The 203,378-nt window shown below is 61.3% G+C and carries 202 protein-coding genes, 2 pseudogenes and 2 riboswitches (1 of these 206 running past the window's edge); of the genes and pseudogenes, 100 read left to right on the forward strand and 104 right to left on the reverse strand.

Features of this window, described 5'->3' with window-relative positions:
* The 7 genes from lptA to P3C18_RS10875 form a co-directional block, all read left to right on the forward strand.
* Positions 1–337 carry the 3' portion of a lipopolysaccharide transport periplasmic protein LptA gene (gene lptA, locus P3C18_RS10845; protein ID WP_275961876.1) on the forward strand. 206 nt of this gene lie to the left of the window's left edge, so 337 of the gene's 543 nt are visible here — the last part of the coding sequence; its start codon lies off the left edge, out of view; the stop codon is at positions 335–337.
* 2 nt (positions 338–339) lie between these two features.
* Positions 340–1,065 carry an LPS export ABC transporter ATP-binding protein gene (gene lptB / locus P3C18_RS10850; RefSeq protein ID WP_090255506.1) on the forward strand — a complete coding sequence of 242 codons (726 nt, stop codon included), beginning with the start codon at positions 340–342 and terminating at the stop codon, positions 1,063–1,065.
* Between the two features lie 138 nt (positions 1,066–1,203).
* A complete protein-coding gene (locus tag P3C18_RS10855; protein WP_275961877.1) occupies positions 1,204–2,718 on the forward strand; it encodes an RNA polymerase factor sigma-54 in 1,515 nt (504 codons plus the stop codon).
* Between the two features lie 192 nt (positions 2,719–2,910).
* Positions 2,911–3,219 carry a ribosome-associated translation inhibitor RaiA gene (gene raiA, locus P3C18_RS10860; RefSeq protein WP_090255510.1) on the forward strand — a complete coding sequence of 103 codons (309 nt, stop codon included), beginning with the start codon at positions 2,911–2,913 and terminating at the stop codon, positions 3,217–3,219.
* Between the two features lie 15 nt (positions 3,220–3,234).
* Positions 3,235–3,708 (forward strand): PTS IIA-like nitrogen regulatory protein PtsN, encoded by a 474-nt coding sequence (ptsN, locus tag P3C18_RS10865; RefSeq protein ID WP_275961878.1) that lies wholly within the window; start codon positions 3,235–3,237, stop codon positions 3,706–3,708.
* 2 nt (positions 3,709–3,710) lie between these two features.
* The gene (rapZ, locus tag P3C18_RS10870) at positions 3,711–4,568 is read left to right on the forward strand and encodes an RNase adapter RapZ (protein ID WP_275961879.1); all 858 of its coding nucleotides are present in this window, start codon (positions 3,711–3,713) and stop codon (positions 4,566–4,568) included.
* 12 nt (positions 4,569–4,580) lie between these two features.
* Entirely contained in the window at positions 4,581–4,853 is a 273-nt protein-coding gene (locus tag P3C18_RS10875) for an HPr family phosphocarrier protein (protein WP_275961880.1), read from the forward strand.
* A 137-nt stretch (positions 4,854–4,990) separates the two neighbouring features.
* Here the strand turns inward: P3C18_RS10875 and pmbA are convergent, their stop codons facing one another.
* Positions 4,991–6,337: a metalloprotease PmbA gene (gene pmbA / locus P3C18_RS10880; protein WP_275961881.1), complete on the reverse strand. Its 1,347-nt coding sequence runs from the start codon at positions 6,335–6,337 to the stop codon at positions 4,991–4,993.
* A gap of 103 nt (positions 6,338–6,440) precedes the next feature.
* Between pmbA and yjgA the strand changes: the two genes are divergently transcribed.
* Positions 6,441–6,959 (forward strand): ribosome biogenesis factor YjgA, encoded by a 519-nt coding sequence (gene yjgA / locus P3C18_RS10885; RefSeq protein ID WP_275961882.1) that lies wholly within the window; start codon positions 6,441–6,443, stop codon positions 6,957–6,959.
* A 48-nt stretch (positions 6,960–7,007) separates the two neighbouring features.
* Here yjgA and tldD read toward each other — a convergent pair whose 3' ends face one another.
* The 8 genes from tldD to mreB form a co-directional block, all read right to left on the reverse strand.
* Complete coding sequence (tldD, locus tag P3C18_RS10890; protein ID WP_275961883.1) at positions 7,008–8,465, reverse strand: metalloprotease TldD; 1,458 nt, start codon at positions 8,463–8,465, stop codon at positions 7,008–7,010.
* Complete coding sequence (locus P3C18_RS10895; protein ID WP_275961884.1) at positions 8,462–9,331, reverse strand: carbon-nitrogen hydrolase family protein; 870 nt, start codon at positions 9,329–9,331, stop codon at positions 8,462–8,464. The genes tldD and P3C18_RS10895 overlap by 4 nt, the downstream gene beginning before the upstream one ends.
* Before the next feature lie 85 nt (positions 9,332–9,416).
* Positions 9,417–13,250 carry a YhdP family protein gene (locus P3C18_RS10900; protein ID WP_275961885.1) on the reverse strand — a complete coding sequence of 1,278 codons (3,834 nt, stop codon included), beginning with the start codon at positions 13,248–13,250 and terminating at the stop codon, positions 9,417–9,419.
* A 31-nt stretch (positions 13,251–13,281) separates the two neighbouring features.
* Positions 13,282–14,739 carry a ribonuclease G gene (rng, locus tag P3C18_RS10905; protein WP_275961886.1) on the reverse strand — a complete coding sequence of 486 codons (1,458 nt, stop codon included), beginning with the start codon at positions 14,737–14,739 and terminating at the stop codon, positions 13,282–13,284.
* 79 nt (positions 14,740–14,818) lie between these two features.
* Positions 14,819–15,421, reverse strand: coding sequence for a Maf family protein (locus P3C18_RS10910; RefSeq protein ID WP_275961887.1), 603 nt, complete (start codon positions 15,419–15,421; stop codon positions 14,819–14,821).
* A 45-nt stretch (positions 15,422–15,466) separates the two neighbouring features.
* Positions 15,467–15,952 (reverse strand): rod shape-determining protein MreD, encoded by a 486-nt coding sequence (gene mreD, locus P3C18_RS10915; protein WP_275961888.1) that lies wholly within the window; start codon positions 15,950–15,952, stop codon positions 15,467–15,469.
* Positions 15,952–16,902: a rod shape-determining protein MreC gene (gene mreC, locus P3C18_RS10920; RefSeq protein ID WP_275962048.1), complete on the reverse strand. Its 951-nt coding sequence runs from the start codon at positions 16,900–16,902 to the stop codon at positions 15,952–15,954. The genes mreD and mreC overlap by 1 nt, the downstream gene beginning before the upstream one ends.
* Before the next feature lie 88 nt (positions 16,903–16,990).
* Positions 16,991–18,028, reverse strand: a complete 1,038-nt coding sequence (mreB, locus tag P3C18_RS10925) for a rod shape-determining protein MreB (protein ID WP_090255536.1) — start codon at positions 18,026–18,028, stop codon at positions 16,991–16,993.
* A gap of 266 nt (positions 18,029–18,294) precedes the next feature.
* Between mreB and gatC the strand changes: the two genes are divergently transcribed.
* The 6 genes from gatC to pcaC all read left to right on the forward strand — a co-directional run bounded on the left by gatC (position 18,295) and on the right by pcaC (position 23,530).
* Positions 18,295–18,582 (forward strand): Asp-tRNA(Asn)/Glu-tRNA(Gln) amidotransferase subunit GatC, encoded by a 288-nt coding sequence (gene gatC, locus P3C18_RS10930; protein WP_275961889.1) that lies wholly within the window; start codon positions 18,295–18,297, stop codon positions 18,580–18,582.
* A gap of 16 nt (positions 18,583–18,598) precedes the next feature.
* Positions 18,599–20,050 (forward strand): Asp-tRNA(Asn)/Glu-tRNA(Gln) amidotransferase subunit GatA, encoded by a 1,452-nt coding sequence (gene gatA / locus P3C18_RS10935; RefSeq protein WP_275961890.1) that lies wholly within the window; start codon positions 18,599–18,601, stop codon positions 20,048–20,050.
* An 11-nt stretch (positions 20,051–20,061) separates the two neighbouring features.
* The gene (gene gatB, locus P3C18_RS10940) at positions 20,062–21,510 is read left to right on the forward strand and encodes an Asp-tRNA(Asn)/Glu-tRNA(Gln) amidotransferase subunit GatB (protein ID WP_275961891.1); all 1,449 of its coding nucleotides are present in this window, start codon (positions 20,062–20,064) and stop codon (positions 21,508–21,510) included.
* A gap of 70 nt (positions 21,511–21,580) precedes the next feature.
* Positions 21,581–21,952 (forward strand): septal ring lytic transglycosylase RlpA family protein, encoded by a 372-nt coding sequence (locus P3C18_RS10945; protein WP_275961892.1) that lies wholly within the window; start codon positions 21,581–21,583, stop codon positions 21,950–21,952.
* A 100-nt stretch (positions 21,953–22,052) separates the two neighbouring features.
* Complete coding sequence (locus tag P3C18_RS10950; protein WP_275961893.1) at positions 22,053–23,150, forward strand: calcium/sodium antiporter; 1,098 nt, start codon at positions 22,053–22,055, stop codon at positions 23,148–23,150.
* A 2-nt stretch (positions 23,151–23,152) separates the two neighbouring features.
* On the forward strand, positions 23,153–23,530 hold the full coding sequence (gene pcaC, locus P3C18_RS10955; protein WP_275961894.1) for a 4-carboxymuconolactone decarboxylase: 378 nt from the start codon (positions 23,153–23,155) through the stop codon (positions 23,528–23,530).
* A gap of 55 nt (positions 23,531–23,585) precedes the next feature.
* Here pcaC and P3C18_RS10960 read toward each other — a convergent pair whose 3' ends face one another.
* The 3 genes from P3C18_RS10960 to P3C18_RS10970 form a co-directional block, all read right to left on the reverse strand.
* On the reverse strand, positions 23,586–24,527 hold the full coding sequence (locus tag P3C18_RS10960) for an AEC family transporter (protein WP_275961895.1): 942 nt from the start codon (positions 24,525–24,527) through the stop codon (positions 23,586–23,588).
* A gap of 87 nt (positions 24,528–24,614) precedes the next feature.
* Positions 24,615–25,175, reverse strand: a complete 561-nt coding sequence (locus tag P3C18_RS10965; RefSeq protein ID WP_275961896.1) for a response regulator transcription factor — start codon at positions 25,173–25,175, stop codon at positions 24,615–24,617.
* A gap of 12 nt (positions 25,176–25,187) precedes the next feature.
* Positions 25,188–26,441: an ATP-binding protein gene (locus P3C18_RS10970; RefSeq protein ID WP_275961897.1), complete on the reverse strand. Its 1,254-nt coding sequence runs from the start codon at positions 26,439–26,441 to the stop codon at positions 25,188–25,190.
* A 210-nt stretch (positions 26,442–26,651) separates the two neighbouring features.
* Here P3C18_RS10970 and P3C18_RS10975 point away from each other — a divergent pair, with 210 nt between their 5' ends.
* Positions 26,652–27,362: an SIMPL domain-containing protein gene (locus tag P3C18_RS10975; protein ID WP_275961898.1), complete on the forward strand. Its 711-nt coding sequence runs from the start codon at positions 26,652–26,654 to the stop codon at positions 27,360–27,362.
* A gap of 221 nt (positions 27,363–27,583) precedes the next feature.
* Positions 27,584–29,182: an ABC transporter substrate-binding protein gene (locus P3C18_RS10980; protein WP_275961899.1), complete on the forward strand. Its 1,599-nt coding sequence runs from the start codon at positions 27,584–27,586 to the stop codon at positions 29,180–29,182.
* 59 nt (positions 29,183–29,241) lie between these two features.
* On the opposite strand, the gene P3C18_RS10985 is transcribed toward P3C18_RS10980, so the two are convergent.
* Positions 29,242–30,468, reverse strand: a complete 1,227-nt coding sequence (locus P3C18_RS10985) for a Xaa-Pro peptidase family protein (RefSeq protein ID WP_275961900.1) — start codon at positions 30,466–30,468, stop codon at positions 29,242–29,244.
* A gap of 168 nt (positions 30,469–30,636) precedes the next feature.
* On the opposite strand from P3C18_RS10985, the gene P3C18_RS10990 reads away from it, so the two are divergent.
* The 8 genes from P3C18_RS10990 to P3C18_RS11025 all read left to right on the forward strand — a co-directional run bounded on the left by P3C18_RS10990 (position 30,637) and on the right by P3C18_RS11025 (position 40,243).
* Positions 30,637–31,200, forward strand: a complete 564-nt coding sequence (locus tag P3C18_RS10990) for a cupin domain-containing protein (RefSeq protein ID WP_275961901.1) — start codon at positions 30,637–30,639, stop codon at positions 31,198–31,200.
* A 267-nt stretch (positions 31,201–31,467) separates the two neighbouring features.
* A complete protein-coding gene (locus P3C18_RS10995; RefSeq protein WP_275962049.1) occupies positions 31,468–33,039 on the forward strand; it encodes an ABC transporter substrate-binding protein in 1,572 nt (523 codons plus the stop codon).
* A gap of 216 nt (positions 33,040–33,255) precedes the next feature.
* The gene (locus P3C18_RS11000; RefSeq protein ID WP_275961902.1) at positions 33,256–34,626 is read left to right on the forward strand and encodes an OprD family outer membrane porin; all 1,371 of its coding nucleotides are present in this window, start codon (positions 33,256–33,258) and stop codon (positions 34,624–34,626) included.
* Positions 34,627–34,643: 17 nt separating this feature from the next.
* The gene (locus P3C18_RS11005) at positions 34,644–36,233 is read left to right on the forward strand and encodes an ABC transporter substrate-binding protein (protein ID WP_275961903.1); all 1,590 of its coding nucleotides are present in this window, start codon (positions 34,644–34,646) and stop codon (positions 36,231–36,233) included.
* Positions 36,234–36,363: 130 nt separating this feature from the next.
* On the forward strand, positions 36,364–37,374 hold the full coding sequence (locus P3C18_RS11010) for an ABC transporter permease subunit (RefSeq protein WP_275961904.1): 1,011 nt from the start codon (positions 36,364–36,366) through the stop codon (positions 37,372–37,374).
* 10 nt (positions 37,375–37,384) lie between these two features.
* Positions 37,385–38,287: an ABC transporter permease subunit gene (locus tag P3C18_RS11015; protein WP_275961905.1), complete on the forward strand. Its 903-nt coding sequence runs from the start codon at positions 37,385–37,387 to the stop codon at positions 38,285–38,287.
* A gap of 10 nt (positions 38,288–38,297) precedes the next feature.
* A complete protein-coding gene (locus tag P3C18_RS11020; protein WP_275961906.1) occupies positions 38,298–39,272 on the forward strand; it encodes an ABC transporter ATP-binding protein in 975 nt (324 codons plus the stop codon).
* Complete coding sequence (locus tag P3C18_RS11025) at positions 39,272–40,243, forward strand: peptide ABC transporter ATP-binding protein (protein ID WP_275961907.1); 972 nt, start codon at positions 39,272–39,274, stop codon at positions 40,241–40,243. Before P3C18_RS11020 ends, P3C18_RS11025 begins: the two co-directional genes overlap by 1 nt.
* A 30-nt stretch (positions 40,244–40,273) precedes the next feature.
* On the opposite strand, the gene P3C18_RS11030 is transcribed toward P3C18_RS11025, so the two are convergent.
* Positions 40,274–41,050, reverse strand: coding sequence for a YdcF family protein (locus P3C18_RS11030; RefSeq protein ID WP_275961908.1), 777 nt, complete (start codon positions 41,048–41,050; stop codon positions 40,274–40,276).
* Between the two features lie 288 nt (positions 41,051–41,338).
* A complete protein-coding gene (locus P3C18_RS11035; RefSeq protein WP_275961909.1) occupies positions 41,339–41,782 on the reverse strand; it encodes a hypothetical protein in 444 nt (147 codons plus the stop codon).
* A 257-nt stretch (positions 41,783–42,039) separates the two neighbouring features.
* Here P3C18_RS11035 and leuS point away from each other — a divergent pair, with 257 nt between their 5' ends.
* From leuS to lipA, 7 genes are all read left to right on the forward strand, one after another.
* On the forward strand, positions 42,040–44,652 hold the full coding sequence (gene leuS / locus P3C18_RS11040; RefSeq protein ID WP_275961910.1) for a leucine--tRNA ligase: 2,613 nt from the start codon (positions 42,040–42,042) through the stop codon (positions 44,650–44,652).
* 72 nt (positions 44,653–44,724) lie between these two features.
* The gene (gene lptE, locus P3C18_RS11045) at positions 44,725–45,336 is read left to right on the forward strand and encodes an LPS assembly lipoprotein LptE (protein WP_275961911.1); all 612 of its coding nucleotides are present in this window, start codon (positions 44,725–44,727) and stop codon (positions 45,334–45,336) included.
* A gap of 40 nt (positions 45,337–45,376) precedes the next feature.
* A complete protein-coding gene (gene holA / locus P3C18_RS11050) occupies positions 45,377–46,411 on the forward strand; it encodes a DNA polymerase III subunit delta (protein WP_275961912.1) in 1,035 nt (344 codons plus the stop codon).
* 226 nt (positions 46,412–46,637) lie between these two features.
* Entirely contained in the window at positions 46,638–46,796 is a 159-nt protein-coding gene (gene arfA, locus P3C18_RS11055) for an alternative ribosome rescue factor ArfA (RefSeq protein WP_275961914.1), read from the forward strand.
* Between the two features lie 82 nt (positions 46,797–46,878).
* Positions 46,879–48,162 (forward strand): lytic murein transglycosylase, encoded by a 1,284-nt coding sequence (locus P3C18_RS11060; RefSeq protein ID WP_275961915.1) that lies wholly within the window; start codon positions 46,879–46,881, stop codon positions 48,160–48,162.
* Between the two features lie 137 nt (positions 48,163–48,299).
* Entirely contained in the window at positions 48,300–49,616 is a 1,317-nt protein-coding gene (locus tag P3C18_RS11065) for a PAS domain-containing methyl-accepting chemotaxis protein (RefSeq protein ID WP_275961916.1), read from the forward strand.
* A 138-nt stretch (positions 49,617–49,754) separates the two neighbouring features.
* Positions 49,755–50,807: a lipoyl synthase gene (gene lipA, locus P3C18_RS11070; RefSeq protein ID WP_275961918.1), complete on the forward strand. Its 1,053-nt coding sequence runs from the start codon at positions 49,755–49,757 to the stop codon at positions 50,805–50,807.
* Positions 50,808–50,875: 68 nt separating this feature from the next.
* Here the strand turns inward: lipA and lipB are convergent, their stop codons facing one another.
* The 11 genes from lipB to P3C18_RS11125 form a co-directional block, all read right to left on the reverse strand.
* Positions 50,876–51,529 (reverse strand): lipoyl(octanoyl) transferase LipB, encoded by a 654-nt coding sequence (gene lipB / locus P3C18_RS11075; protein WP_275961919.1) that lies wholly within the window; start codon positions 51,527–51,529, stop codon positions 50,876–50,878.
* Complete coding sequence (locus P3C18_RS11080) at positions 51,529–51,798, reverse strand: DUF493 domain-containing protein (protein WP_275961920.1); 270 nt, start codon at positions 51,796–51,798, stop codon at positions 51,529–51,531. The genes lipB and P3C18_RS11080 overlap by 1 nt, the downstream gene beginning before the upstream one ends.
* Before the next feature lie 73 nt (positions 51,799–51,871).
* Positions 51,872–53,047, reverse strand: coding sequence for a D-alanyl-D-alanine carboxypeptidase family protein (locus P3C18_RS11085; protein WP_275961921.1), 1,176 nt, complete (start codon positions 53,045–53,047; stop codon positions 51,872–51,874).
* Positions 53,048–53,168: 121 nt separating this feature from the next.
* Positions 53,169–54,173: a septal ring lytic transglycosylase RlpA family protein gene (locus P3C18_RS11090; RefSeq protein WP_275961922.1), complete on the reverse strand. Its 1,005-nt coding sequence runs from the start codon at positions 54,171–54,173 to the stop codon at positions 53,169–53,171.
* Positions 54,173–55,183, reverse strand: a complete 1,011-nt coding sequence (gene mltB, locus P3C18_RS11095) for a lytic murein transglycosylase B (protein WP_275962050.1) — start codon at positions 55,181–55,183, stop codon at positions 54,173–54,175. Before mltB ends, P3C18_RS11090 begins: the two co-directional genes overlap by 1 nt.
* A 23-nt stretch (positions 55,184–55,206) precedes the next feature.
* On the reverse strand, positions 55,207–56,304 hold the full coding sequence (rodA, locus tag P3C18_RS11100) for a rod shape-determining protein RodA (RefSeq protein WP_275962051.1): 1,098 nt from the start codon (positions 56,302–56,304) through the stop codon (positions 55,207–55,209).
* A 38-nt stretch (positions 56,305–56,342) separates the two neighbouring features.
* A complete protein-coding gene (gene mrdA, locus P3C18_RS11105) occupies positions 56,343–58,232 on the reverse strand; it encodes a penicillin-binding protein 2 (RefSeq protein WP_275961923.1) in 1,890 nt (629 codons plus the stop codon).
* 24 nt (positions 58,233–58,256) lie between these two features.
* Positions 58,257–58,724: a 23S rRNA (pseudouridine(1915)-N(3))-methyltransferase RlmH gene (rlmH, locus tag P3C18_RS11110; RefSeq protein WP_160089194.1), complete on the reverse strand. Its 468-nt coding sequence runs from the start codon at positions 58,722–58,724 to the stop codon at positions 58,257–58,259.
* 12 nt (positions 58,725–58,736) lie between these two features.
* Positions 58,737–59,108, reverse strand: a complete 372-nt coding sequence (rsfS, locus tag P3C18_RS11115) for a ribosome silencing factor (RefSeq protein ID WP_275962052.1) — start codon at positions 59,106–59,108, stop codon at positions 58,737–58,739.
* Positions 59,109–59,145: 37 nt separating this feature from the next.
* On the reverse strand, positions 59,146–59,820 hold the full coding sequence (gene nadD / locus P3C18_RS11120) for a nicotinate-nucleotide adenylyltransferase (protein ID WP_275961924.1): 675 nt from the start codon (positions 59,818–59,820) through the stop codon (positions 59,146–59,148).
* A 13-nt stretch (positions 59,821–59,833) separates the two neighbouring features.
* Entirely contained in the window at positions 59,834–61,099 is a 1,266-nt protein-coding gene (locus P3C18_RS11125) for a glutamate-5-semialdehyde dehydrogenase (protein ID WP_275961925.1), read from the reverse strand.
* A 264-nt stretch (positions 61,100–61,363) separates the two neighbouring features.
* On the opposite strand from P3C18_RS11125, the gene P3C18_RS11130 reads away from it, so the two are divergent.
* Positions 61,364–62,593 (forward strand): alpha/beta hydrolase, encoded by a 1,230-nt coding sequence (locus P3C18_RS11130; RefSeq protein ID WP_275961926.1) that lies wholly within the window; start codon positions 61,364–61,366, stop codon positions 62,591–62,593.
* A gap of 138 nt (positions 62,594–62,731) precedes the next feature.
* Here P3C18_RS11130 and P3C18_RS11135 read toward each other — a convergent pair whose 3' ends face one another.
* Complete coding sequence (locus P3C18_RS11135; protein WP_275961927.1) at positions 62,732–63,586, reverse strand: class I SAM-dependent methyltransferase; 855 nt, start codon at positions 63,584–63,586, stop codon at positions 62,732–62,734.
* A 63-nt stretch (positions 63,587–63,649) separates the two neighbouring features.
* On the opposite strand from P3C18_RS11135, the gene P3C18_RS11140 reads away from it, so the two are divergent.
* Entirely contained in the window at positions 63,650–64,366 is a 717-nt protein-coding gene (locus P3C18_RS11140) for a DNA-3-methyladenine glycosylase (RefSeq protein WP_275961928.1), read from the forward strand.
* The gene (locus tag P3C18_RS11145; protein WP_275961929.1) at positions 64,363–65,679 is read left to right on the forward strand and encodes a bifunctional DedA family/phosphatase PAP2 family protein; all 1,317 of its coding nucleotides are present in this window, start codon (positions 64,363–64,365) and stop codon (positions 65,677–65,679) included. The genes P3C18_RS11140 and P3C18_RS11145 overlap by 4 nt, the downstream gene beginning before the upstream one ends.
* Here the strand turns inward: P3C18_RS11145 and P3C18_RS11150 are convergent.
* From P3C18_RS11150 to P3C18_RS11160, 3 genes are read right to left on the reverse strand one after another with little or no spacing between them, the layout of a single operon-like run.
* On the reverse strand, positions 65,673–66,260 hold the full coding sequence (locus tag P3C18_RS11150) for an LON peptidase substrate-binding domain-containing protein (protein WP_275961930.1): 588 nt from the start codon (positions 66,258–66,260) through the stop codon (positions 65,673–65,675). The two genes, P3C18_RS11145 and P3C18_RS11150, sit on opposite strands and share 7 nt — an antisense overlap.
* A 10-nt stretch (positions 66,261–66,270) precedes the next feature.
* Entirely contained in the window at positions 66,271–66,981 is a 711-nt protein-coding gene (locus P3C18_RS11155) for an LrgB family protein (RefSeq protein WP_275962053.1), read from the reverse strand.
* Between the two features lie 2 nt (positions 66,982–66,983).
* Positions 66,984–67,343 carry a CidA/LrgA family protein gene (locus P3C18_RS11160; protein WP_160016139.1) on the reverse strand — a complete coding sequence of 120 codons (360 nt, stop codon included), beginning with the start codon at positions 67,341–67,343 and terminating at the stop codon, positions 66,984–66,986.
* A gap of 217 nt (positions 67,344–67,560) precedes the next feature.
* Between P3C18_RS11160 and P3C18_RS11165 the strand changes: the two genes are divergently transcribed.
* From P3C18_RS11165 to P3C18_RS11190, 6 genes are all read left to right on the forward strand, one after another.
* Positions 67,561–68,016 (forward strand): MaoC family dehydratase, encoded by a 456-nt coding sequence (locus P3C18_RS11165; protein WP_275961931.1) that lies wholly within the window; start codon positions 67,561–67,563, stop codon positions 68,014–68,016.
* A 140-nt stretch (positions 68,017–68,156) separates the two neighbouring features.
* A complete protein-coding gene (locus tag P3C18_RS11170) occupies positions 68,157–69,884 on the forward strand; it encodes a C13 family peptidase (RefSeq protein WP_275961932.1) in 1,728 nt (575 codons plus the stop codon).
* A gap of 61 nt (positions 69,885–69,945) precedes the next feature.
* Positions 69,946–70,587, forward strand: coding sequence for an oxidoreductase (locus P3C18_RS11175; protein WP_275961933.1), 642 nt, complete (start codon positions 69,946–69,948; stop codon positions 70,585–70,587).
* Between the two features lie 182 nt (positions 70,588–70,769).
* Positions 70,770–71,120, forward strand: a complete 351-nt coding sequence (locus P3C18_RS11180; RefSeq protein ID WP_275961934.1) for a DUF5629 family protein — start codon at positions 70,770–70,772, stop codon at positions 71,118–71,120.
* 19 nt (positions 71,121–71,139) lie between these two features.
* A complete protein-coding gene (locus tag P3C18_RS11185) occupies positions 71,140–71,751 on the forward strand; it encodes a class I SAM-dependent methyltransferase (protein WP_275961935.1) in 612 nt (203 codons plus the stop codon).
* 114 nt (positions 71,752–71,865) lie between these two features.
* Positions 71,866–74,490 (forward strand): EAL domain-containing protein, encoded by a 2,625-nt coding sequence (locus tag P3C18_RS11190; RefSeq protein WP_275961937.1) that lies wholly within the window; start codon positions 71,866–71,868, stop codon positions 74,488–74,490.
* A 6-nt stretch (positions 74,491–74,496) separates the two neighbouring features.
* Here the strand turns inward: P3C18_RS11190 and P3C18_RS11195 are convergent, their stop codons facing one another.
* From P3C18_RS11195 to P3C18_RS11210, 4 genes are all read right to left on the reverse strand, one after another.
* Positions 74,497–74,796 (reverse strand): YceK/YidQ family lipoprotein, encoded by a 300-nt coding sequence (locus P3C18_RS11195; protein ID WP_275961938.1) that lies wholly within the window; start codon positions 74,794–74,796, stop codon positions 74,497–74,499.
* Positions 74,789–75,421, reverse strand: a complete 633-nt coding sequence (ubiX, locus tag P3C18_RS11200; RefSeq protein WP_275961939.1) for a flavin prenyltransferase UbiX — start codon at positions 75,419–75,421, stop codon at positions 74,789–74,791. Before ubiX ends, P3C18_RS11195 begins: the two co-directional genes overlap by 8 nt.
* On the reverse strand, positions 75,422–76,774 hold the full coding sequence (gene mpl / locus P3C18_RS11205; protein ID WP_275961940.1) for a UDP-N-acetylmuramate:L-alanyl-gamma-D-glutamyl-meso-diaminopimelate ligase: 1,353 nt from the start codon (positions 76,772–76,774) through the stop codon (positions 75,422–75,424).
* Between the two features lie 101 nt (positions 76,775–76,875).
* Complete coding sequence (locus P3C18_RS11210; protein WP_275961941.1) at positions 76,876–77,751, reverse strand: LysR substrate-binding domain-containing protein; 876 nt, start codon at positions 77,749–77,751, stop codon at positions 76,876–76,878.
* 129 nt (positions 77,752–77,880) lie between these two features.
* Between P3C18_RS11210 and P3C18_RS11215 the strand changes: the two genes are divergently transcribed.
* The 4 genes from P3C18_RS11215 (at position 77,881) to P3C18_RS11230 (ending at position 83,061) form a co-directional block, all read left to right on the forward strand.
* Complete coding sequence (locus P3C18_RS11215; RefSeq protein WP_275961942.1) at positions 77,881–79,050, forward strand: 2-aminoethylphosphonate--pyruvate transaminase; 1,170 nt, start codon at positions 77,881–77,883, stop codon at positions 79,048–79,050.
* 220 nt (positions 79,051–79,270) lie between these two features.
* On the forward strand, positions 79,271–80,620 hold the full coding sequence (locus tag P3C18_RS11220) for an MFS transporter (RefSeq protein ID WP_275961943.1): 1,350 nt from the start codon (positions 79,271–79,273) through the stop codon (positions 80,618–80,620).
* A gap of 32 nt (positions 80,621–80,652) precedes the next feature.
* The gene (phnX, locus tag P3C18_RS11225) at positions 80,653–81,480 is read left to right on the forward strand and encodes a phosphonoacetaldehyde hydrolase (protein WP_275961944.1); all 828 of its coding nucleotides are present in this window, start codon (positions 80,653–80,655) and stop codon (positions 81,478–81,480) included.
* A 60-nt stretch (positions 81,481–81,540) separates the two neighbouring features.
* Complete coding sequence (locus P3C18_RS11230) at positions 81,541–83,061, forward strand: aldehyde dehydrogenase family protein (protein ID WP_275961946.1); 1,521 nt, start codon at positions 81,541–81,543, stop codon at positions 83,059–83,061.
* Between the two features lie 77 nt (positions 83,062–83,138).
* Here P3C18_RS11230 and P3C18_RS11235 read toward each other — a convergent pair whose 3' ends face one another.
* Positions 83,139–85,037: a sigma-54-dependent Fis family transcriptional regulator gene (locus tag P3C18_RS11235; RefSeq protein ID WP_275961947.1), complete on the reverse strand. Its 1,899-nt coding sequence runs from the start codon at positions 85,035–85,037 to the stop codon at positions 83,139–83,141.
* A gap of 446 nt (positions 85,038–85,483) precedes the next feature.
* Between P3C18_RS11235 and P3C18_RS11240 the strand changes: the two genes are divergently transcribed.
* The 5 genes from P3C18_RS11240 to P3C18_RS11260 all read left to right on the forward strand — a co-directional run bounded on the left by P3C18_RS11240 (position 85,484) and on the right by P3C18_RS11260 (position 91,522).
* Positions 85,484–87,004, forward strand: coding sequence for an aldehyde dehydrogenase family protein (locus P3C18_RS11240; protein WP_090255644.1), 1,521 nt, complete (start codon positions 85,484–85,486; stop codon positions 87,002–87,004).
* A 181-nt stretch (positions 87,005–87,185) separates the two neighbouring features.
* Positions 87,186–88,634, forward strand: coding sequence for an ethanolamine permease (eat, locus tag P3C18_RS11245; RefSeq protein WP_090255645.1), 1,449 nt, complete (start codon positions 87,186–87,188; stop codon positions 88,632–88,634).
* A 61-nt stretch (positions 88,635–88,695) separates the two neighbouring features.
* Entirely contained in the window at positions 88,696–90,090 is a 1,395-nt protein-coding gene (locus P3C18_RS11250) for an ethanolamine ammonia-lyase subunit EutB (protein ID WP_275961948.1), read from the forward strand.
* A gap of 14 nt (positions 90,091–90,104) precedes the next feature.
* Positions 90,105–90,917, forward strand: coding sequence for an ethanolamine ammonia-lyase subunit EutC (gene eutC, locus P3C18_RS11255; protein ID WP_275961949.1), 813 nt, complete (start codon positions 90,105–90,107; stop codon positions 90,915–90,917).
* Positions 90,918–91,054: 137 nt separating this feature from the next.
* A complete protein-coding gene (locus tag P3C18_RS11260) occupies positions 91,055–91,522 on the forward strand; it encodes a GNAT family N-acetyltransferase (protein ID WP_275961951.1) in 468 nt (155 codons plus the stop codon).
* A 101-nt stretch (positions 91,523–91,623) separates the two neighbouring features.
* Here the strand turns inward: P3C18_RS11260 and P3C18_RS11265 are convergent, their stop codons facing one another.
* Positions 91,624–93,222: a protein kinase gene (locus P3C18_RS11265; protein WP_275961952.1), complete on the reverse strand. Its 1,599-nt coding sequence runs from the start codon at positions 93,220–93,222 to the stop codon at positions 91,624–91,626.
* Between the two features lie 111 nt (positions 93,223–93,333).
* Between P3C18_RS11265 and P3C18_RS11270 the strand changes: the two genes are divergently transcribed.
* The 4 genes from P3C18_RS11270 to P3C18_RS11285 all read left to right on the forward strand — a co-directional run bounded on the left by P3C18_RS11270 (position 93,334) and on the right by P3C18_RS11285 (position 97,199).
* On the forward strand, positions 93,334–94,179 hold the full coding sequence (locus P3C18_RS11270; protein WP_275961953.1) for a M90 family metallopeptidase: 846 nt from the start codon (positions 93,334–93,336) through the stop codon (positions 94,177–94,179).
* Positions 94,180–94,399: 220 nt separating this feature from the next.
* Positions 94,400–94,927 carry an inorganic diphosphatase gene (gene ppa, locus P3C18_RS11275; RefSeq protein WP_275961954.1) on the forward strand — a complete coding sequence of 176 codons (528 nt, stop codon included), beginning with the start codon at positions 94,400–94,402 and terminating at the stop codon, positions 94,925–94,927.
* A 216-nt stretch (positions 94,928–95,143) separates the two neighbouring features.
* Positions 95,144–96,358 carry an integrase arm-type DNA-binding domain-containing protein gene (locus P3C18_RS11280; protein WP_275961955.1) on the forward strand — a complete coding sequence of 405 codons (1,215 nt, stop codon included), beginning with the start codon at positions 95,144–95,146 and terminating at the stop codon, positions 96,356–96,358.
* A gap of 46 nt (positions 96,359–96,404) precedes the next feature.
* Positions 96,405–97,199 carry a hypothetical protein gene (locus tag P3C18_RS11285; RefSeq protein ID WP_275961956.1) on the forward strand — a complete coding sequence of 265 codons (795 nt, stop codon included), beginning with the start codon at positions 96,405–96,407 and terminating at the stop codon, positions 97,197–97,199.
* Between the two features lie 33 nt (positions 97,200–97,232).
* Here the strand turns inward: P3C18_RS11285 and P3C18_RS11290 are convergent, their stop codons facing one another.
* Both P3C18_RS11290 and P3C18_RS11295 read right to left on the reverse strand, forming a co-directional pair.
* A complete protein-coding gene (locus P3C18_RS11290; RefSeq protein WP_275961958.1) occupies positions 97,233–98,294 on the reverse strand; it encodes an inovirus-type Gp2 protein in 1,062 nt (353 codons plus the stop codon).
* A gap of 203 nt (positions 98,295–98,497) precedes the next feature.
* Positions 98,498–98,725, reverse strand: coding sequence for an AlpA family phage regulatory protein (locus P3C18_RS11295; RefSeq protein ID WP_275961959.1), 228 nt, complete (start codon positions 98,723–98,725; stop codon positions 98,498–98,500).
* Between the two features lie 417 nt (positions 98,726–99,142).
* On the opposite strand from P3C18_RS11295, the gene P3C18_RS11300 reads away from it, so the two are divergent.
* From P3C18_RS11300 to P3C18_RS11325, 6 genes are all read left to right on the forward strand, one after another.
* Positions 99,143–99,415, forward strand: a complete 273-nt coding sequence (locus tag P3C18_RS11300; protein ID WP_275961960.1) for a hypothetical protein — start codon at positions 99,143–99,145, stop codon at positions 99,413–99,415.
* A gap of 93 nt (positions 99,416–99,508) precedes the next feature.
* Positions 99,509–100,477 carry a DUF932 domain-containing protein gene (locus P3C18_RS11305; RefSeq protein ID WP_275961961.1) on the forward strand — a complete coding sequence of 323 codons (969 nt, stop codon included), beginning with the start codon at positions 99,509–99,511 and terminating at the stop codon, positions 100,475–100,477.
* A gap of 74 nt (positions 100,478–100,551) precedes the next feature.
* On the forward strand, positions 100,552–101,553 hold the full coding sequence (locus tag P3C18_RS11310) for a lambda-exonuclease family protein (RefSeq protein ID WP_275961962.1): 1,002 nt from the start codon (positions 100,552–100,554) through the stop codon (positions 101,551–101,553).
* Positions 101,554–101,642: 89 nt separating this feature from the next.
* Positions 101,643–102,539 carry a hydrolase or metal-binding protein gene (locus P3C18_RS11315; protein ID WP_275961963.1) on the forward strand — a complete coding sequence of 299 codons (897 nt, stop codon included), beginning with the start codon at positions 101,643–101,645 and terminating at the stop codon, positions 102,537–102,539.
* Between the two features lie 43 nt (positions 102,540–102,582).
* Positions 102,583–102,765 (forward strand): hypothetical protein, encoded by a 183-nt coding sequence (locus P3C18_RS11320; RefSeq protein WP_275962054.1) that lies wholly within the window; start codon positions 102,583–102,585, stop codon positions 102,763–102,765.
* Positions 102,766–102,855: 90 nt separating this feature from the next.
* Positions 102,856–103,179, forward strand: a complete 324-nt coding sequence (locus P3C18_RS11325) for a hypothetical protein (protein ID WP_275961964.1) — start codon at positions 102,856–102,858, stop codon at positions 103,177–103,179.
* Positions 103,180–103,187: 8 nt separating this feature from the next.
* On the opposite strand, the gene P3C18_RS11330 is transcribed toward P3C18_RS11325, so the two are convergent.
* Complete coding sequence (locus P3C18_RS11330; RefSeq protein ID WP_275961965.1) at positions 103,188–103,535, reverse strand: helix-turn-helix transcriptional regulator; 348 nt, start codon at positions 103,533–103,535, stop codon at positions 103,188–103,190.
* A gap of 138 nt (positions 103,536–103,673) precedes the next feature.
* Here P3C18_RS11330 and P3C18_RS11335 point away from each other — a divergent pair, with 138 nt between their 5' ends.
* Both P3C18_RS11335 and P3C18_RS11340 read left to right on the forward strand, forming a co-directional pair.
* Positions 103,674–104,027 carry a hypothetical protein gene (locus tag P3C18_RS11335; RefSeq protein ID WP_275961966.1) on the forward strand — a complete coding sequence of 118 codons (354 nt, stop codon included), beginning with the start codon at positions 103,674–103,676 and terminating at the stop codon, positions 104,025–104,027.
* 32 nt (positions 104,028–104,059) lie between these two features.
* On the forward strand, positions 104,060–104,863 hold the full coding sequence (locus P3C18_RS11340; RefSeq protein ID WP_275961967.1) for a hypothetical protein: 804 nt from the start codon (positions 104,060–104,062) through the stop codon (positions 104,861–104,863).
* Between the two features lie 241 nt (positions 104,864–105,104).
* Here P3C18_RS11340 and P3C18_RS11345 read toward each other — a convergent pair whose 3' ends face one another.
* Complete coding sequence (locus P3C18_RS11345) at positions 105,105–106,586, reverse strand: SulP family inorganic anion transporter (protein ID WP_275961968.1); 1,482 nt, start codon at positions 106,584–106,586, stop codon at positions 105,105–105,107.
* A 623-nt stretch (positions 106,587–107,209) separates the two neighbouring features.
* Here P3C18_RS11345 and P3C18_RS11350 point away from each other — a divergent pair.
* The 7 genes from P3C18_RS11350 to P3C18_RS11380 all read left to right on the forward strand — a co-directional run bounded on the left by P3C18_RS11350 (position 107,210) and on the right by P3C18_RS11380 (position 116,554).
* Positions 107,210–107,722 carry a hypothetical protein gene (locus P3C18_RS11350; protein WP_275961969.1) on the forward strand — a complete coding sequence of 171 codons (513 nt, stop codon included), beginning with the start codon at positions 107,210–107,212 and terminating at the stop codon, positions 107,720–107,722.
* A gap of 426 nt (positions 107,723–108,148) precedes the next feature.
* Positions 108,149–109,654 carry a DNA cytosine methyltransferase gene (locus P3C18_RS11355; protein ID WP_275961970.1) on the forward strand — a complete coding sequence of 502 codons (1,506 nt, stop codon included), beginning with the start codon at positions 108,149–108,151 and terminating at the stop codon, positions 109,652–109,654.
* The gene (locus tag P3C18_RS11360; protein WP_275961971.1) at positions 109,620–111,299 is read left to right on the forward strand and encodes a hypothetical protein; all 1,680 of its coding nucleotides are present in this window, start codon (positions 109,620–109,622) and stop codon (positions 111,297–111,299) included. The genes P3C18_RS11355 and P3C18_RS11360 overlap by 35 nt, the downstream gene beginning before the upstream one ends.
* 3 nt (positions 111,300–111,302) lie before the next feature.
* Complete coding sequence (locus tag P3C18_RS11365; RefSeq protein WP_275961972.1) at positions 111,303–112,967, forward strand: DUF2357 domain-containing protein; 1,665 nt, start codon at positions 111,303–111,305, stop codon at positions 112,965–112,967.
* Between the two features lie 313 nt (positions 112,968–113,280).
* Positions 113,281–114,627 (forward strand): hypothetical protein, encoded by a 1,347-nt coding sequence (locus P3C18_RS11370; RefSeq protein WP_275961973.1) that lies wholly within the window; start codon positions 113,281–113,283, stop codon positions 114,625–114,627.
* A complete protein-coding gene (locus P3C18_RS11375) occupies positions 114,628–115,020 on the forward strand; it encodes a hypothetical protein (protein WP_275961974.1) in 393 nt (130 codons plus the stop codon).
* A 763-nt stretch (positions 115,021–115,783) separates the two neighbouring features.
* Complete coding sequence (locus tag P3C18_RS11380; protein ID WP_275961975.1) at positions 115,784–116,554, forward strand: sulfite exporter TauE/SafE family protein; 771 nt, start codon at positions 115,784–115,786, stop codon at positions 116,552–116,554.
* 3 nt (positions 116,555–116,557) lie between these two features.
* Here P3C18_RS11380 and P3C18_RS11385 read toward each other — a convergent pair whose 3' ends face one another.
* The gene (locus P3C18_RS11385) at positions 116,558–117,550 is read right to left on the reverse strand and encodes an AraC family transcriptional regulator (protein WP_275961976.1); all 993 of its coding nucleotides are present in this window, start codon (positions 117,548–117,550) and stop codon (positions 116,558–116,560) included.
* A gap of 445 nt (positions 117,551–117,995) precedes the next feature.
* Between P3C18_RS11385 and P3C18_RS11390 the strand changes: the two genes are divergently transcribed.
* The 7 genes from P3C18_RS11390 to P3C18_RS11420 all read left to right on the forward strand — a co-directional run bounded on the left by P3C18_RS11390 (position 117,996) and on the right by P3C18_RS11420 (position 122,572).
* Entirely contained in the window at positions 117,996–118,850 is an 855-nt protein-coding gene (locus P3C18_RS11390; protein WP_275961977.1) for a MaoC/PaaZ C-terminal domain-containing protein, read from the forward strand.
* Between the two features lie 93 nt (positions 118,851–118,943).
* The gene (locus P3C18_RS11395; protein WP_275961978.1) at positions 118,944–119,708 is read left to right on the forward strand and encodes a hypothetical protein; all 765 of its coding nucleotides are present in this window, start codon (positions 118,944–118,946) and stop codon (positions 119,706–119,708) included.
* 76 nt (positions 119,709–119,784) lie between these two features.
* Positions 119,785–120,099 carry a nucleotide pyrophosphohydrolase gene (locus P3C18_RS11400; RefSeq protein ID WP_275961979.1) on the forward strand — a complete coding sequence of 105 codons (315 nt, stop codon included), beginning with the start codon at positions 119,785–119,787 and terminating at the stop codon, positions 120,097–120,099.
* The gene (locus P3C18_RS11405) at positions 120,096–120,845 is read left to right on the forward strand and encodes a methyltransferase (RefSeq protein WP_275961980.1); all 750 of its coding nucleotides are present in this window, start codon (positions 120,096–120,098) and stop codon (positions 120,843–120,845) included. The genes P3C18_RS11400 and P3C18_RS11405 overlap by 4 nt, the downstream gene beginning before the upstream one ends.
* A gap of 30 nt (positions 120,846–120,875) precedes the next feature.
* On the forward strand, positions 120,876–121,478 hold the full coding sequence (locus P3C18_RS11410; protein ID WP_275961981.1) for a DUF4136 domain-containing protein: 603 nt from the start codon (positions 120,876–120,878) through the stop codon (positions 121,476–121,478).
* A 25-nt stretch (positions 121,479–121,503) separates the two neighbouring features.
* Positions 121,504–122,067: a DUF4136 domain-containing protein gene (locus tag P3C18_RS11415; RefSeq protein WP_275961982.1), complete on the forward strand. Its 564-nt coding sequence runs from the start codon at positions 121,504–121,506 to the stop codon at positions 122,065–122,067.
* A 16-nt stretch (positions 122,068–122,083) separates the two neighbouring features.
* The gene (locus tag P3C18_RS11420) at positions 122,084–122,572 is read left to right on the forward strand and encodes a GNAT family N-acetyltransferase (RefSeq protein ID WP_275961983.1); all 489 of its coding nucleotides are present in this window, start codon (positions 122,084–122,086) and stop codon (positions 122,570–122,572) included.
* Between the two features lie 6 nt (positions 122,573–122,578).
* Here the strand turns inward: P3C18_RS11420 and P3C18_RS11425 are convergent, their stop codons facing one another.
* A complete protein-coding gene (locus P3C18_RS11425; protein WP_275961984.1) occupies positions 122,579–123,478 on the reverse strand; it encodes a LysR family transcriptional regulator in 900 nt (299 codons plus the stop codon).
* A gap of 99 nt (positions 123,479–123,577) precedes the next feature.
* On the opposite strand from P3C18_RS11425, the gene P3C18_RS11430 reads away from it, so the two are divergent.
* From P3C18_RS11430 to P3C18_RS11450, 5 genes are all read left to right on the forward strand, one after another.
* A complete protein-coding gene (locus P3C18_RS11430) occupies positions 123,578–124,450 on the forward strand; it encodes an MBL fold metallo-hydrolase (protein WP_275961985.1) in 873 nt (290 codons plus the stop codon).
* Complete coding sequence (locus P3C18_RS11435) at positions 124,441–125,139, forward strand: SDR family oxidoreductase (protein ID WP_275961986.1); 699 nt, start codon at positions 124,441–124,443, stop codon at positions 125,137–125,139. Before P3C18_RS11430 ends, P3C18_RS11435 begins: the two co-directional genes overlap by 10 nt.
* A gap of 62 nt (positions 125,140–125,201) precedes the next feature.
* Positions 125,202–125,651 (forward strand): DMT family transporter, encoded by a 450-nt coding sequence (locus P3C18_RS11440; RefSeq protein ID WP_275961987.1) that lies wholly within the window; start codon positions 125,202–125,204, stop codon positions 125,649–125,651.
* Positions 125,652–125,821: 170 nt separating this feature from the next.
* The gene (locus P3C18_RS11445; RefSeq protein WP_275961988.1) at positions 125,822–127,309 is read left to right on the forward strand and encodes a SulP family inorganic anion transporter; all 1,488 of its coding nucleotides are present in this window, start codon (positions 125,822–125,824) and stop codon (positions 127,307–127,309) included.
* A 14-nt stretch (positions 127,310–127,323) separates the two neighbouring features.
* The gene (locus P3C18_RS11450; RefSeq protein WP_275961989.1) at positions 127,324–128,175 is read left to right on the forward strand and encodes a universal stress protein; all 852 of its coding nucleotides are present in this window, start codon (positions 127,324–127,326) and stop codon (positions 128,173–128,175) included.
* A gap of 32 nt (positions 128,176–128,207) precedes the next feature.
* Here P3C18_RS11450 and P3C18_RS11455 read toward each other — a convergent pair whose 3' ends face one another.
* The 3 genes from P3C18_RS11455 to P3C18_RS11465 all read right to left on the reverse strand — a co-directional run bounded on the left by P3C18_RS11455 (position 128,208) and on the right by P3C18_RS11465 (position 133,039).
* Complete coding sequence (locus P3C18_RS11455) at positions 128,208–130,940, reverse strand: EAL domain-containing protein (protein ID WP_275961990.1); 2,733 nt, start codon at positions 130,938–130,940, stop codon at positions 128,208–128,210.
* 51 nt (positions 130,941–130,991) lie between these two features.
* The gene (locus P3C18_RS11460) at positions 130,992–131,936 is read right to left on the reverse strand and encodes a tripartite tricarboxylate transporter substrate binding protein (RefSeq protein WP_275961991.1); all 945 of its coding nucleotides are present in this window, start codon (positions 131,934–131,936) and stop codon (positions 130,992–130,994) included.
* Positions 131,937–132,100: 164 nt separating this feature from the next.
* On the reverse strand, positions 132,101–133,039 hold the full coding sequence (locus tag P3C18_RS11465) for a tripartite tricarboxylate transporter substrate binding protein (RefSeq protein ID WP_275961992.1): 939 nt from the start codon (positions 133,037–133,039) through the stop codon (positions 132,101–132,103).
* Positions 133,040–133,200: 161 nt separating this feature from the next.
* On the opposite strand from P3C18_RS11465, the gene P3C18_RS11470 reads away from it, so the two are divergent.
* Complete coding sequence (locus P3C18_RS11470; protein WP_275961993.1) at positions 133,201–134,322, forward strand: GGDEF domain-containing protein; 1,122 nt, start codon at positions 133,201–133,203, stop codon at positions 134,320–134,322.
* A 155-nt stretch (positions 134,323–134,477) separates the two neighbouring features.
* Here P3C18_RS11470 and P3C18_RS11475 read toward each other — a convergent pair whose 3' ends face one another.
* The 3 genes from P3C18_RS11475 to pbpC all read right to left on the reverse strand — a co-directional run bounded on the left by P3C18_RS11475 (position 134,478) and on the right by pbpC (position 140,033).
* On the reverse strand, positions 134,478–136,409 hold the full coding sequence (locus tag P3C18_RS11475; RefSeq protein WP_275961995.1) for a methyl-accepting chemotaxis protein: 1,932 nt from the start codon (positions 136,407–136,409) through the stop codon (positions 134,478–134,480).
* Between the two features lie 132 nt (positions 136,410–136,541).
* The gene (locus P3C18_RS11480) at positions 136,542–137,456 is read right to left on the reverse strand and encodes a substrate-binding domain-containing protein (protein ID WP_275961996.1); all 915 of its coding nucleotides are present in this window, start codon (positions 137,454–137,456) and stop codon (positions 136,542–136,544) included.
* 207 nt (positions 137,457–137,663) lie between these two features.
* Positions 137,664–140,033 (reverse strand): peptidoglycan glycosyltransferase PbpC, encoded by a 2,370-nt coding sequence (gene pbpC, locus P3C18_RS11485; RefSeq protein WP_275961997.1) that lies wholly within the window; start codon positions 140,031–140,033, stop codon positions 137,664–137,666.
* Positions 140,034–140,383: 350 nt separating this feature from the next.
* Between pbpC and P3C18_RS11490 the strand changes: the two genes are divergently transcribed.
* Together P3C18_RS11490 and P3C18_RS11495 are read left to right on the forward strand one after the other, a co-directional pair.
* Positions 140,384–141,871, forward strand: coding sequence for a M4 family metallopeptidase (locus tag P3C18_RS11490; RefSeq protein WP_275961998.1), 1,488 nt, complete (start codon positions 140,384–140,386; stop codon positions 141,869–141,871).
* A gap of 154 nt (positions 141,872–142,025) precedes the next feature.
* Positions 142,026–142,319, forward strand: a complete 294-nt coding sequence (locus P3C18_RS11495) for a hypothetical protein (RefSeq protein WP_275961999.1) — start codon at positions 142,026–142,028, stop codon at positions 142,317–142,319.
* A 51-nt stretch (positions 142,320–142,370) separates the two neighbouring features.
* Here the strand turns inward: P3C18_RS11495 and P3C18_RS11500 are convergent, their stop codons facing one another.
* Complete coding sequence (locus P3C18_RS11500) at positions 142,371–147,293, reverse strand: alpha-2-macroglobulin (RefSeq protein WP_275962000.1); 4,923 nt, start codon at positions 147,291–147,293, stop codon at positions 142,371–142,373.
* A 188-nt stretch (positions 147,294–147,481) separates the two neighbouring features.
* On the opposite strand from P3C18_RS11500, the gene P3C18_RS11505 reads away from it, so the two are divergent.
* From P3C18_RS11505 to P3C18_RS11540, 8 genes are all read left to right on the forward strand, one after another.
* On the forward strand, positions 147,482–148,852 hold the full coding sequence (locus tag P3C18_RS11505) for an MATE family efflux transporter (RefSeq protein WP_275962055.1): 1,371 nt from the start codon (positions 147,482–147,484) through the stop codon (positions 148,850–148,852).
* Positions 148,839–149,870 (forward strand): sensor domain-containing diguanylate cyclase, encoded by a 1,032-nt coding sequence (locus P3C18_RS11510; RefSeq protein WP_275962001.1) that lies wholly within the window; start codon positions 148,839–148,841, stop codon positions 149,868–149,870. Before P3C18_RS11505 ends, P3C18_RS11510 begins: the two co-directional genes overlap by 14 nt.
* Positions 149,871–150,092: 222 nt before the next feature.
* Positions 150,093–150,548: a DUF2214 family protein gene (locus P3C18_RS11515; protein ID WP_275962002.1), complete on the forward strand. Its 456-nt coding sequence runs from the start codon at positions 150,093–150,095 to the stop codon at positions 150,546–150,548.
* A 191-nt stretch (positions 150,549–150,739) separates the two neighbouring features.
* On the forward strand, positions 150,740–150,985 hold the full coding sequence (locus P3C18_RS11520; RefSeq protein ID WP_160016186.1) for an exodeoxyribonuclease VII small subunit: 246 nt from the start codon (positions 150,740–150,742) through the stop codon (positions 150,983–150,985).
* Entirely contained in the window at positions 150,982–151,869 is an 888-nt protein-coding gene (gene ispA / locus P3C18_RS11525) for a (2E,6E)-farnesyl diphosphate synthase (RefSeq protein WP_275962003.1), read from the forward strand. The genes P3C18_RS11520 and ispA overlap by 4 nt, the downstream gene beginning before the upstream one ends.
* Before the next feature lie 276 nt (positions 151,870–152,145).
* Positions 152,146–155,433: a carboxyl transferase domain-containing protein gene (locus P3C18_RS11530; protein ID WP_275962004.1), complete on the forward strand. Its 3,288-nt coding sequence runs from the start codon at positions 152,146–152,148 to the stop codon at positions 155,431–155,433.
* A gap of 157 nt (positions 155,434–155,590) precedes the next feature.
* Positions 155,591–157,486 carry a 1-deoxy-D-xylulose-5-phosphate synthase gene (gene dxs, locus P3C18_RS11535; RefSeq protein ID WP_275962005.1) on the forward strand — a complete coding sequence of 632 codons (1,896 nt, stop codon included), beginning with the start codon at positions 155,591–155,593 and terminating at the stop codon, positions 157,484–157,486.
* 66 nt (positions 157,487–157,552) lie between these two features.
* Positions 157,553–157,768: riboswitch (cobalamin riboswitch) on the forward strand.
* 99 nt (positions 157,769–157,867) lie between these two features.
* Positions 157,868–159,766 carry a TonB-dependent receptor gene (locus tag P3C18_RS11540; protein WP_275962006.1) on the forward strand — a complete coding sequence of 633 codons (1,899 nt, stop codon included), beginning with the start codon at positions 157,868–157,870 and terminating at the stop codon, positions 159,764–159,766.
* 35 nt (positions 159,767–159,801) lie between these two features.
* On the opposite strand, the gene P3C18_RS11545 is transcribed toward P3C18_RS11540, so the two are convergent.
* The 13 genes from P3C18_RS11545 to nrdR form a co-directional block, all read right to left on the reverse strand.
* Entirely contained in the window at positions 159,802–160,599 is a 798-nt protein-coding gene (locus P3C18_RS11545) for a cobalamin-binding protein (protein WP_275962056.1), read from the reverse strand.
* Positions 160,600–160,741: 142 nt separating this feature from the next.
* Positions 160,742–161,158 carry an MFS transporter gene (locus P3C18_RS11550; protein ID WP_275962007.1) on the reverse strand — a complete coding sequence of 139 codons (417 nt, stop codon included), beginning with the start codon at positions 161,156–161,158 and terminating at the stop codon, positions 160,742–160,744.
* The gene (gene ribA, locus P3C18_RS11555; protein ID WP_275962008.1) at positions 161,155–161,775 is read right to left on the reverse strand and encodes a GTP cyclohydrolase II; all 621 of its coding nucleotides are present in this window, start codon (positions 161,773–161,775) and stop codon (positions 161,155–161,157) included. The genes P3C18_RS11550 and ribA overlap by 4 nt, the downstream gene beginning before the upstream one ends.
* 120 nt (positions 161,776–161,895) lie before the next feature.
* Complete coding sequence (locus tag P3C18_RS11560; protein WP_275962009.1) at positions 161,896–162,543, reverse strand: TIGR02281 family clan AA aspartic protease; 648 nt, start codon at positions 162,541–162,543, stop codon at positions 161,896–161,898.
* A 17-nt stretch (positions 162,544–162,560) separates the two neighbouring features.
* Entirely contained in the window at positions 162,561–163,289 is a 729-nt protein-coding gene (locus tag P3C18_RS11565; protein WP_275962010.1) for a transporter substrate-binding domain-containing protein, read from the reverse strand.
* Between the two features lie 17 nt (positions 163,290–163,306).
* Positions 163,307–163,837: a phosphatidylglycerophosphatase A gene (locus P3C18_RS11570; RefSeq protein ID WP_275962011.1), complete on the reverse strand. Its 531-nt coding sequence runs from the start codon at positions 163,835–163,837 to the stop codon at positions 163,307–163,309.
* Positions 163,830–164,798, reverse strand: coding sequence for a thiamine-phosphate kinase (gene thiL, locus P3C18_RS11575; RefSeq protein WP_275962012.1), 969 nt, complete (start codon positions 164,796–164,798; stop codon positions 163,830–163,832). Before thiL ends, P3C18_RS11570 begins: the two co-directional genes overlap by 8 nt.
* A 7-nt stretch (positions 164,799–164,805) precedes the next feature.
* The gene (gene nusB, locus P3C18_RS11580; RefSeq protein ID WP_275962013.1) at positions 164,806–165,297 is read right to left on the reverse strand and encodes a transcription antitermination factor NusB; all 492 of its coding nucleotides are present in this window, start codon (positions 165,295–165,297) and stop codon (positions 164,806–164,808) included.
* Positions 165,294–165,770 (reverse strand): 6,7-dimethyl-8-ribityllumazine synthase, encoded by a 477-nt coding sequence (gene ribE, locus P3C18_RS11585; RefSeq protein ID WP_087515564.1) that lies wholly within the window; start codon positions 165,768–165,770, stop codon positions 165,294–165,296. Before ribE ends, nusB begins: the two co-directional genes overlap by 4 nt.
* A gap of 51 nt (positions 165,771–165,821) precedes the next feature.
* Positions 165,822–166,916: a bifunctional 3,4-dihydroxy-2-butanone-4-phosphate synthase/GTP cyclohydrolase II gene (gene ribBA, locus P3C18_RS11590; protein ID WP_275962014.1), complete on the reverse strand. Its 1,095-nt coding sequence runs from the start codon at positions 166,914–166,916 to the stop codon at positions 165,822–165,824.
* Positions 166,917–166,928: 12 nt separating this feature from the next.
* Positions 166,929–167,591: a riboflavin synthase gene (locus P3C18_RS11595; RefSeq protein ID WP_275962015.1), complete on the reverse strand. Its 663-nt coding sequence runs from the start codon at positions 167,589–167,591 to the stop codon at positions 166,929–166,931.
* Between the two features lie 167 nt (positions 167,592–167,758).
* Positions 167,759–167,917: riboswitch (FMN riboswitch) on the reverse strand.
* A gap of 82 nt (positions 167,918–167,999) precedes the next feature.
* Positions 168,000–169,115 (reverse strand): bifunctional diaminohydroxyphosphoribosylaminopyrimidine deaminase/5-amino-6-(5-phosphoribosylamino)uracil reductase RibD, encoded by a 1,116-nt coding sequence (gene ribD, locus P3C18_RS11600; RefSeq protein ID WP_275962016.1) that lies wholly within the window; start codon positions 169,113–169,115, stop codon positions 168,000–168,002.
* A gap of 2 nt (positions 169,116–169,117) precedes the next feature.
* Positions 169,118–169,582, reverse strand: coding sequence for a transcriptional regulator NrdR (gene nrdR / locus P3C18_RS11605; RefSeq protein WP_275962057.1), 465 nt, complete (start codon positions 169,580–169,582; stop codon positions 169,118–169,120).
* Positions 169,583–169,698: 116 nt separating this feature from the next.
* On the opposite strand from nrdR, the gene P3C18_RS11610 reads away from it, so the two are divergent.
* From P3C18_RS11610 to trxA, 3 genes are all read left to right on the forward strand, one after another.
* On the forward strand, positions 169,699–170,154 hold the full coding sequence (locus P3C18_RS11610; RefSeq protein WP_275962017.1) for a YbaY family lipoprotein: 456 nt from the start codon (positions 169,699–169,701) through the stop codon (positions 170,152–170,154).
* Positions 170,151–170,807, forward strand: a complete 657-nt coding sequence (locus P3C18_RS11615) for a 50S ribosomal protein L11 methyltransferase (RefSeq protein WP_275962018.1) — start codon at positions 170,151–170,153, stop codon at positions 170,805–170,807. Before P3C18_RS11610 ends, P3C18_RS11615 begins: the two co-directional genes overlap by 4 nt.
* 71 nt (positions 170,808–170,878) lie before the next feature.
* Positions 170,879–171,751, forward strand: a complete 873-nt coding sequence (trxA, locus tag P3C18_RS11620) for a thioredoxin (protein ID WP_275962019.1) — start codon at positions 170,879–170,881, stop codon at positions 171,749–171,751.
* A gap of 129 nt (positions 171,752–171,880) precedes the next feature.
* Here trxA and P3C18_RS11625 read toward each other — a convergent pair whose 3' ends face one another.
* A complete protein-coding gene (locus P3C18_RS11625) occupies positions 171,881–172,228 on the reverse strand; it encodes a hypothetical protein (protein ID WP_275962058.1) in 348 nt (115 codons plus the stop codon).
* Between the two features lie 126 nt (positions 172,229–172,354).
* On the opposite strand from P3C18_RS11625, the gene P3C18_RS11630 reads away from it, so the two are divergent.
* The 4 genes from P3C18_RS11630 to P3C18_RS11645 all read left to right on the forward strand — a co-directional run bounded on the left by P3C18_RS11630 (position 172,355) and on the right by P3C18_RS11645 (position 175,560).
* Complete coding sequence (locus P3C18_RS11630; RefSeq protein ID WP_275962020.1) at positions 172,355–172,930, forward strand: DUF2796 domain-containing protein; 576 nt, start codon at positions 172,355–172,357, stop codon at positions 172,928–172,930.
* 120 nt (positions 172,931–173,050) lie between these two features.
* Positions 173,051–173,761, forward strand: a complete 711-nt coding sequence (locus tag P3C18_RS11635; RefSeq protein ID WP_275962021.1) for an ABC transporter ATP-binding protein — start codon at positions 173,051–173,053, stop codon at positions 173,759–173,761.
* A gap of 2 nt (positions 173,762–173,763) precedes the next feature.
* Positions 173,764–175,029 (forward strand): ABC transporter permease, encoded by a 1,266-nt coding sequence (locus P3C18_RS11640; RefSeq protein WP_275962022.1) that lies wholly within the window; start codon positions 173,764–173,766, stop codon positions 175,027–175,029.
* A 9-nt stretch (positions 175,030–175,038) separates the two neighbouring features.
* A complete protein-coding gene (locus P3C18_RS11645) occupies positions 175,039–175,560 on the forward strand; it encodes a DUF3299 domain-containing protein (RefSeq protein WP_275962023.1) in 522 nt (173 codons plus the stop codon).
* A gap of 247 nt (positions 175,561–175,807) precedes the next feature.
* On the opposite strand, the gene P3C18_RS11650 is transcribed toward P3C18_RS11645, so the two are convergent.
* The 6 genes from P3C18_RS11650 to P3C18_RS11675 are packed head-to-tail and all read right to left on the reverse strand — an operon-like array spanning position 175,808 to position 180,665.
* Entirely contained in the window at positions 175,808–176,905 is a 1,098-nt protein-coding gene (locus tag P3C18_RS11650) for a tetratricopeptide repeat protein (RefSeq protein ID WP_275962024.1), read from the reverse strand.
* A gap of 1 nt (position 176,906) precedes the next feature.
* A complete protein-coding gene (locus tag P3C18_RS11655) occupies positions 176,907–177,590 on the reverse strand; it encodes an energy transducer TonB (protein ID WP_275962025.1) in 684 nt (227 codons plus the stop codon).
* Entirely contained in the window at positions 177,590–178,000 is a 411-nt protein-coding gene (locus tag P3C18_RS11660) for a biopolymer transporter ExbD (protein WP_275962026.1), read from the reverse strand. The genes P3C18_RS11655 and P3C18_RS11660 overlap by 1 nt, the downstream gene beginning before the upstream one ends.
* Positions 178,001–178,010: 10 nt before the next feature.
* On the reverse strand, positions 178,011–178,559 hold the full coding sequence (locus P3C18_RS11665; RefSeq protein ID WP_257777825.1) for a MotA/TolQ/ExbB proton channel family protein: 549 nt from the start codon (positions 178,557–178,559) through the stop codon (positions 178,011–178,013).
* Complete coding sequence (locus P3C18_RS11670; protein WP_275962027.1) at positions 178,552–179,898, reverse strand: MotA/TolQ/ExbB proton channel family protein; 1,347 nt, start codon at positions 179,896–179,898, stop codon at positions 178,552–178,554. The genes P3C18_RS11665 and P3C18_RS11670 overlap by 8 nt, the downstream gene beginning before the upstream one ends.
* The gene (locus P3C18_RS11675) at positions 179,895–180,665 is read right to left on the reverse strand and encodes a DUF3450 domain-containing protein (protein ID WP_275962028.1); all 771 of its coding nucleotides are present in this window, start codon (positions 180,663–180,665) and stop codon (positions 179,895–179,897) included. Before P3C18_RS11675 ends, P3C18_RS11670 begins: the two co-directional genes overlap by 4 nt.
* A gap of 266 nt (positions 180,666–180,931) precedes the next feature.
* Here P3C18_RS11675 and P3C18_RS11680 point away from each other — a divergent pair, with 266 nt between their 5' ends.
* Positions 180,932–181,618, forward strand: a complete 687-nt coding sequence (locus P3C18_RS11680; RefSeq protein WP_160016216.1) for an OmpW family outer membrane protein — start codon at positions 180,932–180,934, stop codon at positions 181,616–181,618.
* A gap of 58 nt (positions 181,619–181,676) precedes the next feature.
* Here the strand turns inward: P3C18_RS11680 and P3C18_RS11685 are convergent, their stop codons facing one another.
* Genes P3C18_RS11685 through P3C18_RS11700 form a run of 4 tightly spaced genes read right to left on the reverse strand, consistent with a single transcriptional unit; the run spans position 181,677 to position 185,412 of the window.
* The gene (locus P3C18_RS11685) at positions 181,677–182,612 is read right to left on the reverse strand and encodes an NAD-dependent epimerase/dehydratase family protein (protein ID WP_275962029.1); all 936 of its coding nucleotides are present in this window, start codon (positions 182,610–182,612) and stop codon (positions 181,677–181,679) included.
* Positions 182,605–183,489, reverse strand: a complete 885-nt coding sequence (locus P3C18_RS11690) for a sugar nucleotide-binding protein (RefSeq protein WP_275962030.1) — start codon at positions 183,487–183,489, stop codon at positions 182,605–182,607. Before P3C18_RS11690 ends, P3C18_RS11685 begins: the two co-directional genes overlap by 8 nt.
* Before the next feature lie 22 nt (positions 183,490–183,511).
* The gene (locus tag P3C18_RS11695) at positions 183,512–184,006 is read right to left on the reverse strand and encodes a single-stranded DNA-binding protein (protein WP_275962031.1); all 495 of its coding nucleotides are present in this window, start codon (positions 184,004–184,006) and stop codon (positions 183,512–183,514) included.
* A gap of 17 nt (positions 184,007–184,023) precedes the next feature.
* A complete protein-coding gene (locus P3C18_RS11700; RefSeq protein ID WP_275962033.1) occupies positions 184,024–185,412 on the reverse strand; it encodes an MFS transporter in 1,389 nt (462 codons plus the stop codon).
* A 275-nt stretch (positions 185,413–185,687) separates the two neighbouring features.
* Here P3C18_RS11700 and uvrA point away from each other — a divergent pair, with 275 nt between their 5' ends.
* A complete protein-coding gene (gene uvrA, locus P3C18_RS11705) occupies positions 185,688–188,522 on the forward strand; it encodes an excinuclease ABC subunit UvrA (protein ID WP_275962035.1) in 2,835 nt (944 codons plus the stop codon).
* Positions 188,523–188,580: 58 nt separating this feature from the next.
* Here uvrA and bfr read toward each other — a convergent pair whose 3' ends face one another.
* The 31 genes and pseudogenes from bfr to P3C18_RS11860 all read right to left on the reverse strand — a co-directional run.
* Positions 188,581–189,045 (reverse strand): bacterioferritin, encoded by a 465-nt coding sequence (gene bfr, locus P3C18_RS11710; RefSeq protein ID WP_275962036.1) that lies wholly within the window; start codon positions 189,043–189,045, stop codon positions 188,581–188,583.
* Positions 189,046–189,204: 159 nt separating this feature from the next.
* The gene (gene rplQ, locus P3C18_RS11715) at positions 189,205–189,591 is read right to left on the reverse strand and encodes a 50S ribosomal protein L17 (protein ID WP_069519894.1); all 387 of its coding nucleotides are present in this window, start codon (positions 189,589–189,591) and stop codon (positions 189,205–189,207) included.
* 42 nt (positions 189,592–189,633) lie between these two features.
* Positions 189,634–190,635 (reverse strand): DNA-directed RNA polymerase subunit alpha, encoded by a 1,002-nt coding sequence (gene rpoA / locus P3C18_RS11720; protein WP_090255780.1) that lies wholly within the window; start codon positions 190,633–190,635, stop codon positions 189,634–189,636.
* 22 nt (positions 190,636–190,657) lie between these two features.
* On the reverse strand, positions 190,658–191,278 hold the full coding sequence (gene rpsD, locus P3C18_RS11725) for a 30S ribosomal protein S4 (RefSeq protein WP_160016246.1): 621 nt from the start codon (positions 191,276–191,278) through the stop codon (positions 190,658–190,660).
* A 17-nt stretch (positions 191,279–191,295) separates the two neighbouring features.
* Positions 191,296–191,685: a 30S ribosomal protein S11 gene (rpsK, locus tag P3C18_RS11730; protein ID WP_013789773.1), complete on the reverse strand. Its 390-nt coding sequence runs from the start codon at positions 191,683–191,685 to the stop codon at positions 191,296–191,298.
* A gap of 30 nt (positions 191,686–191,715) precedes the next feature.
* A complete protein-coding gene (gene rpsM / locus P3C18_RS11735) occupies positions 191,716–192,072 on the reverse strand; it encodes a 30S ribosomal protein S13 (protein ID WP_090377333.1) in 357 nt (118 codons plus the stop codon).
* A 131-nt stretch (positions 192,073–192,203) separates the two neighbouring features.
* Positions 192,204–192,320, reverse strand: a complete 117-nt coding sequence (gene rpmJ, locus P3C18_RS11740) for a 50S ribosomal protein L36 (RefSeq protein WP_046788135.1) — start codon at positions 192,318–192,320, stop codon at positions 192,204–192,206.
* Positions 192,321–192,346: 26 nt separating this feature from the next.
* Positions 192,347–193,675 (reverse strand): preprotein translocase subunit SecY, encoded by a 1,329-nt coding sequence (gene secY / locus P3C18_RS11745; protein WP_275962038.1) that lies wholly within the window; start codon positions 193,673–193,675, stop codon positions 192,347–192,349.
* Positions 193,676–194,110 (reverse strand): 50S ribosomal protein L15, encoded by a 435-nt coding sequence (rplO, locus tag P3C18_RS11750; RefSeq protein WP_090243121.1) that lies wholly within the window; start codon positions 194,108–194,110, stop codon positions 193,676–193,678.
* Between the two features lie 3 nt (positions 194,111–194,113).
* Entirely contained in the window at positions 194,114–194,293 is a 180-nt protein-coding gene (rpmD, locus tag P3C18_RS11755; protein ID WP_079204534.1) for a 50S ribosomal protein L30, read from the reverse strand.
* A gap of 2 nt (positions 194,294–194,295) precedes the next feature.
* Positions 194,296–194,796 carry a 30S ribosomal protein S5 gene (gene rpsE / locus P3C18_RS11760; RefSeq protein WP_090255789.1) on the reverse strand — a complete coding sequence of 167 codons (501 nt, stop codon included), beginning with the start codon at positions 194,794–194,796 and terminating at the stop codon, positions 194,296–194,298.
* A gap of 3 nt (positions 194,797–194,799) precedes the next feature.
* Positions 194,800–195,150 (reverse strand): 50S ribosomal protein L18, encoded by a 351-nt coding sequence (gene rplR / locus P3C18_RS11765; RefSeq protein WP_003293038.1) that lies wholly within the window; start codon positions 195,148–195,150, stop codon positions 194,800–194,802.
* 10 nt (positions 195,151–195,160) lie between these two features.
* Positions 195,161–195,694, reverse strand: a complete 534-nt coding sequence (gene rplF, locus P3C18_RS11770; protein WP_160089362.1) for a 50S ribosomal protein L6 — start codon at positions 195,692–195,694, stop codon at positions 195,161–195,163.
* 12 nt (positions 195,695–195,706) lie between these two features.
* Positions 195,707–196,099 carry a 30S ribosomal protein S8 gene (rpsH, locus tag P3C18_RS11775; protein WP_069519903.1) on the reverse strand — a complete coding sequence of 131 codons (393 nt, stop codon included), beginning with the start codon at positions 196,097–196,099 and terminating at the stop codon, positions 195,707–195,709.
* A 183-nt stretch (positions 196,100–196,282) separates the two neighbouring features.
* On the reverse strand, positions 196,283–196,588 hold the full coding sequence (gene rpsN / locus P3C18_RS11780) for a 30S ribosomal protein S14 (RefSeq protein WP_275962039.1): 306 nt from the start codon (positions 196,586–196,588) through the stop codon (positions 196,283–196,285).
* 13 nt (positions 196,589–196,601) lie between these two features.
* Positions 196,602–197,141, reverse strand: coding sequence for a 50S ribosomal protein L5 (rplE, locus tag P3C18_RS11785; RefSeq protein ID WP_275962040.1), 540 nt, complete (start codon positions 197,139–197,141; stop codon positions 196,602–196,604).
* Positions 197,142–197,161: 20 nt separating this feature from the next.
* Positions 197,162–197,476, reverse strand: a complete 315-nt coding sequence (gene rplX / locus P3C18_RS11790; RefSeq protein WP_008374158.1) for a 50S ribosomal protein L24 — start codon at positions 197,474–197,476, stop codon at positions 197,162–197,164.
* A gap of 11 nt (positions 197,477–197,487) precedes the next feature.
* On the reverse strand, positions 197,488–197,856 hold the full coding sequence (gene rplN, locus P3C18_RS11795) for a 50S ribosomal protein L14 (protein ID WP_003281831.1): 369 nt from the start codon (positions 197,854–197,856) through the stop codon (positions 197,488–197,490).
* Positions 197,857–197,879: 23 nt separating this feature from the next.
* Positions 197,880–198,146, reverse strand: a complete 267-nt coding sequence (gene rpsQ / locus P3C18_RS11800; RefSeq protein WP_090255823.1) for a 30S ribosomal protein S17 — start codon at positions 198,144–198,146, stop codon at positions 197,880–197,882.
* A 2-nt stretch (positions 198,147–198,148) separates the two neighbouring features.
* Complete coding sequence (gene rpmC / locus P3C18_RS11805) at positions 198,149–198,340, reverse strand: 50S ribosomal protein L29 (RefSeq protein ID WP_002555481.1); 192 nt, start codon at positions 198,338–198,340, stop codon at positions 198,149–198,151.
* On the reverse strand, positions 198,340–198,753 hold the full coding sequence (gene rplP / locus P3C18_RS11810) for a 50S ribosomal protein L16 (RefSeq protein ID WP_090255798.1): 414 nt from the start codon (positions 198,751–198,753) through the stop codon (positions 198,340–198,342). The genes rpmC and rplP overlap by 1 nt, the downstream gene beginning before the upstream one ends.
* 12 nt (positions 198,754–198,765) lie before the next feature.
* Positions 198,766–199,452, reverse strand: coding sequence for a 30S ribosomal protein S3 (rpsC, locus tag P3C18_RS11815; RefSeq protein WP_069519907.1), 687 nt, complete (start codon positions 199,450–199,452; stop codon positions 198,766–198,768).
* A 13-nt stretch (positions 199,453–199,465) separates the two neighbouring features.
* Complete coding sequence (gene rplV, locus P3C18_RS11820; protein WP_003210077.1) at positions 199,466–199,798, reverse strand: 50S ribosomal protein L22; 333 nt, start codon at positions 199,796–199,798, stop codon at positions 199,466–199,468.
* A gap of 11 nt (positions 199,799–199,809) precedes the next feature.
* Positions 199,810–200,085, reverse strand: coding sequence for a 30S ribosomal protein S19 (gene rpsS, locus P3C18_RS11825; protein ID WP_010486981.1), 276 nt, complete (start codon positions 200,083–200,085; stop codon positions 199,810–199,812).
* Positions 200,086–200,101: 16 nt separating this feature from the next.
* Positions 200,102–200,926, reverse strand: coding sequence for a 50S ribosomal protein L2 (rplB, locus tag P3C18_RS11830; RefSeq protein ID WP_090255801.1), 825 nt, complete (start codon positions 200,924–200,926; stop codon positions 200,102–200,104).
* 14 nt (positions 200,927–200,940) lie between these two features.
* Complete coding sequence (rplW, locus tag P3C18_RS11835; protein ID WP_275962041.1) at positions 200,941–201,240, reverse strand: 50S ribosomal protein L23; 300 nt, start codon at positions 201,238–201,240, stop codon at positions 200,941–200,943.
* Positions 201,237–201,839, reverse strand: a complete 603-nt coding sequence (gene rplD, locus P3C18_RS11840; protein WP_090255805.1) for a 50S ribosomal protein L4 — start codon at positions 201,837–201,839, stop codon at positions 201,237–201,239. The genes rplW and rplD overlap by 4 nt, the downstream gene beginning before the upstream one ends.
* A gap of 12 nt (positions 201,840–201,851) precedes the next feature.
* Positions 201,852–202,487 (reverse strand): 50S ribosomal protein L3, encoded by a 636-nt coding sequence (gene rplC, locus P3C18_RS11845; RefSeq protein ID WP_090255807.1) that lies wholly within the window; start codon positions 202,485–202,487, stop codon positions 201,852–201,854.
* Between the two features lie 84 nt (positions 202,488–202,571).
* Entirely contained in the window at positions 202,572–202,883 is a 312-nt protein-coding gene (rpsJ, locus tag P3C18_RS11850) for a 30S ribosomal protein S10 (RefSeq protein ID WP_010486970.1), read from the reverse strand.
* Positions 202,884–203,024: 141 nt separating this feature from the next.
* A pseudogene (locus P3C18_RS11855) lies at positions 203,025–203,264 on the reverse strand (elongation factor Tu); the annotation flags it as partial.
* A gap of 2 nt (positions 203,265–203,266) precedes the next feature.
* Positions 203,267–203,329: pseudogene (locus P3C18_RS11860) on the reverse strand (DNA-binding protein HU); the annotation flags it as partial.
* Positions 203,330–203,378 lie beyond the last annotated feature (49 nt).

Below are 203,378 nucleotides of genomic sequence, written 5' to 3' on the forward strand. Positions count from 1 at the left end.
GACCATCACTCAGAATGCTCAGGGCGATGTCGAGGTATTTACCTCGGTTGGCAAGCCGGCCTACTACGAGCAAAAGCCGTCAGCCGACAAGCAGATCGTCAAGGCCTACGGTCTGACCATCCAGTACTTTATGGCCAACGAGCGCGTGGTATTGATCGATCAGGCCAAGGTGATTCAGGAAGGCAACACCTTCGAAGGCGAGAAAATCGTCTATGACACCCAGCGCCAGATCGTCAACGCCGGCCGCGCCACAGGCACCAATGTCACTGCGCCACGTCCGCGCATCGACATGGTGATCCAGCCGAAGAACAAACCAGCCGACCAGCAGGCGCAGTAATAATGGCCACATTGAAAGCCCAACACCTGGCCAAAAGCTACAAAGGCCGCCAGGTCGTGCGTGACGTCAGCCTAAGCATCGACAGCGGGCAGATCGTCGGTTTGCTCGGCCCCAACGGTGCCGGCAAGACCACCTGCTTCTATATGATTGTTGGCCTGGTACAGGCCGATCAGGGCCGCGTGATGATCGATGATCTCGACGTCAGCCATCAGCCCATGCATGGCCGTGCCCGCGCCGGCATCGGCTACCTGCCACAGGAAGCCTCGATCTTCCGCAAGCTCAGCGTGGCCGACAACATCATGGCCATCCTGGAAACCCGCAAAGACCTCGACGGCGCTGCACGCCGCAAAGAGCTTGAGGGCTTGTTGCAGGAGTTCCATATCAGCCATATCCGCGACAACCTCGGCATGAGCCTGTCCGGTGGTGAGCGCCGCCGCGTGGAAATTGCCCGCGCCCTGGCGACCAACCCCAAGTTCATCCTGCTCGACGAACCCTTTGCCGGTGTCGACCCGATCTCCGTGGGCGACATCAAGCAGATCATCCACCACCTCAAAGCCAAGGGCATTGGTGTATTAATCACCGACCACAACGTGCGCGAGACCCTGGATATCTGCGAAACCGCCTATATCGTCAGCGATGGTCAACTGATCGCCGAAGGTGACGCCGAGGCTATTCTGGCCAACCAGACAGTCAAAGAAGTTTACCTGGGGCATGAGTTCCGGCTGTAACCACAGCTTTTCTCAAGCTGACTGCAGCCAAGGCTAGGCAAAACCCTTAAAGTCAGGCATATAATTTGCTTCCTAGTGGCGCTTTTTAAAAACGCCCTGTAGTGGATTGCGCACAGACGCCGGTAAATAAGGTCTGCAATGAAACCATCGCTAGTCCTGAGAATGGGCCAGCAGCTGACGATGACACCGCAGCTGCAACAGGCCATCCGCCTGCTCCAACTGTCGACCCTGGATCTGCAACAAGAGATCCAGGAGGCCTTGGAGTCCAACCCGATGCTCGAACGCCAGGAAGATGGCGATGATTTCGACAATTCGGACCCTATGGCCGATGGCGCAGAAAGCGCCAGCCCCAGCGAACAGCCCGAAGCGCCCTATCAGGAAACCAACTACCAGGAAGCCACGCAGACCGTGGACAACCTGGAAGAAGGCGATTGGGGCGAGCGCATTCCCAACGAGCTGCCAGTCGATACCGCTTGGGAAGACATCTACCAGACCAGCGCCAGCAGCCTGCCCAGCAGCAGCAACGATGACGACGAGTGGGATTTCACCACCCGCACCTCCAGCGGCGAGAGCCTGCAAAGCCACCTACTGTGGCAACTCAACCTGGCCCCGATGTCGGACAAGGACCGCCTGATTGCGGTCACCCTGATCGACTGCATCAATCAGCAGGGCTATCTGGAAGAGACCCTGGAAGAGGTGGTCGAAGCCTTCGACCCGGAACTGGACATCGAGCTCGACGAAGTCGAAGCCGTGTTGCACCGCATCCAGCAGTTCGAGCCTACCGGTATCGCCGCGCGCAACCTGGGCGAGTGTCTGCTCCTGCAACTGCGTCAGCTGCCGGCGAAAACCCCGTGGCTGAGCGAGGCCCAGCGCCTGGCCAGCGACTACCTGGATCTGCTTGGTAGCCGCGACTATAGCCAGCTGATGCGCCGCATGAAGCTCAAGGAAGACGAGCTGCGCCAGGTTATCGACCTGATCCAGAGCCTCAACCCGCGCCCCGGCTCGCAGATTGAATCCAGCGAGCCGGAATACGTGGTGCCCGACGTGATCGTGCGCAAACACAACGAGCGCTGGCTGGTAGAGCTGAACCAGGAAGCCATGCCGCGCCTGCGGGTCAACGCGCAATACGCCGGTTTTGTGAAGCGCGCCGACTCCAGCGCCGACAACACCTTTATGCGCAACCAGCTGCAGGAAGCGCGCTGGTTTATCAAAAGCCTGCAAAGCCGCAACGAGACCCTGATGAAGGTCGCCACACAGATCGTCGAGCATCAACGCGGCTTCCTCGATTACGGCGACGAGGCGATGAAGCCGCTGGTACTGCACGACATTGCCGAAGCTGTAGGCATGCACGAGTCGACCATCTCGCGTGTGACCACGCAGAAATTCATGCATACGCCGCGCGGCATTTACGAGCTGAAATACTTCTTCTCCAGCCACGTCAGCACCTCCGAGGGCGGCGAATGCTCGTCCACCGCGATCCGCGCCATCATCAAAAAACTGGTCGCAGCGGAAAATGCGAAAAAGCCGTTGAGTGACAGCAAGATCGCTGGTTTACTGGAAGCACAGGGCATTCAAGTCGCTCGCCGCACGGTCGCCAAGTACCGTGAATCCCTCGGAATAGCGCCTTCCAGTGAGCGCAAACGATTGATCTAAGGCGGCACAAAGAAGGAAGACGACCACTCGATACCGAACACCCCCGGCCTCGCCTTTTCGCAAAAGCAGCCATACTGCCAACAAGCAATCAGCGACCGTGCCAGGCTCGTTCCGTAGAGTCTTCCACGCCACAGTGTTCCGGCGGCAGGCCTCTCGCCTGCCTCTTACACACGGCAACAAGGAGAAAGCGGTATGCAAGTCAACATCAGTGGACACCAGCTGGATGTGACCGACGCCCTACGCGACTACATCGCCGAAAAACTCGGCCGATTGGAGCGCCACTTCGACAAGATTACCAACGTGCAAGTCACCATGGAGGTCGAGAAGCTCAAACAGAAAATCGAAGCGACCCTGCACATTGCCGGCGGCGAAGTCGTCGCCAATGCCGAACATGAAGACATGTATGCAGCCATCGATTTACTGACTGATAAACTCGACCGACAACTCATCAAACACAAGGAAAAACAGCTCGAACGTCAACAGGGCGCTATGGCCCGCTGACATCGTCTATCTCCTATGATCCGACTTGAAACTATCCTGACCCCCGGCCGTTCTTTAGTGAACGTGCCGGGCGGCAGCAAAAAACGTGTCCTCGAACAGATTGCCAACCTGGTGGCGCGCGAGCTGCCTGACCTGGATGGCCAAGACATCTTCGAAAGCCTGATTGCCCGGGAAAAACTCGGCTCGACCGGTTTCGGTAATGGTATTGCCATTCCGCACTGTCGCCTGCCCGGTTGTACCGCGCCGATCAGCGCCTTGCTGCGCCTGAACTCTGCCGTAGACTTCGACGCCATCGACGGCGCGCCAGTGGACCTGTTGTTTGTCCTGCTGGTGCCCGAAGCTGCCACCGACGCTCACTTGGAACTGCTCCGGCAGATCGCCAGCATGCTCGACCGCAGCGACGTACGCGCCAGCCTGCGCCAGGCCGAGAGCAGCGAAGCCCTGTATCAGGTGGTCGTGGACGTACAAAGCCAACTCAACCGAGCCTGAGCATGCGCCTGATCATCGTTAGCGGTCGCTCCGGCTCCGGGAAGAGCACCGCCCTCGATGTACTTGAGGACAATGGCTTCTACTGCATCGACAACCTGCCTGCCGGCCTGCTACCTGAACTGGCCGAGCGCGCTCTGCTGCACACCGAACTGCTGCATCCTCAGGTCGCAGTGTCGATTGATGCGCGCAACCTGCCGAGCCATCTCAAGCGCTTCCCTGAGCTGCTTGAAGAAGTTCGCGCGCGGCATATCAAGTGCGATGTGATCTACCTGGATGCCGACGAAGAAACCCTGCTCAAGCGCTTCTCGGAAACCCGCCGACGCCATCCGCTGACCAACGAGAGCCGTTCGCTGGCCGAAGCCATTGCCGATGAAAGCCTGCTACTCGGGCCAATCATCGACCTCGCCGACCTGAAAATCGACACCACCCACCTCAATCTGTATCAGCTGCGCGACAGCCTCAAGCTGCGCCTGCTCAATCAGCCCGAGCCTGGCACTGCGTTTCTGCTGGAGTCCTTTGGCTTCAAGCGCGGCATGCCAGTAGATGCCGACCTGGTATTCGATGTTCGCTGCCTGCCCAACCCGTACTGGAAGCCGGACTTGCGCGACTTCTCCGGGCTCGACCAGCCGGTAGTCGACTACCTCTCGGCCCAGGCCGATGTTGAAGACATGTACCAGGACATCCTCGCCTACCTGACCAAATGGCTGCCGCGCTTTGCCGCCAGCAACCGCGCCTACGTCACGGTGGCGATTGGCTGTACCGGCGGCCACCACCGTTCGGTGTACCTGGCCAACCGCCTGGGTGAAACCCTCAAGCCCATCCTGAAAAACGTTCAGATTCGCCACCGCGACCTCAGTTAAGGAATTGCCGCGATGCCCGCCAGCGAAATCACCATTATCAACAAGCTTGGCCTGCACGCCCGCGCGGCGGCCAAGTTTGTCGGCGTCGCCGGGCGTTTTCCTTGCCAGGTCAAGGTCGGCCGCACACCGGAAAGCCTGGTCGATGGCAAAAGCATTATGGCGGTGATGATGCTCGCCGCCGGCAAAGGCACGCCAGTGCATCTGTACACCGAAGGCGAGCAGGACGCCGAAGCGCTGCAGGCCCTAAGCGAGCTGATCAACAACTACTTCGATGAAGGTGAGTAAAACCGCAGGCAATAAAAAATGTCCGGGAGACATTTTTAACGTCGCGTAGCGACGGCCCGTAGGGTTGCCGCCATGGATGGCAGGCAATAAAAAGGGGCTGAACGCTTACGCGACAGCCCTTTTTCATACAAGCGGAATCAGCTACCGGCCACCGTCATACGCTCGATCAGCACCGAACCGGTGCGGATATTGCTACGCAGCTCCAGATCATTACCCACCGCAACAATTTGCTTGAACATGTCGCGCATATTGCCGGCGATGGTCACTTCCTGCACCGGGAACTGGATTTCGCCATTCTCCACCCAGTAACCACCGGCGCCCCGTGAATAGTCGCCGGTGACCATATTCAGCCCTTGCCCCATCAGCTCGGTCACCAACAGGCCGCGGCCCATACGCTTGAGCAGCGCCTTCTGGTCTTCATCGCCATGGCTGACAAACAGGTTATGCACGCCGCCGGAGTTGGCGGTGCTGGGCATGCCCAGCTTGCGTCCGGAGTAGGTGCCAAGCACATAGGACAGCAACTCGCCGCGCTCGACGAAGGACTTGGCATAGGTCGCCAGACCGTCACCATCGAAAGCCGCACTGCCCAGCGCACGGGGAATATGCGGACGCTCATCGATTTTCAGCCACTCGGGGAACAGCTGTTGGCCCAAAGAACCTTCGAGAAAGGATGACTTGCGGTACAGGTTGCCGCCGGAGATCGCGGCCAGAAAGCTGCCAAACAAACCAGTGGCCAACTCGGCAGCAAACAGCACCGGCACTTCGCAGGTCGGCACCGGGCGCGCACCCAAACGGCTTACCGCACGCTCGGCAGCGCGGCGGCCAATGCCGCCAGCCTCAGCCAACAACTCGCCCTGGCGATTAACGTCGTACCAGTAGTCGCGCTGCATCTGCCCGCCGTCTTCGGCGATCATCACGCAACTCAGGCTGTGCCGCGTGCTGGCATAGCCGCTGACAAAGCCATGGCTGTTGCCATAAACCCGGCAGCCCTGGTGGGTATTCAGCGTCGTGCCGTCGGCGTTCTTGATCCGCTGGTCTGCGGCAAAGGCCGCGGCCTCGCAGCTCAAGGCCTGCTCGATGGCCTGCTCCGGAGTAATCGACCAGGCGTGGTAGAGATCCAGCTGCGGCAGCTCGCGGGCCATCAGCGCGGCATCGGCCAAGCCAGCGCATTCGTCTTCAGAGGCATGCTTAGCAATCGCCAGGGCCGCCGCGACGGTTTCGCGAATCGCCGCTTCGCCGCTGGCCGAGGTGCTGGCCGAGCCTTTGCGCTGACCGACATACAGGGTGATACCGAAACCCTGGTCGCGATTAAATTCGACCGTTTCCACTTCACCTTGTCGCACTGTGGTGGACAAGCCCTGCTCCACCGATACGGCCACCTCGCAGGCACTCGCACCCTGTTTTCTGGCCTCGGCAATAATCTGCTCCACCTGCGCCTGCAAATGCGGCACAGCCTGGGGGCCGACGATGTCTACTGCACTCATAAGAACTCCTGAACGATAAGCGGCAAACGCGGCCACACAGGCCAGACGCTTACAGCTGGAAACTTGCTGCTATCATGTCGGCGTTTTCCACTGGACCGCCACCATGTCTGAATACCTTGACGACTTCTCCGGCGAGAAGAGCAAAACCCAGGTCAAGCGCGAGTTTCATGCGCTACAAGATCTGGGGCAACGCCTGACTACCCTGAAACTCGATCTGCTGAACAAGCTGCCGCTGACCGACGAGCTGCGCCGCGCGCTGGCCGAAGCGCCCAAGCACACTGCCAATGCCGCGAAGAAGCGCCATGTGCAGTTTATCGGCCGCTTGATGCGCGATCAGGACATCCCCGCCATCCTGACCCTGCTCGACCAGCTGGATGCCTCCACCCGCCAGTACAACGAACGCTTTCATAATCTGGAGCGCTGGCGTGACCGTTTGCTCAACGGCGACGACGACACCCTGGAAAAATTTGTCGGCGAATACCCCGACGCCGACCGCCAGCACCTGCGTCAGCTGATCCGTCAGGGCCAGCACGAACTGGCGCAGAACAAAGCGCCTGCCGCGTCACGCAAAATCTTCAAATACATCCGCGAACTGGACGAAAGCCAGCGCGGCTTGCGCTAGACCAGCACATCGATTGGGCTGCGCAATGCTCAACCCAATCGACGCTTTTTAGCTACCCGTACCGCCCACCGTAATCGCATCGATCTTCAGCGTCGGCTGGCCCACGCCAACCGGCACCGACTGACCGTCCTTGCCGCAGGTACCGACGCCGCTGTCCAACGCCAGGTCGTTACCGACCATCGAAACCTTGCTCATGGCTTCCGGGCCATTGCCGATCAGAGTCGCGCCTTTGACCGGGGCGGTGATCTTGCCGTCCTCGATCAGGTAAGCCTCGCTGGTGGAAAACACGAACTTGCCGCTGGTGATATCCACCTGACCGCCGCCGAGGTTGGCGCAGTAGATGCCCTTCTTCACCGAACGGATGATTTCTTCCGGATCGCTCTCGCCGGCCAGCATGTAGGTGTTGGTCATGCGCGGCATCGGCAGGTGCGCGTAGGACTCACGGCGACCATTGCCGGTGCAGGCCACGCCCATCAGGCGAGCGTTGAGCTTGTCCTGCATATAACCCTTGAGCACACCGTTCTCGATCAGCGTGGTGCACTGGGTCTGCGTGCCTTCATCGTCCATGCTCAGGGAGCCGCGGCGCTCGGCCAGGGTGCCGTCATCGACGATGGTGCACAGGCTGGAGGCCACCTGCTCGCCCATACGGCCGCTGTAGGCCGAACTGCCCTTGCGATTGAAGTCGCCTTCCAGGCCATGGCCGACTGCTTCATGCAGCAGCACGCCCGACCAGCCTGCGCCCATCACCACGGCCATAGTGCCTGCCGGTGCCGGAATCGCCTCGAGGTTGACCAGGGCCTGGCGCAGGGCCTCACGGGCATAGCCCATGGCGCGTTCTTCGTTATTGCTGGTCTGCTCAAGGAAGTAGCGGTAATCGGTACGTCCGCCGCCGCCATGGCTGCCGCGTTCGCGGCGACCGTTCTGCTCGACGATCACGCTGACATTGAAGCGCACCAGCGGGCGAATATCCGCGCCCAGGCTGCCGTCGTTAGCGGCTACCAGAATGCGATCCCACACCCCGGCCAGGCTGACCGAAACCTGCTTGATGCGCGGATCAAGGGCGCGGGTGGCGACATCGATGCGCTTGAGCAGCTCGACCTTTTCCGCCCGGCCCAGCACATCCAGCGGGTTGTCCTGGGCATACAGCGGCTTGACCAGCGGGCTGCTGAACGCTTGCACGCGGCCGTTCTGCCCGGCGCGGGCAATCGAGCGGGCCGCGCGTGCCGCTTGGCTCAAGGCGTCAGCGGTAATCGCATTGCTGTAGGCAAAACCGGTTTTCTCGCCGGACTGGGCGCGCACGCCGACGCCCTGATCGAGATTGAAACTGCCTTCCTTGACGATGCCATCCTCCAGCGCCCAGGTTTCCGAAACCTGGCTCTGGAAGTACAGATCGGCCGCATCGATTCCCGGCCCGGCCAGGTCGGCCAAAACTCCAGGCAGATGCTCAATGGTCAAACCGCCCGGCCCCAGCAGATGTTCACTGACGGACACCAACATATTGTTCATTGCTCAATCTCGTTTATGACTGTTGCACCTGGCAGCCGTGGTTCGGCTGCCGCAAAAAATCGTTTATGCCGCGCCACCGGCATGCGCTGACGGATCGCCGCCTGCTCAGCCGCATCACGCTCGGCCAGCAGTACGCCCGGCCCCTGCGGCAGTTCGGCGAGCACGCGACCCCAAGGGTCGACCAGCGCCGAATGGCCAAAGGTCTCGCGCCCGCCTGGATGGCTGCCGCCCTGACCGGCCGCCAGTACATAGCACTGGGTCTCGATGGCCCGCGCACGGGTGAGTATTTGCCAATGCGCCGCGCCGGTAACCGCAGTAAAGGCCGCCGGCACACTGATCAACTCGGCGCCCGTCGCACGTAACGCGCTATACAGTTCGGGGAAGCGCAGGTCATAACACACCGTCAGGCCCAGACGCCCAACCGGAGTATCGGCCACCACCACCTGGCTGCCGAAGGCGTAATCGTCAGACTCGCGGTAACGGCCGTGGCTGTCACTGACATCCACATCGAACAGGTGCAGCTTGTCATAACGCGCCACCCGCTGGCCTTGATTATCGATCAGCAGAGAGCAGGCATGAGCCTTGGCTTCGGGCTGGCCATCCGGCGGCAAGGGCAACGTGCCGGCGACGATCCACAGGCCCAGGTCGCGGGCAGTCTGTTGTAACCAGGGCAGAATCGGCCCCTCGCCCAACGCTTCGGCACGCCCCAGTGCGGCCTGGTCACGCCGGCCCATGGCCGCGAAGTTTTCCGGCAGCACCGCCAGCCGCGCACCTTGCGCAGCAGCCTGTTCGAGCAACTGCCGAGCCTGCGCCAGATTGGCCAGGACATCAGCCTGGCTGACCATTTGAATGACTGCGAAAGTCATGACTGCCTTATCTCACTATCGGTATCAGGCTTCAGCTTACAAGCCATACCGGCAGACTGCACGGCTGCATATCCACCGTGCGGGTTTACTGCGGTTTCTCGAAGGGTTTGTCGAAACTGATATCCGGGTTCTGCCAGGAGCCCTTGACGTCGTACTGCACGCTGGCAAAGCGCGCCACGCGGTCACCCAGCAGCTTATCGGCGATAAACAGCGCCCCACCAATAGCCGGCGCACCGACTATCAACGCGGCCAAAGGCAGGTTGTTGGTCACCGGCAGGGTCACCAACAACTTGGCATCGATGCGGTCATTGGCCATATCCAGGGTGCCATTGAGCTCAAGATTGCTCGATGGGCCTTCGAGGGTGATCGGCTCGCGGGTCACGAACACACCGTTATCGGCCACCAGCAGGCCCTTGACCCGGTCATAGCTCAGGCCTTTGCCAAGCAGATCGGAGAAGTCCAGGCGCAGACGCCGACCAATCGAGTTGAAATTCAGCAAGCCGAATACCCGCAGCGCCGAAGCCGGACCTTCCACCTCGGAGAACTGTCCCTTGCGCAGCGAGGCATCCAGCGTGCCGCTAAAACGCTTCATGCCGAACCAGGCCGGCGAACCGGGCCAGTCGCCATCCACATCCATATGAAAGTCGCGGCTGCTGGCGGTGGGAGCAAAGCCCCAGGCGATCAGTACATCGGCCAGATCAGCGCCATCCATGCGGCCTTTGTAGCTCGTGCGCACGCCGCTTGCGGCGTTTAGCCAGCTGGCCCGGCCGCCAATCTTCAAGCCCTTGAGGTTGAGATCCAGTTCGTCGAAATGTACCCCGGTACTGACCGGGCGCGCCTTGAGCGACCAGCTGCCCAGCGGCTCGATGCCTTGATAAACCTGGGCAATTCGCACGTCCAGCGCCGGGAAGCTGCGCGGATCGACACTGGCCAGCGGGTCTGGCGCATCGACCACAGGCTCGCCAGCGGTCTTCTTCTCTGCCGCTGGGAAGCGCAGGTAATCGAGCGTCAGGGCAATCGGCAACTCACGGGCATCCGGCAAACCGACCTGGCCTTTCAGCTGCGGGCTGTCGAGGCTGACTGCCCAGGTGGCGGCATCGCGTTTAACCGCCACTTCCAGAGTATCCAGGTTGATGCCAAAACCGCTGAAACGACCAATGCGTAGCTGAGCATCCTTGAACAGCCGCTGCGCATCACCGATTGGCACGCTGGCATAGGGCTGCAACACCTGCTGCCAGGCCGACCAATCCAACTCTGCCACGCGCCCGCGCACACGCAGGCCCTGGCTGGTGGGTAGGCTGGCCGGGCCATCGGCCAGGCGAATCTCGCCACGGCCCTGGCTGAACTGGCCTGGGCTGGCAGCAAAGGTCAGGCTCAGCAACTCGGCATAATCCAGCCAGTAGCGCGGCTCACGCCCGCCCAGGCTCATACGCCACTGCGTCGCGCGCTCCTCGGCAGCGCTTTTGCCGAACGGCGCCGGCAGCGCCACCGTCGCGCCTTTAAGGCTGGAACTGACGCGCAGCTGACTGTCGGCGCCGTCCAGAGTCAGATTGAGGCGATACGGCAGGTTGCCACTGATGGGTAGCGGCTGGGTAACACCCAGCCAGGTACTCAGTTCCTTGACAGCAATTTGCCCGCTGGCCTCGATGCGGCTGCGTGCCTGACCGCGCGCGCCCTCGGCCAGAGCCTTGGCGCGCACCGCATGACCCAGCACCTGGGCACGAATATCCGGGGCGCTGAGGCCGCTGGCAGTGTTGTAACGAAAGGCGCCTTGCAGCTGGCTGAACTGCAGCGGCGGATTGGGCAGGCTGAGTTGCGCGCCTTGAGTGGCGAAATCCACCACCACTGCCGGAGCCAGACCCTTGCGCAACGGCAAATCTAGCTTGAGCTTGCCAGTCAGCGCCCCTGCGCCAGTCCAGCCGGCAAAGGTTTCTGCGGTGCCGATGGGCGTCTGCTGCAGGATATGCAGGGCGTCATCAACATTGCTGCTCAGCTCACTGGTCAGCAACAGGCGCGGCGGCTGACCGGGCAATGCGGTCGCGATCAGCGCCTGGGCATTGTTCACCCGGCTATCGAGGATGCGCCCTTCCGCCAGTTCGACGCGCACGCCGCTGTCCTCAATCAAAACCCGCCCCCGCCCTTCACGCAGTGCCGGCCAGCCGGGCTGAAAGGCCAGTTCGGCATCATGCACAGCGAAGAACAGGCTGATACTGCGCGCGGCATTCTCCGCGTCCTTGTTCAGCGAGCCCTGGTACTGGAAATAGCCTTCATCGACCGCACCACCACGGATGGCACTTTTCAGCCAGGCATCCAGATCGGCGCTCATGCCCGGCGCGCGGCTCGGCAGGTATTTCTCGGTAAAGCGCGCATCGCCGTTACGCAGGCCGACGCGCAGGTCCATATAGTCTTCCTGCGCCGGGTCGAAACGCAGGCGAATCAGAAAATCACCGGCGACCGGGCCTTCCTCACCCAGCACCTGCAGATAGGGGCTACGCAGGGTGAACGCCTGCTCATCAAGCTGCCAGGTCAGCAGGGCATTGGCTTTCTGGTAGAGCCAGGGCTTGGGGAACAGGGTGTCGAGGTGCAGGGAAAAGTTTTCACTATCGACGCGCAGCTCACCCTGGCCGAGATCACCGCTGATGCTGCCGCTGACGTTTTCCGCAGCCGGCGAGCCGAGGTACGCGGCAAAGCCGATGCGCTGCAAATTGGCCGAGAACTGCAGGCGCTTGCTATCGGTCAGCTGCGGCCGGTAGTCGAGCTGGATATTGCGCAGCGCGCCATGCGGCTTGAGTTGCGCAAGCAACGCCAGGCCTTTTTCCGGCAACGGCGCAAGCCCAGCCACCAGCGGCTGCAGCGGTGCAAGGTCGAGGCGGTCGGCACTCAGCAGCCATTGCTCCTGCACCTCTGCGCTTTCCGCCTGCTGGGTCAGCGCTACACGCACTTCACCCCAGCGCTGCTCATCACGACTGAAGGCCAGGTCATCCAACACCAGTTTGAAACCCAGCTCGGTACGGGTGAAATAGGCATTCAGCGCCAGATTGTTCAGCGCCACCGATTCGCGCTCGGCATAGCCAGCCTTGAGCTGCGGCACATGCAGGCGACTGACCGCCCGCTGCACGCCGCCCTTGGCCCAGCTCAGCCAGACTTCACCGCCCAGCTGCAATTGCTCAAGCCGCCACTGCGCCAACAGGCTCGCCGGCACCCAGGCCGCCCAATCACTCTGCGGCAGGCTCAGGTACAGCTCGGCGGAGGCGTCTTGCCAGCGTTTGGCGCTTATCCGCGTGCGCAACTGCAGGGCCAGCGGCTGGCCATCGGGCAACAACAGACGGCCGTCCAGACGCTGGCTTACGCTGCCGTTGCGCAGGGTGAGATTGACATAGGTCAGGGTTCGCGGCGGCTGCTCGAAGGCTTGCACGGTGATCTGGCTGTTGAACAGCGACAGGCGCTTGACCACCTGCGATTGCGTCAGCACCTGAGCCAGGTCCAGCGGCGCCGGGTCGCTGCGTTGCGGCAAGCCCTTGAGCGACCAGCCGCCGTCTTCAGCCTGCTGCACCACCAGCTGTAGGCCGTCGAGCTCAAGCCGGGCAATGCGCAGCTGACGCGCCAACAGGCTGGCCAGCACATCCGGCACCACGCGCACCTGATCCAGCTGCAAGGCGCCAGCCCCCTCGCCGACCGTCACATCGTGAGCGGTCAAAACCGGCGAGAAACCTTGCCAGAGGCCTTCCAGCGCACCGATCTGCACCGGCATGGCCAGCGCTTCACGGGCCTTGTCCTCGGCGTCCAGGCGGTATTCGGCGACCAGCGGCACCAGCTCGCGGCCGAGGCTGACGTACAGCGCCGCCAATACCAGCGCCAGGGCGCACAGCCCCAACGCCGTCCGCAACAGCAGGGCTGTCCAGCGCGCCAATGCCTGCATTCAGTTCACGCCCAGGCGGTAAACGCGCATATCAGAGCAGCACCACATCGTACTGCTCCTGGGAATACATGGTCTCGACCTGGAACTTGATGGTGCGGCCGATAAAGGCTTCGAGATCGGCGACGTTGCCCGACTCTTCATCAAGCAGGCGGTCGACGACTTTCTGATTAGCCAGCACGCGATAACCTTCCGGTTGATAGGCCCGCGCCTCACGCAGAATTTCGCGGAAGATTTCGTAGCAGGTGGTTTCCGCCGTCTTCAGTTTGCCGCGCCCCTGACAGCAGCTGCACGGCTCACACAGCACCTGCTCAAGGCTTTCGCGGGTGCGCTTGCGGGTCATCTGCACCAGGCCCAGCTCGGTGATGCCGATGATATTGGTCTTGGCGTGGTCGCGCTCCAGCTGCTTCTCCAAGGTACGCAGCACCTGGCGCTGGTGCTCCTCATCTTCCATGTCGATAAAGTCGATGATGATGATTCCGCCGATATTGCGCAGGCGCAGCTGGCGGGCAATCGCCGTAGCGGCTTCCAGGTTGGTCTTGAAGATGGTCTCTTCCAGCGTGCGGTGGCCGACAAAGGCGCCGGTGTTCACATCGATGGTGCTCATCGCCTCGGCCGGGTCGATGATCAGGTAACCGCCGGACTTGAGCGGCACCTTGCGCTCCAGCGCTTTCTGGATTTCATCCTCGACGCCATACAGATCGAAGATCGGCCGCTCACCAGGGTAATGCTCCAGGCGGTCGGCGATTTCCGGCATCAGCTCATCGACGAACTGGGTGATCTTGCCGAAGGTCTCGCGCGAGTCAACGCGGATTTTCTCGATCTTCGGGTTGACCAGGTCGCGCAGGGTGCGCAGCGCCAGGGACAGATCCTCGTAGATCACCAGCGGCGTCGGGCCGACCTTCATCTGCGTGGCGATCTGCTCCCACAGGCGGCGCAGGTAACGGATGTCAGCGAGGATTTCATCGGCACCGGCACCGTCAGCCGCCGTGCGCAGGATAAAACCGCCGGTTTCCTCGATGCCTTCGGCGGCCACGCAATCGGCCACCACCTGCTTCAAACGCTCACGCTCGGCTTCGTCTTCGATCTTCAGCGAGATGCCGACGTGAGCGGTGCGCGGCATATACACCAGGTAGCGCGAAGGAATCGACAACTGAGTGGTCAGCCGCGCGCCCTTGCTGCCAATCGGGTCCTTGGTGACCTGCACCACCAGACTCTGGCCTTCGTGCACCAGGGCGCTGATGCTTTCCACAGCTGGGCCTTCACGGCTGGAGATTTCCGCCGCATGAATAAACGCCGCACGTTCCAGGCCAATATCGATAAAGGCCGCCTGCATGCCCGGCAGCACGCGCACCACTTTGCCCTTGTAGATATTGCCGACGATGCCACGCTTTTGCGTGCGCTCGACGTGCACTTCTTGCAGTACGCCGTTTTCCACCACCGCCACGCGCGATTCCATCGGCGTGATGTTGATCAGGATCTCTTCACTCATGCGCTCATCTCTTCTGAGATAAAGCTGAAAGCCCAGGGACTGCGCCGATAATGGCGGTCACTCACCCGCGACCCGCAACCTATTGACTGTGATCTGGCAGCGACTGCCAGCACGGAATAGCAAATTCTGCGAGCAACGCGGCAGTTTCACACAGCGGCAAACCCACCACCGCCGAATAACTGCCTTGCAACTGGCTGACAAATACTGCCGCCAGGCCCTGAATACCGTAACACCCGGCCTTGTCCTGCGGCTCGCCGCTGGCCCAGTAAGCCTCGATTTCCGCCTGATTCAATGCACGGAAGGTGACCTGGCTTGTGACCACCCGCGACTCCAGCCGTTCGCGGCTGGCCAGCGCCACCGCCGTCAGCACCTGATGGGTGCGCCCGGACAGAGCATTCAGGGTCGCCAGCGCATCGTCACGGTCGGCAGGCTTACCAAGAATTCGCCCATCAAGCACCACGGCGGTATCGGCGCCGAGCACCACGGCATCCGCAGTATCGGCCAATGCCGCCAGCCCAGCCTGCGCCTTACCACGAGCCAGACGCTCTACATAGGCGATTGGCGACTCACCTGGCAATGCATTTTCATCGATGGGGGCGATTTGCGTGAGGAAGGGCACAGCAATTTGCGTCAGCAGTTCGCGGCGACGCGGCGATCCGGAGGCGAGATAAAGGGTGGCCATGCTGACTTCTCCCTGTCGGATAAACGCAAGGCCCAGCGGCCTTGCTTAATTGACGCCCAAACGCTGATGCAACCCGCGCAGCAGGGTGCAGACCCAGGGCCAGAGCAAGGCGCTGACCAGCGCCGGCAAGACAAAGGTCAGAGTCGGCGGGCGACTGCCGGTCAGGGCGTTCAGCCACAGCTGCACCAGCTGCGCCAAGCCGAACACCACCAGCAGCACGGTGCTCTGCTGCCACATGGGGAACATGCGCAAGCGCTGATGCAGGGTCAGCACCAGGAAAGTGATCAGGGTCAGGATCAGCGCATTCTGGCCGAGCAAACTGCCATTCAGCACATCGGCCAACAAACCGATGGCCCAGGCCGTGGTCATGCCCACGCGATGCGGCAAGGCCAGCACCCAGTAAGTCAGAAACAGCGCCAGCCACAGCGGCCGACCCAGCTCCATAAATTTGGGCATGCTCGATACGCTAAGCAACAGCGCCAGAGCGAACGTAAGCCAGACCACCCAGATATTGCTTGATCGTGCGGCCATTATTGCGCTGCCTCCGGCGGATTGGCGGGCGCTGCTGGTGCGTCGGCTGCGGGTTGCGCCTGCTGCAGAATTTCACGATCCAGGGCTTCCTGCGCCTGTGCCGACTCGGTGGCGCGCTGCTCAGGGGTACGCGGGTCGGTAAATACCAGCAGCATATAGCGGCTGCGGTTCAGCGTAGCCGTGGGCACCGCACGGACAATCGCAAAGGGCTGACCGGAGTCGTGGATCACTTCGGAAACCATGGCCACCGGATAACCGGCCGGGAAGCGCTGGCCAAGGCCAGAGCTGACCAGCAGATCGCCTTCCTTGATATCCGCTGTATCGGCGACATGGCGCAGCTCCAGACGCTCCGGGTTGCCGGTGCCGCTGGCGATGGCGCGCAGGCCGTTGCGATTGACCTGCACCGGGATGCTGTGGGTGGTGTCCGTCAGCAACAGTACCCGCGAGGTGTAGGGCATGACCTCGACCACCTGGCCCATCAGGCCACGGGCATCCAGCACCGGCTGACCGAGGAACACGCCATCCTTCTCACCCTTGTCGATCAGGATGCGGTGGGTAAAGGGGTTCGGATCGATACCGATCAGCTCGGTGGCCAGTACGTCGTCATCAACCAGCGCGGCCGAGTTGAGCAGCTCGCGCAGGCGCACGTTCTGCTCGGTGAGCGCGGCAAGCTTCTGCAGGCGGCGCTGCATCATCAGCTGTTCAGCCTTGAGCTTTTCGTTTTCAGCGGTCAGCTCATTGCGCGTGCTCAGTTCCTGGGTCGCGCTCTCCCATAAGCGTACCGGCAGACGACCGACCCAGTAGACCGGTTCGACGATCAGGCCCAGCTGCGCGCGCAGCGGCTGCAGCAGGGTGAAGCGTGCGTCGACCACCATCAGCGCAGCCGACAGCACGGTGAACACCAGCAGGCGCACACCCAGCGAAGGACCTTTGGCAAATAGCGGTTTGATCGGCAGCTCCTCACAGCGTCAGGCAGCAAAACAAAAGCTGCAAGCGGGTAGAACCCGGCTTGCAGCTCAAGACTTGGAGCGGTCGCGCTTATTCCGAGGACAGCAAGTCCATGGTGTGGCGATCCATCATTTCCAGAGCCTTGCCGCCACCGCGCGCAACGCAGGTCAGCGGGTCTTCAGCGACGATAACCGGCAGGCCGGTTTCCTGCGACAGCAGTTTGTCCAGATCACGCAGCAGGGCGCCACCACCGGTGAGCACCAGGCCACGCTCGGCAATGTCGGAAGCCAGTTCTGGCGGCGATTGCTCCAGCGCGCTCTTCACCGCCTGGACGATGGTCGCCAGGGATTCCTGCAGCGCTTCGAGCACTTCGTTGGAGTTCAGGGTGAAGCTACGCGGTACGCCTTCGGCCAGATTGCGGCCACGTACGTCGACTTCACGCAGTTCGCCACCGGCGTATGCGGTGCCGATTTCCTGCTTGATTCGCTCAGCGGTGGATTCACCGATCAGCGAGCCGTAGTTGCGGCGCACGTAGGTGATGATCGCTTCGTCGAAACGGTCGCCGCCAACGCGCACGGATTCGGCGTAAACCACACCGTTCAACGAGATCAGGGCGATTTCAGTGGTACCACCACCGATGTCGACCACCATCGAACCGCGGGCTTCTTCAACCGGTAGGCCCGCGCCGATGGCAGCAGCCATTGGCTCCTCGATCAGGAACACTTCACGAGCACCGGCACCGAGAGCCGATTCACGGATGGCGCGGCGCTCCACCTGGGTGGATTTGCACGGCACGCAGATCAGCACACGTGGCGAAGGCTGCAGAAAGCTGTTTTCGTGCACTTTGTTGATGAAGTACTGCAGCATCTTTTCACAGACGCTGAAGTCGGCGATCACACCGTCTTTCATCGGGCGGATGGCGGCAATGTTGCCGGGGGTACGGCCGAGCATGCGTTTGGCTTCGGTTCCGACCGCCACCACGCTCTTCTGGTTGCCGTGGGTACGGATGGCGACCACGGACGGCTCGTTCAGCACAATGCCGCGTTCGCGAACATAAATCAGGGTATTGGCAGTGCCCAGGTCAATCGACAGATCGCTGGAAAACATGCCACGCAGTTTTTTGAACATGGGATAGGGACCCTAGGCAACGCGTGGGTAAAGGCGAAGCGCGGTAAAGGCGCTGCTAAAAAGTGCGGCAAACTCTAACAACGGCAGGGATTTTGAGCAAGGCACCAATATGTTAGATTGCCGGTTTTTCCGGGCTTTAAGGCCCATCATCGCGGCCTTTGACCGCCACCTGTCACTATCTGTTCCCTGCGCACCCGTGCATGGCGACTCGTTCACATTTCCAAAGGCGGCCAGCGACTGCGCTGCTTTATATAGGGAGAAACCTGATGGCGCTTGAACGCTCCGACGTGGAGAAAATCGCTCATCTGGCCCGACTGGGCCTGAATGAAGCCGATATCCCGGCTACCACCGAGACCCTTAATAACATTCTCGGCCTGATTGATCAGATGCAGGCGGTCAATACTGACGGCATCGAGCCGCTGGCTCACCCGCTGGAAGCCACTCAGCGCCTGCGCGCCGACCAGGTCACCGAACGCAACCAGCGCGAGGCCTATCAAGCCATCGCCCCGGCCGTGGAAAACGGCCTGTACCTGGTTCCGAAAGTCATCGAGTAAGGGAAAAAGCCTAGCCATGCATCAATTTACCCTGGCCGAGATCGCCCGCGGACTCGCCGACAAGCAGTTTTCCGCTGAAGAACTGACCCGCAACCTGTTGGCGCGCATCGCCCAACTCAACCCGCAGCTCAACAGCTTTATCACCGTCACCGAAGACCTGGCCCTGAGCCAGGCCAAAGCAGCCGACGCGCGCCGCGCGGCGGGTGAGAACGGCGCCCTGCTCGGCGCACCGATTGGCCACAAGGACCTGTTCTGTACTCAGGACGTGTTGACCAGCTGCGGCTCGAAGATCCTTACCGGTTTCAAAGCCCCGTATAACGCCACCGTGGTCGACAAGCTCGCCAGCGCAGGTGCCGTGACCCTGGGCAAGCTGAACATGGACGAATTCGCCATGGGCTCTGCCAACGAATCCAGCCACTACGGCGCGGTGAAAAACCCCTGGGACCTGACCCGCGTACCGGGCGGCTCTTCCGGCGGCTCGGCTGCCGCTGTCGCCGCACGCCTGCTGCCTGCCGCTACCGGCACCGACACCGGCGGCTCAATCCGCCAGCCGGCGGCGCTGACCAACCTCACCGGGATCAAGCCGACCTACGGCCGTGTGTCGCGCTGGGGCATGATTGCCTATGCCTCCAGCCTCGACCAGGGCGGTCCACTGGCCCGCACGGCTGAAGACTGCGCATTGATGCTGCAAGCCATGGCCGGATTCGACAGCAAGGACAGTACCTGCGTCGATCAGCCGGTGGACGATTACCTGGCAGCGCTTAGCCAGCCGCTGAATGGTCTGCGTATCGGCCTGCCGAAGGAATACTTCGGCGCCGGTCTCGATGCACGCATCGGCGAGAAGGTGATGGCCGCGGTCGAAGAGCTGAAAAAGCTCGGCGCAACCGTCAAGGAAATCAGCTTGCCAAATATGCAGCATGCGATTCCCGCCTACTACGTAATCGCCCCAGCCGAAGCCAGCTCCAACCTGTCGCGCTTCGACGGCGTGCGCTTCGGCTACCGCTGCGAGAACCCGGCAAACCTGGAAGACCTGTACAAGCGTTCGCGCGGCGAAGGCTTCGGCGCGGAAGTGAAGCGCCGGATTATGGTCGGCACCTACGCGCTGTCCGCCGGTTACTACGACGCTTACTACCTCAAGGCGCAGAAGATCCGCCGGCTGATCAAGAATGATTTTGTCGCCGCGTTCAACGATGTCGACGTGATTCTCGGCCCAACCACGCCGAACCTGGCCTGGAAGCTTGGTGAGAAGAACAACGATCCGGTCGCCGCCTACCTGGAAGACATCTACACCATCACCGCCAACCTGGCCGGCATCCCCGGCCTGTCGATGCCTGCCGGCTTCGTCGATGGCCTGCCGGTCGGTGTGCAACTGCTCGCCCCTTACTTCCAGGAAGGCCGCTTGCTCAACGTCGCCCATCAGTACCAACAGGTTACTGACTGGCACACCCAAGCTCCGGCTGGATTCTGAGGACGACTGATATGCAATGGGAAACCGTAATCGGGCTGGAAATTCACGCCCAGCTCAGCACCCAATCGAAGATTTTCTCCGCCAGCGCCATCGCCTTCGGCGCCGAGCCCAACACCCAGGCCAGCCTGGTTGACCTCGGCATGCCTGGCACCCTGCCGGTGCTGAATGCCGAAGCGGTGCGCATGGCCTGTAAATTCGGCCTGGCGATTGACGCCGAGATCGCGCCAAACAACGTCTTCGCGCGCAAGAACTACTTCTACCCGGACCTGCCCAAGGGCTACCAGACCAGCCAGATGGACCACCCCATCGTTGGCAAGGGCTTCCTCGATATCACCCTGGAAGACGGCACGCAGAAGCGCATCGGGATCACCCGCGCGCACCTGGAAGAGGACGCCGGCAAGAGCCTGCACGAAGACTTCCATGGCATGAGCGGCATCGACCTCAACCGTGCCGGCACCCCGCTGCTGGAAATCGTTTCCGAACCGGACATCCGTTCGGCCAAGGAAGCCGTGGCCTACGTCAAGGCTATCCACGCCTTGGTGCGTTATCTGGGCATCTGCGACGGCAATATGGCCGAAGGCTCGCTGCGCTGCGACTGCAACGTCTCGGTACGCCCGGTCGGCCAGGCCGAGTTCGGCACCCGCGCCGAGATCAAGAACGTCAACTCGTTCCGCTTTATCGAAAAAGCCATCAACCACGAAGTACAGCGGCAGATCGAGCTGATCGAAGACGGCGGCAAAGTGGTGCAGGAAACCCGCCTGTACGACCCGAACAAGGACCAGACGCGCTCCATGCGCAGCAAGGAAGAAGCCAACGACTACCGTTACTTTCCCTGCCCGGACCTGCTGCCGGTAGTCATCGAGCAAAGCTTCCTCGATGAAATCCGCGCCAGCCTGCCAGAGTTACCAGTCGAGAAGCGCGCGCGTTTCGAGCGTGAGTTCGGCCTGTCCACTTATGATGCCGATGTGCTCGCCGCCAGCCGCGAGATGGCCAACTACTTCGAGGCGGTCAATGCCGTGTGCGGCGACGCCAAACTGGCCGCCAACTGGGTGATGGGCGAGCTGTCCAGCCTGCTCAACAAGGACAACCTGGAGATCGAGCAGTCGCCGGTTTCCGCCGAGCAGCTGGGCGGGATGATCCTGCGCATCAAGGACAACACCATCAGCGGCAAGATCGCCAAGATGGTCTTCGAAGCCCTGGCCGCTGGTGAAGGCGCCAGTGCCGATGAAGTGATCGAGAACAAGGGCCTTAAGCAGGTCACCGACTCCGGTGCCATCGAAGCGATGCTCGACGAAGTGCTGGCAGCCAACGCCGAGCAGGTTGAACAGTACCGCGCCGCTGATGAAGCCAAGCGCGGCAAGATGTTCGGCTTCTTCGTCGGCCAGGCCATGAAGGCCTCGAAAGGCAAGGCCAACCCAGGCCAGGTGAACGAACTGCTGAAGAAAAAGCTCGAAGCTTGAACCTTGCCGTCACACACAACGCCGGGTCAGCCCGGCGTTGTTTTGTCCGCCGCCCGACCATGGAGCCGCCATGCGCCTTCTGTTAATCGCCCTAACCAGTCTCTTGCTCAGCGCCTGCGCCAGCCAGGGCCAGGTCGACCCGCAGGGTTACCGCGCCGAGGGCCAGGCGTCCTATTACGGCGCGCGCCACCACGGCAATAAAACCGCCAGCGGCGAACGCTTCGACCAGAACGCCCTGACCGCAGCACACCGCAGCCTGCCGTTTGGTAGCCGGGTACAGGTGACCAACCTGCGTAACGACAAAACCGTGGTGGTGCGCATTAATGACCGCGGCCCTTACGCCAAGAAGCGCATTATCGACCTCTCGCAAAAAGCCGCCGAACAGCTGGATATGCTGCGCGACGGCGTAGTGCCGGTGCGCGTAGAGCAACTGGCCGACTGAACACAGTTGTTTACAAAGAAGCGCTAGACAGCCCTGATCAGCCTCTGGCGCAACGCAAGCCGATGATTAAACTAGCGCCACTTTTCTGGAGCCCCTTGCAATGACCCTGATGACCTTTGTTTACCTGATCGCCGGCCTGGTGCTGCTGGTGGCTGGCGCTGAAGTACTGGTACGCGGCGCAGCCAAACTGGCAGCGCAATTCGGCATTCCGCCACTGATCATCGGCCTGACCGTGGTCGCCTTCGGCACCAGCGCGCCGGAAACCGCAGTCAGCGTGCAGGCGGCCTTCAACAACAGCGGCGACCTGGCGATTGGCAACGTGATCGGCAGCAATATCGCCAACGTGCTGCTGATTCTCGGCCTGACCGCTGTGGTTGCACCGCTGATCGTCTCGCGCCAGCTGATCCGCCTGGATGTGCCGATCATGATCGGCGCCAGCCTGGTGGTCTATGCCCTGGCCTGGGACGGCAGCCTCAGCCGCCTCGACGGCGCCCTGCTGTTTGCCGGCGTGCTCGCCTACACCGGCTTCCTGATCATCAGCTCGCGCCGCGACAAGAGCAGCAATGAGGATGACGAGTTTGCCAAGGAATTCGGCCTCAATGAGCCGGCCAAACCCTATGCCTGGGTAATCAATCTGGGCCTGATCATTGCCGGCCTGGTGCTGCTGGTCAGCGGCTCCAACTTTCTGGTCGAGAGTGCCGTCACCATGGCCCGCGCACTGGGCATCTCGGAACTGGTGATCGGCCTGACCGTAGTCGCCATCGGCACCTCGCTGCCGGAGCTGGCCACCTCGATCATGGCCGCCATCAAGGGCGAACGCGATATCGCCGTGGGCAATATCGTCGGCAGTAACATCTTCAACCTGCTCTGCGTACTGGGCCTGGCCTCGATGGTCTCGCCGCAAGCCATCAGCGTGGCCGCCAACGCCCTGGCCTTTGACTTCCCGGTGATGATTGCCGTGGCCGTGGCCTGTTTGCCGATCTTCTTCGCTGGTTATCGCATCAACCGCTGGGAAGGCTTGTTGTTTCTCGCATACTACGTGGCCTACACGGTCTACCTGGTGCTGTCGTCGACCGGCCGCCCGTTCGCCGAAGTATTCGGTGACGCCATGCTCGGCTACGCCCTACCGCTGACCGCCGTGACCCTGGTGATCATCGCCGGCCGTGCCTGGCACAAGCAGCGTGGCGAGGAGGTTTAGCCATGAATGACAGCCACGAGCAGGGTCTGAAAGTCCGCCGCGAAGTGATGGGCGATGCCTTCGTCGACCGCGCCCTGGGTAACGCCACTGACTTTACCCAGCCGCTGCAGGACTTCGTTAACGAACACGCCTGGGGCGGCGTGTGGACCCGCGAAGGGCTGGATCGCAAGACCCGCAGCCTGATCACCCTGTCGGCGCTTACTGCGCTGAAATGCCCGCAGGAGCTCAAGGGCCACGTGCGCGGCGCACTGAACAATGGCTGCAGCGTAGAGGAAATCCGCGAAACCCTGCTGCACTGCGCGGTGTATGCCGGCGTGCCGGCGGCCATCGACGCCTTTCGCGCAGCGCAGGAAGTGATCGACGACGTCCAGCAGGCCTGAGCGCAACACAATAGAAAGCCGGGCATTGCCCGGCTTTTTTATGCGTGCGGGTTGGCTAAATCCAGCCGCCCCACTGCAACAGCAGCAGCCCTAGGTTGGTGGTGATCACCGCCACCAGGGTGGTGATCACGATGATCGCCGCTGCCAGCTCATGATTGGCGCCCACCGCGCGGGCCATGACGAAGCTGGCCGCCGCCGTGGGGCTGGCGAAATACAGGAAAAGGATCGCCAGGTCCGCCTCACGAAAGCCGTACAGCCAGGCGCCGTAGGTGGCCAGCAACGGCAGCCAGACCATTTTCATCAGGCTCGCACTAAGCGCCGTACCGCTGCTCTGGCGTAGCGAGGCCAGGCTGAGTGTGCCACCAATGCAGATCAGCGCGAGCGGCAGGGTCATCTGTGCGAAATATTCAGCGGAGGTCATCAGCCAGGCCGGCAACGGAATCCGCCAGTAGGCAAAGGGAATCGCCAGCAGCACGCCGATGATCAGCGGATTGACCAGGATGCTCTTGCCGATGGCCAGCGGCCCGGTCTTGGCGCCAGGGCTGTAGATCGCCAGGACAATGGCCGAGAGCACGTTGTAGCAAAGGATCACCACGCCGCCGAGCACCGCGCCCAAAGACAGGCCGTAATCGCCGTACAGACTGGTGGCCAGCGCCAGGCCGATGATGCCGTTGTTACCGCGAAACGCGCCCTGGGTGTAAATACCGCGATCCTCGCGGGGGATGCGCCAGATCGCCCAACCCCAGGCCAGCGCGAAGCAGACCAGGGTGGCAAGCACAAAGAACAGTAGCAGCGCTGGCTGCAACGCCGCGCTCAGATCAGCTTTGACGATGCCGAGAAACAGCAGGGTCGGCATGGTGCCGCGAAACACCAGGCTCGAGGCCGTGTTGATAAAAGCGGTGTCGATCCAGTGCAGGCGCTTGAGCACCACGCCGAGAAACAGCATGGCGAATACCGGCGCAGTGATGGCGAGGGTTTGCTGGACGACGGCAAGCATGGAAGCACCAGAGGGGTTGTCTGACAACCTATGTTAGCTGGCTAACCATTGCCTTGCTACCGTCGCCTGCAGAAGCACGCAGCCTCTTCAGCGGCGTACCGGACGCTTCTGCAACTTGCGCTGCAAGGTGCGCCGATGCATACCCAGGGCACGGGCGGTGGCGGAGATATTGCCTTCATGCTCGCTTAGCACGCGCTGGATGTGCTCCCACTGCAGGCGGTCCACCGACATCGGATTTTCCGGCACCAGGGTATCCAGATCGGCATGCTGGGTTAGCAGCGCCGCCAGCACATCATCGGCATCGGCCGGCTTGCACAGGTAGTTGCAGGCGCCACGCTTGATTGCCTCTACCGCCGTGGCGATGCTCGAATAACCGGTGAGGATCACCACGCGCATTTCGCCGTCCAGCTCCAGCAGCTTGGGCAACAGCACCAGACCGGAATCGCCCTCCATCTTCAGGTCGACCACGGCGTAATCCGGCACATCCTGCTCAGCCAGGGCCAAGCCCTCTTCGGCCGAACCGGCGGTAGAAACCCGCAGGCCACGACGGCTCATGGCGCGGGCCATGACGCGGGTAAAGGTCGGATCATCATCAACCAGCAGCAGGTGTGGTTGTTCTTCGCCTTCGAACAGCACTTCATCGCTCATTCGGGTATTTCCTTAAGCTCGGCCATAGGCGCGCGGCAACTTCAGCTCGGTGAGCGTGCCGCCTTCTTCGTGGTTATACAGTTTAACCGTGCCGCCGGCACGGGTGACGCTGGCCTGGCTGAGGAACAACCCCAGACCGAACCCCTTGCCCTTGGTGGTAAAAAACGGCCGCCCCAGCTGCTCGGCAATCGCCAGCGGCACACCCGCGCCAAAGTCGCGAATGCTCAGGCGCAGCCACTGGTGGTCCCAGTCCAGGCGGATATCCAGCTTGTCCGGGCAGGCATCGGCTGCGTTGTTCAGCAGGTTAAGCAGCGCCTGAGTCAGATCGGCCGGCGGCATCATGCGCGGCGGCGCGCCACGGCCCAGGCATTGGTAGCGATAACTGGCCTCGGGGCGCATCAAGTGCCAGCGATTGAGGGTGGTTTCCAGCCACTCCACCGAAGACAGCTCGATCACCGCCTGACGACGATCCGCTTCGGCGGCGCGCACCAGATGCTGCAGAGTTTCCTTACACAGCTTGACCTGCTCCTGCAGCACCGCCAGATCCTCTTGCAGGGTCGGCTCCTGATGCTCGCGGCGCAGCTCCTTGATCAGCACGCTCATGGTCGCCAGCGGTGTACCCAACTCATGCGCCGCACCAGCTGCCTGGGTCGCCACGGCGAGCAGCTGCTGATCACGCAAACCCTCTTCGCGACGCTCGGCGCGCAGCTCTTCCTGATGGCGCAGCTCTTCGGCCATCTTCGCCACAAAGAAGGTGATCAAGCCGGCGGCCAAAGCAAAGCTCAGCCACATGCCGTAAATCAGCAGGCTTTCCCGTGGCCCCTGCGGCAATTCCAGCGGGTGCGACCAGACCAGCAGAAAGGTGTAACCGCCCAGTGCCAAACCGGACAGAGTGATGGTGTAGAGCCAGGGCAAGGTCGCCGCCGCGATGGTCAGCGGCACCAGGTAATAAGAGACGAAGGGGTTGGTCGAGCCGCCCGAGTAATACAGCAGCAGGCTGTGGATGATCAGGTCGCAGCCCAGCTGTACCGCGTACTCCTGCTCGGTCACCGGCCAAGGCCCGCGCAGGCGCAGCGCAGTGAGCAGGCACAACACCAGGGAAATACCGAGGGTTACACTCAGTTCCAGCCAGGGCAGCGGCAGCGCGCCAGACTTGTACGCCAGCCCCACAGAACCCGCCTGTGCGGCCAGCACCAGAATGCGGATCAGGGTCAGGCGCCAGAGGTTTTGCCGGCTCGCCGACAGTAGCTGCACAGGTGCGAGCATAGAATCTCCAAGATGCTCATTTAGCGAGCCGCAGGAGTATAACCAAGCCTCTGTACGGCCAACTGCGGCAACGCGCCGCAGCCGGTGTCGCACTCATCAATGATCCGAGAAAAATTCTGGAACCTGATTTAACCCGTTCAGTCTGATCGCTACGTCTACCCTCTGGAAAGCCGCGCATAACCCATGCGCCCATCACATAAAGGAATCATCATGCTGCCATTGTCCCGCCTCGCCACCGCCCTGCTGCTGAGCGCCACCACCCTGTTGAGCGCCACGGCCATGGCCGAAGAAGCCCGCTACAACCAGGTCGCGCTGCGCGCCGAGGTCAATCAGGAAATAGCCCACGACCTGATGCACGTCACCCTCTACAGCGAAGCCCAGGACAGCGACCCGGCCGCCCTTGCCGCGCAGATCAGCAAAACCCTCAACGCCGGCATCGCCCAGGCCCGTCAGGTCAAAGGTGTTAGCGTCGCCTCCGGCAGCCGTAACAGCTACCCGGTGTATGACGACAAGGGCCAGAAGATCGCCGCCTGGCGCGAGCGCGCCGAGCTGCGTCTGGAAAGCGCCGATTTCAGCGCGCTGTCCAAGCTCACCGGGGAAATGCTGCAAACCCTGAAAATGGGCGGAATGAACTTCAGCATTGCATCAGATACCCGCAAAACCCACGAAGACGCCCTGCTCAAGGATGCTGTCGCCGCCTTCAAGGCCCGCGCACAACTGGCCACCGAAGCCCTCGGCGGCAGCGGTTACAAGCTGGTCAGCCTGAGCCTGAACAGCGGTGGTTTCCAGCCGCCGATCATGCGCATGGAAGCGATGAAAGGCGCGGCGATGATGGATGCAGCAGCCACCCCGGATATTGAAGCCGGCACCAGCCAGGTGAGCATTAATGCCGATGGCGTGATCGAAGTGCAGATGCCGTAAAAACTGCTACAAACAGAAGCAGCGCCGTTATCCGACGATAGCGGCGCTTTGCCATGTTTTCTCGTCCTTTTATAGAAATGCGACACCACGTACAGCTGCATCGTCATTCCTGTTCTCTCTGCGACATGCCACTTGCCTACGGCATACGCCCTGCATAGCTTCATCCAAGGTCTCCACAAGAGGCCCCTCAGGATCACAACCACAATAACCATGAGGTCACTATGCGTAAGAACGCCGTCATCCAGGCTTTAATCGCCGCTGGGCTGATCGCCAGCACACCACTTGCCAGCGCCGCCGGCAACCTGGTGTTCTGCTCCGAAGGCAGCCCCGCCGGGTTCGACCCTGGCCTGTACACCACCGGCACCGACTTCGATGCCGCTGCGGAAACCGTGTTCAACCGCCTGAGCCAATTCGAGCGTGGCGGCACCGCCGTAATCCCGGGCCTCGCCGAGAAGTGGGACATCAGCGAAGACGGCCTGAGCTACACCTTTCACCTGCGCCCCAAGGTGAAATTTCACACCACCGAATACTTCAAGCCGAGCCGCGATTTCAACGCTGATGACGTGCTATTCACCTTCCAGCGCATGCTCGACAAGGACCACCCGTTCCGCAAAGCCTACCCGTCGGAGTTCCCCTACTTCACCGACATGGGCATGGACGCGAACATCGCCAAGATCGAAAAACTCGACGACATGACCGTCAAGTTCAGCCTCAACGAAGTCGACGCCGCCTTTATCCAGAACCTGGCGATGAGCTTTGCCTCGATCCAGTCCGCTGAATACGCCGATAGCCTGCTCAAGGCTGGCAAGGCCGCCGACATCAACCAGAAGCCCATCGGCACCGGCCCGTTCGTCTTCAGCCGCTACCAGAAGGACGCCTCGATCCGCTTCAAGGGCAACAAGGAATACTGGCAGCCGGATGAGGTGAAGATCGACAACCTGATCTTCGCCATCAACACCGACGCTTCGGTGCGCATGCAGAAGCTCAAGGCCGGCGAATGCCAGGTCACCCTGTTCCCACGCCCGGCGGATCTCGATGCACTGAAAAAAGACCCGAACCTGGACATGCCTGAGCAGGCCGGGTTCAACGTCGGCTATATCGCCTACAACGTCACCCACCCGCCGTTCGACAAGCTCGAAGTGCGCCAGGCGCTGGACATGGCGGTAAACAAGCAAGGCATCATCGACGCGGTGTACCAGACTGCCGGCCAGCTGGCGGTCAACGGCATGCCGCCGACCCAGTGGTCCTATGACGAGAGCATCAAGGACCCTGCCTATGATCCGGAAAAGGCCAAAGAACTGCTCAAGGCCGCCGGCATCAAGGAAGGCACCGAGATCACCCTGTGGGCCATGCCGGTGCAACGCCCCTACAACCCCAACGCCAAGCTGATGGCCGAGATGCTGCAAAGCGACTGGGCCAAGGTCGGCATCAAGGCCAAGATCGTCAGCTACGAATGGGGTGAATACCTCAAGCGTGCCAAGGCCGGCGAACACGACGCCATGCTGATCGGCTGGAGCGGCGACAACGGAGACCCGGACAACTGGCTGGGCACCCTGTACGGCTGCGACGCGGTGGACGGCAACAACTTCTCCAAGTGGTGCCATGCCGACTACGACAAACTGGTGAAAGCCGCCAAGCGCGTGACCGATACCGCAGAACGCACCGAGCTGTACAAACAGGCTCAGGTGATCCTCAAGCGCGAAGTGCCGATCACCCCGATCGCCCACTCCACGGTCTACCAACCAATGAGCAAGAAGGTCGAAGACTTCCGCATCAGCCCGTTCGCGCTGAACTCCTTCTACGGCGTCGGCGTCAAGTAACCACCCCAGAAATAAAAAACGGCGGCCAATGGCCGCCGTTTTATTTACTGCAACAGCCCTTATCCCAGCCCGAATGGATCATCCAGCGAATGGCTCGGCGCGGTGAACCAGCGCGGCCCATCGGCGCTCATGTAGAAGTGATCCTCCAGGCGTACGCCGAACTCACCCGGCACGCAGATCATCGGCTCATTGCTGAAGCACATGCCTTCGGCCAGCGGTGTCAGATCGCCACGCACCAGATAGGGCCCTTCATGGATATCCAGACCTATACCGTGCCCGGTGCGATGCGGCAGACCCGGCAATTTGTAATCCGGGCCCAGGCCCGCCGCTTCCAGGGTACGCCGCGCCGCAGCATCCACCGCCTGGCAGGGCTGACCGAGCTGCGCGGCCTCGAACGCGGCCAACTGCGCGGCCTTCTCGATATTCCAGAAGTCGCGCTGACGCTGGCTGGGCTCGCCGAAGACATAGCTGCGGGTGATGTCCGACAGGTAGCCGTGCACCTGGCAGCCGGTGTCGATCAGCACCATGTCGCCCTGCTTGAGGATCTGCGCGTGTTTGACACCATGGGGAAATGCACTGGCTGGGCCAAACAGCACGATGCAGAACGTCGAGCCCGCCGCCCCGACAGCGCGATGCGCCTGCTGGATAAACTCGGCGACCGCCGTGGTGCTGATGCCTTCGTGCAGCACACTGGCGACGGCCTTGTGCACCTCAAGGGTCATGTCCTTGGCGCGCTGCATCAGGGCCAGCTCGGCCGCTGATTTGCGCTGCCGGCAGTAGCCGCTGACCACTGCCGCATCGACAAACTCGTAACCCCTGGCCAAGCGGCGAATACCATCGACCATAAAGAACGCCAGCGTCGGACAGAGGCCGATTTTCACGGGCTGCTCTTGATCCGCCGCGATACCCATCCGCTGCAGCGTATCGAGCAGCAACTGATAGGGGCTTTCATGCTCCTGCCAGGTATTGATAGCGCCAGCGAGCACCTGGAAATCGCGAATGGTGCCGACTTCGAACGCCGGGGCGAGATATTCCAGCGGCCCCTCGGCCGGGAGAATCGCGCCCACCATGCGCTCACTGGGATGCCAGCGCACGCCGGTGAAATACTGCAGATTGCTGCCGGCGTTGATAAACATCGCGGCAATACCTTCGGCCTGCATCCGCGCCTGGGCGCGACTCACCCGCGCCTGGTATTCACCAAGCGCGATTGGTTGCACGCCATCCATCATGTTGTGCAGCCCGGCAAGCGCCTGTTGCGGCGTACAACCTCCGACACCGAGAGTCATCTCGCGCTCCTTTGTATGATCTGTAAGTTGGCTCGGTGAAATTTAAGTCCGACTTAAATAGAGCGCAACGGTTATTTTAGCGCTACTTAAATTCACAGGTATTGTCCGACGACTTTTAAGCGCGGCGCCGAACGGTATACTGGCGCTCTTTCAGCACGAGCCAGGGTTATGACCGCAGATCGCATCGGAGAACGTTTGCGCCGCTACCGGCGGGCCGCGAAGAAGACCCTGAATGAAGTCGCAAGCGAATCGGGGCTCACCGCCAGCTTCCTCTCCCAGGCCGAGCGCAACCTGACCGGCATCTCGATTTCCTCATTGGCCAGCATCGCCAAGTCGCTCGACATCCCGCTCAACGTTCTGTTCGATCAACCGCCGCAACCTGAACCCGACTCGCACCAGGGCGAACGGGTGCGCTACACCATTGAAGGCCAGCCCCTGGCCTATGAGCGGCTTTCCAGCAGCTTCCCGGGCAACCAGCTGAACGCAGTAAAAATGAGCATGCCAGTCGGCTACCAATCCGAGCTGATCGCCCATGAAGGTGCCGAGTTCGCCTACGTGTTATCCGGCAAGATTCTCTACACCATCGACGGCCGCCAGTACCCATTAAGCGCGGGCGACTCAGTGCACTTCAATGCCGGCAAGGCCCATCGCCTGGCCAATGTCGGCCACGACGTAGCGGAAATGCTGGCCATCACCACCCTCAGCCTGTTCGACGACCACAGCACGCCCTGACCCCGATAGCGGGTGCGCGCTAGCACAGTGTGATGACAACAAATGTTAGTAGTGCTTAATTTTTGTTGACCTCAATTTCAGCATGACTTAATTTCGAGTGCGACAGGTTGCTGAGCGTTTTCGCTCCACCGCAGCTCTGGGCCGGCCTATTCACCCGATAGGGCGGAACGCAGCGGTGCTGATCACAGCCCACGAGGCTGACCCTCAATGACGCCCAAAAAAAGAATAAATGAGGTATTCATGCGCACTCACACGTCCATCCAGGCCATGCTCGTTGCCGGACTGTTTCTCGGCTCGACTTACGCATCCGCCAGCAACCTGGTGTACTGCTCCGAAGGCAGCCCCGGCGGCTTCGACCCAGGCCAGTACACCACCGGCACCGATTTTGATGCAGCCTCGGAAACCCTGTTCAACCGCCTCGCCCAGTTCGAACGCGGCAGCACCCTGGCCGTACCGGCCCTGGCGACTGAATGGCAGGCCAGTGAAGACGGCCTCAGCTATATCTTCAAACTGCGTCCCGGGGTGAAATTCCACAGCACCGACTACTTCACCCCCAGCCGCACGTTCAACGCTGACGACGTGGTTTTCACCTTCCAGCGCATGCTCGACAAGGATCATCCATTCCGTAAGGCCTATCCGACCGAGTTCCCCTACTTCACCGACATGGGGCTGGACAAGAACATCGCCAAGGTGGAGAAGGTCGACGACCTCAGCGTGCGCTTCACCCTCAATAACGTGGACGCGGCCTTTATCCAGAACCTGGCGATGAACTTCGCCGCCATCCACTCCGCCGAATACGCAGAGCAGTTGCTCAAGGCTGGCAAGGCCGCCGACATCAATCAGAAGCCGATCGGCACCGGCCCCTTTGTGTTCAACCGCTACCAGAAAGATGCGCAGATCCGCTTCAAGGGCAACAAGGACTACTGGCTGCCGGAAGACGTAAAGATCGACAACCTGATCTTCGCCATCAACACCGACGCCTCGGTGCGGGCGCAAAAGCTCAAGGCTGGCGAATGCCAGGTCACCCTCAACCCGCGCCCAGCTGACCTTGCCGCGCTGCAAAAAGACCCGAATCTGCAGGTGCCCAGCCAGCCTGGCTTCAACCTTGGTTACATCGCCTACAACGTGACCCGCGCGCCATTCGACAAGCTCGAAGTGCGTCAGGCGCTGGACATGGCCATCGACAAACCGGCGATCATCAGCGCGGTCTACCAGGGCGCCGGGCAACTGGCGGTCAACGCCATGCCGCCAACCCAGTGGTCCTATGACGAAAGCATCAGCGCCATCCCACAAGACATCGAGAAAGCCAAGGCCCTGCTCAAGCAGGCTGGCGTTGCCGAAGGCACCAAGATCACCCTGTGGGCCATGCCCGTACAGCGCCCGTATAACCCTAACGCCAAACTGATGGCCGAAATGCTCCAGGCCGACTGGGCCAAGGTCGGCATCAAGGCAGAGATCGTCAGCTACGAGTGGGGCGAGTACATCAAGCGCGCCCATGCCGGCGAGCACGACGCCATGCTGATCGGCTGGACCGGCGACAACGGTGACCCGGACAACTGGCTGGGCACCCTATACGGCTGCGACTCGGTCAACGGCAACAACTTCTCCAAATGGTGCGATGCCGGCTACGACAAGATCGTCAAGCAGGCCAAGGCCGTTACCGATCGCGACGCCCGCAGCGAGCTGTATCAGCAGGCGCAGCAGATCATCCAGCAACAGCTGCCGATCTCCCCGATCGCGCACTCAACGGTCTACCAGCCTATGCGCAACAGCGTAGAAGGCTTCGAGATCAGCCCCTTCGGGCGCAACAGCTTCTACGGCGTCAGCAACATACGCTGAGAACGTGCACCAACGGCGGGCCAGTGCGCCCGCCGAACACCTAATAAAAACGACTGTATTCCTCGTCCGGCCACCACCGGCTGAGTGTTTCGTAGCTGCCAAAACGTTCGCAAGAATGCGCTTTCCGAGCGTTGCCGGGGCTGTTTCGCCCCTGCGACAGGTAGTCCGTATGAGCACTCCTTGCCTAATAAAAAAGCCGTTACAGGAGCCCAACAGATGACATTCGCCCTTCGCACCAGCATTCCTTTAAGCCTCGCCCTACTTGCCCTCAGCGGTTACAGCCAGGCTACCGAGATCAGCAACCAGGCCGACAACGCCAGCGGCTTTTTCGCAGGCCAGAGCCTAACCCTCAGCACCCGCAACTTTGCCGCCCGCGAGCGCTTCAAGGGGCACTTCGGCCTGAACATCCCCAAGGATGGCGGCCCGCAGTTCACCCAGTCGCGCGACACCTGGGTGCAGGGCACACAGCTCAAGTACAGCTCCGGTTACACCCAGGGCACGGTCGGTTTCGGCATCGATGTGGCGGCGTTCAATGCCATCAACCTGGAACGCGGCAAGGGTCGTATTGCCGGCGGCGGCAACCGCACCCTGGCCGACAGCAACGGTCATGGCCAGGAGCACTGGTCCAAACTCGGCATCGCCAACCTGCGCGCGCGTATTTCCCGCAGCGAACTCAAAGCCGGACGCTTTATGGTCGAGACGCCGGTGTTCAACTCCATCGGCAACCGCGCCCTGCCCTCCAGCTTCAATGGCGTCGGACTGGTCAGCGAAGAGCTGGACAACCTTAGCCTGCAGGCGGGGAGCTTTCGCCGCACCAGCCCGCGCACCGGCGCAGGCGATGAAGCCCTGACCACCGAATACGGCACTCGCCAAGCCGAAGGCGAGCGCTACAACTACCTGGGCGGCAACTACAAGGCGCTGGATAACCTGGAAGTTGCGCTGTATGGCGGGCGTTTTGAAGACATCTGGGACCAGTACTACATGGGCATTACCCACGACCTCGGTGACCGCGAGCGACTGTCCCTGCGCACGGCCTTCAACGGCTACCACACCCGTGACAGTGGCGCGCGTGAAGCCGGTTATATCGACAACAACACCTGGAGCCTGGCCTTCACCCTTGGGCATCAGGCTCACGACCTGACCCTGGCCTGGCAACAGGTCGATGGCGATGAATACTTTGATTACGTGCACGAAACGTCCGCTATCTACCTGGCCAACTCGCTGCTTTCCGACTACAACGGCCCGAACGAGAAATCCGCGCAGATCCGCTATGAAACGGATTGGAGCTATTTCGGCATACCCGGGCTGAGCACCATGGCCTGGTACGCCAAAGGTTGGGATATCGACGGCACCCACTACGACGGCGGACGCAATGGCGCCCACGCCAACTACGCCGACGTGCTCAGCCAGGACGGTGAAAAACACCGCGAGTACGGGCTGATGGCGAGCTACAAGGTGCAGAGCGGAACCATCAAGGACAGCACGTTCAAGGTCACCTATATGTCGCACAAGGCCAGCCAGAACCAGGCCGATGGCAGCGTCAACGAGCTGCGCATCGTCAGCACCCTGCCCTTTGACCTGCTATAAGCACCGGGAGAATCAGCATGCACCTGAGCCTACGCCACCTCCCTCTGCTACTCGCTTTCGGCTGCACAGCCATCCAGGCCAAACCACTGGTGGTGTGCACTGAAGCAGCGCCAGAAGGCTTCGATATCGTGCAATACACCACGGCGGTAACCGCAGATGCGGCGTCTGAAGCACTGTTTGATCGCCTGGTGCGTTTCAAACCCGGCACCACCGAAATCGAACCGGCCCTGGCCGAGCGCTGGGAAATCAGCCCCGATGGGCTGAGCTACACCTTCTATCTGCGCAAAGGGGTGAAATTCCACAGCACGCCCTGGTTTACCCCCAGCCGCGAAATGAATGCCGATGACGTGCTCTGGAGCATCCAGCGCCAGCATGACCCCAAACACCCCTGGCATGCCCAGTCTGGTCGCGGCTTTCCGTACTTCGAAGCCATGGAGTTCGGCAAGCTGATAGCCCGTATCGAAAAGCTCGACGAGCACCGCGTGCGCTTCGTGCTCAACCAGCCGCAGGCACCCTTCCTCGCCGATATGGCCATGGGCTTTACCTCGATCTATTCCGCCGAGTATGCCGAGCAGCTGCGCAAAGCCGGCAAGCAGGAGCTGCTCAACAGCCAACCGGTCGGCACCGGGCCGTTCGTGCTGCAGCGCTACGCCAAGGATGCTCAGGTGCGCTACACCAGCCACCCGGACTACTGGGATGGCGAACCTGCGTCGGAAAAACTGCTGTTTGCCATCACCACCGATCCCAATGTGCGTATCCAGAAACTGCGCTCTGGAGCCTGCAACATTGCCCTGTATCCACGCCCCTTCGATATTCCGGCGCTCAAGGCCGATGACCATCTGAAGGTGCTGGAACTTGACTCGCTGCTGACCGCCTACGTAGCTCTCAACGTGCGCCATAAACCGCTGGACGATGTGCGCGTGCGTCAGGCGATCAACCTGGCGTTCGACAAGCAGGCCTACCTTGGCGCGCAATTCGGCGCAGACGGCGCCAGCCCCGCCATCGCGCCCTACCCGTCGACACTGCTCGGCTACGACAGTCAGTTGCAAGGCTGGCCCCATGATCCTCAGCGCGCCCGTCAGCTGCTCGCAGAGGCTGGCCACGCAAACGGCATCAGCCTGTCGATCTGGACCCGCCCAGGCGGCGGCCCCACCAACCCCAACCCGTCACTCGGCGCACAGATGCTGCAAGCCGACCTGGCAGCGGTCGGCATCAAAACCGAAATCCGCGTAATGGAGTGGGGCGAGCTGATCAAACGGGCGAAAAATGGCGAGCATGACCTGGTGTTTATGGGTTGGGCCGGCGACAACGGCGACCCGGATAACTTCCTCAGCCCCAACCTGTCCTGCGCCGCTGCGCAGAGCGGCGAAAACCAGGCCGGCTGGTGTGATGCGGCATTCGACAGGCTGATTACCCAGGCCAGGGAGACCACCGACCCGCAGCAGCGCGCAGCGCTCTACCGTCAGGCGCTGGCGATTTTCCATGAGCAGGCGCCGTGGATTCCCCAGGCCCACCCCAAGCAATTCAGCGCGGTCAGCCGTGATGTCGAGGGTTTTACCCTCAGCCCCATGGGCTCGAATAATTACGCCAAGGTAAAGCGGCACTGATTCTGCAAGCTGCACTCAAAACAGGGCCACTGCCGCGCACCAGCCGCGCGCCAGTGGCAGATCGACACAATATGCCAGCGGCCCACGTAGCCGTTGGCGCGAATGAACTGATGCGGAGTAACAAAACCCCATGTTTGCTTTTATCGCACGCCGCCTGGGATTGCTGATTCCCACCTTCTTCGGCGTTACCTTGCTGACCTTTGCGCTGATCCGCATGATCCCCGGCGACCCGGTGGAAGTGATGATGGGCGAACGCCGCGTCGACCCGGAAATGCACGCCCAGGCCATGGAGCGCCTGGGTTTGAACAAGCCGCTGTATGCACAGTATTTCGACTACATAGGCAAGCTGGCCCAGGGCGACCTGGGTGAGTCATTGCGCACCCGCACCAGCGTCTGGGATGAGTTCACCACACTGTTTCCCGCCACCCTGGAATTGTCACTCGCCGCCCTGCTGTTCGCCGGCACCCTGGGGCTGATCGCCGGAGTGATTGCTGCACTGAAACGGGGCTCGCTGTTCGACCATGGGGTAATGGGCATCTCGCTGGCCGGTTATTCCATGCCGATTTTCTGGTGGGGCCTGCTGCTGATCATGTTCTTCTCGGTATGGCTGGGCTGGACGCCAGTGTCCGGGCGTATCGACCTGCTCTACGACATCCCGCCGGTCACCGGTTTTATGCTGATCGACACCCTGCTTTCCGGTGAGGAAGGCGCCTTTGTCGACGCCCTGCGCCATCTGATCCTGCCGGCCATCGTGCTGGGCACCATTCCACTCGCGGTGATAGCCCGCATGACCCGCTCGGCGATGCTTGAAGTGCTGCGCGAGGATTATGTGCGCACCGCCCGCGCCAAGGGCCTTTCACCGGCCCGCGTGGTGTTTGTGCATGGCCTGCGCAATGCGCTGATTCCGGTGCTCACGGTGTTCGGCCTGCAGGTCGGCGCGCTGCTGGCCGGTGCGGTACTGACCGAAACCATCTTCTCCTGGCCGGGCATCGGCAAATGGCTGATCGAGTCGATTGGCGCGCGTGACTACCCGGTGGTGCAGAACGGCATTTTGCTGATCGCCTGCCTGGTGATCCTGGTCAACTTCGTGGTGGACATCCTGTATGGACTGGCCAACCCACGCATTCGCCATCAGCGCTAAGGAGAGCCCAATGACCACGCAAGCCACACTCGATCAATCGTTGTTCTACCCCTCGCCGCTCAAGGAATTCTGGCACGCCTTTGCCCACAACAAGGGCGCAGTCGCCGGGCTGGCGTTTATGATCCTGCTGGTGATCTGCGCGCTGTTTGCGCCGTGGATCGCGCCACATGACCCCAGCGAGCAATACCGCGAGTTTCTGCTCACCCCACCGGCCTGGCTGGAAGGTGGCCAGCTGCAATTTCTATTGGGCACCGATGAAGTCGGCCGCGACCTGCTGTCGCGGTTGATTCATGGCGCGCGACTGTCGCTGCTGATCGGCCTGGCATCGGTGCTGATGTCGCTGATCCCCGGCATCCTTCTGGGGCTGGTCGCCGGCTTTTTTCCGCGCCTGCTCGGCCCGTCGATCATGCGTCTGATGGACATCATGCTGGCCCTGCCCTCACTGCTGCTGGCGGTGGCCATCGTCGCCATCCTCGGCCCAGGGCTGATCAACACCATCTTCGCCATCGCCATCGTCTCGCTGCCATCCTATGTGCGCCTGACCCGCGCAGCCGTAATGGGCGAGCTGAACCGCGACTACGTCACCGCCGCACGCCTGGCCGGCGCCAGCCTGCCGCGACTGATGTTTATCACCGTGCTACCCAACTGCATGGCACCGCTGATCGTGCAGGCCACCCTGAGCTTCTCCTCAGCGATTCTCGATGCCGCTGCCCTGGGTTTTCTCGGCCTCGGCGTACAACCGCCGACGCCTGAGTGGGGCACCATGCTGGCCTCGGCGCGCGACTATATCGAGCGCGCCTGGTGGGTGGTCAGCCTGCCGGGCCTGACCATTCTGCTCAGCGTGCTGGCAATCAATCTGATGGGCGACGGGCTGCGCGATGCACTCGACCCGAAACTCAAGAATGCGCAGTGAGGAACCCCGCATGAGCCTGTTGGATATCAAAAACCTCAGCGTGCGCTTCGGCGACGCCACGGCCATCCCGGTGGTCGACGGCCTCGACCTGTGCGTGGAGAAGGGCGAAGTGCTGGCGATTGTCGGCGAATCCGGTTCCGGCAAATCGGTGACCATGATGGCGCTGATGGGCCTGATCGACGCCCCCGGCATCGTCACAGCCGACAGCCTGCAGTTCGACGGCACCGATATGCTGCGGCTCAAGGGCCGTCAGCGACGGCATATCGTCGGCAAGGACCTGTCGATGGTCTTCCAGGACCCGATGACCGCGCTCAACCCCAGCTTTACCGTGGGTTTCCAGATCGAAGAAGTACTGCGCCAGCACCTCGGCCTCAAGGGCCAGGCCGCCCGCCAACGCGCGCTGCAGCTGCTCGACCGGGTGGAAATCCCTGCCGCCGCCAGCCGCCTGAATGCCTACCCGCACCAACTGTCCGGCGGCATGAGCCAACGGGTGGCGATTGCCATGGCGATTGCAGCCGAGCCCAAACTGCTGATCGCTGACGAACCGACCACGGCGCTGGATGTAACCATTCAGGCGCAGATCATGGACCTGCTGGTAGGCCTGCAACGCGAACAGAACATGGGCCTGGTGCTGATCACCCATGACCTGGCCGTGGTCGCCGAAACCGCACAACGGGTCTGCGTGATGTATGCCGGGCAAGCGGTGGAGATCGGCAACGTGCCGCAGCTATTCACCGCCCCCAGCCACCCCTACACCGAGGCGCTGCTCAAGGCGATTCCCGAACACAGCCAGGGCCAGCGCCGCCTGACCACTCTGCCCGGCATCGTCCCGGGCCGCTATGACCGGCCTGCGGGCTGCCTGCTGTCGCCCCGCTGCCCCTACGCCCAGGCCCATTGCCGTGAACAACGGCCGACCCTGGACGCCCATGAACGTGGCGCGGCGCGCTGCTTCTACCCGCTCAACCTGACTGCGGAGGTGGCCTGATGAGCGCCGTCCTGACTGCTCGCGACCTCACCCGTCACTACGAAATCTCCCGCGGCCTGTTTCAGCCCAACGCTCAGGTGCAAGCGCTGAATGGCGTGTCCTTCGACCTGGCCGCCGGCAAAACTCTGGCAGTGGTCGGCGAGTCCGGCTGCGGCAAATCCACCCTAGCCCGCGCCCTGACGCTGATCGAGGAGCCCAGCTCCGGCTCGTTGCAGATCGCCGGGCAGGAAGTAGCCGGAGCCAACAAGGCCCAGCGCAAGCAGCTGCGCCGTGATGTGCAGATGGTCTTTCAGAATCCCTACGCCTCGCTCAACCCACGGCAGAAGGTCGGCGACCAGCTCGGCGAACCGCTGCTGATCAATACCGGCCTGTCGCGTCTGGAGCGCCGCGAGCGGGTGCAGGCGATGATGCAGCAGGTCGGTCTGCGCCCCGAGCATTACCAGCGCTACCCGCATATGTTCTCCGGCGGCCAGCGCCAGCGCATTGCCCTCGCCCGGGCGATGATGCTGCAACCCAAAGTGCTGGTGGCAGACGAGCCGACTTCGGCGCTGGACGTGTCGATCCAGGCCCAGGTGCTCAACCTGTTTATGGACCTGCAGGAGCAGTTCAACACCGGCTACGTGTTTATCTCGCACAACCTTTCGGTAGTGCGCCACGTGGCCGACGATGTGCTGGTGATGTACCTCGGCCGCCCGGTGGAAATGGGACCCAGCGAGCTTATCTACAACCGCCCGCTGCACCCCTATACCCAGGCGCTGCTGTCGGCGACGCCGACCATCCATCCTGACCCGAGCAAACCGAAGATCAAGATCAGCGGCGAGCTGCCCAACCCGCTGTCGCCACCCAGCGGTTGCGCCTTCCACCAACGCTGCCCGCATGCCAGCGAACGCTGCCAGGTTGAACAGCCAGCACTGCGCCTGCTCGATGCACGGCAAGTGGCTTGCCACCATGCCGAGCAGATCAATAGCTAAATGATGTGAGCCCCGGCCTGCTGGGGCTCGTTATGGCGCAGCTGTATCTGGGTAGAACAGCCGATAGCCCAACAGGCCAACGGCCTCGTTAAGCAGCAGGCCGTTCTGCCAGACCGCCTTGCCTTCCGGCAACCAGCCGCCTGCAGGCCGGCCATTAGGCGTACCGAGAAAGCCCATCGGCGCGCTGATCACCTGCAAACCTGCCTGTTCGAAACTCCAGCGCGATCTGGGCATATGCCAGGCCTGGGTCACCAGCACCACGCGAGTAATCCCCACCTGTTTGAGCAGCTCAGCGCTGCGGGTCGCATTCTCCCAGGTCGTGCGGCTTAAGCCTTCCTGCCAACGCACCGACACGTCGTAATCACGCGCCAGCACGTCGGCCATCAACGCTGCTTCGCTGGGCGGTACGCCATAGTGCAACCCACCACTGGTCAGCAGCGGCAACTCCGAGGCCTTGGCCAGTCGCGCCGCAAAACGCACCCGCTCCAACGCCAGCAGGCTGGGCTGATCAGCGCCCCAGCCGGGATCAGCCAGTTCACGCCCGCCACCTAGCACGACAATCACATCGGCCTGCCGAGCCAGATCAGTCCAGTGCCGCTCATGTAATGCCGGCTCGGTTTCCAGTACCCGCGCCGAATACTCGACCACCACCGGCAGACTAAACAGCCACAAACCGCCCAGGCACGCCACAAAACACCCCAGCGCCAGCCGTGGAAAACGCCGACGCAGCCACCAGGCGGCCAGCAGCAAAAGCAGGAACAGGCCTGGCGGAAGGAAGAACTGTTTGAGGATGTAGCGAATCGGCATTGAGCACCTCCGTGGGTGCGCGCAAGCCTAGAGTCTGTTGTCGTTTCAGCACAAGCCGCGCTGCTGCGCAAAATTTCACCAGGCTAGGCGTGGGACGCAGGCAATGGTCGTTCCCTTGCCAAGTCCCACAACACCGCATGGTGAGATTTTTCGCGCAACCCGAAGGGCCGGGCCTGTTTTAGCGCGCGGCGTTTCGCGATTGCTACCTGAATAACCAGATTTCGCGCCCCACGCCATGCCTCACGCCAAAACAGGCCCGGCGCGGTTGTGAGGAAATGGCAATAGACCCTATCGATGATTGCTCGCCCGAAACAACTGCGAGCCACAGGCCTTGCAGGCCTGCACGCCATTGCCGGACTGCCAGCCGGCCAGAGTGCCGCACAGCGCGCAGCACAACTGTAGACGGCGTTTAAGCAGCGGCTTGATCTTGCCGGGCAGCGCGGCGGTGGGTTTGTGGCCGGTGCGGCCGACCTTGCGTGAGCTTGGTAGCTGCTCGATCTGCGCCATTTCCTGCGCCGCCGCATGCCAGCCGCGCAGCCAATCCAGGTCGCGATCCAGGTAGGCGCGGATCAGCTCCATTTCCGCCGCCGTCAGGCCGCGCAGTTCCAGTTCCAGGGGCGGTTGTGCGGACAGCGTACTCACGCTATCCGCCTCATCCAAGGCCATGGCAAGGCGTTGCAGCAGCCGCTCATAAAGCCCGCCCCCCGCTGCACCACGCCGAAACTCCGCCATCCTTCACCTCGCCCCGGAGCAGGCTGCTGCTCCATATAGCAAGCTTAGCGTTCGCGCTTTAACCGGCGATGCCTCGCGACAAACGGCGCGACCTGCTAGGGCGACCTGCTAGGGCGGCCGGCGAGGTGCGGCTGGCTAAGTGCGGCCGGGCAGGCCGCCGTAGCTGGAGCGCGGCGCAATCAGGGTTTCCCTGAATAAGCGGGGCTCATGTATGCTACGGCGTTTCCCGCAAGCCCTTATTCCCAGCGCCGGTAGCCATGCAAGAACAGTACTCGCCCCGTGAAATCGAAGCCGCCGCGCAGTCCCATTGGGACGCGCAGAAATCCTTTGTAGTGAGCGAACAGCCGGGCAAGGAGACCTTCTACTGCCTGTCGATGTTCCCCTACCCGAGCGGCAAGCTGCACATGGGCCATGTGCGCAACTACACCATCGGTGACGTGATCGCCCGCTACCAGCGCATGCAAGGCAAGAACGTGCTGCAGCCAATGGGCTGGGACGCTTTCGGCATGCCGGCGGAAAACGCTGCGATGAAGAACAAGGTCGCACCTGCGAAGTGGACCTACGAAAACATCGAATATATGAAGACCCAGCTCAAGTCGCTGGGCCTGGCAGTGGACTGGACCCGCGAAGTCACCACCTGCAAACCCGATTACTACCGTTGGGAACAGTGGCTGTTCACCCGCCTGTTCGAAAAAGGCGTGATCTACCGCAAGAACGGCAGCGTCAACTGGGACCCGGTGGACCAGACCGTATTGGCCAACGAGCAGGTGATCGACGGCCGCGGCTGGCGCTCGGGCGCGGTGATCGAAAAGCGCGAAATCCCCATGTACTACTTCAAGATCACCGCCTACGCGGAAGAGCTGCTGAGTAGCCTGGACGAATTGGATGGCTGGCCGGAACAGGTCAAGACCATGCAGCGCAACTGGATCGGCAAGAGCTTCGGTGCCGATGTGGTGTTCGACTACGACCAAGCCAGCGTCGGTATCGATGGCCAACTCAAGGTCTACACCACCCGCCCCGACACCCTGATGGGCGCGACCTACGTCGCCGTGGCCGCCGAGCACCCGCTGGCGCAACGCGCCGCTGCGAGCAATCCGGCTATCGCGGCGTTTATCGCCGAATGCAAAGCCGGCTCCGTGGCCGAGGCCGATATGGCCACCATGGAGAAGAAGGGTGTTGCCACCGGGCAATTCGTTATTCATCCGCTCTCCGGCGACAAGCTGCCGGTATTCGTCGCCAACTATGTGCTGTGGGGCTACGGCGAAGGCGCCGTGATGGCCGTGCCTGCGCACGATGAGCGCGATTTCGAGTTCGCCAACAAGTACGACCTGCCGATCAAGCAGGTCTACGCCGGCGAAGGCAAAGAATACGACGCCACTCAATGGCAGGACTGGTACGGCGACAAAGCCGGCCTGAGCACCATTAACTCCGGCAAGTACGACAACCTGGACTTCAACGCCGCCTTCGACGCCATCGTCGCCGATCTGGAAGCCAACGCCCACGGCGCGCGCAAAACCCAGTTCCGCCTGCGCGACTGGGGCATCAGCCGCCAGCGTTACTGGGGCTGCCCGATCCCGATTATCCATTGCGATACCTGCGGCGACGTACCGGTACCGGAAGACCAACTGCCGGTGGTACTGCCTGAAGACGTAGTGCCGGATGGCGCCGGCAGCCCGCTGGCGCGCATGCCCGAGTTTTACCAGTGCACGTGTCCGAAATGCGGCGCACCGGCCAAGCGCGAAACCGACACCATGGACACCTTTGTCGAGTCGTCCTGGTATTACGCCCGCTACGCCTCGCCGCATTACACCGGCGGCATGGTCGACCCTGAGGCTGCCAATCACTGGCTGCCGGTGGATCAGTACATCGGCGGTATCGAACACGCCATCCTGCACCTGCTGTACGCGCGCTTCTTCCACAAGCTGATGCGTGACGAAGGCCTGGTGTCGTCCAATGAGCCGTTCAAGAACCTGCTGACCCAGGGCATGGTGGTGGCAGATACCTACTACCGCACCCTGGATAACGGCGGCAAGGACTGGTTCAACCCAGCAGATGTCGAGCTGGAGCGTGACGCCAAAGCCAAGGTCATCAGCGCCAAACTGAAAAGCGACGGCCTGCCGGTGGAAATCGGCGGCACCGAGAAGATGTCCAAGTCGAAGAACAACGGCGTCGACCCACAGTCGATGATCGATCAGTTCGGCGCCGATACCTGCCGCCTATTCATGATGTTCGCCTCGCCGCCTGACATGAGCTGCGAATGGTCCGATTCCGGCGTTGAAGGCGCCAACCGCTTCCTGCGCCGCGTCTGGCGCCTGGCGCAAAACCACGTCAATCAGGGCATCGCCGGCGCACTCGACTTGGCCAGCCTGGATGACGAGCAGAAGGCCGTGCGCCGCGCGATTCATCTGGCGATCAAGCAGTCGAGCTTCGATATTGGCCAGCACCACAAATTCAACACCGCCATCGCCCAGGTGATGACGCTGATGAACGTGCTGGAAAAAGCCGCACAAACCACAGCGCAAGACCGCGCCCTGCTGCAGGAAGGTCTGGAAGCGGTGGCGCTGCTGCTGGCGCCAATCACGCCGCATATCAGCCATCAACTGTGGCAGGAACTGGGCCATGACGAAGCCATCATCGACGCATCCTGGCCGCAGGTGGATGAATCTGCCCTGGTGCAAGACAGCCTGACCCTGGTGATCCAGGTCAACGGCAAGCTGCGCGGGCAGATTGAAGTGCCGGCCAGCGCCAGCCGCGAAGAGGTTGAAGCCAGCGCCCGCAGCAACGAGAACGTGCTGCGCTTTACCGAAGGCCTGAGCATTCGCAAGGTCATCGTGGTGCCAGGCAAACTGGTCAACATTGTTGCCAACTGACTAGTCGCCAACTGATTAAGCTCGGCGCGACCGCACAACGGCGCGCCGCAAGACACGCCAAGGGGATAAAAGATGATCAAACGGAATCTGTTGGTAATTGGCCTGGCTACCCTGCTCAGCGCTTGCGGCTTCCAGCTGCGCGGCACCGGTGATGTGCAGTTCGCCCTCAAGGAACTGGATGTCAGCGCGCGCAACGCCTATGGCGAAACGGTTAAAGATGTACGCAAGGCATTGGAACATCACGAGGTACGGGTTTATCCCGGCGCACCTTATAGCCTGATATTGACGAATGAACGCGAAGAGCTTCGCAGCGCAAGCTTTACAAGGTCAGCGCGAACAGCAGAGCACGAACTAACGATTACACTCAATTACGAAATACGCGGCAGTAAAAATCTACTGCTAATGAGTAACAAATTGGAAACTCAAGGCTACTACAACCAAGACGGTAACAACCTGATTGGCGGCGATCAGGAAACCATACAAATTCGCAGGGAAATGCGCCGCGAACTGATCCAGCAACTGGTGCAGCGCCTGCAGCAGATCAGCCCAGCGCAACTGGACCAACTGCAGCAAGCCGCAGAGGCCAAGGCCCAGGCCGAAGCCGATGCCCTGGAAGCCGCTCGCCAGCAACAGGCGGCGCAACCGCAGCAGTCGCCGATCCAGCTGCCGATTCCCGCCCAGTAAGCTCGCCGGGCCGCGCCAGYGGCCCCGCTCTGCGCCCCCCATGAAACTTAACTCCACACAACTCGGCAAACACCTGCAGGGCAACCTGAGCCCGGTGTATGTGGTCAGTGGCGACGAGCCGCTGCTCTGCCAGGAAGCCACCGACGCCATTCGCGCCGCAACCCGCCAGCAGGGTTTCAGCGAGCGCCAGGTGTTCAACGCCGACAACAACTTCGACTGGGGCAACCTGCTGCAAGCCGGTGCCAGCCTGTCGCTGTTTGCCGACAAACGCCTGCTGGAGCTGCGCCTGCCCAACGGCAAGCCCGGCGACAAGGGTGCCGCGGCGTTGCTCGAATACCTCGCCCGCCCCGCCGAAGACACCGTGCTGCTGATCAGCCTGCCAAAACTCGACGGCAGCGCGCAGAAAACCAAATGGGGCAAGGCGCTGATCGACGGCGCACAGACTCAGTTTGTGCAGATCTGGCCGGTCGATGCCAACCAGCTGCCGCAGTGGATTCGTCAGCGCCTGGCGCAATCGGGCCTCAGCGCCAGCGCCGAAGCGGTGGACATGATCGCCGTGCGCGTCGAAGGCAACTTGCTCGCCGCCGCCCAGGAAATCGAAAAGCTCAAGCTGCTCGCCGAAGGCACGCAGATCGACGTCGACACCGTGCATGCCTCGGTCGCCGATAGCGCGCGCTTCGATGTATTCGGCCTGATCGATTCCGCCCTCAATGGCGAAGCCGCCCACGCCCTGCGCATGCTCGAAGGCCTGCGCGGTGAAGGCGTCGAGCCGCCGGTGATTCTCTGGGCTCTGGCCCGGGAAATCCGTCTACTGGCCAGCATCGCCCAGCAGTACAGCCAGGGCACGCCGCTGGAAAAAGCCTTCAGCTCCGCCCGCCCACCAGTCTGGGACAAGCGCCGCCCGCTGGTCAGCAAAGCCCTGCAACGCTTATCCGCCGCCCGCTGGGCCGCGCTGCTGCAGGATGCCCAGCAGATCGACGCACAGATCAAAGGCCAGGCGGCCGGCGATCCCTGGAGCGGCCTGAGCTTGTTGACCCTGAACATCTGCGGTCAACGCCTGGGCCTATCCCGCTAGCAGGCAGTTGAAAAACTACCTGCGTTGCCATCGCGGCGTTAAAAACAGGCTCGGAATGCTCATGTACAACTCGTACACTCCGCTTCCTCGCCTGTTTTTGCCTTGCGCTAGCTGCCTCGCCAACGTTTCTCAACGGCCTGCAACCACCCAGTCTCTGGACTTTTAGCTGCATGCGGATCATGCTTCGCCCGCCTGCGACGTGCAGGTCATTTCCCGAGGAACCGTCATGGCGAAGAAAGCCAAACGCGGCCCCAACAAGGCCAAATCCCTGATAGCCCAACCGCTGTTTCGCTCACGCCAGGAAACACCCGGCAAAGGCAAAGGCAGCTACCGCCGCGAAGCCTCCCAGCAAAACTGGGAGGCTTCATACGTTCTGGCCGCCTGAAAAGCCCGCCACAGCCCGCTAGCACCCGCACATCAGCTCAATCATGCTAAGGTTACGGCCTGCAAAATGTGCCGAGATCACCATGCCTTACCTGCTTCTTCGGGGCCTGTCCCATAGCGCCATCGCCTGCCTCCTGCTGCTTCTGACTGCCTGCGCCGAAGCGCCGGCCCAGCCGCTTGCAGCCGCGCCAGTCACGACCAGCGCAGTACCCGCCAGCCCAGCCGCTAGTGTGGCCAGCAGCCCAACCCCGTTACTCAGCTTCGATGAATGGCGCATGCTGCTGCGCAGCGATGCCATCGCCGCCGGGATCGACGCAGCACTGTTCGACCGCACATTCGCCGGCATCACCCTGGACCCCAGAGTCGTTACCTCCGACAACAGCCAGCCGGAGTTCACCCGTCCGGTGTGGGACTACATCGATGGCGCCGTGTCCGTCTCGCGTATCGCTCAAGGACGCCTGCTCAAAGCGCAGCATCGACCAACCCTGAAGGCCATCCGCCGCGCCTACGCCGTCGACCATGAAGTGCTGATCGCGATCTGGGGCATGGAAAGCAATTACGGCAGCAATATCGGCAGCCATAACGTCATCCGTTCCCTCGCCACCCTGGCCTACGACGGCCGCCGCCAGGTGTTCTGGCGCAGCCAGTTGCTGGCCGCACTGCAGATCCTGCAAGCCGGCGACGGCCCAGCGCAGGGACTGATCGGTTCATGGGCGGGCGCTATGGGGCAAACCCAGTTTATGCCGACCACCTTCAATCAACATGCCGTGGATTTTGATGGCGATGGCAAGCGTGATCTGTGGAACTCCACCCCTGACGCCCTCGCCTCTGCCGCCCATTACCTGCAAGCCTCGGGCTGGGAAAACGGCCAACCCTGGGGCTTTGAAGTGAATCTGCCGCAGGGCTTCGATTACGCCCTGGCCGACCCGGAAGTACGCCGCAGCCTGGCGCAGTGGCGCATCCTCGGGATCAACCCGGTCAGAGCCATTGATACCAACGAGCAAAGCCAGGCCACGCTGTTTCTGCCTGCGGGCCATCGCGGCCCGGCGTTCCTGCTGCTGAACAACTTCCGCAGCATCCTCAAGTACAACAACTCCACCGCCTACGCCCTGGCCATCGGCCTGCTCAGCGATGCCCTGGATGGCAACCCCGGCGTGCAGGCCGCCTGGCCACGTGGCGACCGCCAACTGGGCCGCAGCGAACGCATCGAGCTGCAGGAACTGCTAGCCAGCAAAGGCTACGAGCCAGGCCCGGCGGACGGCATCATCGGTGCCAACACGCGCAAGGCCGTGCGCGCCTTTCAGCAATCTCAGGGGCAGCCTGCCGATGGTTACCCCAGCCATGAGCTGCTGCAGCAACTCAGGTAAGCACCCGCGCAGCGCCTGACGCTGCGCCCTGCTGCTCAACTACACTTGAGCAACGGTATTTGCTGCCGATAACCCGCTAAGGACGAGCTCAACTCACTCAGGGATCAGCCAACCTTTGTTTTACAAGGTGCCTTGCGATGTTCAACAACAAATTGAAAGAGGAGCTGGCCGAACTGCGTGAAGAGCTGGCCAGCCTGCGGCAGATCCGCGACTCGATTTACAGTGAAATGCTGGTAATCGAGATCGACCCGAGTGGCAAGATCCGCAACGCCAACGACGATTTTCTTCGCGAGATGCACTACGAGCGCAGCACCCTGCTGGGTCGCACGCTGGAATCACTGATCCCCACCTCGTTCCATAACGAACCCAACTACCGGAACCTGCAGCAGGCCCTGCGCCAGCGTGAACACCTCAACGGTGCTTTTCGCCTGCTGCGCGGCAACGGCCAGGAAGCCTGGCTCCGCGCCGTCTGGCAGCCCGTGCTGAATGGCCGTGGCGAGCTGCTCTATTTCGCCTGTTTCGCCACCGACCTGACCCGCACCATCGCCACCTCCCGCGAGCACGAAGGCCTGATCGATGCACTGCTGCGCTCCACTGCGGTGATCGAATTCAACCTGGCCGGCGAAGTTCTCACCGCCAACCAGCGTTTTCTTGATGGCATGGGTTATCGCCTGGAACAGATCAAGGGCAAGCATCACCGCCAGTTCTGCGAAGCCGAGGAATACAACTCGCAGACTTACCAGGCCTTCTGGGCCAGGCTTAACCGCGGCGAGTATATCGCCGGGCGCTTCAAGCGCATCGACAGTGCAGGCCGCACGGTCTGGCTGGAAGCCTCCTACAACCCCATCGTCGACAACCACAACAAGCTCTATAAAGTGGTCAAGTTCGCCACGGTGATCACCGACCAGGTCAACCAGGAAGCGGCCGTGGCCAATGCCGCCAACATGGCCTACAGCATCTCGCAGCAAACGGACGCCAGCGCCAACAAAGGCGCCAGCGTGGTCAGCCAGACCGTCGCAGTCATGCAGCGCATCGCGCAGCAAATGCAGGACGCCAGCGAGGGCATCGAGGCCCTGGACAAGCAGTCGCAACTGATCAGCACCATTATGCAGACCATTCGCGGCATTGCCGAACAGACCAACCTGCTGGCCTTGAACGCGGCCATCGAAGCCGCGCGGGCCGGCGATCAGGGCCGCGGCTTCGCCGTGGTGGCCGACGAAGTGCGGCAACTGGCCGGACGCACCAGTCAAGCCACCGAGGAAATCGTCGACGTGGTGCAAAGAAACCAGAGCCTGGCCCAGCAGGCAGTGAGCAGCATGGCCAGCAGCCGTCAGCAGGCCGAACAAGGCCTGGACCTGGCCAACGAGGCGGGCACGGTCATTGTGGAAATTCAGGAAGGCGCCAAGCAGGTGGTACAGGCCGTAGAGCAGTTCGCCAGCCAGTTGCAGCAGTAGCCCCTGCGCACTTGCCTGCGGGCCGCCTGCCTGAACCGCACGGTGCCCGCCGGACTGAACGGTCAGCTTCTGTGATAAGCTGCGCGGCGGCCACAAGCCGCCTCGTCCACGGAGCCTCTAGCGGAGCCCAGATTGCCGATGTCCGATACCTCCCCGCCTAAAACCGTCGCCAGTGGCGAAAAATTCCGTACTACCCAAGGCATCACCGCGATCAAGGACGGCCAGAAGCGCCGCGCCTCCAGTGAGCCTCAGGTGTTCGAGCCCAAACCCAAGTGGCTACGAGTCAAGGCGCCTGGCGGCAGCCGCTTCGAAGCGGTCAAGCGCAATGTCAGCGAACACCGCCTGAGCACCGTGTGCCAGGAGTCCCACTGCCCGAACATGGGCGAATGCTGGTCCAACGGTACTGCGACCATCATGCTGATGGGCTCAGTGTGCACCCGCGCCTGCCGCTTCTGCGCAGTGGACACCGGCAACCCCAACGGTTGGCTGGACCTGGAAGAGCCACAGAACACTGCCAAATCAGTCGAGCTGATGGCGCTGCGCTATATCGTGCTGACCTCGGTGGATCGCGACGACCTGGATGACGGCGGTGCCAGCCACTACGCCGCCTGCGTACGGGCGATCAAAGACAACACGCCGCACGTGGTGGTGGAAGCCCTGACCCCGGACTTCGACGGCGACCTGCAGGCCATTGAGCGCGTGGTGGATTCGGGCCTTGAGGTGTTCGCGCAGAACGTCGAGACGGTCAAGCGCCTGACCCACGAAGTGCGCGACCCGCGCGCCGGTTACGAGAAGACCTTGCGCGCGTTGGAACATGCCAAACGCCATCGTCCGTCCGTGCTGACCAAGACCAGCCTGATGCTCGGCCTGGGCGAAACTGACGAAGAGATCATCCAGACCATGGATGACCTGCGCGCCATCAACGTCGACATCCTCACCCTCGGCCAGTACCTGCAACCGACGCGCAACCACCTGACGGTCAAGCGCTGGGTCAGCCCGGAAGAGTTCAATCGTTTCCGCGAAATCGGCCTGCAGAAGGGCTTTATGGAAGTCGCCGCCGGCCCGCTGGTACGTTCCAGCTACCGTGCCGACAAGGTATTCGAGAAGAACAACCTGGGCCTGGCCGCTCCAGTACCCGTACCAGGCCAGCAGCTCGACAGCAGCCTGATCCCAGCCCTCAATCTGAACTGATCGAGCTGGATAACGCCTGCCCCTGGGTAATGCCTGGGGCAGGCGTTTTGCTTTCTGCCAGCCACACCTTAGCGATCTATAACGCCAGCCAGGGTCTGCTGCAGTGGGTAGTCAAGGTGCTTGACCAGTTGCTCACGCAGCCGCGCGCCGACCTCAACCATGCTCACCGGCCCCGCCACCTGATCGGCCAACTGGGTCATGGCCATGCCGGCATAACCGCAGGGGTTGATGCGCTGGAACGGCTGCAGGTCCATATCTACATTCAACGCCAGACCATGGAAGCTGCGACCGTTGCGGATGCGCAGGCCGAGGGAGGCGATCTTCGCACCATCCACATACACACCTGGAGCGTCCGGCTTGGCATTGGCACAGACGCCGTAGCTCGCAAGCAGATCAATCAGACTGCGCTCAATGCGGCTGACCAGCTCACGCACGCCGATACCACTACGGCGCACATCCAGCAGCAGGTAAGCCACCAGTTGGCCAGGGCCGTGGTAGGTGACCTGACCACCACGGTCGACCTGCACCACCGGAATATCCCCCGGAAACAGCACATGCTCGGCCTTACCGGCCTGGCCCTGGGTAAATACGGGGGCGTGTTCGAGCAACCAGATTTCGTCCGGCGTATCCGCGCCGCGCGTATCGGTGAAGCGCTGCATCGCATGCCAGGTAGGCTGATAATCGACCTGGCCCAGCTCACGAAAGCCGAGCGGCAGGCTCATCAGAGCACCATATGGACGATACCGGTCGCGCGCAGGGCGCTGTTGATATCGCGCAGCTGGTCTTCACCGGTGGCCTCGATGTGCAGCTGCACAGTGGTGTATTTGCCATTACTGCTCTGGCGTTCGGCCAGGGTAGTGAGATCGACCTTGGCATGCTTGCTAAGGATTTCGATCACCATGTCCTTGTAATGGGCGCCACTGTCGCCCACCACCTTGATCGGGTAGTTGGCGCAAGGGAATTCGATTTTGTGTGATTTGACGTCGGTCATGGCAGTAACGGCCTCGTAAGCCGTGGCAACAACAACGCCCCTGCGGGTCGGCAGGGGCGTGCTGGTCACGCTATCAGTTGAACAATCCGAAGAAGAACAGGCTGATGCTATCCCACAGGCGGCGGAAGAAACTACCTTCCTCAACGGCCTCAAGGGCGATCAGATCGGCGCTGTGCACCACTTCCTCACCCAGCTTCACTTCAACCTTGCCGATCACATCACCCTGGGCAATCGGGGCAGTGAGTTGCGGATTGAGGATCATCCCGGCCTGCAGTTTTTCCAGCTGGCCCTTCGGCAGGGTCAGGCTCAGGTCAGTGGCCAAGCCAGCCTTGACCTGACGCACGGTGCCTTTCCACACCTGGGCCTGAGCCAACTCCTGGCCCTGCTTGTAGAAGGTACGGGTTTCGAAGAAGCGGAAGCCATAGGTCAGCAGCTTCTGGGTTTCTGCGGCGCGGGCCGATTCGCTGACCGTGCCGAATACCGAGGTAATCATCCGCGCGCCATCACGTACGGCCGAGGCCACCAGGCAATAGCCCGCTTCCTGAGTGTGGCCGGTTTTCAGACCATCGACGGTCTTGTCGCGCCACAGCAGCAGGTTGCGATTGCCCTGCTTGATGTTGTTCCAGAGGAACTCCTTCTGCGCGTAGATCGCATAGTGCTCCTGATCTTCATTGATGATGGCGCGGGCCAGAATCGCCATATCGTGGGCGCTGGAGTAATGCTCCGGATGCGGCAGACCGGTGGCATTCATAAAGTGGCTGTTGCTCATGCCCAGGCGCGCAGCGGTCTCGTTCATCATGTCGGCGAAGGCGTCTTCGCTGCCGGCGATGTACTCGGCCAGGGCGATACTGGCGTCGTTACCGGACTGGATGATCACGCCGTGCAGCAGGTCATCCACGGTGGCCTGGCTGTTCAGCGGCAGGAACATGGTCGAGCCACCGGAAGCCGCACCACCGGTACGCCAGGCGTGCTCGCTGATTGGCACCAGGTCCTGCTCGCCAATCTTGCCCTTGCGAATCTCCAGGGTGGCGATATAAGCCGTCATCAGTTTGGTCAGGCTGGCTGGCGGCAGACGCTGGTCACCGTTGTTTTCCACCAACACCTTGCCGCTGGCGGCATCCAGCAGCACATAGGATTTGGCAGCCAACTGCGGCGCAGCAGGAATCACTTGCTGATTGGCCCAGGCAGCCGGTGCACTGAGCAGGAAAAGTGATAGGAAAATGCGTTGCGCAAAGCTGGTGATATTCATCCGTCTCTCTAGATTGCTGATGGTCGAACAGGCCCAGTGGGCATAAGTTGCTAATCCCCCGGCCAAGCGTGGCTGGCCGGAGTTGTTTGTTTAGTCCCGCAGAAGCAGCAGAAGTGCCCTGTCAGTCGGCCTTGACCAGGGTTGGCTCACCGAGATTGGCCAAGCGCACGCTATCCTGCAGCCGCTCAGCCTCGCTCTGGCTGCTCACCGGCCCCAGACGCACGCGGTGCAATATCTGCTGGTTGCGCACCACTGAGCTGACGAACACCGGGGCAGCCACCGTCTCGCTCAGCTTGGCCTTGAGGAGTTCCGCAGCGTCCGGATTGGCGAAGGCGGCCACTTGGAGATACAGGCCAGAGGCTCCGACTGAAGCGTTTTTTTTTGCGTCAATCTGCACGGGGAGCACCGCGGCGGCATGCTGCTGCGGGGGCGGAGAATACTGCTCAACCGGCTGCGCGATAGCCTGCGCAACCGGCTTGGCCTGAGCGACTTGCTGCGGCGCAGCCAATACCATCGGCACTGGACGGCCCTGCTGAGCCCACCACTCGTGCGGATCGATACCTTCGACCTTGACCCGCGCGGTGCCGCTTTCGGCATAGCCGAGCTTCTTCGCTGCAGCGAAGGACAGGTCGATAATCCGGTCGGAATAGAACGGCCCGCGGTCGTTGACCCGCAGAATCGCGGTCTTGCCGTTTTCCAGGTTGGTTACGCGCACGTAGCTCGGCAGCGGCAGGGTTTTGTGTGCAGCGGTCATGCCGTACAGGTCGTAAGTTTCACCGTTGGCAGTGGCCTGGCCGTGGAACTTGGTGCCATACCAGGACGCCGGACCAACCGCCTGATAGCGACGGGCATCGGGAATCGGGTAGTACTGCTTGCCAAACACCGTGTAAGGGCTGGCCTTGACCGGGCCGTAATGCGGCATTGGCACGGCATCGGGAATCCGCGAAACGTCGACATCCCACCAGGGAGCGCCATCCTTGTGCGGACGGTTGAAATCACCCGGGCCGGAAATCGCCCCACCCTGCTGCACCGGTGCAACCGGCTGCGGCGCGCGGGTGGACGAGCAGCTGGCCAGCAGCAGCGCCAGGCTGCCATATGCAGCCAATTTAAAAGGCAAACGCGACATCAATTCTTACCCCGTGCATCAACCAGCAACTCGGCCAGCTGATTGACCGCCATGGCATACATCACACTGCGATTGTAGCGGGTGATCACAAAGAAGTTCGGCAGGCCCAGCCAGTGCTCGGCGCCGTCGGCACCTTCCAGACGGAAGGCAGTTACCGGCAAATCGTCTGCCAGCGGGTCGGCGCTGGTCCAGCCCAGCGCACGCAGCTCAGCAACATTCTTCACCGGGTCCAGGCCCACCGTCAGGCCTTGTTCGGCCTGTGCGCCCTTGACGGTAGCGGCGCTGACCACCGGCTGGCCAGGCTGCCAGTGGTGGCGCTTGAAGTAACTGGCAACGCTGCCGATGGCATCGACCGGGTTGTTCCAGATATTGATATGGCCGTCACCGTCAAAGTCCACGGCGTAGGCGCGGAAGCTGCTCGGCATAAACTGCGGCAAGCCCATGGCGCCGGCGTAGGAGCCAGTCATGCTCAGCGGCTCGACCTGCTCTTCGCGGGTCAGCAGGAGGAACTCGCGCAGCTCCTTGCGAAAGAATGGCGCGCGCGGCGGATAGTCGAAGGCCAGGGTCGACAGCGCATCCATCACCCGCCAGCTACCGGTATTGCCACCGTAGAAGGTTTCCACGCCGATGATCGCCACGATCACCTGGGCCGGTACGCCGTACTCAGCCTCGGCACGGGCCAGGGTGGCCTCGTGCTGCTTCCAGAACTCGACGCCCTTGCTGATGCGCTTGTCGGTAATAAAGATCGGCCGGTAATCCTTCCACGGCTTGGCCTTTTCGGCCGGACGCGAGATCGCATCAAGGATCGCCTGCTTGCGCTCAACCTGGGCGAACAGCTCAACCAGCTGCTCACCGGCAAAGCCATAGTCGCGGGTCATTTCACCGACAAACTCAGCCACCTGCGGCGACTGCTGATAGTCCCCGGCGAGCACGGGCTGCGCCACTGCACACACCCCAGCCAGCGCCAACCAAGGTGCAGTACGTACCATCCAACCACGCGCGTTTTGCATTGAATTCATAATCCCAATCAAACCTATGCCATCCACTTACGATGAGTGTGGATCGACATCAAAATTCCAAATCCTGCCAGCAGGGTAATCAGCGAAGTGCCGCCATAGCTGATAAACGGCAGCGGTACCCCCACCACCGGCAGCAGGCCGCTGACCATGCCGATATTGACGAAGACATATACGAAGAAGGTCATGGTCAGCGCGCCGGCGAGAAGCTTACCGAACAGCGTCTGCGCTTGCACGGTAATCACCAGGCCGCGCGCGATCAACAGCATGTACACCAGCAGTAACAAACACACGCCAACCAGGCCAAATTCTTCGGCCAGCACCGCAATAATGAAGTCGGTGTGGCTCTCCGGCAGAAAATCCAAGTGCGACTGAGTGCCTTGCAGCCAGCCTTTGCCAAGCACCCCACCCGAACCAATCGCCGCTTTTGACTGGATGATGTTCCAGCCACTGCCCAGCGGGTCACTTTCCGGGTTGAGGAAGGTCAGCACGCGCTGTTTCTGATATTCACGCATAACAAACAGCCACATGCCGATGGCAATCGGCACCACCGCCGCCACCGCACCAATCACCCAACGCCACTGCAACCCGGCGATAAACAGCACAAAGCCGCCGGAGGCAATGATCAGCAGTGAGGTACCGAGGTCCGGCTGCAGCAGAATCAGCACAAAGGGCACGATGATCATCGCCAGGCTGATACAAATATGTTTGAGGCGCGGCGGCAGGCTGCGGCTGGACAGGTACCAGGCGATGGTCGCCGGCATGATGATCTTCATAAACTCCGAAGGCTGGAAGCGAATCACCCCGGGGATATTGATCCAGCGCGTGGCACCCATGGCGTTATGGCCCATGACATCCACCACCACCAGCAAGGCGACCCCGCCGACATAGGCCAACGGCACCCAGCGCGCCATAAAGCGCGGCTCGAACTGGGCGATGATAAACATGCCAACCAGACCAATACCGAAGGAGGTGGCCTGTTTCATCAGCAGATCGACATTCTTGCCACTGGCCGAATAGAGGATAAACAAACTGCCGGTGGCCAGAATCAGCAACAGCAACAGCAGAATGCCGTCGATATGCAGGCGCTGCAGCAGGGTCGCGCGGCGGCGCAGCAGGTCTTCGGAGGACAGGTTGCGGTCAAAATTACTGTTCATGGCGCTGCGACCTCAGCCGCCACAGGCGGAGCATATTCGGCTTTCAACTGACCGCTTTCATCCAGCAGCCAGGCATCGATCACCTGCTTGACCACTGGCGCGGCCACTCCGGAACCGGACTCGCCGTTCTCCACCATCACCGATACGGCAATCTGTGGGTTATCCGCCGGCGCGAAGGCAACGAACAGGGCGTGGTCACGATGGCGCTCGGCGACCTTGCTGCGGTCGTATTTCTCACCCTGCTTGATCGCCACCACCTGAGCGGTGCCGCTCTTGCCGGCAATCCGGTAGACCGAAGCGTCGCCTACCTTGCGCGCGGTGCCACGCGGGCCATGCATCACCTGCTCCATACCATGGCGGCCGTTATCCCAGAACTTCGGATCACGCAGCACGATATCCGGTACAGGATTGGGGTCGACTGGCGTACGGCCCTGAATGGTCTTGGCCAGGTGCGGCCGAATCCACTTGCCGCGCGTGGCCATCAGCGCCGTGGCCTGGGCCAGCTGCAGCGGCGTGGTCTGCATATAGCCCTGACCGATGCCGAGAATCAGCGTCTCGCCCGGATACCAGGCCTGACGGTAACGCGCGCGCTTCCAGTCCCGCGACGGCATCAACCCGGCGGTTTCCTCGAACATGTCCAGCGACACGCGCTGACCCAAGCCGAAGCGGGTCATGTAGTCATGCATGCGGTCGATGCCCATCTTGTGCGCCAGCGAGTAGAAGTAGGTGTCGTTGGAGCGGGCGATGGCCAGATCCATATCCACCCAGCCGTCACCGGTGCGGTTCCAGTTGCGGTATTTGTGGCTGTGATTGGGCAGCTGATAAAAGCCGGGGTCGAACACCCGGGTCTGCGGCGTCACCACGCCAGCATCCAGCCCCGCCACTGCAACCATCGGCTTGATCGTCGAACCAGGCGGATAGAGACCGCGCAGGATGCGGTTGTACAGCGGACGGTCGATGGAGTCGCGCAAATCGGCATAGGCCTTGAAGCCGATACCGGTGACAAAGGGGTTGGGGTCGAAGCTCGGCTGGCTGACCATCGCCAGCACTTCACCGGTCTGTGGCTGAATCGCCACAATCGCGCCACGGCGGCCAGCCAGAGCCTTTTCCGCAGCCTCCTGCAAGCGGATATCGAGGCTCAGCACAATGTCCTTGCCGGGCGTCGGATCGGTGCGTTTGAGCACCCGCAGCACGCGACCACGGGCGTTGGTTTCGACTTCCTCGTAACCCACTTCACCGTGCAGCTCGTCTTCATAGAAACGCTCGATACCGGTTTTGCCGATATGGTGCGTGCCGCTGTAGGCCACCGGGTCGAGCTCTTTCAGCTCTTTCTCGTTGATCCGCCCGACATAACCCACTGAATGGGCAAAATGCTCGCCCAACGGGTAGTGCCGCACCAGCTGCGCCGCGACTTCCACCCCCGGCAAACGGAACTGATTGATCGCCACACGGGCAATCTGCTCTTCGCTCAACTCGAATAGCACCGGCACCGGCTCGAACGGCCGTCGCCCCTGGCGCACGCGGCGCTCGAACAGCGCACGCTCATCCGGGCCCAACTCCAGCACCTCAACAATTACGTCGAGCACTTGCGGCCAGTCACCGGCGCGCTCGCGGGTCAGGGTCAGGCTGAAGCTGGGCCGGTTATCGGCGATGATCACCCCATTACGGTCGTAGATCAGCCCACGGTTCGGCGGGATCGGCTGCACGTGGATGCGGTTGTTTTCCGCCAGGGTGGTGTGGTGTTCGAACTGCACCACCTGCAGGTAATACATGCGCGCCACGAGCACCGAAGTCAGCAACAACACCACCACAGCACCGACCACCGCGCGTTTGCGGATCAGGCGGCCGTCTTTCTCGTGGTCTTTAAGGCGGATAGGTTGCGGCATCGGTGGCTGCTGATTACTGGCTGATTATTTGTGGTAAGGGTGGCCGGACAACACGGTCCAGGCACGATACATCTGTTCGCCGATCAGAATCCGCACCAGCGGGTGCGGCAGAGTCAGCGGCGACAACGACCAGCGCTGCTCACTGCGCGCCTGCACCTCGGGCGCCAGCCCTTCCGGGCCGCCGACCATCAGGTTGACGGTGCGTGCATCCAGGCGCCACTTGTCCAGCTCGACCGCCAACTGCTCGGTGCTCCAGGGTCGCCCTTCGACTTCCAGGGTCACGATGCGTTCCCCAGGCTGAACCTTGGCCAGCATGGCCTCGCCTTCCTGGCGGATCATCCGCGCCACATCGGCATTCTTGCCGCGGGTGGTCAGTGGAATTTCCACCAGTTCCAGGGACAGCTCGCTGGGCATGCGCTTGGCGTATTCCTGCCAGCCCTCTTCCACCCAACGCGGCATCCGCGAGCCGACGGCGATCAGTTTAATCCGCACCGCTGCGCGTCCTTATTCTTGTTCTGGGCCCGGCTCGGCGCTGAACTGCGCACGGCTCTGCTCGGCACCCTGCCACAGACGCTCAAGGTCATAGAACTGGCGGGCAGTCGGCAGCATCACGTGAACCACGATGTCGCCGAGGTCGAGCAGTGCCCACTCGCCGGTGTCCATGCCTTCAGTGCCGATCGGGCGCACGCCCTGCTCCTTGACCTTCTCCAGCACGTTGTCGACCAGCGACTTGACGTGACGGCTGGAGGTACCGCTGGCGATTACCATAAAGTCGGTGATGCTGGTCTTACCGCGCACATCGATGGTGGTGATGTCCTGCGCCTTGATCTCTTCCAGGGCTGCGATGGCCAGTTTGACCAACTCTTCGCTCTGCATTTTTGCCTTAGTCATAAGTAACTCATTTGCCTCGTGTTCAATTCGCGCCACGGTACAGTCCGTGGGCATGGATATAGGCCAGTACCGCGTCAGGCACCAGAAAACGTGCCGACTTTCCGCTCGCCAGTAGCGAACGGACCTGGGTAGCCGACACCGCCAAGGGTGTCTGCCAGATAAAAGCAATCTGCCCACTCGGCCCACTCAGGGCCGAAGGGTCACTCACACTGCGCGCCGCCAACAGATTACGCAGCGCCTCGGGCGCTTCACTGTCGGCATCCGGGCGCTGCAACACCAGAATATGGCAGTGCTGCAGCAACTCCTCCCAACGCTGCCAACTGGGTAAACCGCAGAAGGCATCCCAGCCCAGCAACAAAAACAGCTGATCGTCCGCCGCCAATTCACTGCGCAACGACTCCAGGGTGTCGATGCTGTAGGACGGCTTGTCGCGTTGCAGCTCGCGATCATCCACCCGCAGCACCCCCGCATCGGCTACCGCCAACCGGACCATGGCCAGGCGATCCTCGGCACTGACCTCTGGCGCGCTGCGGTGTGGCGGCCGCGCGCTGGGGATCAGACGCAGCTCATCGAGCTGCAGCGCATCGGCCACTTCCACGGCGCTGCGCAGATGGCCGATATGCACCGGATTAAAGGTGCCGCCTAGCAGACCGATGCGTCGAGCGTCGGTACGTTGGGCGCCGCTGCGCTTGGCCATCAGGTACGCCCCATCAGGTACGAATGTGCCCGTCGCCAAACACCACGTACTTCTCGCTGGTCAGCCCATCCAGACCAACCGGGCCACGGGCGTGAAGCTTATCGGTGGAAATACCGATCTCCGCGCCCAGGCCGTATTCAAAACCATCGGCAAAACGGGTCGACGCATTGACCATCACCGAGGCGGAATCCACTTCGGTGAGGAAGCGCCGCGCATCACTGAAGTTCTCGGTGATGATCGCGTCGGTGTGCTGCGAGCCGTAATGGTTGATGTGCTCGATGGCCGCATCCAGCGAATCGACGATGCGAATCGCCAGAATCGGCGCGTTGTACTCGGCAAACCAGTCGTCTTCGCTGGCTTCCAGCACGTCGCTGCCGAGCAGCGCACGGGTCGCGGCGTCGCCACGCAGCTCAACACCCTTGTCGCGGTAGATCGCAGCCAGCGGTGGCAGCACCTTGTCGGCCACGGCGGCGTGTACCAGCAGGGTTTCCATGGCGTTGCACGGCGAGTAGCGCTGCGTCTTGGCGTTGTCGGCGACGCGAATTGCCTTGTCCAGATCGGCGGCAACGTCGATATACACATGGCAGACGCCGTCCAGATGTTTGATCACCGGCACCTTGGCGTCACGGCTGATGCGCTCGATCAGGCCCTTGCCGCCACGCGGCACGATCACGTCGACAAATTCCGGCATGGTGATCAGCGCACCAACGGCGGCGCGGTCGGTGGTTTCCACCACTTGCACGGCGCTAGCAGGCAAACCGGCCTCAGAAAGCCCGAGCTGAATGCAACGAGCAATCGCCTGATTGGAATGAATGGCCTCGGAGCCGCCACGCAGGATTGTGGCGTTGCCGGACTTCAGGCACAGGCTGGCGGCGTCGATGGTTACGTTCGGCCGCGACTCATAGATGATGCCGATCACACCGAGCGGCACGCGCATCTTGCCGACCTGAATGCCCGACGGCAGGTAACGCATATCGCGGATCTCGCCGATGGGATCGGGCAAGGTGGCGACCTGGCGCAGGCCTTCGATCATCGAGTCGATCACCGCCGGCGTCAGCGCCAGACGGTCAACCATGGCCGGCTCCAGACCAGCCGCGCGCGCGGCGGCCAGGTCCAGCTCGTTGGCGGCAGTCAAATCGCTGCGGGCCGCATCCAGCGCGGCCGCGGCGGCCTGCAGGACACGGTTCTTCTGCGCAGTACTGGCGCGCGCCAGCACACGCGAAGCGCTGCGGGCGGCCTGTCCCAGGCGGGTCATATAGTCGAGCACGGACTCAGTCATGGTCTTGGCAGGTCTGGCGGTTGAAAAAAGTCGCTGAGTATAACGGTCGCGCCGCTCCACGCCCAGCGCTGCGCGGCGGACGGTAAACACACCGTTCGCCACAACCGCCGGTAACGCCGCTAGACCCCGACCAGCAGGCCATCCCGAGAAACAGTGACACCACAGGCCATCAGCCGCCCGAAGGTTAGGTAAACAAAAACCGTCCGAATGTTTACCTTGCCATTAAAAGCAAGACAGGCGGCCGACCGCCGGGGTGGGATCAGCATGTATTACCGTACCGACTACTGCGCCGCACAACTCAGCGAAGCCCCACAGGTGCTGCATCTCGGCGACCTGCGCCTGCACTACCAGGCCTACGCCTGCCGCAGCCATGACCCGCGCCCACCCGTATTGCTGCTGGGCGGCGCATTTCAAAGCTTTCGCTCGTTTGCCGCCGAGGTCAGCGAGCTGCTCGGCGAGCATCCGGTGATCCTGCTCGACCTGCCCAGCCAGGGCGGCAACCTGCAACTGGTGCCCGACCTGAGCCTGGAGCAGCTGGCCGACCTGATCGCCGCCTTCGCCGAAGAACTCGACCTGCCGCCACTGATGCCCATCGGCCTGTCCTATGGTTCAGCCCTGGCGGCGCTGTTCGCCGCCCGTCACCCCGAGCGCTGCGCCCGTGTGCTGCTGGCCGGGATCACCGCCTTCGGCCGCCCCGGTGCGCGCCTGCTGCTGCAGGAAGGCCTGGCGCTGCTGGCCGAAGGCCGTTGTGAAGCGTTCGCCCACGGCGCGCTGACCAGCCTGCTCAACCCTTTGCGCCTGGAGCAGACCGGCGTAGCCCCGGTATTTCGCAAGGCATTGCTGCGGCAGATCCAGCGTCTGTCAGCCGCCGATATCGAGCGTTACCGACAGAACAGCCAGAGACTGCTGGATTTTCAGGGCTTTCACCTGCACCCCAGCTGCCCAACGCTGGTATTGGCCGGCGAATATGACCACTTCACCCAACCCTGGGAGCACGCACACTTTGCCGCCGCCTGCGACCAGGCCAGTTGCGCGCTGATCCACAACGCCGACCACTTGGCGCAATTCGAACAACGCGACGCCTGCGCCAACCTGTACAACCCGTTTCTGCGCGGCGAAGCGTTGCCAAGCCGCAGCCCAGGCAGCAGCCTGCTGGCCCAGGAGCAATTGCGGCAATTGGAAAAACGCCACGAGCCACGCCTACCTCCCAACCAGCGCCAGGCACGCCTGCAGCATGCCGAAGCCGGCGAGTGGACGGTGGAAATCAGCGAGCTGGGTTTCTTCGGTGGTCTGTTGAGGGGCGACCTGCCGGATATGCAAGGCGTGCGCGGCTGGCAACTGCTGTGCAAGGATCTGCCCGCTCAGCCCCTGCTACCGCTACGGCAAGATCACAATGGCCTGGCCTTTGTCTTCCCGCACAGCGATCAGCAGGCCAGTCAGGCACTGGCAACGCAGTTCCAACTGCAGCCGCTACCAGCAGCAGCCTGCGCCTAGAGCCTGTCTCGGATCTGCTGCGCGTCGGCGATACTGCGTTAAAAACAGGCTCGGAATGCTCATTTACAACAGTAAACTCCGCTTCCTCGCCTGTTTTTGCCTTGTCTCGCTCTAGCTCGCGAGATCCGAAACAGACTCTTAGACTCGCGCCTCGATTACCCGAACCAGCCCGGCATTACGCGACGGAGCCAGGCCAAGCGACTGGGCCGTGCGACTCGGGTCGAACACCGCAACCTGGCTAAAGCCACATTTCTCAAAGCCCTGCACAATCGCCTGATCATTGCGGTAGTGCAGCGGATAGCTACCACGGGTCAGCCGTCCGATCAGGCCGACACCCCAACGCAGTTGGCGGTAACGCGGATGTTCGCGCAGATCGGGGTACAGCTCAGTCAGGTAGGTGGCCTGAGGAAACTCACGCAGCTGCTCGGCCAAGCGCGTCCAGAACGACTCGATCAGCGCCAGCTCGAAGTAATTCACCAGCCCCTCGGTAATCACCACCACCGGTTTGCTGTGATCCAGCTCAGCGAACAGCGCCGCCAGGCTTTTGCTGCCCTCCTCGGCGAGGATATCCACCGCGCGCACCTGATGCTGACTGCCCAGCCAGCCTTCGGCATTCAGCAGCAGGCGCTTGCGCGCCGCCATCACCGGCAGGTCCGCCTCGATATAGCGCAACTGCGGATAACGCGCGGTAAAGCGCCGGCCGCGTGGCGACAGGCCGCAGGCAATCTCCACCACCTGACACACCCCGCCCTGCTCAATCGCCGCAGTCAGCTGGGCATCAATCTGTAAATGCCGCTGCAACAGAAACTGCTCGATATCCAGGCCGAACCCGACCCGCGCGCCCCAGGTGATCGGGCTGAGCAAACCATGCACAAAACGCCCAAACCCGGTGACAAAGGCCGCATCCGCCAGTTGATGGCGATACCAGATATAGCCGGTGTAATGGGCGCTGGGGCTGATATGAGCGCTGCTGACGCGGGCACGTTCAGGCATGGTTAAGACTCTTATTGTTATGATCGCCCCAGCCTATGCCCAGCCAAGCCACAACGACAGCGCATGCCCAACGAACCCACCCTTAGTTTGCCCTGGCCCGAGGGCCGCGCATTGCCGGCCAGCTTCTTCGACCGCGACTCGCGCCTGCTGGCCCGCGAGCTGCTCGGCAAGGTGATCCGCCATAAACAGGGCGCGCTCTGGCTGAGCGCGCGAATTATCGAAACCGAGGCCTACTACCTGAGCGAGAAAGGCAGCCACGCCTCCCTCGGTTACACCCACAAACGCCGGGCGCTGTTTATGGATGGCGGGCACATCTATATGTATTACGCCCGGGGCGGCGACTCGCTGAACTTCAGCGCCCAAGGCCCCGGCAATGCGGTGCTGATCAAATCCGCCCACCCCTGGCAAGACACGCACAGCGGCGCAGACGCCCTGGCGCAGATGCAGGCGAATAATCCCGACGCCCAGGGCAGGCCACGCAGCCGCGAAACCCTCTGTGCCGGGCAAACCCTGCTGTGTAAAGCACTCGGTTTGAAAGTGCCGGAGTGGGACGCGCAGGCCTTCGATGAACAGCGCCTGTTTGTCGAAGACCTCGGCGAACGCCCAGAGCAGATCGTGCAGTGCGCGCGCCTGGGCATCCCCCATGGCCGCGACGAGCAACTGCCTTACCGTTTTGTCGACGCGGCCTTTGCCCGCCACTGCACCCGCAACCCGTTACGGCGCGGCCAGCTGGCCGGCCAGGACTATCACCTGCTAACCCCCATGGATGATCACCAATGAGCCAATGGTTCGACACCCTGACCCTCTGGCTAAGCGCCAACCCTGAATGGCTGGGCCTGGCGATTTTCTTGCTGGCTTGCGGCGAGTGCCTGGCGATTGTTGGCCTTCTCGTACCCGGCACCGTGCTGCTGTTCGCCGTCGCAGCGTTAGCCGGTAACGGCGCGCTGGGCCTGGGCGAAACCCTGCTGCTAGCGTTTTGCGGCGGGTTGCTGGGCGATTGCCTGTCCTATGCACTGGGTCGCTACTTTCATCAGGACATCGGCCGCCTGCCGGTGCTGCGTAGTCACCCGCAATGGCTGAACAGCGCCCATGGTTACTTCGTGCGTTACGGCGTCGCCAGCCTGCTGGTCGGGCGTTTTATCGGCCCACTGCGGCCCATGCTGCCGATGGTCGCCGGCATGTTCGACATGCCCTTCGTGCGCTTTTTTCTCGTCAGCCTACTGGCCGGTATCGGTTGGTCCATCGCCTATATGCTGCCCGGCTGGGCTACTGGCGCCGCCATGCGCCTGCCGCTGCCGGACGGTTTCTGGCCACAAGCCGGAATGATTGCTGCTGGAGTGGCACTGGTGGTTGGCATCAGCGTGCAAGGCAGCCTGCGTGAGCAACGGCACACCAGCCTGCTGACGGCGGCGGCAAGCCTGATCCTGCTGATTGGCCTAATGCTTAGCTGGCCGCACCTGAGCCAGCTCGATCAGGGCCTGCTGACCTTGGTGCAGGAGCATCGCAGCCCGGCGCTGGACACCCTGATGGTGCTGACTACCCGCCTCGGCGATCTGCACACGCAACTGGCCGCCGCCGTGCTGCTGTGCCTGATTCTGCTGGCGACCCGACAATGGCGCACGCTCTGCCTGGCGCTTGGCACCCTGCTCGGCACCGCCCTGGCCAACACTGCACTCAAGGCGTTTTTCGCCCGCAGCCGCCCCGATGTGCTGCTGGAACCGCTGGGCAGCTTCAGCTTTCCCAGTGGGCACAGCTCGGCGGCTTTCGCTTTCTGTCTGCTGCTTGGGGTACTGGCCGGGCGCGGGCAACCGCCCCGTATGCGCCTGACCTGGTTGCTGCTGGCCAGCCTGCCGGCCGCCGCAATTGCCGGCTCACGAATTTATCTGGGGGTGCATTGGCCCAGCGACATTATCGCCGGCGCCGTGCTGGCTGCCTGTTTCTGCGCGCTGAGCCTGGCCCTGGTGCAATGGCGCACGCCGCTGCCGGCTTTGTCGGGGAAAGTCTGGTGGCTGTTGCTGCCGGCGGTTCTCGCCCTGCTCGGCAGCATCACCACCTGGCAGTATTCCGCCGGGGTGCTGCTGTACCGCTACTGACGCTCGCCCTGCAGCAGCTCCAGCAGTTGTTGCAGCAGCTCCAGACGCAGCTGCACTTCAGGCGTTTCGAGCAATTGCAGTTTCTGTTCGGCGTCCAGCGGCAACAGGTAGGCCAGCTGATTGGCCAATGCTTCCTGGCCTGCCGGCGCGCTCGGCATACCCAGCGATGCCACCAACGGGTGAGCGCTTAGCGCACCGAGCAGAGCCGCCAGATCGGCATGCTCAGCCTCCAGCGGCCGCTCGGTTTGCTCGTCCAGCCACTCGACCTCGGCCAGGGTCAGTTGATCCGGCAGCACCTGAGCGCGCTGCACGCGAAAACGCCGACCGCCCTCCACACGAATGCCCAGCAGGCCATTGGGTAACTGCTGAAAATCGCGAATCAGCGCCTCGCAGCCTATCGCCGAGAACTGCCCCGCAGCCTCACCCACCTCAGCGCCATCGATGATGCAGACCACGCCAAAGCCTTGGCCCTGCTTCATGCAGCGACTGATCATGTCCAGGTAGCGCGCCTCGAATATCTTAAGATCGAGCATGCAACCGGGAAACAGCACGGTATTCAGTGGAAATAGCGGTAGGGTCACAGGCGCCTCCTTATAGCCACAACAGAATAGCCAGCGGCAGCAGCACGGCGGTGAACACGCCCATCAGGCTCATCGCCAGGGCAGAAAACGCGCCGCATTCCTCGCCTTCCTGCAGCGCCCGCGCGGTGCCGACCGCGTGCGCGGTCAGGCCCAGGGCCATACCCAACGCGGCAGGATGATGCACACCAAAACGTTTGAGCAGCGCCGGGCCGACGATGGCGCCAATAATCCCGGTGATCATCACAAACACCGCCGCCAGGGCGGCAATCCCGCCAATCTGATTGGCCACCAGCATGGCAATCGGCGAGGTCACCGATTTCGGCGCCATGCTCATCAGCATGATCTGCTCGGCACCGAAGGCCCAGGCCAGGGTAATCCCCAACACAGTCGCGACCACGCCGGCCACCAGCAACGTGATCAGAGTGGGCCAGAACAGCTGGCGAATTCGCCGCAGATTGAGAAACAGCGGCACAGCCAGCGCCACCGTGGTCGGCCCGAGGAACAGCGTCAGCGCGGCGGCGCTGTCCTTGTACTCGGCAAAGGTCAGGCCGCAGGCCAGAAGAATGCCGATCACCGCGAGCATCGACACCAGCACCGGCTGCAGAAACACCCAGCGGGTTTTCTCATAGGCGGCAATCGCCAGCTGGTAGGCGCCGAGGGTGATGCCCACGCCAAACAGCGGGTGATGGATTAGCGCCTGCCAGGCGGCGTGCCATTCCAGAGTCATGCGTCCTCCCGACGTTGTTGACGGTCGATCAGCTTCTGCATCAGCCAGCCGGCGAAGACGATGGAGATCAGCAGCGACAGCAACAGCGCACCGGCAATTGCCCAGAAGTCGGCAAAGATATCCTCGGCATAGGCCATCACCCCCACCGCTGGCGGCACCAGCAGCAACGGCAGGTATTTCAGCAGGCTGGTGGAGGCCAAATGCAACGGCTCGCCCACCTCGCCGCGCAGCAGCAGAAAGCCGAACAACAGCAGCATGCCGATGATCGGGCCCGGCAGTATCGGGATCAGCAGGACGTTCAGCGCAGTGCCGAGCAACTGGCACAGCACCAGCCAGGAAAGGCCGCGTAGCAGCATGATGGGTAATCTCCGAATCGTATGATCCCAGACGCAGTGCCGCGCATTATAAGCAGAAGCGCCCGGCAAGGGCCGGTTTACAGCGGTTGCGTGGCAACGGCGTAACGTTAACGACGCGTACACGAGGCACTTGACCCTGTGGCAAACCCATGATGATCTTAGGGCAGAAGGATTTACGCCCCAAAAAAAACAACACTTGCGTCTTCAAGGAGAAACCATGACATCAGTACCCGCCGCCGAATTGCCCAGCTATATCGGTAAAGAACTCGGCCGTTCCGAATGGCTGACCATCGACCAGGAACGCATCAACCAGTTCGCCGAATGCACGGGCGACCATCAGTTCATCCACGTTGATCCAGAAAAAGCCAAGCTCACCCCGTTTGGCAGCACCATCGCCCACGGTTTCCTCTCGCTGTCACTGGTGCCCAAGTTGATGGAAGGCATCATGATCATGCCTAAAGGGCTGAAGATGGCCGTCAACTATGGCCTGGATAGCGTGCGCTTTATCCAGCCGGTGAAGGTCAACTCCAAAGTCCGCCTGGTGGTCAGCCTGACCGACGCCCACGAGAAGAATCCTGGCCAATGGCTGCTCAAGGCCAAAGTCGTGCTGGAGATTGAAGGCTCGGAAAAACCCGCCTACATCGCCGAGCCGCTGACCCTCTGCTTCGTCTGATCGCAGCCGCCGGACCAAGGCGCACAGGCATTTGCCGGTGCGCCTTTTCTATTTTTATATGCCTACCGGTGCGCTCAATCACGGCACCTCGAGCGCTTTAAGGCATACTCGGCAACGACCTTACAGCCTGGATTTTCTGCATGCACCCTCTCTCCCTCCTGGCCCCCCTGAGCCTCGCTCTGCTACTGACTGCCTGTGGCGATGGCGAACCCTTGTTGCCAGCGGATGCCGTGCTGCCTGACGGTGGGCGCTACCGTGGCGAGGTGATCGACGGCCTGCTGCAAGGCCCCGGCCGCCTGGATTACAGCGACGGCAGCTACTACCAGGGGCAATTCAAGGACGGCCAGTTCAACGGCCCCGGCGAATGGCGCAGCAAGCACGGCGAGTTCTACAGCGGCGCGTTTCAGAACGGCGATTTCCACGGCCAGGGCAGCCTCACCTACAGCGATGGCAGCCGCTACGAAGGCGGCTTTGCCAACGGCATGCCCAGCGGCGAAGGCCACCTGAAAGCCAGCCAGCTGGAATACCGCGGCGAATTCAGCAAGGGCCAGTACAGCGGCCTGGGCAAGCTGCAGTGGAGCAACGGTGCCAGCTTCCAGGGCCAGTTTAAAAAAGGCGAACCCGACGGCCAGGGCGTGCTCACCGACACCGAAGGCAATGAGTACACCGGCACCTTCGACAACAGCCAACTCAATGGCCAGGGCAGTTTCAAGAACCTCGGCGGCGACCTTTACAGCGGCCAGTTCCGCGACAATCAGTTCCACGGCAAGGGCCGCTATCAGAGCGCCGATGGCGAAGTCTGGAGCGGGCGCTTCGTCCATGGCAGCCTGACCGGCAAAGGCGAATTCAAAGGCAGCGACGGCAGCCACTACGCCGGCCAGTTCAGCGACTGGAGCTACCACGGCGAGGGCCGCCTGAGCCTAGCCGACGGCAGCGTCTATCAAGGCAACTTTGCCTACGGTAAATACCAGGGCACCGGCAGCCTAACTCTGGTCGACGGCAGCCAGCAAAGCGGCACTTGGCAAAACGGCCGACTGATCCGTGACGCCCAGGGCAAGGCCATACCCGACGCCCTGGCCACCGGCCTGCTGGAGCAAGGCCGCCTGCTCGATGCCGCCATCGCCAAATTGCCTGTCTCGACGCCAGCCATCGAGCTGTACGCCCTGACCCTGGCCGGCGACGGCAAGCAAAGCGTGTTTATGCGCGAGGCCGATTATGTCGGCAACCTGCTGCAGGAGCGCTTCGCCGCCCACGGCCTGATCACCCTGGTCAACCACCGCGACCACCTGACGGATCGCCCGCTCGCCACCAGCGCCAGCCTCGGTCGCAGCATCCAAGCCCTGGCCGAACGCAGCGGCGAGGAAGACCTGATCTTTATCTACCTGACCAGCCACGGCTCCGCCAAACATGAACTGAACCTCGACCAGCCGCGCATGCAGCTCGACGACCTCCCCGCCAGCGAACTGGCAGCCCTGCTCGAGCCGTTGAAGAACCGGCACAAGGTGCTGGTGATCTCAGCCTGCTACTCCGGCGGCTTTATCCCCAAGCTGCAGGATGACAAGACCCTGGTGATTACCGCTGCTCGCGCCGACCGGGTGTCCTTCGGCTGTTCGGAGGAGAACGACTTCACCTACTTCGGCCGTGCCCTGTTTGCCGAGGCCCTACAACAGACCGACGACCTGCAGCGCGCCTTCAAGCTGGCCCAGGCCAGCGTTGCCGAACGCGAAAAGGCCGATGGTTTCGAACCCTCAGAACCGCAAATCTGGCCCGCCAAAGCGGTGCTCGCACAGTGGCGCAAGCTGCGCGAGCAGCAAGCCGAGCGCGCCCTGAACAATGCACTTGAAGCGCAATCTGCGGTCAACCCATAACAGCCATGCGCGTACCCGACAGCCTGATAAGCTGATTGATATCAGCGGAGAACTTCACACTATGTATTTGACGCCCCAGCACATCCTTCTCGCAGGCGCCACCGGACTGACCGGCGAGCACCTGCTGGACCGTCTGCTGAACGAGCCCACGGTCGCTCGCGTGCTGGCCCCCAGCCGCCGCCCGCTGGCAGCGCATGCGCACCTGGAAAATCCGCAAGGCGAACTGCTGGCCCTGCTGCCGCAACTGAGCGGCAAGGTCGATACCGCCTTCTGCTGCCTGGGCAGCACGATCAAACAAGCCGGCTCGCCAGAGGCCTTCCGCGCGGTCGACCATGACCTGGTGATCGCCTTCGCCGAACGCGCCCGCGCCCTCGGCGCACGCCACCTGCTGGTGATCAGCGCCCTCGGCGCGGACGCCAACTCGACAGTGTTCTACAACAAGGTCAAAGGCGAAATGGAACAGGCCCTGCGCGCGCAGGATTGGCCGCAGCTGACCATCGCCCGCCCTTCCCTGCTGCTGGGTGCACGTCAGGAATTTCGCCTCGGCGAGCGTCTGGCCGCGCCCTTTATGCGCTGGCTGCCGGGTAAATACCGTGGCATCGAAGCCACCGTACTGGCCCGCGCACTGTGGCGCCTAGCGCTGGAAGAAGATGCCGGCACTCGGGTGATCGAATCGGACCAACTGCGCCGTCTCGGTCGCTAAGAACCTGTTCAAAGTCTGCTGCGCGTCGGCCCTGCTGCGTTAAAAACAGGCTCGGAATGCTCATTTACAACCAGTAAACTCCGCTTCCTCGCCGCTTTGACCAGCCGAAGGCTGTTACTGGCGTAGCGCCTTGCATGGCTCTAGCTCGCGAGACTTTGAACCGGCTCTAACGGAAGCCCCCTATGAACAGCACCCCGCACGACCTGATCAGCGCCCTGAGCGGCGCCGACATGCTGGAAATCGACGAGCTGCATGCCTGGCAGTTCAGCCTCAATGCCGAACAACTGGCCCAGCACCAGGCCGGCAACCCGCCCGCTGGCGACGCACCGCTGCTCAGCATCGAATGCATGGATGGCCGCGCCCTGCGCAAATGGCACTTCAGCCTGGCCCAGGTAATAGCCGCACGTTTTGACGGTGAAGCCGATGCCTGGAACATCAACGGCACTGCCGGCCCTCATTTGATCAAGTGCTTCGCCGCTGTCAGCGGCGACAACAGCGACCTGCCGGACGACGCCAGCAACGACGCAGAATAAACACAACGGGGACAACACCGTGGGCCTGTATGACCGCTATCTGCTGCCGCACCTGATCGACTTCGCCTGCGGCATGGGCGCGGTGATGAAAGTCCGCTCGCAACTGGTGCCCCAGGCCCATGGCAGGGTGCTAGAAATCGGCATTGGCAGCGGCCTTAACCTAGCCTTCTACGATGCCGAAAAAGTCCGCGTGATTATCGGCGTCGACCCCAGCGCCGATATGCAGAAGCTGGCCAAGCAACGCGCCGCCGCGATCAGTATTCCGGTGGAGATGATTGCCCTCGAACTGGGGCAGATCCAGGCCGAGGACGCCAGCTTCGACTGCATCGTCTGCACCTTTACCCTGTGCACCATCCCCGATGCCGTGGCCGCACTGAAAGAAATGCGCCGCGTGCTCAAGCCCGGCGGCCGCCTGCTGTTCTGCGAACACGGCCTGGCACCGGAGCTACCCGTGCTGCGCTGGCAGAACCGCCTGACGCCGCTGTGGAAACCACTGGCTGGCGGCTGCCACCTCAACCGCGATATCCGGGCGCTGATCAGCGCAGGCGGTTTTCAGATTGGCGAGCTGAGCAATCGCTACCTCAAGGGCCCAAAGCCCATGACCTATATCTACCAAGGCTGGGCGAGCTAAGGCGCAGCCCATAACCTGCTGCGCGCCAGCCATGGCGCGGTAGAAATAGCCAATTGCCATCAGCCGCCTGCACCTACGCCATATTCTGGCTATCGTTAGGCCATGGATTCTCTTATGGAAGTTGGCCCACGCATGAAGCGCCTGTCATTTCGCCCCCTCAGCACCCTGCTGCTATTGACCATGAGCCTCACAGCCGGGTCGTTCAGCAGCGCGCAATCACGCGAGGTCAGCGTGGGGGTTTACGCCAACGAACCGAAAATCCTCCTCGGCCAGGACGGCAAACTCTCCGGCATCCTCGGCGAACTGCTAAATGAAATCGCCAGTCAGGAAGACTGGCAACTGCGCCCCAGGCCGTGCGAATGGCAACAGTGCCTGGAGCTGGCGCAGAGCGGTGAAATCGACCTGCTGCCCGATGTGGCCTACAACGACAGTCGCGCTCAGGTGCTCGACTTCCACAAGATGCCCTCGCTGTTCAGCTGGTCGCAGGTTTACAGCAACGAGGACCTGCAGCTCAAATCGATACTCGACCTCAAAGGCCTGCGCATTGCCGTTTTGCAAGGCTCGGTGCAGGAGGAATACCTGCGCGGGCTGCTCGAAAGCTTTGGCCTGAGAGCCCAGCTGATCGGCGTACCCAGCCTGCCGCAGGGCTTTGAACTGGTGGCGGGTGGGCAGGCCGATGCAGTGGTGGCCAACCAGCGTTTTGGCGACTTCCATGCACCGAGCTATCAGCTGCAAAGCTCCTCGATCATGTTTCAACCGGCGCAGCTGTTCTACGCCACACGCAAGGGGCAGAACGCCGACTTGCTAAGCGCCATCGACAAACACCTGTCGAACTGGCAGGACTCACCTTCCTCGGTCTACTACCAGAGCCTGCAACGCTGGGGCGGTGAACGGCCACGCCTGCTGATCCCCACCAGCGTCTGGTGGGGCCTGAGCACCCTTGCCCTATTGCTGATCGCCGCACTCGGCGGCGCAGTGCTGCTGCGCCGCCAGGTACGCGAGAAAACCCATCACCTGCTGGCCAGCGAAGAACGCCTGAACACCATCCTCGACAGCGTCGAAGCCTATATCTACATCAAGGATGCGCAGCTGCGTTACCAGTACGCCAACCGCAAGGTCTGCGAACTGTTCGGCCAGAACCTCGAGCAGGTGATCGGCAAGACCGATGAACAGTTCTTCGATATCGACACCGCCACCAACCTGCACGATAACGACCGCCGCGTGCTCAAACTCGGCGAACGGGTGCAAACCGAGGAAATCAACCGCAGCCTGGATGGCAGCACCCAGCACGCCTTCCTCTCGGTCAAGCTGCCGCTGCGCGACGGCCACGGCAAGATCTACGCACTGTGCGGCATCTCCACCGACATCACCGAACACAAGAAGAACCTGGAAAAAATCAACCAGCTAGCCTTCTACGATCCGCTCACCGGCCTGCCCAACCGCCGCCTGCTGCTCGACCGCCTGCAACAGGCATTGGCCAAGCATGCGCGCGGCCTGCAACAGGGCGCACTGCTGTTTATCGACCTGGATAACTTCAAGGACCTCAACGACACCCTCGGCCATGACATGGGCGATCAGTTGCTACAGCAGGTCGCTCAGCGCCTGAGCAGCCATGTGCGCGCCCAGGACACCCTGGCCCGCCTCGGCGGCGATGAGTTTGTGCTGATGCTTGAAGGCCTCAGCCTGAAACCCGCGCAGGCCGGCCAGCAGGTCGAGAGCGTTGGCAAGAAGATCGTCAAGGCTCTGGCCGCGCCCTATGCCCTGCAAGGCCGCAGCCATATCAGCACGGCCAGCATCGGCATCGCGCTATTTCCCAACGAGCAAAGCACGGTCGATGAAGTGCTCAAGCGCGCCGACATGGCCATGTATCAAGCCAAGGCCGCCGGCCGCAACGCGATGCGCTTTTTCGACCCGAAGATGCAGGCCGAAGTCAGCGCCCGCGCCAGCCTGGAAAGCGACCTGCGCCAGAGCCTCGGCCAGCGCGACTTTATCCTGCACTACCAACCCCAGGTGGATGCTCAAGGACAGTTGGTCGGCGCCGAAGCCCTGGTGCGCTGGCAACACCCGACGCGCGGGCTGGTGCCGCCGGGCGAATTTATTCCGCTGGCAGAAAGCACCGGGCTGATTCTGCCGCTGGGCCGTTTGATCCTGCACAGCGCCTGCCAGCAACTGGTGGCCTGGGCCACGCACCCACAACTGGCGCAGCTGACCCTGGCGGTGAATGTCAGCGCAAGGCAGTTCCACCATCCCGACTTTGTCGAAGACGTCTTCGCCACTCTCGCGGAAAGCGGCGCCAACCCGCAACGCCTGGAACTGGAGCTGACCGAAAGCCAGCTGGTGGAGGACGTGGAAGTGCTTATCGGCAAAATGAGCCAGCTGAAAGCCCGCGGCGTACACCTGGCGCTGGACGACTTCGGCGCGGGCTACTCCTCGCTCAACTACCTCAAACGCCTGCCGCTGGATCAGCTGAAGATCGACCAATCCTTCGTCCGCGATTTACTCGAACAACCCAGCGACGCTGCCATCGTGCGCACCATCCTCGCACTGGGCGCCAACCTCAACCTGGCAGTCACCGCAGAAGGGGTGGAAACCCAGGAACAGTACGACGCTTTGCAGCGCATGGGCTGCCGGCGTTTTCAGGGTTTTCTGTTTGCCAAGCCGGGGCCGGCGCAGAACCTTGAGCATTGGCCATTGGCAAAGACCTGGCAGGGTAAAGAGACCAGTATTCCGGACGCCTGACTCCCGTCACAAACCGCCGCTGATGCCCAGGTTGAGGCCGATGGCAGTAGCCAGGGACAGCGGCAGCAACAGGGTATCCAGCAACGCGCTGACCGGCAGGTCGGCGGCAGGATAAGCCGGGGCCTCGGCGCCGAAGCGGTCATTGGCGCAGCAACCGCCCTGCAGCGCATAGAGGTTCAATCGGGTGCCGGCATACACCACCGGCGCGCCTGGCTTGGCCGCATCCAAGGTGCGCACGGTGGCGCAGCTGCTGAGTGTCAGGCCCAACACCAGGCAGACGACCGCGCGAGCCAGAGGCTTATTCATCCGGGGTGATCTGATGGTGCTCGCCCCAGCGCGGCAGCATGTCCTGGGGGATATTCAGGCAGTTGAGGATGCGCGCCACAACGAAGTCGATCAGATCATCGATGGTCTGCGGCTGGTGATAGAAGCCCGGAGCGGCCGGAAGAATGGTCGCTCCCATATTCGAGAGCTTGAGCATGTTTTCCAGATGAATGCTGGAAAACGGCGCCTCGCGCGGCACCAGAATCAGCTGACGACGCTCCTTCAAGGCGACATCAGCGGCGCGCTCGATCAGGTTATTGCACGCCCCTGTGGCAATCGCCGACAGCGTGCCGGTGCTGCACGGCACCACCACCATCGCCGAGGGTGCGCCAGAGCCGGAGGCCACCGGCGCCATCCAGTCTTCCTTGCCGTACACGCGAATCTGCCCCGGCGCGGCGCCGGTGTACTCACTCAAGAACGCCTGCATCGCCTGGGGTTTGGCCGGCAGGCTGACATCGGTTTCGGTGGCCATCACCAGCTGCGCGGCCTTGGAAATCAGAAAGTGCACCTCGCGCTCTTCCTGCACCAGGCAATCGAGCAGGCGCAGGCCGTACTGAGCGCCGGAAGCGCCCGTCATAGCCAAAGTAATACGTTCAGGACCGGACATTTACCCCTCCAAGGCCGCTGCCAACTTGCCATGCAAACCGCCAAAGCCGCCGTTGCTCATCACCACCACCTGAGTACCCGGCGCGGCTTCGGCCTTGACCCCGGCGATGATCGCTTCCAAGGAATCGCAGACCTGAGTCGGCACGGTCGAGGTAGCCACGGTGCCGGCCAGGTCCCAGCCGAGATTCGGCGGTGCGTACCAGTACACCGAGTCAGCCTGTACTACGGACTCAGGCAGACCATCACGGTGCGCGCCGAGCTTCATCGAGTTGGAGCGTGGTTCGACGATGGCGATCAATTTGGCGTCGCCTATGCGCTTGCGCAGGCCATCCAGGGTGGTGGCAATCGCCGTCGGGTGGTGGGCGAAGTCGTCGAAGATGGTCACGCCATTCACTTCAGCGACCTTTTCCATGCGCCGCTTGGCATTGATAAAGCCGCACAGCGCGGCGATACCCAGCTCCGGCACCACGCCGACATGCCGCGCCGCCGCCAGCACCGCCAGGGCGTTAGCGACGTTGTGCTGGCCAGTCAGTTGCCAATCCACGGTGCCGGCAAGCTTGCCGTCGAAACTCACCTCGAAGCGCGAGCCATCGGCGCTAAGGAGTCGCGCCTGCCATTGGCCGCCCTCGCCGGTGGTCTGTACCGGCGTCCAGCAGCCCATCTCGATTACCCGCTTAAGCGCAGGCTCAGTGGTCGGGTGAATGATCAGGCCGTCGCCCGGGATGGTGCGCACCAGATGGTGGAATTGCCGCTCGATGGCCGCCAGATCCGGGAAGATATCCGCGTGATCGAACTCCAGGTTGTTCAGGATCGCAGTGCGCGGGCGGTAGTGCACGAACTTGCTGCGCTTGTCGAAGAAGGCGCTGTCGTATTCGTCGGCCTCGACCACAAAGAACGGCGTACCGCCCAAGCGCGCGGAGATACCGAAGTTCTGCGGCACGCCGCCAATCAGAAAACCCGGGCTCATGCCGGCATGCTCCAGCACCCAGGCCAACATGCTCGAACTGCTGGTTTTACCGTGGGTGCCAGCCACCGCCATCACCCACCGGCCTTGCAACACATGGTCGGCCAGCCACTGCGGCCCGCTTACATAGGGCAGGCCCTTGTTCAGCACATACTCCACCGCCGGGTTGCCACGCGACAGAGCATTGCCAACCACCACCAGATCTGGCGCGGGGTCGAGCTGGGCAGCGTCATAGCCTTGGGTCAGTTCGATGCCTTGAGCCTCCAGCTGGGTGCTCATGGGCGGGTAAACGTTGGCGTCGGAGCCGGTCACGCGGTGGCCGAGTTCCTTGGCCAGCACGGCCAGCGAGCCCATAAAAGTGCCGCAGATGCCGAGAATATGGATATGCATGATTTACCTTGCAGGCGTCGTCAGAGCCGGTGAATAAGGCGGGATAAAAACTGGCCGCAGATTAGCACAGCGCCCTATAGGCGGGCGCGGTGGCACGCTGATCAGCCGCCGCTGTTCGACCGCACTACCTCGAGAAAAGTCGCGATAATCCGCCGCGAGCCCTGGTCACGCCGGCACACCAGGGTTTCGGTCATGCGCTGCTGACAATCGAGAATCGGCAACGCCCGCATGGCGCGACTGGAACCAAATTCCGCCGCCGAAACGATACCCACGCCCAGACCGGCCGCGACCATCTCGAACACCGCTTCACGCCCTTCAACCTCAAGCGCCGAGCGCACGCGCAACCCTTCGCGGCGCAGCTCATCCTCAATCATCTGCCGGGTCATCGAGCCGCGCTCACGCAGCACCAGCGGTGTGTCATCGAGATCCGCCAGGACAATCGATTCGCGCCCCGCCCAGGGGTGTTCGAGCCCAACGAAGGCCACCAGTGGCGCACTGCTCAGTACATGGCTGAGCAGGTTTTCATCCGTCACCGGGCGGCCAAGCACAGCGAAATCCGCCTGATAGGCAAACAGCCTGGCCAGTGCCTCATCGGTGTTGCCGGTCACCAGATTGAAGCGAATGCCGGGATAACGCGCATTGAACGCGGCAATAAACGGCAGCACATGCACCGGCGAATCGACCGCCAGGGTCAGACTGCCGCTCTGCAGGGCACGCGAACTGGAGAGCAGTTCCTGGGCCTCAGCGACCACCGCATACAACCGCTGGGTAATACCGAGCAGCTGCTCCCCCAGTTCGGTGAGCTGCACCGAGCGCTTGGTGCGATGAAACAGCAGCACCCCGAATAGCTCCTCGAGTTTGCGCACTTGGTCGGAAACCGCCGGCTGGCTAAGGCACAGACGCTCGGCGGCGCGAGTGAAACTGCCCTGCTGCGCCACCGCGTGAAAGGCCCGCAATTGAGCGTTGGAAACCGCCATCAGACACCTCAATAAATAAGTTCAGCTTATTTTAAAAATACTATAAATCGATTTTATTTATTTACTGCAAGTTGTTTTTATCGACTCCAGAGCGGCGCATCGCTGCCACCGCACACACTGGAGACGATCATGAGCAAAGCCGAATTCATCAACGCCCGCCCAGCCCTTACCGCCCCCGCACTGGGTGAGCCCTATCTGCTGACCCCTGGCCCGCTGACCACGTCGCTGGCCACCAAGCAGGCCATGCTGCGCGACTGGGGTTCGTGGGACACCGACTTCAACCGGGTCACCGCGGATATTCGCCAAGGCCTGCTGCAAATGGCCGGCGTGCATGACGACAGCTACGCCTGCGTGCCCCTGCAAGGCAGCGGCACCTTCGCCGTCGAGGCGGCACTGGCCACCGCCATCGCCCGCGACGGTAAAGCCCTGGTGCTGATGAACGGTGCCTACGGCAAGCGCGCCACGCAGATTCTCGACTACCTCGGCCGCGACTACATCGCCCTGGACAAAGGTGACTACCTGCCACCGCAACCGGAAGAAGTTGCCGAGCTACTGAAAAACCACCCCGACGTCACCGACGTGTTCCTGGTTCACTGCGAAACCAGCTCAGGCATTCTCAACCCGCTGCGCGAGATCGCCGACGTGGTCAAAGCCCACGGCAAGAATCTGATCGTCGATGCCATGAGCTCCTTCGGCGCAGTGCCGCTGACTGTGGACAAGATCCCCTTCGACGTCATGGTTTCCTCAGCCAACAAGTGCATTGAAGGCATTCCCGGCTTCGGCTTTGTGATCATTCGCCGTGCACTGCTGGAACAGTCCAAGGGCCGCGCCCATTCACTGAGCCTGGACCTGCTAGAGCAGTGGCAATACATGGAGCGCACCGGGCAATGGCGCTTCACCCCGCCCACCCACAGCGTGGTGGCCTTCCGCAAGGCGCTCGAGCAGCACGCCGAGGAAGGGGGCGTAGCCGGACGCCAGGCGCGCTACACGAAAAATCGCGACACCCTGGTCGCCGGCATGCGCGCCATGGGCTTTCAGACCCTACTGGAAGACCGCTGGCTGTCGCCGATCATCACCACCTTCTTCAGCCCAACCCACCCGAACTTTGAGTTCAAGCGTTTCTACAACGAGCTCAAGGCCCGCCAGTTCGTCATCTACCCCGGCAAGTTGACCATTGCCGAAAGTTTCCGCATCGGCTGCATCGGCCAGATCGACGAACGCATCGTCGGCCAGTTGTTGCGTGCCATCGCCGACGCACTGGCGGTGATGGGCGTCGACGACTGCCGCCCAGCGAACTGAACCACAGCGCCCGGGCCAGTACGGCCCTGGGTGCAGACCTGTAGTACGAGACCGGCTGTTGCCCGCCCTATCAGGCAGGGCAACCCGGCAGGACGCCATGTCCCGGGCCTCGTTTGATCTGATCCAGACCGTCCGCCAAGACGGCGCCAGAAGTGCTTTTACAACAACAAAAGCAGCCGTTCCTTGAACTGCCAGCACATTCAACTCAGAGGTCAGCACCGTGAATCAGACATATGGCTTTTCCCTGTTAAACCTCAGCAGCAACCCCATACAGCGGTGGCGCCTGCAGATATTCGCCATCACCTGGCTGGCCTACGCCGCCTTCTATTTCACCCGCAAGGCCTTTTCGGTGGCCAAGCTGGGCATCGCCGATGACCCCGACTTCCAACTGGAAAAGGCCACCATGGCCAACCTCGACGCGCTCTACCTCGGCGCCTATGCCGTCGGCCAGTTCACCTGGGGCATCCTCGCCGACCGCTTTGGCCCGCGCGTGGTGGTACTGGGCGGCTTGCTGATTTCCGCAGTGGTGTCGCTGATCATGGGCAGCTTCGCCACCCTGCCGATCTTCGCCACCTGCATGGTGATCCAGGGCCTGGCGCAATCCACTGGCTGGTCAGGATTGTGCAAGAACCTCGGCAGTTTCTTCGCCACTGGCGAACGCGGCCGGGTACTCGGTTTGTGGAGCAGTTGCTACGCCTTCGGCGGCTTGGTGGCCTCGCCCTTCGCTGGCTGGTGGGCCTATCAGGTCTATGGCGATTGGCGCGCGGCATTTTTCTCCAGCGCCATCGTGGTCGGCGCAGTGGCCGTGCTGTTCTTTTTGCTGCAACGCAACACGCCACAGGATGTGGGGCTGCCAGCGGTCGAAAGCACCGATACACCGCAACTCGATGGCAACGGACAGCACGCCAGCTTCGCTAGCTGCCTAAAAACCATCCTGAGAAATCGCACGGTACTGGTACTCGGCCTGGCTTACTTCCTGCTCAAGCCGGCGCGTTACGCGATCCTGTTCTGGGGCCCGGTAATGGTCTACGAGCGCATGCCGGAGATCGGCAAGGTCGCCTCGGCCATCGTCCCTACCTCCTTTGAAGTCGCCGGCCTGATTGGCCCAGTACTGCTCGGCCTGATGTCGGACAAGCTGTTCGGCGCACGGCGCTTCCCGGCCTGCGTGGTCAGCCTATTGGTCCTGGCGGTCTGCCTGGCGCTGTTTGTCCCGGCGATGCAGAGCGGCAGCGTACTGGCCGTGGTCGGCCTGCTGTTCATGATGGGCCTGAGCCTCTACGGCCCGGACTCGATGATCAGCGGTTCCGCCGCCATCGACTACGGCCAGGGTACCGCCGGTACCGCCGCCGGCTTCGTCAACGGTTGCGGCTCAATCGGCGCGATCCTCGGCGGCCTGCTGCCCGGCTACTTCGATACCGAAAGCGTGTTTCTGCTGTTCACCGGCACGGCCCTGATCGCCACCGTGATGATGCTGCCGTACTGGAACAGCCGCCCGAACCAGCTCGCGCAACACCCCAGCAACCCACTGAACCCCAACAGCACCGCCAGCAACGCAAGCTTGCGGGCCTGACCTTTCCGCTTAATCCATCCAGGAGTCACGACATGAACTATCAACAACCTCAGCAGCTGCAAGCAATCATCCTCGACTGGGCCGGCACCGTGGTCGACTTCGGCTCCTTCGCGCCGACGCAGATCTTCGTCGAAGCCTTCGCCGAGTTCGCCGTCCCCGTAACCCTGGCCGAGGCCCGCGGGCCAATGGGCATGGGCAAGTGGGACCATATTCGCACCCTGTGCAACGTGCCAGAAATTGCCGAGCGCTACCGCGCTGCCTTCGGCCGCCTGCCCAGTGATGACGACGTAACGGCCATCTATGAGCGCTTTATGCCATTGCAAATCGCCAAGATCGCTGAGCATTCGGCACTGATCCCCGGCGCGCTCGACACCATCACCGGCCTGCGCAACCAGGGCCTGAAGATCGGCTCCTGCTCCGGCTACCCGGCAGTGGTGATGGAAAAAGTGGTGCAACTGGCCGAGCGCAACGGCTACGTCGCCGACCATGTGGTCGCCACCGACGAAGTACCCAACGGCCGCCCGCATCCGGCTCAGGCCCTGGCCAACGTGATTGCCCTCGGCATCAGCGACGTGGCGGCCTGCGTCAAAGTCGACGACACCACCCCAGGCATTCTGGAAGGGCGTAGCGCCGGTATGTGGACGGTGGCGCTGACCTGTTCGGGCAACGCCCTGGGCCTGACCTACGCGCAATTCAAGGATCTGCCGGCCGAGCAACTGGCCAAAGAGCGCGTGCGCATCGCCCAACTGTTCGAGGGCTCACGCCCGCACTACCTGATCGACACCATCAACGAGCTGCCCGCGGTGATCGACGACATCAATGCCCGCATGAAACGCGGGGAAACACCACAAGGCGTCTGACAACCTCAGCCGGCAAGCGCCCGCGCGTGTCGGCTATCCCTAATTAAAGAGGTCAGCATCATGATTTACGCGAAACCAGGCACCCCAGGCGCCATCGTTACCCTCAAGCCGCGCTACGGCAATTTCATCGGTGGCGAATTTGTCGCGCCGCTGGGCGGCCGCTATTTCACCAACACCAGCCCGGTCGATACTTCGGTAATCGGCGAGTTCCCACGCTCAGATGCCAGCGATATCGAACGCGCGCTGGACGCCGCCCATGCCGCCGCCGATGCCTGGGGCAGAACCAGCGTGCAGAGCCGCGCTCTGGTACTGCTGGAAATCGCTGACCGCATCGAGGCCAACCTCGAACTGCTGGCCGTGGCGGAAACCTGGGACAACGGTAAAGCCGTGCGTGAAACCCTGAATGCCGATGTACCGCTGGCCGCCGATCACTTCCGCTACTACGCCGGCTGCATCCGCGCCCAGGAAGGCTCCGCTGCAGAAATCGACGAACACACTGCCGCCTATCACTTCCACGAACCCCTAGGCGTGGTTGGGCAGATCATCCCGTGGAACTTCCCGTTGCTGATGGCCGCCTGGAAACTCGCCCCAGCTCTGGCTGCAGGCAACTGCATCGTGCTCAAGCCGGCCGAACAGACGCCGCTATCGATCAGCCTACTGATGGAGCTAATCGGCGATTTGCTGCCGCCAGGCGTACTCAACGTGGTGCAAGGCTTCGGCAAGGAAGCGGGCGAAGCCCTGGCCACCAGCAAACGCATCGCCAAAATCGCCTTTACCGGTTCCACCCCGGTGGGCTCGCACATCCTCAAGTGCGCCGCCGAGAACATCATCCCAAGCACCGTGGAGCTGGGCGGCAAATCGCCGAACATCTTCTTCGAAGACATCATGAGTGCCGAGCCAGCCTTTATCGAAAAGGCCGCCGAGGGCCTGGTACTGGCCTTCTTCAACCAGGGCGAGGTGTGCACCTGCCCATCGCGGGCGCTGGTGCAGGAGTCGATCTTCGAGCCGTTCATGGTCGAGGTGATGAAGAAGATCAAGGCGATCAAGCGCGGCGACCCGCTGGATACCGAGACCATGGTCGGCGCCCAGGCCTCCGAGCAGCAGTACGACAAGATTTTGAGCTACCTGGAAATCGCCCAGCAGGAAGGTGCCGAGCTGCTTACCGGCGGCGCGGCAGAGAATCTGACTGGCAACCTGGCCGACGGCTATTACATCCAGCCGACCCTGCTCAAGGGCCACAACAAGATGCGCGTATTCCAGGAAGAAATCTTCGGCCCGGTAGTTGGCGTAACCACCTTCAAGGACGAGGCCGAAGCCCTGGCGATTGCCAACGACACCGAGTTCGGCCTCGGCGCCGGCCTGTGGACCCGCGACATCAACCGCGCCTACCGCATGGGCCGTGGCATCAAGGCAGGTCGGGTGTGGACCAACTGCTACCACCTGTACCCGGCGCATGCGGCGTTCGGCGGTTACAAGAAGTCAGGCGTAGGCCGCGAGACCCACAAGATGATGCTCGACCACTACCAGCAGACGAAAAACCTGCTGATCAGTTACGACATCAACCCACTGGGCTTTTTCTAGACGTGTTCGCCAGCTCGGCATTTACCCGTGCAGTCCTGCGAGCGGCTTGCAGGACTGCACGGGCCTGGAAAAAAGCTCTAGCCGGGCCTGACAACCCCGTGCTTGCGCAGCTTGCGATACAGGGTATTGCGGCTGATGCCGAGCTGTTCGGCACTGCGGCTCATCTGCCAGTGCTGCGCCTCCAGGACCGCGAGCAGCGCCTGGCGTTCGGCGTCGCCCAGTTGGTCGGGCTTGGCCGCCGGCAGCAGGGCCTGCGCAGGACGGGCATGGCGAATCTCGGCGGGCAGTTCGGCGTGGCTGATCACGCCGTTTTCGCACAGCGCGCAGAGGGTGCGCAGCACATTGCGCAACTGGCGCACATTGCCCGGCCAGGGGTAGGCGAGCAGCGACTCGCGGGCTGCATCATCAAGCCGCGCAGATTGCCCGCGCGCCTCTTCGGCCAGGAGAAAATCCAGCAACGCCAGTTTGTCGCTACGCGCACGCAGCGGCGGCAGCTCGATCACCAAGCCATTCAAGCGATAGAACAGGTCCTGGCGAAACTCGCCGCTGGCCACCCGCTCGTTCAGGTCGCGGTGACTGGCGCTGATCACCCGCACATCGATGGCCTGCGCTTCACCGCCAATCGGCTCAACGCGGCGCTCCTCCAGCACCCGCAGCAAGCGGGTCTGCAGCGCCAGCGGCATATCGCCGATTTCATCAAGAAACAGCGTGCCGCCATCGGCCTGCTGCAGCTTGCCGCGCATGCCTTCTTTACGTGCGCCGGTAAAGCTGCCGCCGCGATAACCGAACAACTCGCTCTCGATCAGGCTCTCGGGAATCGCCGCGCAGTTCAGCGCAACAAAGGGCTTGCCACCACGCGAGCTGACCTGATGCAGGGCCTTGGCGAAGGCCTCCTTGCCGGTGCCGGTTTCGCCGCCAATCAGCAGCGGCACATCGCGCTCATACACCCGCAGCGCACGGCGAAAATCACTCTGCAAGCCAGGGTCGGCCAGGCACAAGCCCGGCGTTGCCAGCGTCGTGGCCGCCAACGCCTGAGCACTGCGCCGCGGCTGGCCGCGCAGCATGGCGAACAGCAGCTGGCCGCGCTGGGTATACAGCGGCCAACTGGCACTGGGCTGGGCCGAGGCGCGGCCGAGCAGGTCATCCAGGCGGCAGTCGAATACTTCCACTAAGGTGCGCCCGAGCAGTTGCCGGCGCGACAGGCCGAGCAGGTTGATCGCGCTCTGATTCACCGCACTCACGCGTCCATCGCCATCGAAGGCCAGCAGGCCTTCGCTGAACTGGCCGATATATTCGGCCTGAGCGTGGAAGCGCAGCAGCCATTCGCCTTCATAGCTGCGCAAAAAGTGGCAGCCCTCGATGGCCTTGGCTGAGAGGTTGACCAGCGCCATGGTGTGGAACTGGCTCTGCCGGGATACGTCATGCCGCGCCGAGGACACATCCAGCACCGCAAGCAGCTCGCCATGCGGATCGAATACCGGGCTGGCCGAGCAGGTCAGCCCGGTGTGCCGGCTACGGAAGTGTTCATTCTGGTGGATGGTCAGCGGCTGGCGCTCGACCAAACAAGTGCCGATGCCGTTGGTGCCTTCGCAGGCTTCGCTCCAATCGGCACCCAGCCACAAGCCGGCCTGCTCGAAAGTGCGTTTTTCCGCCTGTTCGGTGACGCAGTTGAGGATCACCCCACGGGCATCAGTCAGCAACACGGCATGGCCAGAACCGGCCAGTTGGCGGTGCAGGCTGTTCATCTCGTTGCAGGAAATCTCCAGCACCTGTTGCAGCTGCTCGCGCCGTTCCAGCATGTGCGCGTGCTCAATCACTGCCGGCGGCATGCTCTGCGCCGGGTCGAGGTGATGCTGCTGCAGGCAGCGCAGCCAGGAGCGCGCCACCGAGGAATCGGCAGCCGGGCCGGCGAGCTGGCCGCGCCCTTGGGCCACGGTCAGCACCTGCTGGGCGTGGCGGCTTGCTGGGTTATGCATTGTTATTGTTCTCCGCAGTAGCAGGCCGCTGAGAAACTACCTGCGTTGGCAATACTTCGTTAAAAACAGGCTCGGAATGCTCATTTACACCAGTAAACTCCGCTTCCTCGCCTGTTTTTGCCTTGTCTTGCCGGCCTCGCCTACGTTTTCAACGGCCTGCTAGGAGTTGCACGTGATGGCCGAGCATCTACCAGCTTTCCGGCCATTGCAAGACGCGCTGACCGGCGAGTCACCGCGTTGTATCGCCCCTGGTACAGAGTGTCACGCAGGCTGTATCAGGGCTGATACAACTCGCGCAGCGCAACCTCCCAGCGAATGTCACGCAACCGCTCTAGAAAGGGCATCGCGCGCGCCTGGCCCAGCCCTTGCTCTGTCTCTGCACAAGCGCCACAGCGCGCCTCTCGCTGCATCACCAGAACAAGCATAAGAACCAGGAGATATTCAGCATGCGTTACGCCCATCCAGGTACCGAAGGTGCCCTCGTTTCCTTCAAATCCCGTTACGGCAACTACATCGGCGGCGAGTTTGTCGCGCCGGTCAAAGGCCAGTACTTCACCAACACCTCGCCGGTGAACGGCCTGCCGATTGCCGAGTTCCCGCGCTCCACGGCCGAGGATATCGACAAGGCCCTGGACGCTGCCCATGCTGCCGCCGATGCCTGGGGCCGTACTTCGGTGCAGGAGCGCTCGCTGACCCTGTTGAAGATCGCCGACCGCATCGAGGCCAACCTGGAAGTGTTGGCCATCACCGAAACCTGGGACAACGGCAAGGCCGTGCGCGAAACCCTGAATGCCGATATTCCGCTGGCCGCCGACCACTTCCGCTACTTCGCCGGCTGCCTGCGCGCCCAGGAAGGCTCGGCCGCCGAGATCGACGGCAACACCGTGGCCTATCACATCCATGAACCGCTGGGCGTGGTCGGGCAGATCATCCCGTGGAACTTCCCGCTGCTGATGGCCGCCTGGAAACTCGCCCCGGCCCTGGCAGCCGGCAACTGCGTGGTATTGAAACCGGCCGAACAAACGCCGCTGGGCATCAGCGTGCTGATGGAGCTGATCGGCGACCTGCTGCCGCCGGGCGTGCTCAACGTGGTGCAGGGTTACGGTAAAGAAGCGGGCGAAGCGCTGGCCACCAGCAAACGCATCGCCAAGATCGCCTTCACCGGCTCCACCCCGGTGGGCGCGCACATCATGAAATGCGCAGCCGAAAACATCATCCCCAGCACCGTGGAGCTGGGCGGCAAATCGCCGAATATCTTCTTCGAAGACATCATGCAGGCCGAGCCAAGCTTTATCGAAAAAGCCGCCGAAGGACTGGTGCTGGCCTTCTTCAACCAGGGTGAAGTGTGCACCTGCCCGTCACGGGCACTGGTGCAGGAGTCGATCTACCCGGCATTCATGAAAGAGGTAATGAAGAAGGTCGAGCAGATCAAGCGCGGCGACCCACTGGACACCGACACCATGGTCGGCGCCCAGGCTTCCGAGCAGCAGTTCGACAAGATCCTCAGTTACCTGGAAATCGCCAAACAGGAAGGCGCCGAGCTGCTTACCGGCGGTGCGGTGGAAAAACTCAGCGGCACCCTGGACGGCGGCTATTACATCCAGCCGACCCTGCTCAAGGGCCACAACAAAATGCGCGTGTTCCAGGAGGAAATCTTCGGCCCGGTGGTCAGCGTCACCACCTTCAAGGACGAAGCCGAAGCCCTGGCGATTGCCAACGACACCGAGTTCGGCCTCGGTGCCGGCCTGTGGACCCGCGACATCAACCGCGCCTACCGCATGGGCAGGGCGATCAAGGCCGGGCGCGTGTGGACCAACTGCTACCACCTTTACCCGGCGCATGCCGCCTTCGGTGGCTACAAGAAGTCCGGTGTCGGCCGTGAAACCCACAAGATGATGCTCGACCACTACCAGCAGACCAAGAACCTGCTGGTCAGTTACGACATCAACCCACTCGGCTTTTTCTAAGCCCCTGCGCAACCGCAGCCGATGCTCGGAAACGACATCGGCCTGCCAGTCCGCGCCCAGGTCTAGACCAGAGGCGTAGTTGGCACAGCGGTTGCTGATCCACTGGGTAACACTTTTCCCTCAAATACCTACAAGCCTGACCGGGCGTGCGCTGCGGCCAGCTTGTTGATAAGGAATTCCCATGGCAGCAGAACAAATCAGTGCGGTAGGTCTACCGCAAGGCACCGATTTAGAGCAGGTCGATGCCGATTACTTCCAAAGCAGACAATTGAAGAAGGGCGCAGCAGGCTGGGTATTGCTGGTCGGCCTGGGCGTTGCCTACGTGATTTCTGGCGATTACGCCGGCTGGAACTTCGGTCTAGCCCAGGGCGGCTGGGGCGGCATGTTTCTCGCCACCCTGCTGATGGCGCTGATGTACCTGTGCATGTGCTTCTCCCTGGCTGAACTGTCCTCGATGATCCCCACCGCCGGTGGCGGTTATGGCTTTGCCCGCAGCGCCTTCGGCCCCTTGGGCGGTTTTCTCACCGGTACAGCGATCCTTATCGAGTACGCCATTGCTCCAGCGGCGATTGCAGTGTTTATCGGTGCTTACTGCGAGTCGCTGTTCGGCATTGGCGGCTGGGCGATCTACCTGGCCTTCTATGTGCTGTTTATCGGCATCCATATCTTCGGCGTCGGTGAAGCGCTGAAGCTGATGTTTATCATCACCGCCGTGGCGGCGATTGCCCTGGGCGTGTTTATCGTCGCGATGGTGCCGCACTTCTCGGTGGCCAACCTGCTCGATATTCCGGTGACTGAAGCCACCGGCGCCAGCAGCTTCCTGCCGTTTGGCTATGTCGGCGTGTGGGCGGCGATCCCCTATGCGATCTGGTTCTTCCTCGCGGTCGAAGGCGTACCGCTGGCCGCTGAAGAAACCCGCAATCCGCAGCGCGATATGCCGCGCGGGCTGATCGGCGCCATGCTGGTACTGCTGGCCTTTGCCCTGCTGATTTTGGTGGTCGGCCCAGGCGGCGCCGGGGCCAACGCGCTTATGGCTTCGGGCAACCCACTGGTGGAAGCACTGACGATTGCCTACGGCGAATCCACCTGGATGAGCAGCTTCGTCAACCTGATCGGCCTGGCCGGTTTGATTGCCAGCTTCTTCTCGATCATCTACGCCTACTCCCGGCAGATCTTCGCCCTGTCGCGCGCCGGCTACCTGCCGCGTTCGCTGTCGCTGACCAACAAGAACAAAGCCCCGGTACTGGCGTTGATCGTGCCTGGCCTGATCGGTTTTGCCCTATCGCTGACGGGCCAGGGTGACCTGCTGATTCTGGTGGCAGTGTTCGGCGCCACCATCTCCTACGTGCTGATGATGGCCGCACACATCACCCTGCGCGTGCGTCGCCCGGAAATGCATCGCCCGTACCGCACCCCAGGCGGCATCGTCACCTCGGGCATCGCCCTGGTACTGGCCTGCGTGGCCGTGGTTGCCGGCTTCCTGGTCGACCCACGGGTGGTGATTGGTGCCGCGATTATCTACGCCGTGCTGATCGCCTACTTCGCCCTGTACAGTCGCCATCACCTGGTGGCCGGTACGCCGGAAGAAGAATTCGTCGCCATCGGTAAAGCCGAGGCCGCGCTCAAGTAATACCCGTCACGTTGGCGCAGCATGATCGTGCTGCGCCAACGTGGCGTTTGGGAGACACGCGATGTCCAGTTTTCAGCATACGGTAGGCGGTGAAACCTACCGTTTCGACAGCCTCGCCGAGGTGATGGCCAAGGCCAGCCCGGCGCGCTCCGGCGACTTTCTCGCCGGTGTGGCGGCGAGCAATGCCGGCGAACGGGTCGCGGCGCAGATGGCCCTGGCCGATATTCCGCTCAAGCATTTCCTCACTGAGGCGCTGATTCCCTACGAAGCCGATGAAGTCACCCGACTGATCATCGACAGCCATGACCTGGCGGCCTTCGCCCCGGTCAGCCACCTGACGGTCGGCGGCTTTCGCGACTGGCTGCTCGGCGACAGCGCCGACGAAGCCAGCCTGCGCGCCCTCGCCCCCGGCCTGACGCCAGAAATGGCCGCAGCCGTATCGAAGATCATGCGCGTGCAGGATCTGGTACTGGTGGCGCAGAAAATCCGTGTGGTCAGCCGTTTTCGCAACACCGTCGGCCTGCGCGGGCGCATGTCCACCCGCCTGCAGCCCAATCACCCGACCGATGAACCGGCCGGCATCGCCGCGAGCATTCTCGACGGCCTGCTGTACGGCAACGGCGACGCCATGATCGGCATCAACCCGGCCACCGACAGCATCAGCTCCATCTGCGACATGCTGAAGATGCTCGACGGCATCATTCAGCGTTATGAAATCCCCACCCAGGCCTGCGTGCTGACCCACGTCACCACCTCGATCGAGGCGATCAACCGTGGTGTGCCGCTGGACCTGGTGTTCCAGTCGATTGCCGGCACCGAGGCGGCCAACGCCAGCTTTGGCGTCAGCCTGAAAATTCTCCAGGAAGGCTACGACGCCGGCCTGAGCCTCAAGCGCGGCACCCTCGGCGACAACCTGATGTATTTCGAAACCGGCCAGGGCAGCGCACTGTCCGCTGGCGCCCACCATGGCCTCGACCAACAGACCTGCGAGACCCGCGCTTATGCAGTGGCCCGGCATTTCAAGCCGTTTCTGGTGAATACTGTGGTCGGTTTTATCGGCCCGGAGTACCTGTACAACGGCAAGCAGATCATCCGCGCCGGCCTGGAAGACCACTTCTGCGGCAAGCTGCTGGGCCTGCCGATGGGTTGCGACATTTGCTACACCAACCACGCCGAAGCCGATCAGGACGATATGGACGTGCTGCTGACCCTGCTCGGCGTGGCCGGGATCAACTTCATCATGGGCATCCCCGGCTCCGACGACGTGATGCTCAATTACCAGACCACCTCCTTTCACGACGCGCTGTATGCCCGGCAGAGCCTGGGGCTGAAACCGGCCCCCGAGTTCGAAGCCTGGCTGCAGCGCATGGGCATCTTCACCCAGGCCGACGGCCGCCCGCGCATGGGCAATAGCCTGCCGCCGGCGTTCCGTCAGGCCCTGGCGCAGCTTGGCTAACTAAGGAGCCGCTTATGTACGATGACAGCCCACTCAGCGGCGCCAGCGAAAATCCCTGGCAGCAACTGCGCAACCTCACCCCAGCGCGTATCGCCCTCGGTCGTGCCGGTACCAGCATGCCGACCCGCGCGCAGCTGGACTTCCAGTTCGCCCACGCCCAGGCCCGCGATGCCGTGCACCTGCCGTTTGACCACGCCGCGCTGGCCGCAGGCCTGGCTCACCAGCATCGGCAGAGCCTGCTGCTGCACAGCGCCGCCAAGGACCGCGACACCTACCTGCAACGCCCGGATCTGGGCCGGCGCTTAAGTCACGAATCCGCCGAGTTGCTGGGTCAGCACCGCGAAAACAATCCGGATGGCTACGACCTGGCCATTGTCATCGCCGACGGCCTGTCCGCCCTGGCCGTGCACCGTAATGCCCTGCCCATGGTGGCGCATATCGAGGAGCAGGCCGCTGCCGAAGGCTGGAGCGTGGCGCCCGTGGCTCTGGTGACCCAAGGCCGCGTGGCGGTGGCCGATGAAGTGGCCGAACTGCTCGGCGCACGCATGGTGGTGATCCTGATCGGCGAACGGCCGGGCCTGAGTTCGCCGGACAGCCTGGGGCTGTACTTCACCTACGCGCCCAAAGTCGGCCTGACTGACGCCTACCGCAACTGCATCTCCAACGTGCGCCAGGAAGGCCTGAGCTACGCCATGGCCAGCCACCGCCTGCTGTACCTGATGCGCGAGGCCTGCCGCCGTCAACTGTCGGGGGTCAACCTCAAGGATGAGGCCGAAGTGCCGCTGCTGGCGGGCGGGGTGCCGCGCGAGAACTTTCTGCTTGGATGATGGGGAATTTCCGCAAACTACAACCAAACGCTTGTTTGGATTGCACTTTCCAAAAGCTTTAGGCAGCATCGGGGTCGTTCGCAGGCAGCGCTGCCGTGTTGCCGAAGCCATCCACATGACTGAAGTAGAGGCTCACCATGCGCATCGTCCAAGCGACCCTGGAGCATCTGGATCAACTCACGCCACTGTTCGTGAATTACCGCGAACACTTCGGCCAGCTGCCCTACCCCGACTCCTCGCGCACCTTTCTGGAAAAGCGCATCAGCCGCAAGGAATCGGTGATCTACCTGGCCATGGCCGATGATGAAGAGAAGATTCTCGGCTTCTGCCAGCTCTATTCGAGCTTCTCCTCGCTGTCGCTCAAGCGCGTATGGATTCTCAACGACATCTACGTCTGCCAGGACGCCCGCCGCCAACTGGTGGCCGACCGCCTGATCCAGACTGCCAAGCAGATGGCCAAGGAAACCAACGCCGTGCGCCTGCGTGTGGCGTCCAGCATCAACAACGAGGTCGCGCACAAGCTCTACGAATCCATCGGTTTCAAGGAAGACACCGAGTTCAAGAGCTTTGTCCTGCCGATCACCGAAGACTTCACCGCGCCGTAGGTCTTTAGATAAGTAGTTTGGCGCTGAGCGCAGCGAAGCCCAACAGAGATTGGTATATCTCGTTGGGCTTCGTCGCACTGCAGCCAACAGAACACCGCTTCTCAGCCTTCCAGGCTCAGCCACAGCCCCACGCCCAGTTGCAGTAGCAACAGAGCAAGCGCCGCCAGGTGCCAGCTTTGCCGATGGTGGCGCGTGCGCAGCGCAGGCGCCGGCTGATGCAGCAAGGGTTGCTGCAAAGCATGCTGGAACTCCGACAACGCCTCAAAGCGCGCCTCAGGCCTGGGCGCCAAGGCCCGCGCCAGCACACCATCCCAGCCTACCGGCACCTGCACGCTGAACTGTGCCAACGGCACATAACGGCTATTGCCGCCCGCATCCACCTGCGCCGCCTCGGGCCAGCGCCCACAGAACAACCAGTAAGCCAGCGCAGCCAGGGCAAACTGGTCGGCGCGGCCATCCACCGTCTTCCCAGCGCGCGCCTCGGGGGCCAGCGGCACCGCCTGCGCGGGCAATGCCTGCTGCGCCACCCCAGGCAAGAGCGCAGCATGTTCGGGCAGCAACAGCAGCCACCCACCGTCATCCAGCAGAATATTGCGCGGGTCCAGCCACAGCCCCTGCATGCCGCGTCGCTGCAAACCGCGCACGGCGGCGATCAGCTGTTCGAGCACGGCCAGCACCGTCAAACCATCGACCGGGCCATGGGCCGCCACCCAGTCGATCAGGCTGCGCATGCCCTTGCCTGCAGGCTCGAACAGCCAGAAGGCATGCTCGCGCGGCTGATGTGCAGACATCACCTGCGCCAGGCTGGCCACCGGGCTGCGTCGTAACGCCCACTCACGCTGCCAGAAGGCTTCATCCGCATCCTGTTCGGCCAGCCACAGCATGGCCTCGCGTCCCCGCCGATCAGTGGCGCGAAACACCCGCCCCGGCGGGCCGTAGGGACAGGCCGAGAGCAGTTCCCAACCATCCAGCTGCAGGCCCGGTTGCGCATTGCTCACCGCCCGCCAGGGCGCGCGCGGGGCCAGCACCGGCGTGCTGTCGGCTTCCCCCGGCAGCAATAACACTGCAGCACCAGGGGCCTGCAGCAWTGGCGCCAGCAGCTCCGCCAAGGGATCGTCCTGTAGCGCCTCGCCTGCGCCACAAAAGCCGCGCAGGTCCACCACATCCAGCAGCGGCTGCGGCGCCAGCAGCAATAGCTCGCCCGGGCTCAGGGTCAGGCGATGCTGCACCAGCGCCAGTTCGGCCTGCGCGCCCAGCTGCAAGCCATCACGGCCGACCAGACTGGTTGCCGTGTCGCCCTGATAACGCCGCAAACCAATGGCGCCGGCCTGGAGAAACTGCGCCTCGCCGTTCTGCAGCAGCAACAAGCCGGCATTCAGTTGCGCGACGTTGCGCCCAGCCTGACGCTGGCGAAACAGCTGCTGATTGAACGCCGCCAGCACCTGCCGCGCCGCCTGGGCTTCACTCCAGCCGCCGGGCGTGCAACAGCAATCGGCCAACAAACCATCCAGATATGCCTCCAGGGTACGCACTACATCAGTGCACTCGCGCGCCCAGAGCAGCGCTACCAGCAGCACCGGCGGCCGCCCCTCGCGCCCTGGCAGCCAGGTCGCGCGCGCCCGTGCGGCCTGGCTGGGCAGGTCGACACCATGGCCACAAAGCATTTTGACGGTGGGATGATGCAGACGCTCGATCGACATTGGCAGCCCTCCCAGGTCGCAGATACGCATGCCGTTGCAGCCTTTGTGCCGACTTGCCCAGCACAGGCCCCAGGCTTATGGTGGGCGCTTTCCACCGTCCGAGCAGAGTCCATGTTGTCGCTCCGCGCCTGGCGTCGCCAGCGCATCCTTGCCCGTCATCCCATCAGCCCAATGCAGTGGCAGGCCGTGCTGCAGCAACTGCAGATCCTCGACGGCCTGAATGACGCCGAGCAGCAGCGCCTGCGCGAACGCGCCGTGCTGTTTCTCCATCACAAACACCTCAGTGCCCTGCCCGGCGTCGAACTGGACGGTCACGCACGCCTGCTGCTGGCAGTGCAGGCCGAGTTGCCGCTGCTGCACCTGGCCGACCTCAACTGGTATCAGGGTTTTCACGAAATCGTCCTCTACCCGGATGACTTCGTCAGCCCGCAACGCCACCGCGATGCCAGCGGCGTGGTCCACGAATGGGACGCCGAGCACAGTGGCGAGGCCTGGCAGCAAGGCCCGGTAATTCTCGCCTGGCCCGGCGTGCAGGCCAGCGGCCAATGGCATGGCTACAACCTGGTGATCCACGAGTTGGCGCACAAGCTGGACATGCTAAACGGCGACGCCAACGGCCTGCCGCCGCTGCATAGCACTATGGCCGTGCAGGAGTGGGCCAAGGCCATGCAGAGCGCCTTCGATCAGCTTAACGCCGAGCTGGATGCCGACCCCGAGGCCGAAACCGCCATCGATCCTTACGCGGCGGAAAACCCGGCGGAGTTCTTTGCCGTTACCAGCGAATACTTTTTCAGCGCTCCGGACCTGCTCGCCGAGGCTTTCCCGGCGGTGTACGCGCAGCTGGCGCTGTTCTATCGGCAGGACCCGCTGGCCCGCTTGCAACGGCTGCAGGCGAGCAACCCCGACTACCAGATCAGAACGGAGAACTGCGAATTCGCGACCAATAGAGAACAGTAGGATGGGTGGGGCCGCCTAGGTGATAACCCATCAGCCAATTGATGGGTTATCACCCATCCTACGCTGCTGTTATACCGGCAAGCCCCGCAACTTCGACTACCAGGTCAGAGCCGATAACTGCGGGTTCGCGACCAATGGCTAGGCATCCTGGCGTAGCAACGTGGGGGGAATATGCCTATAATCGCGCCACTTTTTTGGCCCACCCCTCGGGAGTCGCCCCATGAGCTACAGCAAGATCCCAGCTGGTAAAGACCTGCCAAACGACATCTACGTCGCCATCGAGATCCCGGCCAACCACGCGCCGATCAAATACGAAATCGACCACGACAGCGATTGCCTGATGGTCGACCGTTTCATGGCCACCCCGATGTTCTACCCGGCCAACTACGGCTTTATCCCGCACACCCTGGCGGACGACGGTGATCCCCTCGACGTGCTGGTCGTGACCCCGTACCCAGTGGCGCCAGGCTCGGTTGTCCGTGCCCGCCCAGTTGGCGTACTGCTGATGAGCGACGAAGCCGGCGGCGATGCCAAGCTAGTTGCCGTACCGCACGACAAATTGAGCGTGCTGTACCAAGACGTTAAGGAATACACCGACCTGCCCCCGCTGCTGATCGAGCAGATCAAGCACTTCTTCGAGAACTACAAAGATCTCGAGAAGGGCAAGTGGGTCAAGGTTGAAGGTTGGGCTGGCGCCGATGAGGCCCGCAACCTGATTAACAAGGCGGTCGCTGCTTACCAAAAATAAGTAGTGCCCACCCCCTAAAAGCCGGCCACAAGCCGGTTTTTTTTATGCCTAAAAAAAGCCTATCCAACTCAAAAGTCTTGCTGATAGCCTAGACAAATAAAGGGCTACAGCCATCACCCCATTCAACCGGGCTCAAAGTGATACAAAGCCCTCCAATGAAAAAATGGGGGGACAAGTGGGGGGATAACAGAGAATGGAAACGCTTCAGGGGACGCGATGGGCAAGCTGAATCCAAAACAGGTAGAGAACCTAACTGAACCCGGCACCTACGAAGATGGCGACGGACTTCGATTGGTCGTCAAACCCACCGGGCGTAAGTCTTGGTTACTACGATTCCAGCTCGCTGGCCGTCGCCGGGAAATGGGGTTGGGGTCGTACCCAGAGATCAGCCTTAAGAACGCACGCCTTGAAGCGAGTGCGAAGCGTCGTATATTGGCTGATGGCGTCGACCCACTAGCTGCACGTGATCAAGAGCGACTAGCCCAACGTGAAGCTCAGCGAGCTCAAGAAGCGCAACAACTAAAGTTTAAGACGCTAGCTACTGACTACTGGGTCGCGCATGGCGGCACTTGGTCTGATCAATGGCGTAGAGGCTGGATACGCAAGCTGGAGCTCTATGCATTCCCGCATATTGGCAGCCTTTCTGCCGAGCAGATTGAGACTGGACATGTCCTCAAACTTCTTCAGCCTATATGGGCCACTAAAACTCGTACAGCCGACGAGGTACGCGGGCAAATTGAGCAGATTCTTGATGCCGCCAAAGCACGAGGCCTGCGTAAAGGAGAAAACCCCGCTCGGTGGCGTGGTCATCTGGACAATCTGCTCAGCAGAGCGGAAAAGAAAAAAGCAAGAAAACGCGAGCACTTCCCAGCACTGCCCTGGCAAGACGTTCCGAAGCTCATGCATCAACTGAAAGCGAACATGACAGCACCATCTCTTGCGGCACAACTGCTGATCATGACGGCAGCACGCGCGCACATGGTGAGGTTCGCACGCTGGACTGAGTTCGACCTTAATGCGCGCACGTGGTCACTTCCAGACGAACGCATGAAAACACGCGTCGCCTTCAAAATCCCGCTTGCTGACGAAGTAGTAGAGTGCCTTGAAGCAATTCCACGATTCGCAGACAGCCCATTTTTATTCCCTGGAAAAGGGAAAAGCGGTGTAATGCATGTAAATGCAGTCCGCACCCTGTTACACGAGATGGGCTATAAATCTATTACGCGACATGGCTTTCGTTCATCTTTCCGCGACTGGGCAGGCGAATGCACGATTTACCCACGCGAAGTCTGTGAAATGGCATTGGCCCACGATGAGCGGGATCAAACGGAAGGGGCTTACTCTCGAACTGACTTTCTAGCCAAGCGTAGAGAGCTAATGGGTGACTGGTCTAGATATCTAGCTTCTACACAGCAAGAAGTCGACAATTAATATAACCGCACAACTCCTCTAAACTCACCCAGCAAGTAGGAATTAAATGAGCATAAATCATGAAGAGATCCCCGCCGACCTCTCTGAGCACATTAACTCCTGGACGAAAAATTCCTTTGAAAGCACAGTAGAGCTCATTGAGAGCTGGCTAGACTACGCTCTTAAAAAAATGTATGGAAAACAAAAAGGTCCAGAATTAAAAGAGAAAATAAAAGAGCGAATTCGTAACGGCAAAATAACAATTGATAAAATCAATAATTACTGGGAAGTACTTGAAAATGGAGACAGAGACGCAAGATATCTTTACCCGTACTTCCTCACACTTTATTTTGTCGCCAAATCAAAAGCAGAAGATTTCCACAGAAAAGGATTAATTACTGAGGCATTTTCAACGACCTCCCTTATGTCATTCTGCGTAGGCTCACTTACAGAAAATGTAGAGACAAACACTGTCGGGGTTCCCGACTATACGGATGATCCACGAAGAGCAAAAATTGCCAACGATGCAGTAAACGCAAAACACATCGGAACTAAAGCCGTTCAGAAAATGGTAGTTGACTTGCTCTCTGAAAAAAGACCTAGTGGTGGCTGGGCATCAAATAAAGCTGCAGCAGCAAAAATCGAAAAAGCCCTGATAAGTCAACTTTACATAGCCAGCCAAACTACAAGCGCAGATGAAGAAACCTATAAACCGAGGCCAGATCTAGGCTTCAAACTTACCTTAAAGGCCACAGCATTACACGATAGAATCCTAAAATGGATGGGAACCGGAAAAGAGGGAGTTCCTGAAATCAACAATGCTATAAACACCACACGACAGAATAGAGCAAAATCTGACTAAACCAAGCTAAACTCTAACTCGTAGCATCCAAGATTATAAATCCGCCTTAACTCTCGGCCTACCCACCCCCTTATTGGGCTTGGGCAACGCAGACTTCCCGAACGTGCGCTCCCTATCAAGCAGATTAGGCCTAATCAGCAAATCTTTCTTCACGAGGTAATTTGCAGCCCACTTTACGTTGGCTATTTTTACTGCGTCATTCCAAGCAGCCATGCCAGTACCATTTCGCTTATATCTATATTTTTTACGATTGCAATTGAAATAGACCCCATCTCCAGCGGTTATCTTCCCCACCCAAATCTCTCCCAATTCCTTACACAGGTTAATATCCTCTTGATGTTTTGCACCATCCAAAAAAACCATCACATGATAGTGATACTGCTTAGTCGGGCCAAACTCCAACTTCCAAATGTAGCCGCATAGAGAATCTTTCAACCGCCCCCGACTTATCGACCGCAAGAATAAACTAAAGTCTTTCTTCACCCGATCCAGACCAATCACCCACCCTTGCTTCTGCAGGTAAGGCAATGAGTAACCAATATCCAGACGCAAAACTAGAAGCCTGGAATACCGCTCAAAAAGCGAATCTATGAATTCATTTGCCCCCTTAGCGTTTTTATTTACCGCACGCTCACAGTTCCTTACATCCCTTTTAAAATCCGCTACCGACGCCTCTTGCAAAATGGCGTTAATCGCACGCTTAACAATATCCACCTGCTCCTCAGGAGTATGTTTATCATTATAGAAATCAATACTTTCCTCGCACTCACTCAACTGCCTTCTGACTCGATAAAAAACGTGCAGGTACGGGCTTAACCTCCCACCCTTATAAATTTCAATTAGGCTTTCAGGTTCAACCCTTAAGGCCAATAAAAGATCCTTACCAATATTGGTCAAGCGCTCACCCTTACCTCCTGCACCATAGGTAAAAAATGGCTCCTTACAGACAACCGCTGTCAGTATTCTTACTACGCCAACCATATCCCGAACAAAACTAGCCTCAGGCAATACAACCTCAAGCCCTTCCTCTTCATCGCTGGCCAAATAGTACTGATCTACATATACCGACTCACTAAATTCATCATCTAACAACACACATTCACCCCTTAAACTACATCATTGCACTGGCTATACAAACCTCACTTTGAAGCTATCAATCACAGATCAAGAACTAACAATAGATATATATAACAAAAGCCGGCCACCCATTGAGATCAGCATAATCGTTAAAAAATCTACAAACAGCGCAAGCAGGCGTCTCAAAAACGCAACTAGCCGTATGTAAAGTTATGGTATTTTTACACAGACCTTGACCGCTGTATCTGCTGCTCAATCCAGAGTTCTACCTCCTCTTCTAACCACGCAACACTATTCTTCCCAATTTTAATTTTCTTGGGGAACGTGTCGTCATATCGCGGTGACGCTGGATTAAGACGGTCTTCGATAGCTCCTTTTTTTAACCCTACTCTCTCAACAAGTGTTGGAAACCGTATTAGTCTTTTCGGCTTATTTTCCCTTTCGTGCATGTCTAGCCTCCTGAGGCGATCACTTGGCCCCAGTTTACGTACAACGACGCAGATCCCCAGGCGGCTGCATAGCAGCCGCTGAACATTGACTTTATTAAAATCAAGTGATCGCTTTCATTGCCAGATGGCTGCCAACACACTCAGGCTCGTCCTCCACGGACACACCAGCAGGCTCAAAGCCAACAAATACGGGCCTTAAAAACTAACTTGCACGGCGTTGGAACTAACTTTCCTAGCGCTGGAACTAACTTTCAAGCCTTAACACCACTCCGCCCAGTTCGGGTTTCCTACGAAAGTCGATTCCAAATAAATTCAGCCATATATAACCGTAATGACATCACCACCAAGAAGGTCCGCCCCATGTCATTGCACTGCCCTCGCTGTCATTCACCAAAAGTCGCCTCCTTCCATCACGCCATGAAAATCGGTGCGGCCATCGGCACCGTCGGTGGTGCTGCGCGTGGCGTTAGCGCTGCACTGGCTGGCGGCCAAGCAGGTGCGCTGATTGGCGCTATCGCCGGCCCTGTTGGTATCACGCTCGGTGCGGTATCAGGTGCCATCCTCGGCGGCCTGGCCGGCGGGGTTGGTGGCTGTGCGCTCGGCGCGCAGCTGGGCGATACGCTCGACCGCCACGTATTGGCCCACAACCTCTGCCTGCTCTGCGGTCATCGCTTCAACCTGCCGGCCTGATTTCGGCACCACCTCCCCTTCATTTCAATCGTCCGGACGGTGCTGCGCAGGGCGCGGCGCTTTATGCCGGCATGCACCCAAAGGAATCTCATCATGGCTCATCTCGTCGAAACTATGGCCTACGCTGGCGCTGCCCCGTGGCACGGCCTGGGCAATCAGCTCACGCAAAAACAACCCATCGAAGTCTGGCAACGCGAAGCCGGCATGAACTGGCAGATCCAGGAGTCGCCTGTACATTTCAAATCAGATGCCGTCGGCCACCTAGGCGCTATCCACTCGTTCCCTGAGCAGAAAGTGTTGTTCCGCTCGGATACCAAAGCACCACTATCCGTGGTCTCCAATCGCTATCACACCGTGCAACCGCGCGAGGTGCTGGAGTTCTACCGGGATCTCACCGAGGTCTCTGGCTACGAGCTGGAAACCGCTGGCGTGCTTAAAGGCGGACGCAAGTTCTGGGCGCTAGCACGTACCGGTCAAGGCGCTGCAATAAAGGGTAATGACCAGGTAAACGGCTATCTGCTGCTGGCCACATCCTGCGACGGCACCCTGGCCACAACAGCAACTCCAACCACGGTACGGGTGGTGTGCAACAACACCTTGACCATCGCCCTTGACGGCACCAGCCGCGCCATCAAGGTGCCGCACAACACGCGCTTCGATCCGAACGCGGTAAAGAAACAGCTCGGCATCGCCATCTCGCAATGGGACGACTTTATGTACCGCATGCGTGCGCTGGCCGAGCGCAAGGTGCAGTGGCATGAGGCGCTGGGCTTCTTTATGAACGTGCTGTGCGAGACCAATCCGACGGGCGCACTGCCGGAGGTGCTGCCCAACGAGCGTGCCCTGCGCAAGGTTCAGGAGCTATATGAAGGCCGTGGCCGGGGCAGTCAGCTGGACTCGGCACGTGGCACCGCCTGGGGCCTGCTCAACTCCGTGACCGAGTTTGTCGATCATGAGCGCCGTGCACGCAGCAATGAGTACCGCATGGACTCGGCCTGGTTCGGCCAGGGCGCGCAGATCAAGCAACGTGCCCTGGACACCGCTCTGCAACTGGTCGCCTGACCGCTCACTTACCCCATAACGCCCGATCAACCTAGTTGCTGATCGGGCGTTCCTATTTCCGCAAGGTGAATCCAATGACAGCTACTCCGTTGAGCAGCACCAGCAAGGCGCGCCCGGCGCTGCGCTTAATCAGTACCAAGGAACTACCGCGTGAAGATTGGTTGGCGGTGCGTAAGCAGGGTATTGGCAGCTCGGATGCTGGTGCCGCAGTGGGCCTTAATCCCTATAAATCGCAGCTAGAACTATGGATGGAGAAAACCGGTCGCGACACCACGCTACCCAAGGCCGACCCGCACGACGAAGAAAGCCCGATGTACTGGGGCAATGTCCTCGAGCCGGTCGTGGCTTGGCACTACAGCAAACGCACGAAGAACAGGGTGCGGCGCATCAACGCTGTGCTGCAACACCCTGACCCTGAGCTGCCCTGGATGCTGGCCAACATCGACCGCGAGGTGATCGGTGCTGACGATGTGCAGATTCTCGAATGCAAGACAGCCGGCATAAACGGCGCACGCCTCTGGAAAGAAGGTGTGCCCGAGTATGTGGAGCTGCAGGTGATGCACCAGCTCGCCGTCACCGGTAAGCAGGCTGCAGATGTGGCGGTGTTGCTGGGTGGCCAGACGCTGGAGATCCACCGCATCGAACGTGACGAGCAGATGATTGCTCGCCTGATCGAGCTGGAGCGTAAGTTCTGGCACTACGTCGAGACCGACACGCCACCGCCTGCTGATGGCTCAGCCTCGGCTGAAATGGCGCTCCGCTGCCTCTATCCGGAAGACAACGGCAAGACCGTCGATTTCAGTGGCCGTGCCGGTTTGGCAGCGGCCTACCTTGAGTTGAAGGCGGTGCGCCAATCCATCAGCGAGAAGGAAGCGCGCGAGGCCCAGCTCAAGCAGATGCTGCAGCAGGCCATGGGTGATGCCACCCGCGCAGAGTTCAGCCACGGCTTTATCAGTTGGAAGAAATCTAAGGACAGCAACGAGCTCGATGTAACCCAGCTGCTCAAAGACAAGCCCTACCTTCAGGTTCGCTACAACAAGATCAAAGAAGGCAGCCGGCGCTTCCTGCTCGGCTGATCCCAGTCTGCTCAACCATTCCCTCCCTTGGCCAGTCCATGCAGTTAACGCTGCGTGGCTGGCCTTTTTTCGTTTGCAGGAGAACCACTATGCTCAAAGGTCTGGTTATCACCCCGCCGGTACTCGGGCGAATTTCCATCGGCAAGGTCGTCGAGAAGAACGGCAAACGCCTGCCGGAAAAGGATGATCAATTCACCATCACCTCACAGGTGCAAGGTAAGGACGGCTGGCTGCTGCACCCGCTCAATGACGAGCTGCGCAAAAGCCAGGAAGACAAACTGCGAAGCATCCCAGTGCGTCTGCTGTTCAACGAACCGGAGCTGAACTTTCGTGCTGACTACACGCTGTTTGATCGGCAGTCCGGACGACCGCTGTGCGTGGGTAATGGCGAGACCTGCAAACGTCTAACCCAGGACGGTATGCAGTCTTTACCCTGTCCGTCGCCAGATGCTTGCCCGCTGGCCAAAGGCGGTGCTTGCAAGCCCTATGGCCGACTGAACGTGCTGATCGGCGATGACGATCCGCTCGGCAGCTTTGTGTTCCGCACCACCGGCTTCAACAGCATCCGCACCTTGGCTGCACGCCTGCATTACTTCCAGGCTATTTCCGGCAATCGGCTGGCCTGCCTGCCGTTGGAACTGCGTCTGCGTGGTAAATCGACACGCCAGAGCCATGGCACCCCGATCTTCTACGTCGATCTCACGGTGCGTACCGGCATGGAAGTGGCCGAGGCGTTGCTGACTGCCAACGAACTAGACGCACAACGGCAAACGGCTGGCTTTGATCAGGTTGCGCTGGATGAGGCGGCACGACGTGGTTTTGGCAACGGTGCGTTCGAGGACAGCGAAGAAGACAGCGGCGCAGTGATTGAAGAGTTCTTTTCCAGTACGGATAAAGCGTCCACCAGCCCCCAAAGCGAAACGCCGCACCCAAGCCCTAGCTCACTGGCCGGCAAGCTGGAAGTGCTAGCGACTCAAACCCACTGACCTAACGCCTGCCTGGGATCGGGTGGGCACTTGGAGATCCGTGATGACGCTATTTCGATTTCTACTCAGTTTATTTGCGTTTATCGGCGCACTGGCGGCAGCCGGCGCGCTGGTCATCAGCGTTGTGCTGATGCTGCGTTTTCCACCGTTGCTTATCGCTGTGTTGCTGGCCTGTTGGCTTCTACATCGACTGCTGAAAATGCTGCACACCACCAGCCACGAATGAACCGTAAACAACACTGCAGCACCGCAGTAATGACCCACAACCAGCGGCCAAGTAACCACTAGCCGCCCTCAACTAAACAGGAGGTTAACGATGATCACGCCGTGTTTGATCTGCGACTCCAAGGCCATTCTGACCCGTGGGGCCGCCATGGGTACTGCCCTGCTGGCCGGGCTGGTCAATGCAGCTATTCAGGGAGCCCAACGCGGACATACCGAAGCGCATGACGGTACTGGCCACAACTTGCTGTTGGACGGACTGGCTGAAATTGCCCCTGCCTATCCCCAGGCTATGGCTGCAGCTGAAGATGTGGCCAAGTATCACTTCGCCGGTTTCGACTGCCTTTGCCTACGCTGTGGCGCGCGATACAACGATGGGGCACTAGACGCTACGGAAGCTCCTAGAAAGCAGCAGTGAACCATTACTTAATCGCGGCCTAATCGCTCAACAAGGCGCTCCACCACACCTATAACCAGCGCGCGGTCTTCCACACCAAGAGTGGAAAGCAAGTCATGGAGCCTGCGTGCCTGATCTTCCGGACGCGAACTGCCCTCCGTAAGCAGCTCAGCCGCCTCGCAACCAAATATCGACGCCAGCTCAACCAGCCGCTCGACGTTCGGCATGACAACCCCGCGCTCAATGCGCGACACCGCCTCACCACCAATCCCAAGTGCCTCGGCGACTTGCTCCTGACTCAGCTTGCTACGTATGCGCTGGCGGGCGATGGCCTTACCGACAAGCTCCGCCAGTTCCTGCGAATCGTTCTTTGACATTCCACCCTCCAGGACAACCTGAATGGTCGAGTACCACCCTGTTGACATGAAGGACTTCGCAAGCTGATATTCACCTCAAAAGGTTGTTTAACCACTCAAAACACCAACGAGCACGACTCACGCAGGGAGCTGGAAACCATGAACGTAGTAACCGGATTAAACGAAGCAGTGATCGAGGGATTTCTGAAGAAAAGAGTGTCCTTTGAGGTTGTTGGCCTCAGGGGAAATTTCATGGAGGGCATCAAGCTGGTCGAAACCAAAGTCGAAGCGCTGGGTATGAAATGCCGGGTAAAAAGCGATACGAAAAGTGCCCTTGCCCAGGGCGGAACCATCGGCGCACTCGCCAGCTTGGCATCACTACCGGTTTCGCTAACTGTTCTTTCGATTACAGCAGCCGCCAGCGCCGGCCATAGCCTTCTGACCCGTAACCCAGACTACGAAGTCCTCAAGGACTACGTGAATAAGAAGCTCAAGGTCGTTTACAAGAAATAGCCTCGTGCCCCATATCCGAGAGTGAAAAAGCAATGACAAAACTTATCACCGCAACGCTGATGCTCCTGCTCATGGGTGGGACCATGGCCCAAGCACAACAAACAGATTTCACCCTGCATTACAGAACACCAGGAACGATGTGGCCCGACGAAATGTCGCCTAACGGCCTCCCAGTAGCTTTTCCCTGCAGCGTTGACGCTGCCATGTACAAGATGAAGAAAACGGTGACATGCACATGGATAAAGTTCGCACGGCAGCTCACCTGGCACGACGCCGAAAGAAATAAGAACATGTGGATGTCGAATCGCGTTGCCGGCATTTGTCGGCGTGGCGTATGCCAGAGCGACGGGACTCGCGTCGGCAATATCCCATTTGACACTGACTTCAACTTATCGACTTGGTATTACATCGGCCAGAGCACTGACGGTAAGGTAGTGGCGTACCTGCAAGGCCATGGTCCGACCTATAACCAGCCTGCTGTCAGCTATGTAGACGCCGGCAAGACACTGGTGGAGTTCTACGAGATATCTGGGGCTCAGTCAAAAGACATCATCACAACGATGGATTGGCGCTACGAAGGCGGCTGGAAGCAATTTCTGGCAGATCAGGGTGGCGAGAGTGAACCGACTGGCACCTTTACGGATGAAGTCAAAGAGGCTTGGTGCAACCCGCGCATGGACGACGATTGCTCCGTCAACGGCAAGCCTGTAGCGAAGGCTGACTTGGGTAAGTATCTGCCAACTGTCGACCCTGACGAGTTCGAAGCCAGTGGCGGAATCTGCGAGTATCCGATCTGTTACGACAAGAACCACAAGCCTGTAGGTATCCGTCGCTAAGACCGTATGGCATACGGAGAATGAGCAAAGAGGGAGGCAATACCCTCCCTCTTTGCTGGCATCGATTTTATTTTTGGTCGTAGGTGGTTTGTATCTAGATCAACCCAAATTTGTGGAAAGAATTGAGTGCCTTCTTTCGGCCAGAAACGGTCACTCATCTCAGGCTGCTTTCGCCCCAAAGCGGAGGTCAGTATTGGGGGACACCTAAACCTTGTTACAGATCAATGCTCCCCCTTTAGTCTCAATGCTGTAACAGGTCAGTCTGCGCCTCAGGCTTGTCATGCACACCGAAGCGGTCAACCAGTGTGGCGCTGGCCTTGTTAAGTCCAACCAGATCTACCTGCACGCCGTTGCCACGGAACTTGATAACGACCTTGTCCAGCACCCCGACGGCGGTGATGTCCCAAAAGTGGGCGCGCGAGAGGTCAATCACGACATTTTCGACGGTTTCTTTCACATCGAAGGCATCAGCGAAGCGGTCAGAAGAGGCAAAGAAAACCTGGCCTATTACATCGTAGCGACGGGTTTCATCTTGCCGCTCTGTCTCGATAACCAGCAGCCGACCAATCTTGTTCGCGAAGAACATGGCAGCCAGCAGCACGCCAGCGAAAACGCCATAGGCAAGGTTGTGCGTCCATACCACGACCACTACCGTCACGATCATCACCAGGTTGGTCGACATAGGGTGATCCTTGAGATTGCGGATCGATCCCCAGCTAAACGTGCCTATCGAAACCATGATCATCACCGCAACCAGCGCGGCCATTGGGATCTGCCCAACCCACTCACTGAGAAACACCACCATCAGCAACAGAACGCTGCCCGCGACCAATGCCGATAGGCGACCACGGCCACCAGATTTAACGTTGATCACCGATTGACCGATCATTGCGCAACCGGCCATGCCGCCGAGCAGACCCGAGGCGATGTTGGCAATGCCCTGCCCCTTGCACTCACGGTTCTTGTCGCTCGGCGTGTCGGTCATCTCATCGACGATGGTGGCGGTCATCAGCGACTCCAGCAGACCGACCACGGCCAATGCGGCGGAATAAGGCAGGATGATCAGCAGTGTGTCGATATTCAGCGGTACTTCCGGCCAGAGGAAAACCGGCAGAGTGTCCGGCAGTTCGCCCATATCACTGACGGTACGAATATCCAGCCCCAGAACCATGGCCACGCTAGTCAGCAGCAGGATGCAGACCAGGGGTGAGGGCAGTACCTTGCCCAACACGGGTACGTAGGGGAACAGATAGATGATGCCAAGGCCTGCTGCGGTCATGGCATAGACATGCCAGGTGACGTTGGTCAGTTCAGGTAGCTGAGCCATGAAAATCAGGATGGCCAGGGCATTGACGAAACCTGTGACCACCGAGCGCGAAACGAAGCGCATCAGTGAGCCAAGCTGGAGGTAACCCGCACCGATCTGAAATACGCCGCACAGCAGCGTTGCCGCGAGCAGGTATTGCAGACCGTGCTCTTTCACCAGAGTGACCATCAACAGTGCCATTGCGCCGGTGGCAGCGGAAATCATCCCTGGGCGACCACCGACGAAGGCTATTACCACGGCAATACAGAACGAAGCATAGAGGCCGACTTTCGGGTCAACCCCAGCGATGATCGAAAAGGCGATGGCTTCGGGGATTAAGGCCAGGGCGACAACCAGTCCGGCAAGTACATCACCACGGATATTGAACAACCAGGTTTGTTTAAGTGCTTGAAGCATAAGAAATCCCAAAGCAATAGGTCACACAGCACAACGCAGCAAGATGTGGCGTGGCGAGACCGGTTCAAATTGTCAGAGTTGAGAAGCTGTGAGCGGCGTTAGAAGCGGATCAACAGCAGAAGGAAACCGCCAGCAAAACAAGCAGTTTCAGATGACGCGAGGGGGGCGAAGCGCTATGGCGGCGTAGGCAGCCAGTTGGTTTTTTGCAGAGTAGCCATGGTTTTTCGATTGCGTCAGGTCACTATTCGAGCGGGCTACGATACAGCACCCCCGTTTATTTTTCGAGCCTTGGCATTCCCGTAGCGGTGATCAGAGTTCATTGGCTTAGGGCGGTTTTCGCCTGATTGCAAGCAGTCAGACGGCTGCTTCTGGCCGATTCTGTTGAAAAAGTCGGGGGTTGAGGGTGCTGCTTATCGTCAGCTAAAAAGTCGCTCGCTTTCGGTGTTGCTACGTAAAAACCAAGGCAGCTCCGTCTTCTGAGTGAACCAGATTTCAACGTCGCTATGGATCTTTCAGGGGTAGGAATCGCGACGGGACTTTTTCACAAGAATCGGCCAGAAGCAGCCGGTGGTCATCTACCATGCAGCCGTTGCCGCAAGCCCTTAGCCAGGAGCCCTCAAACCATGCTGCCCCCCGCAGAATCCCGCGATACGGAAAGTGATGAAACCGATCCCGTGATTGGCATCCTTCGACAAGCAAAGCAGCTCGCCTGCCAATACTACGAACTGACGGGGAAGCCGCTGGGTGTGACAGGCGAAATTGCGGAGTTTGAAGCGGCGCGACTCCTGGGCCTGACTCTTCACGTCGCTCGAACTGCTGGTTACGACGCGACTGAAATCCGCAATGGCCAGCCATACAAGATCCAGATCAAGGGGAGGTGCATCACGAACACCAATGCCCGGCATGCCGGACGGATGGGGTCTATCAACCTCAATCAAGAATTCGACAGCGTAATGCTGGTGCTACTCGATCACGAATTCAACGCTTTCGCTATCTACGAGGCCACCCGAGGCCTCTGCGAAGAGCTGATACACGCTGAGGGGTCGGTAGCCCGGAATGTGAGAGGCTCGTTGGCGATCAGCCAGTTTAAGTCGCGTGGAACGCTACGTTGGGTTCGAGAGGAACCGCGTAAATGATTAAGGAATTTGTCGCCAAGGATACCTGTGACCCTGCTTCCAGGCATTCCCCTGCCTCGATTCTCTTAAATGACAAAACATATAGTCGCGCAACTTGGTCTCCCTGCTAGCGTGGCTGCTCATGCCAAAGGCAATGACCGCTGGCCTAGAAGCTGGTGCAAAGGTATGCCCTATGGTGCAAAATGGCACCACTATCATCATCGGTTTCCAGCTTATGGCTCGCCTCCCCATCACTCCTGACCGTAAGACCGTCAGGACCTCAGTCATGCTGCCTGAGGACGTCCACTTCCAGGTACAAGCTCTGGCCGACGCGAATCAAGTTTCGTCTGCCTGGGTCATCCGCATGGCGGTGCAGCGCTTCCTGGACGAGCACCAGGGACAGCTGGAGTTGCCCCTTCGCATGTCTGCGCGTCAAGGATCTGATTCATGAGTAAAGATGTCATTATTCGTAAGCTGGAGCGTCTCCGAGCATCATCAAAGCCCCGCGTATTGGATCTGTTCTCCGGTTGTGGTGGTCTCTCACTAGGCTTTGAATCTGCAGGTTTCGAAATGCGGGGTTCCGTTGAGTTCGATCCTGCTGCAGCCAGATCACATGGTCTGAATTTTCATGGCGGCGCAGAAGTACACAGCCAGCCGATTGACATAACAAAGACCACACCGGCTGATCTTTGCCGCCAGCTTGACCTGGGTAATGTTGCAGACGCTTTCGATATCGTTGTGGGCGGACCTCCCTGCCAAGCATTTGCCCGAGTGGGCAGATCCAAACTCCGCGAGATTGAGGAGCATCCTGAAGCGTTCATTCATGACCCACGCGCTCAGCTCTATAAGAAATACCTGGAATACGTGGATGCGTTCCAGCCGCTGGCCGTGCTGATGGAGAATGTCCCCGACATCCTGAACCACGGCGGCCAGAACATAGCCGAAGAGACCTGCGAAGTCCTGGAAGCCAAAGGCTATGTCTGCGGCTACACACTACTCAACGCTGCGTTTTATGGCGTTCCACAGATGCGGGAGCGGATGTTCCTGATTGCATACCGGCACGAATTGGGAGCGAAAGTTTCGTTCCCCTCTCCCAGCCACTGGCTGATACTGCCCCCTGGATATGAGGGTTCGCGCTCCGTAGCACTCAAGTCTTTACGAAATTTAGCCGATGAGGCTCACTCCTACATCGAACCACCAGCTGCAACCCCGGACCTCCCACCCGCAGTAACAGCTAAGGACGCACTAGACGACCTCCCAGCCATCAACGCTCGGGAGCTTCTTGCTGCCGGAAAGATCACCCGTGGCGCGCGCCGCTTCGACAGCGCAGTGAGCTACAGCCGCAGGAAGCCTTCTACCTATGCAGAACTGATGCGCTCGTGGCCAGGCCATGAAGCTTCCAAGGACGGGCTTACGGATCATGTTATCCGCTACCTACCACGGGACTACGAGCTGTTTGCTCGCATGAACCCAGGTGACCAGTATCCTGAGGCATATACGCATGCCATTGAAATGTTCCAGGAACGCCTAGCCATTGCGCGTGCCCGCGGTGAAAAGCTCGCTGAGGGATCGATAGGCTACAAGGCACTCGAAGCCTCCATAGTGCCGCCATATGACGTAAGCAAATTCCCAAATAAGTGGCGCAAGATGTGGCGCGACCAACCTGCACGCACGCTATTGGCCCATCTAGGCAAGGATGGCTACAGCCACATCCATTACGACAGCAAACAGGCCCGGACCATTTCGGTTCGCGAGGCGGCACGCCTGCAATCCTTCCCGGACGGCTTCAGCTTCAGCGGCACAATGAACCCTGCCTTCAAGCAGATCGGTAACGCGGTGCCGCCTCTGATGGCCAAAGCACTAGCCACCCACATGAAGCAGACTATCAAGCAGGCAATCATGCAAAAGGATAAGTTAGATGAGCCTCGTCGAGCGGCAACGACAGTTTCTTGAAGCTGCTCAGCAGCACTTCGGCACATCAAAGGCTGTCCGCCCGCGAGAGCTGTTTGGAGTTTCTAACAGTGCCAAGATTATTGAAGGTGGTATTCAGCTTGGCGTAGTCAACTTGGATACGGTCAAAGAAGACATCGAGGCATTGATTTTTGGCTGCGTCCTCCGGTTCCCGCCAGAGGATGAGGTTTATTTTGCCGTTCTGGTTCGCAAGGACAAATCTAAATTCCTTGAACGGCTAGCGGAGATGAAACGCCTCGGGCTCGCTTCAAAGAGTCAGGCCGAAGAAGCTGACTTCACGCTGGAAACCTCTGGAGATAACGATGAGTCTTCCGAGGCACCAGGCAGCCCTATCAAGTACAGTGCCCGGAACAACGTGGCAACGATCTACTTAGCCAGTGATGGCCGCTTGTGGCTACGCAACGCTAAATTCTGGGATAGCCTGAATCTCGATTTAACACCTTTTGGGCCGTCCACAGAACCCGATGAGATTGTTGTAGCCCTGTACCCGCCGACAGCATCAGCAAGGCGTAGCTTGCTTGCCCGCGAGTTCATCGGCTGGCTAGGCAGCCTAGTCGGCAGGGAGAAAATTCACGAACTCCCCGTCTGGACGGATACTGCGACGCTCAGCCCCGATATGCGTCGTATGCCGCCAAGCATTTCGATTGAAGAAATAGAGGCCGCCGTCAAAGGTCTAGGGGGGCACTATCCGAATGGAGAAATCCGGCGGTTTCATGCAGCGCTGAACTTCCTGGAGCACAAGCACTTCGTGATCCTCTCTGGCCTATCAGGCACAGGAAAGACACAACTGGCGTTGAAATATGCACGTGCGGTTCACGGACTGACTTCGAACACAGCCACCAATCCGCTGCTTTTTGAGTGCCCGGTTCGCCCAGAGTGGACTGACCCCACGGGACTAACGGGCTACTACGATGTGCTTACGAACCGATATGTCGTGCCAACTTTCCTAGAAGCCGTGATGGTTGCGACAGCACACCGGGACTCTCCGGTATTTGTAATCCTCGACGAGATGAACCTTGCGCGAGTTGAGTACTATCTGTCTGACATATTGTCCGCTATCGAAACCAGGGGAGCCCTGCAATTGCACTCCAACGGGGTACCACTGGAGGGCACCACCGGGGCAAGTGTACGGGCCGAGATCCCTCTACCCACGAACCTGTTCATCATCGGCACAATTAACGTCGACGAGACGACTAACCCAGTCAGCGATAAAGTTCTCGACCGGGCATCAGTGATCGACATGTCTACGGTTGACGTATCAGGCTTCATGGCCTCACTGACCGACCGATACCCAGAACTGCAGAATGCAAAGGAGGCGGCAGAACCAAAACTGACCGAAATCCACAAACTCTTGGAGCATTACGGCCTAGGGTTCGGTTACCGGGTTATTGAAGAGTTTGTGCGATACCACGCCTTCGACGCCGAGCACCTGCAAAATCCGACCGGCAGTGTGACGGACCAACTGCTGGTACAAAAAGTATTGGTTAAGCTGCGTGGCGCAGAGCGCCAGCGCCCCCTACTCAACGCCCTGGAAAAGGCTTGCGAAGGTCTCCCGCACGCTCAGAAATATGTTCACAAACTACTGAGCGATCTGGATGAATTCGGCTCCTTCCAGGCGATGCGCTGAGAAATGACAGCACTATACGTCCAGGGCGAAGGCGGTGGGCCTGCGTGGCAGGTCTGGCCTTCGCAGGATGTAATCCCTAGCGGCTCAGTCAAGGAAGCCTCTTCCTACCTATTTGAACTGCGCGATAGCGACGATGCACTTGCCGCAGATCTTCTGATCGACGATGTCCCTATCGAGGCTTTACGTTCGCGCCAGCCACGCGTTGCACGCTGGCGCTGGACTCCAGGTTTCCATGCCGGCTCTGTAGAAGTAGCACTGCGCCTGCCGGGCGCAGAAGTGCGCCGATTTGAAATCACTACTGATCCAGATCTTCGCAAGCTCACCCGTAACGACTTTGACACTATGGTGCGCGAAGTCCTAGAAGACACCTTCGCTCTTTTCTCGCTCAGCGCCTTCCGTAAGAGTATTGCCCGCCAAACTGTAAGCAAGCCACCACCACTGGCTCGGCTGGAGTTCTTGCGCTCGAGAGCCGAGGAGATTACGCAGACAATCGCAGCGATCAACCGCTCACCCAGGCATTTTCTACGTGCCGAGCAGGTTACGGTGCCCTCTCACCGCGCTAGACGTGCTACAGGCCCGGAAATTATTAAGTCGTTCCGATCCGGACTTATACGAACCGAAGCCACCCAACCATCTCGGTTACCTAAAGCGCTCGGCGGACGCTTGCCCGCACAAATCACAATACGCCAACGCCGTAACAGTGTAGACATTCAGGAACATCGACAGATCAAGGCATGTCTTAGGTCGTGGGCGGCTTGGCTATCTGGCGTCGCTGATGTACTTGCAAAGATAGGCCGTACCGAAGATCCGGAGATACTTACTACAGCTGGCAGTTGGGCTGTCCGTACCCGTCATATTGCGCGCCGACTCAACGATGCTGCGGGCTCAGGCTTTATGGCCGAAGTCACCGATAGTCCAGCGATGTTGCAGATGTCTTCTCTGTTTCGTAATGACCCCGTTTACCACCGCTTCTATCGACTATGGCAGGATATGAATCTGGGCCTCGCAGCTCTGTTCGGCGATTTCCTGCAGATGCCATTGGCCAGAACGTATGAGCTTTACGAGCTGTGGTGTTTTCTACGCCTACTTCGTGCAGCCGTTCAAGAGTACGGTTCAACCGGCCTCGACATGAGCAATCTGTTCGTAACCGATGCGACCGGTGGCGTGACGATTTCCGCAGGTGCCGTAACCGTTTCGGTAGGCCCCGATAAGGTCTTGTGCTTCCAACGTCAATACCGTGAGTATTGGATAGAACCAAGTGGCGAAGGCAGTTTCAGCCGAGTCATGGTTCCCGATGTAGTTCTGGCAGGTACAGGTTTCGGCAGCCCTGGGAGGCAGGTCATCATCTTGGATGCGAAATACCGCATCAATGACGGCCTGAATGACGCACTGACTTCGATCCACACATATCGCGACGCCCTGGTACAAGAGGCCGAAAGCGGCGAGATTGAAGGGATTGTTACAGCCGCCTACCTGCTAACACCGTACGCACCCGCCCTCAGTCCAGACTTCAAAACCGCCCCTGTACCGGGACGACTTTTCCATCCTCAGTACCGGGATAAGTTTCGCTTTGGTGCTATTACCCTACGCCCTGGGATGAGCAGCGACGATCTGCGAGGTAGCTTGAAAGCGATTGTCGCAGATGCTGTCAGAGCCACTGATGGCTGATGTACCTCCCTTAGAACAGCGTCAGTTCAATACGCATTTACGATTGGGCACTCCAGGCGAATCTGCACTGAGAAAGTGCCTGCATGCCCTTTCGGAGGGGGTGCATGACCCCATGCTTACAGAGCTCAAAGCTATGTTTGTCTTCCGTTGTTTTGGGGTTCTATTTGTCTATCCAAACCCAGGCCTATAAAAACTTACAAATCCGCCAAAACCTCATTCCGCAAGGCCTGCAGCAGGATTGCGCAAAAAATTGCGCAGCAAAACACGGTTATCATCTTGGCCAATCAGGGATCTTATTCAAGGATGGTACGCCATGCGTTTGGTTCGTCGGGAACATCGAAGCAATATCAGCTTAAGAAACATTGAGGCTCCGTTCTTCGCGGTGCCCAAAATCAGATCCGAACTGGCATATCAGCGTCATGGGATAGCTGGGATCGATGAGTTGGCACGGGGCAACGGCAACAGCGTAGAACTGATGCTTGCGGCGGTAGAACGCGGTGATTGGTTACTTGTCATGGATGACCCATTTAGCCCGTTGAGTGACGAGAGTGTCGGGAAGTATTCCCACATCACTGGTCGTGGCTGGAAAGCCAGCATCCCGATAGCGCAGGTACAGCAGCCGGCAAACCCGATTCAAACAGTGGGACCCGTGGCCAAGGCGCAACCCCAGGAGCCCGGTTTCTATGTAGTGCCTCAGAGCACAACTGCAGACAAGCTTGAAGCTCAACTTTTCACCTCGCCAAGTCCCGCTGTCCTCGACAAGTTCAAGACCCTCAACCCCAACTTGGGCCAGGTCAAGGCTGGCCAGATGATCATACTCAGCGACCCCAACAACATGCAGTGCACTCTCGAAGAAGCTCTGCTGATGGAGGCGGCGGCCAAGGTCAATGCGGCCTTGGAGCCCCTGACGCCTGAAGAAGCCAACTTCATGGCCCGCCACCATGACGAGATCGAATCCTTCCTTACGCACGGTGCGACATCCGTAGGCGTAGGCCATGCGGTTTTTGGCCAGCACCTGAAGGGTGTTAGCACCTCACTGAGCAGCATTGAGGCGTTGCACCAGCGAACGTTCCAGCAGCACGGGCATTTGCGATCACCTGAGTTCTTTGCCGAGCGCAAGCGGCTGTTTAGCCAGCTCGATATTCAGCTGAACTCGCTCACCAAGCGGGGCATCGGCTTCCCTGATCATCCCAATCTCAAAACCGCCCTGGGCATTTCCAGTCGCAGTTTGGTCCACCGCTGGACCAAAGCAGGAGCTCCCGACCAAATACCTGGGTATGCCACCCACATTGACGGTGTTGCCAGCGCGGCTAAATACGTCAAGCTCGGCGGCTGGATCGGGACGGCAGTTGGCGGCGGTGCGTCGTATATGAAAGTTCAGGATGTCTGCGCCGCAGGGAACACCGAGGCTTGCGCCAAAGTGAAGTATACGGAAACGGGAAGTTTTGCTGGTGGGGTCGCTGGTGGTGCTGCGGCTGGTGTTTTGTTATCTGGTACTGCAGCAGGCGCTATCTGCGCGGCACTCGGGGTTCCAACAGGAGGTTTGGGGACACTGGCATGCGGCCTTGTTGTCGTTGGAGCCGGCTCCCTGGCGGCTGGCAGCGTAGGCGGTACTATTGGTGAGAAAGCCGGTGACGCGATTTATAAGGCTGGCCGATAAATGAGTTGGTCAGCGTTAGACACTGCTTTTCTGGCCGTCGCGCTGATTGACCTAGCCGGCCTGCTCGCATTCCTGGCCATGGGCCTTTACTTGGCCTACGCGAAGCTGGACCTTATGCTGGAACACCTGATCAACTGCCCGGCAGTTTTGGCCAGGGCCCATTTAAAAAATGGAGGCCCCGCTGGCCGATTGTTTGTACTGGGTGGGATTATTGGCGTGGTGACACGGCCCGCAATCTATCTGCGCGATGGAGGAGCCATCCAAGAAGACCTAGACAACTTCCCTGCTGATCTTAAGCGCTTACTGGTCGTATATCAGACGGTAGGTTGGGTGCTACTCGGGGCGATGTTTGTGATTTTTGTGGCTGGCAAACTGACAGGCTGGCTGGACTGAACAAGCATCGCAGCAAAGCTAGGTAGTTACGGACTCCTGCAGTATTTGGCCCGCCCCGCTCATGCGCACTTCCGGCGCAATTGCTCACTAGCCCATGCCCCCAACAAACCTCCCCTACGCTTTAATTCTGCTGATAAGTCCATCAATCGAGCCTGCCAATAGCTATCAAGGCGGCTCATGCAAGGCCTACGACGTCAGCGCCACAGCGTTTGGCGGAACTATGCTGAGTAATCGCCGGTTTGATTAGAAACGAAGCACCTGCGCCCGTGGAGAGCCACGGAGCGATAACGCTGCACTTAACCATCAGATACTAGAGTGACTTGGGTGGGTCACAACCATTTCCGCGATGGACGACAATCGCTTGAAGCGAGTGTCAGAACCACTGAAATGTATAGCCCCTCCAAAGCTATGATTCCACCGTCGAGCAACTGGACAAAGCGTAAAGCAGGATGGCTATCGCTACGTACAAACCACTACGCAAAGCTTGAGTGGGGGTACATGTGGGGGGACAAAAATATTATAAAAAATAATATTCAATAAAATCAATACATTAGATTTCTAAAAAAGCCGACCACAAGCCGGCTTTTTTATGTCTGCCACCCATGGCAGCCACCCTTCGGGCCGTCGCTACGCGACGTTACAAACTGCTCCAGACAGTTTTTTATGCCTGCAATTTGATCCGTCTATGCGCCAACGACCTTGGTCGGCTTGGCCCCATCGCACGCGCTAGTTAAGCTGCTGATCTTTTGCCCGAGCCTTTGCCATGCCTGTGTCCGAGATTCTCTTGCTGGTCCTTGCCGGTTTTGCTGCCGGTGGGATGAATGCCCTGGCCGGTGGCGGCACGTTTTTCTCCTTTCCGGCGTTGCTCGCTGCGGGTCTGCCCCCAGTGACGGCCAATGCCACCAATGCCGTGGCACTGTGGCCGGCCAGCCTGGCGGGGGCCTGGGCGGCGCGGGATGCATTGCGGCCGTTGGGACGTTATCTGCTGCCGCTGCTGGCCGCCGGGCTGGCCGGCGGTTTGCTGGGCGGGCTGTTGCTGCTGGTTGGCGGCGATGCAGTGTTTGCCAAGCTGATTCCCTGGCTGCTGCTGACCGCCACCGCGCTATTTGCCGCCAGCCCCTGGCTTAGTCGCTGGTTGGCTGCCCGCCGCGCGGAGGCCACACAACCGCCGCACGGTCCACTGTCACTGGCCGCGCATGTCGGTGTATCGATCTATGGTGGCTACTTCGGTGCTGGCATGGGCATCCTGCAATTGGCGGCATTCTCCATCGAAGGTCACCCGCTGGCTCGCGCCAATGCCCTGAAAAACCTGATTTCGGCGGTGATCTACAGCGTCGCCACCGCGACTTTTATCATCGCCGGGCGGGTCAGCTGGTATGAGCTGGTGATTCTGCTGGTGGGCGCCACCGTAGGCGGCTATGTCGGCGGGGCGCTGGGCCAGCGTTTGCCGGCCAAGTTCCTGCGCCTGCTGGTGATCAGCGTGGGCAGCGGCATGACGCTGTATTACTTCTGGGCGACCTATTTCGCCCAGTAACACTCAATTTTTGCCGCGTTTGCGAAACTCCACTGGGGTTTCGCCGACCCAGCGCTTAAAGGCGCGGTAGAAGGTGCTCGGTTCGGAGAAGCCGGTGCGTTCAACGATCACCTCAATGCGCTCGTCGGTGTTGAGCAGCAGGTCCTTGGCCAGGCGACAGCGGTAGTCAGTCACCAGATCATTGAAGCGTACGCCGGCCATGGCCAGGCGCTCACGCAGTCGCCGCGCAGGCATATTCAGCCGCGCCGCCACCTGCTCTAGGGTGGCGCCACTGTCCACCAGCAACTCGCCGATCAACTCACGCACCTTGCGCACCAGGTCCAGCCGCTCGACCTCGGCCAGCTGCCGGCGCGCCAGCGACTCGTGCATGCGCAGCAGTTCTGGCGCGGCATGCCGTGAGGTCTTGTCCAGCACCGAGGCATTGAAGATCAGCGCGTAGCGCTCGCCACCCAGTTGCGCCGGGCAGCCGTAAACCTGCTGATAACGCTCGGCCGGCGCGCCGTCGGCATGCATAAATTGCACTTCATAGGGGGTGAAATCGCCTTCGGTCAGCGCATCGAACAGGCGGATTACCGCGCCGGCGAGCATTTCCGGGAAGTGCCGTGGCGTGCCGGGAATCAGCCCGAGCACCAGCACCGCGCGCTCGCCCTCCACATCCAGCTTGGCATTCAGGGTGTCGGAGAGCAGCCGCACATAGCGCAGGGCATGGCGCAGGCCTTCACCGAAGGTTTCACTGGAAAGAAACAGGTATTCCAGCAGCAGGCCGTGGAAGGCCGGCAGGTGTTGAGCCAGGTAGAGGCCGACATGCTCTTCGCCGCACTCATCGATGGCGGCTTTCCAGAACAAGGCCTGGGCGGCATGGGGGAAACGCCCGGCAGGCAAGCCACCAGGCGGCAGGCCAACGCGCGCCAGCWCTCGATCGGGGTCGGTACCGCTGGCACGCAAGGCGTCGATCACCGGGCGCATCAGCGCCACGTCGTCAGTCAGGTCACGCATGTTGAGGAATTCTTATTGTTTGCGAGGCGCGGCCATCTTAGGCAGCTTTAGGCCATGCGCTCAAGGCGTGAATCATGCTGATAAACGATTGACTGGCCTGCCGCACTGCCAGGCGATGCGGCCAATGCACGGCAGCGCTGGCCGACTAAGCTGCTGCCACCGTTCCAAGGGTCTGTTGCCGTTTCGCTCGTGGCCGCGCCGGAGCCTGTTTTAGCGCGAGGCAAGGCACGAGGAGCGCGGTTTGGTCATTCCAAATAAGCGACGAGAAACGCAGCATCGCGCTAAAACAGGCCCGGCCCTTCGGGTTGCGCGCAAAATCTCGCCATGCGGTGTTGGAGGACTTGGCAAGGGAACAACCATTACCTGCGTCCTCCGCCTGGCCTGGCGAGATTTTGCGCAGCAACGCGGCTCACGACGAAACAACAACAGACCCTAGGAGTTACCCATGGCCATCGACTGGCTCGAACTGCCCGCCCCACCTGCCCTACCTGCCCTGTTTCTGCGCGCCGCCCTGCGCCGCCGCGTGACCGGCCGCAGCCTGCCCGAGCTGGGCGTGCGCTGCCAGGTTACGGTCGATCCCAACCACCTGGCGCGCTATCGGCAGATCTGCGGCTTTGCCGATGATCACCTGCTGCCCGCGCCCTACCCGCACATCCTGGCGTTTGCCCTGCAGATGCAGTTACTCACCGACAAGCGCTTCCCCTTCCCGCTGCTCGGCCTGGTGCATCTGGAAAACCATATTCGCGTGCTGCGCCCACTCGGTGGCCTGGGGCCGTTTACCGTCAGCGTGCAGGTGCAGGACCTGCAACCCCACGACAAAGGCGCAACCTTCAGCCTGATTACCCAGCTGCACGACCAGCTCGGCCTGCTCTGGGAAGGCGACAGTCGCATCCTCTGTCGTGCTCTGCGTCTGGACGGCGCGCCGGCCGAACGCGAAGCCGAAACCGCGCTTGCGCAAACCACCCTGGCGCACTGGCGCGCGCCCGCCGATATCGGCCGGCGTTATGCGCGTATCGCTGGCGACTACAACCCGATCCACCTGTTTGCCGCCACCGCCAAGCTGTTCGGCTTTCCCCGTGCCATTGCCCATGGTCTGTGGAACAAGGGCCGTGCCCTGGCCGAACTGGGCCCGCGCCTGCCTGCCGCCGGTTATGCCGTGAGCGTGCGCTTTCAGAAACCGGTGCTGCTGCCGGCCGAGGTGCGCTTACTGGCCAGCGAGCCGGGCAGCAGCGGCCAGTTCAGCTTGCTCGGCCAGGATGACCTGGGCCATATGAGCGGCAGTTGGCGACCGCTGGACTAGGCGTTTTTTCGGGGGCGGATTATCGTGATGCCTCCCGCGCCCATGCGGTCACGGTCGACCCTAGACAACTCCAGTGGAATAGAGAGCCTCAGCATGAAAAACACCGCCGTACTTGCCACGTCCTTCGCCCTCGCTTGCACTGCACTGCAGGCCCACGCCCTGGACGCGTCCGGGCAGCGCTACGTCAATCAGCTGGTGCAGGGCGGCCCGGTGTCGATCCGCGAAGCCGCGCAGAGCATCTATCACAGCGGTTACCGGGATCAGGAAACCCTCGACGTGGCCGCCGAAGTGCTGCTGCAGAAGTACCGCAGCGCCACCGACAACACCACCTCCGACGCCCTGGCCTGGGTCTGCAAGGCCTTGGCCAGCTCGGGCAACGGCCGCTACAAGCCAGTGCTGGCCGAAGTGGTGGCCAACTCCAATAACCGCAAGCTCGACCGTCACTGCGAAAAGGCCGGCAACAGCCTCAGCGCCGGCGGCGCGCCCTACACTGCGGGCAGCGTCAATCTGGACGCCTACCGCGCCGGCAAAGGCCAACCTGCGGCCAGCAGCACCCAGGCCCTCGCGCCAGCCGCCGCACCGGCTGCCGTTGCCCAGGGCAGCGGCGCGTTCAGTGATGTGCGCACCGGCATGAGCATGGATGAAGTCAATGCGCTGCTCGGCGCACCGACCGCCACCTTCTCGCACCAGACCGGCAAGGCCTGGATTCCATTCAACTTCAAAGGCAAGGACGTCGCCCGCGTGGTGTCGCTGTACAAGGGCAAGGGGCGCATCACGTTTTCCCAGGAAAGCGTCTATGCCAACGTCTGGCGCGTGCTGGAAGTGACTAACAACCCCAACGAAAGCGGCTACCCATAACCTGCGGTATCGGTTTGCCGGCTTGAAGACCGGCCGGCAAACCCCGAAGCTATGCTCCTCTTTGCTGGAGCGCCTGATGAACCTCGCCGAACTGACCACCCGCATGCACGCCATTCGTGATCGCAACGACTGGCGGCCCTTCCACAGCCCGAAGAACCTGGCCATGGCCGCCAGCGTGGAAATGGCCGAGCTGGTGGAAATCTTCCAGTGGCTGACTGAAGCACAATCCCGCGAGCTGCCTGCTGAACAACTGACCCACGCCGGCCAGGAAATCGGCGATATCGTGCTGTATCTGGTGCTGCTGTGTGGCGAGCTGGGCCTGGATATGGAACAGGTGGTGCGCGCCAAGCTGGCCGACAACGAACGACGCTTTCTCGGAGAGGCGCCATGACTGATCGCCATTTCGACGAACTGGCCACCCGCTTTGCCGAGAAGATCTACGGCGGCGCCAAGGGCGCGATTCGCCTGGCCGTGCTCCAGGCCGACCTGGCCGAAGTCCTGCCTGAGCGTCCGCTGCGGGTGCTGGATATTGGCGCGGGCCTTGGCCATATGTCGCTGTGGCTGGCCGAGCGCGGCCACCAGGTAACGCTGACGGAACCCGCCGAACCGATGCTCGCCGGCGCCCGCGAACGCTTTGCTGCCGCCGGACAACAAGCCACCTTTATCCAGGCGCCCTGGCAGGACCTGCTCGGCCAGCTCGAGCCCCCCTATGACCTGGTGATCTGCCACGCTGTGCTGGAATGGCTGGCCGAACCGCACAGCATCCTGCCGGTGCTGCACCAGCTGTGCACGCCCGGCGGCTGGTTGTCGCTTGCGTTCTACAACAAGGATGCGCTGATCTACCGCAACCTGCTCAAGGGCCACTTCCGCAAGCTGCGCAAGGCCGAGTTCGCCGGTGAGAAACAGAGCCTGACCCCACAGATGCCGCTTGATCCGCGTGAGCTGGCGGCGCAACTTGAGGCTAATTGGCAGGTCGAAAGCCAGAGTGGCGTACGGGTGTTTCACGACTATATGCCGCAGCCCTTTCAAGCCAAGGCCGAGCTGCTCGATCTGCTGGAAATGGAACTGGCCTACCGCCGCCACCCCAGCTTTGCCGGGCTGGGCCGTTATCTGCACTGGATCTGCCGGCCGCGCTGACAGGCCATGGCACTGGAGGCATGCAACGCGATGAAACGACTTAGCGTCTTACTGCTCCTGTCCAGCCTCGCGGCCTGTCAGAGCCAGAACCCTTATGTCGCCGACAGCAAACCGCTGCCGCCGGCACCTGCGCACTCGCCGCAACAGCTGGACCGCAGCGCCTACCCGGCAGCGCCGCGCGACTATGGCCGCTACCGCACCTGGAGCTGGCAGCAGCTACCGGCTGGCAGCGCCTGGGCCAGTTCCGAGCAGGTGCAGGAAGCCCTGAGCAATGCCCTCGACCAACGCGGCCTGCGCCCGCATCGCACCGGCGCAACCAGCGCAACCAGCGACCTCAAGGTCAGCGCCGAGCTGCGTCTGGAGCAACGCCTGCGCCAGGTCACTGAACACTACGGCAGCCATTACGGTCATAGTCGCTATGGCAATGACTACGGCATGTGGGGCAGCGCGCCGCTGGTGCGCAGCTATAGCGAAGAAGTCATGGTAGTGCGCATCGAACTGTTCGACGGCCAGGATGGCCAGCCGATCTGGAGCGCCAGCGCCGAAACCCTCAGCAGCGGCAGCCAGAGTGAACGCGCCGCCGCGCTGCGCAACGCGGTACAACAGGCTCTGGCGGCGTATCCGCCGGGCTGATCGCTGCATTACAAGGAGAGCACCCATGCGTGCATCGCTGCTGTTACTGCCCCTGCTGTTGATCCTCAGTGCCTGCCAGACAGCGCAGCTGGAACGCGACTTCGACCCCAACCGCGATTTTGCCGCCTACCGCAGCTGGAGCTGGCAGGAGCCAGCCGTGCAATACAAACCCGATGACCCGCGCATCAACAGCGACCTCACCGGCCAGCGCATTCGCAGCGCGGTCAGCGAACAGCTCGACCAGCGCGGCTTGCGCCAGGCAGCGGCGAACACGCCGGGCGATCTCAAAGTGCAGGTGTGGATGATCGTCGACAACCGCCAGCAGCAGGTCAGCACCCACTTTGGCGGAGCCTGGGGCGACCCGTGGCGCGGCGGTTTCTGGGGCGGCCCGAGCTATGTTGAAACCCGCACCCTGGACTATCAGGTCGGCACCCTGCAGATCGACCTGCTCGACGGCAAGGACGGCAAACTGGTCTGGCGCGGCAGTGCCGAACAGGTGCTGCGCAGCCGCCAACCCAGCCCCAGCGAGCGCGAGGCAGCGATACGCAGTACGGTCGCTGAAGTGCTAAACCAGTACCCACCACGCTAACCAACAAGGATGTTGCATGAGCCCAACCCCACCTCTCAGCCATCGCCCCGCTGCGGCGGCTGATCTGGCCGAGATTGTCGGCTTCCCACAAAACGCCGATGAGCTGTTCTTCTGCTACCCCAAGGCCGACTGGCCGCTGAGCATCGGTCAGCTGGCCGCCGCCATGGCCGAACGCCGCGACAGCACGGTGGTGCTGCTCGGTGGCCGGGTGGCCGGCTTTGCCAACTTCTACCAATGGCATTACGACGACCACTGCGCCCTCGGTAACCTGATGGTCGCCCCCTGGGCCCGCGGCCACGGCGTGGCGCATTATCTGGTGGCGGTGATGGAGCAGCTGGCGCGCGAGCATTACCACGCCAAACGCATGCAGGTGTCGTGCTTCAACGCCAACAGCGCCGGCCTGCTGCTCTACCCAAAGCTCGGCTATACCCTAAGCGATGTGGTCGAACGCCGTGATCCCAACGGCCAGCGCGTGGCGTTGATTCAGTTCAGCAAAACCCTGTAGGCCGGTTTACAGGTCCCAGTCCGGTCGATCTGCCAGCCGCTCAATCAGAAAATCCAGCAACGCGCGTAGCGCTGGCGGCATCTGCCGGCGCGTGCCATAGAGGGCGTGGATGCCCAGCTCCTGCGGCTGATAGTCGGGCAGCAACTGCACCAGCGCCCCGGAACGCAGATGCGCGCTGACGGAGTAACGCGGCTGCAGGCTGATGCCGATATCGGCCAGCACGGCCTCCAGCAGCACCATGGATTCATTCGCACTGAGGTTGCCGCTGACCGCCACGGCATGCGGCTCACCGGCGCGGCTGAACTCCCAGATGCTGCGGCCAAAATAGGCGTAACTCAGGCAATTGTGCTGCGCCAGCTCCTCGGGCCGCAGGGGCGTGCCGTGCCTGGCCAAATACGCCGGCGTGGCGCACACCACCGAGCTACACACCGCCAACTGGCGGGCGATCAGGTTGGGGTCGAGCTGATTGGTGATGCGCAGGGCCAGGTCGATCCGCGCCTCCACTAGATTGACCGCCTGGCTGCCCACCAACAGGTCGACGCTGACCTGCGGATACCTGCGGATAAAATCATCCAGCGCACGCACCAGCCAGGCCTGGGCCAGTGACTGACTGCAGGCAATACGCAAGGTGCCGCGCGGCGCGGCCTCATCGGTGCGGCTAACGCTCTGCATGGCCTCGGCCATGACCAGCATCTCGCGGCATTGGCCGAGCAACTGCTCACCGGCACCGGTCAAGCTCAGCTTGCGCGTGGTGCGGTGCAACAGGCGCGCGCCGACCCAGGCCTCCAGCTCGCCGAGGTAGCGCGACACCATCGCCCGCGACATCTCCAGCGCTTCGGCTGCAGCAGTCTGGCTGCCGCGCTCCACCACTTCGACAAATACCCGCGTAGCCGTCAGCCGATCCATGATTAGCCCATTTTTCGCAACAAATATGCGCAGATTAAGGGGCTTTTTGATCGATTTAAAGCAACTAAGATCACCTCACTTACTCAACAGGAGATCAGCATGTCGATCCTCAACCACTTGCGCAGCCTGCTCACCAGCGCCAGCCTGCTTACCCTTGCCACCACCGCGATTGCCCAGCCACTCACCCTGGATGTCTACAACCCAGGCGACAAGGCGATCTTCCCGGTGACCTCGACGCTGATCAGCGGCGAGCGCGATGCCATTCTGGTCGATGCGCAGTTCTCCACCCGCGAAGCCCAGGAGCTGGTCGAGCGCATTCAAGCCAGCGGCAAAAACCTCACCACCATCTTTATCAGCCACGGCGACCCGGATTTCTACTTCGGCCTGGACACCCTGACCCGCGCCTTCCCCAAGGCCAAGATCCTGGCCACGCCGCAGACCATCGCCTATATCGAGAAAACCCGCGAACCGAAGCTGGCCTACTGGGGCCCGATCCTCAAAGACACCGCGCCAGCCCGCACCCTGGTGCCGCAAACCCTGCAAGGCGACCAGCTGACGCTGGAAGGCCAGACCCTGCAACTGATCGGCCATGACCCCAAACACACCAGTTTGTGGATTCCGAGCATCCAGGCCGTGGTCGGCGGCGTGCTGACCTACGCCAACATCCACCCCTGGATTGCCGATGCACAAACGCCGCAAGCGCGTCAGAGCTGGTTGAAATCCCTGGATGAACTGCAAGCGCTGCAGCCAAAGACCCTGGTACCAGGGCACTTTATGGGCCAGCCCAAGCTGAACCTGGATGACCTGCGCTTTACCCGCAACTACCTCAATGACCTGGAAGCGGCGCTGCCCAAGGCCAAGAACAGCCAGGCGCTGATCGAGACCATGAAAGCCAAGTACCCGGCCCTGCTCGACGCCAGCAGCCTGGAACTGAGCGCCAAGGTGCTCAAGGGTGAAATGCAGTGGCCCTAAGCCGCCGCATCCTGATCACCGGCGCCTCACGCGGCATTGGCCTGGGCTTGACCCAGGCCTTTGTGCAGGCGGGCTGGCAGGTATACGCCGTGATCCGCAACCTGACTGGTAGCCACGAGCTGCAGGCGCTGGCCACGCAACATGGTCAGTGCCTACAGCTGATTGAGTGCGATTTGCTGCAGCGCGAGGCTGGCCAGTTGATTGACCGCGCCCTGGGCGACCAACCGCTGACCTGTGCGCTGTTCAATGCCGGCGTCTATGGCCCAGCGCATCAGGACCCGCGCCAGGCCAACAGCGCTGAGATCGGCCAGCTGTTTCTCGCCAATGCCGTCGCACCGATCAGCCTGGGGCAACAGCTGGCTGGGCGAATCGAGGCCGGTGGCGTGATGGCCTTTATCAGCTCGCAGATGGCCAGCCTGCAGCTCAACCGCGCCCTCGACATGCCGCTGTACGGTGCCAGCAAGGCCGCGCTGAACAGCCTGCTGCTGAGCTGGAGCAGCCAGTATGCCGAACTGCCCTGGAGCCTGCTGGCTCTGCATCCAGGCTGGGTACGCACGGCCATGGGCGGCGCAGATGCCCCCTTGAGCGTGGCGGACAGCGCAGCGGGGCTGTGTCAGGTGATCACCGCTGAGCAGGGCCGCCGACGCTGCGCATTTCTCGATTACCAGGGCCAGACCTTGCCCTGGTGAGGCTGACGGCGCGCTGTGCATTTGCGGCATAATCGCCCGCCCTGCCCGCCATGGAGATGCACATGCCTGCCCCGATCTGGTGGTTACTCGCCCTGCCCTTTGTCGCCGGCGCCTGCCTGCCGCTGCAAGCAGGAATCAACGGTCAATTGGCCAAACAGGTGTCCAGCGTGCTGGCCGCCGCGCTGGTGTCCTTCGCTGTCGGCACCCTGGCGCTGCTGATTCTGGTATTGGCCCAACGCGAGTTTCCCAGCCTTGGCGCACTCAAAGGCCTGACCTGGTGGCACTGGAGTGGCGGCCTGCTGGGCGTGATGTTTATCGCCACCGCCGCCTTTGCCGGGCCCAAGGTCGGCGCAGTGCTGTTTATGGCACTGGTGATCGCCGGACAACTGAGCATGGCCCTGACCCTGGACCACTTCGGCTGGGCCGGCTTTCGCGAAGCACCTATTACTGCGGGCAAAGTCGGCGGCCTGCTGCTGATCGTCGCCGGTATCTGGTTGATCCGCCGCGGCTAGCCACCCAGCGCCACGCGCCGTGGGCGCGGACCTGCTGTGCTAAAATGCGCGGCGTTTTTACCCTGCGCCTTGCCTGCCCTGCCTATAGCCAACCGTCATGTGCCCGACTCATCGTCCGGCGCGGCTGTGCCTATTCGCTTGCCGCTGCGCCCCAGCCTTTGGAATTGACCATGCTGCAAAGCCTGAAAAACACCTGGTTGTTTAATATCCGCGGCGATGTGCTCGCCGGTCTGGTGGTGGCGCTGGCACTGATCCCGGAAGCCATCGCCTTCTCGATCATCGCTGGCGTCGACCCTAAAGTCGGCTTGTATGCCTCCTTCTGTATCGCCGTGGTGATCGCCTTTGTCGGCGGCCGTCCAGGCATGATCAGCGCCGCCACCGGGGCCATGGCCCTGTTGATGGTGACCCTGGTGAAAAACCACGGCCTGGAGTACCTGCTGGCAGCGACCCTGCTGACCGGCGTGCTGCAGATCGGTGCCGGTTACCTCAAGCTCGGTTCGCTGATGCGCTTTGTTTCGCGCTCGGTGGTCACTGGCTTCGTCAACGCCCTGGCGATTCTGATCTTTATGGCCCAGCTGCCGGAACTGACTAACGTCACCTGGCACGTCTACGCCATGTGCGCTGCGGGCCTGGGCATCATCTACCTGTTCCCCTATGTGCCGAAGATTGGCCAACTGATCCCCTCGCCACTGGTGTGCATCCTGTCGATGACCGCCGTGGCCATGTATTTCGGCCTGGATATCCGCACCGTCGGCGATATGGGCGAGCTGCCGGATACCCTGCCGATCTTCCTCTGGCCGGACGTACCGCTGACCCTGGAAACCCTGGCGATAATCTTCCCCTACGCCGCAGCCCTGGCCGTGGTGGGCCTACTGGAATCGATGATGACCGCGACCATTATCGATGACCTGACCGACACCAGCAGCGATAAAAACCGCGAATGCAAAGGCCAGGGCGTGGCCAATATCGCCTCCGGCCTGCTGGGCGGCATGGCCGGCTGCGCGATGATTGGCCAGTCGGTGATCAACGTGAAATCCGGCGGCCGTGGCCGTTTGTCGTGCCTGGTAGCCGGCGTGGTGCTGCTGCTGATGGTGGTGTTCCTCAGCGACTGGGTCAGCCAGATCCCCATGGCCGCGCTGGTGGCAGTGATGATCATGGTGTCGATCGGCACCTTCAGCTGGGATTCGCTGCGCAACCTGAAGAAATTCCCGATCTCGACCAATATCGTCATGCTCGCCACCGTGGCCGTCACCGTCTATACCCACAACCTGGCGTACGGCGTGTTTGTCGGCGTGCTGCTGGCGGCGATGTTCTTCGCCAACAAGATCGGCCACTTCCTATATATCAACTCGGAAGCCGACAGCGAGGGCAACCAGCGCACCTACAAGGTGATCGGCCAGGTGTTCTTCAGCTCCGCCGACAAGTTCGTCGCTGCCTTTGATTTCAAGGAAGCCGTGAGCAAGGTCACCATCGATCTGTCCCGCGCGCACTTCTGGGACATCACCGCCGTCGCGGCCCTGGATAAAGTAGTGATCAAACTGCGCCGTGAAGGCACCGAAGTCGAAGTGCTGGGCCTGAATGAAGCCAGCGCCACCATCGTCGACCGCTTCGGTGTGCATGACAAAGAGAACGCCACCGATCTGCTGTCCGGCCACTGATACGGAGAACAACAATGACCCACGTAATGGCATGCATTGATGGTTCGCAATCCACCCGCGCGGTGTGCGACTACGCCGCCTGGGCCAGCCAGCGCCTGAGCGCGCCGTTGACCCTGCTGCACGTACTGGATGAGGTGCAGTACCCAATCAGCCCTGATCTGTCCGGCAATATCGGCCTGGGCAGCCGCGAGCACTTGCTTGAAGAGCTGGCCAACCTCGATCAGCAGCGCCACAAGCTGGCCATGGAACAGGGCCGATTGATGCTCGAAGCGGCCCGCGAGCGGGTGCAGGCCGATGGCGTGGAGCCGGCGCAGATGCGCCAGCGCCATGGCGATCTGGTCGACTGCCTGCATGAGCTGGAAGCCGATATCCGCCTGCTGGTGATCGGCCGTCAGGGCAAGACCAGCGACAGCCTTAGCCAACTGGTCGGCAGCCACCTGGAAAACGTGATCCGCACCCTGCACCGGCCGATCCTGGTCAGCTGCGGCGAGTTCAAGGCGCCACAAAGCTACATGCTCGCCTATGACGGCAGCGCCACCGCGCGCAAGAGCCTGGAGATGATCGCGGCCAGCCCGCTGCTCAAAGGCCTGCCGTGCCACCTGGTGATGATCGGTGCGGAGTCCAGTGATGCCTGGGAGCAGCTCAGGGCTGCCGAGCGGGTGGTGCAGGGTTCGGCCAGCGCAGTACACCTGGCGATTCGCGCCGGTGAGGTGGAACCCACCCTGCACGCCTACCAGCTCGAACAGGGCATCGGCCTGCTGGCCATGGGTGCCTATGGCCACTCGCGGATTCGCCAGTTTCTGGTCGGCAGCACCACCAGCAGCCTGCTGCGCACCAGCAACAGCGCGCTGCTGATTCTGCGCTAAGGGTTACGCCATGGCGGCCGCACCACGGCCGCCTAGCTGGCTTTGACCGGCTGCCCTGCAAACAACTGCTCCAGCGGCACCGGCCGGCCAAAGTAATAACCCTGAAAACGCGTGCAGCCAAAGCTGCTCAGGCGCTCGGACTGCTCCAGGGTTTCCACGCCTTCGGCAATCACATCCAGTTTCAGCGCATGGGCCAGCGAGACGATGGTACGGGCAATATCGGCATCCAGCGGGTCGCTCAACAGGTCGCAGACAAACGAACGGTCGATCTTCAGCTGATCCAGCGGCAGGGTCTTGAGGTAGGACAGCGACGAATAGCCAGTGCCGAAGTCGTCCAGGGAAAAGCGCACGCCGTGGGCCTTGAGCCGGGCCATCTTGGCGATCACCGCCGCACGGCCATCGAGCAGCATGCTCTCGGTAATCTCCAGTTTCAGCCGGCTCGGGTCGCAGCCGCTGCGCTGCACGATATGCAGCACCTGCTCAACAAAGTCCGCCTGCTGCAGCTGCTTGGTGCTGACATTCACCGACAGACTGAGGTGCCGGGTTTGCGCCCGCCGCCCCCACTGCGCCAGGGTGGCGCAGGCCGTTTCCAGCACCCACTCACCCAACGGCAGAATCAGACCGCTGCCCTCGGCCACCGGAATAATCTCGCCTGGCGCCAATAGGCCACGCTCCGGGTGCTGCCAACGCAGCAGCACTTCCGCGCCCTGCAAGCCCTCACGCTGATCGATCTGCGCCTGGTAATAGAGCACAAACTCGCTTTTCAGCAGGCCCTGGCGCAGATCGCTCTCCAGGCTGGCGCGTTGCACCACCCGTTGCTGCATCTGCGGCTCGAAGAAACAGCAGGTGTTACGCCCCTGCGCCTTGGCCTGGTACATGGCCAGGTCAGCCTGTTTCAGCAGGTCATCCAAGGGTTCGCCGGTGCCGTTGAACATGGCGATGCCGATGCTCAGGGTGCTGAAGTGCTCGATCTCACCCATGCGAAACGGCTGCCGCAAGGCCAGCAGGATCTTGCTGGCAATCGCCTCGGCCTGCTGCGCCGCATTGACCGGCTCCAGCCCGAGGTTCTCCAGCAGGATGACAAACTCATCACCGCCGATACGCGCCACGCTATCGCTTTGCCGCACGCAGCTGGTCAGGCGCTCGGCGACCTGCTGCAACAACAGATCGCCGATATCGTGGCCACGGGCATCGTTGAGTGTCTTGAAGTCGTCCAGGTCGATAAACAGCACCGCCCCACGCTGCTCGCTGTTCTGACTGGCGAGCAAGGCGCACTCCAGGCGCTCGCGCTGCAAACGGCGGTTGGGTAGATGGGTCAGCGGGTCGTAATAGGCCAACTGTTCGATGCGCTGCTCGGCAGCCTTGCGCTGGGTGGTATCGGTGAGGGTGATCACGTAGTTGATCAACCGCTCATCGGCCCCGCCGCGCACTGCCGCAATGCTCACCCACTGCGGATATTCCTGGCCATTCTTGCGCCGCCCGGGCATTTCCCCCTGCCAGGCGCCCTCATGCGCCAATGCCGCGAGCATGGCATCGCGAGCGATATCGAAACTGCCTTGCGCCAGCATGTAATCCAGAGTACTGCCGACCACTTCGCTCTCGCTGTAGCCGGTCATGCGGGTAAACGCCGGATTAGCGCGCAGCACCACATGCTGCGCATCGGTAACCACCATGCCTTCGGCCGCCTCGAACACCGTGGCAGCGACGTGCAGGTCTTCGACCATGTGCTGCATCGCCACACCCACGCGGTTGTACTCATAGATCCCGGTCGGCTGAAAGCGCAGCCCCCGGCCGCCGGCCTGGGTGGCTTCGATAAAGCCGAGCAGCTGGTTGATCGCCCGGTCATGGCTGATGCGCAGCAGCCAGGCCGCCACCAGCAACAACAGCAGAAAACCGCCACTGAGGATTAGAAACGATTGCAGGTAGCTGTCGTAGATCGAGGCGAAGCGGTTATCGGAAACCCCCAGCACCAGCCAGAACGGTTCTTCAACACCCGCCAGGCTGATCGGGAAGCGCTGCAGATAAAGCCCCTGGTCATCGCGCACCAGGTTATCCAGGACTTCAGCGCCGGTGAGCCCAAGCTCGCTGTCGCCCTGCCAGACCAGGGGCTGCTCGGCGTGCCCGAGCACCAGCAGATCGAGCTTGGTACTGGCACTCAGCTCGCTGATAAACGCCCGATTCTGGCCCAGGGCCAGGCCGACAAACAGATAGCCGCGCAGCTGCACGGTGGCCGGGTCAAAAATCGGCGTGGCCTTGATCAAGGCGCTCTGCGCACCCGCCTGCACCAGCGTCCAGCCGTGGGCGTAATGAATCGGCGAGCGCAGTGACGCCACCAGCGGTTTGATGTCATGCAGCGGCAGGCCGGCATCCATCACCAGCTTGCCCGTCGGATCAAGCAGGAAAAACACTTCCAGACGCGCATCGATATTGGCGTCCTGAAACATAAAGGCCACGTCTGCGGCGATTTTCTCAACCGGCATAACCTGCTCGGACAAGGCGCTGACGGTGCGCCGCGCCGAGGCGCTATGCAGATACACCTCAAGCAGCTGCAGACGGTTATTGATCAGGCTGACGGTGGTGCGCTGGTATTGCGCCAGGCTATTGCGGATTTCACTTTGCAGGTTGGCCTCGGCCGTGCGCAGTGCATAAACCATCACCACACTGATCGCCACCATGCCGAGCATGCCAAACAGCAAGGCAATCCGCGTCGAGAACTTCAGCTCCCAACGTGCCGCTTTCGGCATGTGATTCTTGCGACTACTCATCTGCATCCGCGCCTCAGGGTCACAACACAGTCAGCTAATCCCTGTCGGTGCCTACTGCAATCCGATGTCATCTATCAGTGTTCGGTACTCGTGCATCTGCCTAAGCAGCATAGGCTTGATCTCATCACCGCGCATAAACACCACCGGCTGACGGATACGCTGCTCGGTCACCTCGATAAAACGCGGGTCTTTGGCCGCGACCGCCAGGGCGTCGGCCAGTATCTCGACCTGCTCAGTCGGGGTATTGGCCGGCACCATAACAATGCGCATGGTATGCAGGCCCAGGTCGTAACCCAGCTCGCGCAGGGTCGGCGCGTCGGGGTAACCCAGCAGGCGGGTATCGGCCAGACTGGCCAGCACGCGCATTTCGCCAGATTCGGTGTAGCCGGTATGGGTGCCGCCGCTGTAGGCAAACACCGCATCGCCGGAAATCACCAGCGGGGCCATGCCGGCGCCGCCCGAGGTGGGCACGGTGCGCAGCTCCAGCCCTTCGCGTTTGGCCAGGGCGCGGATAATCAGACGATCCTCGGCCGCCTGGCTGACATAAATCTGCCCCGGCGTGGCGCGCAAATAGGCCAGCAACCCTGGCCAGTCCTGGATGCCATGTGGGGCGCCGGTAACAAAGGCCGGCTGCTCCAGCGACAGCCCCGCGACATAGGTAAAACTGTCTGGACCATAGGATGCCGGCGACAGCAGCGGCGCAATGCTGACCACCGACGAGCCGCCAAACTGGAACACATAGCCCTGCTCGATACTGCTGGCCAGCATCGACGCAGAAGCCGCGCCGCCGGCACCGGGAATATTGCTGACCGTAACCTTCTGCCCCAGCTGTTCTTCCAGCACGCTGGCCAACACCCGCCCCTGCAAATCGGTACTACCGCCGGCGGCATAGCCAATGATCATGGTCAGCGGCCGCTCGGGGAAGCTTGCCGCCTGCACCTGCCACGGCAACAACCCCAGGCAGCCGCTCAACAACAGAAAACGCAGTAATTTCATGGTCCACCTCATGCACGGATCAACAACCGCCAGCCCAGCCAGGAACACGCCGAGCACCGTTTTGGCGCATCCAGCTGCCCTTACATCTGCCAGCAACCCGCAGACTTACCTGTGCACAACCCGTGCACGGTGCGATGCAACTTGCGCGCCCATCCGCCAAGCGCTTATTGCACGCCGACTTCCTCGATCAACTGCCGATAGTCCAACACCTGCTGACTCAGCATGGCCTTGACCTCGCTGCCCGGCATAAAGCGAATCGGCTGGCGGATGCGCGTTTCGGTGACCTCAATAAAGCGCGGGTCACGCACCGCGTTCGCCAGGGCATCAAAGAGGATGCTCACCTGCTCAGCCGGCGTGTCGGCCGGCACAGTGACAATGCGCACGGCATGCAAGGCCAGGCCATAGCCCAGCTCAAGCAGGGTCGGCGCCTCGGGGTAGCCCAGCAGGCGCTCCTCGGCCAGGCTGGCCAGCACCCGCATCTGCCCCGAATCGGTGTAGCCAGTATGGGTGCCGCCGCTGTAGGCAAAGAACACCTCGCCGGAAATCACCAGCGGGGCCATGCCCGCACCGCCGGAGGTCGGCACCATGCGCAGCTGCAACCCCTCGCGCTTGGCAATGGCGCGGGTCAGCAGACGGTCCTCGGCGGTTTGCGTGACATACACCTGGCCCGGGTTGTCGCGCAGGTGCTGGAGCAGGCTCGGCCAGTCCTTGAAGCCGCTCTGCCCACCGGTGACATAAGCCGATTGGTCCAGCGACAGGCCGGCCACATAGGTAAAACTGTCGAGGTCGTAGGACGCCGGCGCCAGCAAGGGCGAAATGCTGATGGTCGAGGAAATGCCGTACTGAAAGACGTAGCCCTGCTCAGCGCTGCTGGCCAACATGGCGGCCGCCACCGCCCCGCCCGCGCCGGGCAGATTATTCACCCTGACCGGCTGCCCCAGTTGCTCCGCCAGCACGGCGGCCAGCACCCGCCCCTGGATATCGGTGCTGCCGCCGGCGGCATAGCCGATGATCATGGTCAGCGGCCGCTCCGGAAACGTCGCGGCCTGGCTGCTTACGGTCAGCAACGCACACAACAGTGCCCAACATCCGCGCCTACTCATGATCGCCACCTCGCCCGCCCGGCAAAACCACAGCCCAGGGTCGCAAAAGCTGCAGGCCCGTCCTTTGGTTTTAGCCCACGGGGGCGCGATAGCAATCTGACAGCTTTTTCAAAAGCAAAGGGTTATGCTGCGATCAAGTCGTTATTTTGTGATCACAGGCCATGACTGAAGCCCAGCTACCCCGCCAACCACACGCCTTCGCCCTCTGGCGTGAAGCGCAGGACACGCGCATCCGCTCACCGCTGGGCGGTATTTATTACCTGCTGGCGTGGCTACTCACCTGGATTTTCAGCAATGACCCAGGCGCACTGGTAGTACCAGGCGTACTCGGCATTGCCATGTTTGCCCTGCTGCTGGCTCTGCGCGTGCTGCACCGTCTGCCGCAGGAGCAGACCAGCGAGTCGCTGAAGCGCTGGCTCAACCTGCACTGGAGCCTGATTCTGATTACCGCGCTGAGCTGGGGCCTGGCCCACGCCCTGGCGCAGCGCAGTCCGCTGTTCAGCAGTTCGGTGATCATCGCCACCCTCAGCACCATCGCCTTCAGCACCGCCCTGGCCTTCAACTTCGCCATGCGCAAGAAGCGCGCAATCCTGGCATTGCTGCTGATTTACCTGCCCGGGCTACTGACCCTGGCACTGGCATGGCGCGAGCAGTACGCCATATTGATCACCCTGAGCTTCTACCTCAGCTACCTGCTGCTGGTGCTGAGCCGCAGCAACCGCGAGTACCACAACACCCTGGCCCTGGAACTGCAGCTGCTCGACCAGCAGGAGCGCCTGGAGCACCTCAGCCGCACCGACAGCCTGACCCAGCTGGGTAACCGCTATCAGTTCAACAGCCTGTTCCCGGTGATGGTGGCCAACGCCCAGCGGCAGAGCCAGCCGCTGTCGCTGGTGCTGCTGGATATCGACTTCTTCAAGCGGATCAATGACGAGTACGGGCATGCCTGTGGCGACAGCTGCCTGAGCGATTTTGCCGAGCGCATGCGGCAGAACTTCCGCCGCGACAGCGACGCGCTGCTGCGTCTGGGCGGCGAAGAGTTCGGCATTCTGATGCCCAATACCCCGCTGGAGCAGGCGCGCCTGCTGGCCGAGCAGTTTCGTCTGGAGTTGGAGCACGAAGGCTTCAATGTGCCGGGGGCAATCCTGCCGCTGACCGCAAGCCTGGGGGTGGGTTGTTACGACATGCGCCGCGACAGCAGCGCTGAAAGCTTCTTCAAGCGCGTCGACGATGCGCTGTATCAGGCCAAGGCAGCTGGGCGTAACCGCCTGGAGCTGGCCTAAGCCCAACTCAACGTTACCAGCAGTACTGGCGGGTTGGGTGACCCCGTAGGAGCGGGCCATGCCCGCGATGGTTCTCTATCGACCACAATTCGCGGGCAAGCCCGCTACTACAAGAGCAAAGCAGGTCGACAACGGTCGACCTAGGCTAACCCAACTCAAAGACGGAAGCTGCCCATCTGCTTGGCCAGATCATCGGCCAGACCGCGCAGGGTCTGGCAGTCGTCTTTACACACCTGCACCTCACCGGCGGTGGCATGCGCCAGATCGGCAATGCCCTGCACGTTGCGGTTGATCTCCTCGGTCACCGATGACTGTTCCTCGGTGGCGGTGGCGACCTGGGTGTTCATATCGCTGATGCGTTCAATCTGCTCGGTAATCGCGCTAAGCGACTGCCCGGTACGCTGGCTGGCTTCCACGCCAGTTCCGGTCGCACGTTGGCCGGCATGCATGGAGCTCACGGCCGTTTCCGCGCCCTGTTTGAGGCGCTGGATCATCTGCTGAATTTCATCGGTCGAACTCTGCGTGCGGCTGGCCAGGGTGCGTACCTCGTCAGCCACCACAGCAAAACCACGGCCCATCTCGCCAGCCCGCGCCGCTTCGATGGCCGCGTTAAGCGCCAGCAGGTTGGTCTGCTCGGAAATCCCGCGAATCACCGCCAGCACCTGATCAATCGATGCCACTTGCTCGGCYAGCTCACTGACGGCTGCGGCGGCGTTACCAATATCAGTGGACATGCTCTCGATATGCCCGATGGATTGGCGCACCTCATTACGCGCGCCCTGCGCCTCGTCCCGCGCGCTTTGCGATGACTGCGCGGCGCTGCTGGCGTTGCGCGCAATCTCCTGCACGGTCAGGCCCATCTCATGCACCGCCGTGGCGACCATATCGGTCATTTCCTGCTGCTGGCTGGAGCGCCCAGCGGTGTTGTCGACCACCTGCGCCACCTGGCTGACCGAGGCGCGCAAGCGCTCGCTGGTCGCCAGCACATCGCTGATCAGGCTGCGTTGGCCGCCGATAAAGCGGTTGAAGCCGCGCGCCAAGTCGCCCAGTTCGTCCTCGCGGGACTCATCCAGACGCCGGGTCAGATCACCACCGCCACCACCGATTTCCACCAGCGCGGCGGTCACCTGACGGATCGGCCGCACCAGGCCACGCGCCAGCAGCACCACCAGAGCGAGGAACAACAGCGCCACGCCAACTCCAATGGCGCTGGTCATCAGCAGTGCCTGGCGCGCTTCGGCATAGATTTCGGCTTCCGGCACTTCGCTGACCAGCAGCCAGTCCAGGCTGGAGAGCTTCTGCGCCACCGCCAGATAGGTTTCACCGTCCCGCTCGAAACGCACCGCCTTGCCGCCGCTGCCCAACAGCTCATCGGCCGGCGCCTTGCCAAACAGCTCAGTGAGGCGGCCACTGCCGCTCAGCTCGGCCTGCGGGTGCACCTTGATATCGCCCTGGGCATCAATCAGAAACACTTGGCCGCGTTCACCAAAGCGGAAGTCGCGGATCATTTCCGACATGGCCTTGAGGCTAAAGCCCAAACCAGACACCCCCAGGGTTTTACCGCCCTGCTTGATCCGCTGGTTGATAAACAGGGTCGGCAGGCGCGTGCCCTTGTCGATATCGATTTCCAGCACCTGATCGCGGCTGCTGTCGACCAGCTTGTAGAACCACTGGTTTTCCGGCTGATCACGGCTGATCACCCGCGCCAGCCCCTCACCGGTGAAGTAGTTGCCGCTGTCCAGCACGGCAATCGAGGTGGTCATGGCGTTCTGCTGCGCACGCACGCCTTCCAGGTAACGCGCCACGGCATCGCGCTGCCCCTCATCTTCGCCGGCCGCCAGCCAGTCCTGGATAAAGGCGTTACCGGCAATCCCAGCATTGGCGGTGATCGGCGCGGTCAGCACCCGCTCCAGGTCGTTGCGAATCGCCAGCACCCGTGCCGGCAAGGCCTCTTCGACCAGGAAGCGTTCAGTCAGACGATTGACCACCGCCGAGTAAACGCCCACCACGATCAGAATGCTGGCAAGCAGGGCGGCGCCCATGCTGAGAATCAGCTGCCACTGGATGCTGCGTTTCCACAAGCCCATGGAGGTTACCTTTTAGTTATTATTTGAAGACAGGGATTGAATACAATTTTGTATACAAACTCAATTGCCCGGCGACGTATAACCACTATCGGCTGCACTGGCTAATGACTTTAGCCAGCCGCCAGCACTGTCTCAGTCCACCTGCCGCCACAGCCGCAGATAGGCATCTTCATGGCTGAAGTCCAGCTCGATGCTGAGATCGTCCGACTCCTGCAGCACCTGCGGGGTAATCAACAGCGGCGGCGTGACAAACTGGCTCGGCGGCTGGCCGGCAAAGGCTCGGTTCAGTTCATCGACCAGCTGCCAACCCTGCATGCCCAGGGGTTCGGCGACTGTGGCGACCTGCTGGGACAAGCCTGAATGGATACGCCCCAGCGCCTTGGCCGAACCATCGCCGGCGGAAATATTGCGAATGTCCTTACGCACGAGGGCATTGAGCGGCACGTTGATATGGTCGAAATACACATCATTGATCGCCAGGGTATGGCTCCACTCGGCCCCAAAGCGGCGCTGCAACGAACGCACGCGCTCATCCATCCCCTTGCCGGCGCTGGCAATCGGCAGGTCTTCAACGCTCAGCACCTTGCACTGTGCGCACGCCTCCAGGCGCTGCACCATGCGCTGGGTCTTGGCGGTAGCAATGGCAAACTGGCTGTCGGTAAACAGCACCACGCCGATCTGGCCATCGCGCATGGCGTGCTCGGCAGCCAGATCAGCCACCTGCAAGGGGTCGCTGGTGATATTGCTGAACAGCTTGTCGGTCGGCCCCGGCCGATCCCCGGCATGCCAACCGACCAAGGCAATCTCGCGGGCCTGATAAACCTCGTGCAGCTCACCCAGGTAATCCGCCTCAAAGCCGCCGAGCACTACGCCATCGGGGTTACGCTCAAGCACCTCAGCGGCCAGACGTTTGATTTCCGCCGGATCGCCACGGCCATCCACGGCATGCACCCGCCAGCCCAGTAGCTTGGCCGCACGCTCAAAACTGCGGTACACGCCCACCACCCCGCCGTTACGAAAATCCGCCGCGATAAAGCTCACCTGCATGCCACTGCGGGCGGGCGGCGCCTGCTTCGGCCCAGACCACTCACTTGCAATAAGCAGTGCGCTGAACAGCAGCCCGCACAAGCAAAAGACCGTTGCGTAGCAATTTCTCGACATCGCCTATCCCTGCGCGACTGGCCGGCAGACAACTGCGCCGACCTTCACCTAACAGCGTAGTCACTGATGGCCAGAACAGCCTTGCGCAGCGCCTTAGTCCGACAGGCTGAACTCAACCCGCGCGGTCTGCCCGCTTTCATCCAGCACGCTGAGCTGATACTGCCCGTTGCGCGCAAAGGCGTGAGTGAACAGTGCATCGGCACTGGTTTCGGCAATTGGCTGGCCGTCGACAAACCACCAGCGCTGACCACTGCCGCCCAGCGCGGACAGGCGCAAGCGCAGGGGTTCGGCGCTGCCGGACGGACGGCGCAAGCGGTCGCCTTCGCGTACGCCGACGATCGACAGCGGCGCCGCGACCGGCACATGTCGCGGCGGGCACTGCGGATCAACCGCCGGCAGGCGCGCACTGCGCCGCTCACGGCGCGGCAGCCAGGGTTCCAGCGGTGCCGGCCATAACGCCAGACTCTGTGCCGTCGCCCCCGGGCAACTGGCATCCACGCGCTGCCCGGCGGCATTCACCCAGATGCTTTCCTGCAGACCCAAACCCAGCGGCTGGTCCTGCGCCGGCAAGGTCGGCGGCGTGGTGCCATCCAGGGTCCAGGCAAAACGCTGGCGCCGGCAGTTGGGGTCACGACTGTCCAGCGGCTGGCCCAGCGGCCAGCAGATCGCCGCCACACCGACCGAGGCAGGCTGCGGATCAATCGGCAGGGCGATGCCGCGCTGGCTGTCGCGGTTGACCAGCAGATCATGTACCTGCAGCAGTAAAGGCGCCGCCGAAGCCAGGCCGAACTGGCCGGACACCGGGGTGCCGTCGGGCCGGCCGATCCAGATGCCGATCAGGTAACGCGGCGCCACGCCAATCGCCCAGGCATCGCGAAAGCCATAACTGGTGCCGGTCTTCCAGGCGAGGGTCGGGCGCGGCACCAGCTGCGCGCGCGGGTCACGGTCCGGGCGCGCCTGACCGCTGAGAATGCGCCGCACGATCCACGCCGAACCAGGCGACAACAAGCGCCGCTCATGCAGGCCATCCTGCGGCTGAAACCGCAGACGCGCGGCCATGCCGCCACGGGCAAAGGCGCTGTAACCACTGACCAGTTCCTCCAGCCGGCTACCGGCACCGCCGAGAATCAGCGCCAGATTGGGCTCGGCCAACGGCGGCAGCAGCAACGGCACGCCAGCACTGCGCAACTCGCCGGCAAAACGCTTCGGCCCGTAGGCTTCCAACAGCTGTACAGCGGGCAGATTGAGTGAGGTGGCCAGCGCCTCGCTGGCGGACACCGCGCCACTGAAACCGGCGGCGAAATTGCCCGGGCGGTAGTCGCCATAACGTCGCGGTACATCCTGCAGCAGTGATTCGGAATGGATCAGCCCCTCGTCCAGCGCCATGCCGTAAAGAAAGGGTTTCAGGGTCGAACCTGGCGAGCGCACGGCGTTGATCATGTCGACATGGCCGAAGCGCTTGGCATCGCCGATATCCACCGACCCCAGGTAGGCGCGCACCGCCATGCTCGGCTGCTCGACCACCAGAATCGCCGCCGAGGTGCGCTCCGGCAACCGCGCCCGCCAGCCCAGCAGCAGGTCTTCCAGGCGGCGCTGCAGGGCGGCATCGATAGTCGTGCGAATCAGCGGCGGACTGCCGCGCGTATTCAGCCTCCGCGCCAGTAACGGAGCCAGGCGCGGTTCCTGACGCGGGGCAAGCAGCACGGGCTCTTCCAAGGCATCATTGATCGCTGACTGCGGCCACACCTCGAAACTGGCCAGACGTTTGAGGACCTTATCCCGCGCAGCCTGGGCCCGCTCAGGATGGCGATCCGGGCGCAAACGGCTGGGCGCTTGTGGCAGTACCGCGAGCAATGCCGCCTCGGCGCGGGTCAGCTGGCTCGGTGATTTGCCCAGATAGGCCCAGCTGGCCGCCGCCACGCCTTGCAGGGTGCCGCCAAAAGGCGCGCGATTGAGGTAGAGGGTAAGGATTTCATCCTTGGACAGGTGCCACTCCAGCTGCAGCGTGCGCCACAGTTGCTTGAGCTTGCCGCTATAGCTGCGTGCATGCGGATCAAGCAGGCGCGCCACCTGCATCGACAGCGTGCTGCCCCCCGACAGCACGCGCCCGCCACTGAGGTTCTGCCAGGCCGCGCGGCCCAGCGCCAGCGGGTTGACCCCAGGATGCTGGTAAAACCAGCGGTCCTCGTAGGCCAGCAGCGCGTCCAGGTAATAGGGCGACACCTCACTGGGGCTGACCGGATAGCGCCATACGCCATCATGGTCGGCAAAGCGCCACAGCGGCGCACCGTCCTCGGCCAGCACCACACGTGCCAGGTCATCGCCCGGCAAAGGCAGCGGAAACAGCCGGTCGGCCGCTACCAGAATCAGCAACAGGCACAGCGCAATAACCAGCCAGGGACGGCGTAAACACCTCAGCACAACAGCGCGCGCTGCCACCAACCGACCCGCCCCAGAACGCATAGCGCCTCTCTCAACACACATCCCTGAAGCGCCGCACTATACGCGGCACTGCCCAATATTTCTGGCCTCCGCTAGCAACTCGCGACCAGGCGCGTAGACGCTCGACGCCCGGAAGGAACAGGCCATATCCGCCAGAACATACGAACAAAAGTACCGTGCTAGAGCTGTTTGCGCCCATTGTTATCTTTTTGCGTCATTTTTTTGATATTCGTATTTTTGACGCCTATACCTTGGGTTCGCTGTTAACGCCTGGCTACCCGCCGCGCCGACAACAGTGAGAAACCGTTATCGCCATAAGGCAACGGGCTATTCACGGAGCCATCCTCCGCTTACCCAATGGAGCTACATCAATGCACAGGAAGATCTTCCCGAAAACCTTGCTACTCGCCGCACTTGCTTCCCCCGCCTGTACCTTCGCCGCAGAACTGATTGATCTCTCAACCCTGCCAGCCCGCCCCGGTATAGCCGGCGCTGGCGACATCCATGATGACCTTGGACTGCAGCCGGACGAGCTGAACGCCACCCTGAGCGCGCAATTGCCTGGTGGTGCCCAGGTCGTGCGCTATCAACAGTTCTATAAGGGCATCCGGGTGTGGGGCGAAGCCATCACCGAGTTTACCGACGGTAGTCAGCCCCTGCGCAGCGGCCGCCTGGTGAGTGATATCAGCAGCGACCTGGTACGCGACGCAACGCCAACGCTCAGCGCCAAACAAGCCCTGGAAATGGCCAAAAGCCTGAAAGCCAGCGGCCTGCCGAGCGAAAACGAACAGAGCGAACTGGTTGTGCGGCTCGATGCGCAGCAACGCGCACAGCTGGCGTACGTGGTGTCGTTCTTTGTCCCTGGGGCCAAACCTTCACGCCCGTTCTTTATGATCGAAGCCAACAGCGGCGAGCTGCTTGATCAATGGGAAGGTCTCAACCACGCCCAGGCAACGGGGCCGGGGGGCAACCTGAAAAGTGGCCGTTACCTGTATGGAACGGACTACGGACATCTGTCGGTCAACAACAAGTGCCAGATGGACAGCGGCAATGTCATCACCGTCAACCTCAACCACAGCCTGAACAACAGCAGCACCACGCCCTTTCAGTTCGCCTGTTCGTTCAACGACTTCAAGAGCATCAACGGCGCTTTCTCGCCGCTGAACGACGCGCACTATTTCGGCAACGTGGTGTTCCAGATGTATGGCAGCTGGTTTGGCGGTCTGCGTCCGCTGCTCAACCGCAAGCTGTATATGAAGGTGCATTACGGCAACGGCTATGAAAATGCCTTCTGGGACGGTCAGGCGATGACCTTCGGCGATGGTCGTAATCGCTTCTACCCACTGGTATCGCTGGACGTTTCCGCCCACGAAGTCAGCCATGGTTTTACCGAGCTGCATTCGGGGCTGGTCTACAGCAACCAGTCCGGCGGCATCAATGAGGCGTTCTCCGATATGGCTGGCGAGGCAGCCGAATACTTTATGAAGGGCAAGAACGACTGGAAGGTCGGCTACGACATCTTCAAAGGTGACGGCGCCTTGCGCTATATGAACCAGCCCAGCCGTGACGGTCGCTCGATTGATCACGCCGAGCAGTACCGTGATGGCATGGATGTACACCACTCAAGCGGGGTGTATAACCGTGCGTTCTACTTGCTCAGCCAGAAAATCGGCTGGAATACCCGCAAAGCGTTCGAAGTGTTTGTCGACGCCAATCGTTTCTATTGGACGGAAACCAGCGACTTCAACCGCGGCGCCTGCGGCGTAATCCAGTCGGCGCAGAACCGCAGCTATGGGTCTGCCGATGCCATTGCCGCCTTTGCCGCAGTGGGTGTCAGCTGTCCAACCCTGCTTAACTGAAACGCGCTACACCACAAGCCCCTGCCTCGCTGAGGCAGGGGCTTTTCTATGTCCAGCGCTGGCGGCTCATGCTCTGTAACGCTGCCAATCTGCCCAATGACTGGCACACTGACGCGCGGCAGCCATCAATGCAGAGTCGAGTGGAACGAGAACTATGGGTGTAGAAGGTTTTTTTGAATCCCTGGGCGAGGCGGTCGGCTCGGTGATCCGCTTTATCGTCGAAGGCTTGAGCGGCTTTTTCGGCATGCTCGGCGGCGCGGTCAGCAGCTTTATCGCGGGCATGTCCAAGGCATTGGGAGTGACGCCATCACTGCTCAGCATCGTGATTCTGCTGGCCGGTCTCTGGCTGCTGTACCTGGCGGTACGCGCATTTATCCGCCGCTCGATCATTGCCGGGGTGATCTGGCTGGTGCTGGGGTTGTGGTTGCTCAGTGGACTGATCAGTTAAATCACATCAACTAAACAACAAGGCCCGCCAATTTGGCGGGCCTTGTGCGTTCTAGCGCTCTTTAACGATTAAGCGTCCTGGGCTTTCGCCCAGCGCCTGCCAGTTCGGCCGGTACATCGACTCCACTTGCGGTGGCGGCACGCGGTAGCTGCCGGGGGTGACGGCGCGGGCCAGGTACAGCAGGTGGGTGGTGTCGTAGCCGTTGACATCCAGCGCGGCGACGTAGCGATCACCACGGAACTCTTGATGCTTGATCGCCGCGTTCTGCATCGACTTACGCCATTCCTTCACCGCACTGCTGGCGTCGTCCAGGCTGGCCGAGCTTTGTGCCAGGTTCTGGTTTTCCAGCTCCAAGCCCGCCGGCAGCAGGTCGACCACCAGGGCATCCGGCACCCGCTGCTTGGCCGCCACGGCCAGGTGCACCAGCACCAGCTCGCCGCTTTGCAAGTTGCTCAGGTCAAGCGCCTTACCGTCCATGCCTAAGTATTCGCGGTAGATGCTGAGGTTTTCACCGCCCGCCGCCGGGGCCTGGCTTGGGTAGCCGGAGAGGGTCAGCTGCTGATACAGCGGCGTATCGCCCGGTTTACTTGTTGCATTGCGGATAGTCAGCGGCGCCGCCAGATCACTGCCATCGAGCTTGAGGCCCGGCTGGGCATTGCTCAGTTCGAAGGCCAGGCTGCCGCTTTGCAGAGCTGCGCTCCAGCTCGGTTCCGGCTTGCTCAGCAGGTTGCGCCCGGCCAGGTACAGCGAGTTGCGCTCCTGGGTCGACAGCCACTGCTGCCCGGAAACTTCATCGGCCAAGTTGAACAGCCGCTCTTCACGGCGGTTGCCGGCCAGGTCGTGCTCTTCCAGCAGCGCCAGAATCAGCGCCTGATCACGCAGCGGGCTGCCGTAGTCGGCCAGCCAGTTATTGCTCTCACGACCACGGGCCAGGCCGGCGGTCAGCAGCTCGTCGGCACGCGGCTGATCGCCCATTTTCTGCAGGGCCACGGCCAGGTGCACCAGCGGCAAACCGGAGCGTGCATCACTGCGCCGCTCATACAGGCTGCGCAGCGCACCCAATGGTGCCTGTTGACTGCGCGCCAGCACATAACCGGCGTAGGCCTGCACGGCAAAACGGCTGTGTTCGGCGTTGTCGCTGTAGTTTACCTCGATCAGGTGACGTTCCTGCAGGTAGCGCAGCAGGCGTTCATTGGCTTTTTTCAGCGCCTCTTCCGGTACGCCGAAGCCCTGCTCGCGGGCGCGCAGGAGGAAGTCGCTGACGTAAGCGGTCAGCCAGTATTCCTCATCGCTGTCCGCGCCCCACAGACCGAAACTGCCGTTGTAGCGCTGCATGCTCAGCAGACGCTCGATACCCAACTCGATGGAGCGTTTGCGCTGCTCATCCGGCTCGGCTTCCACGCCCAGACGTTTTAGCGTTGCAGCATCGGCATACAGCGACGGGTACAGACCGCTGGTGGTCTGCTCCAGGCAGCCATACGGATACGCCTTGAGCGCACGAATCTGCTCACCCAGGTTGAGCGGCGGACGACTGGAAATCGCCAAGCGCGCTTCCAAACCAGCAGTTTCAAAAGCACTCAAAGCATCCGCAGGCAGCAGCCAGGCTTCGTCTTTCAGCACCGCGCGGAAATGCTGCAGCTGCGCAGGGTAGGCCGGGCGAATGCCCAGCGTCCACTCACGGCTAAACGGCGGCAGATCCTCACCGGGCAGGGCCAGGCCGTTGACACTGACCTTGAAGCGCCCTTGCCCGTAACCGCCCAGCGCGGTGACCGGGATGCGCAGAATGGTGCGCTGACCATCCGCCAGGGTGATCGGCGCCACCGCCGCGCCGGGGTTCTGCGCTAGGCGCAGCTGGCCTTCGGCGCTAAGTTGTACATCGAGTTTCTGCTCGCGCCCGGACAGGTTGCTCAGGTCCAGGGCCAGGGTGGTTTCATCGCCCCCGGCGAGGAAGCGCGGCGCCGACAGCTCGGCGATCAGCGGTGCAGCGACCACCGTTTTGCCTTCGCCCATGCCGTAATGCTCATCGGTCCAGGCTTGCGCCATCAGGCGCAGCTCGCCGTTGAAGTCGGGGATAGCCAAGCTGACTTCGCCTTCACCCTGCTCATTCAGCGCCAGCGGCTGGCTCTGCAGCGCGACGATCAGCACGCTGGTATCCGGGCGCTTGCCGCCACCGGCCAGCGCCGCGTCACCACCGAAAGCCAGTTTGGCCACCCGGCCTTGCCCGGCTTCGATCAGTTGCCCGTAGATATCCAGCTGGTCCGCGCCATAGGCCTTGCGGCCAAAGAAGTTGGCGAATGGATCAGGTGTGGCGTACTCGGTGATATTGAGGATGCCGACATCCACCGCCGCCACCAGCACCTGCGCCTGTTTCGGGATGCTGCCGTCAGCGTTGCGCGCCTGCACCTTGACCTTCAGCGGCTGGTTGGGGCGCATCTTTTCCGCAGCAGTGAGGGTCAGTGCCAATTTGCGCGGCGCACGTTCCAGCGGCAGGTGCAGCAGGCCGACCGCACGTTTAGGCGTGGCATTGCTTTTGCGCTCGCCGGGACGGATCACCAGGGCGCTGACATACAGATCATGGCGCGCCCAGTCCTTGGCAATCGGAATGTCGAAGGTCTTGCCCTCGGCCGGCACGTCGATCTCTTGCCACCACAACGGCCCCTCGCTGGACTCCACCATCAGGTAGCCCTTGCCCGCAGAAGGCGGGGTAACGGTGACCTGAGCAGTATCGCCATCGACGTACGCCGGTTTATCCAGCGCCAGCTTGACCTGATCCGGGCGCACCGCGCCGCCGTCGGCGTTGTCCTGCCAGCGGTAGCCGGCCCAGAAACGCATGCTGCTGAGCATGCCGGTCTGGCCGTCGATGACCTCAACGCGGTACGGGCCCCACTCCACCGGGAAGCTGATCTTGGCGGTGCCACCGGCAGTGACCTTGAGGGTTTCTTCGTTAAGGGTGAGGAATTTCTCGGTGTAGCTATGGCTCCAGCCATCGCTCTCGGAGAAGTTCCAGAAGTAGTCACGGCGCTCACGGATCAGGCGCACGCTGAGTTGGTCAGCCGCCAGTTTGTTACCGGCCGCATCGGCCACCAGCACGTCGAACTCGGCCAGGCTGTCGGCGTCCACTTCTTCGCCATCGAACAGCCCACGCACGCCGGGCAGGCGCTCGGCCGGCCAGACCGGCTGAACAATCCGCCGGGTAATCGCCCGACCACCGGATTCCTGCAGGCTGGCCTGCAGGATCAGGCGCAGCGGCGATTTGGCATCGCTCCAGCGGCTTTCAATATCCAGGCTGGCCTTGCCCTGTTCGTCCAGGCTGGTTTCATCGAGATCGATGTCCTCGCTCAACTCTTCTTCAGTAACCGAACCGAACTGATAACCCGGCAGGCTGGCCACCGCCTCACGCAGCGGGCGGACATAGAGCTGGCCGCTGAGACGATTGCCCGCCGCCGGCGCGCCATACAGATAGCGCCCAGTCACGTCGAACTGGGCATTTTCTGCCGGGCTATAAGGCACATCGCTGCCCTTGAGTTCCAGGGCCATGCGCTCCGGCAGGAAGTCTTCCACGGAGAACTCATACAACTGCTGGCGGCCATCGCCGAGGTCGAACAGCAGTTGCCAGCGTCCAGTCGGCGCCTCATCGGCCAGTTGCAGCTGGTACTGATACAAGCCGGCGTCATCGGCCTGCCAGACGAATTTGCGGCTGACCTGCTCATCCGGGCGGCGCACTTCCACATTTACCGGCTGGGCTTTTACCGCGCGGCCATCGGCATCGCGCAGCAGGCCGTTGAGCAACACGGTTTCGCCGGGGCGATAAAGATCACGCGGGCCAAATACAAAGAACTGCAGCGGATGAGCGACGGGGCCGGCGATATCAAACTCGGCCAGGTCCAGCGCCGCAGTATTCAGGCGCAGCAGGCTGGTCTGTTCACCCTGATGGGCCAGCAGCACTTCGGCCTTGGCTGGCAGCGGCAGTTCGCCATGGCCGGCGCTGTCGGTCTTGCCTTCGGCCAGTACCTTGCCTTCGGCATCGAGGATTTCCAGGCGTACACCGCCCAGGGCATCACCGCCGGCCAGGGCCTGGGTGAACACATCAATACGGTTCTGGTAGCGCCGCGCAGACAGGCCGATATCACTCAGGGTAAACAGCGTGGCCGGCTGTGAGTAGTTGTAGCTGCCGGCTTCACGCATCACCGCCAGGTATACCCCGGGCTGTTTGAACGGCTCCAGGCCGGCAATCGGCAGCAGCAGGGTTTCGCGGGTGTTGCGTGCAGGGTTCAAATCGAAACGGCCGCCATAGACCAGATCGGCCATCGGCAGCAGGCTGCGGGCTTCCCAGTTATCCAGATTGCTCGCGCGGCCCCAGCGGTTGAGGAAGGCCGGTAGCGACTCGGATTTTATGCGGAAGAACTCGACATTCACCTTGTCGACGTTCAGCGCAATCACCGGCAGGCCTTCGGCGAGGCGCGTGGGCAGCAAGGAGCCACGGCTGGCAAAGCCGACACTGGCTTGCAGGTCGCGGGTTTCCATGCGGGTCACCTGCTCGGCGGCGAGGCTCTTGCCATTCAGCCCGAGCAGGCCGGCATCCACGGTCAGCACCAGTTTGCGCTGCGGCTCCAGATGACGCAGGCGCACTTCCATTAAGTTGTCGGTCAGCTCCCAGGCGCCATCGACCTTGCCGCTTTTGCTATCGACCAGATGCAGGCGTTCGGCGAGCTTCTGCTCGGGGTCGAGCGGCACCGAGAAGCTGATCGACAGCGTGCTGGCGCCATTGAGCTGCACTTCCGAGACATCCACCACGGTCAGTTCGCGGCCGGCATAACGCTCGGCCAGCGCCTTGCGGTCGAGCGCCGGCTTGGCCACCTCGCTGCTCACGGGGGAGGATTGGGTGACCGTCACTTCGGCGGGCCCAGGGGTGGATGAATCACAGGCGCTGAGCAGGCTCAGGACAAGTGCCAGAAGCAGTCCATTCTTCGGCATTGCGGGCTCCAACAAGGGTAGGTGCAGAGGCCTGACACTATAGTCGAGGCGCTAACCGACCACTAAGCGCGCGCATGCAAAATTGCTCAGCAGCGCACGCCTGTCGATCAGTGTTTAATAACCCGCCTGTGACACGCGTCCGCGCATTTCGTTGCAGCTATCGCCAAGCAAGTTTGAGAACGCATTTGATAAACGCCGTACGCGACGCCTGGCAGCACACGCCGACCCACAAACGGGTCTGGGCGCTGGCTGCGCCGATGATCCTCTGCAACCTCTCGGTGCCGCTGGTGGCGCTGGTCGACAGCGCAGTGATCGGCCACTTACCGCACGCCCATCAACTGGCTGCGGTGGCCGTCGGCGGCAGCCTGTACACCCTGCTGACCTGGGCAGTGGGTTTTCTGCGCATGGGCACCACCGGTTTCAGCGCCCAGGCCGCCGGGCGCAATGATGGCGGCGCACTGCGCCAGGTGCTGCTGCAGGGTTTGCTGCTCGGCGTGCTGCTGGCAGTGGTGCTGATCAGCCTGGCCATTCCCCTGAGCAGCGCTGCACTGAGCCTGATGCAGCCCTCGGCGCAGCTCGATGAACTGGCGCGTAGCTACCTGTATATCCGCCTGCTCGGCCTGCCAGCGGCGCTGGCCACCTATGCCCTGGTTGGCTGGCTGCTGGGTACGCAGAACGCGCGCGGGCCGCTGGCTATTCTGCTGACCACCAACCTGCTGAATGTGGCCCTCGATCTGTTGTTTGTCCTCGGCCTGCACTGGGGCGTGGCCGGCGCGGCCTGGGCCTCGGTAATTGCCGAGTGGAGCGGCGCCCTGCTCGGCCTGTACCTGGCCCGCCGCGCCCTGCGTGCCTACGCCGGGACGCTGGACTGGGCGGAGCTATGCCGCTGGTTGAACTGGCGACCGCTGCTGGCAGTAAACCGCGACATATTTATCCGCACCCTGGCGCTGCAGGCGGTGTTCTTTCTGATCACCGTGCAGGGCACCCGCCTGGGCGATGCCACGGTGGCGGCCAACGCCCTGCTGCTCAACGGCCTGCTGCTCGCAGCCCACGCCCTCGACGGCCTGGCCCACGCTTTGGAGGCGCTGTGCGGGCATGCCCTGGGCGCCCGTGATCGCAGCGCGCTGCGGCGCACGCTGATTGTCGCCGGCGGCTGGTCGCTGCTCGCCAGCCTGGGTTTTGCGCTGTTCTTTCTGCTTGGCGGGCACTGGTTTATCAGCCTGCAGACCAATATTGCGGTGGTGCGCGAGGCGGCGTTCGCCTACCTGCCGTACCTCGCCCTGTTGCCGCTGATCGCGGTGTGGAGCTACCTGCTCGACGGCCTGTTTATCGGCGCCACCCGTGCCCGCGAGATGCGCGATGCCATGCTTCTGGCGCTGCTGCTCAGCCTGCCGCTGGCCTGGGCCCTGCAACCGCTGGGCAACCAGGGCTTGTGGCTGGCCTTTCTGAGTTTTATGGGGCTGCGCAGCCTGTGCCTGGCTGGCTATGCTTACCGCCTGACCCGTGCCGACCAATGGTTCGCCCCCAGCCAATCAGGAGCCCCTTATGCTCAGCCCTGAAATGCCCTGCGATGAAGTCCTGCGCCAGCAGATTCTCGATGACAACGAACTGATCGATACCCCCGCCGACCCCTATCTAGACACCCTGGTGCGGGTGGTGCGCGAAGTATTCGCGGTCAAAACCGTGCTGGTCAGCCTGATCGACCATGACCGCCAGTGGTTCAAGTCGCGCATCGGCCTGGAGATCACCGAAACCCCACGGACCATCTCCTTCTGCGCCCACGCGATACTCGGCACCCAGCCATTAATAGTCGAAGACACCCATAACGACCTGCGTTTTCACGACAACCCGGTGGTGGTCAACAACCCGCAGATCCGCTTCTACGCCGGGCAACCGCTGTTTTCCCAGGAAGGCCAACCGCTGGGCACCCTGTGCCTGATCGACCCGACACCACGGCAGCTGACGGACAAACAGGTGCGCCTATTTATCGACATGGCGACCCTGGTCGAGGGCTACCTGAAGCTGCGCCACGTCAGCGAGCAGACCGCGCAGCTGCGCGCGGCGCTAAGCCGTGAACAGCGCAAGACCATGCTCGACCCGCTGACCCAGCTGTGGAACCGCGCCGGCCTTAATCATTTTCTGCCCCGGCAGCAGGAGCAGGCCGACGATCTGGGCCTGCAGCTTGGCGTGCTGTTCTGCGACTTGGATTACTTCAAGAAGGTCAACGACAACCACGGCCACGCTGCGGGCGATCAGGTGCTCTGGGAAACCGCACGGCGCATCAGCGCCGCTGTGCGCCCGCAGGATGTAGTAACGCGCAGCGGCGGCGAGGAGTTCGTGGTGCTGCTGCAGGTGCATGATGAGCATGAACTGCTGCAGATTGCCGAGCGCATTCGCACGGCCCTGCACAAGGAGCCGGTGAGCATCGACGAACTGCAACTCAACCTGACCATCAGCATCGGCGCAGCCCTGCGCGCCCCTCAGGAGCCACCAAGCGCCACCATGAACCGCGCCGACCAGGCGCTGTATCAGGCCAAGGGCAATGGTCGCAATCGAGTCGAGCTAGCAGTCCGTTGAAAACTACCTGCGTTGGCAATACTGCGTTAAAAACGGCCTCAGCAAGCCGCTTGCGGCTAACGCGCTTCAGCGCGGCCCGAAGGGCGAGCGAAGCGAGTAATGCTCATTTACAGCAGTAAACTCCGCTTTTTCGGCCGTTTTTGCCTTGTCTTGCCTGCCTCGCCTACATTTTCAACGGCCTGCTAACCAGCTGATCAGCCAATCCAGAGAAGGGACGCCACCATGGGCCAAGCTATTGCCGCCTACCTGCATTACCTGTCGATCTTCCTGCTGTTCGCCCTGCTCAGCATCGAGCATGTGCAATTCAAACTGCCGCTGGACCTGCGCCGCGCACGCAGCCTGATCATCACCGACATCGCCTACGGCATCTGCGCCGGCGTGGTGCTGTTTACCGGCCTGGCGCGGGTGCTCTGGTACGGCAAGGGCCTGGACTACTACCTGGGCAATAGCCTGTTTCACGCCAAGGTCGGGCTGTTTATTCTGGTCGGACTGATTTCCGTGGTGCCGACCTTTGTCTTCCTCAACTGGCGCAACAGCCTCAAGGCCGGCGAAGTACCGCAGGTCAGCGCAGCCAAGGCGCGCCTGGTGATCACGGTGATTCGCCTGGAACTGTTGGCGCTGCTGACCATCCCATTACTAGCGGTGCTGATGGCGCGTGGGCATGGCGTGATTGGCTGACAGCCAGCAGGCCACCACACCCTGTGGGAGGCGCTTTAGCGGCGAACGGTCGAGTGGCTATCGCGGCTAAAGCCCCTCCCACAATCCAACACCAACAGCCAGTACAAACATCCCGCTGATTTGCCCGCACGGCATGGCTCTGCTAGTGTCGCGCCGGTTCCAATTCCCCGATCTACCCCGAGATATCCGCCATGGCCGCCCGCAAAAAAGCCGCGCTCGACTTCGAGCAATCCCTGACCGATCTGCAGAACCTGGTCGAACGTCTGGAAAACGGCGAGCTGTCGCTGGAAGACTCGCTGACTGCCTTCGAACAGGGCGTACGCCTGACCCGCGATTGCCAGACCGCCCTGGCCCAGGCCGAGCAGAAAGTGCAGATCCTGATGGAACGCGACGGCGAGCTGGAGGAAGCCCCCTTCGACGCGGACCAGCAGGCATGATTGCGGCCTACCAGAGCAGCTGCCAAAGCCGCGTCGATACCGCCCTGGAAACCCTCCTGAGCAGCCCTCGCCCGGAACTGGAACGCCTCTACGCCGCCATGCGCTACAGCCTGTTCAATGGCGGCAAACGCGTGCGCCCGCTGCTCGCCTACGCCGCCTGCGAAGCCCTCGGCGGCGAGCCCGAGCGCGCCAACGCGGCGGCCTGCGCAGTGGAGCTGATCCACGCCTACTCGCTGGTCCACGATGACCTGCCAGCGATGGACGATGACGACCTGCGCCGTGGCCAGCCGACCACCCACAAAGCCTTCGATGAAGCCTGCGCGATTCTCGCCGGCGATGGCCTGCAGAGCCTGGCCTTCGAAGTGCTCGCCGACGCCACGCACAACCCGCATAACGCCGAGCTGCGCCTGGCCATGCTCAGTGCCCTGGCCCGCGCGGCGGGCCCAGCCGGCATGGTCGGCGGCCAGGCCATCGACCTCGGTTCAGTCGGCCAAACCCTCGACCAGAACGCCCTGGAAATCATGCATCGGCACAAGACCGGCGCCCTGATCGAAGCCAGCGTGCAGCTCGGCGCCTTGGCCAGCGGCCAGGCCGATGACCACGCACTCAAAGCCCTACACACTTACGCCCGCGCCATCGGCCTAGCATTCCAAGTGCAGGACGACATCCTCGACGTGGAAAGCGACACTGCCACCCTGGGCAAAACCCAGGGCAAGGACCAGGCCCACGACAAACCGACCTACCCGGCCCTGCTCGGCCTCGATGCGGCCAAGGCCTACGCCCTGGAACTGCGCGACCAGGCCCTGCACGCCCTACGGCCGTTCGACCAGACGGCCGAGCCGCTGCGCGATCTGGCGCGGTATATCGTCGAACGGCGCAGCTAAACGGCGTAGTACCTATCGCGGGCATGGCCCGCTCCTACGGAATTCGACGTTTTTTGTAGGAGCGGGCCATGCCCGCGAACATCCCCGCCGCAGCCCGTAGCCCGGATGAAATCCGGGAAAATCCAGCCCTGGAAACAGCTCCCGGATTGCATCCGGGCGACCCTGCCCCCGGCGATCATCACCCAGATAAATACCCCGACTTACGCCCACTAGGCCTTGGTTTACCTGGGCCGCAGAGCGCCTAAGATGGCTGCAGAATAAAAATCTGGAGCCACCATGCCCGTTACCACCGCGCCCTTTGCCGCCCTGCTGATCGCCAACCGCGGCGAAATCGCCATCCGCATCGCCCGCGCCGCCAGTGAGCTGGGCATCCGCTCGGTCGCGGTGTACGCCGAAGACGATGCGGCTTCGTTGCATGTGCGCCAGGCCGATAGCGCCGTCGCCCTCAAGGGGCGGGGCGTGCCGGCCTACCTGGATATGGATCAGCTGATCGCCATTGCCCAGGCGCAGGGCTGCGATGCCGTGCACCCCGGCTATGGCTTTCTCGCAGAAAACGCCGAGTTCGCCCGCCGCTGCCAGGCCGCCGGGCTGTGCTTTGTCGGCCCCAGCAGCGAAGTGCTGCAACTGTTTGGCGACAAGGCAGCAGCGCGAGAGCTGGCCGAGCGCTGCGCGGTGCCGCTGGTGGCCGGGATCAATCGAGCGATCAGCCTGGATGAAGCCCATGGCTTTCTCGCCGAGCATGGCGCAGTCATGCTCAAGGCCCTGGCTGGTGGCGGTGGCCGTGGTATGCGCCCGGTATTCGCGGCCAGTGAACTGGACGAGGCCTTTGCCCGCTGCCAGTCCGAGGCGCACAGCGCCTTCGGCAATAACGCACTGTATATCGAGCAACTGGTGCGCAGCGCCCGGCATATCGAGATTCAGGTACTGGGCGATGCCACGGGCGCGGTCTGCCATCTATGGGAACGCGACTGCAGCCTGCAACGTCGCCAGCAGAAACTGGTGGAAATCGCCCCCAGCCCGGACCTGCCCGCCGCCACCCGCGCACGGATGATCGACGCCGCGCTGCAACTGGCGCGCGCCGCCCGCTATCAAGGCCTGGGGACCTTTGAATTTCTGCTGGATGCCGAGCAGCCCGAGCGCTTCTACTTTATGGAGGCCAACCCGCGTATTCAGGTCGAGCACACCGTCACCGAACAGGTCACTGGCGTCGATCTGCTGCACACCCAGCTTAAGCTCGCTGCCGGCCAGTCGCTGGCCGAGCTTGGCCTGCTCGAACCACCGCCGCTTAATGGCTGCGCGGTGCAGCTGCGCATCAATCTGGAAAGCATGAGCAGCGACGGCAGCACCCGCCCGGCCGCCGGCACCCTGACCGCCTACCAGCCGCCCAGCGGCCCCGGCCTGCGCGTGGATGGCTACGGCTACGCCGGCTACCCGGTTAGCCCCAGCTACGATTCGCTGCTGGCCAAGCTGATCGCCCATGCGCCGGACTACCCCAGCGCCCTGCGCCGCGCCTACCGTGGGCTGTGCGAGTTTCGCCTGGAAGGCGTGGCGAGCAATCTGCACCTGCTGCAAAACCTGCTGCGCCTGCCGCAAGTGGCGAGCTATCAGCTGACCACGCGCTTTGTCGAAAGCCAGCTCGGTACGCTGCTGGCGGCCCAGCCCCAGGCCCATCCACATCACTTCTTTGCTGCTGCGCAGACCGCCAGCCAAAACGCCGAGCAGATAGCGGACGCACCACCTGGCTGCCTGCCGCTGCTGACCCACAGCACCGGGGTGGTGGTCAGCCTGGAGGTGGCAGAAGGCGATGCCGTGGCCGTCGGCCAGAGCATCGCCGTGCTGGAAGCGATGAAGATGGAGTTTGTCGTCACCGCCAGTCATAGCGGCATCGTCCGCCAGCTGGCCGTGCAGGTTGGCAGCGCGATCAATGAAGGGCAGCCGCTGCTGTTTATCGAGCCTGCCGACGTGATCGTCGCCGCCAGTCAGAACGAACAGAGCCTGGACCTGGCGCACATCCGCGCGGACTTGGCCGAAGTGCTCGAACGCCATGCCGTCACCCGCGACGAGCGCCGCCCCCTGGCCGTGGCCAAACGACGCAAAACTGGCCAACGTACCGTGCGCGAGAACCTGGCGGACTTGCTGGATGACGGCAGCTTCAGCGAATACGGAGCCCTGGCGATTGCCGCGCAACGGCGCCGCCGTTCGCTGGAAGAGCTGATCGAACAAAGCCCGGCTGATGGCCTGGTGGCGGGTATTGGCACAGTCAATGCCGAGACGTTCGGCAGCCAGGCGGCGCGCTGCATGGCCATCGCCTACGACTACACGGTCTTCGCCGGCACCCAGGGCGTGATGAACCATAAGAAAACCGACCGCATGCTCGGCCTGGCCGCGCAGTGGCGCCTGCCGCTGGTGCTGTTTGCCGAAGGCGGCGGCGGCCGGCCGGGCGATACCGACTTCGTCGGCGTGGCCGGGCTGGACTGCCACACCTTTGTCGGCATGGCCAAGCTCTCCGGCCTGGTGCCGCTGGTGGGCGTGGTGTCCGGGCGCTGCTTTGCCGGCAACGCCGCCCTACTCGGCTGCTGTGATGTGATTATCGCCACCGACAACGCGACCATCGGCATGGCTGGCCCGGCGATGATCGAAGGCGGCGGCCTGGGCAGCTTCAAACCGGAACAGGTCGGCCCGGTCAGCGTGCAAGGGCCCAATGGCGTCATCGACGTGCGAGTGGCGGACGAAGCGGCAGCGGTGCAGGTGGCCAAGCAGTACCTGAGCTACTTCCAGGGCGCGCTCAGCGACTGGAGCTGCGCCGATCAACGCGAGCTGCGCCACCTTATTCCGGAAAACCGCCTGCGCGTGTATGACATCCGCCAGGTGATCGCCACCCTGTCCGACCGCGACTCGGTGCTGGAACTGCGCCGTGAGTTCGCACCGGGGCTGATCACTGCGTTTATCCGCATCGAAGGTAAGCCGTTCGGCCTGCTGGCGAATAACCCTGCGCACCTGGGCGGTGCCATCGACGCAGTGGCCGGCGACAAGGCCGCGCGTTTTATGCAGCTGTGCGACGCCTTCGATATCCCGCTGCTGTCGCTGTGCGACACCCCCGGTTTTATGGTCGGCCCGGAGGCGGAGAAGCAGGCCACGGTACGCCACGTCTCGCGCATGTTTGTCACCGCCGCCAGCCTGACCGTGCCGTTTTTCACCGTGGTGCTGCGCAAGGGCTACGGCCTGGGCGCCCAGGCCATGGCCGCCGGCAGCTTCCATTCGCCGCTGTTTACCATCGCCTGGCCCAGCGCCGAGTTTGGCGCGATGGGCCTGGAGGGCGCAGTGCGCCTGGGCTTTGCCAAGGAACTGGCGGCGGTGGAAGAACCCGCCGCGCGCCAACAGCTGTTCGACAAGCTGGTAGCCAAGGCCTACCAGAACGGCAAAGGCATCAATATGGCCAGCTTTCTCGAGATTGATGCGGTGATCGACCCGCTGGAAACCCGCGCCTGGCTGCTGCGCGGCCTCAACGCCGCGCCCAAGCCTGCAACCCGCGAGGGCAAAAAGCGCTGCATCGATACCTGGTAGCCCACATACCGTAGCCCGGATGCAATCCGGGGAGCCTCGGAGAACATTCCCCGGATTGCATCCGGGCTACGGGTTACGTTGAGCCGAACCATGTTTGGGCAGTTTCCGGCGCTTCGGGTAAACTGCCGCATCTTTTACACCTATAACGATCTGCCTGATGCCGACGACCTTCCACGAGATTCCCCGTGAGCGCCCGCTGACGCCCCTTCTAGACCGCGCCAACACGCCGGACGAGCTGCGCCGTCTGGGCGAAGCCGAGCTGGAAACCCTGGCCGACGAGCTGCGCCAATACCTGTTGTATACGGTCGGGCAGACCGGCGGGCATTTCGGCGCGGGCCTCGGCGTAATTGAGCTGACCGTGGCCCTGCATTACGTCTTCGACACCCCAGATGATCGCCTGGTGTGGGACGTCGGCCATCAGGCCTACCCGCACAAGATCCTCACTGGCCGCCGCGAACAGATGGGCAGTCTGCGGCAAAAGGACGGCATCGCCGCCTTCCCGCGGCGCTCGGAAAGTGAGTACGACACCTTTGGCGTTGGCCACTCCAGCACCAGCATCAGCGCGGCATTGGGCATGGCGATTGCGGCGCGCATTCAGGGTTCGCGGCGCAAGGCCGTAGCGGTGATTGGCGACGGCGCCCTGACCGCAGGCATGGCCTTCGAGGCGCTGAATCACGCCAGCGACGTCAACGCCAATATGCTGGTGATCCTCAACGACAACGACATGTCGATCTCCAAGAACGTCGGCGGGCTGTCCAACTACCTGGCCAAGATCCTTTCCAGCCGCACCTACGCCAGCATGCGCGAGGGCAGCAAGAAAATCCTCTCGCGCCTGCCGGGTGCCTGGGAAATCGCGCGCAAGACCGAAGAACACGCCAAGGGCATGCTGGTGCCCGGCACCCTGTTCGAGGAGCTGGGCTGGAACTATATCGGCCCCATCGACGGCCATGATCTGCCGACCCTGCTTGCCACCCTGCGCAATATGCGCGACCTCGACGGCCCGCAGTTTCTGCATGTGGTGACCAAGAAGGGCAAGGGCTTCGCCCCAGCCGAAGCCGACCCGATTGGCTATCACGCCATCACCAAGCTGGAGCCGATCAACGCGCCAGCCGCACCCAAGCAAGCCAGCGGCCCAAAATACTCCAGCGTATTTGGTCAATGGCTCTGCGATATGGCCGCGCAGGACCCACGCCTGGTCGGCATTACCCCGGCGATGAAAGAAGGCTCGGACCTGGTGGCGTTCAGTGAACGCTACCCCGAGCGCTATTTCGACGTGGCCATCGCCGAACAGCACGCCGTGACCCTCGCGGCCGGCATGGCCTGCGACGGTGCCAAGCCGGTGGTGGCGATCTATTCGACCTTTCTACAACGCGCCTATGACCAGCTGATTCATGACGTGGCCGTGCAGCACCTCGATGTGCTGTTCGCCATCGACCGCGCCGGCCTGGTCGGCGAAGACGGCCCGACCCACGCCGGCAGCTTCGATATTTCCTACCTGCGCTGCATCCCCGGCATGCTGGTGATGACCCCGAGCGATGAAAACGAGCTGCGCCGCATGCTCACCACCGGCCACCTGTTCAACGGCCCGGCGGCGGTGCGTTATCCGCGCGGCAGCGGCCCGAATGCCGCCATCGAAGCGGGCCTGGAGCCACTGGACATCGGCAAGGGCGTGGTTCGTCGCCAAGGCAGCAAAACGGCCCTGCTGGTATTCGGTGTGCAGCTCAGTGAAGCGCTCAAAGTTGGCGAAGCACTCGACGCCACGGTGGTCGATATGCGCTTTGTCAAACCACTGGACGAAGCCCTGGTGCGCCAGCTGGCCGCCAGCCACGAGCTGCTGGTGACCATCGAAGAGAACAGCGTAATGGGCGGAGCTGGCAGCGCGGTCAGCGAGTTCCTCGCCCACGCCAGCATCCTCAAGCCGGTGCTGCATCTGGGCCTGCCGGACTATTACGTCGAGCACGCCAAACCGGCGCAGATGCTCGCCGAATGTGGGCTGGATGGCGCAGGTATCGAAGCCGCCATCCGCGCGCGTCTCTCCAGCCTTTCTGCATGAATACCGCTCATCCAGAGCTGAGCCAGGCTTGCTTGTAATTCATTCAACCGCGCATTAAGGTGCGCGGCGTTTTACTTCCGCCAAGGTGCGCCCCTTCCATAGTGAAGCGGCGTTAAACGGGAAGCCGGTGCGTTCTTTACGAACCATCCCGGCGCTGCCCCCGCAACGGTAATCGACCGCAGAGCCGTTCTGCACGTCGCCTCAACGCCACTGGATTATCCCGGGAAGGCGAGGCGGCGCACGTCGAGAGCCCGGAGACCGGCCTTGCTGGATGTGACTGGTGTTGCGGAGGGCATCACCGTCAAGCTCAGGCTGCGCCCGCGCGCCCGTTCTTGCCCCTGCCCTTCTCAAAAGTCGTTCGACCTTTTGAGGATCTTCTCAGTGAATCTGTCCCGTCTTGCCCTCGCCGTGGCCCTTGCTCCCGGCCTTAGCCTGGCCAACGCCGCCATCGAGCTGCCGCCGCTGGTGATTACCCGCGCCACCCCACTGCAAACCCCGGCCCCGGCCAGCGTCCGGGTGATCGACCGCCAGCAGATCGAAGCCAGCGCCGCCAGTTCGCTGGTCGATGTATTGCGCGGCGAAGCCGGGCTGCAGGTGCGCGACGTGATCGGCGATGGCAGCCGCGCCACCTTCAGCCTGCGTGGCTTTGGCGAAAACGCGGTGAACAACACCCTGATTCTGGTCGATGGCCGCCGCCTCAATCAGCCGGCACTCGCCGGCGCGGATCTGAGCAGCGTGCCACTGAGCAATATCGAACGCATCGAGATTATCCGTGGTGCCGGCAGCGTGCTGTATGGCGACCAGGCGGTGGGTGGGGTGATCAATATCATCACTCGCCAACCCAGCGACAGTGAGGCCTATATCGAAACCACTCGTGGCAGCCATGACCTCGAAGCCTTTCGCGGCCATCTGGCGCAGTCCCTGGGAGGCGGCTTCTCCACCTTCCTCAGCGGCGAGTCGCGCACGGCCGACAACTACCGTGACCACAACAACGCCAGCTACAGCAACGCCTTCGCCCGCCTGCGCTATGACCACGATGGCGGCCATGCGCTCTACGAATACCAGACGGTGGACGACGAGCTGCTCTACCCCGGCAGCCTCAGCAGCGCCCAGCGCCGCGCCGACCGCAAGCAGAGCACCTCCAGCGACTGGTTCGACAGCAAGACCCAGCTGCACCGCCTCGCCCTGCAACAGCAGCTGCACGACAACCTCGCCGCCAACCTCGATTACAGCCACAGCGATCAGGACGGCATCGGCTCGTCCTGGGGCAGCCGCTACCACCAGGGCACGCGGGTGGAAAGCATCAGCCCGCGCTTCTCCGGGCACCTCGACAGCACCCTCGGCCGCAGTGAATGGCTGCTGGGGCATGACCATATCAACAACGACTATGAAAACAGCCTGACCCGCACCGAGTTCCGTCAGACCCAGCGCGACTGGTACGGCCAGTGGGTGCAGCCGCTGAGCAGCAGCCTCAGCCTTAGCGCAGGCTACCGCGAGAGCCAGGCCGAAGACCGCAAGCACGGCGCGGGCAAGACTCATACCGATAACCAGGGCAGCAGCAGCCTGGGCCTCAGCTGGCAGGCGGCCGAGCATGCGCGCCTGTTTATCAAGCGCGAAGACGTGCTGCGCTGGGCCAACGTCGATGAAAACGGCTATGTACTGCCGGGCGTCGATTACCTCAAGCCGCAGACTGGCGTGTCCTGGGAGGCGGGAGCCGAATGGCAGGACGACCTGCAGCGCTACCAGGCCAGCCTGTATCGCCTCGACCTGGAGGACGAACTGATGTACGACTCGCAGGCCAATGCCGGGATGGGAGCCAACATCAACCTGGACAAGACCCGTCGCCAGGGCCTGCTGCTGGAAGCCGAACGCCAGCTAAGCGCCCGCCTGAGCATCGGCGGGCAGTACACTTTTACCGACTCGGAATACCTGCAAGGCAATTTCAAGGGCAACGAAGTGCCGTGGGTGTCGCGCCACAGCGCCAGCACCCACCTCAGCTACCAGCTGCTGCCCGGCGTGACCAGCTATGTCGAGGCGGTTTATACCGGCGCGCGCTACCTGTCGAGCGATGATGGCCACGCCATGCCTCGCGAGGGCGGTTATACCCTGATCAACGCGGCGCTGAGCTGGGACTATCAGCAATTCAGCAGCAAGCTGCGGGTCAACAACCTCACCGGCAAGCAATACGACAGCCATGCCGGCTGGAGCACCTGGAGCGGCTCGTACCATTACCCCGCCCCCGAAGAGCAGGTACAGCTCAGCGTCGGTTACCGGTTCTGAAATATCGGCCCTGGGGCTTTAGCCCCAGGGCCGCCTCAGTGCGCCTCGCTCAAACGTCTGCACAACGCCTCCACCGCCCCCAACATCTGAAAGCTCGGCCGTTCCAGACCGGCATCCGGCACCAGCCACAGCTGCTTACGCTCAACCGCAGCCACGCCCGGCCAGATGCGCCAGGCGTCCAACTGCCCCTGCACACCCGCCAGAATCACCTCGGGATTGCGCTGCAGCACCGCCTCCACGCTGACCTGCGGCGCCGGCAAGGTGAGTTCGGCAAAGATATTCTCGGCGCCGCAGATACGCAGAGCGTCACTGATAATCTGCTGGCCGCCGATGGTGTACAGCGGCGCATCCCAGACCTGATAGAACAGACGCAATGGCTGTTTACGCTGATAGCGCTGACGCAACGCCACCAAGCCGCTATTGAATTGCTGATGCAGCTGTTGGCCTCGCTCGGCACGGCCGATTCGCGCGCCAATTTCGACGAAGTTCTCTGCCAGATCAGCCAGCTTGCGTGGCTCCACGATCAGCAGGGGAATCCCCATACGCTGCAACTGCTGGCGTTGCGCACTGCTGATGCTATCGGGCCAGAGCAGTACCAGATCGGGTTGAAGTTCGAGCAAGCTTTCCAATTCAAGCTGACCGTAACGGCCAACCGAAGGTAGCTGCGCGACCGCTGCCGGGCGTTCACCCCCATCGAGCAGGCCGACCAGCAAGTCGCCCGCATCCAGCTCCAGCATGATTTCAGTCAGGGAAGGTGCCAGGGTCACTACCCGCTCGACTGCTGCAGCAGGCAATGCCAGCAACAACAGCAAGCAGAACGTGATGGCGCGCATCAGCAGGCCACTTAAGAACGTTACCGAGGACGCCGAGGCAAGGCGAAAACGGTCGAGAAAGCGGAGTTTACTGCTGTAAATGAGCATTTCGAGACCGTTTTCAACGCAGTATCGGCTACGCAGGTAGTTCTTCAGCGGCCTGTTAGCCGAGTTGGCGAGGAATGCGGTAGAGATACAGCAGAACGATGCTGGAAATCGCCAGGAGGATCAGCGGAATCGCTTCCAGGCCGGCGAACACCGCCATGGCGGCAATCCAGGCCGGCAGCGCCGCGCCGAGAAAGGCCAGACGACGCACACGCGCCAGCTCCAGCCAGGCATCGTGTTCATCTGCTGTATCGAGGGCTTTTTCCGTGGCCACCAGCGCGCGCTTGTAGGCGCTGAACAACGGCAGGCTGACAAACATCGAGGCCAGGCCGGCGATAAACAGCGGCATGGTCAACAGGCCGGGTTTCTGCTCGGCACCAAACAGCAGGTTGAGCACAAACAACGGGGCCAGGGTCACGGCCAGTTGCCGCCACCACTCCAGCGCCAGTCGCCGACGCACTTGGCCGCGCGTCACAGGCTTTCCTCAACCTCGCCCTGGTGCAGGCTACCGAGCATATGCCCAAGCTTGCCGGCCTTGGTCGCGAGGTATTTTTTGTTGTGCGGGTTGTGGTCGATCTGCAGCGGCACGCGGGTCGCCACATTGATGCCCATATCGCCCAGCGCCTTGACCTTGCGCGGGTTGTTGGTCATCAGTTTGAGCTGACTGATACCCAGGTGATCGAGCATCGGCAGGCAGATCGCGTAGTCACGCTGATCGGCACCAAAGCCCAGGCGCTCATTGGCTTCCACGGTATCGGCACCGCCATCCTGCAACTCGTAGGCACGGATCTTGTTCAGCAGGCCAATGCCACGACCTTCCTGACGCAGGTAGAGCAATACGCCACGGCCTTCATTGGCAATTGCACGCAGCGCCGCTTCGAGCTGGAAACCGCAATCGCAGCGCAGGCTGAACAGCGCATCGCCCGTCAGGCATTCGGAGTGCAAACGGCCCAGTACGGGCGCGCCATCGGCCACATCACCAAAGGTCAGGGCTACATGTTCCTTGCCTGTGGCCTCTTCGAGGAAGCCATGCATGGTGAACACGCCAAAAGGCGTAGGCAGCTGGGAGGCGGCGACAAACACGACGGACACCGGATGCTCCTAAAGAAAATGGGCAGGAATAATCAGGCCGGCATTGTAACAGCAGGCCTTGGCAGCCGCTTAGCCTGAATTACTGATGATAAGGATCGAGCCAACGCGAGGTGACCAGCGCTAGTACTTGGACTCCAGCACCAGCACATCCTGCTCAACCTTCCAGCCGACGCGACTGAGGAAGCTCATGCCAAGCAGCGCCTCGGTAGGCGAGCCACCTTCCAGCACCACGGCTTCGACACCCAGCACTTCCAGTTCGCCGAGCTTCACCCGGTCCAGGGTTACGCGCCAGCCGCGTGCAGTACCGCTGGCCGTATTGACCTGCAAGGGTGCGCCGATCACTCGGTAATCGATGCCCAGGCGGCGCGCATGCTCGTCATTCAAGGCCACCGAGGTGGCGCCGGTATCCACCAGAAACTGGATGGACTGACCATTGACCGAGCCTGCGACCCAGTAATGGCCACCGATGCCCTTGGCCACACTGAGTTGCTTCTTCTGCGCTTCGGCAAAGCCTTCGCTGTACTCGCGACTCAGGCTGTAGCTGCGCTCCACACCGTCGACACGCAATACCGCACCACGGCTGTCGGCGCTGACCACCACTACGCCGCCAGGGCCAACCTGGCCGACTTTGACCAGCTTGCGCTGACCGTCAACATTCAACACCGCAGCGCCAGGAAACAGGCCGACAACCCGCACCTGGGTGGCCGCCATCGCCCCACTGCTAATTAGCAGTGGCAGACTCAATATCAGTACTTTCAAGGCGTACATGGAACGTCTCGCACAGGTTAGTCAAACGGGTAAGGTTGCTGCCAACGCTGGAAAATCGGCCGCAGGCTGCCGTCCGCCACCAGGCCATCCATACGCTTGTCGAACAGCTCGGCCAGGGTTCGGCCGCGCGGGGTATCGGCAAAGCCCAGATAGATCGGCAGCTTGGTCAGCTGGGTAACACGGTAGCGCTCGGGCTGACTGGCCGTGCTCAGCACATCCTCGACCTCGGTCAGGGCATCGAGATAGAAATCCACATGGCCCATGTCCAGCATGCCGAGGATACCGCTACGGCGCAGCACTTCGCGGTACTGGCGCAAATTTGGCAGATAACGCTGGTATTCATAACCGCGCATCCAGGCCAGGCGGTACTCGCCGAGGGAGTCCTGAGTGGGGATGGGCTTATCCCGCAAGCCCAGGGCAGCAATCTGGTCGGCGTCGTAGTTCCAGTGCGGATAAAACACGCCCTGGGTGACTTCATTCAGGTAGGAGCCGGCCCAGGCATCGGCAGCGCCACGCTGCACCAGGCCGATGGAGCGGGTGTAAGGCACGCTCTGGATATCCAGCTGCACGCCGGCAGGCTCGAATACCGTGCGGAAAATCTCCCAGGCCATGCCACTGCCATCGGCATGGGTGTGGCCTTCCCAGGTTTCGCTGGCAATACGGATCTGCGCGGGCTCAGCAGCGCACACCAGCCCACTGGCAACGCTGATGACCAACCACAGCAACCACCGACAGCAGCGGCCCATTCGCGATCCTTTTCTGATTACCAGCCCAGCGCCGCAGCCAGCCCGTTGGCCCAGCCCCAGACAATCAGTTGCAGGGCCATCCAGGCGAATACGCCGGCGAGTACGTCATCGAGCATGATGCCGACCCCGCCATGCACATGCCGATCAATCCAGCGAATCGGCCAAGGCTTGAGGATGTCGAACACACGGAACAATAGAAAGCCTAGCAGCAGCCAGCCCCAGCCGTCCGGCACCAGCCAGAGGGTAATCCACATGCCGACCATTTCGTCCCAGACGATGCCTTCGTGGTCGTGCACGCGCAGATCATCGGCCACCTTGCCGCACAGCCAGAAGCCAAACAGCATGGTGATGCCAAGCATCAGCCAGTAGCCCCAGTCCGGCAGCATCTGCAACAGTGGGATAAACGGCAGCGCCACCAGCGAACCCCAGGTGCCCGGGGCTTTCGGCAAGGTGCCGGCGCCAAAGCCAAAGGCCAGGAAGTGCCAGGGGTTACGCCAGACCGAAGGCGGCACGAACTCGGCGGGGACTTGCTTGGGATGATCAGTCACTGGCACTTCCAAAATGTTGATAGCCGCTGCGGGGCAGCTGCACGGGCTGGCCTTGCGAGTCCAGCAGAGTAACGCCCTGGCCGGCCATAACACGACCAATAACTCGCACAGGCCAACCCGCCTGCTGCAAATCCGCCAGGTGAGCCGCCGGCAGGGTAAAGGCCAGGCGGTAATCATCACCACCACTTAATGCGCACTGACGCGCCGCCGACTCCCCGGCAAACGCCAGCAAAGCAGCGGACATCGGCACCTGCGCCAGCTCAATCACCAGCTCAACGCCGGACGCTGCGGCGATATGCCCGCAGTCGGCCAGCAAGCCATCGGAGATATCCAGAGCGGCCGTGGCCTTGCCGCGCAGCGCCAGGCCCAGTTCAAGCTGCGGGATGGGCGACCAGTAGCGCGCCAGCAACGGCTCGGCCACTGCCGGAGCGGCTTGGCACTGCCCGAGTACCAGCGGCAAGGCGCCGGCAGCATCGCCCAGCTCACCACCGACGCAGAGCAGATCACCAACCTGCGCACCTTTGCGGGTCAACGCCATACCAACCGGCACGCGACCGAACACGGTCAGGGTCAGACTCAGAGGGCCACGGGTGGTATCGCCGCCGATCAGGCGAATCGCGCAATGCTGCGCCATCAAATCCAGGCCACGGGCGAAGGCCTGCAGCCAATCTGGCTCAGCACTGGGCAGGGTCAGGGCCAGGGTAAAGCCGACAGGCGCCGCACCCATGGCGGCCAAATCGCTGACCGAAACACCCAGCGCACGTTGCGCCAGCAGAAACGGGTCAGGCGATTCAGGGAAATGCACCCCGGCAACCAGGGTGTCGGTAGAAATTGCCAGTTGCTCGCCAGCCGGCATTTGCAGCAGGGCGCAGTCGTCGCCGATACCCAATGACACGCCTTCGCCAGCCTGCGCACAGGACGCAGCAGCGAAGTAGTGACGGATCAGCTCGAACTCACCCAAAACAGGCTTAACGCTTATTCGCGCGAACTTCATCCGCGCGCAGACGCGGTGCCAGCTTGTCCAGCACGCCGTTGACGAACTTGTGTCCGTCGGTGGCGCCAAACACCTTGGCCAGCTCGATGCCTTCGTTGATCACCACGCGATAGGGGATATCGATGCGGTTTTTCAGCTCGTAGGTCGACAGACGTAGGATCGACAGCTCAACCGGATCGATCTCGTCCAGCGGACGGTCGAGCAGCGACTCGAACGCGCCATCGATCTCGGTCTTCTGCCGCGGCACGCCGTGCAGAATCTCGTGGAAGTAGGCACCGTCCACCGCAGTGAAATCGTTATCAACGCGGAACTGCGCTTCAATTTCGTTCAGCTGCTGCCCTGCCATATGCCAGGAGTACAGCGCCTGCATGGCCAGGGTGCGCGCCTGACGGCGCGCGAGGGTCTTGCTGCTAGGGCCTTTCTTCGGCGCTTGTGGCTGCTGCCCGTTACCGTCGTTCTGGCTCACTTGGCCTCCAACTGCGCCAGCAGGCTGACCATTTCCAGGGCGGACAATGCAGCTTCCGCGCCTTTGTTGCCGGCCTTGGTGCCGGAACGCTCAATGGCTTGCTCGATGGAATCGACAGTCAGCACGCCAAACGCAACCGGTACGCCGAACTCCATGGACACCTGGGCCAGGCCCTTGGTGCATTCGCCAGCCACGTATTCGAAGTGCGGAGTGCCGCCGCGGATCACCGCACCGAGGGCGATGATGGCGTCGAAATCGCCACGCTGGGCGACTTTCTGCGCGACCAGCGGGATTTCGAAGGCACCCGGTGCGCGGATGATGGTGATGTCGCTTTCGCTCACGCCGTGGCGAACCAGGGCGTCAACTGCGCCGCTTACCAGGCTTTCAACAACGAAGCTGTTAAAGCGGCCGACGACCAGTGCAAAGCGGCCCTTGGGGGCGATAAAAGTACCTTCGATGGTCTTCAGGGTCATAACGCGTCTCGTCTATTTAAAGAGCCGGGCCGCCAGTGGCGACCCTTGGGATTATTTGGAGGGCAAGTATTCTACAACTTCCAGGTCGAAACCGGATATTGCATTGAACTTCATTGGCGAACTCATCAGGCGCATCTTGCGCACGCCGAGGTCGCGGAGAATCTGCGAACCGGCACCCACAGTGCTGTAGGTGGTCGGGTTGGCGACTTTCGCCTCACCGCCCAACTGACGCTCCAGGTGCGCCAGCAAGTCCGGGCCGGTCAGCGGATTGCCCAGCAGCAGCACCACGCCGCTGCCATCCTTGGCCACTTCGGCCATGGCTGCGCGCAGGCTCCAACGGCCCGGCTGGTTGACCATAAACAGGTCACGCAGCGGGTCCATGTTGTGCACCCGCACCAGAGTCGGTTCCTCGGCGCAGATTTCGCCCAGAGTCAGCGCCATGTGCACGTCGTTTTCTACCGAATCACGGTAGGTGACCAGATTGAACTGGCCCAGCTCGCTGTCGAGCACCTGCTCGCTGACGCGCTCAACAGTGCGTTCGTGGATCAAGCGGTAGTGGATCAGGTCGGCGATGGTGCCGATCTTGATGCCGTGCTCGGCGGCGAACACTTCCAATTCCGGACGACGCGACATGGTGCCGTCGTCGTTCATGATTTCGCAGATCACCCCACTCGGCTCGAAACCGCCCATGCGCGCCAAGTCGCAGGCCGCTTCGGTGTGGCCGGCACGCGCCAGCACGCCGCCAGGCTGGGCCATCAGCGGGAAGATATGCCCAGGACTGACGATATCGTCGGCTTTGGCGTTTTTCGCAGCAGCAGCCTGCACGGTACGCGCGCGGTCGGCGGCAGAGATACCGGTGGTCACGCCTTCTGCCGCCTCGATGGAGACGGTGAACTTGGTGCCGAAACCGGAACCGTTGCGCGGCGCCATCAGAGGCAGCTTGAGGGTTTCGCAGCGCTCGCGGGTCATCGGCATGCAGATCAGGCCACGGGCGAAGCGCGCCATGAAATTGATGTGCTCGGCGGTCACGCACTCGGAGGCGATGATCAGATCGCCTTCGTTCTCGCGGTCCTCGTCATCCATCAGGATGACCATCTTGCCCGCGCGGATGTCTTCGACCAGTTCTTCGATACTGTTAAGAGCCATGCTGGCGATTCCTTATTTGTTCAGGTAGCCGTGTTCGGCGAGAAAACTTGCGGTCATGCCCGAGGCTTTCGGCTCGGCGGCTTTGTCGCCGAGCAGCAGGCGCTCCAGATAACGCGCCAGCAGATCCACCTCGAGGTTGACCTGAGTGCCAGGGCGGTAGTCGACCATGATGGTCTCGGCCAGGGTGTGCGGCACGATGGTCAGCTCGAATTCGGCACCGTTGACCGCATTGACGGTCAGGCTGGTGCCATCGACGGTGATCGAGCCCTTGTGGGCGATATATTTGGCCAGCTCGCGCGGCGCGCGGATGGTGAACTGCACGGCGCGGGCATTATCGGCGCGGGCGATGACTTCGCCGACGCCATCGACATGGCCACTGACCAGGTGACCGCCGAGGCGGCTGGTGGGCGTCAGCGCTTTCTCCAGATTGACCGGGCTGCCGGCTTTCAAGCTGATAAAGGCGGTATGCGCCAGGGTTTCACGGCTGACGTCAGCCCAGAAACCATCGCCGGGCAGCTCCACGGCCGTCAGGCATACGCCGTTGACCGCGATGCTGTCACCGAGTTTGACGTCGGCGAGGTCAAGCTTGCCGGTCTCCACATACACCCGCACGTCACCACCCTTGGGCGTCAGCGCACGAATACTGCCTATGGCTTCGACTATTCCGGTAAACATGCCACCCCCTGCGACGCGCCCACGGCAAAGCACTGGCGAACAACGCCAGAAGCCTGGAACACGGAATAAAAATCAGACATCTAGACCAACTCCTGTTTTATAAAAAACAGGGCGTGATTGATCGATAGGGATTTCGAGGCACGCCTGAACGCGCCTTGTTGAGGCAATCCCGCTCTCTCTTTATCCGGACTCTAACCGTCGGCCCCGGAATCACACCGGGTCTGCTGACCTTGCCCAGCGGTTTACACCACCTGGCAAGCGCTCGCGGGCTAGGCCTTGCAGCCATTACCGCCGGTGGGGAATTACACCCCGCCCTGAGAACGTTACGGCCACTTGCGCAGCCGAGACGCGTTTTACCACAATTGCTGCCGCCCTGCATGGCCAAGCGACAGCCTGAATAAGCGCCCATCAAGCAGCTGGCTGTGGCACCGCGATAATCCGCCAGTCATCGCCGACTGCGCGCATCTCGACAATTTTCAGCGCTGGCGCATCGGCCATCCGCGCCAACGGCAGGTCGAGCAACGGCCGCGCGCTGGAGCCCAGCAGCTTGGGCGCCACAAACAACTGGTACTCATCCACCAGGCCCAGACGGGCAAACGCGCCAGCCAGACGCGGCCCGGCTTCCACCAGCACCTCATTGGCGCCACGGCTGGCCAGCTCAATCAGCAGCCGACGCAGGTCAACATGCCCGTTGCTACCGGGCACGGCCAATAGTTCATGTCCATCGTCCAGATAGCGATCACGCGCCGATGCTGCCGCGCAGGTCGCGACCATGGCGGCACCGGCCTGGAAGAACGGTACGCTGAGCGGCACGCGCAAGCGCCCATCCACCAGCACCCGCAGCGGCGGCCGAGTCTGCGCCAGGGCACTCAACTCAGCGCCCAGACCGAGTTCGTCGGCGCGCACGGTCAGGCGTGCATCATCGGCCAGCACTGTGTCGGCACCGGTCAACACCACACTGGAGCGCGCACGCAGGCGCTGCACCGCGGCGCGCGCGGCTGGCCCGGTAATCCACTGGCTTTCGCCACTGGCCATGGCGGTACGGCCATCCAGACTCATCGCCAGCTTGACCCGCACAAACGGCAGGCCTTGCTCCATTCGTTTGATAAAGCCGGCATTCAGCGCCCGCGCCTCAACCTCAAGCACGCCGCTCTGCACCGCGATACCGGCATGCATCAAACGCAGCAGACCATCACCGCCGACCTGCGGATTGGGGTCCTGCATGGCAGCTACGACGCGGCTAATGCCGGCATTGATCAGCGCATCGGCGCACGGCGGCGTGCGCCCGTGGTGGCTGCAGGGCTCCAGGGTGACGTAAGCCGTCGCGCCACGGGCCTTTTCGCCGGCCTGGCGCAGCGCGTGCACTTCGGCGTGAGGCTCACCGGCGCGAGCATGCCAGCCTTCGCCGACGATGCGCCCGTCACGAACGATCACGCAGCCAACGCGCGGATTAGGGTGGGTGGAGTACAGGCCTTTACGGGCCAGCTCCAGCGCGCGAGCCATAAAGGCGTGATCTGAATTCATCGTCAACCTTTGGCAGGTTCGCGGGACAGGCGGTCGATTTCCTCACGGAACTCGTTGAGGTCTTGAAAGCGTTTGTACACCGAGGCAAAGCGGATATAGGCCACTTCATCGAGCTTCTGCAGCTCGCCCATCACCAGCTCACCGAGTACCAGCGATTTGATCTCGCGTTCACCGGTGGCGCGCAGCTTGTGTTTGATATGGGCGATGGCCGCTTCCAGGCGCTCGATGCTTACCGGGCGCTTCTCCAGCGCACGCTGCATGCCGGCGCGCAGCTTATCCTCATCGAAGGGCTGCCGGCTGCCGTCCTGCTTGATCAGGCGCGGCATCACCAACTCGGCGGTCTCGAAGGTGGTGAAGCGTTCCTCACAGGCCAGGCATTCACGCCGACGACGCACCTGTTCACCCTCGGCAACCAGGCGCGAGTCGATCACTTTGGTGTCATTGGCGGCGCAGAAGGGACAGTGCATAAATAAGGTCGGCTTTAGAACGAAGGTAGCCATGGTAGCGCATCCCACAGGCAAGACAAGCCGAGGGGTTTGCGGTATACAGGCGCCCATGCAAACCAGCGGAGTTGATGCCTACCATGAAAGCCCCTAAGCCATTGCAACCGCTGATTTTACTGAGCCTGATTGCCCTACTGACCGCCTGCGCCAGCGACAACCCGCCGCCCGCCAAACCCGCAACACCTGCGCCGACACAGGCCCCGGCAGAAGCTGCGCCGCTGCCGGCCTATCAGCGCGAGCTGAGCGGCAGCTTGTTGAATGTGCCCAATGCGGCGGATGTCGAGCTGGCCCTGCTGGCGGTCGATCAGCGCGGCCGGCCACAGGCGCTGCTGGGCAATATCCAGCTGCGCGGCACCGGCAACCCGCTGGCATTTCGCCTGCCGTTCAACCCGGACACCTTTAACAAGCACAGCCGCATCGAGCTGCATGGCCGCGCCAATCAGGCCGGCCGACTGATTCTGCGTCTGCCCGCGCAACCTATCGCCCGTGGCGAGACCCAGGCCCTCGGTGAATTGCGCCTGGTGCCTGCGCCATGACAGCGCCTGCCGCCCTGCAGGCTGCGCTCAGTGAACTACTGGGAGATGCCCAGCTCAGCGCGCAGACGCTGCCCGGCACCGCGATCAAGCTGTGGCTGATCGACCCGGCCAATATGGATCGCTGTTTCAGCCCGGAAGAAACCCGCCTGATCCTCGAAGAGCCGCCCTACTGGTGCTTCTGCTGGGCCAGCGGCCTGGTGCTGGCGCGCTGGCTGGCCGAGCATCCCGAGTGGGTGCGCGGCAAGCGCGTGCTGGATTTCGGCGCAGGCTCCGGCGTGGCGGCGATTGCCGCAGCCAAAGCCGGCGCGCTGGAAGTGGTAGCCTGCGATCTCGACCCGCTGGCAATTGCCTCTTGCCAGGCCAATGCCGCGCTAAATGACGTGGAGCTGCATTACTCCGCCGACTTTTTTGCCGAAGCCGACCGCTTCGACCTGATTATCGTCGCCGACGTGCTCTACGACCGCGCCAACCTGCCGCTGCTCGACCAGTTTCTCAGTCGTGGTCGTGAAGCACTGGTGGCCGACTCGCGAGTGCGCGATTTCCAACACCCGCTTTATCAGCGCCTGGGCATCCTCGAAGCCTGCACCTGGCCGGATCTGGCCGAGCCGGCCGAGTTTCGTCATGTCAGCCTGTACCACGCCGAACGCAGCTAAAGCCCCTTGTATCCGCCGTACCGCGACCGCATTTATAGTCCATCCCATTTTTCGCACCACCGAGAGCGACCATGAGCAACTCCCCTTACATCGTTGATATCGCAGGCAGCGCCAGCTTCGAACAGCTGGTAATCGAGAACTCCTTCCAGAAGCCGGTGCTGGTGGACTTCTGGGCCGAGTGGTGCGCGCCGTGCAAGGCACTGATGCCACTGCTGGCGAAGATCACCGAGGAATACAACGGCGAGCTGCTGCTGGCCAAGGTCAACTGCGATATCGAACAAGACATCGTCGCGCGCTTCGGCATCCGCAGCCTACCCACCGTGGTGTTGTTCAAGGATGGCCAGCCAGTGGACGGTTTTGCCGGCGCACAGCCCGAGTCGGCGATTCGCGAGATGCTCAAGCCGCATGTCGCCGAACCGGCACCAGCCGCCGCCGACCCGATGGAAGCGGCGCAGGCGCTGTTCAACGAAGGCCGCTTCAGTGAGGCCGAAGCAGTGCTCAAGGTACTGCTGACGGAAAACAACGAACATGCTGCCGCGCTGATTCTCTACGCGCGCTGCCTGGCTGAGCGTGGCGAGCTGGGTGAGGCCGAAGCCGTGCTGGGCGCGGTAAAAGGCGATGAACATAAACAGGCCCTGGCCGGTGCCCGCGCACAGCTGACCTTTCTACGCCAGGCAGCCGAACTGCCAGATGCCGCCAGCCTAAAAACCCGCCTGGCGCAGAACGCTGAAGACGATGAAGCGAGCTACCAGCTAGCCATCCAACAACTGGCGCGCCAGCACTACGAGCCGGCGCTGGACGCCCTGCTCAAGCTGTTTATCCGCAACCGCAGCTACGCCGACGGCCTGCCGCACAAAACCCTGTTGCAAGTCTTCGATCTGCTGGGCAATGACCACCCACTGGTCACCGCCTACCGGCGCAAGCTCTATCAGGCGATTTACTAGGCAGTCCCTCGCGGCCGAAGACCGTAGGATGGGTGATAACCCATCCTACGGGGCTTACCGCCACCCCATCCAACGGGTACGACGCAGGCGTTGGGCTTCGCAGGCTCAGCCAACGTGGCCCGGCCCAACCTACGCTTGCTCGCCAACCCAGTGATAGATGGGCGCATCTGCGCCCGTTTCCATACGCACCTGCGCGCAATGGCGCAAGCGCACCAGCAGGCGCTTGCCCGCCGCCTCCCCTCCCGCCAACCCGGCCAGTTGCCCGAGCAATTGCGGCCCTTCGATCTGCCCAGCCTGACGCAGCAACTCCAAGGTGGCCTGCCACAGGGCATCGTTGGCCACAGGCGCAGCAGCTGCTGCCGGCGCAGCGGGCGCTTCAAGGGTCACGTGCTGGGCCAGCTGCGCCCAATCCTGCGCATCCAGCTCTACCGTCAGGTCCACCGGCCAGGCGCCGATCTGCCCACGAATTCGCACCATCATTCTGCCCTCAACTGATCAGCCGCCATGCTCCCACGTCCGCAACGGGCCGCCAAGCAAGGCTGGCCATGCCCACCAGAAAGTTGTTATAACGTAACGCTAGATTATTTCTGACCGGAGATCGCCATGCGCCGCCTGCTACTTGCCCTGCCGTTTACCCTGCTGCCCCTTGCCACTGGCGTTGCCGCACACAGCCATGAACACGACCACGCGCATGATCACGCCGAGCACGGCAGCCTGGACGCTCACGAGCACGGCGCCGCGCAACTCAACGTGGTACTCGACGGCAAGGCGCTGGAATTGCAACTGGAAAGCCCGGCGATGAACCTGGTGGGCTTCGAACATGCCGCCAAGAGCGCCGCCGACAAAGCCAAGGTTGCTGCTGCACGCAGCCAGCTGGAACAACCGCAGGCGCTGTTCGGCCTGAGCGCGGGCGATTGCCAGATCAGCAAGCAGGAGCTGGAAAGCCCGCTGTTTGCTGAGCATAAGCACGAAGAACACCACGACCATGACAGCGAGCACAGCGATATCCACGCGCACTACAGCCTCGACTGCCAAAAGCCTGAAGAATTGAAACAACTTAACCTGGGCGAACTGTTCAAGCGCTTCCCCGCCACCGAGAAAATTCAGGTACAACTGATCGGCCCGAATGGCCAGCAGGGCCTGGAACTGACGCCCGCGCAGCCAACCCTGAGTTTCTGATTTGCCGATTTAACGTAGGGTGGATGACGCTTCACCCATCCACCATTGCAATTTTGCGGTGGGTGAAAAGAGCGTCAGCTACGCGCCCCGATCCACCCTACGCGCCAAACGAGTTCCCCCATGAGTTCAGCCCTGATCCAACTGTCCAATCTCGGCTTTGCCTGGCCCGGCCAGCCCGAGTTGCTGGATATCGACACGTTCACCCTGCAACGCGGCGAAAGCCTGTTTCTCAAAGGCCCCAGCGGCAGCGGCAAGACCACCCTGCTGGGCCTGCTCGGCGGCGTGCAGAAACCCAATCGCGGCAGTATCCAGCTACTCGATCAGGACCTGAGCGCGCTGTCCGCCAGCGCCCGCGACCGTTTTCGCGTCGATCACACCGGCTATATCTTCCAGCAGTTCAACCTGCTGCCGTTTCTCTCGGTGCGCGAGAACGTCGAACTGCCCTGCCATTTCTCTAAACTGCGCGCCAGCCGCGCGGTGCAGCGCCATGGCAGCGTGGCCAAGGCCACCAGCGCCCTGCTCGCCCACTTAGGCTTGCACCAGCCGGAGCTGATGCAACGCCGCGCTGGAGATCTATCGATTGGCCAGCAACAGCGCGTGGCGGCTGCGCGTGCGCTGATCGGCCAGCCGGAGCTGGTGATCGCCGACGAACCCACCTCGGCGCTGGATGCCGACGCTCGCGAAGCCTTTCTCGAACTGCTGTTCGCCGAATGCCGTGAGGCCGGCTCTAGCCTGCTATTTGTCAGCCACGACCAGAGCCTGGCGCGGCTGTTCGACCGCAGCCTGTCGCTGGCCGAGCTGAACAAAACCACCCGCTTGGCGGAGATTTAACGATGTACCTACTGCGCCTCGCCCTCGCCAGCCTGGGCAATCGCCGCTTTACTGCCTGGCTCACGGTGTTCGCCATCGCCCTCTCGGTGTGTTTGTTGCTCGCGGTCGAGCGAGTACGCACCGAGGCCCGCGCCAGCTTTGCCAACACCATCAGCGGCACCGACCTGATCGTCGGCGCGCGCTCGGGCAGTGTGAACCTGTTGCTGTACTCGGTATTCCGCATCGGTAATGCGACCAACAATATTCGCTGGGAAAGCTTCGAGCAGTTTGCCCAGCATCGCCAGGTCAAATGGGCCATTCCGATTTCCCTCGGTGACTCGCACCGTGGCTATCGGGTGATGGGCACCAGCCCGGCGTATTTCGAGCACTACCGTTACGCCCGCAGCCAACCGCTGCAGCTGAGCAGCGGCCGCGCCTTTGCCGATGATCCATTTGAAGTGGTGCTCGGCGCGGAAGTGGCGCAAGCGCTCAACTACCAGCTCGATCAGGAACTGGTGCTGGCCCATGGCGTGGCCACCATCAGCCTGGTCAAGCATGACGACAAACCGTTCAAGGTGGTCGGCATCCTCAAACGCACCGGCACACCGGTGGACCGCACCCTGCATATCTCCCTGGCCGGTATGGAAGCCTTGCACGTCGACTGGCAAAACGGAATGCCCGCACGCGGCGCGGCAAAGGTCAGTGCTGAGCAGGCGCGGGCCATGGACCTGCAACCCAAGCAGATCACCGCATTTATGCTGGGCCTGAACAGCAAGATCGCCACCTTTAGCCTGCAACGGGAGATAAACGAATTTCGCGGCGAGCCGCTGTTGGCAATTCTCCCCGGCGTGGCCCTGCAAGAGCTGTGGAGCCTGATGGGCACCGCCGAGAAAGCGCTGTTCGTGGTGTCGCTGTTCGTGGTGCTGACCGGACTGATCGGCATGCTCACAGCGATTCTCACCAGCCTTAACGAGCGCCGCCGCGAGATGGCGATTCTGCGCTCGGTGGGCGCGCGGCCCTGGCATATCGCCAGCCTGCTGATCGTCGAGGCCTTTGCCCTGGCCCTGGCCGGTGTGCTGCTCGGTTTGCTGTTGCTGTACCTGGGCATCGCCGGCTCGCAGGGCTATGTGCAGGCGAATTACGGCCTGTACCTGCCACTGAATCTGCCAAGCCGCTATGAGTGGACGCTGCTCGGCGCTATCCTGAGCGCCGCCCTGTTGATGGGTTGTGTACCGGCCTGGCGCGCGTACCGCCAATCCCTGGCCGATGGCTTATCGATCCGCTTATGAGGCTTTTGCATGCACCGCTCCCTGCTCGCCACCCTACTGTTCACCCTGGCCCTGCCGCTGGCGGCTGCCGAGGTGCGCGAGCTGACCTGGTCGGAAATGGTCCCGGCCGACGCCCCACCACAAGTCGTTGAACCGGCGCCGATCCACGACCTCTCGCAGCTGGCCGACGCCCTTGCCGAGTCCGGCCCAGCGGCCATGCAGCAATCGCCTGCCGCGCCAGTGGTGCAGGCGCTGGATGGCCAATCGGTAAAACTGCCGGGCTATATCGTGCCGCTGGATGTTACCGATGAAGGCCGGGTGACCGAGTTTTTGCTGGTGCCGTACTTCGGCGCGTGCATCCACGTGCCGCCACCGCCGTCGAACCAGATCGTGCACGTCACCAGCGAGCTGGGTGTGCTGCTCGATGCGCTGTATCAGCCGTTCTGGATCGAAGGGCCGCTCAAGGTCGAGCAGACCAGCAGCGAGCTGGCCGAAGCCGGTTATCAGATGGAAGCGGAAAAGATTTATGCCTATGAGCTGCCGGATAGCTGAGTAACGCCTTAACACCGATGCCGTTCATTCAAGCCAGATGAACGGCATTTTTGTTGCTCGGATAATCCAGGGAAAGGTTGTGCGGCCGACACCGCGCCCCGGATTGCATCCGGGCTACGGAAGCTGTGTAGGGTGGATGACGCCTTTTTCATCCACCATCGCAGCTGGTGGATGGGTGAAGCGTCATACCCTACGAAATCGCGGCCTGCGAATAAACATAGGACCTACCAAAGCGTCTGTGCTGTGCTCAGCTACGACTGGCCAGGCGCTTTTCCCGCTGATAACTCAGCTCACTCTCCGCCCACTGGCGCCAGGCGCGCACTTTGCTGCGCTCGGCACCGGCCCGTTCGGCCTTGGCCAGGGCGTCGAGCCCGGCTTGCCAGCGCGCCTGCTCCAACTCCAGCTGGGCCAGGTGCAGCCAGTGTTTGGCACTGCCCGAGCGCTGCGCCAGTTCGCGGAAGATCTGCGCCGACTTGCTGCGCTCACGCGCCTGCCACCAGAGCAGCCCCAGCCGCTCCTCACGGGCACTGGTGCGTGGCAACAGGCCCTGGTCGAGCATCCCGGCGAGCAGCTTGGCCCCTTGCCAGGGTTGATCGGCCGCACCCGCCAGCAGCACCAGGTTATCCAGCTCGCTTTCGCTGAAGCGCAGGCCCTTCTGGTACGCCGCGCGCAAGGTGGCCAGCGATTTGTCATGGCTGCCGCTCAGCTGCTGCAAGGCCGCCAGCTGACGCCAGCCCTGGGCGTTATTCGGCTGGCGTGCGAGCAACTGGCGCTGCCAACGTTCGGCGGCGGCGTATTTCTTCAGGTCGGCATTCATCGCCACCAGAAACTGCAGCCAGCTATCGGCGGCCTGCGGATTGGCCTGCACATAACGCTCGGCCAACGGCAGTGCCTTGGCCGGCTGACCGAGGCCCTGATAGGCCTGCACCAGCATCTGCAGCACCTCTTCATCGGCCTTCGCCTGCCCTGGTGCGAGCAGGGTTACGACGCGGGCGTAGCGGCGCTCGACCAGGTTCAGGCGGGCCAGATTGAGCTCTTCGGCGGCCTGCAGCTCGGCGTCCAGCTTGCCGCTCTTCAGTACCTTTTCCAGCAGCTCGATGGCCTGGGCATTCTGCCCTTCGGCCCAGGCCAGATAACCGCGGCTGCGCCACAGCAACGCCTCTTCCAGGCTACCCGGCGCGCCCTTGGCGGCATCCAGAGCGCGGCGCGCGGCCGCGTAGTCGCCCTTCTTCTGTGCGCTCTGCGCCGTATCCAGCGCGCGAAATACGCCGGGATCAACACTCTGCCCAGCCGCCTGTGCGGCACCAGCGCTACACAGCGCGATCAGCAACAGTAGACGATACATATCAGCGAGCTCCTTCCAGGCGGAAGTACAGGGTTTTCACCGCTTCACGGGCCACTGCCAAACCGCTCTCGGTACGCGGCGCAAATCGCCAGCGCACGGCGGCGCGGCGCGCTTCGCGTTCAAACACGTTCTGCGGGCTGGCTTCGATAACCCGCACGTTTTCTACGGCACCTGCGCGGTTGATAGTGAACGCCAGTTTCACGTGGCCTTCGATGCCGCGCTGCAAGGCGTAGCGCGGGTAATCCGGGCTGACGTCGTTGAGCGGCATTACTTCACTTTCCGGGCCGCCCGGTTGACCACCGGCATCGCTGGGGGCTGGTGCGCTAGGCGCCGAGGCCCCAGCAGCCAAGCCAGTCAAACTCGGGGTCGGCGCGCTGTTCACGGCAATCCCCGTGCTCAGGCTTGGCACCGGTAGATCCAGTGCCGGCAGGTTGGCGCTTGGGGTAGCAGCCATCGGCGTTGGCGGTGTCGGGGTTTGCGGCGTTTGTGCTTGCGGCGGCTGCGGTGCCTGCTGGCGGGTGCGCGTTGCGGTGTCGTTGGAATCGCCGTCGAGACGGACGAAGTTGGCCACCGTCAGCGGCTCCTCACTCGGCTTGCTGCTGGGCGGCGCGACCATGTAGAGCATCAGGCCGAACAGCGCCAGCGCCATCACGCAGGCCGCGACAAAGGACAGTGGCAAACGCATCAGCGCGCTCCCGCCGTAGCGGCCAGGGCAACGTCCTGCACACCAGCCATGCGCGCCTGATCCATCACCTGTACCACCAGGCCGGTGCGCGCGTCCTGATCGGCCTGCACCACCACGGCACCGTCCGGCTGGTCGACGCGCATGCGCTCGACGTGGGCGCGCACGCTGCGTACATCGACGACTTTCTTATCCATCCACACCTGCCCGTCGGCGGTGATGGCGATAAGGATATTGCCTTTGTCCTGCGGGCTGGCGGTTTCCGCCTGGGGCCGCTGCACTTCGACGCCGGCTTCCTTGATAAAGGAGCTGGTGACGATAAAGAAGATCAGCATGATAAAGACCACGTCGAGCATCGGCGTCAGGTCGATGCCGGTGTCTTCGTCTTGCTGGTGGTGACGGCGCATTCTCATGTGTCGAATCTCAGTCGTGACGCAGCTGGTCAGCCAGCCGCTCTAGAGCCCGGCGTGCATCGCGTTCGAGGCGCGCCAGGCTGAACAATCCACTAATTGCCAAGACCATGCCGGCCATGGTCGGCAGGGTTGCCTGCCAGACGCCAGCGGCCATGCCGCGCGGGTTACCGGTGCCGTTGATAGCCAGGACGTCGAACACCGCGACCATGCCACTGACCGTGCCAAGCAAGCCCAGCAGCGGGTACATCGCCACCAGGGTCTTGCTCAGGCGCAGCGGCCCGAGCAGGTGCTGTTGCGCCTGCGCCAGCCAGGCACTGCGCACCGCGCGCTGCCAGTTGCCGGTGTCGTCGCTCAGCACCTGCTGCCAGGCCTGACGGCGCTCGGCCACCCACTCCGGAAACACCCGGCGCATGTACCAGAAGCGCTCGAACACCAGGGTCCAGAACACCACGCACAGCCCGGCCAACGCCCACATCACTACGCCACCGGCGCTCATGAAGTCGAGCAAGGCATGGCCGCTATCAACCAGGCGCAACCATAGCGCCAGCCAATCAGTCACGGCGCGGCGCCCCGGACAGGTGCAGGGCAATCAGCCCGGCGCTCTGCTGCTCAAGCAGCTGAATCAGGCCCTTGCTGCGGCTGGCCAGCAGGGTGTGCAGGAACAGCAGCGGAATCGCCACCACCAGGCCCAACACCGTGGTCACCAGCGCTTGCGAGATACCGTCAGCCATCAGCCGCGAATCGCCGCCACCGCCCTGGGTAATCGCCTGGAAGGTGACGATCATGCCGGTCACGGTGCCGAGCAGACCAAGCAGCGGTGCCACGGCGCTGAGCAGCTTGAGCAGGCCCTGGCCTTTTTCCAGCGGTGGGGTTTCCTGCAGGATCGCCTCGTCGAGCTTCAGCTCCAGGGTTTCCAGATCCGCCAGCTGCGGTTTCGGCCCAAGCACACCGATGATCCGCCCCAGCGGATTATCGCCACGCGGGGCGCTGAGGTTATGCATCTGCGCACTGACGCCACGGCCTACGCGGGTCAGGTAGACCATGCGCCAGATCGCCAGCAGCAGACCGAAGGCACCGAGCAGCAGAATCACCCAGCCGACCAGACCACCCTGCTGTACGCGATCCCACAAGCTGGGTTCGCGCTGCAACTGCGCCAGCAAAGTGCCGCGGCTTGGGTCAACCGGCAGACTGGCGACTGCGTCGCTGCTGTCCAGATAATCCGCGACTTTGCCCAAACCGGACGGCTGACGCGGCGGCGCCAGCAGCTCGCCGGCATCGGCGTCATAACGCAGGAAGGCATCGGCGCCGTAGGCGGAGAACGCGCCGACCCGCAGCACATCCTGCGCATTACGCGTGCCGTCAGCAGCCACCACCGGCACTTGCAGTTGCTCAACCCGGCCGCTGGCGGTCAGGTCTTCGAGCAGCAGCATCCAGTAGCCATCAAGGTCGGCGGCAGACGGCAGCGTGCGGCTTTCGGCCAGGGCCTTGAGGCGCGCCAGGCGCTCGGGGTACTGGGCGTTGAGCAGGCTGTCCTGCCACTGACCGGCGACATCACCGGCACTCTGACGGACCACGCCAAACAATTCGCCGAGGTGACCGGCGCGCTGGCTGAGGAGTTTTTCCTGCTCGGCCAATTCGGCTTCCTGGCGGTCGAATTCGGCCTTCAGCCGTTCGGCCTCGGCCTTTTGCGTGGCCAGGACGCTGCGCGCAGTCGCCAGCAGTTGGGCACGCTCACCGCGTTCGGCAATAAAGGCCTGCTCGCGGCTTTGCATGGCGCTGACTTCAGCCGCGCGTTCGCTGCGAATACGCTGCAGCAGTTGATCCGGGCTCAGGGGTTCGGCGGCGCCAGCCAGGGCAGGCAGCAGGGCCAGGGTAAAAGCGAGAACGCGACGATTCATGGCTTGGCCTCCAGCGCCAGGGTCTTCAATGGCAGGTCAAGCACGGCCGGGGCCTGCTCCTGGCGGGCAATCGCAATAGCTTGGCGCAACGGGCGGCGAGCGCTGCCGTCGAGGATCTGCCAGCTACGGGTTTGCGGGTTCCACCAGCCACTTTCATGGCCATCGAGGGTCTGGAAATACAGCATCACGCGGCCAAGCCGGAGGAACTCAACACTGCGCGACGTACCTTCACTCGGCAGCTCACCGCGCCAGGCTTCCAGGGTGCGGCCGTAGTCGCTCTCCACCTGATAAGCCTCAAGAATGCGCCGGTATTTCTCGGCCAGGCTGACATCGGCACGCGGCAGCAAGTCCTGCAGCTGAGCCAGGCGATCACTGCGCTCATCCGGCAGGAAGGGCAGGTCTGCAGCGATAAACTCACCCAGCACCTCGACCATGCGGCGCATCTGTGGCGTTACCGCCTCCTGGGTGCGCTCAATGCCATCGAGCTGCTGCTGATAGCCGGTCAGCTCCTTGCGCTGGGCCGCCACCAGCTCGCGCAGTTGGGCGTTATAACCTTGCAAGGCCTCGGCCTGCTGCAATGCGTTGCGGTACTCGGTGAGCATCTCCCGGCTGGCGTCATCGAGTTGCTCGATGCGCGCCTGCGAGGCCTTGGCATCGGCGGCCAGTTGCTGACTTTCATCCAGCGCGGCATCCAGAGGGGTCGCCGCGAGCGGCGCACTGGCCAGAACCAGAGCGACTGCCAGCAGGCGCTTCGGCAGAGGGATCATGGAATATTCCTTGAACTGAGGGGGCGCAATAAAGAGAAATATTATCAACTGCATCCAGCCTTTCGAGCAACCAGCAGCGACACTTATTCACTTAGACACGCACAAAAAGAAATAATATAACATATTGCTTGCAACATACTCGCAAACACAACCATGCATAAATTAGATAGCCAGCTACTTTTATTGAGCTGGATCAACAGCCGCTTTTTTCGCGCCCCTAACATCGTACTCAGCCAATACGAACCGATGCTTTATGGGAGCACATCATGCGTACTTCACTGTTTACCGCCTCACTGCTGGCCCTGGCTATTGCCGCCCCCCTAGCGCACGCGCACCAGGCTGGCGACATCATCGTGCGCGCCGGCGCGATCACCGTTGACCCGCAGGAAAGCAGCAGCGACATCTGGGTTGGCGCCCTCGGCACCGACGTGGCCGGCACCAAGGCAACCCTGGACAGCGACACCCAGTTGGGCTTGAACTTCGCGTATATGCTGACCAACAACATCGGCATCGAACTGCTGGCGGCCACACCGTTTAGCCATAACGTCGGCGTCAAGGGCATGCCCGGCGGCTTCGCTGGCCTGAACGGCAAACTGGGTGAGCTCAAGCACCTGCCGCCGACCCTGAGCGTGGTGTATTACCCGCTGGATGCCAGCTCGGCCTTCCAGCCCTATGTTGGCGCCGGCATCAACTACACCTGGTTCTTCGACACCAAACTGAGCAGCGAAGCCGAAGGTAAAGGCTTCAGCGGCCTGGACATGAAAGACTCCTGGGGCCTGGCGGCGCAGGTCGGCATGGACTACATGCTGACTGACAACATCATGCTCAACGCTCAGGTGCGCTATATCGACATCGAAACCACCGGCACCACCCACATTCTCGGCGACAAGGTCAAAGTCGATGTGGACGTAGACCCGTTCGTGTATATGGTTGGCCTGGGTTACAAGTTCTAAGAACGCAGCAATAAAAAAACCGGCCTAAATGGCCGGTTTTTTGTCGTCTAGCGCAAGCTCAAGGCTGCGCCAGCAGGCGGCGCAAACCTTCACGCATCGGCGTTGCCACGGGCAGTTGATAATGCGCCTGCAAGCGCCGGTTATCCGCACGCGAGTGGCGAATATCACCCGCGCGCGGCGCCTGATACTGCACATCAGGCAAGCCACCACACAGCCCACCAATCTGCGCCAGCAGCTGATTCAGACTGACCGCCTGATTCCAGCCAACGTTCACCGCCCCCTCCACCACCTGCGACGCAGTCAGCGCTTGAGTCAGCAGCACAACCAGGTCCTCGACATAGAAAAAGTCGCGGGTCTGCTCACCATCGCCGAATACGCTGATCGGCAGGCTCTGCTGGACGCGCTGGGTAAAGATGCTGATCACCCCGGAGTACGGCGAGGATGGGTCCTGGCGCGGCCCGAAGATATTGAAGAAGCGAAAGATCGCCGGCTCCAGAGCATGCTGGCGACGATAGAAGTCCAGGTAGTGCTCGCTGGCCAGCTTGTCCGCCGCGTAGGGCGTCAACGGCGCCTTGGGCGTGGCTTCATCAATCGCCAAGCCTTCGCCATTGTTGCCATACACCGCCGCACTGGAGGCGAACAGTACACGCTTGACGCCATGCAGACGCATCGCCTCACAGACATTCAAGGTGCCGACGAAATTGCTTTGGTGAGTCGCCACCGGATCATCCACCGAAGCCTGCACCGAGGCTACTGCAGCCAGGTGCGCCACCGCCGCGCAACCGGCCACCGCCTGCATCACCACGGCGGAGTCGGCCACATCACCCTGAATAAACTGCAACCGCGGATTATCCAGCGGCAAGTTGGTCAGCTTGCCCATCGACAGGTTATCCAACACCCGTACGCTATGGCCTTGCGCCAACAGCGCATCGACCAGGTGCGAACCGATAAAACCGGCACCGCCGGTAACCAGAACAGGGTGCGAATCAGACATGGCGGTAATAACGATCCAGTAGGCTCGGCAGCCCCGAGCGCCAGGCACGCGGCTTGATGCCAAAAGTGTGAAGAATTTTCTTGCACGACAGCACCGCATGCTGTGGTTCTTCAGCGGCATCCGGACGCGCGCTGTGCGCCTGCGGGCTCACTTCATCGACCAGGTTGCTGCGGAAATTGCGTGCTTCGCTCAGCACCGCCTGCCCCAGCGCCAGCGAAGTGGTCGCCTCATGCCCGCCGTAGTGATAGGTGCCCCACAGCGGCGTCTGACAATCCAGCTGCTTGAGCACGGCGAGAATCACCCGCGCGGCATCGTCGACCGGGGTCGGATTGCCGCGCCGGTCATCGGCCAGCAGCAGCGGCTCATCATGCGCGGCGCGGGTGAGAAAACGGCCGAGCAAACCGTTGGCGCTGTCATCCAGCAGCCAGCCGAAGCGCAGCAGTACATGCCGTGGACAGATAGAACGCACGCGCTGTTCGAAGCGCCACAGTGCCTGACCGCGCACACCCAGCGGCACCGGCTCTTCCTTCTCGCTGTAGGCAGTCGCCCGCGAGCCATCGAACACGCGGTAGCTGGAGGGCTGCAGCAGACGAATTTCATGGTGCTGACAGAGCTCTGCCAGACGCTCGACGGAACGTTCCTGGGCAGCAAAATGCGCCTCGCTTACCGCTTCGGCCTGGAACCAGTCGAAGTAGTAAGCAAGGTTGATCAGGGCATCGGGACGGGTGTCATCGAGCAATTGGGTCAGACTGGCAGGGTCCCAACCCGACTCCGGCGGTTTCGGGGCGAGAAAGCCAATGTCTTCCTCAGCGCCGAGGCGGATCAGGGCCTGCCCCAGCGCATTACCGCCACCCAGCAGCATCAGCCGCATACGCATGATCGAGCGCTAACTCAGCTGATCAGAACGGGATATCGTCATCGAAGCTGTCGAAATCCGCGGCTGGCTGAGGCGCTTGCTGCGGAGCCGGGCGCGGTGCCGACTGCTGTGGCTCGCGCTGCGGCGCAGGGCGCTGCTGACGTGGAGCGGAGTCGCCGCCACCGGCGTTGTCCGGACGGCCGCCAAGCAGCTGCATGGTGCCCTGCATGTCGACGATGATCTCGGTGGTGTAGCGCTTAACGCCGTCTTTTTCCCACTCGCGGGTCTGCAGCTTGCCTTCGATATATACCTGCGAACCTTTGCGCAGGTATTCGCCGGCGATCTCGGCAACCTTGCCGAACAGTGACACACGGTGCCACTCAGTTTTCTCGACCTTCTGACCGGTCTGCTTGTCAGTCCACTGCTCGCTGGTCGCCAGGCTCAGGTTGGTGACCGCGTTGCCGCTCGGCAGGTAGCGGGTTTCCGGGTCCTGTCCGCAGGTACCGACCAGAATGACTTTGTTAACCCCACGGGCCATAACGTTCTCCTAGGCTTTCAGCACGCCACCGGCACCGGCTCTATGAGGCGCTCGAGGGACGTGCGGTCCAATTGTTGGGTATCCACTTTGATATAGATGGCCGCTTCGTCGCGCACCACTACGGCATCCGCCACTCCGGGCACAGCCTGTAAACGCTCGGCCAACCCCGCCTCTTGCAAGGCCGCAGCTGAAAGCGGCAGACGCAGGCTGGTGACATACGGCGGTTCGCGCATAGTAACAGCAAAGGCCAGCCAAAAAAGAGCCAGCACCGCGCAGCCGGCAAACACTCCCGACAGGCTGTAGTGCTGATAGAGCCAGCCACCGAGGATGCCGCCGATGGCCGCGCCGAGGAACTGACTGGTGGAATACACGCCCATCGCCGTACCTTTGCCACCAGCCGGAGCGACCTTGCTGATCAGCGACGGCAACGAGGCTTCCAGCAGGTTGAATGCGGTGAAGAACACCACCGTGCCAAGCACCAGCGCGCGCAGGCTGGTGCCAAACCACCAGAAGAACAGCTCACACAGCAGCAGCACGCTGACCGCGCCGAGCAGCACATGCTTCATCCGACGTTTTTTCTCGCCATAAATAATGAACGGCACCATGCCGAAGAAGCCCACCAGCAGCGCGGTCAGGTAGACCCACCAGTGCTCCTCCTTGGCCAGGCCGCCCTGCTCCACCAGCGCCAACGGCAAGGCAATAAAGCTGGCCATCAGAATCGCGTGCAGCACCAGAATGCCGAAATCCAGACGCAGTAGATCCGCGTGCCTGAGCGTCGGCAGCAACGCCTGCTTGTTCACCCCGGACTCGCGATGCTGCAACGGCCCGGCAGAACTCGGTACCAGACCAGCAACGATAACGATGCCGAGCAGCGCCATGGCAGCGGTGGCGAGAAACAGACCGGACAGACCAAAGGCACGGGTCAACAACGGGCCGACCACCATCGCCACGGCAAACGACAGACCGATGCTCATGCCGATCATCGCCATGGCCTTGGTCCGATGCTGTTCGCGGGTCAGATCGGAGAGCAGCGCCATCACCGCCGCGGAAATCGCCCCGGCGCCCTGCAGAATGCGCCCGGCAATCACCCCATAAATCGAGTCGGCATTGGCCGCTAACAGGCTGCCGGCGGCGAAAATCAACAGGCCGACATAGATCACCGGCCGTCGGCCGATGCGATCACTGAGCATGCCAAATGGAATTTGCAGAAACGCCTGGGTCAAACCGTAGGCGCCTATCGCCAGGCCGATCAGTGCCGGCGTGCTGCCCTGCAACTCCATGCCATAGGTCGCCAGCACCGGGAGCACCATGAACATGCCGAGCATACGGAACGCGAACACCAGCGCCAGGCCACCGGCCGCGCGGGTTTCACTGCCGCTCATGCGCTCGTTGTGCGGATCGTGCATGGAAAATGCTCTGTGAAAATAGGCGGCGATTCTAGCAGCACCCATGCTTACGGCACAGCAGTGACGCTTTGCCGCGCCCGCCTTCGGGCCCGTATACTCGGTGGTTTTCCGCCCGCCATGCGAGGCCGTTGTTAGGGAGCCTCTAAAAGCGTTGGCGAGGCCGCCAGCGCGAGGCAAAAGCAGGCGAAAAGCGTAGTTTACGCGCTGTAAATGAGCATTTGAGCCTGCTTTTAACGAAGCGATGGCAACGCAGACAGCTTTTAGAGGTTCCCTAAGTGGACAAGATTCTGATTCGGGGGGCTCGCACCCACAACCTGAAAAACATCGACCTGACCCTGCCACGCGACAAACTGATCGTGATCACCGGCCTGTCCGGTTCCGGCAAGTCGTCCCTGGCCTTCGACACCCTCTACGCCGAGGGGCAGCGCCGTTATGTCGAGTCGCTGTCGGCCTATGCCCGACAGTTCCTGTCGATGATGGAAAAGCCCGATGTCGACACCATCGAAGGCCTGTCGCCGGCGATCTCCATCGAACAGAAATCCACCTCGCACAACCCGCGCTCCACTGTCGGCACCATCACCGAAATCTACGACTACCTGCGCCTGCTCTACGCCCGCGCCGGTATTCCGCGCTGTCCTGACCACGATCTGCCGCTGGAAGCGCAGACCGTGAGCCAAATGGTCGATCAGGTGCTGGCATTACCCGAGGGTAGCAAGCTGATGCTGCTGGCCCCGGTGATCCGCGAGCGCAAAGGTGAACACCTGGCGATCTTCGATGAGCTGCGCGCCCAGGGCTTCGTCCGCGTGCGGGTCAACGGCAAGATTTACGAGCTGGACGAGCTGCCGAAACTCGACAAGCAGAAGAAGCACAGCATCGACGCCGTGGTCGATCGCTTCAAAGCGCGCGGCGATCTGCAGCAGCGCCTGGCCGAGTCTTTCGAAACTGCGCTCAAACTGGCCGACGGCCTGGCGCTGATCGCCCCGATGGAAGGTGAGATCGGTGAAGAAATCATCTTCTCCGCACGCTTCGCCTGCCCGGTGTGCGGCCATTCGATCAGCGAGCTGGAACCCAAGCTGTTCTCCTTCAACAACCCGGCCGGCGCCTGCCCGACCTGTGACGGCCTAGGCGTGAAGCAGTTCTTCGACACCAAGCGCCTGGTCAATGGCGAGCTGACCCTGGCCGAAGGCGCGATCCGTGGCTGGGACAGGCGCAACGTCTATTACTTCCAGATGCTCGGTTCCTTGGCCGCGCATTACGGTTTTAGCCTGGAAGTGCCGTTCGATGAGCTCAGCGCCGAGCACCAGAAGTGCATCCTGTTCGGCAGCGGCACGCAGAACGTCGACTTCAAGTACCTCAACGACCGTGGCGATATCGTCAAACGCTCACACCCCTTCGAAGGCATCGTGCCAAACCTGGAGCGGCGCTACCGCGAAACCGAATCCACCAGCGTGCGCGAGGAGCTGGCCAAGTTTCTCAGCACCCAGGCCTGCCAGGATTGCCGCGGCACCCGCCTGCGCCGCGAAGCCCGCCACGTATGGGTGGGCGAGAAGACCCTGCCGGCAGTCAGCGGCATGCCGATTGGCGACGCCACCGAGTATTTCGGCAGCCTGGCGCTACCCGGCCGCCGTGGCGAAATCGCCGAGAAGATCCTCAAGGAAATCCGTGAGCGCCTGCAGTTTCTGGTCAATGTCGGCCTCGACTACCTGACTCTCGACCGCAGCGCCGACACATTGTCCGGAGGTGAAGCGCAGCGTATTCGCCTGGCCAGCCAGATCGGTGCCGGCCTGGTCGGGGTGATGTATATCCTCGACGAACCGAGCATCGGCCTGCATCAGCGCGACAACGAGCGCCTGCTCGGCACCCTGCGCCACCTGCGCGACATCGGCAATACGGTGATCGTGGTCGAGCACGACGAAGACGCCATCCGCATGGCCGACTACGTGGTGGATATCGGCCCGGGTGCGGGCGTGCACGGCGGGCAGATCGTTGCCCAGGGCACGGCTGCCGAAGTTATGGCTCACCCAGACTCGCTGACCGGCAAATACCTCTCCGGACGCGTGAAGATCAAAGTGCCGGCCAAGCGCACGCCACGGGACAAGAAGCTCTCGCTGAAGATCAAAGGTGCGCGCGGTAACAACCTGCGCAATGTCGATCTGGAAATTCCGATTGGCCTGCTCACCTGCGTCACCGGCGTGTCCGGCTCGGGCAAGTCAACGCTGATCAACAACACCCTGTTCCCACTCAGCGCCACCGCGCTGAATGGTGCGACCACCCTGGAAGCAGCAGCCCACGACAGCATCGACGGCCTGCAGCATCTGGACAAGGTGGTGGATATCGACCAGAGCCCGATCGGCCGTACGCCGCGCTCCAATCCGGCGACCTACACCGGTTTGTTTACGCCGATCCGCGAACTGTTCGCCGGCGTGCCTGAATCGCGCTCGCGAGGTTACGGCCCGGGGCGCTTTAGCTTCAACGTCAAGGGCGGACGCTGCGAAGCCTGCCAGGGCGATGGCCTGATCAAGGTGGAAATGCATTTTCTGCCGGACATCTACGTGCCGTGCGACGTGTGCAAGAGCAAACGCTACAACCGCGAAACCCTGGAAGTGAAATACAAGGGCAAGAGCATCACCGAAGTGCTGGATATGACCATCGAGGAAGCGCGGGTGTTCTTCGATGCCGTGCCGGCCCTGGCGCGCAAGCTGCAGACGCTGATGGATGTTGGCCTGTCCTATATCAAGCTGGGCCAGAGCGCGACCACCCTATCCGGCGGCGAGGCGCAGCGGGTCAAGCTGAGCCGCGAGCTGAGCAAGCGCGACACCGGCAAGACCCTGTATATCCTCGATGAGCCGACCACCGGCCTGCACTTCGCCGATATCCAGCAACTGCTCGACGTGCTGCATCGCCTGCGCGACCACGGCAATACCGTGGTGGTCATCGAGCACAATCTGGACGTGATCAAGACTGCTGACTGGCTGGTGGATCTCGGTCCGGAAGGTGGCTCCAAGGGCGGACAGATCATCGCCGTCGGCACGCCCGAAGAGGTCGCCGAAATGAAGCAGTCGCACACCGGCTACTTCCTCAAACCGCTACTGGAACGTGATCGCGACTAAGCCCGCGCACAACAAAAAGCCCCGCACATGCGGGGCTTTTTGTTTCACGACTGAACGCTTACATCTGCGTTTGCAGGTAGTTCTGCAGACCAATCCGGTCGATCAAACCCAGCTGAACTTCCAGCCAATAGGCGTGATCCTCCTCAGTGTCCTTGAGCTGCACCAACAGGATATCGCGGGTCTGGTAATCCTGATGCTGCTCGCACAGGGCGATGCCTTTGCTCAAGGCCGCGCGCACGTGATATTCCAGCGCCAAGTCGAGCTTGAGCATATCCGGCACCGTCTGACCAAAGCGGAAGCTATCGGGAACCATGTCCGGCGTGCCTTCGAGAAACAGAATGCGCTTGAGGATGGCGTCAGCGTGCTGGGTCTCCTCTTCCATTTCATGGTTGATCCGCTCGTACAGCTTGCTGAAACCCCAATCTTCATACAGACGCGAATGCACGAAATACTGATCACGGGCCGCCAGCTCGCCCTTGAGCAGGATCTTCAGGTAATCGATGACTTCTATATGGCCTTTCATGGGTATTTCCTTAGCAAGCGACAAACAAGGATCAATGCTGGCCGCACGCGGCCTATGGGTCAAGCGCAATGCATACGCCGATAGCGTGAGAACAAAGCACGCTAGATCGCAGCCATAAAAAAACCGGGCCAAGGCCCGGTTTCTTATACAACCTACGACTTACTCAGCGTCTACAGCTGCACCAGCGACCGGACGGTCAACCAGCTCAACATAAGCCATTGGAGCATTGTCGCCAGTGCGGAAACCGCACTTGAGAATACGCAGGTAACCGCCCTGACGGGTGGCGTAGCGCTTGCCCAGGTCGTTGAACAGCTTGCCGACGATGGCTTTCGAACGAGTACGGTCGAAGGCCAGACGACGGTTAGCAACGCTGTCTTCTTTAGCCAGAGTAATCAGCGGCTCAGCAACGCGACGCAGCTCTTTGGCTTTCGGCAGAGTAGTTTTGATCAGCTCATGCTCGAACAGCGATACCGCCATGTTCTGGAACATGGCCTTGCGGTGTGCGCTGGTGCGGCTGAGGTGACGGCCACTTTTACGATGACGCATGGTTCAATTCCTTACCAAACTCACGTTCGGTGATGATGACGATCAGGCAGTCGCCTTATCGTCTTTCTTCAGACTTGCCGGCGGCCAGTTGTCGAGGCGCATACCGAGGGACAGACCGCGAGAAGCCAGAACATCCTTGATTTCGGTCAGGGATTTCTTGCCCAGGTTCGGCGTTTTCAACAGTTCTACTTCGGTGCGCTGAATCAGATCGCCGATGTAGTAAATGTTCTCTGCCTTGAGGCAGTTAGCCGAACGTACAGTCAGTTCCAGGTCATCAACCGGACGGAGGAGGATCGGATCGATCTCATCTTCCTGCTCGATAACAACAGGCTCACTGTCACCTTTGAGGTCGACGAACGCAGCCAACTGCTGTTGCAGAATGGTTGCAGCGCGGCGAATAGCCTCTTCAGGGTCCAGAGTACCGTTGGTCTCCAGGTCAATAACCAGCTTGTCCAGGTTAGTACGCTGCTCAACACGAGCGTTTTCCACCACGTACGACACACGGCGTACCGGGCTGAACGAAGCATCCAGCTGCAAGCGACCAATGCTGCGGCTTTCGTCTTCATCGCTCTGACGAGCGTCAGCCGGCTCATAGCCGCGACCACGAGCTATGGTGAGCTTCATGTTCAGCGCGCCAGTGGAAGCCAGGTTGGCGATTACGTGGTCGCCATTGACGATTTCGACATCGTGATCCAGCTGAATATCGGCAGCGGTAACTACGCCCGAGCCCTTCTTCGCCAGAGTCAACGTCACTTCGTCACGACCGTGCAGTTTGACAGCCAGACCTTTCAGGTTGAGCAGGATTTCAATGACGTCTTCCTGAACACCTTCGATGGCGCTGTACTCATGGAGTACACCGTCAATCTCGGCCTCGACTACTGCACAGCCAGGCATGGAGGACAACAGGATGCGACGCAGCGCGTTGCCCAGGGTATGGCCAAAGCCACGCTCGAGAGGCTCGAGAGTGATCTTGGCGCGGGTCGAACTGACCACCTGCACATCAATGTGACGGGGGGTCAGGAACTCATTTACCGAAATCTGCATGGATGCACCTATTTTCTAGCCCTTACTTGGAGTAGAGCTCGACAATCAGGCTTTCGTTGATGTCAGCGGAGAGATCACTGCGCGCCGGGACGTTTTTGAACACGCCAGACTTCTTCTCAGTGTCTACTTCTACCCATTCAACGCGGCCACGCTGGGCACACAGCTCAAGAGCTTGAACAATGCGCAGCTGATTCTTCGATTTCTCGCGGACTGCAACAACGTCACCAGCTTTAACCTGGTAGGACGGTACGTTGACAGTTTTACCGTTTACGCTGATCGACTTGTGCGATACCAGCTGACGGGATTCAGCGCGGGTAGCGCCGTAGCCCATGCGGTAAACCACGTTATCCAGGCGGCATTCGAGCAGTTGCAGCAGGTTCTCACCAGTAGCGCCTTTCTTGCCGGCAGCTTCTTTGTAATAACCGCTGAATTGACGCTCAAGCACACCGTAGATACGACGAACTTTTTGCTTCTCACGCAGCTGGGTGCCGTAGTCGGACTGACGGCCACGGCGCTGACCGTGAATACCTGGGGCTGCTTCGATGTTGCACTTCGATTCCAGAGCGCGTACACCGCTTTTCAGGAAAAGATCTGTGCCTTCACGACGAGACAGTTTGCATTTGGGACCAATGTAACGAGCCATTTCTCACTGTCTCCTGATTACACGCGACGCTTCTTCGAAGGACGGCACCCGTTATGCGGGATTGGCGTCACATCGGTGATGCTGGCGATCTTATAGCCACAGCCGTTCAATGCACGGACAGCGGACTCACGACCCGGACCTGGACCCTTGACGTTAACGTCGAGGTTCTTCAGACCGTATTCCAGCGCAGCTTGACCAGCACGTTCTGCAGCCACCTGGGCGGCGAACGGGGTGCTTTTACGCGAGCCGCGGAAACCCGAACCACCAGAGGTAGCCCAGGACAGAGCGTTGCCCTGACGGTCAGTAATGGTCACGATTGTGTTGTTGAAAGAAGCGTGGATGTGGGCGATGCCATCAACCACCGTCTTTTTGACTTTCTTACGAGTACGAGCAGCAGGTTTTGCCATGACTAGATTCCTGTCGATGCGCGAATGCGATTACTTGCGGATCGGCTTACGCGGGCCCTTACGGGTACGCGCGTTGGTCTTGGTACGCTGACCGCGAACCGGCAGACCACGACGATGACGCAGGCCGCGGTAGCAACCCAGGTCCATCAAGCGCTTGATTTTCATGTTCACTTCACGACGCAGGTCGCCTTCGGTATTCACCTTGGCTACTTCGCCACGCAGCTGCTCGATCTGCTCGTCAGAGAGATCTTTGATCTTTGCAGCCGGATTAACGCCGGCGGCAGCACAGACTTTCTGTGCAGTAGTGCGACCAACACCATAGATGTAGGTCAACGAGATAACAGTGTGCTTGTTATCCGGAATGTTAACGCCTGCAATACGGGCCATTCAGTGGAACTCCAATTGACAGCTACCTACGCCCCGGAAGCCAAGAAATAGGGCGCGAGATATTAACGCTGTAGAAACAAATAATCAACCCGGCAGCGCACTAGCTGCCGGGCTTGTAACTTCACTCACACTCAGCCTTGGCGCTGTTTGTGACGCGGTTCCGAGCTGCAAATCACGCGAACAACACCTTCGCGACGGATAATCTTGCAGTTACGGCACAGCTTTTTCACCGATGCACGAACTTTCATCACCAACTCCTCGAACCTTATGGACTTCAGCGCAGCATGCCGCTGCCGTAGCCCTTCAGGTTGGCTTTCTTCATCAGGGATTCGTACTGGTGCGAAACGAGGTGCGATTGTACTTGCGACATAAAGTCCATCACAACCACTACCACGATCAGCAACGAGGTCCCGCCAAGATAGAACGGTACGTTGGCAGCCACCACCAGGAACTGGGGCAACAAGCATACGGCCGTCATGTACAGAGCACCGAACATGGTCAAGCGAGTCAACACGCCATCGATATAGCGCGCCGATTGCTCACCGGGACGGATACCCGGAATAAAGGCACCGGACTTCTTCAGGTTCTCCGCTACGTCTTTCGGGTTGAACATCAGCGCTGTATAGAAGAAGCAGAAGAAAACGATCCCTGCACTAAACAGCAAAATGTTCAACGGCTGACCAGGAGCGATAGCCTGTGAAATATCCTGCAGCCAGCCCATACCTTCAGACTGACCAAACCAGGCACCCAGCGAAGCCGGGAATAACAGAAGGCTGCTGGCGAAAATAGCCGGGATAACCCCCGCCATGTTCACCTTCAACGGCAAGTGGCTGGTCTGCGCAGCAAAGACCTTACGGCCCTGCTGACGCTTGGCGTAGTGCACCGCAATGCGACGCTGACCACGCTCAATGAACACCACGAAACCGATAATCGCTACTGCCAGCAAACCGATGGCGATCAGGGCAAAGATATTGATATCACCCTGGCGAGCAGACTCGAAAGACTGCCCAATCGCCGACGGCAGACCGGCTACGATGCCTGCAAAGATCAGCATCGAAATACCGTTGCCAACACCACGCTCGGTGATTTGCTCGCCCAGCCACATCATGAACATTGCACCCGCCACAAAGGTGGTGACTGCAACGAAGTGGAAGCCGAAATCAACCGTAAACGCTACGCCCTGACTGGCCAGACCAACGGACATGCCGATGGCTTGGACAAATGCCAGGACGAGGGTGCCGTAGCGGGTGTACTGGCTAATCTTGCGACGGCCAGCTTCACCTTCCTTCTTCAACTGCTCCAGCTGCGGGCTGACAGCGGTCATAAGCTGCATGATGATCGACGCCGAAATGTACGGCATGATCCCCAGTGCAAAAATGCTCATCCGCTCCAGCGCGCCGCCGGAAAACATGTTGAACAAGCTAAGAATGGTCCCCTCATTCTGTCGAAACAGGTCCGCCAGCCGGTCCGGATTGATGCCTGGAACTGGGATGTGTGCACCTATTCGATAGACGATGATCGCCATGAACAGAAAGCGCAAACGAGCCCAGAGTTCGGACAACCCGCCATTGCTGAGCGCTGAGAGAGCACCTTGCTTAGCCATTTATTCCTCGAACTTACCGCCAGCTGCTTCGATAGCCGCGCGCGCACCTTTGGTGACGGCGATACCTTTAAGGGTGACTGCCTGAGTAACTTCACCGCTCAGCATGACTTTCACACGCTGTACGTTTTGGTTGATCAGGTTGGCATCCTTCAGCGACTGCAGAGTAACAATGCCGCCTTCGATTTTATTCAGCTCGGAGGTACGCACTTGCGCGCGGTCCATAGCCTTCAAAGAAACGAAACCGAACTTAGGCAGACGGCGGTGCAGAGGCTGCTGGCCGCCTTCGAAACCCGGAGCAATGGTGCCACCGGAGCGGGAGGTCTGACCTTTGTGGCCGCGGCCACCAGTCTTACCCAAACCGCTACCGATACCACGGCCCGGACGGTGCTTCTCGCGACGGGAACCCGGCGCAGGACTCAAATCGTTCAGGTACATGAATTAACCCTCGACTCGCAGCATGTAGTAAGCCTTGTTGATCATCCCGCGATTCTCGGGAGTATCCAGCACTTCTACGGTGTGACCGATGCGACGCAGACCCAGACCCTTAACGCAGAGCTTATGGTTGGGGATACGGCCGGTCATGCTTTTGATCAGCGTGACTTTTACGGTATTAGCCATGATTAGAGAATCTCCTCGACGCTCTTGCCACGCTTAGCCGCAACAGAACCTGGCGACTGCATAGCTTTCAAACCTTTGAAAGTGGCGTACACCACGTTCACTGGGTTAGTCGAGCCGTAGCACTTAGCCAGAACGTTCTGCACGCCAGCCACTTCCAGCACGGCACGCATAGCGCCGCCGGCGATGATGCCGGTACCTTCAGAAGCAGGCTGCATGTACACCTTGGAGGCGCCATGAGCAGACTTCATTGCGTACTGCAGAGTGGTGCCGTTCAGATCAACCTGGATCATGTTGCGACGAGCAGCTTCCATCGCTTTCTGGATGGCAGCAGGCACTTCACGGGATTTGCCACGGCCGAAACCGACGCGACCCTTACCATCACCCACCACGGTCAACGCGGTGAAAGTGAAGATACGGCCACCCTTAACGGTCTTGGCAACGCGGTTAACCTGTACCAGCTTCTCGATATAGCCTTCGTCGCGCTTTTGGTCGTTATTTGCCATAACTTAGAACTCCAGCCCGCCTTCACGAGCAGCATCAGCCAGCGCCTTGACGCGGCCGTGGTACTTGAAGCCAGAACGGTCGAATGCAACCTGAGTTACACCAGCGGCTTTCGCACGCTCGGCAACCAGCTCGCCAACTTTCTTGGCCGCGTCGACGTTGCCAGTGGCGCCGTCACGCAGTGCTTTGTCCAAGGTAGAGGCGCTGGCCAGAACCTTGCTGCCGTCGGCCGAAATGACCTGGGCATAGATGTGCTGCGAAGAGCGATACACGCAGAGACGCACGGCTTCGAGCTCGTGCATTTTCAGGCGTGCTTTGCGAGCGCGACGCAGTCGAGTAACTTTTTTGTCGGTCATTTGCTATGCCCTACTTCTTCTTGGCTTCTTTACGGCGGACGACTTCGTCAGCGTAACGAACACCTTTGCCCTTGTAAGGTTCAGGACGACGGAAGTCACGAATCTCCGCAGCGACCTGACCAACCAGTTGTTTGTCGACACCCTTGATCAGGATCTCGGTCTGGTTCGGGGTTTCAGCAACTACACCGTCCGGCAACTCATAGTCGATCGGATGGGAGAAGCCGAGAGCGAGGTTCAGCACCTGACCTTTGGCTTGCGCTTTGTAACCAACACCAACCAGCTGCAGCTTACGCTCGAAGCCAGTGCTAACACCGATCACCATATTGTTGACCAGGGCGCGAGTGGTACCGGCCATTGCACGAGTCTGCTGATCGCCATTGCGAGCAGCGAAACGCAGCTCACCGGCTTCTTGCAGAACTTCAACGGACGAGTGAACGTTCAGTTCGAGAGTGCCCTTGGCACCCTTTACCGAAAGCTGTTGGCCGGCGAGTTTGATCTCAACACCAGCGGGCAGCTTTACGGGGTTCTTAGCAACGCGAGACATGCTTATCCCCCCTTAGAACACTGTGCAAAGCACTTCGCCGCCGACACCGGCAGCGCGCGCAGCGCGGTCCGTCATCACACCCTTGTTGGTGGAGACGATGGATACACCGAGACCGCCACGAACTTTCGGCAGATCATCGACGGATTTGTATTGGCGAAGGCCTGGACGGCTCACGCGCTTAACTTCTTCGATAACCGGACGGCCTTCGAAGTATTTCAGCTCGATGGACAGCTGCGGCTTAACTTCACCGCTGATCTGATAACCCGCAATATAACCTTCGTCTTTCAAAACTTTGGCTACAGCCACCTTCAACGTGGAAGACGGCATGCTTACGACGGACTTTTCAGCCATCTGGGCATTACGGATACGAGTTAGCATGTCCGCTAACGGGTCCTGCATACTCATGGGCTAGACGCTCCTGATACAAAAAGAATTAGCCTTGCGGCTACAGTCGCTGAGAATTCTGAGAAAAATTACACCCAGGCTCAGGCGAGCCGAGCATTCTAGAGACTGATCAAAAATGAATCAAGCCCCAAAGGGGCCTGATTCACAGATAAGACAAAGCCGGCACTAGGCCGGCTTTGTTTTTTACCAGCTGGCTTTAACCAGACCTGGTACATCACCACGCATTGCAGCTTCACGCAGCTTGATACGCGACAGACCGAACTTGCGATAAACGCCGTGCGGACGACCGGTAATGCGGCAGCGATTACGCAGGCGCGAGGCGCTGGCGTCACGCGGCTGCTTCTGCAGTGCAACTTGTGCTGCCCAACGCGCTTCTGGACTGGCGTTCAGATCGGCGATGGTAGCTTTCAGCTCGGCACGCCTCTTAGCGTACTTGGCTACCGTTTGCTGACGCTTCAGCTCGCGGTTTTTCATGCTGGTTTTGGCCATGATCCAACTCCAATCAGTTGCGGAACGGGAATTTGAAAGCACGCAGCAAGGCGCGACCTTCATCATCCGTACGGGCAGTGGTGGTCAGGGTAATGTCCAGACCACGCAGAGCATCGATCTTGTCGTAGTCGATTTCCGGGAAGATGATCTGCTCTTTCACGCCCATGCTGTAGTTGCCACGACCATCGAAGGACTTGGCATTCAGGCCGCGGAAGTCACGCACGCGCGGCAGGGAGATAGACAGCAGACGATCCAGGAACTCATACATACGCTCACGGCGCAGAGTTACTTTAACGCCGATCGGCCAGCCCTCACGAACCTTGAAGCCTGCAATCGACTTACGGGCATGAGTCACAACGACTTTCTGACCGGTAATCTTTTCCAGGTCGGCAACAGCGTGCTCGATGATTTTCTTGTCACCGATTGCTTCGCCCAGGCCCATGTTAAGGGTGATCTTGGTGATGCGCGGAACTTCCATCACGTTATCAAGCTTAAGTTCTTCCTTAAGCTTGGGAGCGATTTCTTTCCGATAAATCTCTTTTAGTCGTGCCATGGTCTTCTACCTAGCAGTGTTCAAGCATCAACCGCTTTTTGGGTCGACTTGAAGACACGAATTTTTTTACCTTCTTCTACTTTGAAACCAACGCGGTCAGCCTTGTTGGTTTCGCCATTGAAGATGGCCACGTTAGAAGCGTGCAATGGCGCTTCTTTCTCGACGATACCGCCCTGAACGCCCGACATCGGGTTCGGCTTGGTATGGCGCTTTACCAGGTTGATCCCACCAACGACCAGACGGTCATCAGCGAGAACCTTGAGCACCTTGCCACGCTTACCTTTGTCTTTACCGGCGATCACGATGATCTCGTCGTCACGACGAATCTTTTGCATGTCGGATCTCCTTAGAGCACTTCAGGGGCGAGCGAGACGATCTTCATGAACTTCTCAGTACGAAGTTCACGAGTCACTGGCCCAAAAATACGAGTGCCGATTGGCTCTTGCTTGTTGTTCAGCAGAACAGCAGCGTTGCCATCAAAGCGAATGATCGAGCCATCAGGGCGACGAACGCCGTGACGAGTGCGGACTACAACAGCAGTCATCACTTGGCCTTTCTTCACTTTACCGCGCGGAATTGCTTCCTTAACGGTGACTTTGATGATGTCGCCGATGCCAGCATAACGGCGGTGCGAACCGCCCAGCACCTTGATACACATAACGCGACGAGCACCGCTGTTGTCAGCGACGTCGAGCATGGATTGAGTCTGAATCATATAATTTCTCCGACCCTTAGCCCTTAGACGTCCACTGCGCGTTCGAGGATCTCAACCAGCGCCCAAGACTTGGTCTTGGCAACGGGACGAGTTTCGCGAATGGAAACTTTGTCACCGATCTTGCTCTGGTTGGTTTCGTCGTGTGCGTGCAGCTTGGTCGAACGCTTGACATATTTTCCGTAGATCGGGTGCTTAACGCGACGCTCGATCAATACGGTGATGGTCTTGTCCATCTTGTCGCTGACGACACGGCCGGTCAGCGTACGGACTGTTTTTTCGGCTTCAGCCATGATCACTTACCTGCCTGCTGGTTGAGCACAGTTTTCACACGAGCGATGTCGCGCTTAACTTGCGAGAGCAGGTGAGACTGCCCCAACTGGCCAGTTGCTTTCTGCATACGCAGATTGAACTGGTCGCGCAGCAGGCCGAGCAGTTGCTCGTTCAGCTGCTGTGCTGATTTTTCACGAAGTTCATTCGCCTTCATCACATCACCGTCCGCTTAACAAAAGTGGTGGCGAGTGGCAGCTTTGCAGCAGCCAGGGCGAAAGCCTCACGCGCCAACTCTTCGGAAACGCCTTCGATCTCATACAGGACTTTGCCTGGCTGGATCTGGGCTACCCAATATTCAACGCTACCCTTCCCTTTACCCATCCGCACTTCAAGAGGCTTCTTGGAGATCGGCTTGTCCGGGAAGACGCGAATCCAGATTTTCCCGCCACGCTTAACGTGACGAGTCAGAGCACGACGAGCGGACTCAATCTGACGGGCGGTGAGACGACCACGGGCAACAGACTTCAGCGCAAATTCGCCGAAGCTGACTTTGCTACCGCGCTGAGCCAGACCACGGTTGTGGCCGGTCATCTGCTTACGGAACTTCGTACGCTTTGGTTGCAACATTTTGCGTACTCCTTACTTAGCAGCTTTTTTACGAGGCGCAGGCGCTTGGGGTTTCAGTTCTTCTTTAAGGCCACCAATCACTTCGCCTTTGAAGATCCAAACCTTGACACCGATCACACCGTAAGTGGTGTGCGCTTCGTACGTGGCATAGTCGATATCGGCACGCAGGGTGTGCAACGGCACACGACCTTCGCGATACCATTCGGTACGTGCAATTTCAGCACCGCCGAGACGACCGCTCACTTGGATTTTGATGCCCTTGGCACCAATACGCATGGCGTTCTGTACAGCGCGCTTCATGGCGCGACGGAACATCACACGACGCTCCAGCTGCTGAGCTACGCTCTGCGCAACCAGCATACCGTCGAGCTCCGGCTTGCGGATCTCTTCGATATTGATGTGCACAGGCACACCCATTTGCTTGGTCAGGTCCTGACGCAGCTTCTCAACATCCTCACCTTTCTTACCGATAACGATACCGGGACGAGCGGTGTGGATGGTGATACGTGCAGTTTGAGCCGGACGAGCAATGTCGATACGGCTTACGGACGCGCTTTTTAGTTTGTCTTGGAGATACTCACGCACCTTCAGATCAGCGAACAAATAGTCCGCATAAGTCCGACCGCTGGCGTACCAGACGGAGGTGTGCTCCTTGACGATTCCCAGGCGAATGCCAATGGGATGTACTTTCTGACCCATCTGATCGACTCCGTTACTTGTCCGCAACCTTGACAGTGATATGGCAAGACCGCTTGACGATGCGATCAGCGCGGCCTTTGGCACGCGGCATGATGCGCTTCAGCGAACGCCCTTCGTTGACGAAAACGGTGCTGACCTTCAAGTCATCAACGTCTGCGCCTTCGTTGTGCTCGGCGTTGGCTACAGCCGACTCCAGCACTTTCTTGATGATCTCGGCGGCTTTCTTACTGCTGAAAGCCAGGAGGTTGAGCGCTTCGCCCACCTTCTTCCCGCGGATCTGGTCGGCGACCAAGCGGGCTTTCTGGGCGGAGATGCGAGCGCCCGACAACTTAGCGGCTACTTCCATTTCCTTACCCCTTAACGCTTGGCTTTCTTGTCAGCCACGTGCCCACGATAGGTACGAGTGCCGGCAAATTCGCCCAGTTTGTGACCGACCATGTCTTCGTTCACCAGAACTGGGACATGTTGACGACCGTTATGTACAGCGATGGTCAGACCGACCATTTGTGGCAGGATCATCGAACGGCGCGACCAGGTTTTCACCGGTTTGCGATCATTCTTTTCCACCGCCACTTCGATCTTCTTCAGTAGGTGAAGATCAATAAAAGGACCTTTTTTCAGAGAACGTGGCACTGTCGTATCCCTCTATTTACTTGCGACGACGGACGATCATGTTGTCGGTGCGTTTGTTACCACGAGTCTTCGCGCCCTTCGTCGGGAAGCCCCATGGAGACACCGGATGACGACCACCAGAGGTACGACCTTCACCACCACCGTGTGGGTGGTCAACCGGGTTCATGGCAACACCACGAACGGTTGGGCGAACGCCACGCCAGCGTTTGGCACCAGCTTTACCCAGCGAACGCAGGCTGTGCTCGGAGTTCGAGACTTCACCCAGGGTCGCACGGCATTCAGCCAGGACTTTACGCATTTCACCGGAACGCAGACGCAGGGTCACGTAGACGCCTTCACGCGCAATCAGCTGAGCCGAAGCACCAGCGGAACGAGCGATCTGAGCACCTTTGCCCGGCTTCAGTTCGATACCGTGAACAGTGCTACCAACTGGAATGTTGCGCAGTTGCAGACTGTTGCCCGGTTTGATCGGAGCCATGATGCCAGCTACCAGCTGATCGCCAGCACTCACGCCTTTAGGGGCGATGATGTAGCGACGCTCGCCGTCTGCATACATCAGCAGAGCGATGTGTGCGGTACGGTTCGGATCGTATTCAATGCGCTCGACAGTGGCTGGAATGCCATCTTTGTCGTTGCGACGGAAATCGACCAGACGGTAATGCTGCTTGTGGCCACCACCGATATGACGGGTGGTGATACGACCATTGTTGTTACGACCGCCAGTCTTCGACTTCTTCTCAAGCAGCGGAGCGTAAGGAGCGCCTTTATGCAGCTCCTGATTGACCACCTTGACCACAAAACGGCGGCCAGGGGAAGTCGGTTTGCATTTAACGATTGCCATGATGCACCCCTTCCTTACTCAGCACTGCTGGCGAAATCGAGATCTTGGCCTGGCTCAAGCGAAATGATCGCTTTCTTCCAGTCGTTACGCTTGCCCAGACCACGAGCATTGCGCTTGGTCTTACCGAGAACATTCACGGTATTGACAGCAGCAACATTCACGCTGAACAGGCTTTCGACGGCCTTCTTGATTTCCAGCTTGGTTGCATCAGTTGCAACCTTGAAAACGAACTGACTTTTCTTGTCAGCGAGAACCGTGGCCTTCTCGGAGATGTGCGGGCCAAGCAGCACTTTAAATACGCGTTCCTGGTTCATCCCAGCAGCTCCTCGAATTTCTTCACGGCAGAAACGGTGACCAGCACCTTTTCGTACGCGATCAGACTGACCGGGTCGGAACCTTGCACGTCACGAACATCGACGTGTGGCAGGTTGCGCGCAGCCAGGTACAGATTCTCATCAATAGCATCGGACACGATCAGCACATCGGTCAGACCCATGCCATTCAACTTGCCCAACAGTTCTTTGGTCTTCGGAGCTTCAACGCTGAAGTCTTCGACGACGATCAAACGATCAGTACGAACCAGCTCGGCAAGAATCGAACGCAATGCAGCGCGATACATTTTCTTGTTCAGCTTTTGATCGTGATTCTGCGGACGAGCCGCGAAGGTCACACCACCGCCACGCCAGATCGGACCACGAGTGGTACCTGCACGAGCACGACCGGTACCCTTCTGACGCCACGGGCGCTTACCGCCACCGGATACGTCGGAACGAGTCTTCTGCTGCTTGCTGCCCTGACGGCCGCCGGCCATGTAGGCCACAACTGCTTGGTGAACCAGGGTCTCGTTGTATGCGCCGCCAAAAGTGGCTTCGGATACTTCGATTGCTTGAGCGCCATTTACATTTAATTGCATGTCAGCTTCCCCTTAACCGCGAGCCTTGGCCGCTGGACGTACAACCAGGTTGCCGCCAGTAGCGCCAGGAACAGCACCCTTGACCAGCAACAGATTGCGTTCAGCGTCAACCCGCACTACTTCCAGGGACTGCACGGTCACGCGCTCAGCGCCCATATGACCGGACATTTTTTTGCCCTTGAATACGCGACCCGGAGTCTGGCACTGGCCAATGGAACCCGGAACACGGTGGGACACGGAGTTACCGTGAGTGTTGTCTTGGCCGCGGAAGTTCCAACGCTTGATGGTACCGGCAAAGCCTTTACCTTTGGACTGACCGGTGACATCCACCAGCTGACCAGCTTGGAATATTTCAGCGTTGATCAGATCACCTGCCTGGTACTCGCCTTCTTCAAGACGGAATTCCATAACAGTACGACCTGCCGCGACATTCGCCTTAGCGAAGTGACCGGCTTGCGCCTTGCTGACACGTGAAGCACGACGCTCGCCGACAGTGACTTGCACTGCACGATAGCCATCGGACTCTTCAGTTTTGAACTGAGTGACGCGATTCGGCTCGATCTCAATGACCGTAACCGGAATGGAGACACCTTCTTCGGTGAAAATACGGGTCATACCCGCCTTTCGACCGACTACACCAATAGTCATGTTGTAACCTCATGAGTGTACGGGGCTTTCACCCGCTATGGCCGCCCATTTCAGAGCGTTACACGACTAAAACCTAAAGCGGTCTTAGCCGAGGCTGATCTGCACTTCCACACCAGCCGCAAGATCAAGCTTCATCAGCGCGTCAACGGTTTTATCCGTTGGCTGGACGATGTCCAGAACACGCTTATGAGTACGGATCTCGAACTGATCACGCGCGTCTTTGTTGACGTGTGGCGAGGTCAGTACGGTGAACCGCTCTTTGCGGGTAGGCAGAGGAATAGGACCACGCACCTGAGCACCAGTACGTTTCGCGGTTTCCACGATTTCCTGGGTTGATTGATCGATCAGGCGATGGTCAAAAGCCTTCAACCGAATACGGATTTGTTGGTTTTGCATTTTGACCTCAGATTCCAAGCTGCTATTCCCAACGGACGCAATACGCCCGTTAAAAGGAGGCGTGATTCTATAGACGCCCCTAGCAGGTGTCAACCCAATAAAAAAGCCCCCGCAAGCGGGGGCTTTTTCTCAAACCATCACTTACGCGATGATTTTGGCTACGACGCCGGCGCCGACGGTACGACCGCCTTCACGAATGGCGAAACGCAGACCTTCTTCCATTGCGATGGTCTTGATCAGAGTGACAGTCATCTGGATGTTATCACCTGGCATTACCATCTCAACGCCTTCCGGCAGTTCGCAGTTACCAGTTACGTCAGTAGTACGGAAGTAGAACTGAGGACGGTAGCCTTTGAAGAACGGAGTGTGACGACCGCCTTCTAGGCAACAGCTTTTGGGATATCAGCAGATGCAGCGATGGCATCGATCAGTTCCGACTTGTTCACTCTTAAGTCCCCTTAATTTCTGTTGAGTTTATTTCTTGCTTTTAAATGT

It is taken from the genome of Pseudomonas sp. 1928-m, assembly GCF_029269135.1.
Taxonomy (GTDB): Bacteria; Pseudomonadota; Gammaproteobacteria; order Pseudomonadales; family Pseudomonadaceae; genus Aquipseudomonas.

Bases quoted from the DNA above. Each gene is read 5' to 3' on its own strand.
- P3C18_RS11060 (WP_275961915.1), top strand. From the start codon at position 46,879: ATGCCTTACCTGCTTCTTCGGGGCCTGTCCCATAGCGCCATCGCCTGC.
- trxA (WP_275962019.1), top strand. From the start codon at position 170,879: ATGAGCAACTCCCCTTACATCGTTGATATCGCAGGCAGCGCCAGCTTC.
- rpsE (WP_090255789.1), bottom strand. From the start codon at position 194,796: ATGGCAAATAACGACCAAAAGCGCGACGAAGGCTATATCGAGAAGCTG.
- P3C18_RS11470 (WP_275961993.1), top strand. From the start codon at position 133,201: ATGACTGAAGCCCAGCTACCCCGCCAACCACACGCCTTCGCCCTCTGG.
- P3C18_RS11065 (WP_275961916.1), top strand. From the start codon at position 48,300: ATGTTCAACAACAAATTGAAAGAGGAGCTGGCCGAACTGCGTGAAGAG.
- rplP (WP_090255798.1), bottom strand. From the start codon at position 198,753: ATGTTGCAACCAAAGCGTACGAAGTTCCGTAAGCAGATGACCGGCCAC.
- rpsC (WP_069519907.1), bottom strand. From the start codon at position 199,452: ATGGGTCAGAAAGTACATCCCATTGGCATTCGCCTGGGAATCGTCAAG.
- rplX (WP_008374158.1), bottom strand. From the start codon at position 197,476: ATGCAAAAGATTCGTCGTGACGACGAGATCATCGTGATCGCCGGTAAA.
- ptsN (WP_275961878.1), top strand. From the start codon at position 3,235: ATGATCCGACTTGAAACTATCCTGACCCCCGGCCGTTCTTTAGTGAAC.
- P3C18_RS11350 (WP_275961969.1), top strand. From the start codon at position 107,210: ATGCTGCCCCCCGCAGAATCCCGCGATACGGAAAGTGATGAAACCGAT.
- rplO (WP_090243121.1), bottom strand. From the start codon at position 194,110: ATGTACCTGAACGATTTGAGTCCTGCGCCGGGTTCCCGTCGCGAGAAG.
- P3C18_RS11085 (WP_275961921.1), bottom strand. From the start codon at position 53,047: ATGAATATCACCAGCTTTGCGCAACGCATTTTCCTATCACTTTTCCTG.
- P3C18_RS11000 (WP_275961902.1), top strand. From the start codon at position 33,256: ATGACATTCGCCCTTCGCACCAGCATTCCTTTAAGCCTCGCCCTACTT.
- P3C18_RS11315 (WP_275961963.1), top strand. From the start codon at position 101,643: ATGCTCAAAGGTCTGGTTATCACCCCGCCGGTACTCGGGCGAATTTCC.
- phnX (WP_275961944.1), top strand. From the start codon at position 80,653: ATGAACTATCAACAACCTCAGCAGCTGCAAGCAATCATCCTCGACTGG.
- P3C18_RS11405 (WP_275961980.1), top strand. From the start codon at position 120,096: ATGACTGATCGCCATTTCGACGAACTGGCCACCCGCTTTGCCGAGAAG.
- P3C18_RS11010 (WP_275961904.1), top strand. From the start codon at position 36,364: ATGTTTGCTTTTATCGCACGCCGCCTGGGATTGCTGATTCCCACCTTC.
- P3C18_RS11020 (WP_275961906.1), top strand. From the start codon at position 38,298: ATGAGCCTGTTGGATATCAAAAACCTCAGCGTGCGCTTCGGCGACGCC.
- P3C18_RS11090 (WP_275961922.1), bottom strand. From the start codon at position 54,173: ATGTCGCGTTTGCCTTTTAAATTGGCTGCATATGGCAGCCTGGCGCTG.
- P3C18_RS10945 (WP_275961892.1), top strand. From the start codon at position 21,581: ATGCGCCTTCTGTTAATCGCCCTAACCAGTCTCTTGCTCAGCGCCTGC.
- eutC (WP_275961949.1), top strand. From the start codon at position 90,105: ATGTACGATGACAGCCCACTCAGCGGCGCCAGCGAAAATCCCTGGCAG.
- P3C18_RS11165 (WP_275961931.1), top strand. From the start codon at position 67,561: ATGACATCAGTACCCGCCGCCGAATTGCCCAGCTATATCGGTAAAGAA.
- gatC (WP_275961889.1), top strand. From the start codon at position 18,295: ATGGCGCTTGAACGCTCCGACGTGGAGAAAATCGCTCATCTGGCCCGA.
- pmbA (WP_275961881.1), bottom strand. From the start codon at position 6,337: ATGAGTGCAGTAGACATCGTCGGCCCCCAGGCTGTGCCGCATTTGCAG.
- P3C18_RS11625 (WP_275962058.1), bottom strand. From the start codon at position 172,228: ATGGTGCGAATTCGTGGGCAGATCGGCGCCTGGCCGGTGGACCTGACG.
- P3C18_RS11195 (WP_275961938.1), bottom strand. From the start codon at position 74,796: ATGAATAAGCCTCTGGCTCGCGCGGTCGTCTGCCTGGTGTTGGGCCTG.
- rplB (WP_090255801.1), bottom strand. From the start codon at position 200,926: ATGGCAATCGTTAAATGCAAACCGACTTCCCCTGGCCGCCGTTTTGTG.
- P3C18_RS11595 (WP_275962015.1), bottom strand. From the start codon at position 167,591: ATGTTTACCGGAATAGTCGAAGCCATAGGCAGTATTCGTGCGCTGACG.
- P3C18_RS11650 (WP_275962024.1), bottom strand. From the start codon at position 176,905: ATGTATCGTCTACTGTTGCTGATCGCGCTGTGTAGCGCTGGTGCCGCA.
- P3C18_RS10965 (WP_275961896.1), bottom strand. From the start codon at position 25,175: ATGAGCGATGAAGTGCTGTTCGAAGGCGAAGAACAACCACACCTGCTG.
- P3C18_RS10960 (WP_275961895.1), bottom strand. From the start codon at position 24,527: ATGCTTGCCGTCGTCCAGCAAACCCTCGCCATCACTGCGCCGGTATTC.
- rplF (WP_160089362.1), bottom strand. From the start codon at position 195,694: ATGTCTCGCGTTGCTAAGAACCCCGTAAAGCTGCCCGCTGGTGTTGAG.
- P3C18_RS11235 (WP_275961947.1), bottom strand. From the start codon at position 85,037: ATGCATAACCCAGCAAGCCGCCACGCCCAGCAGGTGCTGACCGTGGCC.
- ribD (WP_275962016.1), bottom strand. From the start codon at position 169,115: ATGAATTCAGATCACGCCTTTATGGCTCGCGCGCTGGAGCTGGCCCGT.
- P3C18_RS11690 (WP_275962030.1), bottom strand. From the start codon at position 183,489: ATGCGTATGCGGCTGATGCTGCTGGGTGGCGGTAATGCGCTGGGGCAG.
- raiA (WP_090255510.1), top strand. From the start codon at position 2,911: ATGCAAGTCAACATCAGTGGACACCAGCTGGATGTGACCGACGCCCTA.
- P3C18_RS11355 (WP_275961970.1), top strand. From the start codon at position 108,149: ATGAGTAAAGATGTCATTATTCGTAAGCTGGAGCGTCTCCGAGCATCA.
- rapZ (WP_275961879.1), top strand. From the start codon at position 3,711: ATGCGCCTGATCATCGTTAGCGGTCGCTCCGGCTCCGGGAAGAGCACC.
- P3C18_RS11440 (WP_275961987.1), top strand. From the start codon at position 125,202: ATGCCTGCCCCGATCTGGTGGTTACTCGCCCTGCCCTTTGTCGCCGGC.
- rplE (WP_275962040.1), bottom strand. From the start codon at position 197,141: ATGGCACGACTAAAAGAGATTTATCGGAAAGAAATCGCTCCCAAGCTT.
- P3C18_RS11175 (WP_275961933.1), top strand. From the start codon at position 69,946: ATGTATTTGACGCCCCAGCACATCCTTCTCGCAGGCGCCACCGGACTG.
- P3C18_RS11375 (WP_275961974.1), top strand. From the start codon at position 114,628: ATGAGTTGGTCAGCGTTAGACACTGCTTTTCTGGCCGTCGCGCTGATT.
- P3C18_RS10990 (WP_275961901.1), top strand. From the start codon at position 30,637: ATGACCGCAGATCGCATCGGAGAACGTTTGCGCCGCTACCGGCGGGCC.
- P3C18_RS11565 (WP_275962010.1), bottom strand. From the start codon at position 163,289: ATGGGCCGCTGCTGTCGGTGGTTGCTGTGGTTGGTCATCAGCGTTGCC.
- P3C18_RS11390 (WP_275961977.1), top strand. From the start codon at position 117,996: ATGGCCATCGACTGGCTCGAACTGCCCGCCCCACCTGCCCTACCTGCC.
- lipA (WP_275961918.1), top strand. From the start codon at position 49,755: ATGTCCGATACCTCCCCGCCTAAAACCGTCGCCAGTGGCGAAAAATTC.
- P3C18_RS11170 (WP_275961932.1), top strand. From the start codon at position 68,157: ATGCACCCTCTCTCCCTCCTGGCCCCCCTGAGCCTCGCTCTGCTACTG.
- rpsH (WP_069519903.1), bottom strand. From the start codon at position 196,099: ATGAGTATGCAGGACCCGTTAGCGGACATGCTAACTCGTATCCGTAAT.
- P3C18_RS10975 (WP_275961898.1), top strand. From the start codon at position 26,652: ATGCTGCCATTGTCCCGCCTCGCCACCGCCCTGCTGCTGAGCGCCACC.
- rpsK (WP_013789773.1), bottom strand. From the start codon at position 191,685: ATGGCAAAACCTGCTGCTCGTACTCGTAAGAAAGTCAAAAAGACGGTG.
- lptB (WP_090255506.1), top strand. From the start codon at position 340: ATGGCCACATTGAAAGCCCAACACCTGGCCAAAAGCTACAAAGGCCGC.
- ppa (WP_275961954.1), top strand. From the start codon at position 94,400: ATGAGCTACAGCAAGATCCCAGCTGGTAAAGACCTGCCAAACGACATC.
- rpmJ (WP_046788135.1), bottom strand. From the start codon at position 192,320: ATGAAAGTTCGTGCATCGGTGAAAAAGCTGTGCCGTAACTGCAAGATT.
- P3C18_RS11015 (WP_275961905.1), top strand. From the start codon at position 37,385: ATGACCACGCAAGCCACACTCGATCAATCGTTGTTCTACCCCTCGCCG.
- P3C18_RS11455 (WP_275961990.1), bottom strand. From the start codon at position 130,940: ATGAGTAGTCGCAAGAATCACATGCCGAAAGCGGCACGTTGGGAGCTG.
- rpmD (WP_079204534.1), bottom strand. From the start codon at position 194,293: ATGGCTAATACCGTAAAAGTCACGCTGATCAAAAGCATGACCGGCCGT.
- P3C18_RS11180 (WP_275961934.1), top strand. From the start codon at position 70,770: ATGAACAGCACCCCGCACGACCTGATCAGCGCCCTGAGCGGCGCCGAC.
- gatB (WP_275961891.1), top strand. From the start codon at position 20,062: ATGCAATGGGAAACCGTAATCGGGCTGGAAATTCACGCCCAGCTCAGC.
- P3C18_RS11630 (WP_275962020.1), top strand. From the start codon at position 172,355: ATGCGCCGCCTGCTACTTGCCCTGCCGTTTACCCTGCTGCCCCTTGCC.
- P3C18_RS11190 (WP_275961937.1), top strand. From the start codon at position 71,866: ATGGAAGTTGGCCCACGCATGAAGCGCCTGTCATTTCGCCCCCTCAGC.
- P3C18_RS11130 (WP_275961926.1), top strand. From the start codon at position 61,364: ATGTATTACCGTACCGACTACTGCGCCGCACAACTCAGCGAAGCCCCA.
- P3C18_RS11640 (WP_275962022.1), top strand. From the start codon at position 173,764: ATGTACCTACTGCGCCTCGCCCTCGCCAGCCTGGGCAATCGCCGCTTT.
- P3C18_RS11635 (WP_275962021.1), top strand. From the start codon at position 173,051: ATGAGTTCAGCCCTGATCCAACTGTCCAATCTCGGCTTTGCCTGGCCC.
- P3C18_RS11410 (WP_275961981.1), top strand. From the start codon at position 120,876: ATGAAACGACTTAGCGTCTTACTGCTCCTGTCCAGCCTCGCGGCCTGT.
- P3C18_RS11660 (WP_275962026.1), bottom strand. From the start codon at position 178,000: ATGAGAATGCGCCGTCACCACCAGCAAGACGAAGACACCGGCATCGAC.
- P3C18_RS11695 (WP_275962031.1), bottom strand. From the start codon at position 184,006: ATGGCCCGTGGGGTTAACAAAGTCATTCTGGTCGGTACCTGCGGACAG.
- P3C18_RS10970 (WP_275961897.1), bottom strand. From the start codon at position 26,441: ATGCTCGCACCTGTGCAGCTACTGTCGGCGAGCCGGCAAAACCTCTGG.
- P3C18_RS11140 (WP_275961928.1), top strand. From the start codon at position 63,650: ATGCCCAACGAACCCACCCTTAGTTTGCCCTGGCCCGAGGGCCGCGCA.
- P3C18_RS11610 (WP_275962017.1), top strand. From the start codon at position 169,699: ATGAAAGCCCCTAAGCCATTGCAACCGCTGATTTTACTGAGCCTGATT.
- P3C18_RS11400 (WP_275961979.1), top strand. From the start codon at position 119,785: ATGAACCTCGCCGAACTGACCACCCGCATGCACGCCATTCGTGATCGC.
- P3C18_RS11500 (WP_275962000.1), bottom strand. From the start codon at position 147,293: ATGCCGAAGAATGGACTGCTTCTGGCACTTGTCCTGAGCCTGCTCAGC.
- P3C18_RS11420 (WP_275961983.1), top strand. From the start codon at position 122,084: ATGAGCCCAACCCCACCTCTCAGCCATCGCCCCGCTGCGGCGGCTGAT.
- P3C18_RS11325 (WP_275961964.1), top strand. From the start codon at position 102,856: ATGATCACGCCGTGTTTGATCTGCGACTCCAAGGCCATTCTGACCCGT.
- P3C18_RS10995 (WP_275962049.1), top strand. From the start codon at position 31,468: ATGCTCGTTGCCGGACTGTTTCTCGGCTCGACTTACGCATCCGCCAGC.
- P3C18_RS11285 (WP_275961956.1), top strand. From the start codon at position 96,405: ATGAGCATAAATCATGAAGAGATCCCCGCCGACCTCTCTGAGCACATT.
- P3C18_RS11515 (WP_275962002.1), top strand. From the start codon at position 150,093: ATGGGCCAAGCTATTGCCGCCTACCTGCATTACCTGTCGATCTTCCTG.
- P3C18_RS11560 (WP_275962009.1), bottom strand. From the start codon at position 162,543: ATGTACGCCTTGAAAGTACTGATATTGAGTCTGCCACTGCTAATTAGC.
- P3C18_RS11160 (WP_160016139.1), bottom strand. From the start codon at position 67,343: ATGCTGCTACGCGGCCTTTCCTGGCTGGTGCTGTGCCAGTTGCTCGGC.
- bfr (WP_275962036.1), bottom strand. From the start codon at position 189,045: ATGAAAGGCCATATAGAAGTCATCGATTACCTGAAGATCCTGCTCAAG.
- P3C18_RS11360 (WP_275961971.1), top strand. From the start codon at position 109,620: ATGAGCCTCGTCGAGCGGCAACGACAGTTTCTTGAAGCTGCTCAGCAG.
- P3C18_RS11675 (WP_275962028.1), bottom strand. From the start codon at position 180,665: ATGATCCCTCTGCCGAAGCGCCTGCTGGCAGTCGCTCTGGTTCTGGCC.
- P3C18_RS10910 (WP_275961887.1), bottom strand. From the start codon at position 15,421: ATGGCCACCCTTTATCTCGCCTCCGGATCGCCGCGTCGCCGCGAACTG.
- rplD (WP_090255805.1), bottom strand. From the start codon at position 201,839: ATGCAATTAAATGTAAATGGCGCTCAAGCAATCGAAGTATCCGAAGCC.
- P3C18_RS11365 (WP_275961972.1), top strand. From the start codon at position 111,303: ATGACAGCACTATACGTCCAGGGCGAAGGCGGTGGGCCTGCGTGGCAG.
- P3C18_RS11295 (WP_275961959.1), bottom strand. From the start codon at position 98,725: ATGCACGAAAGGGAAAATAAGCCGAAAAGACTAATACGGTTTCCAACA.
- P3C18_RS11510 (WP_275962001.1), top strand. From the start codon at position 148,839: ATGCTCAGCCCTGAAATGCCCTGCGATGAAGTCCTGCGCCAGCAGATT.
- nrdR (WP_275962057.1), bottom strand. From the start codon at position 169,582: ATGCACTGTCCCTTCTGCGCCGCCAATGACACCAAAGTGATCGACTCG.
- P3C18_RS10985 (WP_275961900.1), bottom strand. From the start codon at position 30,468: ATGACTCTCGGTGTCGGAGGTTGTACGCCGCAACAGGCGCTTGCCGGG.
- secY (WP_275962038.1), bottom strand. From the start codon at position 193,675: ATGGCTAAGCAAGGTGCTCTCTCAGCGCTCAGCAATGGCGGGTTGTCC.
- P3C18_RS11445 (WP_275961988.1), top strand. From the start codon at position 125,822: ATGCTGCAAAGCCTGAAAAACACCTGGTTGTTTAATATCCGCGGCGAT.
- P3C18_RS11280 (WP_275961955.1), top strand. From the start codon at position 95,144: ATGGGCAAGCTGAATCCAAAACAGGTAGAGAACCTAACTGAACCCGGC.
- rplR (WP_003293038.1), bottom strand. From the start codon at position 195,150: ATGACCGACAAAAAAGTTACTCGACTGCGTCGCGCTCGCAAAGCACGC.
- P3C18_RS11230 (WP_275961946.1), top strand. From the start codon at position 81,541: ATGATTTACGCGAAACCAGGCACCCCAGGCGCCATCGTTACCCTCAAG.
- mpl (WP_275961940.1), bottom strand. From the start codon at position 76,774: ATGCATATCCATATTCTCGGCATCTGCGGCACTTTTATGGGCTCGCTG.
- P3C18_RS11520 (WP_160016186.1), top strand. From the start codon at position 150,740: ATGGCCGCCCGCAAAAAAGCCGCGCTCGACTTCGAGCAATCCCTGACC.
- P3C18_RS11415 (WP_275961982.1), top strand. From the start codon at position 121,504: ATGCGTGCATCGCTGCTGTTACTGCCCCTGCTGTTGATCCTCAGTGCC.
- pcaC (WP_275961894.1), top strand. From the start codon at position 23,153: ATGAATGACAGCCACGAGCAGGGTCTGAAAGTCCGCCGCGAAGTGATG.
- P3C18_RS11545 (WP_275962056.1), bottom strand. From the start codon at position 160,599: ATGCGCGCCATCACGTTCTGCTTGCTGTTGTTGCTGGCATTGCCTGCT.
- rplN (WP_003281831.1), bottom strand. From the start codon at position 197,856: ATGATTCAGACTCAATCCATGCTCGACGTCGCTGACAACAGCGGTGCT.
- P3C18_RS10895 (WP_275961884.1), bottom strand. From the start codon at position 9,331: ATGACTTTCGCAGTCATTCAAATGGTCAGCCAGGCTGATGTCCTGGCC.
- P3C18_RS11370 (WP_275961973.1), top strand. From the start codon at position 113,281: ATGCGTTTGGTTCGTCGGGAACATCGAAGCAATATCAGCTTAAGAAAC.
- P3C18_RS11320 (WP_275962054.1), top strand. From the start codon at position 102,583: ATGACGCTATTTCGATTTCTACTCAGTTTATTTGCGTTTATCGGCGCA.
- P3C18_RS10875 (WP_275961880.1), top strand. From the start codon at position 4,581: ATGCCCGCCAGCGAAATCACCATTATCAACAAGCTTGGCCTGCACGCC.
- P3C18_RS11030 (WP_275961908.1), bottom strand. From the start codon at position 41,050: ATGCCGATTCGCTACATCCTCAAACAGTTCTTCCTTCCGCCAGGCCTG.
- P3C18_RS11655 (WP_275962025.1), bottom strand. From the start codon at position 177,590: ATGCGTTTGCCACTGTCCTTTGTCGCGGCCTGCGTGATGGCGCTGGCG.
- P3C18_RS11340 (WP_275961967.1), top strand. From the start codon at position 104,060: ATGACAAAACTTATCACCGCAACGCTGATGCTCCTGCTCATGGGTGGG.
- ribBA (WP_275962014.1), bottom strand. From the start codon at position 166,916: ATGGCTCTTAACAGTATCGAAGAACTGGTCGAAGACATCCGCGCGGGC.
- rpsD (WP_160016246.1), bottom strand. From the start codon at position 191,278: ATGGCTCGTTACATTGGTCCCAAATGCAAACTGTCTCGTCGTGAAGGC.
- mrdA (WP_275961923.1), bottom strand. From the start codon at position 58,232: ATGCCGCAACCTATCCGCCTTAAAGACCACGAGAAAGACGGCCGCCTG.
- mreD (WP_275961888.1), bottom strand. From the start codon at position 15,952: ATGGCCGCACGATCAAGCAATATCTGGGTGGTCTGGCTTACGTTCGCT.
- P3C18_RS11305 (WP_275961961.1), top strand. From the start codon at position 99,509: ATGGCTCATCTCGTCGAAACTATGGCCTACGCTGGCGCTGCCCCGTGG.
- nadD (WP_275961924.1), bottom strand. From the start codon at position 59,820: ATGGCCAAGCGCAGCGGCGCCCAACGTACCGACGCTCGACGCATCGGT.
- rpmC (WP_002555481.1), bottom strand. From the start codon at position 198,340: ATGAAGGCGAATGAACTTCGTGAAAAATCAGCACAGCAGCTGAACGAG.
- rpsM (WP_090377333.1), bottom strand. From the start codon at position 192,072: ATGGCCCGTATTGCAGGCGTTAACATTCCGGATAACAAGCACACTGTT.
- P3C18_RS11465 (WP_275961992.1), bottom strand. From the start codon at position 133,039: ATGAGTAGGCGCGGATGTTGGGCACTGTTGTGTGCGTTGCTGACCGTA.
- eat (WP_090255645.1), top strand. From the start codon at position 87,186: ATGGCAGCAGAACAAATCAGTGCGGTAGGTCTACCGCAAGGCACCGAT.
- rplW (WP_275962041.1), bottom strand. From the start codon at position 201,240: ATGAACCAGGAACGCGTATTTAAAGTGCTGCTTGGCCCGCACATCTCC.
- P3C18_RS11270 (WP_275961953.1), top strand. From the start codon at position 93,334: ATGTTGTCGCTCCGCGCCTGGCGTCGCCAGCGCATCCTTGCCCGTCAT.
- P3C18_RS11490 (WP_275961998.1), top strand. From the start codon at position 140,384: ATGCACAGGAAGATCTTCCCGAAAACCTTGCTACTCGCCGCACTTGCT.
- P3C18_RS11310 (WP_275961962.1), top strand. From the start codon at position 100,552: ATGACAGCTACTCCGTTGAGCAGCACCAGCAAGGCGCGCCCGGCGCTG.
- P3C18_RS10980 (WP_275961899.1), top strand. From the start codon at position 27,584: ATGCGTAAGAACGCCGTCATCCAGGCTTTAATCGCCGCTGGGCTGATC.
- P3C18_RS11645 (WP_275962023.1), top strand. From the start codon at position 175,039: ATGCACCGCTCCCTGCTCGCCACCCTACTGTTCACCCTGGCCCTGCCG.
- pbpC (WP_275961997.1), bottom strand. From the start codon at position 140,033: ATGCGTTCTGGGGCGGGTCGGTTGGTGGCAGCGCGCGCTGTTGTGCTG.
- lipB (WP_275961919.1), bottom strand. From the start codon at position 51,529: ATGAGCCTGCCGCTCGGCTTTCGTGAGCTGGGCCAGGTCGATTATCAG.
- rng (WP_275961886.1), bottom strand. From the start codon at position 14,739: ATGAGTGAAGAGATCCTGATCAACATCACGCCGATGGAATCGCGCGTG.
- P3C18_RS11240 (WP_090255644.1), top strand. From the start codon at position 85,484: ATGCGTTACGCCCATCCAGGTACCGAAGGTGCCCTCGTTTCCTTCAAA.
- P3C18_RS11380 (WP_275961975.1), top strand. From the start codon at position 115,784: ATGCCTGTGTCCGAGATTCTCTTGCTGGTCCTTGCCGGTTTTGCTGCC.
- ribE (WP_087515564.1), bottom strand. From the start codon at position 165,770: ATGACCCTGAAGACCATCGAAGGTACTTTTATCGCCCCCAAGGGCCGC.
- P3C18_RS11615 (WP_275962018.1), top strand. From the start codon at position 170,151: ATGACAGCGCCTGCCGCCCTGCAGGCTGCGCTCAGTGAACTACTGGGA.
- P3C18_RS10855 (WP_275961877.1), top strand. From the start codon at position 1,204: ATGAAACCATCGCTAGTCCTGAGAATGGGCCAGCAGCTGACGATGACA.
- rpsQ (WP_090255823.1), bottom strand. From the start codon at position 198,146: ATGGCTGAAGCCGAAAAAACAGTCCGTACGCTGACCGGCCGTGTCGTC.
- P3C18_RS11335 (WP_275961966.1), top strand. From the start codon at position 103,674: ATGAACGTAGTAACCGGATTAAACGAAGCAGTGATCGAGGGATTTCTG.
- P3C18_RS11495 (WP_275961999.1), top strand. From the start codon at position 142,026: ATGGGTGTAGAAGGTTTTTTTGAATCCCTGGGCGAGGCGGTCGGCTCG.
- P3C18_RS11135 (WP_275961927.1), bottom strand. From the start codon at position 63,586: ATGCCTGAACGTGCCCGCGTCAGCAGCGCTCATATCAGCCCCAGCGCC.
- P3C18_RS10900 (WP_275961885.1), bottom strand. From the start codon at position 13,250: ATGCAGGCATTGGCGCGCTGGACAGCCCTGCTGTTGCGGACGGCGTTG.
- P3C18_RS11680 (WP_160016216.1), top strand. From the start codon at position 180,932: ATGCGTACTTCACTGTTTACCGCCTCACTGCTGGCCCTGGCTATTGCC.
- mltB (WP_275962050.1), bottom strand. From the start codon at position 55,183: ATGCAAAACGCGCGTGGTTGGATGGTACGTACTGCACCTTGGTTGGCG.
- ubiX (WP_275961939.1), bottom strand. From the start codon at position 75,421: ATGTCCGGTCCTGAACGTATTACTTTGGCTATGACGGGCGCTTCCGGC.
- gatA (WP_275961890.1), top strand. From the start codon at position 18,599: ATGCATCAATTTACCCTGGCCGAGATCGCCCGCGGACTCGCCGACAAG.
- P3C18_RS11260 (WP_275961951.1), top strand. From the start codon at position 91,055: ATGCGCATCGTCCAAGCGACCCTGGAGCATCTGGATCAACTCACGCCA.
- P3C18_RS11345 (WP_275961968.1), bottom strand. From the start codon at position 106,586: ATGCTTCAAGCACTTAAACAAACCTGGTTGTTCAATATCCGTGGTGAT.
- P3C18_RS11530 (WP_275962004.1), top strand. From the start codon at position 152,146: ATGCCCGTTACCACCGCGCCCTTTGCCGCCCTGCTGATCGCCAACCGC.
- rplV (WP_003210077.1), bottom strand. From the start codon at position 199,798: ATGGAAGTAGCCGCTAAGTTGTCGGGCGCTCGCATCTCCGCCCAGAAA.
- rpsJ (WP_010486970.1), bottom strand. From the start codon at position 202,883: ATGCAAAACCAACAAATCCGTATTCGGTTGAAGGCTTTTGACCATCGC.
- P3C18_RS11425 (WP_275961984.1), bottom strand. From the start codon at position 123,478: ATGGATCGGCTGACGGCTACGCGGGTATTTGTCGAAGTGGTGGAGCGC.
- P3C18_RS11005 (WP_275961903.1), top strand. From the start codon at position 34,644: ATGCACCTGAGCCTACGCCACCTCCCTCTGCTACTCGCTTTCGGCTGC.
- P3C18_RS11460 (WP_275961991.1), bottom strand. From the start codon at position 131,936: ATGAAATTACTGCGTTTTCTGTTGTTGAGCGGCTGCCTGGGGTTGTTG.
- P3C18_RS11145 (WP_275961929.1), top strand. From the start codon at position 64,363: ATGAGCCAATGGTTCGACACCCTGACCCTCTGGCTAAGCGCCAACCCT.
- rsfS (WP_275962052.1), bottom strand. From the start codon at position 59,108: ATGCAGAGCGAAGAGTTGGTCAAACTGGCCATCGCAGCCCTGGAAGAG.
- P3C18_RS11080 (WP_275961920.1), bottom strand. From the start codon at position 51,798: ATGACCGACGTCAAATCACACAAAATCGAATTCCCTTGCGCCAACTAC.
- lptE (WP_275961911.1), top strand. From the start codon at position 44,725: ATGATCAAACGGAATCTGTTGGTAATTGGCCTGGCTACCCTGCTCAGC.
- tldD (WP_275961883.1), bottom strand. From the start codon at position 8,465: ATGAACAATATGTTGGTGTCCGTCAGTGAACATCTGCTGGGGCCGGGC.
- P3C18_RS11035 (WP_275961909.1), bottom strand. From the start codon at position 41,782: ATGGCGGAGTTTCGGCGTGGTGCAGCGGGGGGCGGGCTTTATGAGCGG.
- yjgA (WP_275961882.1), top strand. From the start codon at position 6,441: ATGTCTGAATACCTTGACGACTTCTCCGGCGAGAAGAGCAAAACCCAG.
- P3C18_RS11215 (WP_275961942.1), top strand. From the start codon at position 77,881: ATGAGCAAAGCCGAATTCATCAACGCCCGCCCAGCCCTTACCGCCCCC.
- rplQ (WP_069519894.1), bottom strand. From the start codon at position 189,591: ATGCGTCATCGTAAAAGTGGCCGTCACCTCAGCCGCACCAGCGCACAC.
- P3C18_RS11685 (WP_275962029.1), bottom strand. From the start codon at position 182,612: ATGTCTGATTCGCACCCTGTTCTGGTTACCGGCGGTGCCGGTTTTATC.
- P3C18_RS11700 (WP_275962033.1), bottom strand. From the start codon at position 185,412: ATGCACGATCCGCACAACGAGCGCATGAGCGGCAGTGAAACCCGCGCG.
- leuS (WP_275961910.1), top strand. From the start codon at position 42,040: ATGCAAGAACAGTACTCGCCCCGTGAAATCGAAGCCGCCGCGCAGTCC.
- dxs (WP_275962005.1), top strand. From the start codon at position 155,591: ATGCCGACGACCTTCCACGAGATTCCCCGTGAGCGCCCGCTGACGCCC.
- P3C18_RS11670 (WP_275962027.1), bottom strand. From the start codon at position 179,898: ATGAATCGTCGCGTTCTCGCTTTTACCCTGGCCCTGCTGCCTGCCCTG.
- ispA (WP_275962003.1), top strand. From the start codon at position 150,982: ATGATTGCGGCCTACCAGAGCAGCTGCCAAAGCCGCGTCGATACCGCC.
- P3C18_RS11430 (WP_275961985.1), top strand. From the start codon at position 123,578: ATGTCGATCCTCAACCACTTGCGCAGCCTGCTCACCAGCGCCAGCCTG.
- rpoA (WP_090255780.1), bottom strand. From the start codon at position 190,635: ATGCAGATTTCGGTAAATGAGTTCCTGACCCCCCGTCACATTGATGTG.
- P3C18_RS11210 (WP_275961941.1), bottom strand. From the start codon at position 77,751: ATGGCGGTTTCCAACGCTCAATTGCGGGCCTTTCACGCGGTGGCGCAG.
- P3C18_RS11300 (WP_275961960.1), top strand. From the start codon at position 99,143: ATGAAAATCGGTGCGGCCATCGGCACCGTCGGTGGTGCTGCGCGTGGC.
- rplC (WP_090255807.1), bottom strand. From the start codon at position 202,487: ATGACTATTGGTGTAGTCGGTCGAAAGGCGGGTATGACCCGTATTTTC.
- P3C18_RS11395 (WP_275961978.1), top strand. From the start codon at position 118,944: ATGAAAAACACCGCCGTACTTGCCACGTCCTTCGCCCTCGCTTGCACT.
- P3C18_RS11125 (WP_275961925.1), bottom strand. From the start codon at position 61,099: ATGACTGAGTCCGTGCTCGACTATATGACCCGCCTGGGACAGGCCGCC.
- arfA (WP_275961914.1), top strand. From the start codon at position 46,638: ATGGCGAAGAAAGCCAAACGCGGCCCCAACAAGGCCAAATCCCTGATA.
- rpsN (WP_275962039.1), bottom strand. From the start codon at position 196,588: ATGGCCAAAACCAGCATGAAAAACCGCGAGCTGAAGCGTCAGCAAACG.
- mreB (WP_090255536.1), bottom strand. From the start codon at position 18,028: ATGTTCAAAAAACTGCGTGGCATGTTTTCCAGCGATCTGTCGATTGAC.
- holA (WP_275961912.1), top strand. From the start codon at position 45,377: ATGAAACTTAACTCCACACAACTCGGCAAACACCTGCAGGGCAACCTG.
- P3C18_RS11025 (WP_275961907.1), top strand. From the start codon at position 39,272: ATGAGCGCCGTCCTGACTGCTCGCGACCTCACCCGTCACTACGAAATC.
- P3C18_RS10950 (WP_275961893.1), top strand. From the start codon at position 22,053: ATGACCCTGATGACCTTTGTTTACCTGATCGCCGGCCTGGTGCTGCTG.
- P3C18_RS11450 (WP_275961989.1), top strand. From the start codon at position 127,324: ATGACCCACGTAATGGCATGCATTGATGGTTCGCAATCCACCCGCGCG.
- P3C18_RS11480 (WP_275961996.1), bottom strand. From the start codon at position 137,456: ATGCAGGTGAGCTTTATCGCGGCGGATTTTCGTAACGGCGGGGTGGTG.
- P3C18_RS11330 (WP_275961965.1), bottom strand. From the start codon at position 103,535: ATGTCAAAGAACGATTCGCAGGAACTGGCGGAGCTTGTCGGTAAGGCC.
- P3C18_RS11250 (WP_275961948.1), top strand. From the start codon at position 88,696: ATGTCCAGTTTTCAGCATACGGTAGGCGGTGAAACCTACCGTTTCGAC.